This is a genomic window from Streptomyces sp. NPDC059009, assembly GCF_042740175.1.
Classification (GTDB): domain Bacteria; phylum Actinomycetota; class Actinomycetes; order Streptomycetales; family Streptomycetaceae; genus Streptomyces.
The window spans coordinates 1-187,196 of sequence record NZ_JBHYJB010000002.1 but is presented as its reverse complement, the minus strand read 5'-3'; the positions used below and the strand labels follow the sequence as shown (position 1 = coordinate 187,196).

Sequence of the window (187,196 nt, the reverse complement as noted above, 5' to 3'; positions counted from 1 at the left end):
CTTCGTTGTGGGCGGGGGCCGCCAACGGGTTACACCCGCCCTGGGCGTTGTGGGGGCACTGGGGCAAACCCTCCCGCTTGGGGCGGGGCCCCCCCCCGCCCCCCCCGCCACGTGCCATTCTCCTGAGACGCCGCGTTTCAGGGGCATAGGTGGTGCGATATGGGGACATCGCTGCGGGCAACACGGGGGGCCTTAAGGCTGGCCGCTGTGGTGTTGTCGATGGGAGTCGTGGTTCTCGGCTGCGGGGGCGGCGGGGACGATGACGACTCGGCGGGCGGGGGGTCGACGGGCGCGTCCGGAGGGGGAGTTGCCGCTTCCGGTGGGGGCGTGTCCGGAGGGGGGAGTGAGACCAACGGGGTCAGTGGTGCCAGTGGTTCCGGCACCACCAGCGGTGCCAGCGGGGGCAGTGAGTCCGGTGGGAGCGGTGGGAATGGCGGGAACGGTGGTGTCGTAGGCGGGGGCAGCGGCAACGGCGGGGGAAACGGCGGCGGCCACCCCAAGGTCCCCGTCTCACCGCTCAAGATCCCGGACATCCAGGTCAGGGGCCGCTACTTCGACGCCGTGACCCCGGGGGGCCAGCAGACCTGGGAGATCATCGAGGACGCCTTCCGCGACAGGTGCAAGGACCACACGGTCTGCGTCCACCTCGAGCGCAGGTATGACCCCGTGGACGTCCCGGAGGCGACGGAGTGCGGGTTCGTGAAGACGGAGCCGGCCAAGGACGTCGAGGTCACACCCGGTCCCGGCACTGTCGTCTACATCGTGGGCGAGGGCCCGTGCGCGGGTGGAACTCCCCCTCCGGAGGAGTCCGTTGAAGGTGGTGCCGGCTCGCCCGGTGACAGCACGCCGCCAGGAGGCAGCACGCCTCCTGTGAACGGGAGTTCGCCCTCCGTCAGTGGGCCATGACGCTGCCACCGTCCGCGCCGGAGGACCCCGCCGCACCGAACTCGACCGGACTCGGCAGACTGTGGACCCTCCTCGGCACCGTCGTCGCGCCGACGACCCTGGTCACGGCCCTGCTCTACTACTTCGGGTGGAACCACGCGTGGTGGTTCTTCAACTACTTCGGGGTCAGCTCCACCGTGCTCGGCTTCAGCACGGTCGACTATCTGATGCGCTCCCTCGACGCCCTGTTCATCCCGATGACGGTGACCGCGGGCGGGGGGCTGCTCGCCTTCTGGGGGCACGATCTGCTGCGGCGCCGACTGGCCCGCGGAGCCGAGCCACGGGTGCTGCGGATCCTGGTACCCGTCCTGGCATGCATCGGCGCGGTGCTCGCCCTCGGCGGCTTCTGGGCCGTCGTCTCCCCGGCCTTCTTCCTCAACCGGGCCCTCGTCCTCGCCCCGCTCAGCCTCGCGCTCGGCGTGGCCCTGCTCTCCTACACGCTGCATCTGTGGAGGGTTGTGCTCAACTACCGCTGGCGGGACGACAGTTCACAGGACCCAGCAGGCCCAGCAGATCCAGAAGACCCAGCCGACCCAGAAGACGCTGACAACCCACCTGCATCACCGACGCCAACCCCAACCCCAACACCGCCCCCACCCCCCACCCGCCCCGAATGGGCCACCCTCGCCGAGTGGGCCATCGTCTTCTCTCTCATCGGCCTCAGCCTCTTCTGGGCGGCCACCAACTACGCGGCGGCGGAAGGCGAGACCCGGGCACGCCGTTTCGTGGCGGGCCTGCCCACCGATCCGTACGCCATCCTCTACAGCGCGGACAGCCTCAGCCTGAGCGCCCCGGGTGTGCGGGAGACCCGGTGCCATGACGCCAAGGCCGCCTACCGCTTCCGCTACGACGGGCTCAAGCTCGTGCTGCAGTCGGGCAATCAGTACGTCTTCGTGCCCGAGCGGTGGACCCCGGTGGACGGAGTGGCCGTGCTGATTCCGCGCTCCGACTCCGTACGCCTGGAGTTCGCGCCGCCGACCGCCGGCGGCGCGCAGCCTCCTCACCCCAGGTGTTGAAAGGTGTTGACCTGTATAGGTGTTGACGCGTTCGACTACTCGGGCTTGTGGTCGGGACCGCCGAAGTCCGGACTCGAGAAGTCCGGGCTGCTGAAGCTCGGTCGCGGCCCCGCCCCGCCGGCGCCCCCGTCCGGGCTGCTGAAGCCCGGGCGGTGATAGCCGAGTTGGGGCATCCGGTTGTTTCGCTCGGCCGATGCGGTACGGGCCGCGGCCGGGCCTGCCGGGTCCACCAGGGCCTCCTTCAGGAACGGCAGAATGCCCCGCTCCAGAAGGGCCTCGCCCCAGGCTTCCCTGGCCCGTGCCACCTCCGCGTTCCGCTCGCCGTGTGCGCTGGCCTGCAGTGACGTCGATCCGTTGCGCAGGGCCGTCAGGAGCAGGCCGATCGCGGCGACGAGGATCGCCGCGGCGGTGAGCGCCCCGAAGAGCCAGCCGGCCGTGAGCAGCGTGTCGGCGAAGGCGGGTTCGGGGTTGAGCATCTTCAGGATGTACCCGACGAGCAGGAAGATCGCTGCGGCCGTACCGGCCAGCACGGGAGCGAGTACGGCGACGACCGCGACGGCTCCTGCGCCCGCGGTCTCGGCGACCTCACCCATGGTGGCGAGCCCGACCGCGCCCGCTGCGGGCTCCGAGGAACTCGGTCCACCTCCTTCACGTATCGAAGAGGAGACGGGAGGGCCGGGATCGCGCAGCTGTGCCCGGACCTTCACGTAGTGGTGGTACTCAGTCGCCGCGGCCGCGGTGATCAGCGCGGTGGCGTTGAGCGCCATGGTGCGCAGCTGCTCGGGGTTGAGCCGCTGGCCCACCGCGGAGAGTTCCGGACGGTGCGGTGCGGTGCGCAGCGCCTCATCGAGGATCCGCTCGTACTCGGGGCGGTCCTCATTGAGCAGGTGTGGCGCGCTGTTCATGTGCATCCCCCGATGCTCCGTAGGGCTTGGGGCTCGCGCATGGCTACGAGCCGTCGGGCAGAAACGGAGGGGAGCCTGCTACGGATAAGCCGATGGTAGAGCCGTGACGGCACGCGGTGACAGGGGGTTTCCGGAAATTGGCCCGCTGGCCAGCGTGATCCTGTAGTGGAGCGCCTGCCCGATGAACGCTCAGCTATCCAGGGGGAGTTGCTGGACCAGCAGCTTTCCGGCCATGGTCACGCCACCGTCCATGGCCACGGCCAGACCGCCCGCGTAGACGTGCGGGCCCTCGATGACGGGGCCGCCGCCGTCCTCCTCGTCCTCCGAGCCGACGTCGCCCAGGAGATACGGGATGGGGCTGTGACCGTGGACGATGCGGCTGCCGCCGTACACATCGAGCAGTTCGCGGACGGCCGCGGGGCCCGCCTCCTCGTCGCGGAAGGCGAAGCGCTTGGTGAACTTGCGGAAGAGGTCCCAGCACTCGTCCGCGTCGTTGCGCGTGAGGGTCTCGCGGACGGTGTCGTTGACCGCCTCGATGGAGTCGCCGTAATCCAGATAGGCGGTCGTGTCCGAGTGCACCAGGAGGTGGCCGTCCGCCTCCTCCATCGCGTCCAGGCGGGCCATCCACTGCAGATGGTGGTCCTCCAGGCGCTCCATGTCGGTCTTCTGGCCGCCGTTGAGCAGCCAGGCGGCCTGGAACGTGGCGGTGCCCGCGCCCGAGTTGACCGGGGTGTCCCCGAACCGCTTCGCGCCGAGCAGCAGCAGCTCGTGGTTGCCCATGAGCGCCTTGCAGTAGCCGCCGGCGGCCGCGGCCTCGGCGGACAGGCGCATCACGAGATCGATGACGCCGATGCCGTCGGGCCCGCGGTCGGTGAAGTCGCCGAGGAACCACAGGCGTGCGTTGCCCGCGGACCAGGCGCCGTCCTCGTCGATGAGGCCCTTCTCCTGGAGGGCGGCGACCAGCTCGCTCAGATAGCCGTGGACGTCGCCGACCACGTAGAGCGGGCCGAACTCGTCGCCCGCCGGCGCGGCCGGGGGCTCCGGCATGGGCTGCACCTGCACCTGAACCGTGTCACCGCGGTTGATGACGGGCAGGTCGCGCTGGGTGGGGGTGTAGCCCTCCGGCTCGCCCGGACTCTCCGTGGAGCCGGGTCCGGGATGAGCGGGCACGGCCTCATGGACGTACGCCGGTACGCGGAAGTCGCGCAGCGTCGCCGTCCGCACATCGGGTCCCTGACCGGCCCCCTGAGTCATCGACCCCTCCACCACCATTGCGCCGCATCTGCACCGGGATCGGACTGCCTGGTCGCAGCGGCCCGCGGTGTCGTCCGCCCATCATAGGAATGCGGCTCGCGCTGTGTGGTGCACCAGGGGTGGTGAATCGGTGCGGAGCACCAGTTCACCGAGGTTTTCTCCCGAATTGGCCCGAGCTTTCCCCGCAGGTCGCCCCAGGTCGTTCGGGGTTGGACGGCCTCAGCCGGGTTCGGGAGAGCGCGGTGGGCTGACCGTGGTGCGGGGCGGACGTCGCTCGGACGAGGTGCGCACGATCAGTTCGGTCGGTATCACCTGCTCGACCGGGTGGCCCGAGTCGAGCCCCTCGATCGCGTCGATGAGGAGCTGGACGACCGCGGTGCCGATGCGCCGCGGCTTGAGGGAGAGCGTGGTGATGGGCGGCTCGGTCGTCGCGTACACCGTCGACTCGCTGCAGCACACCAGGAGGAGGTCCTCGGGGACCCTGAGGCCATAGCGGCGGGCGGCGGCGAGCAGATCCGTCCCGTTCGGGTCGAAGAGGCCGTAGACGGCGTCCGGGCGGTCGGGGCGGGCAAGCAGCCGGTCGGCGGCGACGGCCCCGGCGCACGGGTCGTGGGCGGGGTAGGACTCGTACACCGGGTCCTGGCCCACGCGCTTGCACCAGCGCAGATACGCGGTGGTGGACAGGTGGGTGTAGGTGTCCGTGGTGGTGCCGGTGAGCAGGCCGATACGGCGGGCGCCTGCGTCGGCGAGGTGGTCGAGGATCTCCAGGACCGCGGCCTCGTGGTCGTTGTCGACCCAGGCCGTGACCGGGAGCGAGCCCGCCGGGCGGCCGTCCGAGACGACCGGCAGTCCCTGGCGCACCAGTTCGCTGACGACCGGGTCGTGGTCGGACGGGTCGATCACGACCGTGCCGTCCAGGGCCACGTTCGACCACACGTCCACGGGGCTGCGGCGTGAGGTGGCCGGAAGGATGACCAGGGCGTAGCCCCGGGCGAGCGCCGCGGAGGTGGCGGCTCTGGCCATCTCCGCGAAGTACGCGAACTCGGTGAAGGTGAACGGTTCATCCCCGTATGTCGTGACCGTCAGGCCGATGAGGCCCGACTTTCCCGTACGGAGCGTGCGGGCCGCCGCGGAGGGGCGATAGCCCAACCGGTCGGCGACCTCGCGGACATGGCGTCGGGTGGCGTCCGGGAGCCGGCCCTTGCCGTTGAGTGCGTCGGAGACAGTCGTAATGGAGACACCGGCGGCGGCGGCGACGTCTCTGATGCCTGCTCGACTCTGCCGGTTGCCCCGGCGGGAGGTCTCCGCTCGGCTCACCTGGTGCTTCCCTGCTGCTGTCATGGCGAGCCGATAGTAGGGCTCATGAGCGTGGGTAGCAGGGGCGCATATGCACGCGTTGACAGGCACGTTTCTGCATGGTGTTACTCCCTCAATGACCTTGGAATGCAAGGGAGTTGAGAGGGTGGAGAGGTGACGGCGCCTGATCGTCGCGCACCGGCCTGGTGAATGCGCGAGGTCTCGAAGAGGTCTCAACTCACCTTCACGGGTGATGCGCGCCACGGAGCGAGCCACCGGCGCACGGGGGCGCATGGGGCGCTCCCCCCATCCCGTACGCCGATGCCCGGCGACGGCCGGGATCCGGTGCGCCTCCGGTACGCGGATCTCTCCGGCCCATTCGCAGGGAGGCGGAATCCTCATAGGGTGAGCAGTATTCGATCCGGCCATACCGGCCACGAGGCCCCGGACCCCGAGTGATCCGGCTCTGAGGAGGACTGCGGTGAGCGAGACGAGCCCCAAGCTGCGCGCCGAGCTGGAGGGTATCCCCACGTACAAGCCCGGAAAGCCCGCCGCGACAGCGGCGGACGGACCGGTGGCGTACAAGCTGTCCTCGAACGAGAACCCGTATCCACCACTCCCCGGCGTCATGGACAGCGCGATCACCGCGGCCGGGACCTTTAACCGCTACCCCGACATGGCGTGCACGGGCCTGATGAGCGAGCTGTCCGAGCGGTTCGGGGTGCCCCTGTCGCACCTCGCCACGGGCACCGGCTCGGTCGGTGTGGCCCAGCAGCTGCTGCAGGCCACCTCGGGGCCGGGCGACGAGGTGATCTACGCGTGGCGGTCCTTCGAGGCGTACCCGATCATCACCCAGGTGAGCGGCGCGACCTCGGTGAAGGTCCCGCTCACTCCGGGAGAGGTGCACGACCTCGACGCGATGGCCGCCGCCATCACGGACCGCACCCGGATGATCTTCGTCTGCAACCCCAACAACCCCACCGGCACAGTGGTCCGCAGGGCCGAGCTCGAGCGGTTCCTCGACCGGGTGCCGAGCGACGTCCTCGTGGTGCTCGACGAGGCGTACCGCGAGTTCATCCGCGACCCCGAGGTCCCGGACGGCATCGAGCTCTACCGGGACCGGCCGAACGTCGCCGTCCTGCGCACCTTCTCCAAGGCGTACGGCCTCGCGGGCCTGCGCGTCGGCTTCGCGGTGGCCCATGAGCCGGTGGCCGCGGCGCTGCGCAAGACGGCGGTGCCGTTCGGCGTGAGCCAGCTGGCGCAGGACGCGGCCGTGGCCTCGCTGCGCGCCGAGGACGAACTGATGGGCCGCGTCGGCTCGTTGGTGGCCGAGCGCACGCGTGTGGTGGAGGCGCTGCGCGGGCAGGGCTGGACCGTGCCCGAGACGCAGGCGAACTTCGTGTGGCTGCGGCTCGACGACCGCACGGCCGACTTCGCGGCGGCGTGCGAGCGGGCCGGCGTGGTCGTGCGCCCGTTCCCGGGTGAGGGGATGCGGGCCACGATCGGCGAGACCGAGGCCAATGATCTGTTCCTGCAGACGGCCGAGGCGTTCCGCAAGGAGCTTTAGCCGCTGGGCAGTTGACCAGCGACCGAGTCAACTGGCGGGCTGTTTCACGTGGAACGGCCCGCCATCGGTCTTCAGCCGACCAGCTCGACGCGGATCGGGTCACCGCTGCGCACGGTGGCCAGGACACGGGCGTCGCCGTCGAGGCTGCCGAGCAGGTTGCACGGGCTCGCGAGGCGGCACTCGTCGCCTCGCGAGATCGGCGTCGGCCCGTACGGCAGGGCGAGTGCGTCGCCGTCGGTCCAGAAGGCGACCGTGCCCGGGTCGACGACCTGCTGGGCGCCCTCCTCGACGGGGACGCTGACGCCCGTGTCGAAGTAGACCTCCTCGCCCCAGGTGTTGGCGGTGGAGGAGAGCGGCAGGACCTTGCCCAGGGCCTGGGCGGTCGGAGTGTCCTCGAGGGTCGCGGTGGTGTGCCCGGCGGGCCAGGAGATCCGTATCTGCATGCCGCGGATTCAACAATATGTTGAAGTTCTTGGGAACCCCTTCGCGGTCCCTCCGGGTAAGGGGACCCCGCTTTCGGATGCCGACAACGCGTACGACATAATGCTTGTGAATGTGAACGCGTTCACAAGCGTGTCCTAGTTGCTCCCGTGATGTCTGTGACATAAGGGGCAAACTGCCGCTATGACCACGGCACGTAAGGAGAAGTCGACGTGGACCTGGCTCTAGCGCCGGAGACCCTGGCGCGATGGCAGTTCGGTATCACCACCGTTTACCACTTTCTCTTCGTTCCCCTGACGATCTCGCTGGCCGCCCTTACGGCGATCCTGGAGACGGCATGGGTGCGGACAGGCAAGGAGCACTACCTCCGGGCGACCAAGTTCTGGGGAAAGCTGTTCCTGATCAACATCGCCATGGGCGTCGTCACCGGCATCGTCCAGGAGTTCCAGTTCGGCATGAACTGGTCGGACTACTCGCGGTTCGTCGGTGACATCTTCGGGGCGCCGCTCGCCTTCGAGGCGCTGATCGCCTTCTTCTTCGAGTCGACGTTCATCGGGCTGTGGATCTTCGGCTGGGACAAGCTCCCGAAGAAGCTGCACTGCGCGACGATCTGGGCCGTCTCGATCGGCACGATCCTGTCGGCGTACTTCATCATGGCCGCCAACTCCTTCATGCAGCATCCGGTCGGCTACAAGATCGTTGAGCGGGACGGCACCAAGCGCGCCGAGCTCACCGACTTCGCGAAGGTGCTGTTCCAGGAGACGACGCTCGTCAACTTCTGGCACGTGATCAGCGCGTCCATCCTGGTCGGCGGCGCCTTCATGACCGGCATCGCCATCTTCCACCTGCGCAAGAAGCAGCACATCAAGACCATGCGGATGTCGCTGCGGCTCGGCCTGGTCACGGCGCTCGTCGGCACGATCCTCACGGTCGTCAGCGCCGACACCCTCGGCAAGGTCATGTACGACCAGCAGCCGATGAAGATGTCGGCGGCCGAGGCGCTGTGGGACTCCGAGAAGCCCGCGCCGTTCTCGCTCTTCGCGTACGGCGACGTCTCCAAGGGCCACAACGACGTCGCCATCGAGATCCCGGGGATACTGTCGTTCCTCGCCAAGAACAACTTCAGCGCCGAGATCCCCGGCATCAACGACATCAACAAGGCCGAGCAGGAGAAGTTCGGGCCCGGCGACTACCGGCCCAACATCCCCACCGCGTACTGGTCCTACCGCTGGATGATCGGCTTCGGCGGCGTCTCGATGATCCTGTGCACCGTCGGACTCTGGCTCACCAGAAGGAAGTTCTGGCTCGCGCCGGAGCACCACACGGGCGAGGACGACATCCCGAAGCTCATGCTCACCAAGAACAAGGAGCTGGCGCCGAAGCTCGGCACCTGGTGGTGGAAGCTCTCGCAGTGGACGCTGATCTTCCCCATCATCGGCATCTCGTGGGGCTGGATCTTCACCGAGACGGGGCGGCAGCCCTGGGTCGTCTACGGGGTGCTGCGCACCAAGGACGCGGTCTCGCCCGGGGTCTCGCAGGGCGAGGTGCTCACCTCGCTGATCGTCTTCACGCTGATCTACGCGATCCTCGCCGTCATCGAGGTCAAGCTCATGGTCAAGTACGTCAAGCAGGGCCCGCCCGAGCTGACCGAGGCGGACCTCAACCCGCCCACCAAGATCGGCGGTCCGGGCTCCGGCAAGGACGATGACGACGCCGACCGGCCCATGGCCTTCTCGTACTAGGAAGGAGAGACACGGATATGCAACTCCATGACGTCTGGTTCGTGCTCATCGCCGTCCTGTGGATCGGCTACTTCTTCCTGGAGGGCTTCGACTTCGGGATCGGCATCCTCACCAAGCTGCTCGCCCGTGGCCGGCCCGAGAAGCGGGTCCTGATCAACACCATCGGGCCGGTATGGGACGGCAACGAGGTGTGGCTGCTCACCGCGGGCGGCGCGACCTTCGCCGCCTTCCCCGAGTGGTACGCGACGCTGTTCTCCGGCTTCTATCTGCCGCTGCTGATCATCCTGTTGTGCCTGATCGTGCGCGGTGTGGCCTTCGAGTACCGGGCGAAGCGGCCCGAGGAGCGCTGGCAGCGCAACTGGGAAGAGGCCATCTTCTGGACCTCCCTGATCCCCGCCGTGCTGTGGGGGGTCGCCTTCGCCAACATCGTGCGCGGCGTGAAGATTGATGCCCACAAGGAGTACGTGGGCAACTTCTGGGACCTGCTCAACCCGTACTCGATCCTGGGCGGGCTCGTCACGCTGACGCTCTTCACCTTCCACGGTGCGGTGTTCGCGGCCCTCAAGACGCTGGGCGACATCCGGGTGCGGGCGCGGAAGCTGGCGCTCGGGCTCGGGCTGCTGACCGCCGTCCTCGCGCTCGGGTTCCTGATCTGGACCCAGGCGGGCAAGGGCGACGGCAAGAGCCTGGTGGCGATGATCGTCGCCGTGGTGGCCCTGGTCGGCGCCATCGGGGCCATCAAGGTGGGGCGCGAGGGCTGGTCGTTCGCGCTGTCGGGGATCACCATCGCAGCAGCCGTCGCGATGCTCTTCCTGGCGCTCTTCCCGAACGTCATGCCGTCCTCGCTGAACCCCGACTGGAACCTCACGGTCACCAACGCCTCGTCGTCGCACCTGACGTTGAAGATCATGACGTGGTGCGCCGGCATCGCGACGCCGGTCGTGCTGCTCTACCAGTCGTGGACGTACTGGGTGTTCCGCAAGCGGATCGGCACGAAGAACATCGCGCCGGATCCGGCTCATTGAGGAATGAGGGGTGGGCGGTGACCGCCGCCCACCCTCCAACTGACCATCTGTTCATGGTCATTGGGAGGGTGTGTTTCACGTGAAACCGATCGACCCGCGCCTGTTCCGGTACGCCCGTGCCACGCGACTCTTCCTCGTCGCGGTGGTGGCGCTCGGCGCCGCCGGGGCGGGCCTCGTCGTCGCCCAGGCCATGCTCATCGCCGAGGTCGTCGCGGGGGCCTTCCAACGGGGGCTCTCAGCCGATGACTTGGCGACCCCACTGGTCCTGCTCGCGGTGGTCGCGGTGGGTCGGGGGCTGGTCTCTTGGCTCACCGAACTCGCCGCGCACCGGGCGAGCGCGGCGGTCAAGTCGGAGCTGCGGGGGCGGCTCCTGGAGCGGGCGGGGGCGCTGGGGCCGGGATGGCACATGGGGTCTCCCCGGCTCGAGCGAGGTCGAGAGCTTGGGGAATCGCAACGGACGGGCTCGCTGATCAACCTGGCCACGCGCGGTGTCGATGCGCTGGACGACTACTTCTCGCGCTATCTGCCGCAGTTGGGGCTCGCGGTGGTGGTGCCCGTGGCGGTGCTCGCGCGCATCGTCACCGAGGACTGGGTGTCGGCCGCGATCATCGTCGTGACGCTGCCGCTGATCCCCGTCTTCATGATCCTCATCGGCTGGGCGACGCAGTCCCGGATGGACCGTCAGTGGCGGCTGCTGTCCCGGCTGTCGGGGCACTTCCTCGATGTGGTCGCGGGATTGCCCACCCTGAAGGTGTTCGGACGGGCCAAGGCGCAGGCCGAGTCGATCCGGAAGATCACGGGCGAGTACCGGCGGGCGACGATGCGGACGCTGCGCATCGCGTTCCTGTCGTCGTTCGCCCTGGAGCTGCTCGCGACGGTCTCGGTGGCGCTGGTCGCCGTGACCATCGGGATGCGGCTCGTCCACGGCGACATGGACCTGTACGTGGGTCTGGTCATCCTCGTGCTCGCGCCGGAGGCTTATCTGCCGCTGCGCCAGGTCGGCGCGCAGTACCACGCGGCGGCCGAGGGGCTCGCGGCGGCGGAGGAGATCTTCGAGGTCCTGGAGACCCCCGTTCCGCAGGTGGGGGCCGGAGCGGTGCCCGAGGGCGGCGCGCTGAGCGTGGAGGGTGTCACGGTCCGCTATCCCGGGCGGTCGGCGGACGCGGTCTCCGGGGCGTCGTTCACGGTGGAGCCCGGTGAGACCGTGGCACTCGTCGGGCCCAGTGGTGCGGGCAAGTCGACGCTTGTGAACGTGGTGTTGGGGTTCGTGGAGCCCTCGGCAGGCCGGGTGCGCGTCGACGGTGTCGATCTGGCGGAGATCTCCCCGGAGCGGTGGCGGGAGCGGGTCGCGTGGGTGCCGCAGCGGCCGCACCTGTTTGCCGGGACGGTCGCGGAGAACGTGCGCCTGGCGCGGCCGGACGCAGACGAGACAGCGGTGCGGCAGGCGCTGGAGGAGGCCGGGGCGCTGTCGTTCGTGGAGGCGCTGCCCGCCGGGCTCGACACCGTGCTCGGCGAGGACGGCACGGGACTCTCGGCCGGACAGCGGCAGCGGCTCGCGCTGGCCCGGGCGTTCCTGGCCGACCGGCCCGTGGTGCTGCTCGACGAGCCGACGGCCGCGCTCGACGGGGAGACCGAGGCGGGCATCGTCGAGGCGGTGCGGCGCCTCGCGGTGGGGCGGACGGTGCTGATGGTGGTGCACCGGCCCGCGTTGTTGTCGGTCGCGGACCGGGTGGTGCGGCTGGCGGCTGCGGGGCTGGACGGGCCTGTGGAGCCGGACGGGTCCATGGCGCTGGACGGGCCCGTGGAGCTGGACGGGCTCGTGGACAGGGGGCTCAACGCATCGGTGGTCGCGGCGAGTTCGAGTCCGTCGGGCGACCTCGATGAGGTGACGGGGCCGGTCGGCCGGGCGGCCCGCGCGGAGGAGTCCCGTGCAACTGGAGTGGGAGCGGCCCGCGTACGGGCAGGCGGAGCCCTGACCCGCGTACGGGCCGACGGGGCTCTGACCCGCGTACGCAAGGAGGCGGCTCAGCGGAAGGGCAAGCTCGCGCTCGCCCTGCTCCTGGGCGCGCTGGCCCTCGGCAGCGCCGTCGGGCTCATGGCCACCTCCGGGTGGCTGATCTCCCGGGCCGCGCAACAGCCGCCCGTGATGTACCTGATGATCGCGGTGACGGCGACCCGCGCCTTCGGGATCGGCCGGGCCGTCTTCCGGTACACCGAGCGGCTGGTCTCGCACGACGCGGTCCTGCGCATGCTCGCCGACACCCGGGTGGCCGTCTACCGGCGCCTCGAGCGGCTCGCGCCCGCGGGGCTGCGCGGCGCCCGCCGGGGCGATCTGCTCTCGCGGCTCGTCGCGGATGTCGACGCCCTCCAGGACTACTGGCTGCGCTGGCTGCTGCCGGCCGGGGCCGCCGCCCTGGTGAGTGCGTCGGCCGTGGGATTCACCGCGTGGCTGCTGCCCGAGGCGGGTGCCGTGCTGGCGGCCGGGCTGCTGGCCGCAGGTGTTGGAGTGCCGCTGGTCAGCGGTGCCGTCGCGCGCCGGGCGGAGCGAAGGCTGGCTCCCGCGCGCGGGGTGCTCGCCACCCGGGTCGCCGACCTGCTGACCGGGACGGCCGAGCTGACCGTCGCGGGCGCGCTGCCCCGGCGCACCGCCGCGGCCAGGGACGCCGACGCCGCCCTCACCCGCATCGCCTCGCGGGGCGCCACCGCCACCGCGCTGGGCGACGGCCTCGGGGCGCTGGTCTCCGGGCTCACCGTGGCCGCCGCCGCGCTCTTCGGGGTGCGGGCCGTGGCCGACGGGCGGCTCGACGGGGTGGCGCTCGCGGTGGTGGTCCTGACGCCGCTCGCCGCGTTCGAGGCCGTCATGGGGCTGCCGCTGGCCGTCCAGTACCGGCAGCGCGTCCTGAAGAGCGCCGAGCGCGTCCACGAGGTCCTCGACTCCCCCGAACCCGTACCGGACCCCGCCGTCCCCGCACAGCCGCCGCAGGACCCCTTCCCGGTGCGTCTGACGGGGCTGTCCGCCCGCCACGAGGGCCAGGAGCGGGACGCGCTCGCGGAGGTGGACCTGACGGTGGAGCGCGGGCGGCGGATCGCCGTCGTGGGCGCCTCCGGGTCGGGCAAGACGACGCTCGCCCAGGTGCTGCTCCGCTTCGTCGGGGTGCGCGCGGGGACGTACACGCTGGGCGGGACGGACGCGGCCGCGCTCGACGGGGACGCGGTGCGCTCCCTGGTCGGCCTGTGCGCCCAGGACGCGCACATCTTCGACAGCTCGCTGCGCGAGAACCTGCTGCTCGCCCGCAAGGACGCCGCGGACGGCGAGCTGTGGGACGCCCTTGTACGGGCCCGGCTCGACGCGTGGGTGAACGGGCTCCCGGAGGGGCTCGACACGCTGGTAGGAGAGCACGGGGCACGGCTCTCGGGCGGCCAGCGGCAGCGGCTCGCCCTGGCCCGGGCGCTGCTCGCGGACTTCCCCGTCCTCGTCCTGGACGAGCCCGCCGAGCACCTCGACCTGCCGACCGCCGACGCCCTCACCGCCGACCTGCTGGCCGCGACGCGGGGCCGCACGACGCTGCTGATCACGCACCGCCTTGCCGGACTCGACGCGGTGGACGAGGTCGTCGTGCTCGACGCCGGGCGGGTGGTGCAGCGGGGCGCGTACGAGGACCTGGTCACCGTGGACGGGCCGCTGCGGCGCATGCGGGAGCGGGAGCGGGACGCGGACCTGCTGGCGGTGGCCGCGGTGTGAACGGGGACGGGGACGGGGCTTGAACCGGCGACGGGGCCTGGACGGAGGTCGGGCCTGGACGGGGGACGGGGCTGGACGGGGGACGGGGCTGCTGTCCTGGGCCGGGCCGGGCTGTCCTGGGGCGAGGCCGGCGGCTTCGGGAAGCGGCCTCGCGAGGCGGCGCCCGACCTCGACTTTCCCCACGAAATAGGACTAACTAGGCTCAAAGCATGTCAGCACCCTCGGCCTCCTCCGCCGCCCCGCCCCCCGACAGCTCCCCGGACTCGGCGGAGGCGGCGGCGCAGGCGACCCGCAGCCTCCAAGGGCTGTCGACCGAGCTGACCGCGCGCGTGCCGCAGCTCCTGGAGGCCATGCGCTCCGTGGGCACCGGCCTCGAACTGCACACCACGCTCGACCGCATCTGCGAGACCGCCGCCGAGCTCGCGGACGCCCGCTACGCGGCCATCGGCGTCGTCTCCGAAGAGGGCGACGGTCTCTCCGACTTCGTCTACCACGGCATCGACGCGCAGACCGCCGAACGCATCGGCCGGCTGCCCGACGGGCACCGGGGGCTGCTCGGCGCCCTCATCCACCACCCGCAGACGCTGCGTCTCGCCGACCTCTCCGCCGACCCGCGCTCCTGCGGCTTCCCGCCGCACCACCCGCCGATGCACACCTTCCTCGGCGTCCCCATCCGCGTCCAGGGCGAGATCTTCGGGAACCTCTACCTGACCGAGAAGCGCGACGGCGGCGAGTTCAACGACTACGACGTGCACATGGTGCGCGTGCTCGCCACGGAGGCGGGCATCGCCATCGGCAACGCGCGCCTGTACGAGGCGGCCAAGCAGCGGGAGCGCTGGATCGACGGCTCCGTGGCCGTCACCACCGCCCTCCTGTCGGGCAGCGACGCGGACGACGCGCTCGCCGTCGTCGCCGAACAGGCCCGCCACCTCGCCGACTCCGCCGCGGGGATCGTGCTGCTGCCCGACGAGGAGGGCGGCATGGAGATCGTCGCCGTCTCCTCGGAGGAGCCGACCGCGGCCATGGGCGTCGTGGTGCCTCCGGAGAGCCGCATCGTCGCCGATCTCCTCAATGGAGAGGCCGTGTTCATCGACGACGCGGGCAGCGACCCGCGCGTCCTCACCGATCTCGCGCGGGGCTACGGGCCCGTCATGATGCTGCCGCTGCAGAGCGACGGACGCGTCCTGGGGACCCTCGTCACGCCCCGCGCGCGGGGAGCACGGCCCTTCTCCGAGGCCGAGCGGACCCTGGCCACCCAGTTCGCCTCGCAGGCCGCGCTCGCCCTGATGATGGCCGAGGCCCAGCGCGACCGGGAGCGCCTCGCGGTGTACGAGGACCGCGACCGCATCGCGCGCGACCTCCACGACCTCGTCATCCAGCGGCTGTTCGCCACCGGGATGATGCTGGAGGGCGCCCAGCGCAGGTCCGTCGTGCCCGAGGTCCAGGAGGGCGTCGGCAAGGCCGTCGACGAGCTGGACGTGACCATCCAGGAGATCCGCACGGCGATCTTCGCGCTCCAACAGGGGCCCGCGGAGGCGCCGTCGGGGCTGCGCACCCGGGTCCTGCGCGAGATCAACATGGCGGCCGTGCCGCTCGGCTTCAAGCCCACGCACCACTTCGTGGGGCCCGTCGACACCGTGGTCGGCGAGCTCACCGGAAAGAACCTGATCGCGGCCCTGAGGGAGGCCCTGTCCAACGCGTTCCGGCACGCGGAGGCCGCCCGCATCGACGTCGTCGTGGACTCGACGGTGCTCCTCCCCGACGGCCGGCAGGGCGTGCGCCTCACGGTCGCGGACGACGGCGTGGGCATCCCCGAGGGAGGTCGGCGCAGCGGCCTGAAGAACCTCAAGCGGCGAGCCGAGTCGCTCGGCGGCGACAGCTGGTACGGCCCCGGCATCGGCGACGACGGCGCCGGCACGACGGTGGTGTGGCAGGCCCCGTACTGAGCTCCGTACTGAGCCTTGGACAGAGCCCTGGGCGGCCGATCCGTGGGGGCGTACCGGCGTACCGGCGCCCGCGTGCCCCTGTTCGGCGGTACGCGGCTGCGCCGTACGAGGCACTCGCTCCCCCAGGTGCACGCGTGGGGCAGGTCCCGGAGTCGACGGCGGGGCAACGATCCGTGACATGCGTCCGAGTCGCCCGAGCCATCGTCGCCCGCACCTCGTGTCCCTCCTGCTGTGCGCGCTGCTCGCCCTCGGCTGTCCCCCGGCCGCCGCGTCCCAGCTCCCCGGCGCCAGTGACCCGGACGCCGGTGATCCCGGCGTCAGCACCGAGGTGGCACGCCTCTACGAAGAGGCCGCCGCGGCGACGCAGCGCTACGAAGAGGGCCGTCAGGCCGCCGAAGTGCAGCGGGCAAAGGTCCGGAAACTGGACGGACTGCTCTCCACGGAGCGGCACGAGGTCGACGTCCTCCACGGTGACCTCGGCCGCATGGCCAGTGCCCAGTACCGCACCGGCGGCGGCCTCTCCTACACCGCGCAGCTGCTGCTCGCCGACAGCCCCGACGAACTGCTCCGGGGACGGCACGCCCTCGCCCAGGCCGACCTCGCCGTGAACAGCGCCGTCAGCCGGACCCAGCAGGCCGTCGGCAGGCTCACCGGCGCCAAGAAGAGGGCGGAGGCGGCACGGCGCTCGCTCGACCGGCGCACCGCCCGCCTCGCCCGGCTCAAGCGGGGCATCGAGAAGAAGCTCGAGACCGCCCAGTGGACCCTCCAGGGCCAGGCCGACCGCTCGGTCGCCGCGGGCGCGTGCCGGGGCGCCGTCCACCTCGACCAGCCCGAAACCCGCTCCACGCGCGCGTGGGTGACCCCCGTGGAGACGTACGAACTCTCGGCGGGCTTCGACAGCGCGGGCGAGCGGTGGGCGCACCGGCACACCGGACAGGACTTCGCGGTGGGCATCGGTGCACCCGTGCGGGCCGTGGGCGTGGGCCAGGTGGAGAGCGTGTCGTGCGGCGGCGGCTTCGGCATCGAGGTCGTGATCAGACACCCGGGCGGCTACTTCACGCAGTACGCGCATCTGGCGGCCGTCACCGTCGACCAGGGCGACCGGGTGCGCCCCGGACAGTGGATCGGCCAGGCGGGCACGACCGGCAACTCGACCGGTCCGCACCTGCACTTCGAGGCGAGGCTCACGCCGTATCTGGGCTCGGGGGTCGACCCGAAGGCGTGGCTGGCGGAGCGGGGCGTCAGGATCTGACCTGCGCGGGGCGTCAGGACCTGACCCGCCCGAGGGGGCAGGATCCGACCTGCGTGGGGCACCTCTTCGGGCACCCCGTTTCAACTGCCGGTGCAGAAGGGGTAGTTCGCCCGAACTGCGGCACGGTCAGTTCGCCTGCCCGTGCCGCTCCAGGATCCGCTCGATGACGACCGCCACGCCGTCGTCGTTGTTGGCGACCGTGCGGCCCGACGCGGCCGCGACCACGTCCGGGTGGGCGTTGCCCATCGCGTACGACGTGCCCGCCCACGAGAGCATCTCGATGTCGTTCGGCATGTCTCCGAAGGCGACGACCTCCTCCGGAGTGATGCCGCGCTCGGCGCAGCACAGCTCCAGGGTGCTCGCCTTGGAGACGCCGGGACCGCTGATCTCCAGAAGGGCGCTAGGGCTGGAGCGGGTGATCATGGCGCGGTCGCCCACGGCCTCACGGGCCAGGGTCAGGAACGCGTCGGGGGCGAGGTCGGGGTGGTGTGCCAGGACCTTCAGGACGGGCTGGTCCACCACATAGGAGTCCTCGGCCAGGAGCTTCTCGGCGGGGGCGACGCTCTCGCCGGGCTCCAAGTGCAGTGGTGGATAAGCCGGTTCGTGGTGCAGTCCTCCGGTCCGCTCGATCGCGAAGGACGTGCCGGGCGCCGCGGCGCGCAGGACCGTGACCACGTTGAGGGCAGCCGTGCGCGGCAGCTCCCGCACCTTGATGAAGCGGTGGCTGCCCGGGCCGCCGTGCAGATCGACGACCGCCGCGCCGTTGCCGCAGATGGCGAGGCCGTGACCGTGCACATGATCGCTGACCACGTTCATCCAGCGGGCCGGGCGCCCCGTGACGAAGAAGACCTCGATGCCGACGGCCTCGGCGGCGGCGAGCGCGGCGACCGTGCGATCCGAGACGGACTTGTCGTCGCGCAGCAGCGTTCCGTCCAGGTCAGTGGCGATCAGCCGGGTCGGGGCGGAGGAGGCCGGGGTCTGGGGCCGCGAGATAGCTGAGGTCACGCCTCCGATTGTCCCGCATATGCCTGCACGGGCGTGCGGTGGGGCGCACATCTGAGTGCGCGGCCTGCTCGGGCGCCCCCTCTGTGCGCAGGGCTCCCGCCCATGGCCCCGTGCGCTCCCAGGTGTTGGGGCGCACGAGGTGCACGAGGCGTGTGGGGCGTGCGGGCTCGCGGTGCTCACGGCCTCGTGGGGCGTACGGGGCTGTGGGCTGTGGCCGTTGCGAGGGCTGGGGCTGGGGCTGGGGCTGGGGCTGGGGCTGGGGTCCAGGGACAGAGGACCGTTGCCCGCCGCCTCGCCCTCAGCCGTCCAGCTGCGCCAGAGCCTCCGTGGCGATCCGCTCGAAGACCTTCTCGTCCGCCGCGAAGTCCGTGCCGGGCAGCGGCCAGTGGATCACGATCTCGTCGAAGCCGAGGGCGGCGTGGTTGCCCGCGAAGTCGACGAAGGCGTCGAAGGAGTCCAGAGGCGCCGGGTCGCGGTCCGGGGTGAAGCCGGTGAGCAGGACCTTGTCGAGCTCGGCGACGTCGCGGCCGGTCTCCTCGCATGCCGTGCCGAGGCGCTCGATCTGTCCGCGCAGGGCCGCGAGGGACTCCTCGGGCGTCCCCGTCTCGAAGAGCTTCGGGTCGCCCGTCGTCACCCACGCCTGGCCGTGCGCCGCGGCCAGCTTGAGGCCGCGGGGGCCGGTGGCGGCCACCGCGAAGGGCAGCCGCGGCCGCTGCACACAGCCCGGAATGTTCCGCACCTCGTTCGCGGAGTAGAACTTCCCCTCGTACGAGACCACGTCCTCGGACAGGAGCCGGTCGAGCAGGGGCAGGAACTCGCCAAAGTGATCGGCGCGCTCGCGCGGCGTCCAGGGCTCCTCGCCCTCGTGCAGCAGCGACGTCGCGTCGAAGCCGTTGCCGCCCGCGCCGATGCCGAGCGTGATCCGGCCGTTCGAGACGTCGTCCAGGGTGATCAGGTCCTTGGCGAGCGTGACCGGGTGCCGAAAGTTCGGCGAGGTCACGAGCGTGCCCAGGCGGATGTGGTCGGTCGCGGCGGCAGCTGCGGTCAGCGTCGGCACGGCACCGAACCAGGGGCCGTCCCGGAACGTCCGCCACGACAGGTGGTCGTAGGTGTACGCGGTGCGGAAGCCCAGTTCCTCGGCGCGCTGCCAGCGTTGGCGGCCCCCCTCGTGCCAGCGGCGGACGGGCAGGATCACAGTGCTCAGACGCAGACTCATGTCCCCGAGCGTAAGCGGCGTCGCAGGGGCAACGCTTTGCGGCACCCGTGGACTCTTTATGGGCAGAGGGGCGCGGTGCCGACGTCGGCGGAGGGGCGTGGCGACGGCAGCCGGGTCAGCGGACCTTTGAGCTCAGCCAGGGGGTGAGAGTGATCATGGGCATGTATTCCTTGTGCGTGCGGTCGCCGGGGAGGGGCACGATGAAGCGGTAGCCGGGCGGGAAGCGCCTGCCCTTGACGTACGCGAGACCGCCGAGGACCGAGCGGAGGAAAGCGGGCACGTCGTCGCGCGCGACATCGGGACAGTCGACGGTCTCGATGGTGATCAGCGCGTCGTCGTCCGGGTAGAGGTGGACGGAGATCCGGGGCGATCCCTCGGTGAAGTCCACATATGCCTCGTGCGGCAGCGACCCGTCGGGGTCGGTCGTCACGCCGACGCCGGTCGCGCTGCGCCGGGAGGTCTGGTCGGCACCGATGTCATGGCTGACCTCGATGTCCCGGCCGTGGGCTCGGGCCAGTTCACGTATCGCGGTCAGGACGGCTTCGGTGCTGTGGAACTGCTCCATGGTCCCTGATCATGCCTGGGGGATCCCGAGTGTGCACACCCGTCAGTGCTGGGGAAACCGCAGGTAGGCCCGGGGTACCGCGGCGGTGAGCCAGACTCCGTTGGCGCTCACGTGGAAGATGTGGCCGTCCCGGTGCATCGCGCCCGCGTCGACGGAGAGCACGACGGGGCGGCCGCGTCGGGCGCCCACGCGGGTGGCGGTCTCACGGTCGGGCGAGAGGTGCACGGCGTGCCGGTTCATGGGGCGCAGGCCCTCCGCGCGGATCGCGTCGAGGTGGCGGGCGACGGTGCCGTGGTAGAGGTACGCGGGCGGGGTCGCCGGGGGCAGTTTGAGGTCGACGTCGACGGAGTGACCCTGGCTGGCGCGGATCCGGTCGTCGGCGACGGCGAAGCGCTGCTTGTCGTTCACGGCGACCACATGATCCAGTTCGGCCCGCGTGAAGCGGAAGCCATGGCGTCGGGCCGCGTCGATGAGGGCGTCGATGTCGGTCCAGCCGGCCTCGTCGAGGTGGAGGCCGATGCGTTCGGGCTGGTGGCGGAGGTGTTTCGAGAGGTACTTGGAGATCTTCACCGTGCGCCGCTCGTCGGGCGCCGTGCTGCGGTCGGTCGCGAGCCCCTCGTCCAACCACTCGTCCGGCCCAGTTTCCCGCCCGGTTTGCGCTCCTTCCGTCCCTCCTTCTGCGTCTTCCGCTGCTTCTCGTCGTTCCTTGTCCATCGACTCAGAGTGCCCGGTGGCTTGTTTCTCTCGCACTCGGTTTTTGGCCGTCCGGAAGCCATCGACTTTTCACCGGTGAATTCCGGTCCACAGGTTTGGTCCACAAGTAAGTGCGGTTATCCACAGGGGAATTGGCGATTCTGTGGACAACTCACAGGCGATTCAGGGGGTTTGGTGAACTATGTCGGGATCCCGGCGAGTTGTGGTGAGAGAGTCCAATGTGCGGGCCTGGACCTCGCGTTCCGTGGCCGCCGTGATGAATGCTGCGGCGTTCTCCTGGCCAACCAGGGCCTCCACGGCGCGGATTGTGGGGGACGGGAGAGTCACGGACTGGGCCTCGTGGGTGTCCTGGGAAGGGTGGTCCGCGTCGAGGTGGCGGCGGAGGTGGCGGGTGGCGAACAGGCGCATGGCGCGGGCGAGTTCGGCGTCGACGGTCTGCTGGGCGAGAGGGCGCAGCCTGCGGACGAGGGAGGCCGCTTCGGTCGCTTCGGCGTCCGTCGGTGGTTGCGGGCCGAGGTAGCGGGCGAAGACATGTTCGGTCGTGAACTCAAGGAAACGGGCCGCGATGTGCTCCACCTGTCCCCTCAACTCGCGCAAATGGCCGGAGATTGCAGAGAGCGGAACGCCCGCCGCGTGCAACTCCGCGGCCACGGCGAGTTCTTGAGGGCTCGGTACCAGGAACTCGTCGTCCCGGCCCGGCAGCGGTTCCAGGACGCCGAGGGCCACCGCGTCCGCCACCGCCACGTCGTCCGGGCTGCCGCCGAAGGCCGCGTCGAGCTCCGCGCGGGTGATCCGGTCGGCCTTCTCGTCCGTCCACGGGCCGTCGACTTCCGCGACCAGGCCGAGGACGCCGCCGAGGCCCCGGCCCGCGTCCCACGCCTCGAGGAGCTCCTTGATGGAGGCCAGGGTGTAGCCGCGGTCCAGCAGGTCCGCGATCTGGCGCAGTCGGGCCAGGTGTGTGTCCCCGTACACATTGGACCGGCCGCGTCGCTCGGGCCGGGGGAGCAGGCCGCGGTCCTGGTAGGCCCGGATCGTGCGGACCGTGGCGCCGCTGTGGTGGGCCAGGTCCTCGATGCGGTACTCCACCCGCAGTTCGCCCCGCGGCTCCGGCCGCCCCTGTTCGTCCACGTGCTTCTGCCCTTCCTGACACCCCGTGCTGGAGAAGGAGCTAGGCGATCGCCGCCCGGCCGACCGCCGCGGCCGCCGCCCGGGCCGCGGGGGACTCGGCCAGGTACGTGACGGCCTTGCGCAGCGAGCCCTCCTGCGAGGGATGGTACGACCGCCGCAGATAGCGGGGTATGGCCGTGCCCAGCTCCCGCCAGGTGGGCAGCAGGCCCTTCCTGACCGCCCTGTTGTGGGCCGGGAGCGAGTAGCGCAGCCGGCCGGCGAGCTGGGGGTCGTGGCGCATCAGATAGGCCGTGCCCCAGAGCCAGAGGTAGAGCATCACCGGTGCGGTGACCGCCATGCCTGCGATGCGGCGGGCGTAGCGGGACAGGCCCTCGCCGCCGCAGTGCTGGTACATGTCGAAGGCGACCGAGCGGTGCTCGACCTCCTCCGCGCCGTGCCAGCGCAGCAGGTCCAGCATGACCGGGTCCGAGCCGGCGCGGTCGAGGCCCTCGGCGTGCAGCACCCAGTTGCCCAGGACCGCCGTGAACTGCTCGATCGCGGCGATCACCGAGAGGCGGAAGCGCAGCCACTCCTGTGCCGCGACGGGGGCGCCCAACGGGGGCTTCTCGCCGAGGAGTTTCTCGAAGAGGAAGTCGACGTACTTGGTGAAGTCGGCCGTCTCCAGGTGCTGTGCCGCCAAGTGGTCCAGGACGTGAGCGTGTTGCACGCTGTGCGTGGCCTCCTGGCCCATGAAGCCCTTTACGTCCTTGAGGAGCACCGGGTCGGTGACCAGCGGCAGGCCCTCCTTGAAGACCTTCACGAACCAGCGCTCGCCGGCGGGAAGGAGCAGATGCAGGACGTTGATGACATGGGTGGCGGTGGGCTCGTCCGGGATCCAGTGCAGCGGCGTCTCGTCCCAGTCGAACGAGACGCGGCGCGGCACGATCGCGTAGTGGTCCGCCGTCTCCGAGTTCGCCGAGTCGGCTGGGTTCTCCGTGCTCACAGCGGTGGCTCCAATCGGGCTATCGCACGCAGGGCCTTGGGGGTGAAGCGGGACATGAGGTGGGCGCCGCGGGCCTCGGGGGTGACGGGGACCACCGCCTGGTTCTTCACGACGGCGCGCAGGACCGCGTCCGCGACCTTCTCCGGCGGGTAGTTGCGCAGGCCGTAGAGGCGGCTGGACTTCTTCTGGCGGCGCTTCTCCTCGGAGGCGTCGACACCGACGAAGCGGGAGGTCGCCGTGATGTTCGTGTTCACGAAGCCCGGGCAGATCGCGGAGACGCCGATGCCCTGGCCCGCGAGCTCCGCGCGCAGGCACTCGCTGAGCATCAGGACCGCCGCCTTGGAGGTGCTGTACGCGGGCAGCGCCTTCGAGGGCTGATAGGCCGCCGCCGACGCGGTGTTGACGATGTGGCCGCCCTGGCCGCGCTCCGCCATCTGCTTGCCGAAGAGGCGGCAGCCGTGGATGACGCCCCACAGGTTCACGTCGAGGACCTTCTTCCAGTCCTCGGCGGTGGTGTCGAGGAAGGCGCCGGAGAGGCCGATCCCCGCGTTGTTCACCAGGACGTCCACGATGCCGTACTCCGTGGCGACCTTCTCGGCGAGCTTCTCCATGGCCTGCTCGTCCGTGACGTCCACGGTCTCACCCCAGGCTTCGGGGGCGCCGATGAGGCGGGACATCTCCGCCGTCCGGGCCGCCCCTTCCGCGTCCCGGTCGACGGCGACGACGCGCGCGCCCGCCTCGGCGAACGCGAAGGCCGTGGCCCGCCCGATCCCGCTGCCCGCGCCCGTGACCAGCACGAGCTGGCCGGCGAAGCGGTCGGCGTGCTTGCCGGAGGGGACGCTGTCGTTCGTGGGCATGCCGTCCTCGTTGGTCGTGACGAATTCCGTGATCCACGCGGCCAGTTGGTCCGGGCGGGTGCGCGGGACCCAGTGCTTGGCCGGGAGGGTGCGGCGGACCAACTGGGGTGCCCACAGCTCCAGTTCGTCGTAGAGCTGGGGGGACAGGAAGATGTCGCCGAGGGGCAGGACGAGCTGCACGGGCGTGTGGGCGTAGGCGTCGGGGCGGGGCCTGCGCAGGCGTGCGCGGACGTTGTCCCGGTAGAGCCAGGCGCCGTGTGCGGCGTCCGAGGGCAGCGACGACGTCGGGTAGTCGCCGCCGGGGACCTTCTCCACGCGCTCCAGGATCTTTGGCCAGCGCTTGCCGAGCGGGCCGCGCCAGGCGAGTTCGGGGAGCACGGGGGTGTGCAGCATGTACACGTACCAGGACTTGGCGCCCTGGCCGAGGAGTTGGCCGACCTTGCGCGGGGTCGGGCGGGTCATGCGCTTCTTGATCCAGTGCCCGAAGTGGTCGAGCGAGGGGCCCGACATCGAGGTGAAGGACGCGATCCGGCCCTCCGTGCGCTTGACCGTGACGAACTCCCAGGACTGCACCGAGCCCCAGTCGTGCCCCACCACATGCACCGGGTGGTCCGGGCTGACCGCGTCGATGACCGCCACGAAGTCGTCGGTCAGCTTCTCCAGGGTGAAGCCGCCGCGCAGCGGGGTGGGTGCCGTCGACCGGCCGCAGCCGCGGACGTCGTAGAGCACCACGTGGAAGCGGTCGGCCAGGCGGGCCGCCACCTCGGACCAGACCTCCTTCGAGTCCGGATAGCCGTGCACCAGGACCACCGTGGGCCGGTCGCTGTCGCCGAGCTCGGCCACGCACAGCTCCACCCCGCCCGTGCGCACCCAGCGCTCGCGGGCGCCCCGAAGGCCGTTCACCGTGCCCAGCTCCTTGCTGCCCCCGCTCGTCATGCGGCCGCCCTCTCCTCAGCCCAGCGCCGCACGTGCGGCAGGTCGTCGTCCAGCCAGAACGCGCTCTCTTCGGGGTCCTTGGAGTCGGTGACGACCAGGATCTCCTCGAACTTCGCGCCCGTACCCCGGAATCCGAGGTGCGGCTCGACCGCCCAGAGCCCCTTGCGGGGCGGGTGGTCGGAGAATTTGTACGGGGACCACAGCGGCGACCAGCCGTCCCGGTGGCCGTGGATCGCGTCGCTCGCCAGGCCCTTCAGGGACTGGGTGCCGAACCCGAACAGGTTCGGATTCACCCGGCGCTCCTTGACCCGGTCGACCTTGTGCGCGATCACGCCGAAGGGGTACGCGCGGTGGCGGTTCGCATAGCCCTGGCGGACCATGAGCCGGTCCACGGACTCGTAGATCTCGCGCAGCGGGCGGCGCTCGCGCACCTCGCGAAGGATCAGCTCGCGGTGTGCCTCCAGGTCGGCGAGCAGCTTGTCGTGCACGGGGTTGAGGCCGAGGCAGCCGGAGTAGCCGATGTCGGCCGTGTAGCCCTTGTAGACCGGGGCCATGTCGAGGATGAAGGGCATCCCCGGCTCCAGCCTGCGGTTGGTGGGGAAGAACTGCAGCGGTATCCGGAAGTTCACGAACGCCGTGCGGTCCCCGAACCAGGCGAAGGGCAGGTGGAACCAGTCCTGCACACCGCGCTCGCGCAGCCACGCGCGCTGCATCCGCGCCGCCTCGCGCTCCGTCACGCCCGGCTTGAGCTGCGCCGCGACCGCCTCCGCGCATTGATACGCGAGGGTCTGCACTTCCCTGAACCCCCGCAGTTCCGCGGAGAGTTCGCCTGTCACTGCTGAGGTCATGCCACCGTCCGTCCCGTGTCCGGATGCCTGTGCCCGTCCTGCGCCCGTCCCGCGTCCGTCGCGTGTCCGGCCCATCGCCGTACGCGCTCTCCCACCCGTCTCCCGGCCCCCGCCCCTCAACGAGCCCGCTGCGCGGGCGCAGACCTAATTGACACTGATGAATGTGACAATGCTCAGCGGCTACGTCAATAGGTCTGCACGGCCCTCCGGGAAAGGTCGGGGGCGCGAGGGCGTGCACGCGGGGCGCTGCGCTGAAGCGGTGAATGCTCGGTACCTGCCCGGAGAGGTCCGCGTTACGGAAGGCGGCAGGGCGCCGCGGGCGTCAACTGCACTTCCGTGGCACGACCGTCGTGCCCCAAAGAGCGTTCTGCCGAGAAGGGATACGAACGTGAAGATCGCCAAGGCTGCTGCGGGCGTCGTCGGTGTCGCGATGGCTCTGGGAGCTGCCTCCCCCGCCATGGCCGCCCCGTCGCCGAACGACGAGAACCTGGTGGACAGCAGCACGGTCTCCAAGAACGAGGTCAAGAACCCGCTCGACAACATCAACCTCAAGGTGATCGCGGACGCGGTCACCAAGGCTGCGGGCAAGCTCAAGACGGACAACGACCTCGCCTCGAAGACCAAGGCCCTCGGCAGTGCGTCGGCGGGCGGCACCAAGGCCGGCGGCTCGGCCTCGGCCACCCGCTGACCCACCCCCGGCAGGACCTCGGCGCCCCGGACACCCGGGGCGCCGAACTTTCGGCTACCTCGGGGGCGACTTCCGGACGACCCCTACGGGCCCGTAATACTCCAGAGTGAGACAAGGTAGAGCCCGTGGTCTGACGACCCGTGTGGCCCGCGCCACTACCGTCGAAGACGTGACTGTGATCGCGACCGAAAGCCTGAGCAAGCGGTTCCCGAAGGTGACCGCGCTTGACCGGCTCTCCATGGATATCGGGCCCGGTGTGACCGGACTCGTCGGAGCCAACGGAGCCGGCAAGTCCACCCTGATCAAGATCCTCCTGGGTCTGTCGCCCGCCACGGAGGGCCGCGCCGCCGTGCTCGGCCTGGACGTCGCCACCAGCGGCGGTGAGATCCGCGAGCGCGTCGGCTACATGCCGGAGCACGACTGCCTGCCGCCGGACGTCTCGGCCACCGAGTTCGTCGTCCACATGGCGCGCATGTCGGGCCTGCCGCCGTCCGCGGCCCGCGAGCGCACCGCGGACACCCTGCGGCACGTCGGGCTCTACGAGGAGCGCTACCGCCCCATCGGCGGCTACTCGACGGGCATGAAGCAGCGCGTGAAGCTCGCCCAAGCGCTCGTCCACGACCCGCAGTTGGTCTTCCTCGACGAGCCGACCAACGGCCTGGACCCGGTCGGCAGGGACGAGATGCTCGGCCTGATCCGCCGCGTCCACACCGACTTCGGCATCTCGGTCCTTGTCACCTCGCACCTCCTGGGCGAACTCGAGCGCACCTGCGACCACGTCGTCGTCATCGACGGCGGCAAGCTGCTGCGCTCCAGTTCCACCACGGACTTCACCCAGACCACCACGACGCTCGCCGTCGAGGTCACGGACACGGACGAACACCCGGACGGGACAAGCGCGTTGCGCCGGGCCCTGAAGGACCGCGGCGTCGCCACCCACGACGACGGCCGCGGCCTGCCCGGCGCCGGCCACACGGTGCTCCTGGAGGCCGAGAGCGAGGAGACCTACGACCTCGTGCGCGACCTCGTCGCCGACCTCGGCCTGGGACTCGTACGCATGGAGCAGCGCAGGCACCACATCGCGGAGGTCTTCAAGGACCGGAGCGAAGCGGTCCTCGAACAGACAGGAGGCCGCCGCGATGAGCGCTGAGTCCACCCAGATCCACAACATCGGCTACCGCCACTACGACGGCCCGCGCCTCGGCCGCGCCTACGCCCGCCGCTCGCTCTTCTCGCAGAGCCTGCGCGGCTCCTACGGCCTCGGCCGTGCGGCCAAGTCGAAGGTGCTGCCGATGCTGCTCTTCGCCGTGATGTGCGTCCCGGCGCTGATCATCGTCGCGGTCGCCGTCGCCACGAAGGCGAACGACATGCCCGTCGCCTACACGCGCTACGCGATCCTCCTCCAGGCCGTGATCGGCCTCTACGTGGCCTCGCAGGCGCCCCAGGCCGTCTCCCGCGACCTGCGGTTCAAGACGATCCCCCTCTACTTCTCGCGCCCCATCGAGCGCGTCGACTACGTGGTGGCGAAGTTCGCCGCGATGGCCTCGGCCCTCTTCCTCCTCACCGCCGCGCCCCTGGTCGTCCTCTACGTGGGCGCGCTGCTCGCCAAGCTCGACTTCGCCGACCAGACCAAGGGCTTCGGCCAGGGCCTCGTCTCCGTGGCGCTGCTCTCGCTGCTCTTCGCGGGCATCTCGCTGGTGGTCTCCGCGGTCACGCCGCGGCGCGGCTTCGGCATCGCCGCGGTCATCGCCGTCCTGACCATCTCGTACGGGGCGGTGTCCACGGTCCAGTCGATCGCGGACGTCCAGGGGAATTCGGACGCGGTCGCCTGGATCGGTCTCTTCTCGCCGATCACGCTCATCGACGGCGTGCAGTCCGCCTTCCTCGGCGCGACCTCCGCCTTCCCCGGAGCCGAAGGACCCTCCTCCGCACAAGGAGTGGTCTATCTGCTCGTCGTTCTCGGACTCATCGCGGGCTGCTACGGCCTCCTGATGCGCCGCTACCGGAAGGTCGGACTGTGACAAGCATCAACATCGACCACGTCTCGCGCTGGTTCGGCAACGTGGTGGCGGTCAACGACATCACCATGAACGTCGGCCCCGGCGTCACCGGCCTCCTCGGGCCGAACGGCGCGGGGAAGTCCACCCTCATCAACATGATGGGCGGCTTCCTCGCCCCCTCGAACGGCTCGGTGACGCTGGACGCCCAGCCGATCTGGCGCAACGAACAGATCTACAAGGAGATCGGCATCGTCCCCGAGCGCGAGGCGATGTACGACTTCCTCACGGGCCGCGAATTCGTCGTCGCCAACGCCGAGTTGCACGGCCTGGACGAGCGGGCCGCCCAGAAGGCCCTCGCCACGGTCGAGATGGAGTACGCCCAGGACCGCAAGATCTCCACGTACTCCAAGGGCATGCGCCAGCGCGTGAAGATGGCCTCCGCGCTGGTCCACGACCCCTCGGTGCTGCTGCTCGACGAGCCGTTCAACGGCATGGACCCGCGCCAGCGCATGCAGCTGATGGACCTCCTGCGCGACATGGGGGACGCGGGCCGCACCGTCCTGTTCTCCTCGCACATCCTCGAAGAGGTCGAGCAACTCGCCTCGCACATCGAGGTGATCGTCGCCGGGCGGCACGCGGCCAGCGGCGACTTCCGCCGGATCCGCCGCCTGATGACCGACCGGCCGCACCGCTACCTGGTGCGCTCCAGCGACGACCGCGCCCTCGCGGCCGCGCTGATCGCCGATCCGTCGACGGCCGGGATCGAAGTCGACCTCAAGGAAGGCGCGTTGCGCATCCAGGCCGTCGACTTCGGCCGCTTCACCGCCCTGTTGCCACGCCTCGCCCGCGAACACGACATCCGGCTCCTCACGGTCTCGCCCTCGGACGAGTCCCTGGAATCGGTCTTCTCCTACCTCGTCGCGGCCTGAAGGGAGCCCTGGAGTCTCATGTACGACCCCACTGTCGCCCGGCTCACCTACCGGGCCCTGCTCGGCCGCCGCCGGGCACTGATCCTGCTCGCCCTGCCCGTCCTGCTGATCGTGATCGCCGCGGCGGTCCGCTCGTTCAGCGGCGCCGACGACCAGGTCGCCAAGGACCTCCTCCAGGGCTTCGCGCTCGCCACGATGGTGCCGATCATCGGCGTCATCGCGGGGACGGGCGCGATCGGACCCGAGATCGACGACGGCTCCGTGGTCTACCTCCTGTCGAAGCCGGTGAAGCGGCCGACGATCATCTTCACCAAGCTGATCGTCGCGATCGGCGTGACCATGGCCTTCTCCGCGGTCCCCACGCTCATCGCGGGCCTGATCCTGAACGGGAACGGGCAGCAGATCGCCGTCGCCTACACGATCGCCGCCCTGGTCGCCTCCATCGCGTACGCCGCGGTCTTCCTGCTCCTCGGCACGATCACCCGGCACGCGGTGGTCTTCGGCCTCGTGTACGCCCTCGTGTGGGAGGCCCTCTTCGGCTCCCTGGTCTCCGGGGCGAAGACGCTCAGCGTGCAGCAGTGGTCGCTCGCCGTGGCCCAGAAGGTCGCCCACGGCGACCTGGTCTCCTCGGACGTGGGGCTGCCCGCGGCGACGGTGCTGCTGGTCGCCGTCACGGTGCTCGCCACCTGGTACGCGGGGCGGAAGCTGCGGACGCTGACGCTCGCAGGGGAGGAGTGAGAGGGGCCGCGCCCGGCCTTGACGGGGGCTTCACCCTCCGGTGTGGACACTGGAAGGAGGGGGTGCAGTGGCAAGGAGGTGTCGGTGTGGCATCGCAGCAGGGAGAGAGCCCCGGTGGCCCGGACAGCCCAGGTGGCTCCGGTGGTCCCGGGGAGTGGGACGACGTCGTCCTGGACGAGAGTTTCGTACGGTCCGCGGAGGCCGCCGAGCCGTCCGCCCGCGCGCGGATGCTGAGTGCCCGGTGGCAGGCGGAGGGAGCGCCCGATCCACAGCCGTGGCGGTCGGACGAGCCGCCCGCGGGGTGGTTCTTCAGCCGGGTGCGGCGGCGTGGGTGGCGGCGCCGGTAGGTCATGGGGCGCCGGGTGAGTCCGTACGGCTCGGGTACGTCCGTACGGCGTCGGGCTCCGAATAATTCGGTGGCGGCCAACTGGTGGGCGGGGCACAGTAGTTGTGTCAGCGCGCCGGAGGGGCGCCATCTACGGGGAGAGGAGCTCGGCATGTTCATCGGCAGTTCGTCGAGCTCCCGGCAGGGCAACCCGCGGCAGGCTCCGGAGAGTCACTGACTCCGTCGAGCCCCGCCCACGGGGGAGTTGCCCGGGGCGGCCGCTTCGAGCGCGCACGGTTGGTGCGTGGGCCGCCCACCCAACGTCGCAGGGCGCCCTGAAAATCTTCAGGGCGCCCTGTGTTGTGGCTTTACTGCTGCCGGCCTTGTCGTGGTGTGTGTGGAGGTTCGCCTGCCCGGCGACGGGGTGTCCTGCGCCCGCCCGTGCCGCCCTGCGGCACGACTGCCCCGCAAGGGCGGGGGCCGGCCCGCTAGCTCGCCAGGAAGCGCTCCAGGACCACCGCGATGCCGTCCTCCTCGTTCGACGCCGTCACCTCGTCCGCCACCGACTTGAGGTCCTCGTGGGCGTTGGACATGGCCACGCCGTGGGCGGCCCAGGCGAACATGGGGATGTCGTTCGGCATGTCGCCGAAGGCGATGGTCTCTGACGCCTTCGCGCCCAGGCGGCGGGCCGCCAGCGAGAGGCCCGTGGCCTTGGAGAGGCCGAGGGGGAGGATCTCGACGATGCCCTCGCCCGCCATCGTGACGCCGACGAGGTCGCCCGCGACCTCCTTGGCCACCGCGGCCAGGGCGTCGTCGCTGAGCCCCGGATGCTGGACGTACACCTTGTTGAGCGGGGCCGCCCAGAGCTCGGAGACGTCCGTCAGGGGCGTCGCGGGCAGCGGGCCCTCCTGGACGCGGTAGCCCGGGCCCACCAGGACCTCGCCGTCGATGCCGTCGCGGCTCGCGGCGAGCGCCAGCGGGCCGATCTCGGCCTCGATCTTGGAGAGGGCCAGGCCCGCGAGCTGACGGTCCAGGGTCACCGAGGTCAGCAGGCGGTGCTCGCCCGCGTGGTAGACCTGCGCGCCCTGGCCGCACACCGCGAGGCCCTCGTAGCCGAGGTCGTCGAGGATGTGCCGGGTCCAGGGCACCGCGCGGCCGGTCACGATGATGTGCGCGGCGCCCGCCGCGGTGACCGCGGTGAGCGCCTCGCGCGTGCGCGCCGAGACCGTGTCGTCCGAGCGCAGCAGCGTCCCGTCGAGGTCGGTGGCGACCAGCTTGTACGGGAGGGCGGGGGTGACAGGAGCAGGGTGGCTCACTTGGCGATGGGCTCCAGGATCTCTCGTCCGCCGAGGTACGGGCGCAGGACCTCGGGCACGCGCACCGAGCCGTCGGCCAGCTGGTGGTTCTCCAGGATGGCCACGATCGTGCGCGGGACGGCGCACAGCGTGCCGTTCAGCGTGGCGAGCGGCTGCACCTTCTTGCCGTCGCGCATACGGACCGAGAGGCGGCGGGCCTGGAAGCCGTCGCAGTTCGACGCCGAGGTGAGCTCGCGGTACTTGCCCTGGGTGGGGATCCACGCCTCGCAGTCGTACTTGCGGGAGGCCGAGGAACCGAGGTCGCCCGTCGCCACGTCGATGACCTGGAAGGGGAGGCCGAGGGCGGTGAGCCACTCCTTCTCCCATTCCAGGAGGCGCCTGTGCTCGTTCTCCGCGTCGGCCGGGTCGACGTACGAGAACATCTCGACCTTGTCGAACTGGTGGACCCGGAAGATGCCGCGGGTGTCCTTGCCGTACGTGCCCGCCTCGCGGCGGAAGCAGGGCGAGAAGCCCGCGTACCGCAGGGGGAGCTTGTCGGCGTCGATGATCTCGTCCATGTGGTACGCGGCGAGCGGGACCTCGGAGGTGCCGACCAGGTAGTAGTCGTCCTTCTCCAGGTGGTACACGTTCTCAGCGGCCTGGCCGAGGAAGCCGGTGCCCTCCATGGCGCGCGGGCGGACCAGGGCCGGCGTCAGCATCGGCGTGAACCCGGCCTCGGTGGCGCGCGCGATGGCCGCGTTGACCAGCGCCAGCTCGAGCAGGGCGCCGACGCCCGTCAGGTAGTAGAAGCGCGAGCCCGAGACCTTCGCGCCGCGCTCCATGTCGATGGCGCCGAGCGCCTCGCCGAGCTCCAGGTGGTCCTTGGGCGTGAAGCCCTCGGCGGCGAAGTCGCGCGGGGTGCCGATCGTGTCGAGGACGACGAAGTCCTCCTCGCCGCCGACCGGGACGTCCTCATGGACGATGTTGCCGAGCTGGAGGAGGAGGCGCTTGGTCTCCTCGTCGGCCTCGTCCTGCGCGGCGTCGGCGGCCTTGACCGCGGCGGAGAGTTCGCCCGCCTTCTTCAGGAGCTCGGCCTTCTCGTCTCCGGAAGCCTTGGGGATGAGCTTGCCGAGCGCCTTCTGCTCGGAGCGCAGCTCGTCGAACCGGACCCCGGACGACCTGCGTCGCTCGTCGGCGGAGAGCAGGGCGTCGACGAGCGCGACGTCCTCTCCACGGGCGCGCTGAGAGGCGCGCACACGGTCGGGGTCCTCACGAAGCAGGCGAAGGTCAATCACCCCACCAGGCTACCGGTGTGCGGTTCCGGCCCACGACTCGATATTGCATTGTGTGGTGCTTTGTCCGTTTTGAGGGGTTGGAATAGGCCCTCGATCCCGTCTCTTCCGCTATCCCTCCCTTATCTCTCCTTAATCTCCCGCCGCCCCTTCCCGGCACTTCTTGATCCTTCCCGCCGCTCTCTTCGTCGCGCTTCGCCTTGGCTGCGCTGCGCCCTCCCCCGGCCGTTTCTCGACGGTGGATCCCGTCAAGGGAAAAGGAACTCTTTCCCCGAAATGGGGCAGATCGCGGGGTGCGGGATTGACTGGATCTCCTTGTGGGGAACGGGACTTGAGGCTCTCCGGACCCGCGGTTGTCCACAGGAATGTGGGTGGCGGATGAGTTATCCACAGGGTGTGCGAAAGATCTGTGGATGCCGGAAGAGATCGTTCCGAAAGCCGCATGCCCGGCTGAGGATTCCCGGGTCAAACCACCCGCACACCCACTTTCGAGTGGAAATGCTTCGCTCCAAAGAGTTGATCAATGGAAAAGGGTGGACGACGGGTGACGTGCGGGGCTGTGGATGGACTTGGGGCCTGTAGGCCGATTTGTCGACCATGTCGTGGTTCGTTGTCGACTTGTCCCCAGGTCGAGTTGGGGACCTGTGGATAACTTCTGTGGATGACGCAAATCTGCAGGTAGGAATGGTGGTCGGCCCCGCCGCGGCGGCGCTCAAACGGCGAGAACCGGCCGTTAGAACCGGCCGTTCTGGCAGCTAGAACCGGCCGTCCTGGCAGCGCATCAGCCAGTCCGAGGCGGCCAGGAACTCGGTGTCGGAGGTCCCGGTCCGCGGCTCCCGTACGTCGGCGGGGCTGACGCCCGCACGCGGGTACGAGCCCAGGAAGCGCACCTGGGGGCAGATCCGCTTGAGCCCCATCAGGGCCTCCCCCACGCGCCGGTCGGCGACATGGCCCTCGGCGTCGATGGCGAAGCAGTAGTTGCCGATGCCCTCGCCGGTGGGCCGGGACTGGAGCAGCATCAGGTTGACCCCGCGCACCGCGAACTCCTGGAGGAGCTGGAGCAGTCCGCCCGGGTGGTCGTCGGCCTGCCAGATGACCACCGAGGTCTTGTCCGCCCCGGTCGGGGCGGCGGGCCTCGCGGGGCGGCCCACCAGGATGAAGCGGGTCTGTGCGTTCTCCGCGTCGTGGATCTCCGTGACCAGGGGTTCGAGGCCGTACGTCGCCGCCGCGAACTCGCCCGCGAACGCCGCGTCGAAACGGCCCTCCTGCACGAGACGCGCGCCGTCGGCATTGGACGCGGACGACTCCCACACGGCGTCCGGGAGGTTCTTGGCGAGCCAGTTGCGGACCTGGGGCTGGGCCGCCGGGTGTGCGGTGACCGTCTTGATGTCGGCGAGCTTCGTGCCCGGCCTGACCAGGAGCGCGAAGGTGATGGTCAGGAGCACCTCGCGGTAGATCATCAGCGGCTCGCCCGCGATGAGCTCGTCGAGGGTCGTGGTGATGCCGCCCTCGACCGAGTTCTCGATCGGCACGAGCGCGCCCGCGGCCTCGCCGCCCCGTACCGCGTCGAGCGCGGCCGACACGGACACCATGGGGACGAGCTCCCGGGTGGCGGCCTCGGGGAGCGTGCGGAGAGCGGCCTCGGTGAAGGTGCCTTCGGGGCCGAGATAGGTGTAGCGCGTCGCCGACATACGGTCACCCTAATGGGCCGGACGTGGCCCGGCTCACGCGTCTCAGAGAGCGACCCGGGGCCCGATGAGCCCGCCGGGCCCCGGGTCTCCGGTCCCGAGGAGCGCTCGGATCTCCGGTCCCGGGGAGCGCCCGGGGCCTGATCCACAGGACAGGTCCTAGCCCTCCAGGAGCGCCTGGCCCACGTACCCGCCCTCGGCCGCGCCGCCCGGCACCGCGAAGAGGCCGCTCGACTCGTGGCGGATGAACTCCGAGAGGGCGTCGCCCCGGTCGAGCTTGCGCTGCACCGGGACGAAGCCGCGCAGCGGGTCGGCCTGCCAGCAGATGAAGAGCAGGCCCGCGTCCGGCGTTCCGTGGGCGTCGAAGCCGTCGTGGAAGGAGAAGGGGCGGCGCAGCATCGCGGCGCCGCCGTTCTGGTCGGGCCGGGTGATGCGGGCGTGGGCGTTGAGGGAGATGACGTACTCGCCGTTCTTGGCGGCCTTCTGCAGGTTCGGCTCGGTCGTCTCGGTGCCGCCGGTCAGCGGGGAGCCGTCGGACTTGTGGCGGCCGATGACGTTCTCCTGGTCGCGCGGGGCGAGCTTCTCCCAGTCGTCGAGGAGCATGCGGATGCGGCGTACGACGGCGTAGGAGCCGCCCGCCATCCAGGCCGGGTCGCTCTTCGCCGGGACGAAGATGCGCTGGTCGAAGTCCTTGTCGGCGGGCTTCGGGTTGTTGGTGCCGTCGATCTGGCCCATGAGGTTGCGGGTGGTCATGGGGCGGGCGGTGGCGCCGGGGGAGCGGTTGAAGCCGCTCATCTGCCAGCGGATCCTCGCCGCCTTGCCCGCGTCCTGCTGGAGGGTGCGCAGGGCGTGGAAGGCGACGAGGGAGTCGTTGGCGCCGATCTGGACCCACAGGTCGCCGTTGCTGCGTGCCTTGTCGAGGTGGTCGGAGGAGAAGTCGGGCAGCGGGTCGAGGGCGACGGGGCGCTGCTTCTCCAGGCCGGTGCGGGCGAAGAAGCTGTGGCCGAAGCCGAAGGTGACGGTGAGGGACGACGGGCCCGCGTCCCGGGCGACGTCCGTGTCGCCGCTGACCGCCTCACCGGACATGAGGCGGGCGGCAGTCGAGGACCAGCGGCGCAGCAGGGCCGCTGCCTCCTTGCGGCCCGCGCCCGCCGCCAGATCGAAGGCGATCAGGTGACCGTTGGCCTGCATCGGGGTGGTGATGCCGGGCTGATGTTTCCCGTGAAACATGACGGTGTCGGCGCCGAGCGAGGTCAGCGGGGCGTGGGAGCCCTTGGCGTTGGCGGGGTCCGAGGGCGCCGCTGCGTAGCCGACGGCACCGCCGGCCGCGCCGAGGGCGAGGCCGGTCGCACCTGCGGTGCCGAGCAGACGCCGCCGCGAAATGGTGTGGCCCGTCCGGGAGTTGGCCGTGTCGGTGGCCGTGTCGGTGGCCGGGGAGTCCGTCCGGGAGACCGTCTCGGGGTGTCCCGTCCCGCTGCCCGCTCGTCCCGTCCCGTTGTCCGCCATGGTGGTTCAGCCGATCTGCGCGTACTTGTTCACGGTCACTTGGTCGATGTCGGAGGTGCGCACGGTCACCGCGATCTTCCACTTGCCCGCCATCGGGATCTGCACGCCGCTCGCGCTCCAGTGTCCCGTGGTGATGTGGTCGGGCGAGACGGGCAGCGGGCCGACGTCCTTCTCCTTGAGGGTGAAGGAGACCTTGACCTCGGGGATGTCGAAGGCGCTGCCGTTCGGGCGCTTCACATAGACGTGCAGGTCGTTGCTGCCGGTGCGGCCCGGGTCCAGGTCGAGCTGGACGGTGCCCTTGCCGTCGGTGCCGGCGGTGTCGAAGGGGATCTTGAGGGTGAGGGGCCCCGCCTCCTTGGGGGCCGAGGCGGCGGCGCCCGACTGCGCGGCCTCCTCCTCGGTGCGGCCCGGTTCCGTGGTGGTGAGGATCGTCGTGACGGCGAGCAGGACGACGGCGACGCCCGCCTCGGCGAGGACCGAGCGGCGCAGGCCCGTGCGGTGCGGGTCGGCGTCGCGGATGCGCTTCTCGCGGGCGGTGGCCATGGCGGCCTGCTGGCGGGCGAGTTGGGCGGCGCGCCGGGTGTCGGCGGGCTTGCCGGTGCCCTCCTTGCCGACGCCCTCCGTGCTCTGGCCGGTGCCCTCTGTGCTCTGGCCGACGCCCTCCGTGCCCTGGCCCGTGTCGGCCTCGCTGTCGGCGGCGGCCGGTACCGTCACCGGCTCCTCGGCGCGGATGCGCTGCTCGACCACCGTCGCGGCCGCCGCCTCGGGCGCCATGCCCCCGGCCGAGCCCAGGATCCGGCCCGTCCAGCGGCGCGAGATCCACGCGATGCCGACCAGGACGACAACCAGGCCGACCTTGACGAGGAGCAGCTGCCCGTACGACGTGCCGGTGAGCGCCGACCACGAGCCGACCTGGCGCCAGGACTGGTAGAGCCCGGTGGCGACCAGGGCGATGACGCTGCCGAAGGCGAGGCGGGAGAAGCGGCTGACGGCGGCGGCCTCGATGTCGGGGGTGCGGTAGAGCGCGACGAGGAGGGTGGCGAGGCCGCCGAGCCAGGCGGCGACGGCCAGCAGGTGCAGCACGTCCACGGGCATCGCGAGCCCCGCCTGGATGCCGGTCGAGGCGTGCTCGGCCATCGCCCAGGTCGCGGCGAGGCCGATGGCGACGACGGTGCCGCCGATGGCGAGGCCGAAGGTGAGGTCCTTCTTGGACGCCGCCGACGCCGCCGACGCTGCCGAGGCTGCCGCGGCCTCGGCCGCTGCGGCCTCGTCGGAGTCCTCCCGGTCGGTGGCGGTGCTCTCTTCGTCCCGCTTCACGTACGCCCCGAAGAGCACCGCGATGAACAGGGCGGCCGCCGCTAGCAGCAGCAGCCGGGAGACCAGGGCCGCGCCCGACTTGGACTGCAGGACCTGGCCGAGCTCGCCCATGTCGAAGGCGTCCGCGAGCTTTCCGGAGCCGGTGTAGGGGGCGCGCAGCAGGAGCAGCGCGAGGGTGGCGGCGGTGAGCGCGATCCAGCCGGAGGTGATGAGCCGCTGTACGGGCCGGGCGCCCGCGCCGCGCTGCCAGCAGGCGAGGACGAAAGCGGCGCCGCCGACGACGAGGACGAATCCGGCGTACGAGATGTAGCGCGCGGTGTCGTAGAGCGCGCCGACGAGTCCGCCGCCGACCTCCTGGTCGGGCAGGGCGGCCTTGGTCTTCGACGGGGCGCCGATGGAGAAGGTGAAGGCTCCGGCGACGGGGTGGCTGTCGGCGGAGACGACCTGGTAGGCGACGGTGAACGTGCCGTCGGGCAGGCCCGGCTTGAGCGTCACGCCGTAGGTGTGGTTGCCGAGGTCACTGGTCCTGCCGGTGTCGGCGCGCTTGCCGGCCGGGTCGAGCACGCGCACCGACCCGTCCGACATGGCGACCTTCTCGGAGAAGGTGAGCGACACCCGCTCGGGTGCCTTGTCGACCACCGCTCCCTGCTTGGGGTCGCTCCCGGTCAGCGCGGCGTGCGCCGAGGCGGGCGCCGCGGTGGCGAACAGGGCGCCGATGAGCACGGTGGCGAGCAACAGCAGCCGGCCGAGGCCGGGCGCCGCGAAGCGGGGTGCTCCGGACCGGGACCTTCCGAAGCGGGGAGCAATGGTCTGCATCTACGTCAATCCCTCAGTGCTGGTGGGGCTTCGGGTTGTACGTGGCTTCCTTCACCGGGACCGTGACGGTGATCGGGTCCGACTTCTGGAAGTGCAGCGTCACCTCGACCTTGTCGCCCTGCTTCGGCTTGTGCTTCAGCTTCTCGAACATGAGGTGGTTGCCGCCGCGGGCGAAGTCGAGCTCACCGCCCGCCGGGACGTCGAAGGACTTCTCCTCCTTCATCGCGTTGTTCTTGGTGCTGTGCAGCGTCACGGCGGCCGCGATGTCGCTGGTGACCGAGGTGAGCTTGTCGGCGCCGCCGGTGTTCTTCAGGGTGAAGAAGCCGGAGGCCATCGACGGCATCGAGGGCGCGGGCATGAAGGCGCCGCTGACCTTGATGGCCGGCTTCGCGCCGGCGTTCTCGGCGGCCTTCGTCTTCGTGTCCTTGGCACCGGAGCCGGAGTCCGAGCAGCCGGTGAGGGCGAGCGCGCCCGTCAGGGCTATGGCGCCGCAGGCGAGGGCGCGGCGGTTCCTGCGATGGAGCTTCGTGCGGTCGTGCTTCGTGCGGTGGTGCTTCATGGGGTGGTGCTTCACGGGTTCTGTCCCTTGAGGATCTTGGGGAGGTCCTTCTCGTACTCCTCGACGCGGGTGTCCTGGCCGTTGTAGACCACGTAACCGGCGTCGTTCTTCGGGGAGAACGCGATGACCTGGGTGCCATGCATCGAGACGACCTTGTCCTTCTTGCCGTCCTTGCCCTTCTCGACCTTCGAGGGCTCGATGCTGATGCCGACCGTGCGGGCGCTGGCCTGGATGGTGGCGAAGTCACCGGTGAGGCCGATGAACTCCGGGTCCTGGGCCTTGAGCCACTTGCCGAGCACCTCGGGGGTGTCGCGCTTGGGGTCGGTGGTGACGAAGACGACCTGGAGCTTGTCGAGCTCGGACTTCGGCAGCTTCGTGGCGAGCTGCTTCTTGGCGACGGCGATGTTGCTCATCGTCAGGGGGCAGACGTCCGGGCAGTTGGTGTAGCCGAAGTACAGGAGCGTCGGCTTGCCCTTGGTCTGCTCGCGCAGGTCGTACTTCTTGCCGTGCGTGTCCGTGAGGACCATGTCCGGCTTCTTGAACGGCTTGTCGAGCACGGTCGCGGCCTTGTCCGAGCCCGCCTCCGTGGAGACGTCCGCGATCGGCGAGTTGCCCTTGTCACCGCCGCCGCCACAGGCGGACAGCGTCAGGGTGGCCGCGGCCAGCAGGGCGGCGGCGAGGAGCTGGTGCTTGCTCTTCTTGCGCATACGAAAATGTCCCAGATGTGAGGGGGCCGGGGCGCACCGGGGGCCTGGTTCGGGGCCTGTCCCGCGGACCTGCCCGGCCCCCGGTGCGGGGCCCGAGGTGACTCAGCCGTTGGTACGCCGACGGCCCGCGAGCACGCCGAACGCCACGCCGATCACGCCGACGACGATGCCGACGACGCCGAGGATGCGGGCGGTCGAGTCGGAGGAGGAGTCCGAGTCGGAGGCGGCCTTCTCCTGGTGCTCACCGGACTTGGCGTCGTCGCCGGACTTCGCGGCGCCACCGCCGTGGTGGTCCTCGGAGGCGGCGGTCAGCGCGAGGGTGGGCGCCGGGTGCTCGGGCTCCTCCTGGCCCTTCTGCTGCGGCTCGATCCAGCGGACGACGTTCTTGTTGGAGTACGTCTGGACGGCCTTGAAGACGAGCTGGTCGGCGTTCTCGGGCAGGGCGCCGATGGAGAGCGGGAACTTCTGGAAGGTGCCCGGCTCGATGCCCTTGCCGTCGGCGGTCCAGGTGACCTTGGAGACGGCCTCGTCGATCTTCTCGCCGTGCATCTCCAGGGGCTTGTCGAGCTTGGACTTGGTGACCTTCACGTCCCAGCCGGCGACGGGCTGCGTCATGACCGAGGCGAGCGGGTGCTCGGCGGGGAAGGAGACCTCGAGCTTGGTGGTCGACGCCTTGTCGTCCTCGTTGGGCACCTTGAAGTTGACGGTCGCGTACCCGCCCTTGGCGGCCTCGCCCTCCGGCGAGACGCTGACGTGCGCGAAGGCGGGGGCGGAGAGGCCGAGCATGGCGACGGCGGCGACGGCGGACGTGGCGGCGATACGGGACATCTTCATGGCAGAAACACTCCACTTTGGGCAGTGGTGAACAGGGAAGGTGCGGCGTCCCGCGAGGACGCGGGCGCGCGTGGGCGCGCGGCGCGAGCGCACCTCTTCCTGGAGTCCCGTTCCTGGAGTCCCATTCGTGGAGCCCCGTTCGTGGAGCCCTGGGAGTCCGGGGAGTCCCGGTGGGGAGTGCGTCGCGTCAGGCGGTGAGAGCGAAGGCGTCCGCCGCCGGCGGGCCGCGCCTGATCAGCGTGTTCTTCAGCGCCGTGGTGCGGGGCCCACGCAGGTCGGGCCCGGCGTGGGCGGCGGCGCGGACCGCGCCGGGTGCCACCGTGCCGGGCAGGCCCGCCCGCAGCGAGCGCACCAGGGCGAAGGCGGCGCGCAACGACCGTACGAGCGTCGCCTGGGCGACCTCCTGGGCGCCCTGCGCCGAGAGCCGGACGATGCGGAGCAGCGCGAGGTCGCCCCGGCGCAGCAGCCACCCGGCGGCGACGGCCGCGAGGACGTGCGCCAGGAGCATCGGCAGGGACGGCAGCAGCGACATTCCGGGCATGGTGCCCATCGCGTCCATGGCTGCGTCCGCCGAGGACGCCGCCGAACCGGACCCCATGGCGTGCTGTCCCGCGTGGCCCATGACGTGACCGCCCATGGCCCCCGGGCCTGCTCCGGCCGCGGAGCCAGAGCCGGAGCCGTCGGGGCCGAGTCCCGCGCCCGCGAGGATCCGCTGGGCCTGGACCGGGCTGATCGTCGCGGTGCCCGCCCCGCACACGAAGCGCGCGGCGCGCTCGACGAGCGAGGAGGCGTCACCGCCCGGGCCCGCAGCGCCGGAGCCCATCGCGGCACCGTGCTGGCCGAGCCCGAACAGGGCGTGCAGACCGAGCTGTCCCGCGGCGAGCGCGGCGGCGATGCCGGGCAGCGAACGGGCCCGGCCGGTCAGCGGCACCACGAGGACGAGGACGGCGAGGAACCCGGCGCCGAGCGTCCACAGCGGGACGGCGGCGCAGGAAGCGAGCACATGTCCCCCGGCGGACAGCACGACGCAGACCGCGGCGAACACCGTGGCCCTGAGCAGCCGGAGATCGACTCCGCCGGCCGCGCGCTGGTGGGGGGTAGCAGACATGGCCGGGTCATCATTGCACTGGCCTTACCCGTCCCATACGGCAGGTCGAGAAGCCCGTCCGGATCCGTGACCGGCGCGTTGCCTTCTCATGGGGCGTACGGCTGTGGCGCACGGCTCCCACGGGTCCGCAGCGCACGCCCCCAGCGTGCGGGGCCCGCGTGCCGGGTCTTCTACACCGATTCCAGGCCCCTGTGCATCCGCCGTATGGGCGGCATCACTTCAACTGGGCGCTTATGTACGGCTGCTCGGGGCAATACGTATCGGTATGTCGAGCCGCGGCCGGGGGGCCGCGCTAGCCGGGAGGCGCGAGCATGAGCATCTGGTGGTCCCTGCATCTGCGCCGGGACGTCGAGAGCGTGCCGCTCGCCCGTCGTCTGCTGATCGGCACCATGGAGACCGCGGGCGTCGACCCGGACGTCTCGTACGACCTGTCCGTCGCCCTCAGCGAGGCATGCGCCAATGCCGTGGAGCACGGCGGCGCTCCGGTGCCGGGGGGCGAGTCGGTGGGTGCGTACCGCGTCACCGCGTATCTGGACGGCGACACGTGCCGCATCGAAGTGGCCGACTCGGGGCCGGGGTTCCCGGCCCGCCGCCCCGCGCCGGGCACGGCCGCGCTGTCGGCCCCGGTCCCGGCCCCGGCCGCCGAGACCGCCGAGCACGGCCGCGGTCTGCACCTGATCAAGGAGCTCTCCGACCACGTCCACCTCGGCAACAAGCCGGGCCGCGGTGGTGCGGTGATCAGCTTCGACAAGATCATCAAGTGGCGGGACGACACCCCGTTGGTGACGGCGTAGCGCGCCCGGGGCTCGCGCGCGCCAGGTGACATAGTCCCGCACAGCCCTGGAGCGGCCGCCCCCGTCCTGCTGGGATGGGGGCACAGTTACGACCGCTTCCCAGAGGTGAGGGCACATGACGGCATCCGACGCCACCCGGGACTTCCGCACCGCGCGGGACTTCCTGCTGCGCCATCGCGAGGACTACGAGACCGCGTACGAGGGCTTCGTGTGGCCGCGGCCCGAGCGGTTCAACTGGGCCCTCGACTGGTTCGACGTCATCGCCGCCGGGAACGGGCGGACCGCGCTGCACATCGTGGAGGAGAACGGCGACGAGCTGCGGGTGTCGTTCGAGGAGCTGGCGCGCCGCTCCGACCAGGTCGCCAACTGGCTGCGGGCACAGGGCGTTTCGGCCGGGGACCGGGTCGTGGTGATGCTCGGCAACCAGGTGGAGCTGTGGGAGGTGGCGCTCGCCGCGATGAAGGTGCGCGCCGTCGTCATCCCGGCGACGCCGCTGCTCGGCCCGGTGGACCTGCGGGACCGGATCGCCCGGGGGCGGGCCCGGCACGTGGTGGTGCGGGCCGAGGACACGGAGAAGTTCGCGGAGGTGCCCGGGGACTACACGCGGATCGTGGTGGGCGGGGAGCGGGGCGGCCGAGGTCCGGACGGCTGGGGTTCGGACGGCCGGGGTTCGGGCGGTCGAGGTTCTGGCGGTGCGGGTTCGGGCGGTCCGGGGTCGGGCGGCCGGGGTTCCGGCGGCTGGATTGCGTACGAGGAGTCCGGTGCCGCTCCCGTCGACTTCACGCCCGAGGGCGAGACCCGGGCCGACGACGCGCTGATGCTGTACTTCACCTCGGGCACGACGTCGCTGCCGAAGCTGGTCGAGCACACCCATGTGTCGTATCCGGTGGGCCACTTGGCGACCATGTACTGGATCGGCCTCAAGCCCGGCGACGTGCACCTGAACATCTCCTCGCCGGGCTGGGCCAAGCACGCCTGGTCGAACCTGTTCGCGCCGTGGAACGCGGAGGCGACCGTCTTCATCCACAACTACACGCGCTTCGACGCGGGGCGCCTCATGGCGGAGATGGACCGGGCCGGGGTCACCTCGTTCTGTGCGCCGCCGACCGTGTGGCGGATGCTGATCCAGGCCGACCTGACGCAGCTCGCCGTGCCGCCGCGCGAGGTGGTGGCGGCGGGCGAGCCGCTCAACCCGGAGGTCATCGCGCGGGTGCGGGAGGCGTGGGGGGTGACGATCCGCGACGGCTTCGGGCAGACGGAGACGGCCGTGCAGGTCGCCAACTCCCCCGGCCAGCACCTGAAGTCAGGCTCGATGGGGCGGCCCACACCGGGCTTCCGGGTGGAGCTCCTCGACCCGGTGACCGGGGCGCCGGGGGCGGACGAGGGCGAGATCTCCCTGGACCTGGCGGCGGACCCGGTGGGCCTGATGGCGGGCTACCACGGGGACCCGGAGCGCACGGCGCAGGCGATGGCGGGCGGCTACTACCGCACCGGCGACATCGGCGCGCGGGACGCGGACGGCCATCTCACCTATGTGGGCCGCGCGGACGACGTGTTCAAGGCGTCGGACTACAAGATCTCGCCGTTCGAGCTGGAGAGCGCGCTGCTGGAGCACGAGGCGGTGGCGGAGGCGGCGGTGGTGCCCGCCCCGGACCCGGTACGGCTCGCGGTCCCGAAGGCGTACGTCGTGCTGGCCGCGGGCTTCGAACCGGGCCCGGACACCGCCAAGTTGCTCTTCGAGCACTCCCGGTCGGTGCTCGCCCCGTACAAGCGGGTGCGGCGGCTCGAGTTCGGGGCGCTGCCGAAGACGGTGTCGGGGAAGATCCGGCGGATCGAGCTGCGGGAGGCGACGGCTCGGGGGTCGGAGGGGGTGGAGTACCGGGAGGAGGACTTCCGCTGACGGGCCGGCGGGCCGGTGGGCTGACGCGCACAGGGGCTTAGGGGCGTACGGTCGTACGGGCTGACGCGATGATGCGATGACGCGCTGGCAGGGCCCCTCCCAGCGCGCCGGAGAAGCTCACGCCAGCGCGCCGGAGAAGCTCACGCCGCACGCAACCAGCCGAACTCGCAGCGGACTTGGCGGACTTTGACCGGTGCAGGTCGGAAGGCGTCGCCCGGGTGCCTACCATCGCCCGCATGACTGATGCTCGGGCCGCAGAGGTCCTCGGGCAGCTGGCCGCCGAGGGCGTCTCGCCCTGGCTGTCCGGCCCCGGGCCCGCCCTCCCGGACGCCGCCGCCCTCGCGGCCACGGTCCGCCAGGGCTTCCGGGGCGCCGCGCTGCCCGCGGGCACGCCCGCCGGTGCCGTGCGCATCGTGTGCGACGTGCTGCGCGCGGTGCACGACGGGGGCGGGCACGGGGACGGCTGGGTGTCGGTCGGCCTGCCGATGCCCGCGGGCCGGGGCGCCCGTGCCCTCGTCTCCGCCGCCCGCGCCCTGTACGGGGCGGTGGACCGGCCCAACCTGCTGATCGGGGTGCCCGCGACCCCCGCCGGGGTGGAGGCCGCCGGGGCCTGTCTCGCCGAGGGGATATCGGTGGAGTCCACCGGCGTCGTCACAGCGGCCCGGGCCGAGCGGGTCCTGGATGCCCAACTGGCGGGCCTGGAAAGGGCGATGGTGTCCGGCGAGGACCTGGCGGGGCTCCTCGCGGCGATGTCCTGCGCCCTCGGACCGCTGGACGACGAGGTCAACGCGGCGCTCGCGGCGCGGCGGTCAGCGGGCGGCGAGAGCGGCGAGGGCGGTAGGAGAGGTGGGGACGGCGGAACCGACGGGCCCACGGAGGGGACGGAGGCAGCCGAGGCCACGGCGGAGCGGCTGCGGGACGCGGCGGGGCTCAGCACCGCCCGGGTGCTGCACCGGCTGCGCGAGGAGCGGCTCGGCGACGACTGGTGGCGGGTGCTGCGGGCGGCGGGCGCGGGCCCCCCGCTCCTGGTGTGGCGGGACTCGTCGGCCCGCCATGTCATGGACGTCGTCGGCTGGAACACGGGGCATGTGCTGACGGAGTCCGTGGTGGCGGAGGTCGCGGCGTCCGCGGGCGGCGGGCCACGGGGGGACACCCTCATGGCGGGCTGGGAGGAGGCGCGGGCGGTGCTGCGCGAGCTGCGCGACCTGGGGGTGCTGCCGGGGGACTTCTGACCTCGTCCGGTCGCCTCGCTCCTTGCGCCCCCTTCGTCCGGTCGTCGAAGTCCCCATCGCCGCACGCCTGGTGGGGCGCCGGGGTCACACCCCGGCGCCGCCGCGGAAGGGCTGCGCCCCGGGCTACGCCTCGGGCTACGCCTCGGGCTGCGCCACCTTCGACAGCCGCTCGTACTGCCCGTCCGAGAGCCGCAGCCCCAGCGCCCCCACGTTCTCCTCCAGGTGCGCCACCGAGGTGGTGCCCGGGATGGGCAGGGCCGTCGCGGAGCGGCGCAGCAGCCAGGCGAGGGACACCTGGGCAGTCGTGGCACCCAACTCCTCGGCGACGGCGGCGACTTCGCCGCCCGCCTGGGCGTGCGCACCCCTGCGCCAGCAGACCGAACTCGGCCTGCGCAGGCTGAAGCCGTGCCCCCTCGGGCACGTCTCCACGATCACGCCCGGCGTGATCCCCCATCAACGGCGTGATCCCCCATCAACGGCGACCTGCTCAACTACCCATAAGGGACGGTTATTTCAGCAGGTCACACCGGTGGCAGCGCCCGGCACAGCGCATCGAGCGCCGCCCCGTACGCGTGCTCCGCTGGGGTCGCGTACCCGACGACGAGCCCGTCCCGGTGCGCCGTCGCCGCCTCGGGGTGGCGGAACTCGGCGAGCGGGTCGAGGGCGACCCCGTGCCACGCGGCGGCCTTCGCGGCGGACTGCTCGGTGCCCGCGGGGAGGTGGAGCACCGCGTGCAGCCCGGCGGCGATGCCGGTCACCGTGATGTGCGGGGCGTGCTCGGCGAGCGCGGTCACGAGCCGGTCCCGCCGCTTCCGATAGTGCTGCCGCATCCGCCGTACGTGCCGGTCGTAGCGCCCCGACACGAGGAACTCCGCGAGCGTCAGCTGGTCCAGGACGCTCGCCCACGCCTCCCGCTCCCCCTTCGCGTCGAGCACGGGCCCGACGAGGTGCTCGGGCAGCACCATCCAGCCGAGCCGCACCGCGGGGGAGAGGCTCTTGCTCACCGACCCGATGTAGACGACGTGTTCGGGCCCGAGCCCCTGCACCGCCCCCACCGGCTCCCGGTCGTAGCGGAACTCCCCGTCGTAGTCGTCCTCCAGGACGAGCCCGCCCCGCGCCGCCGCCCAGTCCACGACGGCCGCCCGGCGCTCGGGGTGCAGCGGCCCCCCGGTGGGGAACTGGTGCGCGGGCGTGAGCAGCACGGCCCGCGCCTTCGAGGTCGCTTCCCCCAACTCCCGCACCCGGGCGCCGTGTTCGTCGATCCCCAGCGGCACGGTCCGCACCCCCGCCGTGGCGAGCAGCGAGCGATGGAAGCCGAGCCCGTACGACTCCACGGCGATGGGGTATCCCCTGCTCGAGCGAAGCCGAGAGCTTGGGGAAGGCCCGGGCACGACGCCCCCGGCGCCCTGCCCGAACAGCAGCCGCAGCGCGTGCGCGAAGCCGGAGCAGATCACGATCCGCCCGGGCTCGGCCCGCACACCGCGCGCCCGCGCGAGATAGTCCGCGAGCGCCCGCCGCAGCTCGATCCGCCCCCGTGGATCGCCGGGCCCGAACGCCTCGTTGGGCGCCGCACCGAGGGCGCGCCGGGCGGCGGCGAGCCAGGCGGTGCGGGGGAACGAGGCGGCGTCGGGCTGGCCCTGGCGCAGGTTGTGCGCGGGCATGGACGAGGTGTCCGTGGGAGCGGACTTGGGAACCCGTACGGGCTTCGGCGGCGCCGCCCGGTGCGCGACCCGCGTCCCGGAGCCCTGCCGCGCGGTCAGCCAGCCCTCGGCGACCAGCTCGGCGTAGGCGTCGGCGACGGTGTTGCGGGCGAGGCCGAGGTCGGCGGCGAGGGCGCGGTAGGGCGGCAGCCGCGTACCCGGCGCCAGCCGCCCCGCACGCACGGCGTCGCGCAGCGCGGTGATGAGCGCGGACCGGCGGCTGCCTGCGGCGGCGAGCTCCAGATGCAGGTCGCTGTCCCGCGAATTGACCTTACTTTCCGGCATGAAAGTGCACCCTATACGGGGTCGATCGGCGCCGTAGATTCATGGTCATGACGACGAACGAAAACCCCACCGCCGCCGCCCGCCTGAACTTCGCCCAGGCCGCCCCGAAGATCTTCAAGGCGGTCATCGGCTTCGACGCCGCCGCCCGCGACGGCCTCGACCCGGCCCTGGTGGAGCTGATCCAGATCCGCGCCTCGCACCTGAACGGCTGCGCGTACTGCCTGCACATGCACACCAACGACGCGCGCAAGGCGGGCGAGAGCGAGGACCGCCTGCACATGGTCGCGGTCTGGCGCGAGGCCCGTAACTTCTTCTCCGCCAAGGAACTCGCCGCCCTCGCCCTCACCGACGCGGTCACCCTGGTCGCCCAGGGCGGCGTCCCGGACGATGTCTACGCCCGGGCCGCCGAGCAGTTCGACGAGGAGGAGCTCGCCCACGTCCTCGGCCTGATCTTCGCGATCAACACCTGGAACCGCATCGCCCTCAGCACCGGCAAGGTCGCGGGCACGGACGAGCGCCAGGGCTGAGCCCGCACGATCCGCACGACCCGCACGACCCGCACGACAAGAGGGCCGGACACCCCGAAGGATGCCCGGCCCTCTTGTACGGGCTGTACGGCTGTAAGGCTGTACGGGCTGTACGGCGAGCCTCAGCCCTTCAGCTCCGCCATCCACGCCTCGACCTCGTCGGACCGGCGCGGCAGCCCGGCCGACAGGTTCCGGTTGCCGTCCTCGGTCACGAGGATGTCGTCCTCGATCCGCACGCCGATGCCCCGGTACTCCTCGGGCACGCTCAGGTCGTCGGCCTGGAAGTACAGCCCCGGCTCGACGGTCAGGCACATGCCGGGCTCGAGCGTCCCGTCCACATACGTCTCGGTGCGCGCGGCCGCGCAGTCGTGCACGTCCATGCCGAGCATGTGCCCGGTGCCGTGCAGCGTCCACCGCCGCTGAAGGCCGAGCTCGAGGACCTTCTCCACCGGACCCTCGACCAGGCCCCACTCCACGAGCTTCTCGGCGAGCACGCGCTGCGCCGCGTCGTGGAAGTCGCGGAACTTGCCGCCCGGCTGCACCGCCGCGATCCCGGCCTCCTGGGCCTCGTACACGGCGTCGTAGATCTTCTTCTGGAGCTCGTTGAAGCGGCCGTTGATCGGCAGCGTCCGCGTGACGTCGGCGGTGTAGTACGTGTGCGTCTCCACACCGGCGTCGAGCAGCAGCAGCTCGCCCGAGCGCACCGCACCGTCGTTGCGCACCCAGTGCAGGGTGGTCGCGTGCGGGCCCGCGGCACAGATCGACCCGTAGCCGATGTCGTTGCCCTCGACGCGGGCGCGCAGGAAGAACGTGCCCTCGATGTAGCGCTCGCTGGTCGCCTCGGCCTTGTCGAGGACCTTCACGACGTCCTCGAAGCCGCGCACCGTGGAGTCCACGGCCTTCTGCAGCTCGCCGACCTCGAAGGCGTCCTTCACCAGGCGCGCCTCGGAGAGGAAGACCCGCAGCTCCTCGTCGCGCTCGGCGGTGACCTTGTCGGTCAGGGCCGCCTCGATCCCGGCGTCGTAGCCGCGCACGACGCGCACCGGGCCGGTGGCCTCGCGGAGCGTGTCGGCCAGCTCGCGCACGTCGGACGCCGGAATGCCGTACAGCTTCCCGGCCTCGGTCAGCGAGTGGCGGCGGCCCACCCACAGCTCGCCGTCGCCGCTCAGCCAGAACTCGCCGTTCTCGCGGTCGGAGCGGGGCAGCAGGTACAGCGTCGCGTCGTGGCCGCCGGCCTTCTTCGGCTCCAGGACGAGGACGCCGTCCTCGGTCTGGTTACCGGTCAGGTACGCGTACTCGACGGAGGAGCGGAAGGCGTACTCGGTGTCGTTCGACCGCGTCCTCAGGTTGCCCGCGGGGACGACGAGCCGCTCGCCCGGGAAGCGCGCCGACAGCGCGGCCCGGCGCGCGGCGGTCTCGGCGGCCTGCGCGATCGGCTCCAGGTCGTGCAGCTCGGTGTCGGCCCAGCCGGACTTCATGTTCTCGGCGAGCTCGTCGGAGACGCCCGGGTACAGGCCGTTCTTCCGCTGCTTGATGGGCTCTTCCTCGGTCTCCGCTTCCGGGCCCGCTGCGGTAGCAGCAAAATCAGATTCGGCCGGGGTGACGGCGTCCGACACGGTTGCCTCCTACAAAACGACACTGGACCCCCTTCATCGTACGGAAGTACGGAAGGGGGCCCAGAGCCGGAAGACCTGTTACGTCACGTATGCGCGGCCTCACTCAAAACGAGCGGCGAGCAGCACCACGTCTTCCTCGCTGTCGACCGCGTCGAGCCCGTCCGGAAGCACCGCCCGCAGCACGTGGTCGGCGATCGCGCCCGGGTCCTCACGGATGCCCGGAGGCACGCTCGCGGCGGCCGCGTGCAGCCGCGCGAAGGCCCGGTCCATGGGATCGCCGGTGCGGTGCAGCAGACCGTCGGTGTAGAGCAGCACCGTTTCTCCCGGCTCGGTGCGCAGCTCCACGCTGGGCGCCTCCCAGCAGGCCAGCATCCCGAGCGGCGCCGACAGGGAGGTCTCCACGAACTCCGTGCGCCGCTCCCCGACGACCAGCGGCGGGCTGTGCCCCGCCCCGGCCAGGACGATCTTGCGCAGGGCCGGCTCGCAGTGCGCGAAGAGCGCGGTGGCGCTGCGCGCGGGCTCGGTCAGCCGGAGCAGCAGCTCCAGGTCGGACAGGACGGCGACGGGATCCTCGCCCTCCATCACCGCGTACGCCCGCAGGGAGGCCCGCAGCCGTCCCATCGCGGCGACCGCGCTCGGCCCCGAGCCGGTGACGGAGCCCACCGCGAGGCCGAGCGCCGCGTCCGGCAGGGGCAGCGCGTCGTACCAGTCGCCGCCGCCGCGCGGACCCGTGCGGTGCCGGGCGGCGAGCTGCACCCCGGCGACCCGGGGGAGCCGCGAGGGCAGCAGCTCCTCGCGCAGGGTGGCCACGGTGGTGCGGGCCCGGTCGAGTGCGACGAGCCCGGCGAGGTGCTCGGTGGCGTAGCGGACGTAGAGCCCGATGAGGTGGCGCTGCCGCTCGACGGGCTCCGCGGGCTCGTCGTACAGCCAGACGGCCGCGCCGATACGGCCCGCCGACTCGGTGGCCAGGCCCGCCGCGTAGCTCGCCGCGAAGCCGAGCCGGTCCGCGACCTCGCGCTGGCGCGGGTCGAGCGACTCGTCGGCGAGCAGGTCCGCCTGGACGACCTCGCTGAGTGCGGCCGCCGCGGTCTCGACGTTCACGTCGAGCAGCTGCCCGTACGAGGTCGCGCTGCGCGGCACCGTCTCGATGTGCCCGAGGTCGGCGCGGGCCAGGCCCAGGCCGATCGTGGTGTCCGGGCCGAGTCCGTCGGCGGGCTCGAGGACGACGAGCCCGCGCCGGGCGCCCACGAGGGCCGCGCCGGCGCGCAGAAGCTCGCGCAGCGCGTCGTCGAGGGTGGTGGTGCGGTTCAGGCGCTCGGTGAGCTCGTGCAGCGTGGTCAGGTCCGAGACCCAGCCCGCGAGCCGGTCCTGGATGAGTGCGCCCGGCGCGACGGCCGGGCTCTGGGGTTCGCCCTGGGCATACGGCGTGGCCGCGGCGGGCGCGACAGTGTGTGCGGGTGGCGGAACAGTGGAGTCGATTCCGGCCACTTTCGGGAGGTGCGGGGCGGTCATGGCTGACGGCTTTCCGGCCGGTGCGTAATGCTCAATAGCATCGCAAACCCCCATGTCATTCTGCGCTGCCAGCAATGTCTCCACATGTACACGCACTGGTGAGGAGATGTCCAGCATTGTCCTGCCGGGATTCCTGGTGTCAGCGGTGCACCTGGGATTTCCTTTAGTCATCGGCTCAGTTCCGGCGATCTTGAGAACTTGGCCGAAAACAGCCAGAGCTAAGGGCGTATTGCGGTCGACTGGCATTGTTCGACAGAGCGCACAGCGGTCGTGATGGGTACGTACTGGGTGATGGCCAGGGGCAGTTGGGATCTTCCTGGAACCTGGCGCGGGACCCTGGCGTCATAACCACCGACGACCGTGCCCCATCAGCGCGTGGCAACAGGGCGGCGAGAAATACGCGGGACGGCAATCGCCAGGTGCCGCCACCCCACGCCACGTTAACGCTCGGCCCATAGGGGTTCCCCATGCCGCAGGCTGGGGTGTGACGCGCCAGCTTGTCCGCACAGCGAAGTGATCCACCCATGGTGTGATGTGGCCCGCAGTGTCTCTGCGTGTAACGGAAAGGAACGAGCGCTCATGCGCGAGATCCTCGGAAGGCGACGCAGGCTCCTGTCCAGGCTCGGCAGCAGAAGGCCCGGCCGGAGTCCCTCAGCGATCGGCGCGGCCCTGACCTTCGCGGCCGACTGGCGCTGGCCGGTGGTCCCCGGCGTCGGTCTCGACAGCCGCGGCGTCGGCCGCTGCGCCTGTCCCGACCCCGACTGTGCGGTGCCCGGCGCGCACCCCCTCGACCCGGGCCTCCTCGCCGCCACCACCGACGCACGCATGGTCCGCTGGTGGTGGACCAACCGGCCGCAGGCCCCCGTCGTGCTGGCCACCGGCGGCCAGGCCCCGTGCGCGGTCAGCTTGCCCGCCGTCGCCGGGGCCCGCGCCCTCGCCGTGCTCGACGAGACGGACATCCGGCTCGGCCCGGTCGTGGCCACCCGGGACCGCTTCTTCCTCCTCGTCGCGCCGTACTCGATGGCCCAGTTGGGCGAGCTGCTGTACGCCAAGGACTTCGTGCCGGGCTCGCTCCGCTTCCACGGCGAGGGCGGCTACCTCGCCCTGCCGCCCTCGGCCACGGGCCAGGGCCAGGTGCGCTGGGAGCGGGCACCCCTTCCGGGGTCGGCCGCCCCGTGGGTGCCGGATGTGGAGGCGGTCGTGGACGCGGTGGTCGACGCCCTCACTCGTACGGGTGTGAGCGCGCCCGAGTTGTAGGGGAAATGGGCGCGCGGCGAACGGCCCGCGCCCCGGCCGCAGTTAACCTCGGGGCCCATGACCCCCCGCCTGATCGCGCTTCTCGGCGTCGTGGCCGCCACGGTTCTCCTTCCGCTCGCGGCCGCCTCCGCGGGGTCCCTCGGCGACGCGGTCGACGGGGTCGGCACGGTCGACGCAAAACCGACCGTCCACTCCCCCGAGCCCACCCCCCGGCCCGCCGTCGAACCCTCCGTGAAGCCCACCCCTGAACCTTCCGGGGCCGACCCGGACGACCCGGACAAGTCCCCGAGGAAGCCCCCGGAGAAGCCCCGGGGGCAGTCCCTGCTGTCCGGGCTCGGCCTCACCACCGCGGCCCGGTGCGGTCCCGAACTCACCTCGCCCGACGGCATCGAGGCACAGACCTGTGTGCTGAGCCAGGGTCACGACACCTGGGCGCGGACCTACTACCGGAATGCGACGGGCGAGGAGCTCAGCGCCGTCCTGACCCTGATGAGCCCCGGTGGCACCGTGGAGATGCACTGTGCGGTGGGCGCGGACGACGAGCCGGGGGCGTGCGAGACACCGCGGGAGCGCACGGCGGGCGAAGCGGAGCGGTACGCGGCGGTGGCGGAGTTCGCGGCCGCGGGCGAGGAGGCGGGGGAGCACGGTGCGCTGCTGCTGCGCTCCGGGAGTAACTCCCCCCGTCCGCAGGGCAGTTGAGAGCCGAACGGTTTCGGGCATAAAAAGCGCCCGGTTGCTGGCGACGGGGGATGCACCAGCAACCGGGCTATCTGAACGGTAACAAGAGATCGGCTCTTGGCAAATTCGATCTCAGTTATCCGGACAGGGATTTACCTGTGGTTACGGGGAGTTGTGACAGGAGTCACGCATTCCCCTCTTCCTGTGGATCAGCTGAGCGTCACCTGGCGGTTGGTGAGACCACCGCGGGCGCGGCGCTCCTCGGGGGTGAGCGGGGCGTCCGAGGCGAGGGCCGTGGCGAGCCGCTCGGCGAACTCGGCGGCGGGCTTCTCGACATCGGCCGCCGTCACCCCGGTGGGCAGGTCCCACACCGGCACGGTCAGGCCGTGCGCGCGGAACGACCCGACGAGGCGGGTGCCTTCACCGAGGCCGGAGGTCCCGGCCGCGTGCAGCCGGGCGAGCGCGTCGAGGAGCTTCTCCTCCGGGTGCGGCATGACCCAGCGCAGGTGGTTCTTCTCCGGGGTCTCGCACCAGTACGCGGCGTCGACGCCGGCGAGCTTGACCGTCGGGATGGCCGCGGCGTTGGCCCGCTCCAGGGAGGCCGAGACCTCCGCCGAGGCGTTGTCCGAGTCCGGCACCCAGAACTCGAAGCCCTCGTGCACGACCGGCTCGAAGGCGGCCGCCGGGTCGAGCAGGTCCTGCAGGCGCGGGCCCTCGGCGGGGGCGCGGCGGCCCGCGACCGGGTTGCCCGGCTCGGCCGCCAGGGCGCGCTGCAGGGTGTCGGCGAGGTCGCGGCTGATGTCGCCGGACGAGGTGTCGTTCTGCAGGCCGAGCAGGACCGAGCCGTCCTCGCGGCGGAGCGCGGGCCAGGCCATCGGCAGGACCGTGGCGAGCTGGACCGAGGGCACGCCCTCGGGCAGGCCGTCCTTCAGGGTCAGTTCGACCGTCGCGGCGGGCACGAGCTCGCGCAGCGCGATCCAGTCGCCCTCACCGGCCAGACCCTCGAAGGGCCGCTGCACCAGCTCGGTCACGGCGTGCGAGGCGGCGCGGCCGTGACATGCCTTGTAGCGGCGGCCCGAGCCACAGGGGCAGGGCTCACGCGCACCGACCACAGGGAAGCTTCCATCAGCGCCTGCGGCGCGGGCTCCGGCGCTGAGCTGAGGCTTGCCCTTGGTCTGGGGGCGCTTCTTGGCCATCTTGGGTGTCTCCCGGTTGCGACTCTCGTGCGTACGGGCGCGAGCCTAGTCGGCCGGAAGGCCGCCGGGATCACTGTGCGTCGTCCGGGATCCGGTCCGCGTCCGGTCCGCGTCTCAGTCCGCGTCGTCGAAGGCGTCGGCGAATCCCAGGTCGGGTATCGCGGAGGCGGCCGGGGCTGCGACGCGCGTAGCGAAATCCTCGGAGCGGTGCCCCGGTTGTACGACGACCCAGACGGTGACCTCGCCGTGGATGTCGTCCCGCACCCCCCACGCGTCGGCGAGCGCGGAGATGATGTTGAGCCCGCGGCCGCCGTGCGCGGTGACCGACGGCTTCGCCGGTGCCGGGCGGGTGGGTCCGCCGCCGTCCGTGACCTCGACCGTGAGCCGGCCCGTGCGGTCGACGCGCCAGGCCGCCCGGACGTCACCGTCCCCGGACAGGCCCTCGCCCAGCGGGCGGCCGTGCCGGCACGCATTGCTGAGCAGTTCCGAAAGGATCAGTACGGCGTCGTCGATGACCGATTCCGACACCCCGCTGACGCGCAACTGGTCGCGCATCCTGTGTCTTGCCTCGCCCACGCCCGCAGGGCCATGGGGAACGGCCATGCTCGACGACGCGGGCACCTCCCGTGCCACCACCAACGCCACCCCCGAGACCTCCTTTGCCCCACGCCACGGTGTGAATGCCCCAATGGACTGGACCGGAAACCGGCCAACCCGTGTCTGGTGACGCACTCGTAACGATCGAATACGGACCGAACGCGCCGGTGCACTCCCTGTAACGGAAGTTAGCCACGGCCCAGTTGGGACAGGACCTGCTTCGGGCGGTTGGTGATGATGGCGTCCACGCCGAGTTCGACGCAGAGCTCGACGTCCTCGGGCTCGTTCACGGTCCATACGTGGACCTGGTGACCGGCCCGCTTCAGCTTTGCGATGTACGCGGGGTGGTTGCGGACGATCCGGACGCCTGGGCCCGCGATGCGCACGCCCTCGGGGAGGCGGCCGTCGCGGTGGCGGGGCGAGACGAACTGCATCAGATAGACGGTCGGAAGCGTGGGTGACGCGGCCTGGACGCGGAGCAGGGAGCGCGCCGAGAAGCTCATGATCCGCACCGGGGAGGACTCCGCCGTGGCCGGGGCGTCCAGGCCGAACCGTTTGAGCAGCAGCAGGAGCCGCTCCTCGACCTGGCCCGCCCAGCGCGTGGGGTGCTTGGTCTCGATGGCGAGCTCGACGCGGCGGGGCGCGTCGGCGACGAGTTCGAGGAGCCGCTCCAGGGTCAGGACGGAGGTGTCCTCCCAGTCCGGTCCCTCCCCGTCCCCGTCCTCGTCGTCCGGGTTCTTCCAGGAGCCGAAGTCGAGGGCGGCGAGGTCGGAGAGCTCCAGGGCCGAGACGGCGCCGCGGCCGTTCGACGTACGGTTGACGCGTCGGTCGTGGACGCAGACGAGATGGCCGTCGGCGGTGAGCCGGACGTCGCATTCGAGGGCGTCGGCGCCGTCCTCGACCGCCTTGCGGTACGCGGCGAGCGTGTGCTCGGGGGCGTCCTCGGAGGCGCCGCGGTGGGCGACGACCTGGATCTGGTGCTGTCGTGCGAGGGTCACCGCGTCATGGTGCCACCGGGTGATTCCGGATGCGTCCTCGAGGAGCGGGTACGCGCACGAGCGACGGTTCCGGGCCGCCGCCTGGATCTGTCCCGGATGCGTGTGATTCGTCCCGCATCAAAGATGGGCACCGGACGGTGGCGCCGAACGCACAGCAACGGCTTATGGTGCCCTGACAGCCCATGGGAAAAGCTGACCGCAGACTTACCCATACAGGTGGGCCGTGCACGACGAGAACGACGCAAGCGACAACAGCGCGGATCGACCGGATCGAGGAGAGAGAGCTGTGAGCACCGAGAACGAGGGCACTTCGGTTCCCCCGGCCCCGTCCGCACCTCCTGCTTCGGCGGAAACTCCCGCGTCCCCGGCCGACCCCAAGGCCGCCGCGCCGGAGGATGCCACCCCCGCGGCCCCCGCCCCCGCGGCCCCGCCCGCCGAGCCGGCCGCACCGCCTGCCGTACCGGCCGCGCACCCCGCCGAGCCGGTCACGCACCACTCTCCGGAGTACGCGGGCGCGACGGCCGGGGCCCCGCAGCCCGGCGGCCCGGCCCCGCAGGGTGGAGCGGGCGGACACGGCGGCCAGATCGGCCACGGCGAGCACGGCGTGTACTCCTCGCCCCCGCCCGCCGGGGGCTGGCCGCCGCCTCCGCCGCCGGCCGTCCCCTCGTACTCCCAGGGCGGAGGTTCCGGTTCCGGCTGGGGCGCCTCCTATACGGCGGATCACCCGCAGCAGCCCAAGCCGGGCCCCCGGCGTGGTGGGCTGGTCGCGGCCGTGCTCGCGGCGGCGCTGGTCGCGGGCGGTGTCGGCGGCGGCATCGGCTACTGGGCGGCTGAGCGGAACGACAGCGCGTCGACCGACTCGACGACGGTCTCCGCATCCGACTCCCCCGCCGACCTCAAGCGCGAGCCCGGCTCGGTCGCGAGCATCGCGGGCAAGGCGCTGCCCAGCGTCGTCACCATCGAGGCGCAGGGCGGCAACGGAGAGGGCGGCACGGGCACCGGCTTCGTCTACGACAAGCAGGGCCACATCCTCACCAACAACCACGTGGTGGCGTCGGCGGCCGACGGCGGCAAGCTCGCGGCGACGTTCTCGAACGGCAAGAAGTACGACGCCGAGGTCATCGGCCGCGCCGAGGGCTACGACGTGGCGGTCATCAAGCTCAAGAACCCCCCGTCGAACCTGCAGCCGCTGCCGCTCGGCAACTCCGACAAGGTCGCCGTCGGCGACTCGGCGATCGCCATCGGCGCCCCCTTCGGCCTGTCGAACACGGTCACGACCGGCATCGTCAGCGCCAAGAACCGCCCGGTGACCTCCAGCGACGGGGCGAGCCCGAAGAGCTCGTACATGAGCGCGCTGCAGACCGACGCGTCGATCAACCCCGGCAACTCCGGCGGCCCGCTCCTGGACGCCCGCGGCGCGGTCATCGGCATCAACTCCGCGATCAAGCCCGCCGACAGCGGCGGTCTCGGCGGCTCCGGCCAGGGCGGCTCCATCGGCCTCGGCTTCGCCATCCCGATCAACCAGGCGACCAATGTCGCCAAGCAGCTGATCAAGAACGGTCAGGCGGTGTACCCGGTGATCGGCGCCACGGTCTCCCTGGAGGAGTCCACGGGCGGCGGCGCCACCATCCCCCGGCAGGGCACGAACAACTCGGACGCGGTCACGCCGAACGGCCCGGCGGACAAGGCGGGCCTCAAGCCCGGCGACGTCATCACCAAGCTGGACGACCAGGTGATCGACAGCGGCCCGACCCTGATCGGCCAGATCTGGACCCACCAGCCCGGCGACACCGTCAAGATCACATACAAGCGGGACGGCCAGGAGCACACGGTCGACCTGACCCTGGGCAAGCGCAAGGGCGAAAGCTGACCCGCTACTCTTGACCCCGCGCCACGCCCTCGATCGGGGCGGACGGCGCGGGGTGGGTTGCCCGAGCGGCCTAAGGGAACGGTCTTGAAAACCGTCGTGGCAGCGATGTCACCGTGGGTTCAAATCCCACACCCACCGCGGTGGTTGAGAGCCCCTGACCGGCGAGATCCGGTCAGGGGCTCTCTTCGTGCCCGCCTCTTGGCCGGGCACCGCGTGTTCAACTCCCCTTGTCAGGCCAGCTGTTCGAGCAGCAGGGCGGCGCCGATCGCGATCATCATGGCACCGGAGGCGCGGGTGACCGCCCGGGCCGCCGTGGGGCGGGCCTTGAGGACGGTGCGGGCCAGCACGCCGACCGTGAGGTAGACGACGGCGCAGGCGGTCATGTGGACCGTGCCGAGCAGTCCGGTCTGCGCGGCCACCGGCCAGCTGCTCGTGGGGTCGATGAACTGGGGGAAGAGCGAGAAGTACAGGAGCAGGGCCTTCGGGTTCAGGCCGCTGATGCCGGCTCCCTTGAGCATGACCTGCCGACGGGAGGAGGCCGACACCTCCGAGTCGTCCGCCGTCGCGGTCAGCGTCGGCGGGTTCCTCAGCACGCCCCAGCCCAGCCACACCAGATACCCCGCCCCGGCGACCGTCAGCGCCGTGAGGACCGTCGTCGAGCTCGCCACCAGGACCACGAGCCCGGCGACGGCGAGCAGTGTGTAGCCCACGTATCCGGCTATCAGCCCGGCGACCGCGGGGACGACCGAGCGGTCCCGCAGGCCCGCCGCGATCGCATAGGCCCAGTCCGCGCCCGGGGTGAAGACCAGCAACAGGTCCACCGCCAGGAACGCCGCCAGCATCGTCGTGTTCATCGGCCGGTTTCCCGCCCCTCTCCCGTTCCCCGTTCCGTGCCTGGCCCCACGGGTGTGCCGGGGGCCGAAAGGGAGATTAGGCGCGATGCGGCCGAAAGTGTTTCTGTCTTTTGCCCCGTATCCCGGGATGTCGGGGAAGATATGTCCCGTGGACGCACTTGACCGCAAAATTCTTACCGAGCTCCAGCTGGACGGCCGTCTCACCGTCACCGAACTCGCCGCCCGCGTGCAGCTGAGCGTCTCGCCCTGCCACCGCCGGCTGCGCGAGCTCGAACGCGCGGGCGCCATCCGCGCCTACCGCGCCGTCGTGGAGCCGGCGGTGGTCGGCCTCCACTTCGAAGCCCTCGTCTTCGTCACGATGCAATGGGAGGACAGCGACACGGTCACCGCGTTCGAGGAGGCCGTGGCCGCCGTCCCGCATGTGATCCAGGCCCAGCGGCTGTTCGGCGACCCCGACTATCTGCTGCGCGTCGCCACCGCCGACCTCGCCGCCTTCCAGCAGCTCTACGACAAGCAGCTCGCCACCCTGCCGGGGGTGCAGCGGCTCACCTCCACCCTCGTCATGAAGCATGTGGTGGACGACCGGCCGCTGCCCGAGTGAGGCAGGTGGGCCGATCGTCCGTACGCCGGGGCTCCCCCCCGTCGGCGTCAGGCGTGGCCCGTCAGCCGCGCCGCTGACGCGATCGTCGAGCGGGCCTCCCGCTCCGTGAGGCCCACGCGGACGGCGGCGGCCGTGAGTTGGGGCGCGAGGTCGGGACCGATCCCGTTCTCGTACGCGCGGCAGGCCGCCCAGAAGAGCCGCGTGTTGCGCTGGCCCTCGTGCGCCGCGAGCACGAACTGGACCAGGCCCTGGCCCTGTTGGGGTCCGGCGGCGGGAGCCGCGTGCCGGGCCGTGCGGGGCGGGGGTGTGAGCAGGCGCAGGAGCGCGGGCGGGCACGGGGCCGGGGGGAGGTGGGCCGTGCCGGGGACCGTGCTGTAGGTGCCGTGCGTGGTGCGGGAGCCGGGTCCGACCAGGTAGCCGCCCGCACCCCGGATGTCGATGCCGGGGGCGAGCCGTCCCGCCGAGTTGGGCACGACGGTGTCGGGCGGGCCCGCGAGCCAGATGTGCCGGCCGCCGCTCGGGGTCACCACGACGACGGTCTCGGGGATCGTGAACAGATGGCGCAGGGCCAGCTCGCGCAGGGCGGCCGGGGCGTCGGTGCCGGACTTGGTGTCCAGGTCGATGCCGATGAGGTGGTGCGGGGGCAGCCCGCACGCGATGCCGTAGCCGGTCGCGTGCGGGGCGGCCGCGAAGAGCTCGCGGATGCGGACGGGGTCGCTCGTCGCGTCGTACACCCCGTGGCCGGGGCGGCCGCACTCGCCGTGGCAGGGCGGCTGGTGAGGGTGGTCCGCCTCGTCGTGGTGGGGGGAGCGGATCGCCGGGAGCTTGGTGGCCGAGAGCGGAATGACGGCCAGGCCGCGCTCGGCGGCGGAGAGCGCGTGGGCGAGGGCGAGCGCGGCGGTGTGCCGGACGCCGGGGCCCCCGCCGAGGGAACCGCCGGGTGGCGCGGGTGGCGTGCCGCCGGGTGCCGGGGGGTCGGATGCCGGGGCACCGGATGCCGGGGGGCCGGGTGGCGTGGAGGGCCCGCCCGGCGTCGCGGGGGAGTCGTCCGCGTGGTCGTCCGAGTGGTGGTCCGCGCGGTCGTGCGGGTGGTCGTCCGAGTGGTCGTGGCGGTCGTCGCGGTCGGTGGTGCCCATGCCTCCATGTTCGTACAAGTGTTCGATGAAGGGAAGGGGGCAGAGCCGTACGGGGGGCCGTGCGGCTCCGCACGCCGGGGCGCCGCCCCCTCCCCGTGCCGCCGACGGAACGCTTCGCCGCTTGGGGTGCCGGGGCCCGGCCGGGCCGACGGCCGCTGAGCTGCGCGGTTGGGGGCGCGAAGCGTGTTTATCGACTTGTCCTCACGCTTGCGGGGGAATCGGCCCATCCGGGGTGGTTCGCCGGGGATTCGGTGGGCAACTCTGGACTCGCGACGTCGTGCACCGGTCCCAGGGCCGGGAACAGACCGAGGCGGTCGGCCAACTGCCTTGGAACAAGCCGTACTTCGGGTGCGTCCGGCACTCACTCAGCATCACCCCGCCGGATCGCGCCTCTTGTTCAGGAGGAAATAGACATGGCAAGCATCCGTACCGCCCGCGCTCTCGCCGCCGTCGCGGCCCTGCCCCTCGCCGCCGCTCTCTTCTCAGGTGTCGCGACAGCGGACAACGGCTCCTTCGCGGACGACGGATCGAACGCGAGCGTGGCCACGGTGAACGGCAGTGGCGTCGCCGGCGACAACAACGGCAACAACGCCACCAACCAGCAGGTCGCCACCGGCTCCGGCGCGTCCAACCAGAACAACAACGCCCAGGTGAACGGCTCCGGCTTCACGGCGATCGACCAGTCGAACGAGAACATCGCGGTCAACTTCACCGAGCTGTGGTGAGCGGCGGGCCCCGGGACTGCTCCCCCCGGGGCCCACGCCGTCACGCCGTTGCGCCATGGCTCAACGGGGGTGTGTGACGTACTGCGCGGCGGTGCCCGAGGCGCCGCCGCGCAGGCGTGTCCGGGTGATCCCTCGCCCTTGACAGTGCCTGGTTTCTGACGGACAGTCAGAAACCATCTTCGGTACGACAAGGAGAGGCCGCCGCCGTGCACCTCGCCCCGACCGCACGCCAGCAAGAACTGCGCGCCGAACTGCGCGCGTACTTCCGCGACCTCATGCCGGACGGGCCGCCCGGACTTGAAGGCACCGCCGACACCGACGAACAGCGGCGGCTGCTGCGCCGCATCGGCGCCGACGGCATGCTGGGCCTCGGCTGGCCGAAGGAGTACGGCGGCCAAGGACGCGGCCCCGACGAGCAGTTCGTCTTCTTCGACGAGGCGTACCGCGCCGGTGCGCCCGTCTCGATGGTCACCCTGAACACCGTAGGGCCGACGCTCATGAAGTACGGCACCGCGGAGCAGAAGGACTTCTTCCTGCCGCGCATCCTCAGCGGCGAGCTCGTCTTCGCCATCGGCTACAGCGAGCCGTCCGCGGGCACCGACCTCGCCTCTCTGCGCACCAAGGCCGTGCGCGACGGCGGCAGTTGGCTGATCGACGGGCAGAAGATCTTCACCTCCAACGCCCAGAACGCCGACTGGATCTGGCTCGCCTGCCGCACCGACCCCGAGGCGCCCAAGCACCAGGGCATCTCGATCATCCTCGTGCCGACCGACGCGCCCGGCTTCTCCTGGACCCCCATCGAGACCGTGGGCGGACTGACCACGACGGCCACCTACTACGACGGCATCCGGGTCCCCGCCGGGAACCTCGTCGGCGAGGAGAACGGCGGCTGGGGCCTGATCACCAACCAGCTCAACCACGAGCGCGTCGCCCTCGCCGCGATCGGCATGCAGGCCGAGGACTTCTACGCGGCCGCGCTCACCGCGGCCACCACGCCCGACCCCGTCACCGGCCGCCGCCGCGCCGACGCCCCCTGGGTGCGCGCCCGTCTCGCCGAGGTGCACGCACGGCTCGCGGCGACCCGGCTGCTCAACTGGCGCCTGGTCGGCGACGTCGGGGCGGGGCGGCTCGCGCCGGGCGACGCGAGCGGCGTGAAGTTCACGGGCACCGAGTCGGCCGTGGAGGTCTACCGGATGTGCCAGGAGGTGGTCGGGGAGGCCGGCCTCGTGCGGAGCGGCTGCCAAGGGGCCTTCGCCGACGGGGAGTTGGAGCGGATGAACCGGGCCGCGCAGATCAACACCTTCGGGGGCGGGGTCAGCGAGGTCCAGCGGGAGATCGTCGCGACGATGCGGCTCGGGATGCGGAGGGGACGGCGGTGACAGCCTTGAGCGAGGACACGCTCCACGAGCAACTGGCGGCATTCGAGGGCAAGTCGGCGGCCGAGGCGGGGCTCGGCCGGGACCTGGTCAACGAGCCGATGATCCGGCACTGGTGCGAGGCGATGGGCGACACCAACCCCGCGTACGCGGGGCCCGACGCCGTCGCCCCGGCCACCATGCTGCAGGCGTGGACGATGGGCGGGCTCTCCGGCCACCAGGGGCGCTCGGACGCGTACGACGAGCTGTTCGCGCTGCTCGACGGCGCGGGCTACACCTCGGTCGTCGCCACCGACTGCGAGCAGGAGTATCTGCGGCAGCTGCGGCCGGGGGACGAGATCACCTTCGACGCGATGATCGAGTCCGTCTCCGAACGCAAGACGACCAGGCTGGGGACCGGGTACTTCGTCACGACGCGGATGGACGTGCGGGCGGGCGGCGAACTCGCCGGGACGCATCGCTTCCGGATCCTCAAGTACATTCCTGCGGCGCGGAAGCAGGAGCAGGAGCAGGAGCAGGAGCAGGAGCAGGAGCAGGAGAAGGAGCAGGAGCGGAAGCAGGAGCAGAAGCGGAAGCAGGAACAGGAGAAGGAGCAGAAGCGTGAGCGGTCCAAGGCCGCGCGGCCTCGGCCCGTCATCAACCGCGACAACGCCGGTTTCTGGGACGGCGTCGCCGCACACCAGCTGCTCATCCAGCGCTGCGGCGGCTGCGGCACCCTCCGCTTCCCCTGGTTGCCCGGCTGCAACGCCTGCGGCGGGCAGGAGTGGGACACGGTCGAGGCGAGCGGCGCGGGCACCGTCTACTCGTACGTCGTGATGCACCATCCGCCCTTCCCGGCCTTCGACCCTCCTTACGCGGTCGGCCTCATCGAGCTCGCGGAGGGCGTGCGGATGGTCAGCAACGTGGTCGGGGTGGAGCCCGGCGAGGTGCGGGTCGGGATGCCGGTGCGGCTGGAATTCCTGCGTGTGGACGAGGAGTTGGAGCTGCCCGTGTTCCGCCCCGTCGAGGGGGAGGAGGGCTGACATGGACTTCACGCCCACGGAGGAGCAGGAGGCCGCGCGGCAGCTCGCCGCGGAGGTCTTCGGGGACCTCGCCACGCCCGAGCGGCTCGCGGCGGCGGGCCGGGACAGCGACCCCGAGCTGTGGAAGGCGCTCTGCGCGGCCGGACTGGTCGGCGCGGTCGAGGAGGTCGGGCTGCTGGGACTCGTACTGCTCCTTGAGGAGCAGGGGCGGACGACGGCCCAGGTGCCGTTCGCGGCGAGCTGTGTGTACGGGGTGCTCGCCCTGGCGGCGCACGGCAGCGCCGAGCAGCGGGATCGGCTCCTGCCCGGACTCCGGGACGGTTCGGTGGTCGTGACGGGCGCCCTCTTCGACGGTCAAGTGACCGAGGAGGGCGGCAGGTTGAGCGGGGTCGTGCCCTGGGTGCCGTGGCTGCGGGACGCCACGCATGTCCTCGTCGCGGCGGGAGCCGGCCTGTGGCTGGTGCGGGCCGCCGACGCCGCGCAGGAAGCGGTGGAGCTCACCGCGCCCTGGGCCGCCGGGCGGCTGACCCTTGAGGGGATCCCCGGAGAGCGGGTCGGGGGCGCGGGGGCGTACGAGGATGTGCTCGCCACCGCCCGTACCGCCTTCGCCGGGGTGCAGGCGGGGGTGTGCGCGGGGTCGCTGGCGCGGGCCGTCGCGTACACCAATGAACGCGAGCAGTTCGGCAAGCCCCTCGCCGCCAAGCAGGGCGTGCAGCTCAAGGCGGCGGACGCGTACATGGACACGGAGGCGATCCGGGTCACGGCGTACGAGGCGGCCTGGCGCCGGGACAGCGGACTCCCCTACGGGACGCACGCGCTGACCGCCGCCTGGTGGGCCTCGGAGGCGGGCAAGCGCGTCGTGCACGCGGGGCAGCATCTGCACGGCGGCATGGGCGCCGACGTCGAACACCCCGTGCACCGGCACTTCTTGTGGGGCAGGCAGCTGGACGCCTATCTGGGGTGCGGGAGCGAAGTGCTGGAGGAACTGGGTGAGTCGATAGTGGAGGAGAGCTCGTGACCGGCGGCGGGGGAGAGCTCGTGACCGGCAGTGAAGGAGAGCTCGTGACCGGCAGTGAAGGAGAGCTCGTGACCGGCAGTGAAGGAGAGCTCGTGACCGTCGTCGACGCGGAACTTCCCGCGCTGGAGATCCCCATCACCCGCACCCTGATCGTCGCCGGGGCCATCGCGTCCCGCGACTACCAGGACGTGCACCACGACGCCGAACTCGCGCGGGCGAAGGGCTCACCGGACATCTTCATGAACATCCTCACCACCAACGGCCTGGTCGGCCGCTACATCACCGACCACTTCGGCCCCCGCGCGGTCCTGCGCAAGGTGGCCATCAGGCTCGGCGCCCCCAACTACCCCGGCGACACCATGGTGTTGACCGGGACGGTCGAGCGGGTCGAGGGCGAGACGGTCACCGTCAAGGTGGTCGGCGCCAACCGGCTCGGCAAGCACGTCACGGGCACGGTCGTGGTCGCGGTGTCCCAAGGGGGTGCCGCATGAGTGCGCGGACGCGGGACACCCTCGGCGGGAAGGCCGCCGTCGTGGGGATCGGGGCGACCGAGTTCTCCAAGGACTCCGGGCGCAGCGAGCTGAAGCTGGCCGTCGAGGCCGTCCAGGAGGCGCTCGACGACGCCGGGCTCACCCCCGCCGACGTCGACGGCATGGTCACCTTCACCATGGACACCAACCCCGAGATCACCGTCGCCCAGGCCGCCGGGATCGGGGAGCTCTCCTTCTTCTCGCGCATCCACTACGGGGGCGGCGCGGCCTGCGCGACCGTGCAGCAGGCGGCCCTCGCGGTGGCGAGCGGCATCGCCGAAGTCGTCGTCTGCTACCGGGCGTTCAACGAGCGCTCGGGGCGCCGCTTCGGCTCCGGGGTGCAGCACCGCGAGCCCTCCGCCGAGGGCACGGCGCTCGGCTGGAACCTCCCCTTCGGCCTGCTCACCCCCGCCTCCTGGGTGGCGATGGCGGCCCAGCGCTATCTCCACACCTACGGGCTCACCCCCGAGGCCCTCGGCCATGTCGCCGTCACGGACCGCAGGTACGCGGCGACCAACCCGAAGGCGTACTTCCACGAGAAGCCGATCACCCTCGCCGACCACGCCGCCTCGCGCTGGATCGTCGAGCCGCTGCGGCTGCTCGACTGCTGCCAGGAGACCGACGGCGGGCAGGCGATCGTCGTCACCAGCACCGAGCGCGCCCGCGACCTGCCGCACCGCCCGGCCGTGATCAGGGCGGCCGCGCAGGGCGCCGGGCGCGGCCAGGAGCAGATGACCAGCTTCTACCGCGACGACCTCACCGGGCTGCCCGAAATGAGCGTCGTGGCACGGCAGTTGTGGCGCACCTCCGGTCTTTCCCCGTCGGACATCGACGTCGGGATCCTCTACGACCACTTCACGCCGTTCGTGCTGATGCAGCTGGAGGAGTTCGGCTTCTGCGGGCCGGGCGAGGCGGCGGAGTTCGTACGGGAGGAGCGGCTGCCCCTCAACACCCATGGCGGGCAGCTCGGCGAGGCGTATCTGCACGGCATGAACGGCATCGCGGAGGCGGTGCGGCAGCTGCGCGGCACCTCCGTGAACCAGGTCGGCACCGCCGCCCACACCCTCGTCACGGCCGGGACCGGGGTCCCCACATCGGGGCTGATCTTGGGGTCGGACGGCTGAACGCGGCGCGTGTCCGGGGCCGGGGTGCGGGCCTCGCGGGCCCCGGGCACGTTCACTCGCCGTATGGGCTACCGAAAGATGATCATTGCACTGTTGCTGGGGGTGCTCCTCGTGCTCCCGGAGCCGGGCCTCGCCTCGGCCGCCCCCGAGGCACCCGTACGGGCCGCCGGGGCGGCCAGGACCCCCGTCTTCCAGGGCTGGGCCTTCGACTCCTGCCTCGCCCCGCCCCTGGACACCATGCGCCGCTGGCGTGCCTCCAACTACCGCGCCGTGGGCGTCTATTACGGCGGCCGGGGCCGCGCCTGCCAGCGCCAGCCGAACCTGAGCCGCTCCTGGATGCGCACCGTCAAGCGCATGGGCTGGCGGGTCCTTCCCGTGTACGTCGGCTCCCAGGCCCCCTGCGTCACGGCCCAGCACAAGAAGGGCGTGCGCATCGGGCGCCACCCGGTGCGCCAGGGAACCCGCGAGGCGCGCGACGCGGTGCGCCGGGCCCGCTCGCTCGGCATCCGGCGACGCAGCCCGCTCTACCTCGACATGGAGGCGTACACGTACAAGAAGGCCGCGTGCGGGCGCACCACCCTGTCCTTCGTGCGCGCCTGGGACCGCGAGGTGCGCCACCGCGGCTACGTCCCCGGGTTCTACAGCAGCGCCGACTCGGGCGTGCGGCACATGGAGGTGGCCCGGCGCGCGGGGGTGCGGGACCTGCCCTCGGTGATGTGGTTCGCGCGCTGGCACACCAGGCCCCACCTGTACCGTGAGCCCTCGCTGCGGCGCCACGCCTGGCATCCGAGGCGGCGGATCCACCAGTACGCGGGCAATGTGAAGGAGCGGCACGGCGGCCGCACCCTGGTGATCGACCGCAACCTGGTGCACGCGCCGGTGGCCAGGATCCGATAGTGCTCTCATGGGGCTCACGGTGCTTGCGGGGGGCGGCGCCTGAGGGGTGAACCCTCAGGGGTTCACCCCCGCTCCTCCACCTACAGGAGGTGGGGCTACCTCCACTCGTACAACCTGAGGCGGACGTCGCTTCGGGACCTGCGGCCGATCCGCCGAAGTAGGGGGCGCTTCTAGCGTGGAGCCATGACCGCATCCATGGTGACCGTGTGCACCAGCGCATCGACGCCCGCGATGGGCAAGGCCCACAAGGCCCCGGCTCCGGCGGTGGCCACGGGCCCGCAGGGTTCCCCGGCTTATCCGTCGTTCGCTTCCTACATGCGGGCCCGCCAGGCGGTACTGCTGCGCACGGCCCGCTCGTTGACGGCGAATCCGAACGACGCCGAGGACCTGCTGCAGACCGCCCTCACCAAGACGTACGTGGCCTGGGACCGGATCGAGGACCACCGCGCCCTCGACGGCTATGTCCGCCGCGCCCTCCTGAACACCCGGACCTCGCAGTGGCGCAAGCGCAAGGTCGACGAGTTCGCCTGCGACGAGCTGCCGGAGCCGGAGGTCGTCCCGGCCACCGACCCGGCCGAGGAGCAGGTGCTCCGGGACGCGATGTGGCGGGCGATCATGAAGCTCCCGGCCCGGCAGCGCGCGATGGTCGTCCTGCGGTACTACGAGGACCTGAGCGAGGCGCAGACGGCCGAGGTGCTCGACGTGTCGATCGGCACGGTCAAGAGCGCGGTGTCGCGGGCGCTCGGCAAGCTCCGCGAGGACCCGGAGCTGACTCCCGTGCGTGCGTGACCTGGCTCCGGCCCACGCCTGAACTGTGCCGATCCGGTGGCGCAGACTGATCGATCATTCCCGGCGGTAGTGACATACCAAGTGGTATGCGGCGAGAATCCCCTCAGCCCCTACTGCTCCGTAGCGCCCACCGGGAGGACGCCGTGCAGAGCACGATGCAGGACGTACCACTGACCGTGACCCGCATCCTGAAGCACGGGATGACGGTGCACGGCACCTCACAGGTCATCACCTGGACCGGAGACGGAGCCCCGCACCGGCGCAGCTACCGGGAGATCGGCGAACGCTCCGCCCGCCTGGCCCACGCCCTGCGCGACGACCTCGGTGTGCGCGACGGCGACCGGGTCGCGACCTTCATGTGGAACAACGCCGAGCACGTCGAGGCGTACTACGCGGTCCCCTGCATGGGCGCCGTCCTGCACACCCTGAACCTGCGGCTCCCCGCCGACCAGCTGTCCTGGATCGTGAACCACGCGGCCGACCGGGTCATCCTCGTCAACGGCTCCCTCCTCCCGCTGCTCGCGCCCCTGCTCGCCCAACTCCCCACCGTGGAGCACGTGGTGGTGAGCGGCCCCGGCGACCGCGCCGCCCTCGACGGCGTCCGGCCCCAGGTGCACGAGTACGAGGAGCTGCTCGCCGGCAAGCCGGACACCTACGACTGGCCCGAGCTCGACGAACGCACCGCGGCCGCCATGTGCTACACCTCCGGCACCACCGGCGACCCCAAGGGCGTCGTCTACTCGCACCGCTCCATCTATCTGCACTCGATGCAGGTCAACATGACCCAGTCGATGGGTCTGACGGACGTGGACACCACCCTCGTCGTCGTCCCCCAGTTCCACGTCAACGCCTGGGGGCTGCCGCACGCCACGCTGATGGCCGGGATCAACATGCTGATGCCGGACCGCTTCCTGCAGCCCGCCCCGCTCGCCGAGATGATCGAGACGGTGCGGCCCACGCACGCCGCCGCCGTCCCCACCATCTGGCAGGGCCTGCTGGCCGAACTCACCGCGAAGCCCCGGGACATCGCCTCCCTCACCCAGGTCACCATGGGCGGCGCGGCCTGCCCGCCGTCCCTCATGACGTCGTTCGACGAGCTCGGCGTGCGCGTCTGTCACGCCTGGGGCATGACGGAGACCTCCCCGCTCGGCACGGTCGCCCACCCGCCGGCCCACGCGCGCGGCACCGACGAGGAGCTCGGCTACCGCCTGACCCAGGGCCGCTTCCCCGCCGGAGTGGAGGCCCGCCTGGTGGGCCCCGGCGGCGAACACTTGCCGTGGGACGGGGAGTCGGCGGGCGAGCTGGAGGTGCGCGGCCCGTGGATCACGGCCAGCTACTTCGGCGGCGTGGACGGCGAACCACTGCGGCCCGCCGACAAGTTCAGCGAGGACGGCTGGCTGAAGACCGGCGACGTCGGCGTGATCAGTGCCGATGGCTTCCTCACCCTCACCGACCGGGCCAAGGACGTCATCAAGTCCGGCGGCGAGTGGATCTCGTCGGTCGAGCTGGAGAACGCCCTCATGGCCCACCCGGACGTCGCAGAGGCCGCCGTGGTCGCGGTCCCCGATGACAAGTGGGGCGAACGGCCGCTCGCCACGGTCGTGTTGAAGGAGAACGCGACCGTCGACTACCCCGCCCTGCGCGACTTCCTCGCCGACGCCGGGCACATCGCCAAGTGGCAGCTCCCGGAGCGCTGGGCGATCGTCCCCACCGTCCCCAAGACCAGCGTCGGCAAGTTCGACAAGAAGGTGCTGCGCCAGCAGTACGCGGAAGGCGAGCTGGACGTCACGACGCTCTGAACCGGACAACGTCAGGACGCTCTGAACCGGACAACGTCACGACGCGCTGAACCCCCGCGCACCACACAGGGGTTCAGCGCGCCCTGCGTATCGTCACCACCCACCCCAGCAGCAGCCACACCCCCGCGACGGCGCACACGCCGCCCCAGCCCTGGTGCGTGAACGCCGTCGCGGCCAGGGCCGAGGCGCTCGCGCCGCCCGCGAACCCGGCCACCACATAAGCGGTGTTGGCGACCGCGGGGGTGGAGGTCGTGGTCAGTGCGACCGTCTGGTTCGCGACGTGCGAGGCGACCAGGGCCGCGTGGATGAGCACGGCCGCCGCGCACACCGCCCACAGGGCGCTGCCGCCCAGCCAGAAGAGCGGCACCGACACCGCCGCGAGCCCGAACGCCGCCCGCACCACCCGGGCCGCCCCGAACCGGTCGACGAGCCCGCCCGCGAGCGGCGCGACCACGCTGGCCGAGAGCCCGAAGAGGCCGAAGAGCCCGGCCGTCGCCGTCGACAGGCCGTAGTGGCCACCGGTCAGGAGCAGCGCGAGCGACGTCCACAGCGCGCTCCACGCCCCGTACATCCCGGCCTGCCGGACGCAGGAGCGCCACAGCTCGGGGGAGGCCCGCAGCACCGTCGGTATCCGGACAAGTCCGCTGAACAGCGGGCCCGTGCGCACCGGGCGCTCCGCGGGCAGCGCGGCCGCGGTGGTGAGGCCGAGCACCGCCGTGAGAGCGGCGGCCCCGAGGAAGACGGCGCGCCAGCCGAACGCCTGGCCCGCGAGCCCGCCCAGGACCCGGGCGGCCACGATGCCCGTGAACAACCCGGCGATGATCGCCGCCACATGACGCGCCCGCCGGTCCGCGGGGGCGCGCGCGGCGACCAGCGGCACGAGCAGCTGCGGCACGACCGTGGCGGCGGAGGCCACGAGGACGGCGGCGGCGAGCGCCGTCGCCCCGGTCGCGGCCGCGCCCAGGCCGAGCGCGAGCGTCGTGACGACCGAGAGGACCGCCACCAGGCGGCGGCGGTTGACGCTGTCACCGAGCGGGGCGAAGAACAGCAGCCCCGCCGCGTATCCGAACTGCGCCACCGACGCGATCCACGCGACCCCCGACGCGGTCGAGCCGAAGTCGCGGGCCATCAGCGGCAGCAGCGGGGCGGCTATGTAGATGTTGGCCGCCGTCACGGCCGTACAGACGGCGATGAGGGTGAGGAAGAGGCCGGGCGGCACGGACCGCCGGGTTCGTGTGACCGATGAGGCCGATGAGGCCGGGGCGGCCTGGGTGTCCCGAGTGGCCCGGGACGCGGCGACAGAAGGCATGTGCGGCAGAACTCCTTTGTAACCAACTGGTTGGTTGTAAGAAGTCTGGGGCCTGCGGGCGCACCTTGTCAACCAACTAGTTGGTTGCCGCGTCGGGTACCCTTTGGCCATGGCAGTGAGAGACGCCGAGGCGACCAAGGCCCGGATCTTCGAGGCGGCCGTCGCCGAGTTCGCCCGGTTCGGGATCGCGGGCGCCCGCATCGACCGCATCGCGAGCGAGGCGAAGGCCAACAAGCAGCTGATCTACGCCTACTTCGGCAACAAGGCGGAGCTGTTCACGCAGGTCCTGGAGCAGCGCATGCTCGAGATGGCCGCGGCGAACCCGGTCGACGCGGACGACCTGGACGGCTGGATGGACCGCCTCATGGACTACCACGCGACCCATCCCGAGCTGCTGCGCCTCCTCTTCTGGGAGGGCATCGAGTACAACGACGAGGAGCTCCCGGACGAGGCCGCGCGCCGCGACCACTACGACCGCAAGGTCGCCGTCCTCGCCGACGCCCAGCGCCGCGGCGTCATCGGCGACGAGATCCCGGCCGCCGATCTGCTCTTCATGGTCGTCGCCCTCGCGGGCTGGTCCACGGCGGTGCCGCAGATGCGCCGCATCCTCGTGGGGAACGAGTCGGAGGACCGGGCCCGCCTGCGCGAGTCGATCAAGACGGCGGCCCGCCGCATCACCGCCAACTGACGCACGTCGTAAGGCATCGACTGACCCACGTCGTACGGCACCGACCGGCGCACGTCGTACGTCACCAACTGACGCACGTCGCACGGCGTCAACTCACGCACGCCGTACGTCAGTTGGTCCCGATCTTCGCCAGCAGATCCACGATCCGGCTCTGCACCTCACCACTGGTGGAGCGCTCGGCGAGGAACAGCACGGTCTCGCCCGCGGCCAGCTTCGGCAGCTCCGTCTGGTCGACGGCGGCCGTGTAGACGACGAGCGGGGTGCGGTTCAACTGGCCGTTCGCGCGCAGCCAGTCGATGATCCCGGCCCGCCTGCGCCGCACCTGGAGCAGGTCCATCACCACCAGGTTCGGCCGCATCTGCGCCGCGAGCGTGACCGCGTCCGCGTCGCTCTCGGCCCGCGCGACCTGCATGCCGCGCCGCTCCAGCGTCGCCGTCAGGGCCAGCGCGATCTCCTCGTGCTCCTCGATGAGCAGCACGCGCGGCGGGTGCTGCTCGCTGTCGCGCGGCGCGAGGGCCTTCAGGAGTACGGCGGGGTCGGCGCCGTACGCGGCCTCGCGCGTCGCCTGTCCGAGCCCGGCCGTGACCAGCACCGGCACCTCGGCGGCGACCGCGGCGGTGCGCAGCGACTGCAGCGCCGTGCGCGTGATCGGCCCGGTCAGCGGGTCCACGAACAGCGCGGCGGGGAACGCGGCGATCTGCGCGTCCACCTCCTCGCGCGAGTGCACGATCACCGGCCGGTAGCCGCGGTCGCTGAGCGCCTGCTGCGTGGTGGCGTCGGGCGCGGGCCAGACGAGCAGCCGGCGCGGGTTGTCCAGCGGCTCGGGCGGCAGCTCGTCGTCCATCGGCTGCGGCCCCGGCCGGTTGTCCACCTCGACGGCGCCACCGGGGCCGTCGAGCGGCTCGGGCCCCTCGTCCGCGTCCTCGTCCGGAGCCCCGATCGCGTACGAACGCCCGGTGCCCTCGGTCGCGGCCCCGAGCCGCGACTGCGGGGCGGCGGCGGGCAGCGGCTGCCCCTGCGCCGGTACGTGTTCCGACGCCTGAATCTGACCCTGACTCTGACTCTGGCTCTGCCCCTTGGCCGTGGCCCCCTGGGGGTGCGGGCGGGCGGCGCCGTCCGGGTCCGGGGGCGTGCCCAGCCTGCGCCGGCGACCGGAGCCGCCGAGGGTGTGGCCCTGGGGCGGGGTGTCCGTGGCGGCGGCCGGGGGCTCCTGCACGGCGGGCAGCGGGACGGAGACCGAGGCGGGCCCGGGGGTGGGCGGGGCCGCCGGGGGCTGCGGGGCCTGCGGGGTCTGCGGCGACCGGGGCGGCTGCGGGGCACCCTGCGGGCGGCCCGGCTGCTCGCTCATCTGCTGCCCGAACGGCACGCCCTGCCCGAGCGTCCGCACGCTGAACGCGCGCCCCTGCGTCGAGTTGGGGTCACCGGGCGCGGCCTCGGCGGGCAGCGGCTGGGCCACCCGGGGCTGCGGACCGGGAGCCGCACCGGGAGCCGGGGCGGGCGCGGGGAGGCCCTGTGCGGGGGTGCCGTCGGAGTGTGCGCCGGGCTGCGGGGGGACGCCGGGGGCGTGCGCGACCGGGGCCGAGTCCGGCTCCGCGTCAGCGTTCGCGTTCGCGCCTGCGTCCGGGCGTTGGTTCTGGTTCTGGTTCCGGGCGACGCTCGGGTCGGCCCCGCCCTCGACGCCCCCTGCCTCCGGCGCCGGACGCGCCCTGCGGCGGCCGGTCGGCGCCTGGGTGGGGTGCGGCTGCGGCGGGGTGTGGTCCTCGGCGGGATCGTGCAGGGCGGCGCTGTGCTGCCCGGTGTCCTGCGCACCACGCGGGTCACCGTGACCAGTGGCCTGCGGCTGGCGGGGTGCCTGCTGCTGCCCGTGACCGGGTGTCTGCTCCTGGCCGTGCGGCTGCGGCTGCGGCTGCGGCTGCCCGGGACCGGACGCCTGCTGCTGAGCGTGGGCGAACTCCTGGTCGGCGGCCTGCTGCTGGCCCTGTCCCTGCTCTTGGCCGGGCGCCCGTCCGTGCCCGGATGCCTGCCCGTGCCCGGATGCCTGCCCCTGGCCGGGCACCTGCGCCTGCCGTCGGCCGGGCGCCTGCTGCTGAGCATGGGCGAACTCCTGGCCCTGTGCCGCCCCGGCCGCGACCTCCGCCAGCTGGCCCGCCTGGCCCCCCTGGCCCGACTGGCCTGCTTGGTCCGTCCCCTCCGCCTGCTCCTGCTCCGCCGCGGGCGGCAGGGCGAAGACCGTCCGCTCGCGGGCCGCCTCCTCCGCCGCGGCCCGCTCCTGCGCGGCCGCGAGTGCACGCCGACGCCGCCCGGTCGGACGCGCGCCACCCTCCGCCGCACCAACTTCAGCCCCCGGTACGGGAGTCGGGGCCGACGGCAGCGCGGGCAGCGCCTGCTGGGCGGGCTGGTCGGCGGGGCGCTGTGCCACGGCCCGCCGGGCCCGCCGCCCCGTGCCCTCCGCCGGAACCGGTACGCCCTGCGGCGGCACCGTCTCACCCAGCGCCGCCGACCCGGCCGCGTGCTCGGCGGCGGTCACCACGGCACCCTCGGCGGGACTCGGCCGCCCACGCCGACGCCCCGTACCACCACTCGTACCGCCGGAAGCGGAACCAGATGCAGCCCCAGCCCCAGCCTCAGTCCCAGCCTCAGCCCCAGCCCCAGCCCCAACTCCAGCCCCCTGAGCCGGAACAGGAACCTCAGCAGCTGAACCGGCTGAACCGGCTGAACCGGCTGAACCGGCTGAACCGGCTGAACCGGCCGAACCGGCCGAACCGGTCCCACCCGCCTCCGCCCCCTCAGCAGCCCGCCGCCGACGCCGCCCGGTCCCACCGGCGGCACCACCAGCCCCACTAGACGTGTCCCCCGCACCCGCACCCGGACCCGCACCCGCAGCCCCAGCGACCCCGCTCTCCAAGAACGCGTCCACCGAAGACCGCCGCGCCCGCCGACGCCCGCCCCCGGTCGCCTGCTCGGGCACCACGACGGAAGCCCCGAGTGCGCCCGAGTCCCCGGTGACCGCACCGGTCCCCGCTTCCGCTCCCGCTCCCAACGGCACTTCCAGCACATACGCGCTGCCGCTCATCCCGGGCACCTCATGGGTCTGCAGGACCCCGCCGTGCGCCCGCACGATGCCCCGGACGATCGGCTCGTGCACCGGGTCTCCTCCGGCGTACGGGCCCCGCACCTCGATGCGGACGACCTCGCCACGCTGGGCTGCGGCGACGACCACCGTGGAGTCGACGGAGGCGGAAGCAGAGGCAGCGGCCGAAGCCGCGCCCGCGCGTGTGCTGCCCGTCGCGTCGATCCCGGCGACGTCCGCGACGAGGTGGGCGAGGGCCGTGGCGAGCCGCACCGGGTCGACCTCGACCTCGATCGGCGGCGCGTGCACGGCGAACTGCGCGCGGCCGGGCCCGATCAGCTCGACGGCGCCCTCAACACCCGTGGCCACGACGGCGTCCAGCAGGACCTTCGTCCGCGCGAGCTCCTCGTCGCCCGAGTCGAGGCGCTGGTAGGCCAGTACGTTGTCGACGAGGGTGGTCATGCGCGCGTACCCGGCCGACAGGTGGTGGAGGACCTGGTTGGCCTCGGGCCAGAGCTGTCCGGCGTCGTCGGCGGCGAGCGCGGCGAGCTCGCGGCGCAGCTCGTCGAGCGGCCCGCGCAGCGAGGAACCGAGCACGGCGAGCAGCTGCTCGTGCCGCGCGGCCAGCACCCCGTACCGCTCGGCCTCGGCCTCGGCCAGCGCCTCGTGGCGGTCCTTCTCGCGCTCGGCGAGCGCCGCGTACCGCTCCTGCTCGGCGGCGAGCTCCTCCGCCCGCTGCTCGGCGGCGGCCCGCAGCTCCTCCTCGTGCCGCTCGATCGTCTCCTCGTGTTCCTTGGCGAGCGCGTCGTAGGGGCGCCGGTCGGTGAAGGTCATGACGGCGCCGACGAGCTGGTCGCCGTCGCGCACGGGCGCGGTGGTCAGGTCCACCGACACCTGTTCACCGCTCTTGCACCACAGGACCTGCCCGCGCACCCGGTGCTTGCGCCCGGAGCGCAGGGTGTCCGCGAGCGGCGACTCCGCGTACGGGAAGGGCTCGCCGTCGGCGCGCGAGTGCAGGACTAGGGGGTGCAGCTCCTGGCCGCCGAGGTCGCTGGCGCGGAACCCGAGGATCTGCGCGGCGGCCGGGTTGACCAGGACCACGCGCCCGTCGGTGTCGGTCCCGACCACGCCCTCCGCGGCGGCGCGCAGGATCATCTCGGTCTGCCGCTGCGAACGCGCGAGTTCGGCCTCGGTGTCCAGGGCCCCGGAGAGGTCCCGTACGACGATCATGAGCAGCTCGTCGCCGGTGTAGCCGTGGCTGTCGTAGGCGTCGCGGCCGTCTTCCAGGTTCGAGCTGGTGACCTCGACGGGGAACTCGCTGCCGTCCGTGCGCCGCGCGGTCATCCGCTTCGGCTTGGTGCGCCCGCGCTCGTCGGTGGTCGTCAGGTCCGGGCGGCGCATCGATCCGGGGATGAGCCGGGAGTCGAACTCCGGCAGCAGATCGAGCAGTCCGCGCCCCACGAGCGCGGTGCCGGGCGCCTCGAACGTCTCCAACGCGATGGCGTTGGCGTTGACGACCGTCCCGTTGGCGTTGACGAGCACCAACGCGTCCGGGAGCGCGTCGAGTATGGCTGCGAGGCGAGCAGCGCCTCGGGATGGCCTGCTGCTCACGACGACGCTTCCTCCCTGATTACCGCACCTTGCCGACCGCGCGAGCCATTTTGGACCGTGGCCCGCGGCATGTCACGGGAGGGAGTCTACGGGGAGTGGTTGCGCGCGCGACGCCGGATGAGAGGGAGGTCGCACGCAGAACGTGTGAGCCTTCGGTACATGCTGGTCACGAACCGGTCGCGACGGCGAAAACTTCTCCGGCCTCAGGCCCCGGCCGTCGTGGGAAGTACGGGCACGAGCGAGTCCCACCGCGAGATCTCGCAGCCGTCGGTGCGCTTGAACGAGGCGTCCACGTGCCGTCCGTGCCAGGTTCCGGTGATGTGCGCGGTGGCGGGACCGCCGTACTGCATGGTGCACATGGCGTCGGGAGCCACGGGCGCGAACGGGTCCTTGCCCCACGGCACCTGGTCCAGCGTCGCGCAGGCCCCGGCCGGGTCGGGGTGGCTGCCGCCCGTGGGCCGGCACTCCAGGTCGAAGGTCCCGTCCTGTCCTTCGCCCGCGTCCGTGACGGTGACCGTGAGCCGGTCGCCCGCCCGCGCCCCCAGGTCGGCGGCGGTGTCGGCGTGCGCGGCGACGGGCGCCGCGGACAGGGCGGCGACGGAGGCGGCGGCGGTGAGGACGAGGCGGCGCAGCATGGTGGGGGCTCCCTGGGTGTCCCTGGGCGGGTACGGCTCTACCGCTCTAACGCGCCCCGGCGCGTGACGTTGCGGGTACGAAATGCGCTTTGCTCTGCGGCCCGCCCGACTAGTACCGTGGAGGCCGCGATTGGTGACACGCCGCCCAGCTGTGTCATCATCTGCACGCACCCCCGCGCTCGCGCCGGAGTGCAAGCTGGAGGCGTCGCCTAGTCCGGTCTATGGCGCCGCACTGCTAATGCGGTTTCGGGGTAACCCCCTGATCGAGGGTTCAAATCCCTCCGCCTCCGCAGCAAGATCCGAAGCCCCGGTCCATCTGGACCGGGGCTTCGGTGCGTACCGGGTGCATGAGCGTCGCCGAAGGTCGTTTTCGCAGGTCGCAAGGGGTGCGGCAAACGGATTTCACATGGCGGCGGCAGTCATGTAATGTTCTTCCTGTCGCCGCGAGCGGGCCGAAAGGCCGGGGAGCGGAGACGAAAACAAAAGAAAATCAAGCACTCGTAGCTTAACGGATAGAGCATCTGACTACGGATCAGAAGGTTGCAGGTTCGAATCCTGCCGAGTGCACAGTCGCGAAGGGCCCCCGGATCATCCGGGGGCCCTTCGCGTTGTCCCGAACCTTCTTGCCCGGGACCTTCTCTCTTCTTGGCATGGTCCGCACAATGGTCTGGACCTATCGTCGAGCGAGAGGTGGTCCGGGCATGTTCGGGACCAGGAGGCCGAGGAGCAAGGCGCGCAGGGGAGTTCTGGCGGTGCTGGCCGTGGTGTGCGGGATGGTGTTCGCCGCCTCCGGGCCCGCCGTCGCGAGGGATTCCGCGGGTTCGGGTTCGGGTTCGGGTGGTTCGGGTTCCGGGCACCGCTTCGTGGTCAGTGAGCGGCAGTTCGAGCGGATGTTCCCGAAGCGGAACTCCTTCTTCACGTACGAGGGTCTGGTCGAGGCCACGCGCGCGTACCCGGAGTTCGCGCGGACCGGGAGCGGGGCCGTGCGCAGGCAGGAGGCCGCCGCGTTCCTGGCGAACGTCAGCCATGAGACCGGGGGGCTCTACTACGTGGTGGCCCAGGACGAGTCCACGTATCCGATCTTCTGCGACGAGACCAAGCCCTATGGGTGTCCGGCGGGGAAGTCCGCGTACTACGGGCGGGGCGCCATCATGCTCAGCTGGAACTTCAACTACAAGGCGGCCGGGGACGCGCTCGGGATCGACCTGCTGAACAACCCGTGGCTGGTGGAGACCGATCCCGCGGTGGCCTGGATGACGGCTCTTTGGTACTGGAACACCCAGCCCGGGCTCGGGTCCATGACCGGGCACGAGGCGATGGTGCGGGGGGCCGGGTTCGGGGAGACCATCCGGGCGCTGAACGGGCCCGAGTGTGATGGCGGGAAGCCCGAGCAGGTGGCTCATCGGGTGGGGCTCTACCGGGACTTCACTAGGGTGCTCCACGTACGGCCCGGGCGGCATCTCGCCTGTTGAGGGCCGGGTGGCAGGGCCGGAGGAGCGTGCGCGGTGGAGTGGTGGTGTGCGGGGCTCGGGTGGCCGGACGGGCGGCCCGTGCTGCGGTGGGAGCGGGGGGTCGGTGCTGCGTCCGAGGGGCGGGTGAGTTCGCTCGGGTACGGGACGGGGATCGCGTTCCGGGCCGTCGGGGAGCGGGGGTGTGTGGGGGCCCGGGGGAATCCGTGTCCGCACGGCGCCGTCGTTCCCGGTGCGGCCACGCAGGCCCGCTGCCCGGAGTGTGCCCGGCTCGACCGGGCGCACTCCGTCGCCGCCGACACCCTCGCCGACGACCCGCGGACCTACCGGGTGTACCTGGCGTGGTTCGGGGCGGGGCTCGTCAAGGTCGGGATCACCCGGGAGGAGCGGGGTGCGGCGCGGCTCCTGGAGCAGGGCGCCGTCGCCTTCAGCTGGCTCGGGCGCGGGCCGCTGATGGCCGCCCGGCGGACCGAGGAGCTGCTACGGGCCGCGCTCGGTGTCCCGGACCGGATCCCGTACGCGCAGAAGCGGGCCGTCAGGGCGACCGTGCTGTCGGGGGCGGGTGAGTCCGCAGGTGAGTTCGCGGGGGAGCTGGTGCGGATGCATGCGCGGGCCGTCGGGCTCGGCGGGTGGCCCGATTCGCTGGAGCGGCTTCCCTGCGAAGTCGTCGACCATGTAAGGGAGTTCGGGATCAGAGGGCTGCCGGTGGCCGGGGGTGTGGTCGGCGGGCTCATGGATGGAGTGGTCGTGGCCGGGAGACTGGTGGCGGCCGCCGGGCCCGATCTGCATCTCATGGAGGAGGGTGCGGACGGGAGAGTGCTGGTGCTCGACACGCGGTTGCTCGTCGGGTGGCGGCTCGGCGGGGCGCCGGGGGCCGTGCGGACGACGGCCCAGGTGCGGGAGGTGCCCGGGGTGCAAGGGGGGCTCTTCTGAGGGGCGCCGCTGGGGGGGGCGACGCTGGGGGGAAGGGGGCTCCGTGTGGGGCATTGGCTGACCGGAGGGTCAAGTCTCCGCGCCCGTACGGCAATGAAGGGCGCCCCAGGGTGGACAGCGCCCCGCGAGGGACCCGAGGCTGAGCTCATGAGTGATCACCCCATAGCTCCTGTCGGGCCCTTCGAACCCCCCTACTACGCCGTCGTGTTCACCTCCCTGCGCACCGAGCGGACCGAGGGCTACGCCGAGGCCGCCGCCCGCATGGACGAGCTGGTCGCCGACGTGCCCGGCTTCCTCGGCAGCGACCACGCGCAGACGCCCGGCGGGCTCAGCATCACCGTCAGCTACTTCCGCGACGAGGAGTCGATCAAGGTGTGGCGCGCCGACGCCGAGCACCGGGTGGTGCAGAAGCGGGGGCGGGAGGAGTGGTACGAGACGTACGTCACGCATGTCTCCAAGGTCGAGCGGAGCTATCGCTTTGAGCGGGAGTGAGGCCGCGGCCGTGGAGGGTGTGACTCCGGAGGGTGTGGCCCCGGAAGGTGTGACTCCGGAGGGCGAGGCCGAGCGGGTGCGGGCCTTCTGGGAGCGGCTCGGGCTGCCGGGGATCGTCGACGTGCACACGCACTTCATGCCCGAGCGCGTCCTGGAGAAGGTGTGGGGGTATTTCGACTCGGCGGGCCCCCTGACCCGCCTGGAGTGGCCCATCACGTACCGGCACGAGGAGTCCCGACGGCTGGAACTGCTGCGGGAGTTCGGGGTCACCGCCTTCACCGCCATGCTCTATCCGCACAAGCCCGGCATGGCCGCGTGGCTGAACGGCTGGGCCGTCGACTTCGCCCGCCGCACGCCCGACTGTCTGCACACCGCGACCCTCTTCCCCGAGGAAGGGGTCGAGGGCTATGTGCGGGAGGCCGTCGAGGCCGGGGCACGGGTGTTCAAGGCGCATGTGCAGGTGGGGGCGTACGACCCGGGGGACCCGCTGCTCGACCCCGTGTGGGGGCTGCTCGCGGAGGCCGGGATCCCCGTCGTCATGCACTGCGGGTCGGGGCCCGTGCCCGGCAAGCACACCGGGCCCGAGCCGGTCGGGCGGGTGCTCGCCCGCCATCCCCGGCTGCGGATCGTCGTGGCGCACCTGGGCATGCCGGAGTACGCCGACTTCCTCGACCTCGCGGAGCGGTACGAGGAGGTGCGGCTCGACACGACGATGGCGTTCACCGACTTCGTCGAGCGCTTCACGCCGTTCCCGCGCGCCGAGCTGCCGCGGCTCGCCGCCCTGGGCGAGCGGGTGCTGCTTGGGACCGACTTCCCCAACATCCCCTATCCGTACGTCCACCAGCTCCAGGCCCTGGAGCGCCTGGAGCTGGGGGACGAGTGGCTGCGGGGGGTCTGCTACGGGAACGCGGCCCGGCTCTTCGGGCTCGGTGAGGGCATCCGCTAGAGGGGCAGTGCCTCCGCCAGGGCCCGCCACTGCGGCAGCGGCAGGTCCGTGCGCGGGTCCGCCGTCACCACCTGGACCGCGAGGTGGTCCGCGCCCGCGGCCAGGAACTCGTCCGCGCGGGCCCGGATCGCCGCCGGGGAGCCGAGGGCGAAGACCGCGTCGATGAGCCGGTCGCTGCCGCCGTCCTTGAAGTCGTCCTCGACGAAGCCGAGGCGCAGGAAGTTGTTGGTGTAGTTGGGCAGCGGCAGGTAGAACGAGAGGTAGGTGCGGGCCAGCGTGCGGGCCGCCGCCATGTCCTCGTCCACGACGACCTTCAACTCCGGTGCCAGCAGGGCCTCGTCGCCGAGCGCCGCGCGGGCCTTCGCGGTGTGCTCGGGCGTCACCAGGTAGGGGTGGGCGCCGGCGGCGCGGGTCCGGGAGAGCTCCAGCATCTTCGGGCCGAGGGCGGCGAGGACGCGGCGCTCCGCGGGGACCGGGGCGGGGGCGGCGTCCAGGGCCGACAGATACTCCTTCATCGCCGAGTACGGCTTGGCGTACTGCGGCGCGAGCGCGTCGTGGCTGACGCCGAGGCCGAGCACGAAGCGGCCCGGGTGCGCCGTCTCGAAGTCCGCGAGGCGGGCCGCCACCGACTCCGCGGAGTGCTGCCAGATGGAGAGGATGCCGGTGGCGACCGTGATCCGGCCGGTGGCGTCGAGGAGCGGTGCCACGTCGTCGAGTGCCGGGCTGCCGCCCACCCAGAGCGCGCCGTAGCCGAGCTCGTCCAACTCGGCCGCTGCTTCGGTGACTTGGTCCTTTCGTGCCGGGTCGCCCGCCTTGAAGGCGCTGCTCCACAGGCCGATGCGGCCCACTGCCGTACGCGCGTGATCCAGGGTCATGATCGGGATGAACCCGGGGGACGGACCGCCTATTCCCGGAGGGGCCCCGGGGCCGGTTCGCGTTCCCCGAAGGGAGACCGCGACGAGATCGCGGCCGGTTCTCAGGAAATTCACAGACTGGGGAAAGCTCCCTCTCACGGGCGCCGCACAGGCTGTCCGCCATGACCACCACCTCGCCCCAGGGGCGCACCGAACTGCTCAGGCCGGACGGGAGCCCCGTCCGCGTGCTCGTCGTGGACGACGAGGAGTCGCTGACCGAGCTGCTGTCCATGGCCCTGCGCTACGAGGGCTGGCAGATCCGCAGCGCCGGGGACGGCGCGGGCGCCGTGCGGGCCGCCCGGTCCTTCCGGCCCGACGCTGTGGTGCTCGACATGATGCTGCCCGACATGGACGGGCTCTCCGTCCTCGGCCGGGTGCGGCGCGAGCTGCCCGACGTGCCCGTGCTCTTCCTCACCGCGAAGGACGCCGTGGAGGACCGGATCGCGGGGCTCACCGCGGGCGGCGACGACTACGTCACCAAGCCCTTCAGCCTGGAGGAGGTCGTGGCCCGGCTGCGCGGCCTCATCCGGCGCGCCGGTGCCGCCGACCGCAGGTCCGAGTCCATGCTCGCCGTGGGCGACCTGACCCTCGACGAGGACAGCCACGAGGTGACCCGGGGCGGCGACTCCATCCACCTCACGGCCACCGAGTTCGAGCTGCTCCGCTATCTGATGCGCAACCCGCGCCGGGTGCTCAGCAAGGCGCAGATCCTCGACCGGGTGTGGAGCTACGACTTCGGCGGCCAGGCCAACGTCGTCGAGCTCTACATCTCGTATCTGCGCAGGAAGATCGACGCGGGCCGCGAGCCGATGATCCACACGCGGCGCGGCGCCGGGTATCTGCTGAAGCCCGCGCCCGCGGCCGTCGCGGCGGTGTGAAGCGGCGGCGGGGGCCGCGCACCCTGCGCACGCGGCTCGTCATCGCCGCGGTCGGCCTGATCGCGGTGATCTGCGCGGTCATCGGCACCGTCACGACGATCGCCCTGCACACCTATCTGTACGCGCAGTTGGACAAGCAGGTGCACGAGGTCGTCGGGATGGCCGACGGCGGCCACCCCCTGCCCGGCCCCGGCAGGGACGAGCCGCTCCGGTTCCTCGCCGGGCCCGGCAACAAGAACACCGTGGCCGCCCGCCTCGACACCACGGACGGCTCGGTCGTCGAAGCCGCAAGGAGCGACCGCGACAGCACCACCCGCACCTCCGGGCTGACCGAGGCCCAGGCCGGCGCCCTCACCTCCGTCCCCCGCGACGGCACCGAGCACTCCGTGCACCTGCCCGGACTCGGCGACTACCGCGTCGGCGCCAAGCCCGGCGGGGACATCGTGGTCGGCCTCCCCGAGACCGAGGTCCGGGGCACCCTCTCCACCCTGATCTGGGTGGAGGTCAGCGTCACCGCGGCCGGGCTCGTCGCCGCCTCGCTCGCGGGCGCCGCCATGGTCGGCGTGGCCCTGCGCCCGCTGCGCCGCGTCGCCGCCACCGCGACCCGCGTCTCCGAACTCCCCCTGCACAGCGGCGAGGTGACCCTCCACGAGCGCGTCCCCGAGTCCGAGGCCGACCCACGCACCGAGGTCGGCCAGGTCGGCGCCGCCCTCAACCGGATGCTCGACCACGTCCACGGGGCGCTGCACGCACGGCAGTCGAGCGAGATGCGGGTGCGGCAGTTCGTCGCCGACGCCAGCCATGAGCTGCGCACGCCGCTCGCCTCCATACGCGGCTACGCCGAGCTCACCCGGCGCGGCCACGAGCGCGGCCACGAGGAAGCCGGGCCCGACACCCGGCACGCCCTCGGCCGCATCGAGTCCGAGGCGCACCGCATGACCGGCCTGGTCGAGGACCTGCTGCTGCTCGCCCGGATCGACGCCGGGCGCCCCCTGTCGTACGCGGACACCGACCTCTCCCCGCTCGTCGTGGACGCCGTCAGCGACGCCCGCGCGGCCGGGCCCGGCCACACCTGGCGGCTCGACGTGCCCGCCGACCCGGTGCCGGTGCGCGCCGACGCCGCCCGGCTCCACCAGGTCCTGGTGAACCTCCTCGCCAACGCCCGCACCCACACCCCGCCCGGCACCACCGTGACCGCCCGCGTGCACACCGAAGGCCCGTGGGCGCGGCTCGATGTCGAGGACGACGGGCCCGGCATCCCGGCACAGCTCCAGCCGCACGTCTTCGAGCGGTTCGCGCGCGGCGACACCTCGCGCTCCCGCGCCCATGGCTCCACGGGGCTCGGCCTCGCCATCGTGCGCGCGGTGACCGATGCGCACGGCGGCGCGGTGACGGTGGAGAGCGCGCCGGGCCGGACCGTGTTCACGGTGCGGCTGCCGCTGTCCGGGAGCCGGACGTCGGACGCGGACGGCCACCGATCCCCGTACACGGACGGCCACCACCCGCCGTACGAGACCCAGTTGGCCGTGCACTCACAGGCGGGCCACAGCCTCACCACACAGCCCTGACAGAGCGGCCCGCGAGGTTCGTGGCATGCGAACCGACTCCCTCGCGGCCGACTCCCTCGCCGCCGGCTCCCTCCCGGCCGGCTCCCTTCCGGCCGGCTCCCTTCCGGCGGCCCTGCCCGCCCGGGAGCACCTGCCCGCGGCCTTGCCCGCCGCACCGGGACCGACCCGGCCGCCGCTCCTCGACGTGGTCGTCCCCGTCCACAACGAGGAGCGCGACCTCGGGCCGTGCGTGACCCGGCTGCGCCGGCACCTCGACCGCACCTTCCCCTACTCGTTCCGCATCACGGTCGCCGACAACGCGTCCACCGACTCAACCCCCCAGGTCGCCAGGGAACTTGAGGCCGACAGCCCGCAGATCCGCTATGTCCGCCTGGAGCAGAAGGGGCGCGGGCGGGCCCTGCGCACGGTCTGGGCGGCGTCCGACGCGCCCGTCCTCGCGTACATGGACGTCGATCTGTCCACCGACCTCAACGCCCTGCTGCCGCTGGTCGCCCCGCTGATCTCCGGCCACTCCGACCTGGCGATCGGCTCCCGGCTCGCGCGCAGCTCGCGCGTGGTGCGCGGCCCCAAGCGGGAGTTCATCTCGCGCGCGTACAACCTCATCCTGCGCGGCTCGCTCCAGGCCCGCTTCTCCGACGCCCAGTGCGGGTTCAAGGCGATCCGGCGGGACGTCGCGCAGGTGCTGCTGCCGCTCGTCGAGGACACCGGGTGGTTCTTCGACACCGAGATGCTGGTCGTCGCCGAGCGCGCGGGCCTGCGCATCCACGAGGTGCCGGTCGACTGGGTCGACGACCCCGACTCCACCGTCCACCTCGTCAGGACCGCAACGGACGACCTCAAGGGCGTCTGGCGGGTGGGCCGCGCCCTCGCCGTCGGCGCGCTGCCCCTCGACCGGCTCACCCGTCCCTTCGGCGACGACCCGCGCGACCGCCAACTCGCGGGTGTGCCACGGGGCTTGGCGCGGCAGCTGGTCGGCTTCTGCGCCGTGGGCGCCCTGTCGACCCTCGCCTACCTCCTGCTCTACTCCGCCTTCCGTACGTTCACGGGCTCGCAGCTCGCCAACGCGCTCGCCCTCCTGGTCTCCGCCGTCGCCAACACGGCGGCCAACCGGCGCCTCACCTTCGGGGTGCGCGGCCGCGACCGGGCCGTCCGCCACCAGGCGCAGGGCCTCGTGGTCTTCGCCATCGGCCTGGCCCTGACCAGCGGCTCCCTGGCCGCCCTCGACACGGCCGCCGCCGACCCGGCGCACTCCACGGAGCTCGCGGTCCTGATCGCGGCGAACCTGGCCGCGACGGTGCTCAGGTTCCTGCTGCTGCGGGCCTGGGTCTTCCCGGACCAGCGGACCGCGTACGAGCAGCGGACCGCGTACGAGCAGCAGACCGCGTACGAGCAGCAGGCCACGTGCGATCAACAGCCCCCGTACGAGCAGCGGACCGCGTGCGATCAACAGCCCCCGTACGGCACGAACCACCCCCACGACCCGAGGAACCCCCGATGACCACGGCCCATCCCGCCCCACAGCCCACGGCGCCACCCGCGCCCCCCTGCGCGGACCGCGGTCACCGGCGCGCGGGCGACGTCGCCCACCGCCTGTGGCACGGCCGCGCGGAGGACGCGCGCTGGGTGCGCCCGGCCTTCCTCGGCCTGCTCCTCGTCACCGCCGTGCTCTACCTCTGGAACCTCAGCGCCTCCGGCTACGCCAACTCCTTCTACTCCGCGGCCGTCCAGGCGGGCAGCCAGAGCTGGAAGGCGCTCTTCTTCGGCTCGCTCGACGCGGGCAACGCCATCACCGTCGACAAGCCCCCGGCCTCCCTGTGGCCGATGGCCCTGTCCGTACGGCTCTTCGGCCTCAACTCGTGGGCGGTCCTCGTCCCGCAGGTGCTGATGGGCGTGGCCACGGTCGGCGTCCTGTACGCGGCCGTGCGGCGCCGCTTCAGCGCCACCGCCGGACTCCTCGCGGGCGCGGTGCTCGCGCTGACGCCGGTGGCCGCGCTGATGTTCCGCTTCAACAACCCGGACGCGCTGCTCGCGCTGCTCATGACCGTCACGGTCTACTGCGTGCTGCGCGCCCTGGAGCACGGCCGCACCAAGTGGCTGGTGTGGGCGGGCGTCGCGGTCGGCTTCGCCTTCCTCACCAAGACGCTCCAGGCGTTCCTGATCCTGCCGCCGCTCGCCGTCCTGTACGCGGTGTGCGCACCCGTGCGGCCGCGCAAGCGGTTCGGTCAACTCGCCCTCTCCACCGGGGCGATGATCGCGTCCGGCGGCTGGTGGGTCGCGATCGTGGAGCTGTGGCCCGCGTCCTCGCGCCCGTACATCGGCGGCTCGCAGAACAACTCCTTCCTCGAGTTGACCTTCGGCTACAACGGCCTCGGCCGCATCAACGGCGACGAGGCCGGAAGCGTCGGCGGGGGCGGTGGTGGCCGTGGTCCCGGCGGGGGTGGTGGCGGTGGCGGTGGCGGTCAGTGGGGCGAGACCGGGCTCGGCCGGATGTTCAACTCCGAGGTCGGCAGCCAGATCTCCTGGCTGCTGCCCGCCGCCCTGATCCTGCTCGTGGCCGGACTCGTCCTCACCTGGAAGGCCCAGCGGACGGACACGGCCCGCGCCGCGTTCCTCGCGTGGGGCTCCGCGCTGCTGATGACCGCCGGGGTCTTCAGCTTCATGGCGGGCATCTTCCACCAGTACTACACGGTGGCCCTCGCCCCCTACCTCGCGGCCCTCATCGGCATGGGCGCCACGGTCCTGTGGGAGGAGCGCGCCAAGTGGTGGGCGGGCGCCACGCTCGGCGTGACCGTCGCGGTCACCGCGTGGTGGGGCCACACGCTGCTCGACCGGACCCCGGACTACCTGCCGTGGCTGCGCTGGGCGGTCCTGGCGGGCGGCCTGGCGGGCGCCCTCGCACTCGCTTTCGTGGGCCGCATGAGCCGCCAACTGGCGGTGGGGGCCGTGGTGTTGGGCACGGCGGCGTCGCTGGCGGGCCCGACGGCGTACACGCTGTCGACGCTGGACTCCGCGCACACGGGGTCGATCGTGACGGCGGGGCCTTCGGGGGCGGGGATGGGCTTTCCCGGGGGCGGGGGCAAGGGAGGCCCCGGGGGAGGCAAGGGAGCGCCGGGCGGTGGCACCGGGGGACCTGGTGGCGGGATGAAGGGCGGGACGCAGATGCGGCCGCCCGGTCAGCAGGGCGCTGCCCAGCCCGGAGGGGCACCCGGGGGAGGACCCACGGGACCCACGGGACCCACGGGCGAAAGCGGCGGCCGAGGCGGCGGCGCGGGCGGCGGCATGGGCGGCCTCCTCAACGGCGCCCAGGTCAGCGCCAAGGCCAAGAAGCTCCTGGCGGCGAACGCCGGCGACTACACCTGGGCCGCCGCGACCATCGGCTCCCAGAACAGCGCCAGCTACCAACTCGCCACCGGGAAGCCGGTGATGGCGATCGGCGGCTTCAACGGCAGTGACCCCGCGCCGACGCTCGCGCAGTTCAAGAAGTACGTGGCCGACGGCACGATCCACTACTTCATCGGCGGCCAGTCGGGCGGCCCGGGCGGCAACAGCGGTACGGCCTCGAAGATCACCTCCTGGGTGACGTCCCACTACAAGAAGGTCACCGTCGGCAGCGCCACCTTCTACGACCTGACGCAGCCCAGGAGTTAGCCCCCGCCGGGCACCCCTGAGACAAACCCCTTTACGCCGTACAAGGATCTCCTCTACGGTGTACGTCGCCCACCTGACGTACACCGTAGAAGGAGCCTGAATGACGGCAACGACTGCCGAGACCCACGACTCCACCGCCCCCGACGGCGGCGGCCACCCGCAGCGCTGGCTGATCCTCGGCGTCATCTGCCTCGCCCAGCTCACCGTGCTGCTCGACAACACCGTCCTGAACGTGGCGATCCCGTCCCTCACCGAGGAGTTGGACGCGTCCACGGCGGACATTCAGTGGATGATCAACGCCTACTCGCTGGTCCAGTCCGGACTCCTGCTCACCGCGGGCAGCTCGGCCGACCGCTACGGGCGCAAGAAGATGCTGGTCGCGGGCCTCGCCCTGTTCGGGATCGGCTCCCTCGTGGCGGGCCTCGCGCAGAGCTCGGGCCAGCTCATCGCGGCGCGGGCCGGCATGGGCATCGGCGGCGCGCTGCTCCTCACCACGACGCTCGCCGTCGTGATGCAGATCTTCAGTGACGCGGAGCGGGTCAAGGCCATCGCGATGTGGTCGACCGTCAGTTCCCTCGGCTTCGCCGCGGGCCCGCTGCTCGGCGGGGTCATGCTGAACCACTTCTGGTGGGGCGCGATCTTCCTGGTCAACATCCCCGTGGCGCTCCTCGCGCTGGCGGCCGTGATCAAGATGGTCCCGGAGTCGAAGAACCCGACGGGCGACCGCCCCGACCTGCTCGGCGCACTGCTGTCCACGATCGGCATGGCCGCGGTCGTGTTCGCGATCATCTCCGGCCCCCGGGAGGGCTGGACGTCGGGCCAGGTGCTCGGCTCGGCCGCGGTGGGCGCCGTGGTCCTGGCGGCCTTCGTCCGGTGGGAGCTGCGCATCCCGTACCCGATGCTGGACATGCACTTCTTCCGCAACCGCCCCTTCATCGGGGCCGTCGCGGGCGCGATCCTGGTCGCCTTCGGCATGGGCGGCTCGCTCTTCCTGCTCACCCAGCACCTGCAGTTCGTGATGGGGTACGAGCCGTTGGAGGCGGGCCTGCGCACGGCGCCGCTCGCGGTGTCGGTGGTCGCCCTCAACCTGCTCGGGATCGGCGCGCGCCTGCACAAGAAGCTGGGCACGCCGGTCACGATCCTGTGCGGCATGAGCCTGCTCGCGGGCGGCCTCGCGCTGGTCGCCCTGCTCGGGGGCGGGACGGACGGCGGCTACGGCGGGATGCTGGCGGGCCTGATCGTGATGGGCTCGGGCATCTCGCTCGCCATGCCCGCGATGGCCAACGCCATCATGAGCGCGATCCCGCCGGAGAAGGCGGGCGTGGGCGCGGGGGTCAACGGCACGCTGGCCGAGTTCGGCCACGGACTCGGGGTAGCAGTCCTGGGTGCGGTCCTCAACTCCCGCTTCGCGGCCCTCGTCTCGGTCTCCGCGGCCTCCCTGCCCGCGGCGCTCGCGGCCGCCGATTCGCAGACCGAGCGGGCGAAGATCGCAGACGCGTTCGCCTCGGGGCTCGAGACCAGCCAGCTGGTGGGGGCCGTCGCGGTGTTCCTCGGAGGCGTGGTGGCGGCCGCGTTGCTGAAGAGGGCGGAGAGGGCAGACTCACCGGTGACACCGGCACAGCCGTAGGGCCCGCATAGCATCGAGGTGGGCGGACGGCTGGATTCCGCTCCGCCCACCGCCCCGACTCACCCTCCGTACGAAGTGCCCCTATCCCCGTCCCCGTCTCCGTCTCCGTCTCCGTCTCCGTCTCCGTCTCCGTCTCCGTCTCCGTCCCTGTCCCCGTCCCTGTCGAATCTCTGTCGAATCTCTGTCGAATCTCTCTGGAAGGTGCGCCATGGTGAAGGCAGCCGACCGCGCGAAGCGCCCGGCGCGGACGAGCGTCTGGCTGGAGGAGAAGGCCACCGCGCGCGGCGGGGGCGGCGGCCGCAGGTCCGACCAGCCCTCGGGCCTGGACCGCGACCGCATCACCGAGACCACGGTCCGGCTCTTGGACGCGGAGGGCCTCGCCAAGTTCTCCATGCGCCGCCTCGCCGCGGAGCTGAATGTGACGGCGATGTCCGTCTATTGGTACGTGGACACCAAGGACGACCTCCTGGAGCTGGCCCTCGACGCGGTCTTCGGCGAGCTCGATCTGCCCGAGGCGGACTCGGAGTCGGACCCGGACACGAAGGCGGACTGGCGCGACCAGCTCCGCGAACTGGCCGCCGAATACCGGAAGTTGCTGGTCCGGCACGCCTGGGTGTCACCGCTCGTCGGGACCTTCCTCAACATCGGCCCGAACTCGATGAGGTTCTCCCTGACGGTGCAGCGCGCCGTGAAGAACACGGGCCTGCCCCCGCACGAACAGATGGGCGCGCTCTCGGCCGTCTTCCAGTTCGTCTACGGCTTCGGCACGATCGAGGGCCACTTCGTGCAGCGCTGCGCCTCGGCGGGGATGACCCAGGACGCGTACTTCCAGCAGGCCATGGGCACGGTCAAGGCGGAGCCCCGGTTCGCCGAGATGGTGGAGAGCTCGGCGGAGCTGATGGACGCGCGGGGCGGCGACACGGTCGAGGAGATGCGCGAGCGCGACTTCCGCATCGCGCTCGACCTGATGGTGGCGGGCATCGAGGCGATGCTGGCGCGCACGCGTTCGTAGATCAGCCCTCCGAGGCCGGCCGAGCCGGAAACCCCCCGGTGGCGACGGGCCCCCACCGCTCCGGGGTGACCCGGATGATGGACTTGCCCTGCTTGAGCATGGCGGCCCGGTATTCGTCCCAGTCCGGGTGCTCCCCGGAGATGTTGCGGAAGTACTCGACGAGCGGCTCCACCGAGTCGGGTGCGTCGATGACCTCGGCGGCGCCGTCGACCTGGACCCACGGACCGTTCCACTCGTCCGACAGGACAAGGACGCTGACGCGCGGATTCCGCTTGGCGTTGCGGGTCTTGGCCCGCTCCGGGTAGGTGGAGACGACGATCCGGCCCGCGTCGTCGACCCCGCAGGTCAGCGGGGAGCCCTGCGGGGTGCCGTCCGCCCGCGCGGTCAGCAGGATCGCGCGGTGCCGGGGACGGACGAAGTCGAGCAACTCATCGAGGGACACAGGGGTGTTGGTCGCGATGCCGGGTGCCATGTCCGGCACCCTACGGCCACCGGGTCCGCCCACGGCCGAGGCAGGCGGACCCCTTCGTACGTACGCCTGCCAGTACCCCCTTCACGGGTCCCCTTGCACGAGGCACTCGCTCGTCATGAGGCACTCGCTCTTCACGAGGAGTTCGCTCTTCACGAGGCACTCGCTACACCTGCGGCAGCGCGTCCCCCTGCACGGCCTGGATGTCCAGCTCGACCCTCAGGGTCGTGCCGATCGCCGAGATCCCCGCCTGCACCACCTGGTTGTAGTTCATGGCGAAGTCCTCGCGGCGCAGCTCGGCGGTGGCCCGGAAGGCCGCCCGCGTCCCGCCCCACGGGTCCGCGCCCGTCCCCAGGTAGCTCAGGTCCAGGTCGACGGGCCGCACCACACCGTGCATGCCCAGCTCCCCGTGGACCGTCCACCGGTCGGGCCCGGCCGGGGTCAGCCCGCTCGACCGGTATGTGATCTCCGGGTACTGCTCGACGTCCAGGAAGTCGGCCGACCTCAGGTGCCCGTCCCGCATGCCGTTGCCGGTGTCGATGGACCCCGCCCGGATGACCGCCTCGACGCGTGACTTCTCGATGTCCCCGTCGGCCCCGGCGATCTCGACCCGCCCCCCGAACTCCGTGAACCGCCCGTGCACGCTGGTGATCCCCAGGTGCTGCGCGACGGCGCCCACCGTGGAGTGCGCCGGGTCGATGGTCCACGGCCCGGGCGGCGGCAGCTCGGTGCCGCCCTGCCGGGCGAGGACGACCGTGCCGACCTCCGCGCGGCCGCTCGCCGTGACGAGCGCGGTCGAGGCGACGGGCGCGTACCCGACGGCGGTGACGATCACCGTGTACGGCCCGGGAACCAGCTCCGCCGCATCCCGTACGACACCTTCCTCGTCCGTCGCGGCGCGCAGCACCTGCGCGCCCGTCATGTCCGTGACGGTGACGACGGCGTGCGGCACAGCCCACCCGTCGCGAGTCCGGATCCGCGCAGTGAGTCCCATATCCCCTACTCCAACAAGCTCGAAATAGCCGCATAAAACGGCTCGAAAACAACGACCCCCGGCGGTGGTGACCGGCCGTCCCCTGCCGTCTGTGCCACCACCGACCCGGGGGTCTCTTTCTCCATCACCGGGCGGGGGCGCTCCGCTCAGGGCGCCCCCGCCCGGGGCCGGTCACTCGCCGGGGTGGGCGAGTTCGATGTCGTGGCCGTCGACGCCGCTCCCGGCGACGCTCAGGCCGGTCGCCACCGGCGGATATCCGGTCGCGATAACGGTGTACTCCCCGCTGTCCAGGTCGGTGAAGGCATACGCCCCGTCCGCCCCGGTCGTGGCGGTGGCGACGACATTGCCCGCCGCGTCCACCAGCGTGACCCGCGCGTCGTTCAGCGGACCGCCCGCCGCCCGCACGGTGCCCTGCACCTGCGCGCCTGCGCTCAGGTCGATCTCGACCCGGGTGACCCCGGCGCCGCCGACCTCGACGGGCAGCGCGGCCGGCCGGTGACCGGGCGCGTTCACAGCGACGGTGACGGTCCCCGGAACCAGCTCGGCGAAGGTGAACTCCCCCTGCTCACCGCTGAGTCCGGTGGCGAGCACGTCCCCGCGCACATCGGTCACGATGACCATCGCGCCGCGCACCGGCAGCTTGCTGTCGGCGGACCGCACGACTCCACTGAGCCCGCTGGTGCCGCTCAGCAGGATGTCGTACGCGAGGGCGTCCTCGCCGACCACGACGGTGGACGCCTGCGGCTGGAAACCGTCGGCGGAGGCGATCAGCACATAGGACCCCGCACCGGGCGCGTCCACGGCATAGGCCCCGTCGCCCTGCGCGACCGCACGCCCCAACTGCCGTCCCCCGAGGGAGATCAGGGTGACCGCGGCCCGCGGCACCGGCGCGCTCTCGGCGCCCCGCACGAAGCCCCGCACCGGAATCCCGCCACCGATGGCCTGGGCGGGGACGTCCCCACCCCCGGCGGAGGCGACGGCGGCAAGCCGCTGAGTGGCCTCGGGCCCGCTGTCACCGGCGGCCGCGACAGCGGCGAGCACCGGCTGATCACCAACAGGAGCAACAGAGGCGGCAGCACCCGAAGCACTGTCTGCACGCTCAGCACTCTCAGGAGCCTTCGCACCACCCTCCGCCGGCGTCGAACCCTCGGCGGCCTGGGCGAGCGCCCCGGAGGTCCGCAGCGGAACTTCCTTGATGAAGATGGTGATGAGGAAGGCGATGAAGGCCATCGGCGCCGCGATCAGGAAGACATCGGCGATGCCGTGCCCGTACGCGCTCTCCATCACGATCCGGAACGGCTCCGGCAGCTTGTCCAGGTCGGGTATCGCACCCCCACCGGTGCCACCGTGCCCGAGGGCAGCGCCCTTCGGCCCGAGATCGGCGAGCCCGTCCTTCACGTAGTCGGTGATCCGGGTGGCCATGACGGCACCGAGCGCCGAGACGCCGATGGCACCACCGAGGGACCGGAAGAAGGTGACGACGGAACTGGCGGAACCAAGATCCTCAGGCGCGACCTGGTTCTGCGTGCAGAGCACGAGGTTCTGCATCATCATGCCGATGCCGAGACCCATCAGGGCCATGTAGATCGCGATGTGCCAGTAGGCGGTGTCGTACCGGATGGTCCCGAGCAGCCCGAGCCCGGCGGTCAGCAGCAGACCACCACTGACGAGCCAGCCCTTCCACTTCCCGGTCTTGGTGATGATCTGCCCCGAGACGGTGGAGGAGATGAACAGACCACCGATCATCGGGATCGTCATGACCCCGGACATCGTCGGCGACTTGCCGCGCGCCAGCTGGAAGTACTGGCTGAAGAAGACGGTGCCGGTGAACATCGCGACACCCACGAAGAGCGAGGCGAGCGACGACAGCGCGATGGTGCGGTTCCGGAAGAGCCGCAGCGGAATGATCGGCTCACTGGCCTTGGACTCGACGAGGATGAACAGCAGCCCGAGCACGATCGAGCCGCCCACCATCGCGTACGTCTGCCAGGACAGCCAGTCGTACTTGTCCCCGGCGAAGGTGACCCAGATCAGCAGCAGCGAGACGGCGGCGGAGATGAAGAAGGCACCGCCCCAGTCGACCTTCACTTCCCGCTTCACGACGGGCAGCTTCAGGGTCTTCTGCAGCACGATGAGCGCGATGACCGCGAACGGCACACCGACGTAGAAGCACCAGCGCCACCCCAGCCACGAGGTGTCGGTGATGACACCACCGAGCAGCGGTCCGCCAACAGTGGCAACGGCGAACGTGGCCCCGAGGTAGCCGGAGTAACGCCCGCGCTCACGCGGCGAGATCATCGCGGCCATGACGATCTGGGCAAGCGCGGAGAGCCCACCCACGCCGATGCCCTGCACGACACGGCAGGCGATGAGCATCCCGGCGTTCTGCGAGAGCCCCGCGACAACGGACCCCAGCACATAGATGACCAGGGCTATCTGTACGAGAGCCTTCTTGCTGAAGAGGTCGGACAGCTTGCCCCACAGCGGGGTGGCCGCCGTCATGGAGAGCAGGGCGGCGGTGACGACCCAGGTGTAGGCGGACTGGCCGCCTCCCAGGTCGCCGATGATCTCGGGCAGGGCGTTGGAGACGATCGTGGACGAAAGGATCGCGACGAACATGCCGAGCAGCAGCCCGGAGAGCGCCTCCATGATCTGACGATGCGTCATGGGTGCGCTGTCGTCATGCGCTCCGTGCTTGGCGTGGCTGCCCCGCACACCGGATGGTGTGGTCGTGGCCATGGGCTTCCTTTTCTACTGCTTACGCGGGTGTACGGGTGGTGGTACGGGTGGCGATACGGCTGGTCTGTGCCGACCGGCAGTCCCCAAAACTGTCCCGGAGCCGGGCCATCAGGGAGATGAGCATGCCGACCTCGTCGTCGGACCAGTCGCTCAGCCGGTCGGCGAGCAACTGCGTGGAGCGCTCGGAGAGCACCTCCATCTGCCGCTCACCGGCTTCGGTGAGGCGCAGGATGCGGGAGCGCTTGTCGGCGGGGTCCGGGGACCGTTCGATCCAGCCGCGCTCGGCGACATGGGAGACATGCCGACTGGTCACCGACATATCAACGGCCAACAGCTCCGCGAGCCGGCTCATCCGCATCTCGCCGTACCGGCTGAGCAGCGTGAGCACGGCGGCGGAACCGGCCGGGCAGTCGTGGGGCAGGATCCGGGCGAGGTCGCGCTTGACGGCACCTACGGCGCTGAGCTGGCGGGCCAACTCCTCGTACTGACGCTGCGCGGCCACGGCACCTCCTGTCTTTGTTGCTTAGGGCAACCATAAAAGCAGTTGGTTGCCGCAGGCAAACTAAAAGAGGACCAAGGACCTAAAGCTCCGGCAAAGCTCTGTCTTTGCACACCTAAAGCCCCAGGTGAACGCGGTAACGGGACCGGGCCTTAGGTCACCCGCCCCTTCTTCCCCACCCAGCCCCAACGCCCCACACAAGCCGCCTCCCCCCTGCCGGGTGCTCTTTCCCCAACCCCGCCCCTTCCCGAATCCACCGACTCCGTCGCCCCTGAGGCGCCCTCCTGGGGGCTGCACCCCCAGACCCCCCCTTCGGCCTGAACGGCCTCGTCCTCAAACGCCGGACGGGCTGAAGGGCACCACCCCCCGAGGCTGAAAGGGGCCCGCCCTCGCGCGGGAAGGCAGGTAGGCAGGAAGGCAGGAAGGGGGGACGGGCTGCGGACGCGCTGTTGGGGCAGAAGTGGGGGACGGGCTGTAGGCGGGCGACGGCGCAAGGGGTGGGGACGCGGCGGTATGTCCGCCCGCAGTACAGCAAGCCACCCAAGCCATTACTCATGTCCCCCTACAGCGCCCCCGGCTTTTCGAGGACGGACATACCGCCGCGTCCCCACCCCGCCCCACCCACCAGCTCACCCACAGCCCCCACAGCCCCACAGCCCCGCAGCCCCCAAGCGCGCCCCATACCACCGCGCCCTCACCCCCGCCCTCGCCGCAAGCCCCCATATTCGCTAGGGTCCTGGCCCATGGCACACAACCCCCACGCCCCCCAGGGCCCCGAGGGCAACCACGACCCCGCGGGCAGCACGCAGATGTTCCGCGCCTTCGTCGACGAGGCCCCGCAGACGTCCCGCACCCAGCAGAACGCCGCGCCCACCGGCCCCCGCGTCGGCCTGATCCTCGGCGTGATCCTCGGAATCGCCGTCGTGGCGGGCGTGGCCTGGCTGGCCCTCAAGTAACCGGCAGCCCCGGCAACTTCACAGCTGCTCCAAGCTGCTTCACTTCCACTTCACGGAGACGTCCCGCGTCTCGATGTGCATGCCCAACGGCACCCGCCAGGCGTCCACACACACCGACCAGGTCTTCTCCTTCTTCTGCCCGGCGCCGATCGGCGCCGGCAGCTTCTCGGTCGACTCGATCGTGGCCCAGTCGACCCCGAGCGCCCCGATGACATGCGTGGCAAAGGTGACCGTCCCCGAACGCACGGGCGCCCCCCCGGTGTTACGGAAGGCGACGGTCACCTTCTCGCACCACCGGTCATCGGCAGCGGCCCGCTCGGGCTTGCCGACCTTGAGCACAGCAGGCCCTCCGGGCGAGGGCTCACCACTACCCCCAGGCGCCGAGGGCGTCCCAGAACCCCCCGTACCACCGGACCCTCCCGAACCACCCGTCCCCGAGCCGGACGACGAAGACCCCCCGGACGGCGACGAAGACGAAGAAGACCCCCCGGACTCTGCCGACCCACCCGAGCTACTCGACCCACCCGAGCCACCCGAACTCTCCGAGCCCGAACTCCCGCCCCCACCCCGCGACTTCCCTTGCGCGCCATCGGAACCCTCACCGGACCCGGACCCAGCCCCGGAAGGACTACGAGACCCACCCCGCGCCCCGTCCAACGGCACCAACGTCACATCCCCGCTGGGCCCCACACCTTTCCCGGGCGCCCGCTCAGGCGAGGCCCCCGCCGCCCCCGTGGCCACATACCCGTCACCGCTGTCACCGCCGCACGCGGCCAGCATCCCGCCCAGGCACACCACGGCCGCCCCGGCGCCCAGCACATTCCGAACACCACGTCGCATCGCGCCAGTGTGGCTGACGGTCCGTCAATTAGGAACCCCGTCAGCAACACCGCTCACACACAGAAGAGTTGACCCGCCACCCAGCGACGGGCCACCTCTCAATCGCCGATCAACGACGCACCAACCTCCGATCAGCGACCCGCCAGCCGCCGATCAACGACGCACCAACCTCCGATCAGCGACCCGCCAGCCGCTGATCAACGACGCACCAACCACCGATCAACGACCCACCAACCGCCGCGATCAGTCCCCGATCAGTCCCCGATCAATCCCTCCCGCAACTGCGCCAACGTCCGCGTCAGCAGCCGCGACACATGCATCTGCGAGATCCCGACTTCCTCACCGATCTGCGACTGCGTCATGTTCGCGAAGAACCGCAGCATGATGATCCGCCGCTCACGCGGCGGCAACTTGGCGAGCAGCGGCTTCAACGACTCGCGGTACTCGACACCCTCAAGGGCCGAGTCCTCATACCCCAACCGGTCCGCGAGCGACCCCTCGCCACCGTCGTCCTCAGGGGTGGGCGAGTCCAGCGAGGACGCCGTGTACGCGTTCCCCACCGCGAGGCCGTCGACGACGTCCTCCTCCGACACCCCGAGCGCCGCGGCGAGTTCGGGCACGGTGGGCGAGCGGTCCAGCTTCTGGGCCAGCTCGTCGCTCGTCTTCGTCAGCGCGAGGCGAAGCTCCTGCAGCCGCCGGGGCACCCGCACCGACCACGACGTGTCGCGGAAGAAGCGCTTGATCTCGCCGACGACCGTCGGCATCGCGAACGTCGGGAATTCCACGCCCCGTTCGCAGTCGAAACGGTCGATGGCCTTGATCAGACCGATGGTGCCGACCTGGACGATGTCTTCCATCGGCTCGTTCCGGCTGCGGAAGCGCGCCGCCGCGTACCGCACCAGCGGGAGGTTGAGCTCGATCAGCGTGTCACGTACGTAGACGCGCTCCGGACTGTCCTCGTCGAGTGCGGTGAGCCGCAGGAACAGGGAGCGGGACAGGGTGCGGGTGTCGAGCGCACCGGTGGTCACGGAGGAGGCGGGAGCCTCGGTCGCCGCCGAAGTGTTCGGCGCGTCAGGCGTGGACGCGCTCTTCGTGAGTGTGAGCACCTTCGAGCTGCCCTGGTCTGCGGACATGCCACCCCCTTGAGGTCGCGGACGGTCACGGCGAGCGCTCCCGTCGGAGGAACGCAGCCTCCACCTGAATACCGGAGGCGGAGCTGCGCCAAACGCGGTTCCAGCAGAATGTCACATGTCGGCAACACGCTGTAGTTACTTGTCGACAAAGAAGGGTGACATCACCGCAGGAAGGAGGGGGTTTGAAGCGTCATCGCGGGCGGACGCGTCGGAAAGCTTCCGAACGGCAGTCCACCCGCAGCGGTTACGCCTCGATTCGATTTGCGGATCGAAGCCGCGCGAAGCTTCTGGCCAGCAGTCTTGACACATGCATCTGGGAAACGCCCAACTCGGCGCTGATCTGAGATTGCGTCAGATTGCTGTAGTAGCGCAGCAGCAGGATCCGCTGTTCCCGCTCGGGCAGTTGGACCAGGAGGTGCCGTACGAGATCGCGGTGCTCGACGCCGTCCAGGGCCGGGTCCTCGTAGCCGAGCCGGTCGAGCAGGCCCGGCAGCCCGTCGCCCTCCTGGGCCGCCTCCAGGGACGTGGCGTGGTACGAGCGGCCCGCCTCGATGCAGGCGAGCACCTCGTCCTCGCTGATGCGCAGCCGCTCGGCGATCTCCGCGGTGGTGGGCGAGCGCCCGAAGGCCGTGGTGAGGTCCTCCGTCGCGCCCGTCACCTGCACCCACAGCTCGTGCAGGCGCCGCGGCACGTGGACGGTGCGGACGTTGTCGCGGAAGTACCGCTTGATCTCGCCGACCACGGTGGGCATCGCGAAGGTCGGGAACTGCACGCCCCGGTCCGGATCGAAGCGGTCGATCGCGTTGATGAGGCCGATGGTGCCGACCTGGACGACGTCCTCCATCGGCTCGTTGCGGCTGCGGAAGCGCGCGGCCGCGTACCGCACGAGCGGCAGGTTGGCCTCGATGAGCGCACCGCGCACCCTGCCGTGCTCGGGACTGCCCGGCTCAAGGCCCTTGAGCTGGGCGAAGAGCACCTGTGTGAGGGCCCGGGTGTCGGCGCCCCGACTGCTCGTGGTGCTCCTTGCCGCCTTCGCGGGTGGTGCTTCTGGCGCAGTACTGGCCGGCACGGTCAACGCCACCCCTTCTGGATCAAACTGGGTCGACCCCGTTCAACCACGGTCAACTCATCCGTCAAAAGCGGTCATAGCATCACAAGACATGTGCACTGTGTGCAAGCACCGTATAACGCCGTGTTGAGGGGCAAGTTGGGGCGTAAGACGCGGAAGGGCCCCTCACCGTTCCAGTGAGGGGCCCGATTTCGTACGCGGGGCGTGCCCCGGGCGTACGGACGGCTCAGAACTCGTAGTCCGCGATCACCCACGTGGCGAACTCGCGCCAGAGGGCGACACCGGCCTGGTGGGCCGGGTGCTCCAGATAGCGCTTCAGCGCATCGGTGTCCTCGACCGCCGAGTTGATGGCGAAGTCGTACGCGATGGGGCGGTCCGTGATGTTCCAGTCGCACTCCCAGAACTTCAGCTCCGGGATGGCGCCGCCGAGTTCACGGAACGCCTTGACGCCCTCCACCACGCGCGGGTCGTCGCGTCGCACGCCGTCGTTGAGCTTGAAGAGGACCAGATGGCGGATCACAGGGCACTCCTAGGCGATAAGGGTTCAGCGCGTGTGGGCGGCGTGCGGGACGCTCACTTGTCGCCGCCTCCGTTGGCGACCCAGGTCATGAAGTCGCCGATGCTCTTGGCGGCGCTCGAAACGCCCTCGAACCCTATCTGCACGTAGTCGGCGGCCTTGGCGGGGTCCGTGATGATCACGTACAGCACGAAGACGACCAAGACGAACAGAGCGATCTTCTTCGGCTCCAACACGCTCATGGCCTCCCCTTTGCCCCTGCGCCCCGTGTGACCCCTGTGCCGGGCGTGAGTCTAACCCGGGGCCCTTGGCGGTCACCTTTCCCGGCCCCTTTCCTCACTTGGCCTTTAAGGACCAACGACCCGGCAGCACAGGCCCTTTGCCTGGCCGCGAGCGGTTGCGGGAGGAGCAGGATGGGTGATGAGCCCAGCGGATCTGGCAGGAATCCGCGGGCCAGGGACTGGACTCCACTGCGGGGTCCGCGCCGTCTGCTTCCCCCCTGACGGCGGTGTGGACTTGAGGGTTCCAGTCCTCGTCGGGGGAAGCGGCTTGTCCCCCCGATGCCGCTTCCCCCGTCCTAGCGGGATGAGCCCCGGCGCCTCAGCGGAGCGCCGGGGCTCTCGCGTATGCCCGTACGCCCGCATGCCCGTACGCCCGAATCTCCTCTACGCCCCGTATCTACGCCTCGTATCTCCTCGGGAAATGAAGAAGGCCCCGTCCTCGCGGACGGGGCCTTCTTCAAGAGCGGTAGCGGAGGGATTTGAACCCTCGGTGACTTGCGCCACACTCGCTTTCGAGGCGAGCTCCTTCGGCCGCTCGGACACGCTACCGAGAGGAACTCTAGCCCAAGGTGGGCCGTGTTCTGAAATCCGTTTGGCGGAAGAAGCGACGCAGGGGTTCGGCGCACTCCTCGGCGAGTACGCCCTGGATGACTTCGGGGCGGTGGTTGAGCCGCCGGTCGCGGACGACGTCCCAGAGGGAGCCGACCGCGCCGGCCTTCTCGTCGCGGGCCCCGTACACGAGGCGGCCGAGCCGGGACTGCTGGATGGCGCCCGCGCACATCGTGCACGGCTCGAGGGTCACCACGAGCGTGCACTCCGTGAGCCGCCACGCGCCGAGCCTGGCGGCCGCCCGGCGCAGCGCGAGCACCTCGGCGTGGGCGGTGGGGTCGTGGGCCGCCTCCCGTTCGTTGTGGCCCGTCGCGAGCACCGTCGCGCCGTCCGGGGACAGCACGACGGCGCCGACGGGCACATCGCCGCCCCGGACGGCCTGCTCGGCCTCGGCCAGGGCGAGCCGCATCGGCGCCCGCCAGCGATCGCGTACGGGATCGGGGGTCTGGTCGTTCACATGGGGAACCTAGCGGACCGTTTCCAGCACCTCCGCCGCCCCGAGGATCTCGGCGATCTCGGAGAGCGCGTCACCGCTCTCCAGGCTGAGCAGGTTCTTCTCGGAGACACCGAGGTCCGTGAGGATCTCCGTGTCGCCGAGGGGGCCGGCCGGAACGGCGTCGTCCGAGCCTTCCCCGTCCTCGTCGTCGGCGGAGTCCTCTCCGTCCTCGGTGCCGTCGAGGTCGAGGGCGTCCAGTTCGTCCGCCCCGTCGTCGCCCGGCTCACGGCCGAGCATCTCGTCGGTGAGCAGGATCTCCCCGTACGAACTGCGGGCGGCCGCGGCCGCGTCCGAGACGTAGACGCGCGGGTCCTCCTCGCCGTCCACGCGGACGACGCCGAACCAGGCGTCTTCCTGTTCGATGAAGACGAGCACTGTGTCGTCGTCGGCTTCGGCCTCCTCCCGGTGTTCCCGGGCCAGGTCGGCCAGATCCGACAGGGTCTCCACATCGTCGAGCTCCGTGTCGCTCGCTTCCCACCCGTCTTCGGTGCGCGCGAGCAGTGCGGCGAAATACACCGTGACTCTCCCACTGGTCATAGGCAGTGCCGGTTGGCGGTTTGGGGTCCCCCCGGCGGAGGTCGGGGAGCGGGGAATTCCTGTTCCAAGCCCCGCCCACTCGGAATCGTGGCAGAAACGACGGCTTCAGGAGAGGTCTTCCGCCCGCTGTGTCCGCGTCTGGTTTCCGCGGGTGGGTTCCGGAGGCCGTCCGAAGGGCCTCGGTCACCAGCGGAACGTACGCATGCGCATCGCCTGTCGCATGCGCGCCGCCCGTGCGCGGCGCGGCTTCACGCGGTCGCGCAGCTCGCGCGCCTCGGTCAGCTCGCGCAGGAACTGGGCGCGGCGCCTGCGGCGCTCCGCGTCCGTCTCACGAGAGCCCTGTGCGTTGTTCCGGTCCGGCATCGGCACACCACCCCAGTCCGTCCCTCCACTTTCCCCCCGATGGCGCGTTTGATGCCAGCGCGGAGGGATTCGGGGGTCTTGCGTGCCGGTTACTGTTGAGGCATGCGGATCCACGTCGTCGACCACCCGCTGGTGGCGCACAAACTCACCACGCTGCGCGACAAGCGCACCGACTCCCCGACCTTCCGGCGCCTCGCCGACGAGCTGGTCACCCTGCTCGCGTACGAGGCGACGCGGGACGTGCGCACCGAGCAGGTCGACATCGAGAGCCCGGTCGCGCAGACCACCGGCGTGAAGCTCTCCTACCCGCGGCCCCTGGTCGTGCCGATCCTGCGCGCCGGGCTCGGCATGCTCGACGGCATGGTGCGGCTGCTGCCCACCGCCGAGGTGGGCTTCCTCGGGATGATCCGCGACGAGGAGACGCTGCAGGCGTCCACGTACGCGACGCGCATGCCCGAGGACCTCTCCGGCCGGCAGGTGTACGTCCTCGACCCGATGCTGGCCACCGGCGGCACCCTGGTCGCCGCGATCCAGGAGCTCATCAAGCGCGGCGCCGACGACGTGACCGCCGTGGTGCTCCTGGCCGCGCCCGAGGGCGTCGAGATCATGGAGCGCGAGCTCGCGGGCACCCCGGTGACGGTGGTGACCGCCTCGGTCGACGAGCGGCTCAACGAGCACGGCTACATCGTGCCGGGCCTCGGCGACGCGGGTGACCGCATGTACGGAACGGCCGAATAGCTTCAGCAGTTCTTGCCGGACGACGAGGGCGCCGGGGAGGGCTTGGCCAGTGCGGTCAGGGCCTTCGCGGCGTCCTCTTTCTTCGCCAGGTCCTTGAATTCCGCGCCGAGGATCAGGTCGACGGCGGCGTCCTTGCGGGTGTCGGTCCTGCGCTCGGCGCCGCTCAGCTGGGTGGCGAGTACGGGCAGCGCGGTCTCGGCCTGGGACTTGGGGCCGAGCAGTATCCCGGTGCCCTTGACCTTCTTGTCGAACTCCTTGGTCGCGTTGCCCACCTTGCCGATGCGGAAGCCGCGCTTCTTCAGCTCGTCCGCGGTGTCCTTGGCGAGGCCGCCGCGGGGCGTGGCGTTGAAGACGTTGACCGTGATCCGGCCCGGCTCGGGCAGCGGCTTCGGCTTCGGGGCCGAGGGGCCCGAGGGCTTGGCGGAGGGCGCGGACTTCCCGGCGCAGCCGGACTTCGGACCGGCCGCCGTGGCCTTGTCGCCGCCACCCGTGAACACGTCGATGAGCTGCAGCGTGCCCCAGCCGACGAGGCCGACGGCGACAGCGGACGCGATGACCGCGAGCACGATCCTGCGCCGCCCGTGACCGCGGCGCATGCGCGGATATTTGTCCCCCGTGATGCGGTATTTGCCGCCCATGCCGGGGGGAGTGAGCATGCTCATGGGCGCAGCGTAGTGCGGCTCGGCAGCGATGCCTACTAAATGATCATTGCCTGACGCGCAGTCCAACCCAAAAGGGCCAATGCGGACTTGAGGCTGCGTCAGACCGTGTCAGGACGCCTCGGGCCGGGTCAGCCGGCCTGCCGGGTGGGGGTCAGCCCAGCTCGAGGACGCGGGCGTGCAGGACCTGGCGCTGCTGGAGCGCGGCGCGGACGGCGCGGTGCAGGCCGTCCTCCAGGTACAGGTCGCCCTGCCACTTCACGACGTGCGCGAAGAGGTCGCCGTAGAACGTGGAGTCCTCGGCGAGCAGGGTTTCCAGGTCGAGCTGGCCCTTGGTCGTCACGAGCTGATCGAGGCGGACCGGGCGCGGCGCGACGTCCGCCCACTGCCGGGTGCTTTCCCGGCCGTGGTCGGGGTACGGCCGGCCGTTTCCGATGCGCTTGAAGATCACACGGAAAGCCTACCGGGCGAGGCTCTCCGGGCGCAGCCATGGAGACGGAGTGCGACCCTGGGAAATGACGCCAGATTTCGGGGCAAACCGGGAACTCTCAAGCCGGGAACAGGGGCCGAAGTGAGCGAGAGCCAGCCGATACCGTCCACGCCGGACGAAGCGAACCGCCCGAACGAGTCAGGATCCGGCGCCGAGGTGACGCCCGGAACTGGTTCCTCCAGATTCGTCCCGCCGGCCACCACGAGTGCCACGGCTGCCACGGCCGGCACGGCCGGCACGGCCGGCACGGCCGCTACAGCCGTGACGGCCGCCGAGCCCGACGTACACCCCGAGTCCGTGACATCGGCGGCCGCACTGCCGCAGGAAGCCATGGAGATCGCCGCCGGGTACGCCTTCACGGGGCCCGCGCTCGACCTGGGGGCGCTGCTCTGGGACGGGCAGTGCCTGCCCGACGCGCAGATCCGCATCCCGCTGCCCATGCTCAACCGGCACGGGCTCGTCGCCGGGGCCACCGGTACCGGCAAGACCAAGACCCTGCAGCTCATCGCCGAGCAGCTGGCGGCGCAGGGGGTGCCGGTGTTCCTCGCCGACATCAAGGGCGACGTGTCCGGGATCTCGGTGCCCGGAGAGGCGAACGACAAGGTCGCGGAGCGGGCGCGGGACGTGGGGCAGGCGTGGGAGGCGACGGGGTTCCCGTGCGAGTTCTACGCGCTGGGGGGCATCGGGACCGGGATTCCCGTACGGGCCACCGTCACCAGCTTCGGTCCGGTGCTGCTCAGCAAGGTGCTGCAGCTCAACCAGACCCAGGAGCAGTCGCTCGGCCTGATCTTCCACTACGCGGACCAGAAGGGGCTCGAGCTCTTCGACCTGAAGGACCTGCGGGCCGTCGTCACGTTTCTGACCTCCGACGAGGGCAAGCCCGAGCTGAAGGAGATCGGCGGGCTCTCGTCGGTCACCGCCGGAGTGATCCTGCGGGCGCTCACGACCTTCGAGGCGCAGGGGATGGCCGACTTCTTCGGGGAGCCGGAGTTCGACACGAGCGAGTTCCTGCGGACGGCGCCGGACGGGCGGGGACTCGTGTCTGTTCTTGAGCTGCCCGCCGTCCAGGACAAGCCGCAGCTCTTCTCGACCTTCCTGATGTGGCTGCTGGCCGATCTCTACAACGACCTGCCGGAGGTCGGCGATGTCGAGAAGCCGAAGCTGGTCTTCTTCTTCGATGAGGCGCACCTGTTGTTCAACGGAGCCTCCAAGGCGTTCCTCGAAGCGATCACCCAGACCGTCCGGCTCATCCGGTCCAAGGGCGTCGGCGTCTTCTTCGTGACCCAGACCCCGAAGGACGTGCCCGCCGATGTGCTCGCCCAGCTGGGCAACCGCGTCCAGCATGCGCTGCGCGCCTTCACGCCCGAGGACCAGAAGGCGCTGAAGGCGACCGTGAAGACCTTCCCGAACTCGGCGTACGACCTGGAGGAGGTCCTCACCGGGATCGGCACCGGTGAGGCCGTCATCACCGTGCTGAGCGAGAAGGGCGCCCCCACGCCGGTCGCGGCGACCCGGCTGCGGGCGCCGGAGTCGCTGATGGGGCCCGTGGACGCGGGGGCGCTCGACGCGGCGGTGAAGGGGTCGCTGCTGTACTCGCGGTACGCCGACGCCGTCGACCGTGAGTCCGCGTACGAGAAGCTGACCGCCCAGGAGGCCGAGACGCAGGCCCGCAAGCAGGCCGAGCTGGAGGCCCTGGAGGCCGAGAAGGCGGCTCGGGCGGCGGCGCGGGCGAAGCCGCAGGGGGATGGGTCCGTGGTGGAGCAGGTGGTGGGGAGCGGGATGTTCAAGTCACTGCTGCGGTCGATGGGGACGCAGATCGGGCGGGAGATCTCGCGGTCTGTGTTCGGGACGGCTCGGCGGCGGCGGTGAGTTGGTGAGGTGGTGGGCTGATGGGCTCCCGCTAGGCGGGGCGCCGGGGCTGGGTGGCCCGGCGCCCCTTTTTTGCTGCTTTGTTCGTGTTCCTTTCCGCCTTGTTCTCTACTTCTCCTTGTCGTCCTGCCTGTTCTCCTTGCTGTGGTGCTCCGGCGCTGTGCGCTCCGCGGAGTCCGCGGGAGTGTCGCCGGGGGCGCTGCGGGATGCCTCGGCGCGCAGGAGGGCGCGCAGGGCCGCGTACGGGTCGATGGGCATGGCTGAGTGGTCCCTCTGCTGATGTGGGGGGTGAACAGGTCCGGGGCGGGACCTGTCAGCAGCGGAGGACCACCGTGCGGAGGATGTGCGCGGAGTGGGGGCGGCGGGGCGCGGTGTGGGTGCGGGTGTGGGGAGCCTGAGGGCGTACGGCGGCTGCGCGCGGGGTGGTGCGGGAGGTTGGCTCGCCGGGCCGGGGGGATTCCGGGGTGCGGGGAGCGGGGGCTTCCTGCTGGAGTTCGCCGGAGGTGTCGGGTGCGGGCTCGGGTGCCGGCGCGGCGGCGTAGGCGTAGGTGGGTGTGGCCGGGATTCCGTACGCGGGGAGGGTGGCGCAGAGGAGGGCGAGCAGGACGATGAGGAACGTCCGTGTTCGCGGGGGTGTGGGTCGCCTGCGCCTCATGAGGGGCAATGTCCCCCATGGGTGGGGGGTTGTTGATCTGTAGGCCGGGAGATCCGCCCTCTTGGGCTACGGAGGGGGCGCGCGGGTGACGTCCTGGCCTGCCGCGTCCCCACCCCTTGCGCCGTCGTACGGCAGCCGCCATCAGCCCGTCCGGCGTTTGAGGGCGAGGCCGTTCGGGCCGATGGGGGTCAGGACTTGGCTGCCTTTGCCGCTGCCTTCATCTCCTGTTTGTGGGCGCGGACCTTCGCCAGCGTCTCGGGGTCCTTGATGTCCGCCACCGAGCGGAAGGACCTGGGCTCGCCGTAGGCGCCCGCCGCCTCTTGCCAGCCCTTGGGGCGTACGCCCATCTGCTTGCCCAGGAGCGCCAGGAAGATCTGGGACTTCTGCTTGCCGAAGCCGGGGAGGTCGTTGAGGCGCTGGAGGAGTTCCTTGCCGGTGGTGGCGTCCTTCCAGAGGGCCGTGGGGTCGCCGTCGTAGTGCTCGACCAGGTACTGGCAGAGCTGCTGGACGCGCTTGGCCATGGAGCCGGGGTAGCGGTGGACCGCCGGCTTGGTGGAGAGGAGCGTGGCGAAGGACTCGGGGTCGTACGCCGCGATCTCGTGCGCGTCCAGGTCGTCCGCGCCCAGGCGCTGCGCGATCGTGTACGGGCCCGCGAACGCCCACTCCATGGGGATCTGCTGGTCGAGGAGCATGCCCACGAGGGCGGCCAGGGGGCTGCGGCTGAGGAGCTCGTCCGCCTCGGGCTGCTGGGCGAGGTGGAGGGTGACGTCGGCCTTGGCATTCATGTCTGCATGATCTCGTGGGGTGCGGAGGAGCGCGCTCTGGAGGCGATGGAAAATCCCGTGCGGTCTGCCGTGGGGGCGCGTTAGCCTCGGATTCATGTCTACGCCCCGCATCTCTTAGCCAGGACACCCGCTTCCACGCCACACGTGTGTCCTGAGCCAAGAGTTTTTCGGAGCGACAACCATGATTACCGTCCGTGAAGCGGACGTGCGCGTCGGTGCGCGTCTGCTGCTGTCCGGCGTTTCCTTTCACCTTGCCCCCGGCGATCGCGTCGGCCTCGTCGGCCGTAACGGGGCGGGCAAGACCACTTTGATGAAGGTGCTGGCGGGGGAGCTCGCGCCTGTTTCCGGGGGCGTCCGGCTCACGGGGTCCCTGGGGTACCTCTCGCAGGATCCCGGTGCCGCCGATCCCGCGGTCAGCGTGCGGGACCGGATTCTGTCCGCCCGTGGGCTCGATCGGGCCGTGCGGGAGCTGCGTGCCGCCGAGGAAGCCATGGCCGCTGTGGGCGGGGGTGTCGAGCTGGAGCGGGCCATGGGGCGGTACGTGCGGGCCGAGGAGGAGTTCCAGGCCCGGGGCGGGTACGCGGGGCAGGGGGAGGCCGCGCGGGTCGCCGCGGGACTCGGGCTGTCCGAGCGGGTGCTGGGGCAGGCCGTCGGGGAGCTGTCCGGCGGGCAGCGGAGGAGGGTCGAGCTCGCCCGGATCCTCTTCGCCCGGCATGACGTGCTGCTGCTCGACGAGCCCACCAACCATCTCGACGCCGACTCCGTTGCCTGGCTGCGGAGTTATCTGGGGGGCTACCCGGGGGGTGTTCTTCTCGTCAGCCATGACCGGGAGCTGCTGGGGGGTGTCGTCAATCGGGTCTTCGCGCTGGATCCGGGGCGGGCTTCCCTCGACGTCTACAACACCGGGTGGGACGTCTATCTCGAGCAGCGTGACGCCGCTGAGCGGCGGCGGGTGCGGGAGCGGGCCGCCGCCGAGCGCAAGGCCGCCTCGCTGCGCGCCCAGGCCGCCACGATGCGGGCCCGCGTCTCCACCGCGACCCGCGCCAAGAACATGGAGCGCAGGGCCGGGCGCATGCTCGACGCCCTGGAACCCGTACGCCGGGTGGACAAGGTCGCCCGGATCCGGCTGCCCGAGCCCGCGCCCTGTGGGCGGATGCCCCTGGGGGCCGTCCGGCTCGTGAAGGCGTACGGGGGCAGGAGTGTGCTGGGAGGGGTCGATCTTGCCGTGGACCGGGGGACGAGGCTGGTCGTCCTCGGGCTCAACGGGGCGGGGAAGACCACCCTGTTGAGGCTTCTCGCCGGGCAGGAGCAGCCCGATGCGGGGCGGGTCGTGCACGGGCACGGGCTGCGGCTCGGGTACTTCGCGCAGGAGCACGACACCCTGCGCGCCGACCGGACCGTGCGCGAGAACCTCGCCGCCGCCGCGCCGCATCTGACCGATGGTGAGGTGCGGGGCGTGCTCGGGTCGTTCCTGTTCGGCGGGGATGACGTGGAGAAGACGGCGGGCGTTCTGTCCGGGGGTGAGAAGACGCGGCTCGCGCTCGCCGGGCTCGTGCACTCGGGGGCCAATGTGCTGCTCCTGGACGAGCCGACGAACAACCTCGACCCCGCGTCGAGGGACGAGGTGCTCGGGGCCGTCGGTACATATCCCGGTGCCGTCGTGCTGGTCACCCATGACGAGGGGGCCATCGACGCGCTGCGGCCCGACCGGGTCCTCGTCCTGCCGGACGGGGTCGAGGATCTGTGGAGTCCGGACTATCGGGAGCTGGTCGCCCTCGACTGAACTCCCGTTGTGAGCACGGGACTCACCAGGTCTGTGAGCCCTGCATCGGGCGGGGGAGGGGCTTCGTCCCCTGCCCCGACCGGCGCAGGCGCAGCGCGAGGAGGGGGAAGACCAGGACCGACACCATGCCTGCGCCGACCAGGGCCGCCGCCTCGCCCGCCGTCAGGACCTTGTCGTCGAGGCCGATCGTGGTGATGGCGACGACGAGGGGGAGCGCCGTGGCGTTGTGGAGGAGGAGCGCCGTGCGGTCCCTGCGGCCGAGGTCGCGGGGGGCGAGGGCGTACGCGGGCAGGCCGCGGACCAGGAGGAAGAGCAGGACGAAGGCGGGGAGGAGGAGCAAGGAGCGGCCGCCGTGGAGGAGGGCGTCGAGGTCGAACTGGATGCCCGTCACGATGAAGAAGATCGGGACGAGGAAGCCGAAGCCCATCGCCTCGATCTTGGAGAGGATCAGCTCGCTGCTCTCCGGGGCGGCGCCGTTCAGGACGAGCCGGGTGAGCAGGCCCGCCGCGAAGGCGCCGAGGAGCGTGTCGAGGCCGAAGGCGGCGGCGAGGCCGAGCATCGCGGCGAGCAGCAGCATCACGAAGCGGACCGCGAACTGGGCGCTGCTGTGCAGGGTCCTGGCGATGACGTCCGCGAACCAGGGCGGGCGCGGGCGCAGGGCCCAGAGGACCGCGGCGGCCGTCACGGCGGCGAAGGCGGCGAGCAGGACGGTGGAGCGGCCCGGGTTGCGGCCGCTGAGCAGCAGTGACATCGCGATGATCGGGCCGAACTCGCCGACCGTCCCGAACGCCATCATGACCGTCCCGAAGCGGCCCTTCAGGTCCCCGGAGTCGCGCAGGATCGGCAGCACCGTGCCGAGCGCGGTGCTGGTCAGGGCGGTGCCGATGACGAAGCTCTTGGTGACCGCGCCGCCGGTCAGCGCGAAGGCGATGCCGAGCCCGGCCGCCAGCGAGATCGCCCAGGCCGACACCGAGCGGCGCAGGGTGTCCCCGCGCACGGCCGCGAATTCGATCTCGTACCCGGCGAGGAAGATCAGCATCGACAGGCCGAGGTTGGAGAGGACGTCGACGGCCTCCTCGTGGTGGGTGAGGCCGAGCACGTCGGGGCCGATGAGGATGCCGAGGAGGATCTCGAAGATCACGAGCGGGACCGGGATCCAGCGGCCGATGCCGTATGAGAGGAGGGGGGCGAGCACCGCGATGCTCATGATCAGAATCAGCGTCCCCGGCTGCGACATAGTCCGTATCTAACAGTAAAGTCGGGCAAAACGGTCGGACTCTGTGGTGCGTGAGGGGATCCATGAGCCAGGACGCGGACGAGAAGGCGGACGCGAGGGCGGGCGAGAGCGCGGACGAGAAGAACGGGGGCGTTCCGGCGGCGAAGCCCGGGCTGTGGAAGCGCTGTCTGTGGGGCGGGCTCGCCCTGTGGCTGCTGACCGCCGTCATCACGTACGCCACCAAGAACACCAACCTGCTGCCCACCCTCATCCTTCTCGGCAGCTTCCTGGTCCCGGGTGTCTTCGTGCTCTGGGCGTACGAGAAGCACGGCCGCGACCTGGGGCTCGGCGTGCTGCTCAACTGCTTTGTGGTGGGCGGTGTCCTGGGGGTGCTCGGGGCGTCGGTCATGGAGTACTACCTGGTGCATCCCTCGGTGTGGATGTTCGTCCTGGTGGGGCTCATCGAGGAGGCCGTGAAGCTGGCCGCGCTGATGTGGGTGCTGCGGCGGTTCCGGCGGCTGCGCGGGGTGCGGGCCGGGATGGTGCTCGGGGCGGCGGTCGGCTTCGGGTTCGCCGCCTTCGAGAGCGCGGGGTACGCGTTCAACGCCGTCGTCACGATGCGCGGGCTCGACCTGCGCTCGCTGATGGAGACGGAGATCCTGCGGGGGCTGCTCGCGCCGTTCGGGCACGGGCTGTGGACGGCGATCGCGGGCGGGGTGCTGCTGAGGTTCCGGGAGCCGGGGGGTCGCTTCCGCTTCCCGGGCGCCGTCGTCCTCACGTATCTCGGCGTCTCCCTGCTGCACGCACTGTGGGACTCGATGCACGGCATCGCCGTCTGGCTGGTCACGCGCGTCACCGACACCGGACTGCAGCGCCAGCTCTTCGCGCAGGGCTATCTGCCCGAGCCCACCCAGCAGCAGAAGCACCTGTTCACGGTCTTCTCGGACGGGGGGCTCGTCCTTGTCTCGCTGGTGGGGGTGGCCTGGTTGCTCAGCCTCGCGCGGTCGGGCCGGTCGGGTGCGTCGGACGGGTCGGGCCGGTCGGGGCGTGGGGGGCGTCGGCCGGCTCGCTAGCGTCGGGCGGTGTCTCCAGCGGTACGCCGAGACGCTCCGCCTGCCGCTCCGGGCGCAGGAAGCAGAGCGCGAGGACGCCCGCGAGCGCGGTGAGCGCGGCGGTGAGCAGGAACGCCGTGCGGTACCCGGCCGCGTCCGAGCCCGCCGCGTCGACCACGCGCCCGACCGTCCACGGCGCGAGCATCCCGGCCGAGGCGTAGACGAAGGCGAGCGCGCCGAGCACCACGCCGCGCTGGGAGGGCGGGCTGATCCGGGCGCAGGCCGTCTGCGCCACCGTCATGATCACGTTGGCCAGGGCCATCGGGCCGAGCAGCAGCACGATCTTCAGCCAGAGCAGGTCGGTGGCGGCGAACAGCGCGAGCGCGCAGGACGCCACCGCCATCAGCGCCCCGGCCGCCATGCCGCGCCCCGGCCGGCCCTTGCGGCGCTGGACGAGCAGCCCGTGGGTGAGCAGCACGACGCCATTGGCGAGCGCCGCGAGCGTGACGAGCAGGCCCGCCTGGCGCAGCGTCAGCCCGCACACCGTCTCGAAGTAGTCCGGCATCCACGTCAGCGCGGAGCTCAGCGTCCAGTACGCGGCGAAGGCGCCGAAGGCGGCGGTCAGCCAGGTGCCGGTGAGGAGGATGCGGCGGTACGGGAGGGTGGGGCTGTTGGTCACAGTGGGGCCATTACTCACGGTGGGGCCGCTGCTCACGGTGGGGACCGCCGCCGTGCCGGGAGCCGCCCCGCGGGTCGTCGCGAGCCCCGGCGCGTACGGGCCCTCCTCGCCCCGCACCGCCCAGTACCCCGCCCACAGCAGCCCCACGATCCCGACCACCCCGAACGCCCAGCGCCAGCCCCAGTGGTCGATGACCAGGGTCAGGGTGGGCGCCGCCACCGCGACCCCCGCCGCGGCCCCGGTCAGCAGCACCGCCGTGGGCAGGGTGCGCTCGCGCTGTGTGAACCAGCCGTGCAGGTGGTGCGTGGCCACCGGCAGGGCCGGGCCCTCGGCGGCGCCGAGCAGCACGCGCGTCGCGATCAGGGTGCCGAAGCCCGCGGCGCCCCACAGCATGGGCAGCTGGGCGGCCGACCACAGCAGGGCCATGCCGAGCAGCAGCCAGGTGGTGCGGACCGTCCGGGTCAGATACGAGACGCCGAGCGCGGCCAGGCTGAACAGGGTGAAGAAGGCCGCCGAGGCAAGGCCGAACTCGCCCCGGGTCAGGCCGAGTTCGTGCCGGATCGGCTTGGCGGCGAGGCCCATCACCGTCTTGTCGGCGAAGTTGACGAGCATGAACGCGAGCAGGGTCCAGGTGGTGCGCCAAGCGGTGGTGGCAGTGGCAGTGGCACCGGCAGTGGCACCGGCACCGGCAGGTGTGGCGGCGTCGGCGCTGCTCCTGTGCTCCGTCATAGCCCGCGCTCCCCTTCGTCGGCTCCGTCGTCGGCTCCGGTCCCGCACGGCCGCCCCGCGCAGCTCCCCGGCGCAGCGGTCCCGCACGGCCGCCCCGTCCAGTGGTCCCGCGGGGGCGCCCCGTCCAGCGGTCCCGCACCGCCTCGATCCTGCGGCGGCCGGGGTCTGTGCGACAGGCGCCGGGGTCACAGTTCCGGGGGCCGGTTAGTGTGACGTGTCACAAGGAGGAGCCATGGGGGCCACAGAGGCCACGGAGACGGACCCGCTCCCGGAGCTGAGTGACGCGGCCCGCGCCCTCGCCGCCCGCTGCGAGCCCCGGGTGAACGAGCTGGCCCGGCGCATGAGCCAGGGCGCCTTCGAGCGGCTGCGCGGCTACGACCGGCTCCCGTCCGACGTGAAGGACGTGGAGATCGCCGCCACCGCCCGGCACGGCCTGCGCCTCTTCCTCGACCGGGTCGGCGGCGGCGAGGGCGCGCACCCGGCGGGCGACTACGACTACTTCCGCGAGCGGGCCGCCCAGCGCGCCGAGGAGGGCATGCCCCTGCATCTGCTCCTCGGCACCCACACGCTCGGCGCCCACGTCCTGTGGCGGGCCCTGCGGGACGCGGCGCGCCCCGGCGAGGAGGGTGCCCTGGCCGAGCTGAGCGACTACCTCTTCGGCGCCCAGCAGCGCATCGTCACCGCCGTCACCGAGACCTATCTCGACGAGCAGACCGCCATCGCGGCCGAACGCCGGGAGGAGCGGCGGTCGTTGGCGCGGGCCCTGCTCGCGGGCGCCGGGGGCGGCGGGGTCGAGGGGCCGGTCCTGGTCCTCTGTCTGCGGTTCCCCCCGGGCTCCGTTCCCGCGCCCTCTCCCACTCCGGCGCCCGTCGCCGCGCGCCGCCTGGTCCGCCGGCTCCAGGCCGCACTGGACCGGGCCTTCGGCGCCGAGGTGCTGACCCTGGTGGACGGGGGCGGCGGGCACGCCCTGGTGCCGGGACACACCGACGCACCCGATGAACTGCCCGCTCTGCTGCGGGAGTTGCGGGAGATCTGCGGACCGGGGCTGCGCCTGGCCGCCGCCCGTGCCGAGCGCCCCGCGGACATCGCGGAGGCCGCCCGCACCACCACGGAGATCGTCCGGGTGGCCCGCGCCTGCGGCCGCCCGCCGGGCCTGCACCGGCTCGACGACGTGCTGCTCGAGTTCCACCTCTCCCGGACCGGCGCGGGCAGCGAGCGGATCGCCGCGCTGCTCGAACCGGTCGCGGAGCGGCCCGAGTTGACCGAGACGCTGCGCACCTACCTGGAGGCGGGCCAGGACCGCAGGGCCACCGCGCGGCGGCTCAGCCTGCACCCCAACACGGTCGACAACCGCCTCACCCGCGTCGCTGCCCTGACCGGCATCGACCTCACCACGCCGCACGGCACCGCGCTGGCCCTCGCGGCCCTGCTGCTCCGTATGCGGACGGAGTGACGGATTCCCGTACGGGCGGACTCGCCCGCGTACGGGCTATTCGATCTCGACGGGGCCGCCGGACGACCGGTCGGCGTCGTCACGGTTCGGCTGGCCGCCGAGGTACCGCTGGAGCGCGGCGCCCGGCCCGTCCGAACCGGACTTCTCCGCCCCGCCGTTGGCGAGGTTCGTGCGCACCGAGTCGAGGATGGTCAGGCCCTGGCCGACGAGGCCGGCCGCGATCTCGCCGAGGCCGTCGGCGCCGTTGAGGACGTTGACGTTGGCGCCGGAGAGGCCCGCCGACGCCTCCTTGACGATCTGCGGGAGCTGGTCGATCAGCATCCGGTCCAGCGCCACCCGGTCGTACGAGGCGGCGGCCTCGGCCTGGATCTTCATCCGCTCGGCCTCCGCCATCGCGAGCACCCGGATCCGCTCGGCGTCGGCCTCGGCGGGCTTGACCACCTCGGCGACCAGCTGCTGCTGGCGCAACTCGGCCTGGCGCTGGGCGAGTTCGGTCTGCGCGTCCAGGACCTCCTGCTGTGCGTGCGCGTCCGCGAGCGGGCCCGCCTGGGCGGCCCTGGCCTGGGCGCGGTCCACCTCCGCGGTGTACTCGGCCTGCACGACGGCGGTCTGGCGGGCGTACTCCGCCTGGTTGCGGGCGGCCACCTGCTCGGCCTCGGCGGCGGCCTGCTTCGCCTTCGCCTGGGCGATCTGGGCCTGCTGCTGGATGGCCGCCTTGTGCGGGGCGGACATCGCCGCGATGTAGCCGGTGTCGCCGTCGTCGATGGACTGGATCTGCAGCGAGTCCACGTGCAGGCCGATCTTCGCCATCTCGGCCTTCGAGGTGTCCAGGACCTCCGTGGCCAGCTTCTGCCGCTCCGTGACGATCTCCTCGACCGTCATCGAGCCGATGATGGACCGGAGGTGACCGGCGAAGATGCGCCCGGTCAGGACGGACATCTGGTCCTGGTCGGAGAGGAAGCGCTGCCCCGCGTTGACGATCGACTCGTCGTCGTTGCCGACCTTGAAGGCGATCACGGCGCGCACGGTCAGGGCGATGCCCTGCCGGGTCACGCACTTCTCGACGACCTCCGCCTCGCACATCGCGAGGGTGAGGAAGCGGGTCTTGCGGAAGACCGGCAGCACGAACTTGCCGTGGCCCGTCACGACGCGGAACGGCGCGCCCTTGAGCCCTCGCCTGCCGCCCGAGATCAGCATTGCCTGGTCGGGTGCGGGAACGCGGTAACCGAACATGGATCGTCTCCTCAACCTGCGTCGCCGGACCCGCCGGTCAACGCGTCCAACGGATCAGCCCATGCGATGACGGCGACCTGACGGCTGCCCCGCGACTCGATCACCAGCACGGTGGCGCCGTGGGGGAGCGGCTCGTCGGACCAGGCGAGGAAGGTCTCGGAGCCCCCGCGGACCCGTACCAACACCTCACCCGGTCCCGCGGCTCCACGGGTGCCGATGACCAGCTCCCCCGTGAGGCCGACGACAGCCTCGTCCGGCGCCATGGGCGGCCGCCCCCTTGTCGTGCACATACGTCATGCCTGGTCTGTGTGCCTGGTCTGCCAACTGTCATGCCTGGCCCTGGATCCTGACCTTAGCGCTCCAGACATCAAGGGCCCACGGTTGGTTCCCGGTTACCCAGTCGCCCTTGAGTACGGGCACTCATGTGGGCGCCGGGGCCGGAGAGTTGACTGGTCCCATGTCCGAGACCACCGCTCCCGCGCAGCCGGCTCCCCGGCAGGCGACCCCGGCTCCCCGCTCCTGGGTCGCGCCCCTGGTCGCGTCCCTCATCACCCTGCCCCTGATGGGCCTCGCCTATTTCAGCGCCGTGTTCTCCTCGATGGCCTGCGACGCCTGCTCGAGCGCGGAGGCGGGCCCGTTCGAGTCCAGCTACGAAGTGGCGTTCCTCCTGCTCCAGTTCGGCCTGTTCGTCCCGGCGGGCATGCTCGTCACCAGCTGGTCCATGCCCGCGCAGCGGCGCTACGAGGCGAAGCGGGCGCTGGTGGCGTTCCTCGCCCCGGTCGTCGTGGTCTTCGAGTTCCTGCTCTTCATGGCGCTGGTCGACTGGCCGTGACGGTGACCGTGGCCGACCGACGCCGACGGTGTATGAAGGCCAGGGCGAGCGCCACGGCCACCGCCGCCAGGTGCTCGCGCCCCGCGAGGTCGGGGCGGGCCACGGAGCCGATGACGGTGGACAGCGCTCCCGCGGCGAACAGGGCGGTGGACCCGCGGACCGCCGCCACATAGACGAAGAGCCCCACGATCGCGGCGGACGCCCCGGTGTCCACGGCCTGTGCGGTGTCGACGGGCAGCCCCACGCGCTCCGGGCCGAGCGCCACCATGAGGCGCGCCGTCAGGGTTCCGGCGAGCGTCACGCCGTACGCGACGAACAGGGTCCGCGCCCACCCGAGCAGCAACTGCCCGAGCGCGAAGGCGAAGAAGAGCCGCGGCAGTCCGCCCCACGCCGACAGGTCCCGCGCGGGGACGAAGAGCGAGACCGGGGTGCGCAGCAGGGAGACCCAGAACGGCTGGTCCGCGCGCACCTCGCTGAGCACGCGCAGCGCGGCGTCCCCGGCGGGCGTCTGCTGCCAGGAGTGCAGGCCGACGACGGCGACGACGGCGAACAGGGCCAGCGAGATCCCGGCGACGCCGCGCGCCCGGAGCGCACGCCAGGCGGCGACGGGGACGGCCCGCCACTCGTGACGGAGGCCGGTCCGGAGGGCGTTCCGGAGGGCGTTCCGGAGGGCGGTGGCGCGGCGCCGGGGCCAGGGGGTGGTCCGCCGCGGGGCCTCGGCCGGTCCTTCGTGTGCCGGTCCCGACCCTTCGTACGCCGGTCCCGAGCTCGATATGCGGCCGTCGGCGCCATCCGCGCTTGCTGTGTCCGTGCTCGCCGTCGTGCCCTCGGTGGCGCTCTCCGCCGCTATCCGCGGCACCCGCCGCCCCCGTCCTTGCCTCCGCTGCCGCCCTCGCTCTCCTCGCCACGGGCGCCGTCCCAGCCGTGTTCGAGGAGAGCGAAGCCGCGCTCGACGGCGGCGCGGCGGGTGTGCGGGCCGGCGGCGATGTCGCCCGCCTGGAGGGCGAAGCGGGCCAGGGCCGCGCAGAGCAGGTCGTCCTCGGGGGCGCCCTCGGCCTCGGCGACGGCGCGGGCCAGGGCCGTCTCGTGGCGCATCCACATCCGCCGGCCGTAGTCGTGCAGGGCCGGGGTGTTCTCGATGAGCTCGACGAAGTCCTGCTGCTCGGGCTCGTCCCGCGCGGGGTCGGTGAGCTCCAGGATCCGCTCGCGCAGGGCCGCGAGGACCGACTGGCCGGGGCCGCGGTCGCGTACGGCCGAGACCAGGTACTCCTCGATCTCCGAGTCCCGGTCGAAGACCAGCGCCTCCTTGCTCGGGAAGTGCTTGAAGAGCGTCGTCGTGGAGACGTCGGCGGCGTCCGCGACGTCCTTCACGCTCACGCGGTCGTAGCCGCGCTCCAGGAAGAGCCGCAGCGCCGCGTCGGCCAGGGCCTTGCGGGTGGCGGCCTTCTTGCGCTCGCGGCGGCCCAGGGGGGCGGGGGGCTGCGGCGTGGTGTCGGTCATGGTCCGAGCGTACCTCTCTCAGTTGCCCCGCTTTAAAAGTTGTCTCGTTGCACTTTTTTAGTGAGTGTGCTTTTCTGGCTGTACTTCCCCCCGCCTCCTCCCTGTGAAAGGGGTGATCGGCCATGTCCGCAGAACCTCTCCCCACGGCCGAGCCCGAGTCCCCGGCGTCCCCGGCGTCCCCGGCCCCCAAGAACATCCGCCTCACGCTGCTCGGCGTGATGCTGGCGATGCTGCTCGCGATGCTCGACAACGCGATCGTGGGTACGTCGATGCCGACGATCGTCGGCGACCTGGGCGGCCTCGCCCACATCTCCTGGGTGGTGACCGCGTACACCCTGGCGACCGCCGCCTCGACCCCCGTATGGGGAAAGTTCGGCGACCTCTTCGGCCGCAAGCGGATCTTCCTCGCCTCGGTCGTGGTCTTCCTGCTCGGCTCGGTGCTGTCCGGGGCCGCGCAGTCGATGGGCCAGCTCATCGGGTTCCGGGCCGTCCAGGGGCTCGGCGCCGGGGGCATCGCGGCGCTCGCCTTCGCCCTCATCGGCAGCCTGGTGTCCCCGCGTGAGCGCGGCCGCTACCAGGGCATGACCGCCACCGTCATGGCGATCGGCACCGTCGGCGGCCCCCTCGTGGGCGGCCTGGTCGCCGACCACCTGGGCTGGCGCTGGGCGTTCTACGTCAACATCCCGCTCGGCCTGCTCGCCCTCGTCTGGTGCGCGGTGCTGCTGAAGCTGCCCGCGACCCGGGGCGGGGCCCGCGTCGACTGGCCGGGCATCGCGCTGATGACCCTCACGATCAGCTCGGTCGTCCTCGCCGCCACCTGGGCGGGCACGCGCTACGCGTGGGGCTCCTGGCAGATCCTGGGCCTCGCCGCCACCGCCGCGGCCGGACTCGCCCTCTTCCTCGCCTCCCAGCGCCGGGCGCCCGAACCGGTGCTGCCGCTGCGGGTGTTCGCCGACCGCAACTTCCGGCTCGCCTGCGTGATGGTGTTCGGCGCGGGCGCGGTCATGTTCGGGGCCACGCTCTATCTGCCCCTCTTCCAGCAGAGCGTCCAGGGCGCGTCCGCCACCAACTCGGGCCTGCTGCTCCTGCCGCTGATGCTGCCGATCGCCCTCGTCTCCAACATCGCGGGCAAGGTGATGTCGAAGACCGGCACGTACAAGATCTTCCCGGTCCTGGGCGGCGCCTTCCTCACCGTGGGCTGCGCCCTGCTCGCCACCATGGACACCGGTACGTCGCGCGCCGTCTCCGGCGTCTACATGGCCCTGGTCGGCATCGGCCTCGGCTTCCTGATGCAGATGACCACGACGATCGCGCAGAACAGCGTGGAGATGCGCGACTTGGGCGTGGCCTCGGCGGGCGTCACCCTCTTCCGCACGATCGGCGGCTCGCTCGGCGTCGCGGTGTTCGGCTCGCTGTTCAACCACGCGACGGAGGCGGCCCCCGAGGGCGGCCACGGCCACCTCTCGGCGATCGCCACCGGCACCCACCAGATCTTCCTGGTCGCGGCCGGGCTCTGTGCTCTCACGTTCGTGGCCGCGCTCTTCATCAAGGAGGTGCCGCTGCGCGGAAAGCCGACGCCTCCGTCGGCACAGACGTCTCCGACGCCTCCGACAACTGCGATGCCTCCCGGGCAAGGGCGCGTGACCCATGTCACTCAGCGAGACGAGACGGATCGTATTGCCAAAGGCGCCTCGCGCCCGTAGAGTGCTGCGCATGGGTTCCCTGTGATGCTGACCGCCGCGCCGATGGCCGCGTAGAGCCGAGCTCCGCCGCCTCCGCGCACGCCGCCCGTCATCGACCGACGACCCACGGCCGGCTCAGCCGCCGAGAACAGGGGCGCCCCCATGCACACCTCATCACTCGCGACCACGACCACGGTCACTTCACCCTCGGCGCCCGCGCAACTGGCGCTCCAGGACATCACCAAGCGCTACCCGGACCACACGGTCCTCGACTCCGTCTCCCTCGCCGTCAAGCCGGGCGAGAAGGTCGGCGTCATCGGGGACAACGGTTCGGGCAAGTCGACCCTCCTGAAGCTCATGGCGGGCCGACTGGAGCCGGACAGCGGCGAGTTGACGGTGCACGCACCCGGTGGCACGGGCTACCTCGCGCAGACCCTGGAGCTGCCGCCCGAGGCCACCGTGCAGGACGCCGTCGACCTCGCCCTCGCCGACCTGCGCGACCTCGAGGAGCGACTGCGCGCGACCGAGGCCGAGTTGGCCGGGGGGCTCGCGGGCGCCGGTCTCGACGCGGCCCTGACCTCGTACGGGGAGCTGGTCGAGCGCTACGAGTCCCGCGGCGGCTACACGGCCGACACCCGCGTCGACACCGCCCTGCACGGACTCGGCCTGCCCGGCCTGGCGCGCGGACGGCGCCTCGGGACGCTCTCCGGCGGCGAGCGCTCCCGCCTGGCGCTCGCCGCCACGCTCGCCTCCCGGCCGGAGCTGCTCCTGCTCGACGAGCCGACCAACGACCTGGACGACCAGGCCGTGCACTGGCTCGAGGAACACCTGCGCGGCCACCGCGGCACCGTGGTCGCGGTCACCCACGACCGGGTGTTCCTGGAACGGCTGACCACCACCGTCCTCGAAGTCGGCGCCCGCACGGTGCTGCGCCACGGGGACGGCTACGAGGGCTACCTCGCGGCGAAGGCGGCCGAACGGCGGCGCAGGCTCCGGGAGTACGAGGAGTGGCGCACCGAACTCGCCCGCAACCGGCGCCTCGTGGACACCCATACGGCCCGCCTCGACGGGATGCCGCAGAAGATGTCGCTCGCGGTCTTCGGCCACGGGGCCTTCCGGGCCCGCGGCCGGGGCCACGGCGCGATGAGCCGCATCCGCAACGCCAAGTCCCGCCTGGAACGCCTGACGGACACCCCTGTGGCCCCGCCCCCGGTGCCGCTCACGTTCACGGCCCGGATCACCACGGCAGCGGAAAGGGCGCCACACGCAGAAACAGAAAGGGAGCCACACGCAGAAGCAGAAAGGGAGCCACACGCAGAAGCAGAAAGGGAGCCACATGAGGAGCCACATCTGGAGGCGGCGGTCGAGATCGAAGACCTGCGCGTCGCGGACCGCCTGCACCTCCCCGAGCTACGCCTGGGGGCAGCCGAACGCCTCCTGGTGACCGGCCCGAACGGCGCGGGCAAGAGCACCCTGTTGCGGGTCCTCGCAGGGGAGCTGCGCCCGGACTCCGGTTCGGTACGGGTGCGAGGCCGCGTGGGCCACCTGCGACAGGAAGGAACACCCTGGCCCCCGACCCTGACGGTCCTCGCCGCCTTCGCCCGGGGCCGCGTGGGCACCCCGGACGAACACGCCCAACTCCTGCTCTCCCTCGGCCTGTTCGCCCCGCCGGAACTGCGCCTCAGGGTGGGCGACCTCTCGTACGGCCAGCGCCGCCGCATCGAACTGGCCCGCCTGGTCACCGAGCCCACCGACCTGATCCTCCTCGACGAGCCGACGAACCACCTGGCTCCCGCACTCGTCGAGGACCTGGAACAGGCCCTGGAGCGCTACGAGGGAGCCCTGGTGCTCGTCACCCACGACCGCCGCACCCGCTCCCGCTTCAGGGGCTCTCACCTGGCGCTGGACGGAGGCCGCAGCACTTCCCCGAGGAGTGCGCCGAACTCCTCGGGGTGAGTGGTCGTCCCCGTGTGCCCACCGGGAAAGTGGAGCGGCTCCGCACCGAGCCGCTCGGCCAGGAAGGAGGCGGCGCGGTACGGCAGTTCACCGCGTGAGTCCTGCCCGCAGCCGACCACGAGGCGGTCGTTCAGCGCCGTGAGCCGGTCGAGATCCGGCGCGTAGGCCGTGAAGACGGGCAGGATGCGGCTGACGAAGAACGGCAGGTTGGCCATGGTCTGCTCGGCCCGCGCGGCGGCCTGCGGCGGAAGCTCCATCCGAGCCTCCGCCGCGGCGCCGCCGGGACCGTCAGGAGCGCTCTCCTTGGCCATCCCCGCGGCGAAGACAGCCATGGCGGGCATGAGCCCTTCCGCCCGGAAGACCTCGTGCACGCGCGCGAAGAGCGCGTGCTGCGCGGCGGCGTCCGGCAGGACGTCCACGACCGGCGGCTCGTGCGCCACGACGCGTACGAGGCGTTCGGGCCGGTCGGCGAGCAGCCGCAGGGCGACGATCGCGCCCGCGCTGAGCCCGAACACCCGGGCGGGCTCACGGGGCGACAGCAGGTCCAGCATCCGCAGCGCGTCCTCGGCGTGCTCGGCCACGGTCTGCCGGGCCTCGGCATCGTCCAGCACGCTGCGCGACATGCCCCGCGGGTCGTAGGAGGCGACGGTGTACTCGGCGGCCAGCTGGTCGGCGAGCCCGTCGAAGGAGGCCGCGCCCCCCGCCCCTCCGGGAATCAGCAACAACAGGGGCCCCTGCCCCCGCACTTCGTAGTGCAACGTCGCGCCGCTCACGGGCAGGGTGCCGACGACAGGGGTGGTCATGAGGGTCTCCTTCACCATTTCCTAGGACCCCTAGGTTTTACCTAGAGGCCCTAGGAAGCGGCAACCGGATAAAGCGCGCCGAGCCAGGGAGGGAACGACGAAGGCCCGGACCGTCGAAACGGTCCGGGCCTTCTGCCGGCGGAGGATACGAGATTCGAACTCGTGAGGGGTTGCCCCCAACACGCTTTCCAAGCGTGCGCCCTAGGCCACTAGGCGAATCCTCCGCCGCAAACAATACAAGACGTTGAGGAGTGCTCGCGAACCCGTTCCCGGTGAGGGGGTCCGGTGCGCTTCTGTCCGGGGAGCGGACTCGTTCGCACCCCCGGGGATCGGCTACTGTGTGGGTCAGCCCCTCACGTGGCGCTATCTGACTGAACTCCCCCAGGGCCGGAAGGCAGCAAGGGTAGGTCGGCTCTGGCGGGTGCGTGAGGGGCGCTTTGCGTTCTGGGCGCGATGGGGCGGGGCGGGGGCGGATCGGTTCGGGCGGTTCGGGTTGTCAGTGGGCGCCTATAACCTCGTATGCGTGTCGTCTCTCGCGCTGTACCGCCGCTATCGCCCGGAGTCGTTCGCCGAGGTCATCGGGCAGGAGCATGTAACCGACCCGCTGCAGCAGGCGCTGCGGAACAACCGGGTCAATCATGCGTACCTGTTCAGCGGCCCGCGCGGCTGCGGCAAGACGACGAGCGCGCGGATCCTGGCCCGCTGTCTGAACTGTGAGGAAGGTCCCACTCCGACCCCCTGCGGGGAGTGCCAGTCCTGCCGGGACCTGGCGAGGAACGGACCGGGGTCGATCGACGTCATCGAGATCGACGCCGCTTCTCACGGTGGTGTGGACGACGCGCGTGATCTGCGGGAGAAGGCGTTCTTCGGCCCGGCGAGCAGCCGGTACAAGATCTACATCATCGACGAGGCCCACATGGTCACGTCGGCGGGGTTCAACGCCCTCCTGAAGGTCGTCGAAGAGCCTCCGGAGCACCTCAAGTTCATCTTCGCCACGACGGAGCCCGAGAAGGTCATCGGGACGATCCGTTCGCGCACGCACCACTACCCCTTCCGGCTGGTCCCGCCCGGGACGCTGCGGGAGTACCTGGGCGAGGTGTGCGGCCGCGAGCAGATGGCCGTCGAGGACGGGGTGCTGCCGCTCGTCGTGCGGGCCGGGGCCGGGTCCGTGCGTGACTCGATGTCCGTCATGGACCAGCTCCTCGCCGGTGCGGGTGAGGCGGGTGTGACGTATGCCATGGCCACCTCGCTGCTCGGGTACACGGACGGCTCGCTGCTCGACTCCGTGGTCGAGGCGTTCGCCTCGGGGGACGGGGCGGCCGCCTTCGAGGTCGTGGACCGCGTCATCGAGGGGGGCAACGACCCGCGCCGGTTCGTCGCCGACCTGCTGGAGCGGCTGCGCGACCTGGTGATCCTCGCCGCGGTTCCGGACGCGGCGGAGAAGGGGCTCATCGACGCCCCGGCCGACGTCGTGGAGCGGATGCAGGCACAGGCGGGCGTCTTCGGCGGCGCCGAGCTGAGCCGCGCCGCCGACCTCGTCAACGAGGGACTGACCGAGATGCGGGGCGCCACCTCGCCCCGGCTCCAGCTGGAGCTGATCTGCGCGCGCGTGCTGCTGCCCGCGGCGTACGACGACGAGCGCTCGGTCATGGCCCGCCTGGACCGCCTGGAGCGCGGCGGGAACTTCATGCCGGGCGGCCCCGGCGCGGGCCCCGCCATGGGGTACGTCCCCGGGCCCGAGGCCCATGCGGGCGTGCAGCAGCCGGGCGTCGGGATGCCCGGGGGCGGCATGCCGGGCGGCGGGCCTTCGGGGCCCTCCGGCCCGCCGATGCCGCCGGTTCCGCCCGGGGGTGGGCCCGCCGCGGCCCGGGCCGCCGTGCGGGGTGGCGGTGGAGGAGGTGGCGCCGCCGCCGAGGCGCCGCCCGCTGCGCCCTCCGCGCCCACGGCCCCCGCCCCTGCTGGACCTCCCGTAACTCCCGTAACTCCGGCTGCTCCGGAGCCAGTTGCTGCCCCGGCCCCGCCGGCTGCGGCCCCGGAGCCCGCTGCCCCGGCTCCTGCCCCGGCCGGCGAGCGCCGCCCCGGCGGCTGGCCCACGGCCTCCGCTCCGGGCAGCGGACCGACCGGATCCACATCCACCGGATCCACCGGAGCGGGCGCCTCGTCGGCTGCCGCCTCCGCACCCTCCGCCGCCCCGGAGGGCAACCGCCCCGGCGGCTGGCCCACGGCGGCGCCCGCGGGCGGCGGCGCCCCCACGCCCCAGCCGTCCGCCCCCCAGCCCTCGGCCCCGCAGCCTCCGGCCGCCCCGGCCGCGGCCGCGCAGCCCCAGGCCGCCGCGCCCATGGGCGGGCCCGACCCCCGCTCCCTGTGGCCCAACATCCTCGAAGCGGTGAAGAACCGCCGCCGCTTCACCTGGATCCTGCTCAGCCAGAACGCCCAGGTGGCGGGCTTCGACGGCACCACGCTCCAGCTCGGCTTCGTCAACGCGGGAGCGCGGGACAACTTCGCGAGCAGCGGCAGCGAGGACGTCCTGCGCCAGGCGCTGAGTGAGCAGTTCGGCGTCCAGTGGAAGGTCGAGGCGATCGTCGACCCCTCGGGCGGCTCGGCACCCCCGCCCGGCGCGGGCCCCGGCTTCGGCGGCGGCGCCCCCGCGGGCGGTGGCTTCGGCGGATCCGGCGGACCGGCATCCGGCGGCGGCTTCGGCGGTGGTGGATACGGCGGAGGCGGCGGATACGGCGGCGGCGCCCCCTCCGCGCCCGCCCCCCAGCGCCCCGCGCCCCCGCAGCAGCCCGAGGCCCAGCCCTCCGCCCCGCCCCAGGCACAGGCCCCGGCCCCGTCCGCCCCCACGGGATCCGCCCCGTCGGCCCCGGCCGACCGGACCCCTGACGCGCCCCCGCCCCCGGAGCCCCCCGCCCCGGAGCACCACCACGTCGCCCCCGAGGACGACATCCCCGAGGACGACGACCCGGACCTGGTCGAATCCGCCCTGTCCGGCCACGACTTGATCATCCGTGAGCTCGGCGCGACGGTGGTCGACGAGTACCCGAACCAGTAGCCGCCCGTCCCGGACCGGCGACCCTTCGTCCGTCCGGGACCGGCGGTGACGGTGGTCGAGGACTACCCGGACCAGTGGCCGCCCGTCCCGGACCGGCGGCCCTTCGTCCGTCCGGGACCGGCGGTGACGGTGGTCGAGGACTACCCGAACCAGTACGCCGCCCGTCCGGGACCGGCGTACCTCTCGCCCGTCCCGGATTTGCGCCCCTCGCCTGTCCCGGACCGGCGCCCCTCGCCCGTCCCGGACCGGCGCCCCTGCGCCCGGCTCGCACCGGCCCACCCAAGCCCCACCCAAGCCCCACCCAAGCCTCACCCTGATCCACCCAAGCCCCAGCCGGGCCTCACCCCGATCCACCCAAGCCCCACCCGGGCCCACCCAAGCCCATCCAGCCCCCGCTCGACCTGGATAAACCCACAAAGCCTCCTCCGGCCCTGGCTTGGGAACCCGTACAAGAGCGGTCCGTGGGCCGGGCTACCCTGGCCCCGTGAAGGTCCTAGTCATCGGCGGCGGTGCCCGCGAACACGCCCTGTGCCGCTCTCTGTCCCTCGACCCCGGCGTCACCGCCCTGCACTGCGCGCCCGGCAACGCGGGCATCGCCGAGGTGGCGCAGACGCACCCGGTCGACGCCCTCGACGGCGGCGCCGTGGCCGCGCTCGCCACCGGGCTCGGCGCGGAGCTCGTCGTCGTCGGCCCGGAGGCGCCGCTCGTCGCGGGCGTCGCCGACGCCGTGCGCGCCGTGGGCATCCCCTGCTTCGGGCCCTCGGCGAAGGCGGCCCAGCTGGAGGGCTCGAAGGCGTTCGCCAAGGACGTGATGGCGGGCGCCGCCGTGCCCACCGCGCGCTCGTACGTGTGCACCACCCCGGCCGAGGTGGACGAGGCGCTCGACGCCTTCGGGGCGCCGTACGTGGTCAAGGACGACGGGCTCGCCGCGGGCAAGGGCGTCGTCGTGACCGAGGACGTCGAGGCCGCCCGCGCGCACGCGAACGCCTGCGACCGCGTCGTCATCGAGGAGTTCCTCGACGGCCCCGAGGTCTCGCTCTTCGCGATCACCGACGGCACGACGGTCCTGCCGCTCCAGCCCGCCCAGGACTTCAAGCGCGCGCTCGACGGCGACGAGGGCCCCAACACCGGTGGCATGGGCGCCTATTCGCCGCTGCCGTGGGCCGACCCGAAGCTGGTCGACGAGGTCATGGCGAGTGTCCTGCAGCCGACCGTCGACGAGCTGCGCCGCCGCGGCACCCCCTTCTCGGGTCTGCTGTACGCGGGGCTCGCGATCACCAGCCGCGGCGTGCGCGTCATCGAGTTCAACGCCCGCTTCGGCGACCCGGAGACCCAGGTCGTGCTGGCCCGTCTGCAGACCCCGCTCGCCGGGGTCCTGCTGGCCTCGGCCGACGGCACCCTCGCCGACCTGCCCCCGCTGCGCTGGAGCGACGACGCCGCGGTCACCGTGGTCGTCGCCTCGCACAACTACCCGGACACCCCGCGCACCGGCGACCCCATCGAGGGGCTCGCGGATGTCGCGGCGAAGGATGCCCCGGACGCGTACGTCCTGCACGCCGGGACGAAGCAGAGCGGCGCGGACGTCGTCAGCGCGGGCGGCCGTGTGCTCTCCGTGACGGCGACCGGGACCGACCTGGCGCAGGCCCGTGAGCGGGCGTACGCGGCGGTCGCCCGGATCCGGCTCGACGGCTCCCAGCACCGTACGGACATCGCGGCGAAGGCGGCCGCCGGGGCGTGAACCGGGGCGAGCCCGGGTGAGCCGGGGGTCAGCCAGGGGGGAGTCGGAGGTGAACCGGGGGTGAGTCGGGCCCGGGCGAATCTCGGACAACTCTCGGACAACTCCCGGGCAACCCCTGGACTGCCCCACCTCCCGTCACCCAGCTTTGCCCAAAGCCATTCCATCGGGTGACCACTGCCCCATCCGGCTGACGCTGCGCCGCACCCCAACTAGGGTGCGGCGCAAGACTTCCGGCGCCCAGAAGCCAAACAGACCACCGGCATTGCGATGTCAGTGGCGGGTGCCACAGTGGGGGAGTGAGCAACGCAAGCCTGTGCGGTCAGACATCGGCTCCGGCCGGGGGCCGAGCCGCAGTGGGCAGTAGGGGGTGACATCGCTCGTGTCCGGTATGGGTACAGGGGGTGCTGAGGGCACGGAGGTGGGCGCGCAGGCCGCGCGCTCCCGGGCCCTCGCCGTGCTGCGCATCCGCAGCAGGGCGCTGGCCGTGGCCCTGCTGCCCGCAGCCGTGGCCGTCGTGCTCATCGCCGGTGGGCTCACGGGCCATATGAGCGGCGGCAGTTGGGGCGCCGCGCGCTGGGTCGTGACGGTCGCCGCCGTGCTCGTGCTGCTCGCCGCGGCCGGCATCGCGCTCGTGGTGGCCCGCGCACGCCCGGCCGTGAGCCCCACGGTCCCGATCGCCGAGACCGCCGCCCCCGACCTCTACCGCATGGTGCGTGACCTCGCCGACCGCCTGGACGTGCCGGCCCCCTCGGCCATAGCGCTCACCCCGGACTGCGACAGCTGGCTGGAGGACCGCACGCACCCCGCGCACGGCCCGCCCGCGCCCCAGGAGATCCCGGGCACGCCCCCGGGCCGCGCGAGCGGCACCCGCGAGCCCACCGCCCCCGTCCTGGTCATCGGCTCCCCCTTCCTGTGGTGGATGCGGGTCGGCGAGCTCCGTGCCGTCCTCGCCCCCGTCGTGGCGGGCACCGGACCCTCGGCGCACCCCGACATAGCGGCGGCCCGGCGCTTCGTGCGCGGGCTCGACGCGGCCGTCGCGGTCGCCTCCGCCCCCGGCCCGCTGACCCGCTCGGTCCTCGGCGGCGTCGGCTGGGTGGCGAGGCTCCTGCTGCGCAGCTGTCGCGGGCATGCCGCCGAGATGGAGCGGGGCGTCGCCGCGGCCGCCGCCGAGCGCGCCCAGGCCGTGGACTACGGGGTGCGGATCGTCGCCCAGGAGCAGGTCGGCCTGGCGTACGCGGGCTGGGACCGGCTCCTGACCCGGGTCGCGCTGCCCGCCTGGCGCATGGGCCGCTGGCCCTCCCGGCTGGACGCGGGCGTGGTCTCCGCCCTCACCGAGCTCTCCCGCCGCGACCGCCTCGCGGAGGGCTTCACCTCCCGCCTCGGCGAGCGCCCGGCCTGCGACCTCCTGGAAGAGCCGGGTTCGGTGGACGAGGCGGCCTCGCTGCTCGCCGCCCGCCTCTTCCACGGCGGCCCGGCGGAGCCCGGCCCCGGCTGGGCCCCGGTGGCCTGGCAGGAGTATCCGGACGAGGTGGTGGACCGCAAGTGGCGCACCGACGCCGCCCGCCTCCACCGCGTCCTCGACTCCCTCGGCGTGAGCCACTCCGCCGACTCCACCGCCCCCGACCCCGAGGGCCCCACCCTCAGCCGCGTCCTCGACCACCTCACGGCGGCCCCCGACACCCAGGCCGCCCACCGGCCGGGCCCCACCCCGGTGAGCCCCGCCCCGGAGCAGGTCCCGTTCCCGGAGACCGACGAAGAGGACCCCACGGACGGGATGGACGGCCACGGCGGCATCCTCGCCGCGAGCCTCAGCGCCGAGCTGGCCCGCGAGGAGGCCGCCGCCCCCGCACCCCCGGCCCCCACGGGCACATCACCGGACGACGCGCTGTGGGACGACGGCCTGCTCCCCCTCTTCCCCCTGCAACCCCCGCGCACGGGACGCGAGTTGCTCGCCGACCACGTGACCGCCATGGTCTGCTGCGCGGCCGTCGACACCGCGGGCGCGGCCCCCGGCCTCGACTGGCTGGACGGCCCCTCCCTGCTGGTCGACGGAGAGCGGGCGGTCGACCTCGCCCCCCGCGTCCTCAGCCTGGTCGAGGACGGCGACCCCGAGCCCCTGCGCGGCTGGCTCACCACCCTCGGCGTCCGCCCGGAGAAGCCGGTCCGCCTCGTATGAGCCAAGCCGGGCTCGCAAAGTTGCACCGGAGGGAAACGTTCCGGTCACGTCAATCCGCGACAAACGGTGACGGAGTGCGTGCGTAATGTGATGTGCTGGGGTCGGTCACTGACACAGCGCACCAGGGCACGCCACCCCAGCCGTACGGAGCCGGGGGCGGAGCCCGACGCTCGGGGGAGCGAGGGAGGGGAAGAGCCATGGGGTCGGAGGGCGCGCACATCCGGCGGTGGGAATCGGGCGCGCTCGCGCATGCCGTGACGGACCCCTTCGGCCAGGGCCCGCTGCCCTGGCTGCGCGGCGCGGAGCACTACTTCGACGACACCGGCCAGGTCGTCCCCTGGTACGTGGACCATGTCCCCGCCTCCGGAGCCGCCGAGATCCCCGCCCCCCGCGCCGACACCACGGGCCCGCGCACCGCCGACGACGTGCACCGCCAGATCAAGGGCTTCACCTCCACCGGCGCCGCCGCCCCCGGCGAGGCGATCGACTTCCACATCACCGTCGACCCGCCCCAGCAGTTCAGCGTCGACATCTACCGGATCGGGCACTACGGGGGCGACGGGGCCTCGAAGATCACCACCAGCCCCCGCCTCTCCGGCATCGTCCAGCCCGCCCCGCTCACCGCGGACCGCACGGTCTCCTGCCACCACTGGTGGCTCTCCTGGCGCCTGCAGATCCCGAGTTACTGGAACATCGGGGCGTACGTGGCGGTCCTCACCACCGCCGACGGCTACCGCTCGCACGTCCCCTTCACGGTCCGCGACAACCACCCCGCCGACCTCCTGCTGCTCCTGCCCGACATCACCTGGCAGGCGTACAACCTCTATCCGGAGGACGGCAGGACGGGCGCCAGCCTCTACCACGCGTGGGACGAGAAGGGCGGTCTCCTCGGCGAGGGCGAGGCGGCCGTCACGGTCTCCTTCGACCGCCCGTACGCGGGCGCGGGCCTGCCCCTCCACGTGGGCCACGCCTACGACTTCATCCGCTGGGCCGAGCGCTACGGCTACGACCTGGCCTACGCCGACACCCGCGATCTGCACGCGGGCCGCATCGACCCCACCCGCTACCGGGGCCTGGTCTTCCCCGGCCACGACGAGTACTGGTCGGCCAATATGCGCCGCACCACCGAGCTGGCCCGCGACGGCGGCACCTCGCTCGTCTTCCTCTCCGCCAACACCATGTACTGGCAGGTGGAGTTGGGCCCCTCGCCGTCCGGCGTCCCGGACCGCCTGCTCACCTGCCGGAAGCGCCGTGGCCCGGGCCGCTCCGCCCTCTGGCGCGAACAGGACCGCGCGGAGCAGGAGTTGCTCGGCATCCAGTACGCGGGCGGTGTCCCCGAGCCGCACCCCCTAGTCGTGCGCAACGCCGAGCACTGGCTCTGGGACGCGACGGGCGCGCACGAGGGCGACGAGATCGAGCACCTCGTCGCGGGCGAGGCCGACCGCTACTTCCCGCGCACCCCGCTCCCCGAGCACCAGGGCCGCATCCTCCTCGCCCACTCCCCGTACGCGGACGGCGAGGGCGGCGTCCGCCACCAGGAGACGTCCCTGTACCGCGCCCCGTCCGGCGCCCTCGTCTTCGCCTCCGGCACCTTCGCCTGGTCCCCGGCGCTCGACCGCCCCGGCCATGTGGACACCCGCGTCCAGCGCGCCACGGCCAACCTCCTCGACCGCATCTGCAAGCGCGACTGAGACCCGCCCCGCACCAGGGACTGAGACCCTCCCCACCCCGGACAGGAACTACCCCTGACCAGGGTGGGCACCCGCATACGGGAGAATCGAGGGACTCGTACAGAACCACGGGGAGGAACCGTGTCCGGATTCGTCGAAAAGCCCGAGCCTGTTGAGGTTCCGGGCCTGGTGCACCTGCACACCGGCAAGGTGCGCGCGCTGTACCAGAACGAGGCGGGCGACCTCGTCATGGTCGCGAGCGACCGTATGTCCGCCTACGACTGGGTGCTGCCCACGGAGATCCCCGACAAGGGCCGCGTCCTGACCCAGCTCTCGCTGTGGTGGTTCGACCAGCTCGCCGACCTGGTCCCCAACCACGTGCTCTCCACGGAGCTGCCGCCCGGTGCCCCCGCCGACTGGGCGGGCCGCACGCTGATCTGCAAGTCCCTGGAGATGGTCCCGGTCGAGTGCGTGGCCCGCGGCTATCTCGCGGGCTCGGGCCTGGTCGAGTACAACGACTCGCGCACCGTCTGCGGCCTCGCCCTGCCCGAGGGCCTGGTCAACGGCTCGGAGCTGCCCGCCCCGATCTTCACGCCCGCCACCAAGGCGGAGGTCGGCGAGCACGACGAGAACGTGAGTTACGAGGAAGTGGCCCGCCAGGTCGGCGCCGAGACCGCCGCCCAGCTGCGCCAGACGACCCTCGCGGTCTACGGCCGGGCCCGCGACATCGCCCGCGAGCGCGGCGTGATCCTCGCCGACACCAAGTTCGAGTTCGGCTTCGAGAGCGCGGAGTTGATCATCGCCGACGAGGTCCTCACCCCGGACTCCTCGCGCTTCTGGCCGGCCGACCAGTGGCAGCCGGGCCGCGCCCAGCCCTCGTACGACAAGCAGTACGTCCGCGACTGGCTGACCTCGCCCGCCTCCGGCTGGGACCGCACCGGCGAGCAGCCGCCGCCCGCGCTCCCGCAGGATGTGGTGGACGCCACGCGCGCGAAGTACGTCGAGGCGTACGAGATGCTGACGGGCACCGCCTGGTAGCCGACGCACGCAGGCGCCCGCGGACCCACGCGGACGCACGAAGAAGGCCCCGGTCTATGTGACCGGGGCCTTCTCTCTGGAGCGGACGACCAGGTTCGAACTGGCGACCTCAACCTTGGCAAGGTTGCGCTCTACCAACTGAGCTACGTCCGCGCTGCGCCGTAAGCGCGAGGGCAACTATACCCAACCTCGCTCGCGTGCGAGACGCACTGCCGCATGACGGTTCTCGGCACCGGTCTTCGAGACGGCCGACGAGAGGTAGTTGCGGACCGTCCCCTGGGAGAGCGCGGCCCGCTCGGCGATCTCCGCGACGGGCGCCCCGTCGGCGGCGAGCTCCAGGACCTCGGCCTCGCGGGCGGTGAGCGGGGAGTCCCCGGCGGAGATCGCGTCGGCGGCCAACTCCGGGTCCACATAACGGTTTCCGTCGTGCACCGTGCGGATGATCTCGGCGAGGCGCTGGGCGCTGACCGTCTTCGGCACAAACCCGCGCACACCCGCCTCAAGGGCCCGCTTGAGGTGGCCCGGCCGGCCGTGGCTGGTCACGATCATGGTCTGGCAGTCCGGGAGTTCGGCGCGCAGCGATGTGGCCACCCTCACACCGTCGGCGCCCGGCATCTGCAGATCGAGCACCGCGACGTCGGGCCGGTGGGCGCGGGCCATGGCGAGGGCCTCCGGCCCGGACGCGGCCTCGGCGACCACCGCGAGGTCGTCCTCCAGGGCGAGCAGGGCGGCCAGGGCGCCACGGATGAGGTGCTCGTCGTCGGCGAGCAGGATGCGCACGGTCACGCGACGCTCCGTTCCGAGGGCTGGTGCTCATGTCGTACGCGGGCGGGGCCGGGCTCCTGCTCCCGGTCGCCCGTCGAGTGGTCGCCCGTCGAGGGGTCTGCCGTCGAGCGGTCGCCCTCCGAGGGGTCCCGCTCCGGCAGGGGTACCTCCGCCGTCAGCAGGAACTCGGACTTCCCGGCCGGCCCCGCGGTCAGGGTGCCGGCCACGGAGGCGAGCCGCTCCCGCAGGCCCGCGAGCCCGGAGCCGCCGGAGCGGGCCGCCGTGGTCCCGGTGGCCTCGGGGACGCCGTCGTTCTCCACGGTCAGGACGGCCCGCTCGCCCTCGACCCGCAGGGTCACCCGGCACTGGGTGGGGTCGCCGTGCCGCAGCACATTGGTCGCCGCCTCGCGCACCACCCAGCCGAGCGCGGACTGCACCGTCGGGGGCAGCCCGTCGGCGAGGTCCGCCCCGGCCACCCGGCACTCGATCCCGGCGGCCGCCAACACACCCTGTGCGCCGACGAGTTCGGCTCCGAGCCCGGTGGCGCGGTAGCCCCGTACGACCTCACGGACCTCGCGCTGCGACTCCTGCGCGATGCGCTGGACCTCGACCATCTGGTCCACCGCCTCGGGCCGCCCGCGCCGGGCCAGCTGCACCGCGAGCTCGCTCTTGAGCGCGATGACCGCGAGGTTGCGGCCCATCACGTCGTGCAGGTCGCGCCCGAAGCGCAGCCGCTCCTCGGCGACCGCGAGCCGCGCCTCGACCTCGCGGGCCCGGACGGTCTCCCACATCACGGAGAGGGTCCAGGCGCCGCAGCGCGAGCAGAGCAGGGCGAGGAGGGCGCCGAAGGCGAACGGGCCCGCCACCAGGACGAGCCGCTCGTCGCGCGACCCGACCGCGGCGAAGGCGGCCACGAGCACGGCGTCGAGGGCCAGCATGCGCAGCATGTACGTCCGGATCGGCACGGTGAGGCAGTACGCCCCGCCGAAGGGCAGGACCGGGAACATCACGATGAGGCCGAGCAGCCCGTCCTTCATGCCGTGCACCGCTTCGAGCGCCACGAGGAGGGCGAGCGTGATGCCCATCAGGGCGGCCGACACGACGAGGTCGCGACGCGCCTCGGCCTCGTTGCCACGGCCGAGGAAGCGGTCGAGCGAGCGCCGCACGGTGTAGTTGACGTGCACGCACTGGGCCGCGCCCACGGCGAGCAGGGCCCCGCCGACGGCGAGCGGCGCGGGCTCGTGGCGCAGCGCGGGCGCCAGGGGCAGGGCGCCGTAGCAGGCGAAGAAGATCCACGGCACGAGGTGCCACATGATCACGCTCTGCAGCTCGACCTTCTCGACCTTGCTCCGCTCGTGCCAGCCGCGCCGCACGCCCCACATCCGCCCGACCACCTCGGTTTCCTTCCCCTTCAGCGCCGCGGTTCCCAGCGGAACCACCGCTGACCAGCAAACACCGCGAGGACGATCCAGGCCACCGCCACGGCGAGCGCGCCCAGCGCCCCGGCCGCCGACAGGTCCCCGGTCCAGCCGCCGCGCACCAGCTTGATCACCGGCGACATCGGCAGCAGTTCAAGGACGGAGGCGAGCTTGTCGGGCATGACTTCGAGCGGGATGAACAGGCCCGAGCCCAGCATGGAGATGAACATCAGCGGCATCGTCAGGACCTGAGCGGACTCGGTGCTCCGGCTGAAGGACGAGGTGACGGCCGCGAGCGCGGTGAAAAGGACGAGCCCGGCGAGCAGCCCCAGGACGGCGAAGTGGGGCGCCTTGGGCGCACCCGCGCCGAGCAGCGCCGAGCACGCGACGGCGAGCAGCAGGCACTGGCCCACCGCGATGGCGAGCGAGGGCAGCGCGGCCCCGGCGAGGATCTCCGGGTCCCGCAGCTCCCCGGTGCGCAGCCGCTTCAGTACGAGTTCCTCGCGCCGGGCCACGAAGACGCTGGTCACGGTGGCGTAGACGGCGAAGAGCAGCGAGAAGCCGATCCCGGCGGGCAGCACGACCGAGTCGGTGCTGAGCCCGGCGGCCTCCAGATCCATCCCGGACGTCGCCGAGTTGACGCTGACCGGCATCACCAGGGGCACGACGAGTGCCGCGAAGAGGGTGCCCTTGTTCCGCCCAAGCAGGGTGAGTTCGGCGCGCGCGAGGGCCCGCAGGCGCCCCGCCGCAGTCGTCCGCGCCGCCCCGCGCTCCGTGGCGACCGTCGTCGCGCTCATGCCGCCACCTCCGCCTTCGCCGTACCCATGTCCGCACCCGCTCCCGCTTCTGTCCCCTGCCCCTGACCGGCCTCCCGCGCGATCCGCAGGAACGCCTCCTCCAGCGAGGCCGCCCGCACATCGAGCCCGCCGAGCGCGATGTCCGCGTCCCGCGCCCACAACAGCAGCCCCGTGGCGGCCCGTTGCAGCTCGTTCGTGCGCAGCCGCACCCGGCGCCCCGTCATCTCGTGCCCGGTCACGCCGAGCTCCGCGAGCGGCGGCAGGTCGCCGAGGAAGTACCCCTCGGGCAGGTCGAAGGCCACGTGCGAGGGCTGCGCGGCGACGACGTCGGCGACGCGGCCCTCCGCCGCGATCCGCCCCTCGTGCAGGATCGCGAGCCGGTCGGCGAGCTGCTCGGCCTCTTCCAGGTAGTGCGTGGTGAGCAGCACGGTCGTGCCCTCGTCGCGCAGCGCCCGCACCAACTCCCAGGTCTCGCGGCGCCCTTCGGCGTCAAGGCCGGTCGTGGGCTCGTCGAGGAAGAGCACCTCGGGCCGCCCGAGCAGCGCGAGCGCCAGGTCGAGCCGCCGCTTCTCGCCGCCGGAGAGCTGCTTGACGCGCACCCCGTGGCGCTTGCCGAGCCCCACGATCTCCAGCGCCTCACCCACCGGCCGCGCCCCACTGGTGCAGCCGGCCCACATCCGTACGGTCTCCAGAACCGTCAACTCCGAGGGGAATCCGCCCTCTTGCAGCATCACCCCGATTCGGGGGCGCACCTCGGCGCGCTCGGTGTACGGGTTGCGCCCCAGCACCCGCACGCGCCCGGCGGCGGGGGCCGCGAGCCCTTCGAGGACTTCGAGGGTGGAGGTCTTGCCCGCCCCGTTGGTGCCGAGGAGCGCGAAGAGCTCCCCCCGGCCGACGGCGAACGAGATGCCCCGGACCGCCTCGAAACCTCCCCCGTACACGCGCCGTAGCTCGGACACGTCGATCACTTGGTCAGTCATGTGTCGAGCGTCCCCCGTGGATCGGGGCGCGGGCAGTGCGCGCTGTCACCGGCCCGCATGACAAATGTCAGAAGGCCGGGTCCGGCATGGTGCGCACATGTCGAAGGCCCCGGTCCAGTGGACCGGGGCCTTCGATCTGGAGCGAACGACGAGGTTCGAACTCGCGACCTCAACCTTGGCAAGGTTGCGCTCTACCAACTGAGCTACGTTCGCATTGCCTCCGACTGGCTCTCACCAATCGGCGCGTTCACCAGCCTACCGCACCCCGGAGGGTGGTCGGTCGGCGGTGCGGAGCGGGTGACAGGAATTGCACACTGCGCCTTCCCCCTGGAAGGGGGATGTTCTACTACTGAACTACACCCGCACGACTCCGTGAGGTCCGGCCTTTCGGCCTCGCCCCTCGGCGTGCTCCAGACTCTAGCTGACCAGCGGGGGTGCAATGCAAGTCGGCTGCTGGAGCCCGCTGTCGGAGTCCGGCCCGCGATGGACGGGGCCGGGTCAGTTGGCCGCTTCGAAGGCTTCGTAGATGCGCTTCGGGATGCGGCCGCGGGGCGGGACCTCCATCTGGTTCGAGCGGGCCCAGGCGCGCACCGCCGCCGGGTCGGGGCTCACCGCGGTGCGACGGAAGGTCTTGCCCGACTTCGACTGCTTGCGGGCGGCCTCGAGGTAGGGCGCCAGGCTCTTGCGCAGTTTCTTGGCATTGGTTTGGTTGAGGTCGATCTCGTACGACTTGCCGTCAAGTCCGAAGGCGATTGTTTCCGCCGCTTCCCCGCCGTCGATGTCGTCAAAGAGAGTGATCACGACACGCTGCGCCACGAATATCGGTCCCTTCGTGCGGCATCCCCACGTTGACGTGCGCTGATGCCGACTGTCCGGCTGTTTTGGGGCAAAGTATCGGCTAAAGCCAATTCCTTTGTACAGGGCCCGGCATTGCATTGTGAAGCCCGACTTAATCTGCCCGCGTGTCCGAGAGCAATGCGCGGGGGCGATTTTTTCCAAGTGTTTTCCGTGAAGGTGTCGTGTTCGACGTCTTCGTGGGTGTCCGAACGTGATGGCGGTCACGTAGGTTGCTACGAATCTACGCGAGTAGAAATTTTGTGCCGGTAGTCTGAAGGAACCTGCTCAGCGCACCGCAAGCAGCACATCGCAAGGACCACACACCGGGAGTGCCAGTGGCACGCGTCGTAGTCGACGTCATGCTCAAGCCGGAGATCCTCGACCCCCAGGGACAGGCGGTGCAGCGTGCGCTGCCGCGCCTCGGATTCCAGGGCATCTCCGACGTACGTCAGGGAAAGCGCTTCGAACTGGAAGTGGACGGGCCGGTGGACGACGCCGCGCTCGCCCGTATCCATGAGATGGCGGAGACCTTCCTCGCCAACACGGTGATCGAAGACTTCGTCGTAAAGGTCGAAGAGCTTCAAGAGGCCGCCGGGGGCGAGAAGTGACTGCTCGAATCGGAGTCGTCACTTTTCCCGGAACGCTCGACGACCGCGACACCCAGCGGGCCGTCCGGGTCGCCGGCGCCGAGGCCGTGCCGCTGTGGCACCGCGACAAGGACCTCAAGCAGGTCGACGCCGTGGTGCTGCCCGGTGGATTCTCGTACGGCGACTATCTGCGGGCCGGGGCCATTTCGCGCTTTTCGCCCGTCATGGAGTCGGTCATCGAGCAGGCCAGGGGCGGCATGCCGGTCCTCGGGATCTGCAACGGCTTCCAGGTCCTGACCGAGACGCATCTGCTGCCCGGCGCGATGCTGCGCAACAACCACCTGCACTTCATCTGCCGCGACCAGAAGCTGCGGGTCGAGACGGACCAGACCGCCTGGACCGCCGATTACGAGGCGGGCCAGGAGATCTCCGTCCCGCTCAAGAACATCGACGGCCGGTACGTCGCCGACGAGCGCACCCTCGACATGCTGGAGGCCGAAGGCCGCGTCGCCTTCCGGTACTTGGACATGAATCCGAACGGCTCGCTGCGGGACATCGCGGGCATCACGAACGAGGCGGGCAACGTCGTCGGGCTGATGCCGCACCCCGAGCACGCGGTCGAGCCGCTGGTCGGCACCGGTCGCACGGACGGCCTCGGGTTCTTCACCTCGATCCTCAAGAAGCTGGTCAGCGTATGACTCTCGACACCGTCAAGCACGCCGCCGAGACCCCCGAGTCCGCCCAGCCCTGGAAGGAGCTCGGCCTCAAGGAGGACGAGTACACCCGGATCAGGGAGATCCTCGGCCGCCGCCCCACCGGCGCCGAACTCGCCATGTACTCCGTCATGTGGAGCGAGCACTGCTCGTACAAGAGCAGCAAGGTCCATCTGAAGCAGTTCGGCGAGAAGGCCCCCGAGAGCGACGCCATGCTGGTGGGCATCGGGGAGAACGCCGGTGTCGTGGACGTCGGCCAGGGCTACGCGGTCACCTTCAAGGTCGAGTCGCACAACCACCCCTCGTACATCGAGCCCTACCAGGGCGCGGCGACCGGCGTCGGCGGCATCGTCCGCGACATCCTCGCGATGGGCGCGCGCCCGGTCGCCGTCGTGGACCCGCTGCGCTTCGGTGCCGCCGAACACCCGGACACCAAGCGGGTGTTGCCGGGTGTCGTCGCCGGCATCGGCGGCTACGGCAACTGTCTGGGGCTGCCCAACATCGGCGGCGAGGTCGTCTTCGACTCCTGCTACCAGGGCAACCCGCTGGTCAACGCCGGCTGCATCGGCGTCATGAAGCACGAGGACATCCACCTCGCGCAGGCGTCGGGACCCGGCAACAAGGTCATCCTGTACGGGGCCAGGACCGGCGGCGACGGCATCGGCGGCGTCTCCGTGCTGGCGAGTGAGACCTTCGAGTCGACCGGTCCGGCCAAGCGGCCCGCCGTCCAGGTCGGCGACCCCTTCCAGGAGAAGCTCCTCATCGAGTGCACCCTGGAGATCTTCCGGGAGAAGCTCGTCGCGGGCATCCAGGACCTGGGCGGTGCCGGACTGTCGTGTGCCACCAGCGAGTTGGCGTCGGCCGGTTCCGGCGGCATGCGCGTCGAGCTCGACACCGTTCCGCTGCGCGACTCCTCCCTCTCGCCCGAGGAGATCCTCATGAGCGAGTCGCAGGAGCGGATGTGCGCGGTGGTCGAGCCGCAGCACGTGGACCGCTTCATGGAGATCTGCGAGAAATGGGACGTCATCGCCACCGTCATCGGTGAGGTCACCGAGGGCGAGCGCCTGGAGATCTTCTGGCACGGCGAGCAGATCGTGGACGTCCCGCCGCGCACGGTCGCCCACGAGGGCCCGGTCTACCACCGCCCGTACGAGCGTCCGCAGTGGCAGGACGCACTGCAGGCGGACGATGCGGGCAAGCTGCCCCGACCGGCGACTTCGGCCGAGCTCAAGGACCAGGTCCTGAAGCTCGTCGCGTCGCCGAACCAGGCGTCCAAGGCGTGGATCACCGACCAGTACGACCGCTTCGTGCAGGGCAACACGGTGCTCGCGCAGCCCGAGGACGCGGGCATGGTCCGCATCGACGAGGAGTCCAACCTCGGCGTCGCGATGGCCACCGACGGCAACGGCCGGTACGCGAAGCTCGACCCGTACACGGGCGCGCAGCTGGCCCTCGCGGAGGCGTACCGGAACGTGGCGACGACCGGCGCCAAGCCGCTCGCGGTCTCGGACTGCCTGAACTTCGGCTCGCCCGAGGACCCCGCGGTGATGTGGCAGTTCGCCGAGGCGACCCGTGGACTCGCGGACGCCTGCCTGGAGTTGGGCACCCCCGTCACCGGCGGCAACGTCTCGCTGTACAACCAGACCGGTGACACCGCGATCCACCCGACCCCGGTCGTGGCCGTGCTCGGCGTCATCGACGACGTCACGCGCCGCACGCCCGTCGCCTTCACGGAAGAGGGCCAGCTCCTCTACCTGCTGGGCGACACCCGGGAGGAGTTCGGCGGCTCGGCCTGGTCCCAGGTCGTCCACGACCACCTCGGCGGCCTGCCGCCCCGGGTCGACCTGGAGCGGGAGCGGCTGCTCGGCGAGATCCTGATCTCCGCCTCCCGCGACGGCATGATCGACGCGGCGCACGACCTCTCGGACGGCGGCCTGGTGCAGGCGGTCGTGGAGTCCTGCCTGCGCGGCGGGAAGGGCGCGCGGCTCGTCGTGCCGGACGGGCTCGACGCCTTCACCTTCCTGTTCAGCGAGTCGGCCGGGCGCGCGGTCGTCTCGGTGCCGCGCAGCGAGGAGCTCCGCTTCACCGACATGTGCGGGGCGCGGGGCCTGCCGGTCGCGCGCATCGGCGTTGTCGACGGTGAATCGGTGGACGTGCAGGGCGAGTTCGCGCTGTCGCTGAGCGAGCTGCGGACGGCGCACGAGGAGACGGTCCCGGGCCTGCTCGCCTGATCCGCCTCCGCTGGAGCCCCCGCTTGGACCTGGTCCGGGCGGGGGCTTCGTCGTGTCCGGGCCGCCGTCGGCCGTCGAGCTTGCTTGTGTTTACGTAATTACGTAATCTCTCAGTCATGGATCTGGAAGAGCGGGTCGCCGAGCTCGAACGGCGCGTGGCGGCACTGGAGAGCGCGGACGAGGCCGCGCCCCCGGTCGGTGAGGGTGACTTCTGGGCCCTCGACGCGCTGAAGGCACGCCACCCGGTGTCCGACGACGCGGACGGCGCCGTCCTGTTCACCGGAGCGGTGCGCGTGCCGACGGGGCACCGGTACGAGTGGCAGTACGGCCTGCTCACCGAGACGGTGTTCGAGGGCGACTGGTCCGAGGTGGCCGAGTCCTTCGCCGCGCTCGGGAACCCCGTACGGCTGCGGCTGTTGAAGGAAATCCTCGACGGCAAGCGCACGGCCGCCGAACTGGCCTCCCTGGAGGGCGTCGGGACGACCGGCCAGATCTACCACCACCTGCGCCAACTGACCGGCGCGGGCTGGCTGCACACGCCGGGGCGGGGCCGCTATGAGGTCCCGGCGGGCCGGGTGGTGCCGCTGCTGGTCGTGCTGACCGCTGCCCGACCGGTGACCTGACGGTCGCCTGACCTGACGGTCGCCCGACCGGTGACCCGACCGCATTCCGCACGAGGGGGAACTTCATGTCCGTACGCCAACGCAAGATCGCCGCCGTGGCCCAGCGGGTGCTGTGGCTGGTCTTCTTCGTCCAGTTCGTCGTCCAGTGGTTCGTGGACCTGCCGTACAACTACTGGGTGAGCTGGCTGCCCGCGCTCGGCGCCATCGCCCTCACCCTCGCGACCTCGCGGTCCACCCGGCAGCAGATCGCGGCACAGCCCCCGGCGCCGGTCGAGGTCGAGGCCCCGGTCACCGGCCGCTGGTCCGCCCTCAACAGCCCGGCCACCAAGGTGCCCAGCCACGGCACCCACCAGTTCGGCCAGACCTACGCCATCGACATCACGGCCGAGCCCGCCGAGGGCCCCGCCCGCCCCGCCCCCGTCTGGTTCTGGCCCGTCGCCCGGCACCCCCGTGACTACCCCGCCTTCGGGGCGCCGCTGCGCGCGGGGGCCGACGCCACCGTCGTGCACGCGGAGGACGGCCAGCGCGACCACCTCAGCCGCAGCTCCCTCGCCGGGGTGCTGTACTTCTGGCTGGCCGAGGGCATCGTCCGCAGCGTCGGCGGCACGCGCCGCATCGTCGGCAACCACATCGTCCTCGACCTGGGTGACGGCACGTACGCCATGTACGCCCATGTCCGCCAGGGCTCCCTCAAGGTCCGCGCGGGCGACAAGGTTCTCGCCGGCCAGGAGCTCGCGGAGTGCGGGAACTCCGGCAACTCCACCGAGCCGCACGTCCACTTCCAGCTCATGGACGGCCCGGACCTGGACTCCGCGCGCGGGGTGCCGTTCCGGTGGCGGGGGGTCGGGGTGCCCGCGAACAAGGAGGTGTTCACGGCCGGAGAGCGGGCTGAGGCCGCACCTCAGCCGGAGGTTCCGGCTCGTTGACCGGGTTGCGGGAACCGGGAAGCCGCAGCGCCAGCAGCGTCCCGAGCACCATCACCCCGCCCCGCACAGGAACACCACGTTCGTCGCGGAGACGAAGGCCCGCACCGCCTCGCCGTGCGGGCCTCCCGTGAGCCCGGCGATGGCGCTGACCTCGCCGCCAGGACCGTCCGCCGCGTACAGCCGCAGCAGCAGCGTCCCGAAGACGGCGCTGCCCAGCGCGTTGCCCAGGGTCTGGAAGAAGCGGATGCCCGTCGTGGCGACCCCCAGCTGGTGGCGCGGCGCCGCGTCCTGCACCAACTGGATGAGCTGCCCGATGAGTTGGCCGAAGCCGGTGCCCGCGAGCAGCAGCCCGGCCCGGACCAGCCACAGCGAGGTGTCCGTCGCGATCGTGGCGAGCAGGCCGAAGGCGAGCGCCGAGGTGAGCGTGCCGCTGACGGTGAACGTCCGCGCGGACCAGCCGCGTTCGGCGAGGCGGCCCGAGAGCAGCCCGACCGCCGTCATGCCGACCGCCATCGGGATCAGGTAGAGCCCGGCCGCCGAGCTCGAGATGCCGCGCGCCACCTGGAGGTAGAGCAGCACGTAATAGATGACGCACATCATCGCGGCGCCCTGCAGCCCCTGGATCGCGAAGCCCCGGCGCAGCTGCGGGATGCGGAACATGGAGAGGGGCAGGACGGGTTCGGCGGCCTTCGCCTGCCGCCACAGGAACAGGGCGAGCGCCGCCGCCCCCGAGCCCCTGCACCGCGCGGGCCGCGATCAGCTGCCCCATCGACTGGGCGGCGCCGCAGAGCGCGGAGCCGAGCAGGAAGACCGCGACCGCGCCGGTGAAGACGCGCTGGGGGCCGAACACGTCGCAGAGCCTGCCGTACAGCGGGAGCATCGCGGCGCTCGCCAGCGCATCGGCGCTCACCAGCCAAGGGATCTTGTCGCCCTCGCGCTCCCGAGCTCTTACAGTGCCGCCATGGCTGAGGAGCGGGAGCAGGCGCAGGCGCAGGCAAAGGGTCAGGAGATGGGGCTGCGCGAGCGCAAGAAGAAGCAGACGGCGCTGCGGATCCGGCGGGCCGCGCTGCAGCTCTTCGTCGAGCGCGGCTACGACAAGGTGTCCGTCGCGGAGACCGCCGAGGCCGCCGAGGTGTCGAAGATGACCGTCTTCAACTACTTCGGGACCAAGGAGGACATCCTCGTCGCGCCCATGGAGGAGCACGTCGGCGACCCGGCCCGCGCGGTGCGCGAGCGGCGGCACGGGGAGCCGGCCGTCGACGCGGTGCGCCGCCAGTTCATGGAGCAGATCGCCGCGCGCGACGCCTCCGTCGGGCTCAGCGACAGCACAATCGCCGTCAAGCTGCGCCAACTCATCAGCGAGACACCGGCGTTGAGCCACCGGCTGCTCATCTTCCAGCTGCGCGGACTCCAGCTGCTCACCGAGGCCCTCGCGGAGGACACCGGCGACCCGCTGCTCGCGCGCGTCGCCGCGGGCCAGCTCCTCGGCGCCCGCAACGCGGTCATCATGGAGAACCAGCGCCGCACCCTCGCCGGCGACCCGCTGGACCAGGTCGCCGAGGACGCCGCGACGTATGCCGGACGCGCCTTCGACCTGGTGGAAAAGGGCCTGAAGGGGTACGCGGCGAAGCCTTAGTCTCGGACCCATGCCACCGGCCAAGAAGCGCACGCGCTCGTACGACTCCGCCAAGATCCGCCCCGCGGTCCTCGCCCAGTTCCGGCAGGTGCGCGACGCGGTCGCGACCCTCACGCCCGAGCAGCTCGCCCGGCCCACGCGGCTCGGGGACTGGACCGTGCGCGAGCTGGCCGTGCACCTGTCGATGGTGCTCGGCTCGGTCGTGCGCTACCTGGACGCGCCCGAGCCCCCGAAGCACGAAGTCCCGCTGCTGGACTGGCCGTTCGCGACCGAGTCCGCCGCGGCCCAGGTCGACGAGGACGTGCGCGAGCTGGTGGCGGGCGCCGGGCTCGACGAGCTGTTCGCGACGACGCTCGCCCGCATCGAGGAGGCCCTGCCCGCCGCCCCGGACGACCGCCTCGTGCCCTCCCGCTTCGGCGCCATGACGCTCGGCGACTTCATGGTCACCCGTACCGTCGAACTCATCGTGCACACCGACGACTTGAACGCCGCGGTGCCGGGCCTCGACGTCCCCTACGAGCGGCAGGCCGTCGCCGCCTGCACCCGCCTGCTCGCCGACGCCCTCGCGGTGAAGGCCCCCGGCGGCTCCACCGAGGTGCGCGTGCCGCCGTACGCCGTGGTGCAGTGCGTCGAGGGCCTGCGGCACACCCGCGGCACCCCGCCCAACGTGGTCGAGACGGACCCCCTGACCTGGATCCGGCTCGCGACCGGGCGGGCCGGGTGGCGGGCGGAGCTGGACGCGGGGACGGTGCGGGCGAGCGGGGAGCGGGCGGACCTCGGGGCGCTGCTGCCGGTCATGAGCTGAGGCGGGGCTCGGCGGGGCCGACTGACATATCGGCCGGGCCCAACCGACGTATCGGCGGGGCCCAACTCACCTGGTGGAACCGGATTCCCCCCTCGCCCCGTCACACCGACATGCAGAAGCACCGTGTCACCCCAGCCCTCACCGCCCTGGCCGCCGCCGGGCTGCTGCTCACCGCCTGCGGTACGCAGTCCGGCAGCGGTGGTGCGGACCGCTCGGACGACCGCGGCGGCCGCTCCGTCGACACCGAGCTCCCGCTCACCGGCGTCCACTGGAACGTCGACAGTGTCACGGTGGGCAAAACCACCCACGACGCCCCGGCAGGCGCCTTCGTCGAGTTCACGGACAAGGGGCAGGCCGAAGGCAACTACGGCTGCAACAGCATGGGCGCCGACGTGAAGATCCACGGCGACGCCATCGATTTCTCGCAGACCCGGATGACCGACATGGGCTGCGACAAGGTCCCCATGCGGTTCGAGGAGACCCTCAGCAAGGCGCTCGGCGTCCAGAGCAGGATCAAGGCCAAGGTCGACGGCGACCGGCTGACGCTCACCACCGCCAAGGGCGACCGCGTGCGGCTCTCGTCCGAGCCCGGCTCCCCGCTCGTCGGCACCAAGTGGACCGTGACCGCCGTCGGCGACGGCAGGACGGCGACGTCCCTGCCGAAGGGCGTGACCGGGAAGGTCGAGCTGACCTTCGGCAAGGACGGCAAGGCCCGCGGCAACCTCGGCTGCAACGGGGTCACCGCCACGGCGAAGCCGCGCGACGGCCGCATCGCCCTCGGCCCGCCCGCGACCACCCGGAAGATGTGCCCGGGCCCCGCGATGCAGACCGAGCGCAAGCTGCTCAAGCTCTTCGGCGGCACGGCGCGCTACGAGCTGAAGCACCGCTCCCTGACGCTGACCGCCAAGGACGGCACGGTCGTCAGCGCGAGTGCCGCCCCGTCCGGTCAGCACCGGAAGTAGCCCTGGCGGCACGGCGGTTGCGCGACTTCAGCACGAAGGCGCCGCCCGCCGCGAGCAGCAGTGCGCCACCGAAGGCGTACGGGAGCGTGGTGGAGGAGTCGGCCCCGGTCTCGGCGAGCTCGGTGGAACCGCCTTCAGGGCGCGTGTCGTTGGCGGCGCCATCCGTAGGCGCCGCCTTGGTGGGCGCCGCCTCGGTGGGCCCGGCCGCACTGGGGGCGGGCGCGGCCTCGCTGGGTGCGGGGGCGGCCTCCTTTGGCGCCGCCACCCCGTCCAGGCTCACGGCCACCGTCGCCGACGTCGCCCCCGACTTCACGACCTTGACCTCGACCTTGCGCGCCGTGTCGGTGAGCTTCGCGCCCGCCTTCAGGGCGTCCGCGTCGGCGGCGGCGTCGGAGCCGGTGGACTCGTCGGCGTCGGGTGTCGGGTCGACGAGCGCCGACTTGGTGTAGTCCTTGGCGGGCACCCGGTAGGCGTGCACGCCCTGGATCTCGCCGTCGACGGTGCCGGACTTGTGCCGCAGCTCGACGACGAGCCGGTCCTCGCCCAGCGGGATGTCGAGCGCCCGCACCCCGCTCCCGCTGCCGTAGAGCGGACGCAGCGTGTACGTACCGGACGTGGCGACCTTCGCGAGCTGCCCGCCGGTCAGCCACTTGTTGTGGATCAGCTCGGGCGAGGTGAGCCCGGCCTCCCAACCGCCGCCGCCCATCGGGGTCTTGTGGCTGGTGCCGTCCTCCTTGCAGCCCTTGCCGAGGTCCCCCTCGGGGCAGCGAAGGCGCATGTGGTGGCTGTAGCCGAAGTTGTGCCCGAACTCGTGGACCAGGGCGGTCATCGACATCTTGCCGTCGGCGCCGACCGGCATCCATGTGGTGCCGCCGCCGACCGTGCCGAGCGCGAGCCAGTCGCAGCCGGCCTTCTCGGCGGGGTAGACGATCGACAGGTGGTCGTAGCCGGACTCCGCCACGCCCTTCTCGGCGAGCGCCTTCCGCGTCAGCTCGTTGATCTTGCCGGTGTCGCAGCCCGTGGCCGCGAGGTCGATGGTGACGGGTCCGGTCACGCCGTCGCCGTCGGCCGCCTTGAAGGTGGTCGCCCCGTTGGTGACCTCGTTGTAGTACGAGGTCAGGGACTCGCTCGTGCCGAAGTAGTTCTGCTTCAGGGCGCCTTCGAGCTTCGTGGCGTCCGGGATCCGGCTGTCCGTGAAGTTCACCATCGCGACCTGGACCCGGCGCTCGGGCCGGTCGGCGGCGGTCGCCTGGGCGGTGGTGGCCGCGAGGGCGGCCGAGCAGGCCAGGGGTATCAGGGCGGCACGGGACAACTTCATGGGGGGGAGCCTTCCGGGGGTGGGGGCGAGGGCGGCGGGGGTCAACTGACGCGTGCCCGAGGCACGTTATCGATCACCACGCCGCCCGAAAGCCCTCCACAACGGCCGTTAGGACCCGCTTAAGGCTCCCTTCAGGCAGCCGGTCCGGGTGGTCGCTCGGGTCAGGCCGTCGGTGGTCCCCGGGGCAGGCTGTCGGCGGTTCCGCGGTCAGGCCGCCGACGGCCCCAAGGTCAGGCCGCCGGATACGGCAGCAGCCCCTTGTCCGTCCTCTCCCACGCCGCCTTCAGCTCGCCGAGCAGCTTCGGCTCGTCCGCCGCCCGGTCGGCCTGCTCCCGCCGGTCGGCACCCAGGTCGAACAGCTGGTCCTTGCCGCCCTTGCCCCGGTAGTACTTCCAGTCCCCGCGCCGCAGCGCCCGCTCCCCGCGCACCCGCCAGAACAGCTCCCGCTCGGCGAGCTCCTCGCCCCGCAGCAGATACCCGGCGAGGCTGGCCCCGTCGAGCGGATACGCGGGGTGCGGCCGCGCCCCGCCGACCTCGAGCAGCGTCGCCGTCCAGTCCGGCGAGAAGACCGGCTCGTGGCTGACCTGCCCGCCCCTGAGCCGCGCGGGCCACCGCACGAGGGTGGGCACCCGTATCCCGCCCTCCTTCAGCGAGCTCTTGTTGCCGGACAGCGGCCAGTTGTACGAGAACCGCTCACCGCCGTTGTCGGAGGCGAAGAAGACGAGGGTGTCCTGCTCCTGCCCCGACTGCTGCAGCGCCCGGAGCACCTTCCCGACCGACCGGTCCAGGTCTTGCACCATCTCCGTGTACTTCTCGACCGAGCCGCCGTCCTGGTGCCGGAGCGCCCCCTTCTCGCCGGCCTTGACCCGGCGCACGATCTCGGCGCTCTCCTCCTCGTCCCCGTCGGCGATCCACGGCCAGTGCGGGGTGGTGAAGTTGAGGTTCAGCAGCCACGGCTTGCCCCCGTGGTCGCGGCGCACGTAGTCGCCGGCCCGCTCGGTCAGGATCCGCGTGTAGTACCGCAGGTCCTTGTACTCGGCGTCGCCCTCGCGCACATCGCCCTCGTACAGGTCGTACTCGCCGCCGAGCCCCAGCTTCGAGTAGTACTCCAGGGCCCCGCCGAAGTTCCCGAAGAACTCGTCCCAGCCCGACTTGGTGGGGGAGTGGTCCGGGAGGTAGCCGCAGTGCCACTTGCCGATGAGCGCGGTGGCGTACCCGGCGTCGCGCAGCAGCGAGGCGAGCGTCGGGTGGTTCGGGTCGAGCCCCGCCGACCTGTCCGCGATCGGCTCGGCGAGCCCGCCCTCCGTACGCCCGGGGAAGCGCCCCGTGTACAGGCTGAACCGGGTCGGGGAGCAGGTCGCGGAGCCCGCGTAGGCGTCGGTGAACCGCACGCCCTGGCGCGCGAGCCGGTCCAGGTTCGGGGTCTTGATGTGCGGCGAGCCGTACGAGGAGAGATCGGCCCAGCCGAGGTCGTCCCCGAGGATGAACAGGATGTTGGGCCGCCGGGACCGGGACCGGGTGTCGGCCCGGAAGGGCCGCTCGGCCGGCGCGGCGGCCTCAGCAGCCGTGGCACCGGGCACGCCCAGGGCGGCGGCCGCGGCGGTTGCCGTGGCAGTGGCACCGACGGCCCCGCCGAAGGCACGCCGGGACAGCTTCTTCTCGTACGGGGACACAGCGAGCTCCAGGGAGAAGGGCGATCAGGGGGTGCCGGCCCCAGGAGCCTCACCGCCCCCTCAGCCACGAGTCAACGCGGAGTCCCACCTGTTCACAGGGCTGTCGTGCCTGTTCACAGCGCTGTCGTACTCCAGAAGCACCCCTTGAAATCGCGCGAGCACGGAGCGTGGCGTGAGCTGACTGTGCGTACACAAACCCCCGCACGACGAAACCAGCAAGGAGACACACCATGCGTATAGCGCGCACCGCCCTCGCCACCGCCACCGTCCTCACCCTCGGCCTCGCCGCCCCCGCCACGGCCTGGGCCGCCCCCGCCGACCCCACCCCGCCGCCCGCCGCCGCCAAGAAGGACGTCCCCGTCGACGGCGGCTTCGTCAAGCTCACCCTCGACGCCTCGCTGCTCGACGGGCTCAAGGCCAAGGGCGTCGTCCTCACCCAGCTCACCAACGACTGCAAGGTCCCCAAGGCCCCCGACGGCAAGCCCTACGTGCCGCCCGTCACCGCGCTCAGCGTCGGCGTGAAGTCCGGCGCCGTGGCCGCCCTGGACGCCAAGGTCGGCGGCAAGCTGACCCTCGCGGACACCTGCCTCGGCCTGGTGAACACGAAGACGCAGAAGGCCGTCACCGTGTCCGCCCTCTCGGCCGACCTGTCCACCGGCACCCTCCTCGCGTCCCTGCACACCTCGAAGGGCGAGGCCCAGGTGAAGCTCGGCACGTTCACGCGGCCCGCGCTCGACAAGAAGACCGTCGACACCGCGGCCAACTCCGTCTCGCTCACCAACGCCGTCAAGGTCGACGCCGACCTCGCCGCGAAGGTCAACGCGGACCTCGGGGTGGACGTCCTCGCCGCGGGCTCGGCGCTGCTCACCGCCAACGCCGACCTGTCCCTGCAGGCGGACGCGGACCTCAAGCTCGACCTGGGCCTGAACGTGAACACCGAGGTCTCCACGGGTCTCGACCTGGGCGTCATCCTCGGCGGCCTGCTCGGCCTGAAGTGATCGCCGGGTGACCGCCGCGGCCCCGGCCCCACCGGGCCGGGGCCAGGGCGTGGCCGGCCGCGCCTTAACGCTCCGTACAAGACCCGTATCCCCAATTCGGACCAGTGGTCGATCTCGCCTACACTCGGTGCCGTGCCACGTGGTGACGGTCGACTCAATCACGATCTGCTCCCCGGCGAGAAAGGCCCCCAGGACGCTTGTGGCGTCTTCGGTGTCTGGGCTCCGGGCGAAGAGGTCGCAAAGCTCACGTACTTCGGGCTCTACGCCCTCCAGCATCGGGGCCAGGAATCCGCGGGAATCGCGGTCAGCAACGGCTCCCAGATCCTCGTCTTCAAGGACATGGGCCTCGTTTCCCAGGTCTTCGACGAGACCTCCCTCGGTTCTCTCCAAGGTCATATCGCGGTCGGTCACGCCCGCTACTCGACCACCGGAGCCTCCGTGTGGGAGAACGCCCAGCCGACGTTCCGTGCCACCGCGCACGGCTCCATCGCGCTCGGGCACAACGGAAACCTGGTCAACACCGCCCAGCTCGCCGAGCTGGTCGCCGACCTGCCGAAGGAGAACGGCCGCGCGACGCAGGTCGCCGCGACCAACGACACGGACCTGGTCACCGCGCTCCTCGCGGGCCAGACCGACGACGACGGCAAGCCGCTGACCATAGAGGAAGCCGCCACCAAGGTCCTCCCGGACGTGCAGGGCGCCTTCTCCCTCGTCTTCATGGACGAGCACACGCTGTACGCGGCCCGCGATCCACAGGGCATCCGCCCGCTGGTCCTCGGCCGCCTGGAGCGCGGCTGGGTCGTCGCCTCCGAGTCCGCCGCCCTCGACATCTGCGGCGCCAGCTTCGTCCGCGAGATCGATCCTGGCGAGTTCGTCGCCATCGACGAGAACGGCCTGCGCACCTCTCGATTCGCAGAAGCGAAGCCCAAGGGCTGTGTCTTCGAGTATGTGTACCTGGCCCGCCCGGACACCGACATCGCGGGCCGGAACGTCTATCTCTCGCGCGTGGAGATGGGCCGCAAGCTCGCCGCCGAGGCCCCCGTCGAGGCCGACCTCGTCATAGCGACGCCCGAATCCGGCACCCCCGCCGCGATCGGTTACGCGGAGGCGTCCGGCATCCCCTTCGGCGCCGGACTCGTGAAGAACGCCTACGTCGGCCGGACCTTCATCCAGCCCTCGCAGACCATCCGCCAGCTCGGCATCCGCCTCAAGCTGAACCCGCTCAAGGAAGTCATCAAGGGCAAGCGCCTGGTGGTCGTCGACGACTCGATCGTCCGCGGCAACACCCAGCGCGCCCTGGTGAAGATGCTCCGCGAGGCGGGCGCGGCCGAAGTCCACATCCGGATTTCGTCTCCCCCCGTCAAGTGGCCCTGCTTCTTCGGCATCGACTTCGCCACCCGCGCGGAGCTGATCGCCAACGGCATGACCATCGACGAGATCGGCACCTCGCTCGGCGCCGACTCGCTCTCGTACATCTCCATCGACGGCATGATCGAGGCCACCACCATCGACAAGCCGAACCTCTGCCGCGCCTGCTTCGACGGCGAGTACCCGATGGAGCTGCCCGACCCCGAGCTGCTCGGCAAGCAGCTCCTGGAGACGGAGCTGGCGGCGGGCCCCGCCGCCACGGCAGCGGCCGACGCGATCCGTCGCCCATAAGCCCCGTAGCCCCCGTAGTAACGACACGAAAGCTCTCACTCACCATGCCTGAGACCACTGGTGCCAGCTACGCGGCCGCCGGCGTAGACATCGAGGCGGGCGACCGCGCCGTCGAGCTCATGAAGGAGTGGGTCAAGAAGACCCAGCGCCCCGAGGTCGCGGGCCTCGGCGGCCTCGGCGGCTTCGCCGGCCTCTTCGACGCCTCCGCGCTCAAGCGCTTCGAGCGCCCCCTGCTCGCCTCCGCCACCGACGGCGTCGGCACGAAGGTCGACCTCGCCCGTCAGCTGGGCGTCTACGACACCATCGGCCACGACCTCGTCGCGATGGTCATGGACGACATCGTCGTCTGCGGCGCCGAGCCGCTCTTCATGACCGACTACATCTGCGTCGGCAAGGTCCACCCCGAGCGCGTCGCCGCCATCGTGAAGGGCATCGCCGAGGGCTGCGTCCTCGCGGGCTGCTCCCTCGTCGGCGGCGAGACCGCCGAACACCCGGGCCTGCTCGGCCCCGACGACTTCGACGTCGCGGGCGCCGGCACCGGCGCCGTGGAGGCCGACCGGCTGCTCGGCGCGGATCGTATCCGTAAGGGTGACGCGGTGATCGCGATGGCGTCGTCCGGCCTTCACTCCAACGGGTATTCGCTGGTCCGGCACGTGGTCTTCGACCGCGCACACATGACCCTCGACCAGCAGGTCGAGGAGTTCGGCCGCACCCTCGGCGAGGAGCTCCTGGAGCCGACCAAGATCTACTCCCTGGACTGCCTGGCCCTGACCCGCACCGCCGAGGTGCACGCCTTCAGCCACATCACGGGCGGCGGCCTCGCGGCGAACCTGGCCCGGGTGATCCCGGACGGCCTGCACGCCACGGTCGACCGCTCCACCTGGACCCCGGGCGCGGTCTTCGACCTCGTCGGCAAGGCCGGTCAGGTCGAGCGCCTGGAGCTGGAGAAGACCCTGAACATGGGCGTGGGCATGATCGCGATCGTCCCCGAGGAGTCGGTGGACGTGGCCCTCACGACCCTCGCCGACCGCGGCGTGGACGCCTGGGTCGCCGGTGAGATCACGGACCGCGGCACGCACACGACGGGCGCCGAGCTCACAGGTACGTATCTGAATTAAAGGCGCCGCGAAGTAGGCGCCGCCAGGCAGCACAAAACCCGGTCCGTCGGTGTCACCACCCCGGACCGGGTGAGGTGCAGTCGCTACGAGAAGTTCGAGAACTGCGAATGTGCTGCGAGTGCTACGCGGTCAAGCGCCGCGGCGCTGAGACGAAGGACCGGACTCGCCGGAGTCCTCATCGTCCTCGTCGTCGTTGTAGAGATCCGCGTACTGCGCGTACGGGTCGTCTTCCTCGTCCTCGTCCTCGAACGGCTCGCCATTCGGCGGCTGTTGCGAAGTCGAAGCGCCCAGCTCGTTGGCCAGACGCGACAGGTCAGTCCCGCCGCTGTTGTACTTCAGCTGGCGGGCGACCTTTGTCTGCTTGGCCTTGGCCCGGCCGCGCCCCATGGCTCGACCCCCTCGGTATCGGGGCTTCATGGCCCCAGAGTCTTGACACGCGTTCATGATCTAGAACGGGCTCTCCGCGGAGAGACCGGTCTGTAGGGCTTCCACGGTACCTGCTCCTGCGGCCATACGGTACGTCGCCCGCAGGACGCGCGTGAGCGCAGGACCCGCGAGGTGCCCTGTCCTCGCTGGTCAGCTGCGATTTTAACCTCTTCTTGGCGGGCGACCCGCCGACGGGCGTGAGTCTTGTCTCCCAGAGGCGTCCCAGGGGTGTCCCGGACGTCTCCCGGACGTCACCCGGCTGTGCGTCGGCGGGCCCTCGGCCGGGTTCCGGTCAGTGGCTGCCGCGCGCCTCCGCCATCTTCTGCTCGGCGATCCTGTCGGACGCCGCAGCGGGCGGAATCCCATCTTCCTTTGCACGGGCGAAGATCGAAAGCGTGGTGTCGAAGATCTTCGCGGCCTTCGCCTTGCACCGGTCGAAGTCGAAGCCGTTCAGCTCGTCCGCGACCTGGATCACGCCGCCCGCGTTCACCACGTAGTCCGGCGCGTAGAGGATGCCGCGGTCGGCGAGGTCCTTCTCGACGCCGGGGTGCGCGAGCTGGTTGTTGGCGGCGCCGCAGACCACCTTGGCGGTGAGGGCGGGCACGGAGTCGTCGTCGAGGGCGCCGCCGAGGGCGCAGGGGGCGTAGATGTCGAGGCCCTCGGTGCGGATGAGCGTCTCGGTGTCGGCGACGGCCGTGACCCGGCCCGCGTGCCGCTCGACGACCCGGCGCACGGACTCCGCGCGGACATCGGTGACCACGACCTCCGCGCCGTCCTCCATGAGGTGGTCCACCAGGTGGTGGCCGACCTTGCCGACACCCGCGACGGCGACCTTGCGGCCGCGCAGCGTCGGGTCGCCCCACAGGTGCTGGGCCGAGGCGCGCATGCCCTGGAAGACGCCGTACGCGGTGAGGACCGAGGAGTCGCCGGCGCCACCGTTCTCCGGCGAACGCCCCGTCGTCCAGCGGCACTCACGGGCGACGACGTCCATGTCCGCCACGTACGTGCCGACGTCGCACGCCGTCACGTACCGCCCGCCGAGCGAGGCCACGAAACGGCCGTAGGCGAGCAGGAGTTGCTCGGTCTTGTGGTGCTCGGGGTCGCCGATGATGACGGCCTTGCCCCCGCCGTGGCCCAGCCCGGCCATCGCGTTCTTGTACGACATCCCGCGGGCGAGGTTCAGCGCGTCGGCGACGGCCGCCTCCTCGTTCGCGTACGGGTAGAAGCGGGTGCCGCCGAGGGCGGGGCCGAGGGCGGTGGAGTGGAGGGCGATGACGGCCTTGAGACCGCTGGCGCGGTCCTGGCACAGCACGACTTGCTCATGGCCGCCCTGGTCCGAGTGGAACAGGGTGTGCAGGACATCAGCGGGTGCGCCGGTTACATCGGTCACTGTGGTGACTCCCAGGTAAGTAGCGGCAGTTGAGCGGGCTCCCGTGCGGGTGGCGGGCCCCGTTGGGCATGAGACTAGAGCCTGCGGCGGGCCGTCGGCCGCGCAGTGCCGAGGATCACCCCCTCCCGGAGTACGGGCAGGAGTTCGGGCCGGAGCGCGGGCGGGGGCGGCGCAGTTCGGCCATGGCACGCTGTGCAGTGTTTTCCAGCCGGTACGCGGGGGAGGGAGCAGCCGTGCCCAAGGTGTCGTCGTTGATCGTCCCGTACGCGTCCTACTTGCGGGTGTACGAGCCGCTGGCCGCCTTCCCGGAGCCGGAGCGCGGCCACTGGGCCCGCTATGCCCGCCGCCCGGACCTCCCCTCGTGCCAGGACGAACTGCGCGAGTCCCTGGCCGACTTGCTGCCCACGCCGCCGATCCCGGTGCCGGTGCACGAGAGCAGCAACGCCTTCGTCCTGGAGGTCGACGGCGTGCTGTGCGTCTGCCCCTGGCGCACCCGGCTGCGCGGCTGGCAGGCCCTGGGCGACCTGGCCGAGCAGCTGCCGGCGCCGGTGCTCGACGCGGTGCTGCCGCCGGTGGTGCGCCGCCAGGCCACCGCGGACTACGAGCAGTGGCTGACCCGCAACCCCGACGCCCGCCCCTGGATCCGCACCTCGACGTGGCAGATCCCGCTGAACTGGTTCGTGCTCGTCTCGGAGGAGGAGCGCCACTTCGAGAAGGGGGCGGCGGGCGCCGAGGGCGGGGACGAGGACCCCGCCGTGGACCGGCTGCCGGTCCTTCGCTATCGCACCCCGATGGTGCAGGCGCGGCGCCGGGTCGCCCGCGGGCTCAAGGCGCTGCGGGAGGCGATGGACGAGGGGCCGCTCATCGACGGCCTGGTCGACGTCGGCCGCTGGCTGGAGGAGTTCCACCCGCGCTCGCTCGTCGAGCTGGACTACGGCGGCCTGGTGCACGCGCTGCCGGTGGCGGATCTCGACGAGGACCACTCGGCGGCGGACGTGGCCGAGGGCATCGAGGCGCTGCGCAACGGCGACGGAGAGGTCGCCGGCGAGGCGTATGCGAGGCTCGTGGAGCGCTGGCGGGCGGTCCGGGACCGGCAGTTCTCGAACTGATCCCGTACAGATTTCGTACGGATCTTGGTGAAATCCCGCCGTGGGGCGGCCCGTGGACCTAGGGCTGTCGCATAGTTGTCGCGGGCACCACATAAGTTATCGCTTACGCCCGCGAGGACCTACGTCCCGATCCGGGCCTTTGTGTCAAGCGTGACGGACCGCACTTACTTCGCCCTTGCGTCCATCACCCCTCCTCGTGCCAAAATAGGACAAGGAGCCCGGGGAGGGCTCCTTCCGTCCAACTAAGGCCGGATTGCTCAGCATTGCACGCTATGGGGGGTCTGTTGACTCCTGATCGCTCTGTGACTGATCGTCACTGTGGCGTGACTGTCCGCTATGGCATGGTCCATCGGCTTCCGTCGCTGATGGACACCTGGGAGGGCAATTCCATCGGTTTGGCCGACGCGGCTGGACGGATGGTGTAGTTGTAGTGCCGAGGACAAGCCGTTCGTCCTATAACCGACTCGACTCGCGTCCGCCATTTCGGGCAACGCGGGTCAAGGTGCAGAATTTAGAGGAATGAACCGAGAAGGTTCGGTTCTCCCGAGGAGGCCGCTCATGACCGCTCGCACCCCTGATGCCGAGCCGCTGCTGACCCCGGCTGAGGTCGCCACGATGTTCCGCGTCGACCCCAAGACGGTCACGCGCTGGGCCAAGGCTGGCAAGCTCACGTCGATTCGTACGCTCGGCGGACACCGCCGTTACCGCGAGGCTGAGGTCCGCGCGCTTCTTGCGGGCATCCCGCAGCAGCGCAGCGAGGCCTGAACAGCAGCCGGAACACGGCACAAAAGCACAAATCGGGCGAAGAGCACGACCACTGCCGGGTCCCCCAACCTGGCCGTACGTCCGACATAGAGCTACACACGACGAGGGTTCCCGCCCCAACGGGGGCCCACGCCTGAACCTCATGGGTGCGTCGTCGATCGCGCTGGACTCCGCCGGGTCCAGCGCGATCTTTTTTTGTGCGCCCCGTCAGCGCGGGGGAGGCGCTGGTGAGCGGGCCTGTTCGGCTCTGAGGGGCCCTGTGGGGAGTCCGTCGGGGAGGGCTCGGGGCGCCGTCCGGAGTGACGCCGGGTAACTCTGTGGGCCGCCCATGAGGGTGGTGCAATTGCACATATTAAATTGACCCGTTGTAGGAAGGGTGTAAGTTCCGGGGTTTCCAAAACTCGAGCGGTGACACCCGTCACATGCCGGGGTCCTTGTTGCGTGGGACATTCCTGCGCTAGAGGAGAGCGCGGTGGCGTCCGGACGTGGATACAAGGAGGTCCGGCTCCCAGCCTCCCACTCGGGAGGGGATCTCAGGGTCGGCTTTGGTCATGCCTTGGGGGGACTTTCGTCCCCGCTGCCCACGATGGGCTCACAGGGTCCGGTCTGGGGCTCCAGGGCCAGGCGCAGCAGACGGTGGCAGATGGGGCAGTGCCGGGTGAGGTGGCGGTAGCCGGAGGCCGCGGAGAGGTGCGCGCGCAGCAGGGCGCGCGTCTCGTGCCGAACGGGCGTCGCCATGTACGGCCTCCTGGTGGAGCGTCCGACGGTCCTTGCTGTCTGGGGTACCCGGCGAATGTGACGGCGTCAAGGTTCGTGCAGCGGGGAGGGACCTGTGCGCGAACGACAGAGAGGCCCGCACCTTGCGGTGCGGGCCTCTCTCTTTACTGCGGTCCTGACGGGATTTGAACCCGCGGCCTCCACCTTGACAGGGTGGCGAGCACTCCAAACTGCTCCACAGGACCAGGTTTTGCGGCGCCCCCGACGGAGTCGGTAGTGGACTCTGCCTTCGTTGCGCTGCGAGATGAGACTGTACAGCAGTGCAGGCCCGGCGGTCGAACTCACCCTGTGTGGTGGGACGGTCACCGCAGCAGGTCAGGGCGCCGCCGCGTCGATCGCCTTCACGATGCGCTTGTCGGAGACGGGGTACGCCGTGCCGAGCGCGTGCGCGAAGTAGCTGACGCGGAGCTCCTCCAGCATCCAGCGGATGTCCAGGACCTCCTGCGGGACGGGGCGGCCCTGGGGCAGCTGCTCCAGGAGCCAGGCGTACTCGTCCTGCATCTCGTGGACCTTCTCCATGCGCGTCGTGTCCCGCTGGACGTTCGTCGGCATCTGCTGGAGGCGGCGGTCGGCGGCGACCAGATAGCGCATCAGGTCCGGGAGGCGGCGCAGGCCCGTCGCGGTGACGAAGCCGGGCTTGATGAGGGCGTCCAGCTGCGCCCGTACGTCGGTGAGGTTGGCGAGCAGCGTGGGGCTCTTCGTGGACTTCAGGCGGCGCTCACAGGCTTGCCAGGCGGCGAGGGCCTGCTGGACCTGGTCGACCGTGCGGACCGTCGTGTCGACGATCTCCGCGCGCACCTTCTCGTAGAGCTTGCGGTACGACTCCTCGTCCCACGCGGGGCCGCCGAAGTCCGCGATCAGCTTGTCGGTGGCGGCCATGGCGCAGTCGGCGAAGAGGGTCGGCATGGAGCCGTGCGGGTTCGCCGACAGGGCCAGCTTCTGCTGGTTGGTGAGCTTGTCCGAGGCGAACTTGGCGGGGTTCACCGGGATGTTGAGGAGGATGAGGCGGCGGGTGCCCTTGACCATCGCCTGCTGCTGCTCGGCCTCCGAGTCGAAGAGGCGCACGGAGACGGTGCCCGCCTGGGGGCCGTCGTCGACGAGCGCCGGGTACGCCTTCACCGGCTGGCCCGCGCGACGGGTCTCGAAGACCCGCGAGAGGGTGCCGATCGTCCAGTCCGTCAGCCCCTTGCGCTCGACGGACTCGCCGCCGGAGCGCTCCGCGGTCGCCTGGGCGGCCTGGGAGAGGGCCTGGCGGGCCTTCGGCTTCAGCTGGAGCTTCAGGGCGTCGAGGTCCTTGTCCTCGGCGAGCTTGCGGCGGCGCTCGTCGGTGATCCTGAAGGTGATCTTGAGGTGGTCGGGGACGCGGGTCAGGTCGAAGTCGTCCGGGTGCACCGGGACGCCGACCATCTGCTGGAGCTCGCGGGCCAGCGTCACGTGCAGGGGCTCCTGCAACGGCACGGCGCGGTCCAGGAACGCCTTGGCGAAGTTGGGTGCCGGGACGTAGTTGCGGCGGATCGGCTTGGGCAGGGAGCGGATCAGCTCGATCACGACCTCCTCGCGCAGGCCCGGGATCTGCCAGTCGAAGCCCTCGTCGGTGACCTGGTTGAGGACCTGGAGCGGGATGTGGACCGTCACGCCGTCCGCGTCCGCGCCCGGCTCGAACTGGTACGTCACCTTGAACTTGAGCGGGCCCTGGCGCCAGGAGTCGGGGTAGTCGGACTTGCTGACGTCCCCCGCCTTCTCGTTGATGAGCATCGACCGCTCGAAGTCGAGCAGCTCCGGCTCCTCGCGCTGCTTCTTCTTCCACCAGGAGTCGAAGTGGGCGCCGGACACGACGTGTTCGGGGACCCGCTGGTCGTAGAAGTCGAAGAGCGTCTCGTCGTCCACGAGGATGTCGCGGCGGCGGGCGCGGTGCTCCAGCTCCTCGACCTCGGTGAGGAGGCGGCGGTTGTCCGCGAAGAACTTGTGGTGGGTGCGCCAGTCGCCCTCGACCAGCGCGTTGCGGATGAACAGGTCGCGGGAGACCTCGGGGTCGATGCGGCCGTAGTTCACCTTGCGGTCGGTGACGAGCGGGACGCCGTAGAGGGTGACCTTCTCGATCGCCATCACGGCGGCCTGGTCCTTCTCCCAGTGCGGCTCGCTGTAGGTGCGCTTGAGCAGGTGCTGGGCCAGCGGTTCGACCCACTCGGGCTCGATGCGGGCGTTGACCCGGGCCCACAGGCGGGACGTCTCGACCAGCTCGGCCGACATCACGAAGCGCGGGGGCTTCTTGAAGAGCGCCGAGCCCGGGAAGATCGCGAACTTGGCGTTGCGCGCGCCCACATACTCGTTGCGCCCGCCGCCGCGCTGCTTCGGGTCCTTGTCGCGGCTCTCCTTCGACTCCTTTACGTCCTTCATCCCGATGTGGGAGAGCAGGCCGGACAGGAGGGAGATGTGGACGTGCTGCTCGGGGGCATCGTCCTCGTTGAGGTGGATGCCCATCTGCTTGGCGACCGTGCGGAGCTGGGTGTAGATGTCCTGCCACTCGCGCACCCGCAGATAGTTCAGGTACTCCCGCTTGCACATGCGGCGGAACGCGGAGGAGCCGAGGGCCTTCTGCTGCTCGCGGAGGTAGCGCCAGAGGTTGAGGAAGGCGAGGAAGTCGCTCGTCTCGTCCTTGAAGCGGGCGTGCTGCTGGTCGGCCTGGGTCTGCTTGTCCTGCGGGCGCTCGCGCGGGTCCTGGATGGAGAGCGCCGCGGCGATCACCATGACTTCCCGTACACAGCCGTTCTTGTCCGCCTCCAGGACCATGCGGGCCAGGCGCGGGTCGACGGGGAGCTGGGAGAGCTTGCGGCCCTGCTGGGTGAGGCGCTTCTTGGGGTCCTTCTGGGACGGGTCCAGCGCGCCGAGCTCCTGGAGGAGCTGGACGCCGTCGCGGATGTTGCGGTGGTCCGGCGGGTCGATGAAGGGGAACTTCTCGATGTCGCCGAGACCGGCGGCGGTCATCTGGAGGATGACGGAGGCGAGGTTGGTGCGCAGGATCTCGGCGTCCGTGAACTCCGGGCGGGAGAGGAAGTCGTCCTCCGAGTACAGCCGGATGCAGATGCCGTCGGACGTACGGCCGCAGCGGCCCTTGCGCTGGTTGGCGCTGGCCTGGCTGACCGCCTCGATGGGCAGGCGCTGCACCTTCGTGCGGTGGCTGTAGCGGGAGATGCGGGCGGTGCCCGGGTCGATGACGTACTTGATGCCGGGGACGGTGAGGGAGGTCTCCGCGACGTTCGTCGCGAGGACGATCCTGCGGCCGGTGTGCGGCTGGAAGACACGGTGCTGCTCGGCATGGCTCAACCGGGCGTACAGCGGCAGCACTTCGGTGAACTTGTATCTCTTCTTCTCCAGCGCGTCCGCTGTGTCGCGGATCTCGCGCTCGCCGGAGAGGAAGACGAGGATGTCGCCCTTGCCCTCGGCCTGGAGCTCCTCGACGGCGTCGGTGATCGCGGTGATCTGGTCGCGGTCCGACTCCTCGCTGTCCTCCTCCAGAAGCGGGCGGTAGCGCACCTCCACCGGATACGTACGGCCGCTGACCTCGACGATCGGGGCGTCCCCGAAGTGCCGCGAGAAGCGCTCGGGGTCGATGGTCGCCGAGGTGATGACGACCTTCAGGTCCGGGCGCTGGGGCAGGAGTTGGGCGAGGTAGCCGAGCAGGAAGTCGATGTTGAGGGAGCGCTCGTGGGCCTCGTCGATGATGATCGTGTCGTACGCGCGCAGCTCGCGGTCGGTCTGGATCTCGGCCAGCAGGATGCCGTCCGTCATCAGCTTCACGTAGGTGTCGCCGCCGACCTGGTCGGTGAAGCGGACCTTCCAGCCGACGGCCTCGCCCAGCGGCGTGTCCAGCTCGTCGGCCACGCGCTCGGCGACCGTGCGGGCGGCGATGCGGCGGGGCTGCGTGTGCCCGATCATGCCGCGCACGCCCCGGCCGAGCTCCATGCAGATCTTCGGGATCTGCGTCGTCTTCCCGGAGCCCGTCTCACCCGCGACGATCACGACCTGGTGGTCGCGGATCGCGTCGGCGATCTCGTCCTTCTTCTGGCTGACCGGGAGCTGCTCGGGGTAGGTGATCGCGGGCAGGCGGCTGCCCCGCTCGGCCATCCTGGCCGCGCCCTTGTCGACCTCCGCCGCGATCTCGGCGAGGACGGCTGCGCGGGCCTCGGGCTTGCGGATCCGGCGGGCACCCTCGAGCCGGCGGCCGAGCCGGTGCTCATCGCGCAGCGAGAGCTCGGCCAGGCGCGGGGCGAGGGTGTCGAAGGTGAGGGCAGGCTGCGTAGACATACGCGGTCCAGGATCTCACCTCGGGGAAAAGCCTGGCGAATGCTTTTGGCCGGGCCGGGCGGCCGCACCCCGTGTCACCCTCATCCCGCGTCACCCCCACCCGGTAGGTCCGTTATGGGTGGTTTAGCGTGTTCATATGTCTGAGCACGAGCCTGAACAGGGGAAACAGCACGACCATGGCGCCCACGGGAGGGTGCCCACGTGGGGCGAGCGGTGGGCGGCCTTCAAGAAGTCGCCGTTCCTGCCCGCGAGTGTGCTGGTCCTGATCCTGGCGGCGGCCGCGGGGCTCTTCGCCGGCTCGTACACGTACTCCATGGCGAACCCGACGCCGCACCGGATCCCGACGGCGGTGGTCGGGGCGGAGCACGCGACCCACGGCAAGGCGTTCCTCGCCGGCATGGAGAAGGCGCTGAACGCCTCGGTGGAGGTGCACCGCTATGACAGCCTGGCGGCGGCCCGGACCGGCGTCGACGAACAGCAGGTCTTCGCGATCCTGGACGTGGGCCGCGAGGACCGGGTGACGCTCGACGTGTCGGGTGCCTCGGGGGCATCGGTCGCGCAGGTGCTCGCGGAGACGGCGCCGAAGGTGGGCAAGGACGTCGGGGTGCCGGTGGCGGTGCAGGACATCAAGCCGCTGCAGCAGGGCGACCCGCGGGGGCTCGCCATCTTCTACATCTCGCTCGCGGCCGTGATCATCGGCTTCGTGGGGGCGATCCAGCTGAGCGTGCACGCGCGCGGGCTGAACCCGGCGGAGCGGATCGCCGTGACGGTGGTCTACGCGCTGCTCGGCGGGTTCGTGATCGCGGCGGTGGTGGACTGGTGGCTGGGGGCGGTGGATCTGCCCTTCGTGGAGTCGTGGCTGATCCTGGCGCTGACGATGTTCACGTCGGGGATGGTCTTCACGATGTTCAACACGCTGTTCGGGCGCTGGGCGATGATCCCGACGTGGGGGCTGATGGTGCTGCTCGGCAATCCGTCGTCGGGCGGGGCGGTGTCGTGGCCGCTGCTGCCGTCGGTCCTCGGGCACATCGGGCGCTGGCTGCCGCCGGGGGCGTCGGTGAACGCGCAGCACACGGCGGTGTACTTCGGGGGCCACCAGCACGCGTTCCCGTTCCTGGTCCTGGGCGGGTGGGCGCTGCTCGCCTGCACGGTCTTCTGGGTCTGGCGCCATCGGCACCCGGGCGGGCGCGAGGCGGGGCCGGTGCACGCGGCGGCCCCTGCCGGATGAGTGCTCCCGCGGGGCGGGTGCCTCTGCGAGGCGGGCACGACAAAGGCCCCGTCCAAGCGGACGGGGCCTTTGAAGAAGTGGCTGGGGCCGGGATCGAACCGGCGACCTATCGCTTTTCAGGCGATCGCTCGTACCAACTGAGCTACCCAGCCACGCAGTTCGCAGAGACGAACTGCAGCGGTCCTGACGGGATTTGAACCCGCGGCCTCCACCTTGACAGGGTGGCGAGCACTCCAAACTGCTCCACAGGACCAAGCGTTGTGCGAGAACAAGTCTCGCACAGGGTGTTGCGTGCCCCCAACGGGATTCGAACCCGTGCTACCGCCTTGAAAGGGCGGCGTCCTGGGCCACTAGACGATGAGGGCTAAGAGGCCCGCCGTGGGCGCTTCGCAGCGCGTCGGGGACGTGAGAAGCATATGGGATGGGGGGAGCTATCGCCAAAACGCTTATCGGGGGCCTGGGGGTCGCTCCCCGGACGACTGGGTGGGGGAGGGGGTGGGCGGTGGGGTCGAGGGCGTCGCTCCGGGCTTGTTCTCCTTGGGGAGATGGCGGCTGACCTCGGCTTTCGTCAGGCCGAGCCCGCCGAGTCTGATCTCGTCCCAGGCTTGGAGACGCTTGGTCGAGCTGTCGAGATAGAGGACCGACGCCTCGACCGGGTCCGGGTGGGAGTCGTCGACCGCGCGCAGCCCGCTGCCGCCCGTGGAGCCCTCGATGCGGAGCCGGGTGCCCCGGTCCATGACCTCCATCTCCTGGTGGTGGATGTGGCCCGCGAGGACGAGGGGCACCTCGCCGTCGGTGGTGCGGGCGGCCGTGGGGTTGTGGGTGAGGGCGATGTCCACGGGGGTGCCCTGGGCGCGCTGGGTGCGCAGGGCGGCGGTGAGGGTGAGGCCCGCGGCCCGTTCGGCGTTGTCGCCCTCCGCCTTGACCGAGCGGTCCGGCGTGAACTGCGGGTCGCCCATGCCCGCGAAGCGCAGGCCCGCGACGGTGACCGCCCTGCCGTCGTCGAGGACGTGGGTGTTCTTGAGGCCCTTGAGGTAGTGCTGGGTGGCGAGCGAGTCGTGGTTGCCGCGGACCCAGACGTAGGGGGCGCCGAGGTCCTCGATCGGGTCGAGGAAGCCGTTCTCCGTCTTGCTGCCGTGGTCCATGGTGTCGCCGGTGTCGACGATCACGTCGATCCCGTACTGCTCGACGAGGGACGCGATGATGTGCCAGCTCGCCGGGTTGAGGTGGATGTCGGAGACGTGCAGGACGCGGATCGTGGAGGGGTCCGGCTGGTACGCGGGGAGTGTGGAGGTCACGTCGTAGAGCTTGGTGACGTTGGTGACCAGGCGCGCCAACTCCCGCTGGTAGACGTCGAATTCGCTGACGATGTTGCGGGCGTTGCCGACGACGGAGGGGGCCGAGGCGAGCAGGCCCGAGTACTTGGGCTCCAGGACCGAGTCGGGGTTCCACGTCGCGTAGGCCGCCGTGCCCGACGCGGTCAGCAGGGCCAGGGCCAGGCCGCCCGCCGCGAGGGCGCGGCGCGGGCGGCGGTAGACCGCGAGGCCGAGCGCGGTGGCGCCGGAGACGACGGCGACGCAGGAGCGGACGGCCAGGTCGGCGGTGCCGTGCACGACGTCGTGGGCGACCTCGTCCTGGAGCCCGGAGATGCGCTCGGGGTGGTCGACCAGGGCCTGCGAGCGCACCGGGTCGAGCTGGTCCACGTCCACGTCGAGGCGGACGGGCGCGGTGTGCGAGGCCAGCTGGAGGGAGCCGAGCGGGGCGACGTTGATCTTCGTGCCGCCGGTGAGGGAGGGCCGCAGCGTCATACGGGTGTCCATCGGGCCCACGGGCGCGTGCACGCTGCCGACGATCAGCAGGCCGAGCCAGGCGCCGAGCAGGACCACGGCGACCAGGCCGAGGGCCCTCCCGTACGGGTGCGGGGGGCTGACGAGCTCGCCGACCGGGTGGGTGTGGCGGGAGCGGTAGTGGCGGGCGAGGACGGCGGGGGCGGCGCGCAGGGCGCGGGGTGCCCCGAGGATGCCGCCACGCAGGGCGCGCAGGGCGCGTATGCAGAGCTGAACGACCGTGAAGTCGCGGGCCATTGGTCCCGTATGCCCAATTGGAGGGGTGTGTATGCGGGCTCGTGGATGACAATGAGGGGGTGCTGGAGATGACGCGCGAGGAGTTCGAGGAACTGGTCGCAGAGGCGCTCGACCGGATTCCGGCGGAGCTGACGCGGCTGATGGACAACGTGGCCGTCTTCGTGGAGGACGAGCCGCCCGCCGACGATCCCGAGCTGCTCGGGCTGTACGAGGGGACGCCGCTGACCGACCGGGGCGAGTGGTACGCGGGGGTGCTGCCGGACCGGATCACCATCTACCGGGGGCCGACCCTGCGGATGTGCGAGTCGCGCGAGGACGTCGTCGCGGAGACCGAGATCACGGTGGTCCATGAGGTGGCGCACCACTTCGGGATCGACGACGCGCGGCTGCATGCGCTGGGGTACGGGTGACCGGGTGACCGGCGAGCGCTGACGGGGCGGGGCGGGGCGGGCGCGGGCTGGTTTCGCGGGTGTGCTCCGTCTCCGTGTGTGGTGCTCCGTGTCCTCTTGCGCCGCAAGGGAGTTGGGCAGGGCGTCTGTCTTCCCCGCGCCTCGGAGGTGCTCCCGTGCGCCAGTTGTACGTTCCCGTCCGATGGGCCGCCACGGTGGTGGCCGTCGCGGCGACCGCGGGCTGCATGAGCGTCGGCGACGACGGGGGCCACGCCGAGCCCTCCCGGTCCGCCGGGCAGCGGAGCGGGGCGGCCGCTCCGGACGGCGGGAAGGCGGGGCCCGAGGGGGCGGGGCCCGGGGCCGGGCACGGGGGCGGGCCCGCGAAGGCGCGTGCGGGCTCCGGGCACGACGCCTCCGCCGAGCCCGAGGGCGCGGCCTCGGGGTCCGCGGCCCCGTCCGAGTCGGCCTCCGACTCGGACTCCGATGCCGAGCACCCGTCCGCCTCGCCCACCAAGAGCGGGGGCGGGAAGCCGGGGAAGCCCACCCCGACGAAGACCTCCGCACGCCCCACCCCGACCCCGACGCCCCCGAAGCCGACGCCCACCCCGGAGCCGACGCCGAGCACCGCCGAGCCGTCCTCGTCGGCGCACGAAGGGGGCACGCCGCTCGCCGCGAAGGAGCCGTCGCCGCAGGCGGGACCCGCGTAGGGGCAGGTCAGAGAGGGTTCGGGGGGTTCGGTTTGCCTTGGGGGGTGGGGAGTGCGTATGGTGGTAGATCGTTTGATCCCATTTGCCCGGCGCCGAAACAGAAGAGCGCCGCGTGGCGCGTACTCTCCCTTGCCGTGGCTGACCGCATAGAGGCGGTCCATTGCGAAATCACGGAGTTGACGGGCGCGTGCCGAGACTCCGGAAGGTTTCGCATTTCGCATGTCCATTTCCAGTTCTGACCACGCCGTCCTGCCCGAGAACGAGATCGTCGAGACCGTCGAGAACGAGGCCGTAGAGGCCGCCGTGGAGACCGTCTCCGAGACCGTCGAGGACGTCATCGAGGTCACCACCGACGCCGACGCCGAGTCCGTCGAGGCCGACGCCGACGCCGAGCCCGAGATCACCTTCGGTGACCTCGGCCTGCCCGACGGAGTCGTCCGCAAGCTCGCGCGCAACGGCGTGCACACCCCCTTCCCGATCCAGGCCGCGACCATCCCGGACGCCCTGGCCGGCAAGGACATCCTCGGCCGCGGCCGCACCGGCTCCGGCAAGACCCTCTCCTTCGGTCTGCCGACGCTGGCGCGCCTCGCGGGCGGCTACACCGAGAAGAAGAAGCCCCGCGCGGTCATCCTGACCCCGACCCGCGAGCTGGCGATGCAGGTCGCCGACGCCCTCCAGCCCTACGGCGACGTCCTCGGCCTGAAGATGAAGGTCGTCTGCGGCGGTACGTCGATGGGCAACCAGATCTACGCCCTGGAGCGCGGCGTCGACATCCTCGTCGCCACCCCGGGCCGGCTGCGCGACATCATCAACCGCGGCGCCTGCTCCCTGGAGAACGTCGAGGTCGCCGTCCTCGACGAGGCCGACCAGATGTCCGACCTGGGCTTCCTGCCCGAGGTCACCGAGCTGCTCGACCAGGTCCCGGCCGGCGGCCAGCGCATGCTGTTCTCCGCCACGATGGAGAACGAGATCTCCACGCTGGTCAAGCGCTACCTGGACAACCCGGTGACGCACGAGGTCGACGCCGCCCAGGGCGCCGTCACGACCATGACGCACCACATCCTCATCGTGAAGCCCCGCGACAAGGCGCCGGTCACGGCCGCCATCGCCGCGCGCAAGGGCCGCACGATCATCTTCGTCCGCACCCAGCTGGGCGCCGACCGCATCGCCGAGCAGCTGCGCGAGGCCGGTGTGAAGGCCGACGCGCTGCACGGCGGCATGACGCAGGGCGCGCGCACGCGGACCCTCGCGGACTTCAAGGACGGCTACGTCAACGCGCTCGTCGCCACCGACGTCGCCGCCCGCGGCATCCACGTCGACGGCATCGACCTGGTCCTGAACGTGGACCCGGCCGGCGACCACAAGGACTACCTGCACCGCTCCGGCCGTACCGCTCGCGCGGGCCGCTCCGGCACGGTCGTGTCCCTGTCGCTGCCGCACCAGCGCCGCCAGATCTTCCGCCTGATGGAGGACGCGGGCGTCGACGCCTCGCGCCACATCATCAACGGCGGCGGCACCTTCGACCCGGAGGTCGCCGAGATCACCGGCGCCCGCTCGATGACCGAGGTGCAGGCCGACTCCGCGGGCAACGCCGCGACCCAGGCCGAGCGTGAGGTCAAGGACCTCACCAAGGAGCTGGAGCGCGCCACCCGCCGCGCCGCCGAGCTGCGCGAGGAGGCCGACCGCCTCACCGCGCGTGCCGCCCGCGAGCGCGGTGACGACCCGGAGACCGCGGTCGCCGAGGCCACCGCCGCCGCCGAGGCCGCCGTCGCGGCTCCGGCGCAGCCCGCCGCCGAGCAGGCCGAGCGCGCCGAGCGCCCGGTCCGCGAGGAGCGGTCCTCCTCGTACGAGCAGCGCCGTCCGCAGCGCGACGAGCGCGGCAACTACGAGCGCGACCGCCGTGGGGACGACCGCCGTGAGGGCGGCTTCCGCCGCGACGACCGCCGTGACGACCGTCGCGAGGGTGGCTTCCGCCGTGACGACAACCGCGGTGGCAGTGGCTTCCGCCGCGACGACCGGCGCGACGACAACCGTGGTGGCGGCTTCCGTCGTGACGACAACCGCGGTGGCAGCGGCTTCCGCCGCGACGACCGCCGTGACGACAACCGTGGTGGCGGGTTCCGCCGTGACGACCGTCGCGACGACAACCGTGGTGGCTTCCGCCGCGATGACAACCGTGGTGGCGGCTTCCGTCGCGACGACAACCGCGGTGGCAGCGGCTTCCGCCGTGACGACCGTCGCGAGGGCGGCTTCCGCCGTGACGACAACCGTGGTGGCGGCTTCCGTCGCGACGACCGCCCGTCCGGCGGCCACCGCGGCAGCGACCGCCCGTTCAACCGCGACCGCCGCGACGACCGCCCCTCCGGCGGCTACCGCTCGGGCGGCCACGACCGTCCGTCGTACAACCGCCGTGACGACCACCGGGGCTCCGGCTCCGGCACGGGTTCCTTCGGCGGCCGCCGCGACGACAAGCCGCGCTGGAAGCGCAACGGCTGACACACAGCCGCGCTGAACTGAACGAAGGGCCCGCACGACGTCTGTCGTGCGGGCCCTTCGGCGTGTCGAGAGCCGGATCACATCCGTGCCCACATGTTCCGGGCGCGCTGAGCACAGGCATCTTTTGGCCAGGCGCGGCGCATGTCGTGCCCCCGGTGAGGGAATCGCTGGGGGCATGACAAGTGACCCCAGCGAACGGAAGCAACCACCGCCCAACGCACCGGTCCCGACGGCCGACACGATCCCTGCGGCGCCCGGCTCCGACGAGGAACGTCTCGCGCAGCTCGGCTATACGCAGGTGCTGGCCCGCCGCATGTCCGCGTTCTCCAACTACGCGGTCTCCTTCACGATCATCTCGGTCCTGTCCGGCTGCCTCACCATGTACCTGTTCGGCATGAACACCGGCGGTCCCGCCCTGATCACCTGGGGGTGGGTCGGGGTCGGTCTGATGACGCTGTTCGTCGGGCTTGCCATGGCGGAGATCTGCTCGGCCTATCCGACGTCCGCCGGGCTGTACTTCTGGGCGCACCGGCTCGCGCCCGAGAGGAGTGCGGCCGCCTGGGCGTGGTTCACGGGGTGGTTCAACGTGCTCGGGCAGGTCGCCGTGACCGCGGGGATCGACTTCGGGGCGGCGTCCTTCCTGGGGGCCTATCTGAACCTGCAGTTCGACTTCGAGGTGACCGAAGGGCGGACGATGCTGCTCTTCGCCGGGATCCTCGTCCTGCACGGGCTGCTCAACACCTTCGGCGTGCGCATCGTCTCCCTCCTCAACAGCGTCAGCGTGTGGTGGCACGTGCTCGGGGTCGCCGTCATCGTCGGGGCGCTGGCCTTCGCGCCGGACTCGCATCAGTCGGCGTCGTTCGTCTTCACGCACTTCGTGAACAACACGGGGTGGGGCAGCGGCTTCTATGTGGCGCTGATCGGGCTGCTCATGGCGCAGTACACCTTCACCGGGTACGACGCCTCCGCGCACATGACCGAGGAGACGCACGACGCGTCCACCGCCGGCCCCCAGGGCATCGTCCGCTCCATCTGGACCTCGTGGATCGCGGGCTTCGTGCTGCTGCTCGGCTTCACCTTCGCCATCCAGTCGTACGCGGGTGCGCTCGGCTCGAAGACCGGGGCGCCGCCCGCCCAGATCCTCCTCGACGCGCTCGGCGCGAGCGCGGGCAAGCTGCTGCTCCTGGTCGTGATCGGGGCCCAGCTGTTCTGCGGGATGGCTTCGGTGACCGCCAACTCCCGCATGATCTACGCCTTCTCGCGGGACGGCGCGCTGCCCTACTCGCACATCTGGCACTCCGTGAACCCGCGCACCCGGACGCCCGTCGCGGCGGTCTGGCTCGCGGCCGGCGGGGCGCTGCTGCTCGGCCTGCCGTATCTGATCAACCTGACCGCGTACACCGCCGTGACCTCCATCGCCGTCATCGGCCTCTACATCGCGTACGTCATCCCGACGCTGCTGCGGCTGCGCAAGGGGGACGCCTTCGAGCGCGGGCCCTGGCACCTGGGGCGCTGGTCCCGGCCGGTCGGCATCGTCGCGGTCGTCTGGGTGGGCGTCATCACGGTGCTCTTCATGCTGCCGCAGGTCTCCCCGGTCACCTGGAAGACCTTCAACTACGCGCCCGTCGCGGTCCTGGTCGTCCTCGGCTCCGCCGCGATCTGGTGGTTCGCCTCCGCCCGGCACTGGTTCCTCAACCCCGACCACGAGCGCACGACGGCCCGCGAGGCGGCCCGCGCGAACACCCCGGAGCCGCTCGACCCCTGAGAGCCGGATGGCCTGCTCGCACACCCCCGGGCCCGATACCCGATCGGATGCCGGGCCCGGTCCGGCTATGCTCGGGGGTGCGTCGGCGAGGACCGTTAGCTCAATTGGCAGAGCAGTGGACTTTTAATCCATTGGTTGTGGGTTCGAGTCCCACACGGTCTACCGATACGAGGGCCCCGGCCAGCTTCGGCTGGCCGGGGCCCTGTGCGTTTCCCGCGCCGGCCGCCTCGCCCCGCTCAAGGAGGTCCCGGTCTTGACTCCCTCTCCGCCCCGCATCGGCGTCGCCCTCGTCACCATGGGCACCCGCCCGCGCGAGCTGGCCGCGCTGCTCGACTCGATCGCCGCGCAGGACGTCCCGGCGGTGCGCACCGTCCTCGTCGGGAACGGTTCGCCGCCGCTCCCCGGGCCCCAACAGCCCGAACTTCCAGGCGAGTTGACGGTCGTCGAACTCGACGAGAACCTCGGCTGTCCCGGTGGGCGCAACGTCGCAATCGAGCGGCTGCGGGCCTGGGGCGGTGGCTTTGCCGAAGGTGTGCGGGAGTCCTGTGGGGAGCGGCGGCCCATGCGGTGGCGGACCGTGTGGTGGCTCACGCGGCTCGGGCGGCCGCCCGTCATCTGACGCCGCCGTGATCCGACGGGTGCCGTGCCCGTCCGGGTGGTCCTGCCGTGCGGGGGGCCCGTGTGCGGGGGAGGCTGGGACGGCCGAACCGGAGGTGCACATGGCAGGCGTACGCGGGGCCCAGCGCGGGCGGGCTCGTGTGGGGGTCCTGGTGGTTGTGGGGTTCATGGTTGCCGTGGGGGCTGTGGGGTGCGGGGGGTCGTCCTCCGGCGGCACCGCCACGCGCACCGCCGCCGCGCGGCCCGCCGGGGAGCCCTTCGCGCACCCCGGCGTCCTCGTCAGCAAGGCCCAGCTCGACCGGGTCAAGCAGCGGGTCAAGGCGCATGAACAGCCCTGGTACGACGCCTATCGGCAGATGAGCAGCAGCAAGTACGCCGCCGCCGACTACCGGGCCAAGCCCTACGCCGTCGTCGAGTGCCCGCCCGACACCCGCCCCGGCCAGGGGTGCGTGGAGGAGCGCGAGGACGCCATCGCCGCGTACACGCAGGCCCTGCTCTACGACATCACCGGCGAGCGGGCGCACGCCCGTAAGGCCGTCGAGATCATGGACGCCTGGTCGAAGGTCGTGACGAAGCACACCGAGGCCAACGCCGGACTGCAGACCGCCTGGGCCGCCTCCTCGTGGGCGCGGGCCGCCGAAGCCGTGCGGTACACGTATGACGGGTGGAGCGACGGGGACCTGCTGCGGTTCGAGCGGATGCTGCGCAACGCCTATCTGCCCCAAGTGCGCGACGGATCCGCCGACTTCAACGGCAACTGGGATCTCGTGATGGCGGACGCGACCATGAGCATGGCCGTCTTCCTGAACGACCACGCGACCTTCGACAAGGCCGTGCACCATTTCCGGACGCGCGTGCCCGCCTACTTCTATATGAAGTCGGACGGGAAGCTGCCCGTCTCGCCCGAGGGCAGCGGCATCGACACGGCGGCCGAGCTGCAGAAGTACTGGTTCGGGCAGAAGACCTTCGAGGACGGGCTCTCCCAGGAGACCTGCCGCAACTTCAAGCACGCCAGCTACTCCCTCGCCGCCGCCTCACACATGGCCGAGACCGCCCACCACCAGGGCGTCGACCTGTGGGACGAGGCCAAGGACCGGCTGCGGGCCGCGTTCGAGTTCCACTCCACGTACCAGCTGGGCGCCGAGGCCCCGAAGTGGCTGTGCGGGGGCAAGGTGCAGCGCGACATGGGGCCCGACACGGAGGTGGGGCTCAACCATCTGCGCGGGCGCCTGAAGCTGGACATGCCGCAGACCGAGAAGTACACGGAACAGCGGCGGCCCGAGGGCACCGACGATCTCTTCGTGGCCTGGGAGACGCTCACGCACGCGGACAACGCCTAAGTGGTTCGACGCACCCCTCCGGATGGCGTAGTGTTGTGTTCACCGACGCGGGGTGGAGCAGCTCGGTAGCTCGCTGGGCTCATAACCCAGAGGTCGCAGGTTCAAATCCTGTCCCCGCTACTGAAGGCCAAGGGCCGGAAGCGTTCAGCGCTTCCGGCCCTTGGTGTTTTCCGGCCCTTGGTGTTTTCCGGCCCTTGGTGTTTTCCGGGTTCTGCGGCTTCGGTGTTCTGCGGGCTTCGGTGGTTTTCAGTCTCCTTTTGGCCGACTCCGGCGTCCTTACGGGCTGTTGATCTCCCTACGTAGTTTCATGGTCACCATGAGTCGTGGGTGGTGTCACGGGCGCCGGGGAGCGCTGAGGCGGGGTTCCGCTCTCGTGCTGCTCCTCGCCTGGTGCACGCTGCTCGTCGGCGTCTGCCACAGCCACGGGGGACAGGGGCAGGACGCGGTCCGGGTGCCGGGCGTCGCCGCCGCCCCGCACGGCGCGCAGCACGACTGTCCGGCGCCGGGCCACGGCGAGCACGCCGACCCCGTGGAGTACGCCGCGGGACCTTCCCTCGACCGGCAGCTGCCCGAGAGCGGCGGCGCCCAGGTCAACGGCCAGGCGGTGCCCGAGAGTCGGCGCCTGACGTGTGCGCCGGTGCGGGCCGGGCCGCGGGCCGCCGGACAGCAGCTCCTCATCGCCCTCGGAGTGGACCGGAACTGAGCGGGACCGAGCGGGCCTTGCCCGTCCCGTCCCCGTTCCGTATCCGCGTACCCGAAGGACAGACGCAGATGATCAGCAAGCTTCAGCCCGCGGCGGCCGCCGTGGGGAACACACCCGTGCTCTGGATCGACGAACCCGCCCCCGCCGACGACCGCGACCGCGGCGGCCGGGGCTTCTGGGCCAAGCTGGAGGGCTTCAACTTCGGCGGCATCAAGGACCGCGCCGCCCTCCACATGGTCGAACGGGCCCGGGCCCGCGGCCAGTTGCGGCCCGGCGCGCCCATCGTCGAGTCGACGTCCGGCACCCTCGGGCTCGGGCTCGCGCTCGCCGGGGTGCACTACGGGCACCCGGTGCACGTCGTCACCGACCCCGGCCTCGAACCCATCGTGGAGCGCATGCTGCTCGCGCACGGCGCCCAGGTGCACGTGGTGCGCGAGCCGAGCCGGGAGGGCGGCTGGCAGCAGGCCCGGGTCGACCGGGTCGCCGAGCTGATGGCCGCCCCGTCGATGGAGGGCGCGGCCTGGTGCCCGAATCAGTACCACAACCCCGACAACCCGGCCGCGTACGGCGAGCTGGCCGCCGAACTCGCCGGGCAGCTCGGCCAGTTCGACGTGCTGGTGTGCGCGGTGGGGACCGGCGGGCACTCGGCGGGGATCGCGCGGGCGCTGCGCGGGACCGCGATGCCGGGGCTCGAACTGGTGGGGGTGGACAGCGTCGCCTCGACCATCTTCGGACTCGCCGCCGGGCCGCGTCTGATGCGGGGGCTCGGCTCCTCCATCCACCCGGGCAACGTCGACCACGGAGCCTTCGACGAGGTGCACTGGGTCGGCCCGGCGGAGGCGGTGCGGTGCGCGCGGCGGCTCGCGGAACGGCAGTTCGCCACGGGCGGGTGGAGCGTGGGGGCGGTGGCGCTCGTCGCGGGGTGGCTGGCCCGGACGCGGCCGCGCGGCACCCGTATCGCGGCGGTCTTCCCGGACGGGCCGCAGCGCTACTTCGACACCGTCTTCAGCGATGAATTCTGCGTGCGGGAAGGGCTGTTGGGGAGTGGGGCGGTGCCGGACGCACCGGAGGAGGTGGCCGGTCCCGGGGAGTGGGTGACGGGGTGGTCGCGGTGGCGGACGGGGCGGACGGGGTGGACGGGGCGGAGGGCTGCCGGTCCGGCGGTCGGTGTCGTGGGTGGGGCTGATGCGTCTGTGAGCGATGCGTCTGTGCGCGATGCGTCCGCGGCGGCTGTGACCGCCGACGGCGGGTCGGCTGCTGGTGCCGGTGCCGTGGGCGCGGTCGACTCCGCCGCCACCCGCTCGGGTGGTGCGCGGTGACGGCTGTCTGGCGGCGGGCGCGGGCCTTCGAGCCCGCCGTGCAGCTGCTGTTCGTCAACCAGTTCACGATCAACCTCGGCTTCTACATGCTGATGCCGTACCTCGCCGCCCACCTCTCGGGCCAACTCGGGCTCGCCGCCTGGGCGGTGGGGCTCGTGCTCGGGGTGCGGAACCTCTCGCAGCAGGGGATGTTCCTGGTCGGCGGGGCGCTCGCCGACCGGCTCGGGTTCAAGCCGATGATCGTCGCCGGGTGTGCGCTGCGCACGGTCGGCTTCGGGGCGCTCGCGTTCGCGGACACGCTGCCCGTGCTGATCGCCGCGTCGGTGGCGACCGGGCTCGCGGGGGCGCTGTTCAATCCGGCGGTACGGGCGTACGTGGCCGCCGAGGCCGGGTCGCAGGAGCGCCGGGTGGAGGCGTTCGCGCTGTTCAACGTCTTCTACCAGACGGGGATCCTGCTCGGTCCGCTCGTCGGGCTCGCCCTCACCGGGGTCGACTTCCGGCTCACCTGCGCGGTGTCGGCGGTCCTCTTCGCGGTGCTCTCGGTGGTGCAGGTGCTGCGGCTGCCGGTGCGCGGCCGGGACGTCGGAGGGGAGAAGGGGGAGGGGCGCGGGCAGTGGGGTGTCGTGCTCGGCAACCGGTCCTTCTGGCTCTTCGCGCTCGCCATGACCGGCTCGTACGTCCTGTCCTTCCAGGTCTATCTCGCCCTGCCGCTCTCCGTGGAGCGGCTCCTCGGCGACACCGCCGGGGCCACCGTCGCGACCAGCGCGCTCTTCGTGGTCTCCGGACTCGTCGCGCTCGTAGGGCAGTTGAGGATCACCGACTGGTGCAAGCGGACCTGGACCAGGGAGCAGTGCCTCGTCGCGGGGCTCGGCCTGATGGGCGCCGCCTTCGTGCCGCCCGCGCTCGGCGGGAGCGGGTACGTCGGGGTCGCGGGGCTGCTGCTGTGTGCGGCGGGGCTCGCCGCGGCGACCGCGGTGCTCTACCCGTTCGAGATGGACACCATCGTCTCGCTCGCCGGGGACCGGTGGGTGGCCACCCACTACGGCCTCTACAACACGGTGTGCGGGGTCGGCATCACGCTGGGGAACCTCGGCATGGGCGCGCTCCTGGACGCGGGGCGTGAGCTGCCCGCCGTGCCGTGGTTGACCTTGGCCGGGGTCGGTGGTGTGTGCGCCGTGGCGCTGCGGGGGCTCGCCCGGTCGGGGCGGCTGGCTCCGGTGGTGACCACGGTGGCGTAGCCGGGGGCCTGATGCGGAGGAGGGCCTGACGGGGGGAAGGCCCTGACGGGGGCAAGGCCCGGACGGGGGCAAGGCCCGGACGGGGGCAAGGCCCGGACGGGGGTGGGGCGCCGCGTGGTCGCGGCCATGGGCGCCCCACCCTCCGTAAGCCCAGGAATGCCCCACCCCCGTAACTCGGCCCGTAACTCGGCCCCGTAACCCGGTCGGACCACATCAGGTCGCCCCCCGCCCCCGCTGCGGGAAGCCTTGGACGAGGCGCGGACATGGGCAGGCCATCGGGCGTGGCCGCGGACCTGGCAGGAGACGAGCGGTGGGGCAGCGAGGAGGCGGCAGCGGCGCAGGCAGGGGAGGCGGACGTGGCGGCAGGGGTGGCAGAGGTGGCAGGGGCGGCGCGTGTGACGGTGGGCGGGGGACCGGGGACGACGGGTCCCTCACCCAGGTCCAGGCATTCGTGCGGGCCCTGCCCCTCTGCTTTCTGGCCTTCGGCGTCGTCTTCGACATCTCGACGCCGCCCCGCTTCACCGCCGCCCCGCTCTTCGCGGCCGCACCGCTGATCGCCGCCCCCTTCTACTCGCTGCTCGGCACCGCCCTCATCTGCACGGGATCCCTCGCCGCCGTCGTCTCCCTGCACTTCAAGACCCACACCACCACCGACGTCGAGGCCGTCACCGAGCTGCTCACCGTGGCGACCGTCGCGGTGCTCGCCCTCGTCATCAACCGTGTCGTCCGCCGCAGCGACGCCCAGCTCGCCTCCGCCCGCTCCATCGCGGAGGCCACCCAGCGCGCCGTCCTGCCGCTGCCGGACGCCCGGATCGGCGGGCTCGACATCGCCGCCCGCTACGAGGCCGCGCAGGCCGACGCCTTCATCGGCGGCGATCTGTACGCGGTGCAGGACACCCCGCAGGGCGTGCGGCTCATCGTGGGGGACGTGCGCGGCAAGGGGATGGGTGCGGTGGCCGCCGTCGCCGTCGTCATCGGGGCCTTCCGGGAGGCCGCCGAGCAGGAGAGCACCCTGGAGGCGGTGGCGCAGCGCCTGGAGCGGGCCCTCGCCCGGGAGGGCACGCGGCGCGACGGGCTCGACGCCTTCGAGGGGTTCACCACCGCCGTGCTCGCGGAGATCCCGCGCGGCCAGGACGTCGTACGGGTCATCAACCGGGGGCACCCGGAGCCGCTGGTGCTCCGGGGCGACGGGCGGATGTGTGTGCTCTCGCCGACGGAGCCCGCGCTGCCGCTCGGCATGGGCGAGTTGGGGAGCTGGCCGGACCGGGCGGACGAGACGGAGTTCGCGCCCGACTCGACGCTGCTGCTCTACACGGACGGCCTGTCGGAGGCGCGGGACGCGAACGGGGAGTTCTACGACCCGGCGGCCCGGCTCGGCGGCCGGATCTTCGCCGGCCCCGAGGGCCCGCACACGCTCCTCGCGACGCTCGCCGAGGAGGTGCGGGAGCACACGGGGGGCGGGGCGACGGACGACATGGCGCTGCTCGCGGTGCGCAGGCCGACGGCTGAGGAGGGCCCCGCCACGGCCGGCGGAGGGGACTCTGTCACGCCCCGTGACTGAACGGCGCCCCTCCGCTCAACAGCTGACAGAACGTCAGTGGAATGTGAAGGTCCGGTGGGCAAAATCCTGCGGTCAACTCGCCCTGGTCCGGACCCCGGTGTCCCAATAAGTACGGGCCAAAGGCGTTAATGATCAGTGGGAACAGCTTGGAATCACGCAGGGGTGTCTATTAACGTTCGATAACGCAGCGCGGTCGTCCCAGCCGGCACACGAGTCGGCTCCGTGCGCACACGCCTAATCCCGCAAGGGAGCCGGGGAACCACCAACTTGGGGTGAATCGGGCATCTGTGCCTCCGTGCCAGATGTTCGTAGGAGACCTTCCTGCTCCGAACCCGTCAGCTAACCCGGTAGGCGAGAAGGAAGGAAAGGAGTGCGCCCCAGTGGCGTCCAACCGGCCTGCCCCCCAAGCCGTGTACGTGCCGAATGACGACGACTTCGGCGGGTACGACGAGGAATCCTGGGAGGAGTGGAATCCGACCGAGGATTCCGTCCGCCCCGTCCGCGGCAGGCACCGTGTGCACAAGAAGGGCGGCGGGTTCGCCCGCAGCTCCACGGTCCTCGGCGTCGGCGTCATAGCCGCTGTCGGCGCGGGCGGCATCGCCACCGCGCAGGACGGCAAGTCGCCGGTCGCGATATCGATGCCCGACATACCGGGCGTGGACGCCGTCAAGGACTCGCTGCCGGAGGCCAAGTCCCTTCCGGGCGTGGGCTCTTTGATATCCGACTCGGACTCGTCCGAGCCCTCCGGCCCCGCGGCCGCCCCGCTCACCGGCGCCGGTGTCACCTCCCAGGACGCCGAGCAGGGCACCACCGACGCGGGCGAGGCCCTGCGCGCCCGCATCATGCAGCAGGCCGAGAACCAGCAGGACCAGGTCGACGACAAGGCCCAGGCGGCGGCCGAGGCGGCCGCCGTGAAGAAGGCCAACGAAGAGGCCAAGGCCACGCAGGACGCCGCCGAGGCGAAGGTCGCCGCCGCGAAGAAGAAGGCGGCCGAAGAGGCCAGGCGCAAGGCCGAGGAGGCCAAGCGCAAGGCGGAGGCCGAGCGCCTCGCCAAGCTCGCGAAGAGCTACACGCTCCCCGTCGCCTCGTACACCGTCACCGGCACCTTCGGGCAGCCCGGCTCCATGTGGTCCTCCGGCTACCACACGGGCCTCGACTTCGCCGCCCCCACGGGCACCCCGATCAAGGCCATCCACTCCGGCACCATCAAGGAAGCGGGCTGGGCCGGGGCGTACGGCTACCGCACGGTCCTGGAGCTGGACGACGGCACCGAGCTGTGGTTCTGCCACCAGTCCTCGCTCAACGTCAGCGCCGGGCAGAAGGTCCGCACCGGTGACGTCATCGGCCGCGTCGGCGCCACCGGCAACGTGACCGGGCCGCACCTGCACCTGGAGGTCCACCCGGGCGGCCAGTCCACCGGTGTCGACCCCGCCGCCTGGCTCCGCGACAAGGGCCTCACTCCCTGACGCCGCAGCGGTATGCGCTGAGCGGTAAGCGCTGAGCGGTAGGCAGTGGGCGGCGAGCGGTCATCCGTGCGCGGTACGCACTCCTGATCCCCGGCGGTCCTGGCGGCAACCCCCCGACGTCAGGGCTGCCGGTCCGGCATGCCCGCGAACGGCCGGGAAGAGTGTACGGAGCATGGAATTCCCTGATCCGTAAGGGCGTTGACGGAGTATGACTTCTCTTCGCACGCTCGGCTCTTCCGGCCTCGAGGTCTTCCCCCTCTCCCTCGGCGGCAACGTCTTCGGCTGGACGGCCGACGAGGCGCAGTCCTTCGCGGTGCTCGACGCCTACACCGCCGCGGGCGGCAACTTCATCGACACCGCCGACGCCTACTCGGCATGGGTGGAGGGCAACAAGGGCGGCGAGTCCGAGACCGTCATCGGCAACTGGCTGCGGGCGCGCGGCAGGCGCGACGACGTCGTGATCGCCACCAAGGTCTCCCGCCACCCCGAGTACATGGGCCTGCGCGCGGACAACATCAAGGCCGCCGCCGACGCCTCCCTGCGCCGCCTGGGCACCGACTACATCGACCTGTACTACACGCACTACGACGACCCGGACGTCCCGGTCGAGGAGATCGTCGGCACGCTCGACGAGCTGGTGACGGCGGGCAAGGTCCGCGAGATCGCCGCGTCGAACATCTCCCCCGAGCGGCTCCAGGAGTTCCTGGACTTCTCCGACCGCGAGGGCCTCGCCCGCTACGTGGCGCTGCAGCCGCACTACAACCTCGTCTCCCGCGACACGTACGAGGGCCCGCTCCAGGAAGTCGCGTCCCGCGCCGGCCTGGCCGCCGTCCCCTACTGGGCGCTCGCCTCCGGGTTCCTCACCGGCAAGTACCGCCCGGGCACGACGGTGGAGAGCCGGCGGGCGGCGGGCGCGGGCAAGCACGTCGGCACCGAGCGCGGCACGAAGGTGCTCGCCGCCCTCGACGAGATCGCCCTGGACCGCGGCGCCGAGGTCGCGACGGTCGCCCTCGCCTGGCTCGCCGCCCGGCCCACCGTGGCGGCGCCCATCGCCTCGGCGCGCACGGTGGAGCAGCTGCCCGCGCTGCTCGCGGTGGCGGACCTGGAGCTGACGGAGGCGGAGGTCGCGCGGCTCACGGAGGCGAGCGCCTGACGGAGGCCCGCGCCTGACGGAGGCCCTCGCCTGAAGGAGGCCCTCGCCTGACGGAAGCCCGCGCCTGAGGCCGGTGTTTCAGCCGCCCCGGTAAGGGTTCTTGTACGCGGGATCGTTGTACGAGGGGTGGGGCGCCGTCGGCTGCCCGTACGGGTATCCGTACGGCGGGCCGCCCTGCGCGGGGAACCCGTACGGCGCGCCCTGCACCGGCATCCCGTACGGCGGCGGCACCCGGACCGGCGCCGTGGCCTGCGCCGCGTACGCGAGGGCGGGGCGCGCCACCTCGCGGCGCTCCCAGAGCGCGTGCAGCAACTCCCGCTCCCGTACGACGAAGTCGGCGCCCGCCCGGCCGCGGCGGCCCCGATGGCGCAGGAACGCCAGCGACGTCGCGTGCGCCTCGTACCGCGCGACCGTGCGGGCCGCCTGCTTGCCGAAGGTGTGGGCCGCGTAGTCGCGGGCGATGGCGCGGGCCCGCATCGAGCCGAGGGCGTACGGCTCCGGCGGGGTGAGCCAGCCTGTGGCGACGTAGGCGGGCAGCTCGGCCCGGACCGTGCGCAGCTCGCGCTGGCGGGTCCAGATGATCAGCCAGGTGAGCAGGCCGAACGCGGGCACCATGAAGAGGCCGTAGACGGTGATGAAGCCGTAGTCGCCGTAGGTCGCCGAGCCGTTCCACAGCGCGTGCATGCCCATGGCCAGGAGCAGGCCGCCGACCGGGATCAGCGCGCGGCGCACGTGGTGGCGCTCCGCGCAGAGCGCGGCGACGCCGAAGCCGATGCCGGACAGGACGGTGAACAGGGGGTGCGCGAAGGGCGACATGACGACGCGCACGAAGAACGTCGCCGCCGTGACGGAGGTGGCGAGGCCGCCGTCGGCGCCGCTGAGCTGGTCGGTGCCGAAGGCGTTGCCGAGGTAGAGGATGTTCTCGGTGAACGCGAAGCCGGTGGCGGTGACCCCGGCGATGACCACGCCGTCGACGATGCCGGTGAAGTCGCGTCTGCGGAACAGGAAGATCAACAGGACCGCGGCGGCCTTGGCGCTCTCCTCGACGATGGGCGCTATGACCGTGGCGCCGAGGGTGTCGGCGCTGGTGGGGTCCGCGGTCGCGGTGGCTATCCAGCGGGTCGCGAAGCTGTTCGCGACGATGGCTATGAGCGCCGCCGCGCAGGCGCCCCAGGAGAACGAGAACAGCAGGTTCTGCCAGGGCCCCGGCTCCACCCGGTCCAGCCAGCGGAACGCCGCGACCAGCAGCGGCACCGGCAGCGTCGCGAGGCCGAGCCCCACCAGGAAGCCCTCGGTGCCGGTCTGTTGCCGCACCAGCGCGAGGATCACCAGGCCGGACAGGGCGAGCAGCGTGACCAGGGCGCCGGCCCGGACGGCCCGCCGCTGCCACCAGTGCGGGCGGGGCGGGCGCAGGCCGGGGTGCCCGGTGCCGTCGGGGGACGGAACCGGGGGTGCGGGGTGCGTCCCGTACGCGTCGTACGCGTGCTGCGCGCCGTACGCCTCGTACGGAGAATCGGTGGCCACGGCGTCGACCCTAACGAGGGTGGGGGGCGGGGCGCGACGGTGCCTCGGGACCGTGGCCGGGGCGCGGACCGCCGGGGCGGGTGCGGTGACGTCGCTGGTGATCGGCCGGGACGTGGGCCGAGGGGCCCAGGTGATCGGCCCGGAGGCGGCCCGAGGGGGCGCGGCGCCCCGTGAACCGGACGTGGCCCGAGGGGCCGCGGGGCCCCGTAAAATTGCCCGCACTGTGTCTGATTCCCAGCCTTCCTCCCAGCCCTCCGCCGAGTCCCCCGCCGACTCCCCCCGCCCGCGGGGCGGCGAGCCGCGCTTCCCCGACGGTCCGTCCCCGGATCCCGCGGGCTCGCACTTCGAGCGCCGCATCCGCAGCTTCCAGCCGCGCCGCAGCCGGGTCACCACCAGCCAGGGTGAGGCGCTGCGGACGTACTGGTCGGTGTGGGGGTTCGACATCGACGGCAAGCGTGTCCTCGATCTGGACGAGCTCTTCGGGGGGCGTGGCCTTCCCGTCGTCCTGGAGATCGGCTTCGGGATGGGGGAGGCGACCGCGCAGATGGCCGCCGACGACCCCGGCACCGGGATCCTCGCCGTGGACGTGCACACCCCGGGGATGGGCAACCTGCTGGGGCTCGCGGGCCGCAACGGCCTGGAGAACGTCCGCGTCGCCAACGGGGACGCGATCATCCTGCTCCGCGAGATGCTCGCACCGGAGAGCCTGGACGGGCTCCGCGTCTACTTCCCGGACCCCTGGCCCAAGGCGCGGCACCACAAGCGGCGACTCATCCAGCCCGAGTTCCTCTCTCTCGTCGCGCCCCGCCTCAAGCCGGGCGCCCTGGTGCACTGCGCGACCGACTGGGAGCCGTACGCCGAGCAGATGCTCGAAGTCCTCAGCGCGCACCCCGACTTCGAGAACACACAGGAGGACGGCGGCTACGCGCCCCGGCCCGACTTCCGGCCGCTCACCCGCTTCGAGGGGCAGGGCCTCGACAAGGGGCATGTGGTGCACGACCTCCTCTTCCGTCGCAGGTCCGGTGGAACGTCCGACCCGTCCGACCCGTCCGACACGTCCGCCACGTCCGGCGGCACGTCCAACGGCACGTCCGGCGGGGGTTAGAGCGCCAGCACCGCGAGGGCCCGGCGGGCCACCTCGCGGCCGATGGGCAGCGATGCCGTGGCCGCCGGGGACGGGGCGTTGAGCACGTGCACCGCGCGCGGGCCCTCCTTGATGAGGAAGTCGTCGACCAGCGTGCCGTCCCGCAGCACCGCCTGGGCGCGTACGCCCGCCGTCGCCGGCACCAGGTCGTCCGCCTTCACCGAGGGCAGCAGCCTGCGCACCGCCGTCGTGAACGCCGACTTCGAGGCGGAGCGGTGCAGCTCGCCCGCGCCGTAGCGCCAGTGCCTGCGGGCGAGCTGCCAGGAGCCGGGCCAGCCGAGGGTGCCGGCGAGCTCGCGGGGGTGGATCACCGACCAGTCGTAGCCCTCTCTGGCGAGTGCCGGGACCGCGTTCGGTCCCACGTGGACGCCGCCGTGGATGCCGCGGGTGAGGTGCACCCCGAGGAAGGGGAAGGCCGGGTCGGGCACCGGATAGACGAGGCCGCGCACCAGCTCGGGGCGGGCCAGGTCGAAGTACTCGCCCCGGAAGGGGACGATCCGCATCCCTGGCTCGTCCCCGGTGAGGCGGGCGATGCGGTCGCAGTGGAGGCCCGCGCAGTTGACGAGGACGCGGCCGCGGATGATCGCCCCGTCGGCCGTGCGCACCGCGACGCCGCGGTCCTGGCGGCGGTCGATGCGGACCACCTCGGAGCCGTAGCGCACCTCGGCGCCGGAGGCTCGGGCCAGGTGCTCGGCGACCGTGCCGTAGTCCACGATGCCCGTCGTGCCGACGTGGATGGCGGCGAGGCCGCGCACCGACGGCTCGTACTCCGCGATCTGGGCGGGGCCGAGCTCGCGCACCGGAATCCCGTTCTCCCTGCCGCGCTGGACGAGGGCGTGGAGGCGGGGGAGCTCCTCGCGCTCGGTGGCGACGATCAGCTTTCCGGTGACCTCGTGCGCGATCCCGTACTCCGCGCAGAACTTGACCATCTCGGCGGCGCCCCGGACCGCGAACCGCGCCTTGAGGGAGCCCGGGGTGTAGTAGATCCCGCTGTGGATGACGCCGCTGTTGCGCCCCGTCTGGTGGCGGGCCGGGCCCGGCTCCTTCTCCAGCACCGTGACGCGTGTGCCCGGCGCGGAGCGGGTCAGGGCATAGGCCGTCGACAGACCGACGATGCCGCCGCCGATCACCAGCACATCGCAGTCGTACGCGAACTCGGTCACCCGGCCTCACCTCCCACCACGAAACCTCCCACCACGAACAGCTGTCACCACGAACAGCTGCCACCACGAATAGTGCACTGCGCCACTGACAACGCCGCCAAACCCGGTGCGGGCGCGGGCGCGGACCGGCCGTCGGTTCGCCGACGGCCGTTCACCCCCGGGCCACCCGGGGGTCTACGCCGGGGCCATCAGCAGCGGCCTGGCCCGCTCCCGCAGCTCCGCGACGCGGGGCTCGTCCCCGTACGGCTCCAGGCGGTGCAGCAGGTCCTTCACGTACTCCGTGGTCCGCGCGGACGAGATGCGGCCCGCGACCTCCACGGCCCGCACGCCCTGCGCGCACGCCGCGTCCAGGTTCCCGGACTCCAGCTCGGCGACCGCGGACACCACGAGCCTTAATCCGTGGGACCGCACGAACTCCTCCGTCGGCCGGGAGAGCGCCTGCTCGGTGAAGCGGCGGACCTGCCGGGGTGCCTTCAGATCGCGGTAGCACTCGGCGGCGTCCGCGGCGAAGCGGTCGTAGCCGTAGAAGCCGAGCCACGACGGGTCGTTGTCCCCGTCCCGGGCGCGCTCCAGCCAGCCCTCGGCGGCCTTCAGGGCGGCGCCCGCGGCGTGCGCGTCACTGGCGCGCGCGTGCGCGCGTGCCTCGACGAGACGGAAGAAGCTCATGGTGCGGGCGGTGGCCAGGCCCCTGTTCCGCTCAAGGGCGGCCTGCGCGAGGTCCACGCCCTCGTCGCCGAAGCCCCGGTAGGTCGCCTGGAGGGACATGGAGGCGAGGACATAGCCCCCGAGGGGCACGTCCGCCGCCGCGCGCGCGAGCCGCAGCGCCTGGATGTAGTAGCGCTGCGCGGCCTCCTGCTGGCCCGTGTCGAACGCCATCCACCCGGCCAGGCGCGTCAGTTCGGCGCTCGCTCCGAAGAGGGCGCGGCCCACCTCGTCCGAGTACGAGCCGAGCAGCAGGGGCGCCGCCTCGACCCGCAGGCACTCGGGGACCATCGACGAACGCCAGTCCCCGCCGCCGTACTTGGAGTCCCAGCGGCGCGCGTCCTCGGCGGCCTCGCGCAGCTTCAGGACGTCGCTGTGGCCCACCTTCATGGGGGCGCCGCTGTCCTCCGTGGGCGCGGCGTCCCGGGAGGCGTCCCGGGCGACCGAGCTGTCGGCCGGGGTTATCAGCCAGCGGGAGGCGGGCGTCGCGTACGCGCTGACGGCGAAGGAGCCCGCGAGGGACTGCCAGATGCCGCCGCTGCCCGCACGCCGCCCGGCGAGGTCCAGGCGATACAGCTCGGTGGCGGACTTGACCGCCGCTCCCACGTCGCGCGGGAAGGCGAGGCCCACTTCGGGGGCGGGGTCCGCGTCCGCCAGGCCGATCTCGTGGAGCGGCACCGGGCGGCCGAGTTTCTGCCCGATGGCGGCCGCGATCAGGTGCGGCGCGGCGCCCTGGGGCACCATGCCCTTGGACACCCACCGGGCGACCGAGGTCTTGTCGTAGCGAAGCGTCAACCCGCGTTGAGCGCCAAGGTCGTTGACCCTGCGCGCGAGTCCCGCGTTGCTGATTCCCGCGAGGGCGAGAACGGTGCCGAGCTTTTCGTTCGGCCCGCGTTGCTCCCTGGACATGCGCCACCCCTCGACACAGACGGCTGCCGGGCAGTGGCTCGACCGCGCGGCATTCGTGCTGCGTTCCCCCGGGGACAGCGTCACCTCGGCCACCCACCCGCCGTGGGGCAGCGCCCCGGAATACCGGCCTCCCGCAAGAGCACTTGGCCGAGCCCCGAGGTATATGCCTCCGCGAAAACATCAGCACACACAGCGTAGTTCGCCGCATCCCAAGCGTTAAGAGGCGCAGTTCCGTATGGCGAGATTGTTGTCCGTACGGAAGTACGGCGGCGCGGTGGTGTGCTCCGGTGCGTGTGGCCGTGCGCCCGTCCGTGCGCTCTTCTCCGGCCACAGGGGGAGCGCTTCCATGGGCGGTGCGTGGGTCGGCCCGCTGCGCTGGAGTCAGTGGGCTGGGGGACACCGCCGCCTCCATCCCCGCGGGCGGCGGACCGGTCCGGGAGGCGAACATCGCCTCCCGGGCTGTGCGTTGGACGAGGCCGCTCACGGGCGGTTCCGCGCTGCGTGCCGACCCGGCCGATTTGGCTGAAACACGACCCCTCTCCGAGCGGCCAAAAGCGTGCGCAACGGTATGCGCCCGCAAGGAGAGGGCCATGACCGCGCCCTGCGCCCTGGTCCCGTACGAGGATCAACCATGGCGCGTACGGGGCTCATGCGGGGTTCATACGGGGCTCAACTGCGGCTCTACCGGGGCGCATTCAGGGGAGTGCGAGCAGCTCCGTAGCCCCTCCTGCACGCCGCCTTCGTGGCAGCATGGTGCCCACGTTCTTCGGTGCACTGGTTGTCCTGAGGTTTGTCCACAGCCTGTGGAGGCGGCGATGCGGTGGTTGGTGGGGTGGAGCAGTACCACCGCAAGGAGTCCGCTGCCCGGAGCGGCCGGGACCACGGGTGACGACGGCGAGACCGTCCATCCCGTCGGCTCCCAACTCCTGTGGGGCGACCCGGATCCGCTGTGGGCCGTCGGCGACTGGCGCTCCGACGAGGTGCGGGTGGTCAAGGCCGACGCCGAGACCCGGATAGCGGTCCTCGGCATCTGCGGCGCCTCCGACGAGGAGCTGAGAGTGGCCCTCTTCGCCGCGCGCGGGGGAGCCCTGCGCCACCTCACCGCCTGGTCCGGCAGCTACACGGCGGTGGTCCAGGTCGGCCGCCGCGTCATGATCGCGGGCGACCTGGCGGGCGCCCGGCCGGTCTTCTACACCCCCTGGGCGCAGGGCACGGCCTACGCGACGGCCGCGCTGCCGCTGGCCGACCTCATCGAGGCCCACCTCGACATCGGCCACCTCGCGGCGCTGCTCGCCGCCCCGGATGTCCCCGAGGCACTCCAGGACTCGACTCCCTACCAGGGCGTCCGCCGCGTCCCGCCCGGCCACGCCCTCATCCTCCGCACGGGCGCCCGCGAGATCGCCGGCTACGAGCCGGTGGCCTCGCTCGCCGTCGCGGCCCCCGCGGGCGACGCGCACAGCGCCGTGGACGGCGTACGGGACGCCCTCGTCGAGGCCGTACGGGCCCGGCTCGGCGCACCGCGCCATGTACCCGGCACGGACATAGACCCGGGCCCCGTCCCCGGCATGGGCCCCGCCGAACGGCGCGCGGCCCGCGGCATGCCGGTGCCCGGCATCGGAGCGGACCTCTCCGGAGGACCCGCCTCGGGAACCCTCGCTCTCCTTGCGGCCGGTCTCCCCGGCATGCCCGGCACGGTCCTGGGCCACGGAACGGGCGCGGGCGAACGCCTCCTTGCGGTCACCTTCAACGACCTGGCGGTCAACGGCCGCGAGGCCGAACTGGAGCGGGCGGGCGCCATCGCCTCCAACCCCCGCCTGCACCACGTAGTAGTGGCGGCAGGCGAAGAGGCCCTCCCCTACGGCGACTTGGACGGCCCCCTCACCGACGAACCGAGCTCCACCCTCATCGCCGCCCAGCGCCACCGCGCCCGCCTCGCCTCGGGCAGCGCCGACCACTTCACCGGCTACGGCGCCCGCCAGGTCCTCGACGCGCACCCCGCGCGCCTGGCCGACCTGTTGATGGACCGGCGCCGGCGCCATCTGGTGCGCCCCATGGTGGCGTTGGCGAAGAGCGCGGACGCGAGCTCCGTCATGGTCCCCGCGCGCGTGTACGGCGCCGCGCGACGCCTCTCCAAGACCCCGCACCGGTCGGGCGTCGAGTCCCTCGCCGACCGCCTCCTGCACCGCCACTTCGACGAGCCGGGCGGCACCGTCGGGGCGTCCCTCGCCGCCCTCGCCTGGGCCCGCCCCGGCCCCGCCGCGCGCTGGCTGACCGGTGAGGCGCTCGCTGAAGTATCGGTTCGCCTCCAGGAGACGACGACCCGCCCCGGCCCCGGACCCGGCCAGCGCCCCGGCGAGTTCCGCGCCCGCGCGGCCCTGGCCCGCCACGCCGCCGACCTCCGGGTCCTGGAGCAGGCCGCGGAGGTCCGCTTCCAGCGCCTGCACGCCCCGTTCCTGGACAACCAGGTCGTACGGGCCTGCCGCGCCCTCCCCGAGCCCCTGCGCGTCCAGCCCGGGGCCCGTGCGGCCATCCTCCGCACGGTCCTGGAGGGCGCGGGCGTGGCCGAGCTGCCCCCCGGCTGGGGCGCCCCCTCCCACGCCTCCTCGGCGGCGGCGGCCCGTACCGGACTCCGCGTCGCCGTGGACGACTTGATCGCCCTCTTCGACACACCGCTGCTCGCGCAGGCGGGCCTGGTCGAGGCCCGCGTCGTCCGCAAGGCCCTGCGGGCGGCGGCGGAGGGTGAATCGTTGCCCCTGGACGGGCTGGCCGACCTGGTCTCCACGGAGCTGTGGCTGCGGCGGCTGCTGTCGCGGCGGGGCACGTGCTGGACGGGGACGCCGGCGCGGCAGCGGGCGGTGCCGACGGGGACTGTTGTCCCCGAGAGGGGGGCTTTGGGGGCGGGGCGGTAGGGCGGGTGCGGGTGGTCCCTGCCGGGGGCTTTTTCCCCAACCCCGCCCCTTCCCGAATCCGGCGACTGCGTCGCCCCTGGGGCGGCCTTCCTGGGGCTTTGCCCCTAGACCCCTTTTCGGCCTGGACGGCCTCGTCCTCAAACGCCGGACGGGCTGAAGGGCACCCCCCCTCGAGGCTGGGAGGGGTCCACCCTCGCGTGGGAGGGCGGGAGGGCGGGAGGGCGGGAGGGCGGGACGGCCGGGAGGCGGGGAAGCGGGGAAGCGGGGAAGTGCGGGAAGGGGTGACGGCCTGCAGCTGGGTGGTGGCCGGGAGGCGGGGAAGTGCGGGAAGGGGTGACGGCCTGCAGATGGGTGGTGGCCGGGAGGCAGGGTGGCGCTGGAAGGTGGGGCGGCCTGCAGATGGGTGGTGGCTGGGAGGCGGGGTGGTGTGGGCAGGGGTGACGGCCTGCGGGTGGGTGGCGCGGGAAGGTGGGGCGGCCTGTAGACGCGTGACGGCCGAGAGATGGGGACGCGAGGAAGCGCGGCAAGGCGAGACGGCCCGCGGGCGGGCGACGGCGCAAGGGGTGGGGACGCGGCGGTATGTCCGCCCGCAGTACAGCAAGCCGCCCAGGCCAGTACTCGTGTAGTCGTCCGGCGCCCCCGGCTTTTCGAGG

General features: G+C 71.8%; 158 protein-coding genes, 14 tRNA genes, 1 other RNA gene, 1 pseudogene and 1 riboswitch. Of the genes and pseudogenes, 90 read left to right on the top strand and 84 right to left on the bottom strand.

The window, feature by feature from the left end; genetic code table 11:
* The first annotated feature begins 159 nt into the window (after positions 1-159).
* Together ACFWYM_RS02685 and ACFWYM_RS02680 are read left to right on the top strand one after the other, a co-directional pair.
* Positions 160-906 carry a hypothetical protein gene (locus ACFWYM_RS02685; RefSeq protein ID WP_384829123.1) on the top strand — a complete coding sequence of 249 codons (747 nt, stop codon included), beginning with the start codon at positions 160-162 and terminating at the stop codon, positions 904-906.
* The gene (locus ACFWYM_RS02680; protein WP_384829121.1) at positions 903-1,961 is read left to right on the top strand and encodes a hypothetical protein; all 1,059 of its coding nucleotides are present in this window, start codon (positions 903-905) and stop codon (positions 1,959-1,961) included. The genes ACFWYM_RS02685 and ACFWYM_RS02680 overlap by 4 nt, the downstream gene beginning before the upstream one ends.
* Before the next feature lie 35 nt (positions 1,962-1,996).
* Here the strand turns inward: ACFWYM_RS02680 and ACFWYM_RS02675 are convergent, their stop codons facing one another.
* The 3 genes from ACFWYM_RS02675 to ACFWYM_RS02665 all read right to left on the bottom strand — a co-directional run bounded on the left by ACFWYM_RS02675 (position 1,997) and on the right by ACFWYM_RS02665 (position 5,461).
* Positions 1,997-2,872, bottom strand: a complete 876-nt coding sequence (locus tag ACFWYM_RS02675) for a hypothetical protein (RefSeq protein WP_384829119.1) — start codon at positions 2,870-2,872, stop codon at positions 1,997-1,999.
* A gap of 183 nt (positions 2,873-3,055) precedes the next feature.
* The gene (locus tag ACFWYM_RS02670; RefSeq protein ID WP_384829117.1) at positions 3,056-4,120 is read right to left on the bottom strand and encodes a metallophosphoesterase; all 1,065 of its coding nucleotides are present in this window, start codon (positions 4,118-4,120) and stop codon (positions 3,056-3,058) included.
* A gap of 219 nt (positions 4,121-4,339) precedes the next feature.
* Positions 4,340-5,461, bottom strand: coding sequence for a LacI family DNA-binding transcriptional regulator (locus ACFWYM_RS02665; RefSeq protein ID WP_384829115.1), 1,122 nt, complete (start codon positions 5,459-5,461; stop codon positions 4,340-4,342).
* 436 nt (positions 5,462-5,897) lie between these two features.
* Here ACFWYM_RS02665 and hisC point away from each other — a divergent pair, with 436 nt between their 5' ends.
* Positions 5,898-6,983, top strand: coding sequence for a histidinol-phosphate transaminase (hisC, locus tag ACFWYM_RS02660; RefSeq protein ID WP_384829113.1), 1,086 nt, complete (start codon positions 5,898-5,900; stop codon positions 6,981-6,983).
* 71 nt (positions 6,984-7,054) lie between these two features.
* Here hisC and ACFWYM_RS02655 read toward each other — a convergent pair whose 3' ends face one another.
* On the bottom strand, positions 7,055-7,426 hold the full coding sequence (locus ACFWYM_RS02655) for a cyclophilin-like fold protein (protein WP_384829111.1): 372 nt from the start codon (positions 7,424-7,426) through the stop codon (positions 7,055-7,057).
* Positions 7,427-7,636: 210 nt separating this feature from the next.
* Between ACFWYM_RS02655 and ACFWYM_RS02650 the strand changes: the two genes are divergently transcribed.
* From ACFWYM_RS02650 to ACFWYM_RS02630, 5 genes are all read left to right on the top strand, one after another.
* The gene (locus tag ACFWYM_RS02650) at positions 7,637-9,166 is read left to right on the top strand and encodes a cytochrome ubiquinol oxidase subunit I (RefSeq protein ID WP_384829109.1); all 1,530 of its coding nucleotides are present in this window, start codon (positions 7,637-7,639) and stop codon (positions 9,164-9,166) included.
* Between the two features lie 17 nt (positions 9,167-9,183).
* Positions 9,184-10,191 carry a cytochrome d ubiquinol oxidase subunit II gene (cydB, locus tag ACFWYM_RS02645; protein WP_384829107.1) on the top strand — a complete coding sequence of 336 codons (1,008 nt, stop codon included), beginning with the start codon at positions 9,184-9,186 and terminating at the stop codon, positions 10,189-10,191.
* 79 nt (positions 10,192-10,270) lie between these two features.
* Positions 10,271-13,933, top strand: a complete 3,663-nt coding sequence (gene cydD, locus ACFWYM_RS02640) for a thiol reductant ABC exporter subunit CydD (protein ID WP_384829105.1) — start codon at positions 10,271-10,273, stop codon at positions 13,931-13,933.
* A gap of 209 nt (positions 13,934-14,142) precedes the next feature.
* Complete coding sequence (locus tag ACFWYM_RS02635) at positions 14,143-15,879, top strand: GAF domain-containing sensor histidine kinase (RefSeq protein WP_384829103.1); 1,737 nt, start codon at positions 14,143-14,145, stop codon at positions 15,877-15,879.
* Positions 15,880-16,057: 178 nt separating this feature from the next.
* The gene (locus ACFWYM_RS02630; RefSeq protein ID WP_384829101.1) at positions 16,058-17,131 is read left to right on the top strand and encodes a murein hydrolase activator EnvC family protein; all 1,074 of its coding nucleotides are present in this window, start codon (positions 16,058-16,060) and stop codon (positions 17,129-17,131) included.
* A 126-nt stretch (positions 17,132-17,257) separates the two neighbouring features.
* Here ACFWYM_RS02630 and ACFWYM_RS02625 read toward each other — a convergent pair whose 3' ends face one another.
* The 8 genes from ACFWYM_RS02625 to ACFWYM_RS02590 form a co-directional block, all read right to left on the bottom strand.
* Positions 17,258-18,136, bottom strand: a complete 879-nt coding sequence (locus tag ACFWYM_RS02625; protein WP_384829099.1) for a Cof-type HAD-IIB family hydrolase — start codon at positions 18,134-18,136, stop codon at positions 17,258-17,260.
* A 298-nt stretch (positions 18,137-18,434) separates the two neighbouring features.
* A complete protein-coding gene (locus tag ACFWYM_RS02620) occupies positions 18,435-19,352 on the bottom strand; it encodes an LLM class flavin-dependent oxidoreductase (RefSeq protein WP_384829097.1) in 918 nt (305 codons plus the stop codon).
* A gap of 115 nt (positions 19,353-19,467) precedes the next feature.
* Positions 19,468-19,917 (bottom strand): hypothetical protein, encoded by a 450-nt coding sequence (locus tag ACFWYM_RS02615; protein WP_384829095.1) that lies wholly within the window; start codon positions 19,915-19,917, stop codon positions 19,468-19,470.
* Between the two features lie 42 nt (positions 19,918-19,959).
* Positions 19,960-20,541, bottom strand: coding sequence for an RNA 2'-phosphotransferase (locus tag ACFWYM_RS02610; protein ID WP_384829094.1), 582 nt, complete (start codon positions 20,539-20,541; stop codon positions 19,960-19,962).
* Between the two features lie 252 nt (positions 20,542-20,793).
* The gene (locus ACFWYM_RS02605) at positions 20,794-21,759 is read right to left on the bottom strand and encodes a MerR family transcriptional regulator (RefSeq protein WP_384829092.1); all 966 of its coding nucleotides are present in this window, start codon (positions 21,757-21,759) and stop codon (positions 20,794-20,796) included.
* 40 nt (positions 21,760-21,799) lie between these two features.
* Positions 21,800-22,741 (bottom strand): metal-dependent hydrolase, encoded by a 942-nt coding sequence (locus tag ACFWYM_RS02600; protein ID WP_384829090.1) that lies wholly within the window; start codon positions 22,739-22,741, stop codon positions 21,800-21,802.
* Positions 22,738-24,534: an SDR family oxidoreductase gene (locus tag ACFWYM_RS02595; protein WP_384829088.1), complete on the bottom strand. Its 1,797-nt coding sequence runs from the start codon at positions 24,532-24,534 to the stop codon at positions 22,738-22,740. The genes ACFWYM_RS02600 and ACFWYM_RS02595 overlap by 4 nt, the downstream gene beginning before the upstream one ends.
* Entirely contained in the window at positions 24,531-25,382 is an 852-nt protein-coding gene (locus ACFWYM_RS02590) for a M24 family metallopeptidase (protein ID WP_384829086.1), read from the bottom strand. The genes ACFWYM_RS02595 and ACFWYM_RS02590 overlap by 4 nt, the downstream gene beginning before the upstream one ends.
* Positions 25,383-25,770: 388 nt before the next feature.
* On the opposite strand from ACFWYM_RS02590, the gene ACFWYM_RS02585 reads away from it, so the two are divergent.
* The 6 genes from ACFWYM_RS02585 to ACFWYM_RS02560 all read left to right on the top strand — a co-directional run bounded on the left by ACFWYM_RS02585 (position 25,771) and on the right by ACFWYM_RS02560 (position 30,084).
* A complete protein-coding gene (locus tag ACFWYM_RS02585; protein ID WP_384829084.1) occupies positions 25,771-26,070 on the top strand; it encodes a hypothetical protein in 300 nt (99 codons plus the stop codon).
* A 175-nt stretch (positions 26,071-26,245) separates the two neighbouring features.
* Positions 26,246-27,220 (top strand): ABC transporter ATP-binding protein, encoded by a 975-nt coding sequence (locus ACFWYM_RS02580; RefSeq protein ID WP_384829417.1) that lies wholly within the window; start codon positions 26,246-26,248, stop codon positions 27,218-27,220.
* Positions 27,210-28,091, top strand: coding sequence for an ABC transporter permease (locus tag ACFWYM_RS02575; RefSeq protein WP_384829082.1), 882 nt, complete (start codon positions 27,210-27,212; stop codon positions 28,089-28,091). Before ACFWYM_RS02580 ends, ACFWYM_RS02575 begins: the two co-directional genes overlap by 11 nt.
* Positions 28,088-28,999: an ABC transporter ATP-binding protein gene (locus ACFWYM_RS02570; protein WP_384829080.1), complete on the top strand. Its 912-nt coding sequence runs from the start codon at positions 28,088-28,090 to the stop codon at positions 28,997-28,999. Before ACFWYM_RS02575 ends, ACFWYM_RS02570 begins: the two co-directional genes overlap by 4 nt.
* 18 nt (positions 29,000-29,017) lie before the next feature.
* Positions 29,018-29,737: an ABC transporter permease subunit gene (locus ACFWYM_RS02565; protein ID WP_384829078.1), complete on the top strand. Its 720-nt coding sequence runs from the start codon at positions 29,018-29,020 to the stop codon at positions 29,735-29,737.
* 86 nt (positions 29,738-29,823) lie between these two features.
* Positions 29,824-30,084: a hypothetical protein gene (locus ACFWYM_RS02560; RefSeq protein WP_384829077.1), complete on the top strand. Its 261-nt coding sequence runs from the start codon at positions 29,824-29,826 to the stop codon at positions 30,082-30,084.
* 466 nt (positions 30,085-30,550) lie between these two features.
* Here ACFWYM_RS02560 and ACFWYM_RS02555 read toward each other — a convergent pair whose 3' ends face one another.
* The 9 genes from ACFWYM_RS02555 to ACFWYM_RS02515 form a co-directional block, all read right to left on the bottom strand.
* Positions 30,551-31,378, bottom strand: a complete 828-nt coding sequence (locus tag ACFWYM_RS02555; RefSeq protein ID WP_384829074.1) for an HAD family hydrolase — start codon at positions 31,376-31,378, stop codon at positions 30,551-30,553.
* Positions 31,375-32,652: a serine--tRNA ligase gene (gene serS, locus ACFWYM_RS02550; RefSeq protein ID WP_384829073.1), complete on the bottom strand. Its 1,278-nt coding sequence runs from the start codon at positions 32,650-32,652 to the stop codon at positions 31,375-31,377. The genes ACFWYM_RS02555 and serS overlap by 4 nt, the downstream gene beginning before the upstream one ends.
* A 752-nt stretch (positions 32,653-33,404) precedes the next feature.
* Positions 33,405-34,340, bottom strand: coding sequence for a prephenate dehydratase (gene pheA, locus ACFWYM_RS02545; RefSeq protein ID WP_384829071.1), 936 nt, complete (start codon positions 34,338-34,340; stop codon positions 33,405-33,407).
* Positions 34,341-34,496: 156 nt separating this feature from the next.
* Positions 34,497-35,843 (bottom strand): iron uptake transporter deferrochelatase/peroxidase subunit, encoded by a 1,347-nt coding sequence (gene efeB, locus ACFWYM_RS02540; protein ID WP_384829069.1) that lies wholly within the window; start codon positions 35,841-35,843, stop codon positions 34,497-34,499.
* A 6-nt stretch (positions 35,844-35,849) separates the two neighbouring features.
* A complete protein-coding gene (locus ACFWYM_RS02535; RefSeq protein ID WP_384829067.1) occupies positions 35,850-37,976 on the bottom strand; it encodes a copper resistance CopC/CopD family protein in 2,127 nt (708 codons plus the stop codon).
* 13 nt (positions 37,977-37,989) lie between these two features.
* Complete coding sequence (locus ACFWYM_RS02530) at positions 37,990-38,535, bottom strand: copper chaperone PCu(A)C (protein WP_384829416.1); 546 nt, start codon at positions 38,533-38,535, stop codon at positions 37,990-37,992.
* Positions 38,536-38,546: 11 nt separating this feature from the next.
* A complete protein-coding gene (locus tag ACFWYM_RS02525; protein ID WP_384829065.1) occupies positions 38,547-39,242 on the bottom strand; it encodes an SCO family protein in 696 nt (231 codons plus the stop codon).
* Positions 39,243-39,344: 102 nt separating this feature from the next.
* Complete coding sequence (locus ACFWYM_RS02520; protein WP_384829063.1) at positions 39,345-40,076, bottom strand: YcnI family protein; 732 nt, start codon at positions 40,074-40,076, stop codon at positions 39,345-39,347.
* A 187-nt stretch (positions 40,077-40,263) separates the two neighbouring features.
* Positions 40,264-41,184, bottom strand: coding sequence for a hypothetical protein (locus ACFWYM_RS02515; protein ID WP_384829061.1), 921 nt, complete (start codon positions 41,182-41,184; stop codon positions 40,264-40,266).
* Between the two features lie 311 nt (positions 41,185-41,495).
* Between ACFWYM_RS02515 and ACFWYM_RS02510 the strand changes: the two genes are divergently transcribed.
* The 3 genes from ACFWYM_RS02510 (at position 41,496) to ACFWYM_RS02500 (ending at position 45,110) form a co-directional block, all read left to right on the top strand.
* Positions 41,496-41,978 carry an ATP-binding protein gene (locus ACFWYM_RS02510; RefSeq protein ID WP_384829059.1) on the top strand — a complete coding sequence of 161 codons (483 nt, stop codon included), beginning with the start codon at positions 41,496-41,498 and terminating at the stop codon, positions 41,976-41,978.
* A gap of 115 nt (positions 41,979-42,093) precedes the next feature.
* Positions 42,094-43,878, top strand: coding sequence for an AMP-binding protein (locus ACFWYM_RS02505; protein ID WP_384829057.1), 1,785 nt, complete (start codon positions 42,094-42,096; stop codon positions 43,876-43,878).
* Positions 43,879-44,114: 236 nt separating this feature from the next.
* On the top strand, positions 44,115-45,110 hold the full coding sequence (locus tag ACFWYM_RS02500; RefSeq protein WP_384829055.1) for a transaldolase family protein: 996 nt from the start codon (positions 44,115-44,117) through the stop codon (positions 45,108-45,110).
* A 135-nt stretch (positions 45,111-45,245) separates the two neighbouring features.
* Here the strand turns inward: ACFWYM_RS02500 and ACFWYM_RS02495 are convergent, their stop codons facing one another.
* The gene (locus tag ACFWYM_RS02495) at positions 45,246-45,545 is read right to left on the bottom strand and encodes an aldo/keto reductase (RefSeq protein WP_384829053.1); all 300 of its coding nucleotides are present in this window, start codon (positions 45,543-45,545) and stop codon (positions 45,246-45,248) included.
* A gap of 86 nt (positions 45,546-45,631) precedes the next feature.
* Positions 45,632-47,095: a PLP-dependent aminotransferase family protein gene (locus ACFWYM_RS02490; RefSeq protein WP_384829051.1), complete on the bottom strand. Its 1,464-nt coding sequence runs from the start codon at positions 47,093-47,095 to the stop codon at positions 45,632-45,634.
* A gap of 47 nt (positions 47,096-47,142) precedes the next feature.
* On the opposite strand from ACFWYM_RS02490, the gene ACFWYM_RS02485 reads away from it, so the two are divergent.
* On the top strand, positions 47,143-47,622 hold the full coding sequence (locus ACFWYM_RS02485) for a carboxymuconolactone decarboxylase family protein (protein WP_384829049.1): 480 nt from the start codon (positions 47,143-47,145) through the stop codon (positions 47,620-47,622).
* A 122-nt stretch (positions 47,623-47,744) separates the two neighbouring features.
* Here the strand turns inward: ACFWYM_RS02485 and ACFWYM_RS02480 are convergent, their stop codons facing one another.
* A complete protein-coding gene (locus ACFWYM_RS02480) occupies positions 47,745-49,238 on the bottom strand; it encodes an aminopeptidase P family protein (protein ID WP_384829047.1) in 1,494 nt (497 codons plus the stop codon).
* 99 nt (positions 49,239-49,337) lie between these two features.
* Positions 49,338-50,867 (bottom strand): PP2C family protein-serine/threonine phosphatase, encoded by a 1,530-nt coding sequence (locus tag ACFWYM_RS02475; RefSeq protein WP_384829045.1) that lies wholly within the window; start codon positions 50,865-50,867, stop codon positions 49,338-49,340.
* Positions 50,868-51,329: 462 nt separating this feature from the next.
* Between ACFWYM_RS02475 and ACFWYM_RS02470 the strand changes: the two genes are divergently transcribed.
* On the top strand, positions 51,330-52,007 hold the full coding sequence (locus ACFWYM_RS02470) for a bifunctional DNA primase/polymerase (RefSeq protein WP_384829043.1): 678 nt from the start codon (positions 51,330-51,332) through the stop codon (positions 52,005-52,007).
* A gap of 57 nt (positions 52,008-52,064) precedes the next feature.
* Positions 52,065-52,706, top strand: a complete 642-nt coding sequence (locus ACFWYM_RS02465) for a hypothetical protein (RefSeq protein WP_384829041.1) — start codon at positions 52,065-52,067, stop codon at positions 52,704-52,706.
* Between the two features lie 188 nt (positions 52,707-52,894).
* Here ACFWYM_RS02465 and ACFWYM_RS02460 read toward each other — a convergent pair whose 3' ends face one another.
* From ACFWYM_RS02460 to ACFWYM_RS02450, 3 genes are all read right to left on the bottom strand, one after another.
* Positions 52,895-53,881, bottom strand: a complete 987-nt coding sequence (locus ACFWYM_RS02460; protein WP_384829039.1) for a DUF5926 family protein — start codon at positions 53,879-53,881, stop codon at positions 52,895-52,897.
* 114 nt (positions 53,882-53,995) lie between these two features.
* A complete protein-coding gene (locus tag ACFWYM_RS02455) occupies positions 53,996-54,613 on the bottom strand; it encodes an ATP-binding protein (protein ID WP_384829037.1) in 618 nt (205 codons plus the stop codon).
* 53 nt (positions 54,614-54,666) lie between these two features.
* Positions 54,667-55,476: a glycerophosphodiester phosphodiesterase gene (locus ACFWYM_RS02450; RefSeq protein WP_384829035.1), complete on the bottom strand. Its 810-nt coding sequence runs from the start codon at positions 55,474-55,476 to the stop codon at positions 54,667-54,669.
* A 286-nt stretch (positions 55,477-55,762) separates the two neighbouring features.
* On the opposite strand from ACFWYM_RS02450, the gene ACFWYM_RS02445 reads away from it, so the two are divergent.
* Both ACFWYM_RS02445 and ACFWYM_RS02440 read left to right on the top strand, forming a co-directional pair.
* Positions 55,763-57,346, top strand: coding sequence for a S1C family serine protease (locus ACFWYM_RS02445; protein ID WP_384829033.1), 1,584 nt, complete (start codon positions 55,763-55,765; stop codon positions 57,344-57,346).
* A 51-nt stretch (positions 57,347-57,397) separates the two neighbouring features.
* Positions 57,398-57,484: transfer RNA gene (locus ACFWYM_RS02440), tRNA-Ser, on the top strand.
* Positions 57,485-57,576: 92 nt separating this feature from the next.
* Here the strand turns inward: ACFWYM_RS02440 and ACFWYM_RS02435 are convergent.
* Complete coding sequence (locus ACFWYM_RS02435; protein ID WP_384829031.1) at positions 57,577-58,200, bottom strand: LysE family translocator; 624 nt, start codon at positions 58,198-58,200, stop codon at positions 57,577-57,579.
* A 148-nt stretch (positions 58,201-58,348) separates the two neighbouring features.
* Here ACFWYM_RS02435 and ACFWYM_RS02430 point away from each other — a divergent pair, with 148 nt between their 5' ends.
* Positions 58,349-58,801 carry an Lrp/AsnC family transcriptional regulator gene (locus tag ACFWYM_RS02430; RefSeq protein WP_384829029.1) on the top strand — a complete coding sequence of 151 codons (453 nt, stop codon included), beginning with the start codon at positions 58,349-58,351 and terminating at the stop codon, positions 58,799-58,801.
* A gap of 47 nt (positions 58,802-58,848) precedes the next feature.
* Here the strand turns inward: ACFWYM_RS02430 and ACFWYM_RS02425 are convergent, their stop codons facing one another.
* Positions 58,849-59,937, bottom strand: a complete 1,089-nt coding sequence (locus tag ACFWYM_RS02425; RefSeq protein WP_384829027.1) for a bifunctional DNA primase/polymerase — start codon at positions 59,935-59,937, stop codon at positions 58,849-58,851.
* 413 nt (positions 59,938-60,350) lie between these two features.
* Between ACFWYM_RS02425 and ACFWYM_RS02420 the strand changes: the two genes are divergently transcribed.
* The 9 genes from ACFWYM_RS02420 to ACFWYM_RS02380 all read left to right on the top strand — a co-directional run bounded on the left by ACFWYM_RS02420 (position 60,351) and on the right by ACFWYM_RS02380 (position 69,217).
* Entirely contained in the window at positions 60,351-60,662 is a 312-nt protein-coding gene (locus tag ACFWYM_RS02420; RefSeq protein WP_384829025.1) for a hypothetical protein, read from the top strand.
* Positions 60,663-60,868: 206 nt separating this feature from the next.
* Positions 60,869-62,041 (top strand): acyl-CoA dehydrogenase family protein, encoded by a 1,173-nt coding sequence (locus ACFWYM_RS02415; protein WP_384829023.1) that lies wholly within the window; start codon positions 60,869-60,871, stop codon positions 62,039-62,041.
* The gene (locus tag ACFWYM_RS02410; protein ID WP_384829020.1) at positions 62,038-63,060 is read left to right on the top strand and encodes a bifunctional MaoC family dehydratase N-terminal/OB-fold nucleic acid binding domain-containing protein; all 1,023 of its coding nucleotides are present in this window, start codon (positions 62,038-62,040) and stop codon (positions 63,058-63,060) included. The genes ACFWYM_RS02415 and ACFWYM_RS02410 overlap by 4 nt, the downstream gene beginning before the upstream one ends.
* 1 nt (position 63,061) lies before the next feature.
* Complete coding sequence (locus ACFWYM_RS02405; protein ID WP_384829018.1) at positions 63,062-64,078, top strand: acyl-CoA dehydrogenase family protein; 1,017 nt, start codon at positions 63,062-63,064, stop codon at positions 64,076-64,078.
* Between the two features lie 92 nt (positions 64,079-64,170).
* Positions 64,171-64,569: a MaoC family dehydratase gene (locus ACFWYM_RS02400; protein WP_384829414.1), complete on the top strand. Its 399-nt coding sequence runs from the start codon at positions 64,171-64,173 to the stop codon at positions 64,567-64,569.
* Positions 64,566-65,732, top strand: coding sequence for a lipid-transfer protein (locus tag ACFWYM_RS02395; RefSeq protein ID WP_384829016.1), 1,167 nt, complete (start codon positions 64,566-64,568; stop codon positions 65,730-65,732). The genes ACFWYM_RS02400 and ACFWYM_RS02395 overlap by 4 nt, the downstream gene beginning before the upstream one ends.
* A 78-nt stretch (positions 65,733-65,810) precedes the next feature.
* On the top strand, positions 65,811-66,629 hold the full coding sequence (locus tag ACFWYM_RS02390) for a DUF1906 domain-containing protein (protein ID WP_384829014.1): 819 nt from the start codon (positions 65,811-65,813) through the stop codon (positions 66,627-66,629).
* A 231-nt stretch (positions 66,630-66,860) separates the two neighbouring features.
* Positions 66,861-67,418 (top strand): SigE family RNA polymerase sigma factor, encoded by a 558-nt coding sequence (locus tag ACFWYM_RS02385; RefSeq protein WP_384829413.1) that lies wholly within the window; start codon positions 66,861-66,863, stop codon positions 67,416-67,418.
* A gap of 143 nt (positions 67,419-67,561) precedes the next feature.
* Positions 67,562-69,217, top strand: a complete 1,656-nt coding sequence (locus tag ACFWYM_RS02380) for a long-chain fatty acid--CoA ligase (protein ID WP_384829011.1) — start codon at positions 67,562-67,564, stop codon at positions 69,215-69,217.
* Between the two features lie 73 nt (positions 69,218-69,290).
* Here the strand turns inward: ACFWYM_RS02380 and ACFWYM_RS02375 are convergent, their stop codons facing one another.
* Entirely contained in the window at positions 69,291-70,526 is a 1,236-nt protein-coding gene (locus ACFWYM_RS02375; RefSeq protein WP_384829010.1) for an MFS transporter, read from the bottom strand.
* Between the two features lie 109 nt (positions 70,527-70,635).
* Here ACFWYM_RS02375 and ACFWYM_RS02370 point away from each other — a divergent pair, with 109 nt between their 5' ends.
* A complete protein-coding gene (locus ACFWYM_RS02370) occupies positions 70,636-71,214 on the top strand; it encodes a TetR family transcriptional regulator (protein ID WP_384829008.1) in 579 nt (192 codons plus the stop codon).
* Positions 71,215-71,323: 109 nt separating this feature from the next.
* On the opposite strand, the gene ACFWYM_RS02365 is transcribed toward ACFWYM_RS02370, so the two are convergent.
* Both ACFWYM_RS02365 and ACFWYM_RS02360 read right to left on the bottom strand, forming a co-directional pair.
* Positions 71,324-75,895, bottom strand: coding sequence for a PAS domain-containing protein (locus ACFWYM_RS02365; protein WP_384829006.1), 4,572 nt, complete (start codon positions 75,893-75,895; stop codon positions 71,324-71,326).
* A 203-nt stretch (positions 75,896-76,098) separates the two neighbouring features.
* Positions 76,099-76,530: an SSI family serine proteinase inhibitor gene (locus ACFWYM_RS02360; RefSeq protein WP_384829004.1), complete on the bottom strand. Its 432-nt coding sequence runs from the start codon at positions 76,528-76,530 to the stop codon at positions 76,099-76,101.
* 198 nt (positions 76,531-76,728) lie between these two features.
* On the opposite strand from ACFWYM_RS02360, the gene ACFWYM_RS02355 reads away from it, so the two are divergent.
* The 6 genes from ACFWYM_RS02355 (at position 76,729) to ACFWYM_RS02330 (ending at position 80,370) form a co-directional block, all read left to right on the top strand.
* Positions 76,729-76,820: transfer RNA gene (locus ACFWYM_RS02355), tRNA-Ser, on the top strand.
* Positions 76,821-77,024: 204 nt separating this feature from the next.
* Positions 77,025-77,097 (top strand) — tRNA-Arg (locus ACFWYM_RS02350).
* Positions 77,098-77,231: 134 nt separating this feature from the next.
* Complete coding sequence (locus tag ACFWYM_RS02345; RefSeq protein ID WP_384829003.1) at positions 77,232-78,002, top strand: chitinase; 771 nt, start codon at positions 77,232-77,234, stop codon at positions 78,000-78,002.
* Positions 78,003-78,035: 33 nt separating this feature from the next.
* Positions 78,036-78,932: a DUF2797 domain-containing protein gene (locus ACFWYM_RS02340; RefSeq protein ID WP_384829001.1), complete on the top strand. Its 897-nt coding sequence runs from the start codon at positions 78,036-78,038 to the stop codon at positions 78,930-78,932.
* Positions 78,933-79,079: 147 nt separating this feature from the next.
* The gene (locus tag ACFWYM_RS02335) at positions 79,080-79,424 is read left to right on the top strand and encodes an antibiotic biosynthesis monooxygenase family protein (RefSeq protein WP_384828999.1); all 345 of its coding nucleotides are present in this window, start codon (positions 79,080-79,082) and stop codon (positions 79,422-79,424) included.
* Positions 79,381-80,370, top strand: coding sequence for an amidohydrolase family protein (locus ACFWYM_RS02330; protein WP_384828997.1), 990 nt, complete (start codon positions 79,381-79,383; stop codon positions 80,368-80,370). The genes ACFWYM_RS02335 and ACFWYM_RS02330 overlap by 44 nt, the downstream gene beginning before the upstream one ends.
* On the opposite strand, the gene ACFWYM_RS02325 is transcribed toward ACFWYM_RS02330, so the two are convergent.
* Entirely contained in the window at positions 80,367-81,245 is an 879-nt protein-coding gene (locus ACFWYM_RS02325; RefSeq protein ID WP_384828995.1) for an LLM class F420-dependent oxidoreductase, read from the bottom strand. The two genes, ACFWYM_RS02330 and ACFWYM_RS02325, sit on opposite strands and share 4 nt — an antisense overlap.
* Before the next feature lie 161 nt (positions 81,246-81,406).
* Between ACFWYM_RS02325 and ACFWYM_RS02320 the strand changes: the two genes are divergently transcribed.
* The 6 genes from ACFWYM_RS02320 to ACFWYM_RS02295 all read left to right on the top strand — a co-directional run bounded on the left by ACFWYM_RS02320 (position 81,407) and on the right by ACFWYM_RS02295 (position 90,017).
* Complete coding sequence (locus tag ACFWYM_RS02320; protein ID WP_384828993.1) at positions 81,407-82,162, top strand: response regulator transcription factor; 756 nt, start codon at positions 81,407-81,409, stop codon at positions 82,160-82,162.
* Positions 82,159-83,730, top strand: coding sequence for an ATP-binding protein (locus ACFWYM_RS02315; protein ID WP_384828991.1), 1,572 nt, complete (start codon positions 82,159-82,161; stop codon positions 83,728-83,730). Before ACFWYM_RS02320 ends, ACFWYM_RS02315 begins: the two co-directional genes overlap by 4 nt.
* A 25-nt stretch (positions 83,731-83,755) precedes the next feature.
* Entirely contained in the window at positions 83,756-85,228 is a 1,473-nt protein-coding gene (locus tag ACFWYM_RS02310) for a glycosyltransferase (protein WP_384828989.1), read from the top strand.
* Positions 85,225-87,378, top strand: coding sequence for an ArnT family glycosyltransferase (locus tag ACFWYM_RS02305; RefSeq protein ID WP_384828986.1), 2,154 nt, complete (start codon positions 85,225-85,227; stop codon positions 87,376-87,378). The genes ACFWYM_RS02310 and ACFWYM_RS02305 overlap by 4 nt, the downstream gene beginning before the upstream one ends.
* 100 nt (positions 87,379-87,478) lie before the next feature.
* The gene (locus tag ACFWYM_RS02300) at positions 87,479-89,005 is read left to right on the top strand and encodes an MFS transporter (protein WP_384828984.1); all 1,527 of its coding nucleotides are present in this window, start codon (positions 87,479-87,481) and stop codon (positions 89,003-89,005) included.
* A gap of 208 nt (positions 89,006-89,213) precedes the next feature.
* A complete protein-coding gene (locus ACFWYM_RS02295) occupies positions 89,214-90,017 on the top strand; it encodes a TetR/AcrR family transcriptional regulator (protein WP_384828982.1) in 804 nt (267 codons plus the stop codon).
* Between the two features lies 1 nt (position 90,018).
* On the opposite strand, the gene ACFWYM_RS02290 is transcribed toward ACFWYM_RS02295, so the two are convergent.
* The 4 genes from ACFWYM_RS02290 to ACFWYM_RS02275 all read right to left on the bottom strand — a co-directional run bounded on the left by ACFWYM_RS02290 (position 90,019) and on the right by ACFWYM_RS02275 (position 94,721).
* Positions 90,019-90,489, bottom strand: a complete 471-nt coding sequence (locus tag ACFWYM_RS02290; RefSeq protein WP_384828980.1) for a PPOX class F420-dependent oxidoreductase — start codon at positions 90,487-90,489, stop codon at positions 90,019-90,021.
* A 163-nt stretch (positions 90,490-90,652) separates the two neighbouring features.
* Positions 90,653-91,480 (bottom strand): YceI family protein, encoded by an 828-nt coding sequence (locus ACFWYM_RS02285; RefSeq protein ID WP_384828978.1) that lies wholly within the window; start codon positions 91,478-91,480, stop codon positions 90,653-90,655.
* A gap of 171 nt (positions 91,481-91,651) precedes the next feature.
* Positions 91,652-94,219 carry an MFS transporter gene (locus ACFWYM_RS02280; RefSeq protein ID WP_384828976.1) on the bottom strand — a complete coding sequence of 856 codons (2,568 nt, stop codon included), beginning with the start codon at positions 94,217-94,219 and terminating at the stop codon, positions 91,652-91,654.
* Between the two features lie 19 nt (positions 94,220-94,238).
* Entirely contained in the window at positions 94,239-94,721 is a 483-nt protein-coding gene (locus tag ACFWYM_RS02275) for a MarR family winged helix-turn-helix transcriptional regulator (protein ID WP_384828975.1), read from the bottom strand.
* Between the two features lie 740 nt (positions 94,722-95,461).
* Between ACFWYM_RS02275 and ACFWYM_RS02270 the strand changes: the two genes are divergently transcribed.
* Positions 95,462-95,674 (top strand): hypothetical protein, encoded by a 213-nt coding sequence (locus ACFWYM_RS02270; protein ID WP_384828974.1) that lies wholly within the window; start codon positions 95,462-95,464, stop codon positions 95,672-95,674.
* Between the two features lie 39 nt (positions 95,675-95,713).
* Here ACFWYM_RS02270 and ACFWYM_RS02265 read toward each other — a convergent pair whose 3' ends face one another.
* The 9 genes from ACFWYM_RS02265 to ACFWYM_RS02225 form a co-directional block, all read right to left on the bottom strand.
* Positions 95,714-96,013, bottom strand: coding sequence for a hypothetical protein (locus ACFWYM_RS02265; RefSeq protein ID WP_384828972.1), 300 nt, complete (start codon positions 96,011-96,013; stop codon positions 95,714-95,716).
* Positions 96,014-96,768: 755 nt separating this feature from the next.
* The gene (locus ACFWYM_RS02260) at positions 96,769-97,647 is read right to left on the bottom strand and encodes an RNA polymerase sigma factor SigF (protein ID WP_384828970.1); all 879 of its coding nucleotides are present in this window, start codon (positions 97,645-97,647) and stop codon (positions 96,769-96,771) included.
* A 244-nt stretch (positions 97,648-97,891) separates the two neighbouring features.
* The gene (locus ACFWYM_RS02255) at positions 97,892-98,728 is read right to left on the bottom strand and encodes an RNA polymerase sigma factor SigF (RefSeq protein ID WP_384828968.1); all 837 of its coding nucleotides are present in this window, start codon (positions 98,726-98,728) and stop codon (positions 97,892-97,894) included.
* A 214-nt stretch (positions 98,729-98,942) separates the two neighbouring features.
* Positions 98,943-99,236 (bottom strand): Dabb family protein, encoded by a 294-nt coding sequence (locus tag ACFWYM_RS02250; protein WP_384828966.1) that lies wholly within the window; start codon positions 99,234-99,236, stop codon positions 98,943-98,945.
* A gap of 53 nt (positions 99,237-99,289) precedes the next feature.
* Positions 99,290-99,475 (bottom strand): hypothetical protein, encoded by a 186-nt coding sequence (locus ACFWYM_RS02245; RefSeq protein ID WP_384828964.1) that lies wholly within the window; start codon positions 99,473-99,475, stop codon positions 99,290-99,292.
* Between the two features lie 503 nt (positions 99,476-99,978).
* Positions 99,979-100,063, bottom strand: a tRNA-Ser gene (locus tag ACFWYM_RS02240).
* Between the two features lie 10 nt (positions 100,064-100,073).
* Complete coding sequence (gene tadA, locus ACFWYM_RS02235; RefSeq protein ID WP_384829411.1) at positions 100,074-100,532, bottom strand: tRNA adenosine(34) deaminase TadA; 459 nt, start codon at positions 100,530-100,532, stop codon at positions 100,074-100,076.
* Positions 100,533-100,589: 57 nt separating this feature from the next.
* Positions 100,590-101,135 (bottom strand): hypothetical protein, encoded by a 546-nt coding sequence (locus tag ACFWYM_RS02230; RefSeq protein ID WP_384828962.1) that lies wholly within the window; start codon positions 101,133-101,135, stop codon positions 100,590-100,592.
* Between the two features lie 204 nt (positions 101,136-101,339).
* On the bottom strand, positions 101,340-101,519 hold the full coding sequence (locus tag ACFWYM_RS02225; RefSeq protein WP_384828960.1) for a hypothetical protein: 180 nt from the start codon (positions 101,517-101,519) through the stop codon (positions 101,340-101,342).
* 102 nt (positions 101,520-101,621) lie between these two features.
* Between ACFWYM_RS02225 and upp the strand changes: the two genes are divergently transcribed.
* Positions 101,622-102,257 carry a uracil phosphoribosyltransferase gene (gene upp, locus ACFWYM_RS02220; protein ID WP_384828958.1) on the top strand — a complete coding sequence of 212 codons (636 nt, stop codon included), beginning with the start codon at positions 101,622-101,624 and terminating at the stop codon, positions 102,255-102,257.
* Between the two features lie 2 nt (positions 102,258-102,259).
* Here the strand turns inward: upp and ACFWYM_RS02215 are convergent, their stop codons facing one another.
* Positions 102,260-102,919, bottom strand: coding sequence for a LytR C-terminal domain-containing protein (locus ACFWYM_RS02215; protein ID WP_384828956.1), 660 nt, complete (start codon positions 102,917-102,919; stop codon positions 102,260-102,262).
* 151 nt (positions 102,920-103,070) lie between these two features.
* Positions 103,071-103,367 carry a type II toxin-antitoxin system VapB family antitoxin gene (locus ACFWYM_RS02210; RefSeq protein ID WP_003955420.1) on the bottom strand — a complete coding sequence of 99 codons (297 nt, stop codon included), beginning with the start codon at positions 103,365-103,367 and terminating at the stop codon, positions 103,071-103,073.
* A gap of 120 nt (positions 103,368-103,487) precedes the next feature.
* On the opposite strand from ACFWYM_RS02210, the gene ACFWYM_RS02205 reads away from it, so the two are divergent.
* Entirely contained in the window at positions 103,488-105,275 is a 1,788-nt protein-coding gene (locus tag ACFWYM_RS02205; RefSeq protein WP_384828954.1) for a helicase HerA-like domain-containing protein, read from the top strand.
* A 108-nt stretch (positions 105,276-105,383) separates the two neighbouring features.
* Here ACFWYM_RS02205 and ACFWYM_RS02200 read toward each other — a convergent pair whose 3' ends face one another.
* The 3 genes from ACFWYM_RS02200 to ACFWYM_RS02190 all read right to left on the bottom strand — a co-directional run bounded on the left by ACFWYM_RS02200 (position 105,384) and on the right by ACFWYM_RS02190 (position 106,715).
* Complete coding sequence (locus ACFWYM_RS02200) at positions 105,384-105,533, bottom strand: hypothetical protein (RefSeq protein WP_384828952.1); 150 nt, start codon at positions 105,531-105,533, stop codon at positions 105,384-105,386.
* Positions 105,534-105,588: 55 nt separating this feature from the next.
* The gene (locus ACFWYM_RS02195) at positions 105,589-105,930 is read right to left on the bottom strand and encodes a hypothetical protein (RefSeq protein ID WP_384828951.1); all 342 of its coding nucleotides are present in this window, start codon (positions 105,928-105,930) and stop codon (positions 105,589-105,591) included.
* 188 nt (positions 105,931-106,118) lie between these two features.
* Positions 106,119-106,715, bottom strand: a complete 597-nt coding sequence (locus ACFWYM_RS02190; RefSeq protein WP_384828949.1) for an HhH-GPD-type base excision DNA repair protein — start codon at positions 106,713-106,715, stop codon at positions 106,119-106,121.
* 181 nt (positions 106,716-106,896) lie between these two features.
* Here ACFWYM_RS02190 and ACFWYM_RS02185 point away from each other — a divergent pair, with 181 nt between their 5' ends.
* Positions 106,897-108,498 carry an ABC-F family ATP-binding cassette domain-containing protein gene (locus tag ACFWYM_RS02185; RefSeq protein WP_384828947.1) on the top strand — a complete coding sequence of 534 codons (1,602 nt, stop codon included), beginning with the start codon at positions 106,897-106,899 and terminating at the stop codon, positions 108,496-108,498.
* Positions 108,499-108,520: 22 nt separating this feature from the next.
* On the opposite strand, the gene ACFWYM_RS02180 is transcribed toward ACFWYM_RS02185, so the two are convergent.
* Positions 108,521-109,735, bottom strand: coding sequence for a cation:proton antiporter (locus tag ACFWYM_RS02180; RefSeq protein ID WP_384828946.1), 1,215 nt, complete (start codon positions 109,733-109,735; stop codon positions 108,521-108,523).
* Between the two features lie 62 nt (positions 109,736-109,797).
* Here ACFWYM_RS02180 and ACFWYM_RS02175 point away from each other — a divergent pair, with 62 nt between their 5' ends.
* Complete coding sequence (locus ACFWYM_RS02175) at positions 109,798-110,787, top strand: PrsW family intramembrane metalloprotease (RefSeq protein WP_384828944.1); 990 nt, start codon at positions 109,798-109,800, stop codon at positions 110,785-110,787.
* Here ACFWYM_RS02175 and ACFWYM_RS02170 read toward each other — a convergent pair.
* On the bottom strand, positions 110,705-112,174 hold the full coding sequence (locus ACFWYM_RS02170) for an MFS transporter (RefSeq protein ID WP_384828942.1): 1,470 nt from the start codon (positions 112,172-112,174) through the stop codon (positions 110,705-110,707). The two genes, ACFWYM_RS02175 and ACFWYM_RS02170, sit on opposite strands and share 83 nt — an antisense overlap.
* Before the next feature lie 232 nt (positions 112,175-112,406).
* Here ACFWYM_RS02170 and ACFWYM_RS02165 point away from each other — a divergent pair, with 232 nt between their 5' ends.
* The gene (locus ACFWYM_RS02165) at positions 112,407-113,627 is read left to right on the top strand and encodes a PucR family transcriptional regulator (RefSeq protein ID WP_384828940.1); all 1,221 of its coding nucleotides are present in this window, start codon (positions 112,407-112,409) and stop codon (positions 113,625-113,627) included.
* A gap of 36 nt (positions 113,628-113,663) precedes the next feature.
* Here ACFWYM_RS02165 and ACFWYM_RS02160 read toward each other — a convergent pair whose 3' ends face one another.
* Together ACFWYM_RS02160 and ACFWYM_RS02155 are read right to left on the bottom strand one after the other, a co-directional pair.
* Complete coding sequence (locus ACFWYM_RS02160; protein WP_384828939.1) at positions 113,664-114,860, bottom strand: SPFH domain-containing protein; 1,197 nt, start codon at positions 114,858-114,860, stop codon at positions 113,664-113,666.
* Between the two features lie 11 nt (positions 114,861-114,871).
* On the bottom strand, positions 114,872-115,123 hold the full coding sequence (locus ACFWYM_RS02155) for a hypothetical protein (protein WP_384828937.1): 252 nt from the start codon (positions 115,121-115,123) through the stop codon (positions 114,872-114,874).
* A gap of 194 nt (positions 115,124-115,317) precedes the next feature.
* Between ACFWYM_RS02155 and ACFWYM_RS02150 the strand changes: the two genes are divergently transcribed.
* Entirely contained in the window at positions 115,318-115,692 is a 375-nt protein-coding gene (locus ACFWYM_RS02150; protein WP_384828935.1) for a hypothetical protein, read from the top strand.
* On the opposite strand, the gene ACFWYM_RS02145 is transcribed toward ACFWYM_RS02150, so the two are convergent.
* On the bottom strand, positions 115,667-116,551 hold the full coding sequence (locus ACFWYM_RS02145; protein ID WP_384828933.1) for a hypothetical protein: 885 nt from the start codon (positions 116,549-116,551) through the stop codon (positions 115,667-115,669). The two genes, ACFWYM_RS02150 and ACFWYM_RS02145, sit on opposite strands and share 26 nt — an antisense overlap.
* A complete protein-coding gene (locus ACFWYM_RS02140; protein ID WP_384828931.1) occupies positions 116,539-117,192 on the bottom strand; it encodes a TetR/AcrR family transcriptional regulator in 654 nt (217 codons plus the stop codon). Before ACFWYM_RS02140 ends, ACFWYM_RS02145 begins: the two co-directional genes overlap by 13 nt.
* Before the next feature lie 122 nt (positions 117,193-117,314).
* Between ACFWYM_RS02140 and ACFWYM_RS02135 the strand changes: the two genes are divergently transcribed.
* The gene (locus tag ACFWYM_RS02135) at positions 117,315-118,895 is read left to right on the top strand and encodes an MDR family MFS transporter (RefSeq protein WP_384828929.1); all 1,581 of its coding nucleotides are present in this window, start codon (positions 117,315-117,317) and stop codon (positions 118,893-118,895) included.
* A gap of 141 nt (positions 118,896-119,036) precedes the next feature.
* Positions 119,037-120,830, top strand: coding sequence for an ABC-F family ATP-binding cassette domain-containing protein (locus ACFWYM_RS02130; RefSeq protein WP_384828927.1), 1,794 nt, complete (start codon positions 119,037-119,039; stop codon positions 120,828-120,830).
* Here the strand turns inward: ACFWYM_RS02130 and ACFWYM_RS02125 are convergent.
* Together ACFWYM_RS02125 and ACFWYM_RS02120 are read right to left on the bottom strand one after the other, a co-directional pair.
* Complete coding sequence (locus ACFWYM_RS02125) at positions 120,767-121,633, bottom strand: alpha/beta fold hydrolase (protein WP_384828925.1); 867 nt, start codon at positions 121,631-121,633, stop codon at positions 120,767-120,769. The two genes, ACFWYM_RS02130 and ACFWYM_RS02125, sit on opposite strands and share 64 nt — an antisense overlap.
* 139 nt (positions 121,634-121,772) lie before the next feature.
* Positions 121,773-121,857: transfer RNA gene (locus tag ACFWYM_RS02120), tRNA-Ser, on the bottom strand.
* Positions 121,858-121,977: 120 nt separating this feature from the next.
* Here ACFWYM_RS02120 and ffs point away from each other — a divergent pair.
* The 6 genes from ffs (at position 121,978) to ACFWYM_RS02090 (ending at position 131,307) form a co-directional block, all read left to right on the top strand.
* An RNA gene (gene ffs, locus ACFWYM_RS02115) (signal recognition particle sRNA small type) lies at positions 121,978-122,076 on the top strand.
* Positions 122,077-122,156: 80 nt separating this feature from the next.
* Entirely contained in the window at positions 122,157-124,685 is a 2,529-nt protein-coding gene (locus ACFWYM_RS02110) for a DNA polymerase III subunit gamma and tau (RefSeq protein WP_384828923.1), read from the top strand.
* A 484-nt stretch (positions 124,686-125,169) separates the two neighbouring features.
* Positions 125,170-126,423 (top strand): phosphoribosylamine--glycine ligase, encoded by a 1,254-nt coding sequence (gene purD, locus ACFWYM_RS02105; RefSeq protein WP_384828921.1) that lies wholly within the window; start codon positions 125,170-125,172, stop codon positions 126,421-126,423.
* 388 nt (positions 126,424-126,811) lie between these two features.
* The gene (locus ACFWYM_RS02100) at positions 126,812-128,599 is read left to right on the top strand and encodes a hypothetical protein (protein WP_384829410.1); all 1,788 of its coding nucleotides are present in this window, start codon (positions 126,812-126,814) and stop codon (positions 128,597-128,599) included.
* Positions 128,600-128,796: 197 nt separating this feature from the next.
* Positions 128,797-130,290, top strand: a complete 1,494-nt coding sequence (locus tag ACFWYM_RS02095) for a N,N-dimethylformamidase beta subunit family domain-containing protein (RefSeq protein WP_384828919.1) — start codon at positions 128,797-128,799, stop codon at positions 130,288-130,290.
* Between the two features lie 120 nt (positions 130,291-130,410).
* Positions 130,411-131,307, top strand: a complete 897-nt coding sequence (locus ACFWYM_RS02090) for a phosphoribosylaminoimidazolesuccinocarboxamide synthase (protein ID WP_384828917.1) — start codon at positions 130,411-130,413, stop codon at positions 131,305-131,307.
* A 77-nt stretch (positions 131,308-131,384) separates the two neighbouring features.
* Here ACFWYM_RS02090 and ACFWYM_RS02085 read toward each other — a convergent pair.
* From ACFWYM_RS02085 to ACFWYM_RS02050, 8 genes are all read right to left on the bottom strand, one after another.
* Positions 131,385-131,460: transfer RNA gene (locus tag ACFWYM_RS02085), tRNA-Gly, on the bottom strand.
* A 24-nt stretch (positions 131,461-131,484) separates the two neighbouring features.
* Positions 131,485-132,093, bottom strand: coding sequence for a response regulator (locus ACFWYM_RS02080; protein ID WP_384828916.1), 609 nt, complete (start codon positions 132,091-132,093; stop codon positions 131,485-131,487).
* Positions 132,090-133,511 (bottom strand): sensor histidine kinase, encoded by a 1,422-nt coding sequence (locus tag ACFWYM_RS02075; RefSeq protein WP_384828914.1) that lies wholly within the window; start codon positions 133,509-133,511, stop codon positions 132,090-132,092. Before ACFWYM_RS02075 ends, ACFWYM_RS02080 begins: the two co-directional genes overlap by 4 nt.
* Positions 133,484-134,287 (bottom strand): ABC transporter permease, encoded by an 804-nt coding sequence (locus tag ACFWYM_RS02070; RefSeq protein WP_384828912.1) that lies wholly within the window; start codon positions 134,285-134,287, stop codon positions 133,484-133,486. The genes ACFWYM_RS02075 and ACFWYM_RS02070 overlap by 28 nt, the downstream gene beginning before the upstream one ends.
* Positions 134,284-135,267, bottom strand: coding sequence for an ATP-binding cassette domain-containing protein (locus ACFWYM_RS02065; RefSeq protein ID WP_384828910.1), 984 nt, complete (start codon positions 135,265-135,267; stop codon positions 134,284-134,286). The genes ACFWYM_RS02070 and ACFWYM_RS02065 overlap by 4 nt, the downstream gene beginning before the upstream one ends.
* 137 nt (positions 135,268-135,404) lie before the next feature.
* Positions 135,405-135,480 (bottom strand) — tRNA-Gly (locus ACFWYM_RS02060).
* Positions 135,481-135,559: 79 nt separating this feature from the next.
* Positions 135,560-135,631: transfer RNA gene (locus ACFWYM_RS02055), tRNA-Gly, on the bottom strand.
* Positions 135,632-135,765: 134 nt separating this feature from the next.
* Positions 135,766-136,083, bottom strand: coding sequence for an Lsr2 family protein (locus ACFWYM_RS02050; protein ID WP_384828908.1), 318 nt, complete (start codon positions 136,081-136,083; stop codon positions 135,766-135,768).
* A 356-nt stretch (positions 136,084-136,439) separates the two neighbouring features.
* On the opposite strand from ACFWYM_RS02050, the gene purS reads away from it, so the two are divergent.
* The 5 genes from purS (at position 136,440) to ACFWYM_RS02025 (ending at position 141,184) form a co-directional block, all read left to right on the top strand.
* The gene (gene purS / locus ACFWYM_RS02045; protein ID WP_384828906.1) at positions 136,440-136,712 is read left to right on the top strand and encodes a phosphoribosylformylglycinamidine synthase subunit PurS; all 273 of its coding nucleotides are present in this window, start codon (positions 136,440-136,442) and stop codon (positions 136,710-136,712) included.
* Positions 136,709-137,389, top strand: coding sequence for a phosphoribosylformylglycinamidine synthase subunit PurQ (gene purQ, locus ACFWYM_RS02040; RefSeq protein WP_384828905.1), 681 nt, complete (start codon positions 136,709-136,711; stop codon positions 137,387-137,389). Before purS ends, purQ begins: the two co-directional genes overlap by 4 nt.
* A complete protein-coding gene (gene purL, locus ACFWYM_RS02035; RefSeq protein WP_384828903.1) occupies positions 137,386-139,635 on the top strand; it encodes a phosphoribosylformylglycinamidine synthase subunit PurL in 2,250 nt (749 codons plus the stop codon). Before purQ ends, purL begins: the two co-directional genes overlap by 4 nt.
* Before the next feature lie 116 nt (positions 139,636-139,751).
* Positions 139,752-140,258 carry an ArsR/SmtB family transcription factor gene (locus ACFWYM_RS02030; protein WP_384828901.1) on the top strand — a complete coding sequence of 169 codons (507 nt, stop codon included), beginning with the start codon at positions 139,752-139,754 and terminating at the stop codon, positions 140,256-140,258.
* A gap of 65 nt (positions 140,259-140,323) precedes the next feature.
* Positions 140,324-141,184: a M23 family metallopeptidase gene (locus ACFWYM_RS02025; protein ID WP_384828899.1), complete on the top strand. Its 861-nt coding sequence runs from the start codon at positions 140,324-140,326 to the stop codon at positions 141,182-141,184.
* Between the two features lie 51 nt (positions 141,185-141,235).
* Here ACFWYM_RS02025 and ACFWYM_RS02020 read toward each other — a convergent pair whose 3' ends face one another.
* Both ACFWYM_RS02020 and ACFWYM_RS02015 read right to left on the bottom strand, forming a co-directional pair.
* On the bottom strand, positions 141,236-141,844 hold the full coding sequence (locus ACFWYM_RS02020; protein ID WP_384828898.1) for an MFS transporter: 609 nt from the start codon (positions 141,842-141,844) through the stop codon (positions 141,236-141,238).
* A 102-nt stretch (positions 141,845-141,946) separates the two neighbouring features.
* A pseudogene (locus ACFWYM_RS02015) lies at positions 141,947-142,064 on the bottom strand (hypothetical protein); the annotation flags it as partial.
* An 81-nt stretch (positions 142,065-142,145) separates the two neighbouring features.
* Here ACFWYM_RS02015 and ACFWYM_RS02010 point away from each other — a divergent pair.
* From ACFWYM_RS02010 to ACFWYM_RS02000, 3 genes are all read left to right on the top strand, one after another.
* A complete protein-coding gene (locus ACFWYM_RS02010) occupies positions 142,146-142,820 on the top strand; it encodes a TetR/AcrR family transcriptional regulator (protein WP_384828896.1) in 675 nt (224 codons plus the stop codon).
* Positions 142,821-142,830: 10 nt separating this feature from the next.
* Positions 142,831-143,625 carry a sterol carrier family protein gene (locus ACFWYM_RS02005; RefSeq protein ID WP_384828894.1) on the top strand — a complete coding sequence of 265 codons (795 nt, stop codon included), beginning with the start codon at positions 142,831-142,833 and terminating at the stop codon, positions 143,623-143,625.
* A 110-nt stretch (positions 143,626-143,735) separates the two neighbouring features.
* Positions 143,736-144,587: an META domain-containing protein gene (locus ACFWYM_RS02000; protein ID WP_384828892.1), complete on the top strand. Its 852-nt coding sequence runs from the start codon at positions 143,736-143,738 to the stop codon at positions 144,585-144,587.
* Here ACFWYM_RS02000 and ACFWYM_RS01995 read toward each other — a convergent pair.
* Together ACFWYM_RS01995 and ACFWYM_RS01990 are read right to left on the bottom strand one after the other, a co-directional pair.
* Positions 144,547-145,905 (bottom strand): LPXTG cell wall anchor domain-containing protein, encoded by a 1,359-nt coding sequence (locus tag ACFWYM_RS01995; protein WP_384828891.1) that lies wholly within the window; start codon positions 145,903-145,905, stop codon positions 144,547-144,549. The two genes, ACFWYM_RS02000 and ACFWYM_RS01995, sit on opposite strands and share 41 nt — an antisense overlap.
* Before the next feature lie 230 nt (positions 145,906-146,135).
* Positions 146,136-147,578 (bottom strand): sulfatase, encoded by a 1,443-nt coding sequence (locus tag ACFWYM_RS01990; RefSeq protein ID WP_384828889.1) that lies wholly within the window; start codon positions 147,576-147,578, stop codon positions 146,136-146,138.
* Between the two features lie 230 nt (positions 147,579-147,808).
* Between ACFWYM_RS01990 and ACFWYM_RS01985 the strand changes: the two genes are divergently transcribed.
* From ACFWYM_RS01985 to purM, 3 genes are all read left to right on the top strand, one after another.
* Positions 147,809-148,576: a hypothetical protein gene (locus ACFWYM_RS01985; protein WP_384828887.1), complete on the top strand. Its 768-nt coding sequence runs from the start codon at positions 147,809-147,811 to the stop codon at positions 148,574-148,576.
* Positions 148,577-148,708: 132 nt separating this feature from the next.
* Positions 148,709-150,235: an amidophosphoribosyltransferase gene (purF, locus tag ACFWYM_RS01980; protein ID WP_384828886.1), complete on the top strand. Its 1,527-nt coding sequence runs from the start codon at positions 148,709-148,711 to the stop codon at positions 150,233-150,235.
* Positions 150,236-150,279: 44 nt separating this feature from the next.
* Positions 150,280-151,353, top strand: coding sequence for a phosphoribosylformylglycinamidine cyclo-ligase (gene purM, locus ACFWYM_RS01975; protein WP_384828884.1), 1,074 nt, complete (start codon positions 150,280-150,282; stop codon positions 151,351-151,353).
* A 129-nt stretch (positions 151,354-151,482) separates the two neighbouring features.
* Here purM and ACFWYM_RS01970 read toward each other — a convergent pair whose 3' ends face one another.
* Positions 151,483-151,740 (bottom strand): DUF3073 domain-containing protein, encoded by a 258-nt coding sequence (locus ACFWYM_RS01970; RefSeq protein ID WP_384828882.1) that lies wholly within the window; start codon positions 151,738-151,740, stop codon positions 151,483-151,485.
* Between the two features lie 331 nt (positions 151,741-152,071).
* Positions 152,072-153,169: a Leu/Phe/Val dehydrogenase gene (locus tag ACFWYM_RS01965; protein WP_384828880.1), complete on the bottom strand. Its 1,098-nt coding sequence runs from the start codon at positions 153,167-153,169 to the stop codon at positions 152,072-152,074.
* Between the two features lie 233 nt (positions 153,170-153,402).
* Here ACFWYM_RS01965 and ACFWYM_RS01960 point away from each other — a divergent pair, with 233 nt between their 5' ends.
* Positions 153,403-154,278, top strand: a complete 876-nt coding sequence (locus ACFWYM_RS01960; RefSeq protein ID WP_384828878.1) for a hypothetical protein — start codon at positions 153,403-153,405, stop codon at positions 154,276-154,278.
* A gap of 558 nt (positions 154,279-154,836) precedes the next feature.
* Positions 154,837-155,043, top strand: coding sequence for a developmental transcriptional regulator BldC (gene bldC / locus ACFWYM_RS01955; protein WP_003949541.1), 207 nt, complete (start codon positions 154,837-154,839; stop codon positions 155,041-155,043).
* Between the two features lie 549 nt (positions 155,044-155,592).
* Here the strand turns inward: bldC and ACFWYM_RS01950 are convergent.
* The 3 genes from ACFWYM_RS01950 to hrpA all read right to left on the bottom strand — a co-directional run bounded on the left by ACFWYM_RS01950 (position 155,593) and on the right by hrpA (position 160,125).
* Positions 155,593-155,781, bottom strand: coding sequence for a DUF6274 family protein (locus tag ACFWYM_RS01950; RefSeq protein WP_384828876.1), 189 nt, complete (start codon positions 155,779-155,781; stop codon positions 155,593-155,595).
* Between the two features lie 149 nt (positions 155,782-155,930).
* Positions 155,931-156,005: transfer RNA gene (locus ACFWYM_RS01945), tRNA-Asp, on the bottom strand.
* A 130-nt stretch (positions 156,006-156,135) separates the two neighbouring features.
* Complete coding sequence (hrpA, locus tag ACFWYM_RS01940; RefSeq protein WP_384828874.1) at positions 156,136-160,125, bottom strand: ATP-dependent RNA helicase HrpA; 3,990 nt, start codon at positions 160,123-160,125, stop codon at positions 156,136-156,138.
* A 136-nt stretch (positions 160,126-160,261) separates the two neighbouring features.
* Here hrpA and ACFWYM_RS01935 point away from each other — a divergent pair, with 136 nt between their 5' ends.
* Positions 160,262-161,353 (top strand): ABC transporter permease, encoded by a 1,092-nt coding sequence (locus tag ACFWYM_RS01935; RefSeq protein WP_384828872.1) that lies wholly within the window; start codon positions 160,262-160,264, stop codon positions 161,351-161,353.
* A 78-nt stretch (positions 161,354-161,431) separates the two neighbouring features.
* Here the strand turns inward: ACFWYM_RS01935 and ACFWYM_RS01930 are convergent.
* The 4 genes from ACFWYM_RS01930 to ACFWYM_RS01915 all read right to left on the bottom strand — a co-directional run bounded on the left by ACFWYM_RS01930 (position 161,432) and on the right by ACFWYM_RS01915 (position 163,437).
* Positions 161,432-161,505 (bottom strand) — tRNA-Phe (locus ACFWYM_RS01930).
* Positions 161,506-161,531: 26 nt separating this feature from the next.
* Positions 161,532-161,606: transfer RNA gene (locus ACFWYM_RS01925), tRNA-Asp, on the bottom strand.
* A gap of 39 nt (positions 161,607-161,645) precedes the next feature.
* Positions 161,646-161,718: transfer RNA gene (locus ACFWYM_RS01920), tRNA-Glu, on the bottom strand.
* Between the two features lie 81 nt (positions 161,719-161,799).
* Positions 161,800-163,437, bottom strand: a complete 1,638-nt coding sequence (locus ACFWYM_RS01915; protein ID WP_384828870.1) for a metallophosphoesterase — start codon at positions 163,435-163,437, stop codon at positions 161,800-161,802.
* A gap of 59 nt (positions 163,438-163,496) precedes the next feature.
* On the opposite strand from ACFWYM_RS01915, the gene ACFWYM_RS01910 reads away from it, so the two are divergent.
* From ACFWYM_RS01910 to ACFWYM_RS01845, 14 genes are all read left to right on the top strand, one after another.
* Entirely contained in the window at positions 163,497-163,847 is a 351-nt protein-coding gene (locus ACFWYM_RS01910) for a metallopeptidase family protein (protein WP_384829408.1), read from the top strand.
* A gap of 155 nt (positions 163,848-164,002) precedes the next feature.
* Positions 164,003-164,533, top strand: coding sequence for a hypothetical protein (locus tag ACFWYM_RS01905; RefSeq protein WP_384828868.1), 531 nt, complete (start codon positions 164,003-164,005; stop codon positions 164,531-164,533).
* Positions 164,534-164,752: 219 nt separating this feature from the next.
* On the top strand, positions 164,753-167,029 hold the full coding sequence (locus ACFWYM_RS01900; RefSeq protein WP_384828866.1) for a DEAD/DEAH box helicase: 2,277 nt from the start codon (positions 164,753-164,755) through the stop codon (positions 167,027-167,029).
* 175 nt (positions 167,030-167,204) lie between these two features.
* On the top strand, positions 167,205-168,794 hold the full coding sequence (locus tag ACFWYM_RS01895; protein WP_384828864.1) for an amino acid permease: 1,590 nt from the start codon (positions 167,205-167,207) through the stop codon (positions 168,792-168,794).
* 89 nt (positions 168,795-168,883) lie between these two features.
* Positions 168,884-168,956: transfer RNA gene (locus ACFWYM_RS01890), tRNA-Lys, on the top strand.
* Between the two features lie 133 nt (positions 168,957-169,089).
* Positions 169,090-169,413, top strand: coding sequence for a glycosyltransferase family 2 protein (locus ACFWYM_RS01885; protein WP_384829406.1), 324 nt, complete (start codon positions 169,090-169,092; stop codon positions 169,411-169,413).
* A 100-nt stretch (positions 169,414-169,513) separates the two neighbouring features.
* Complete coding sequence (locus tag ACFWYM_RS01880; protein WP_384828862.1) at positions 169,514-170,752, top strand: alginate lyase family protein; 1,239 nt, start codon at positions 169,514-169,516, stop codon at positions 170,750-170,752.
* A gap of 46 nt (positions 170,753-170,798) precedes the next feature.
* A tRNA-Met gene (locus tag ACFWYM_RS01875) sits at positions 170,799-170,872 on the top strand.
* A gap of 253 nt (positions 170,873-171,125) precedes the next feature.
* Positions 171,126-171,455 (top strand): hypothetical protein, encoded by a 330-nt coding sequence (locus tag ACFWYM_RS01870; RefSeq protein ID WP_384828861.1) that lies wholly within the window; start codon positions 171,126-171,128, stop codon positions 171,453-171,455.
* Between the two features lie 68 nt (positions 171,456-171,523).
* On the top strand, positions 171,524-172,774 hold the full coding sequence (locus tag ACFWYM_RS01865) for a PLP-dependent cysteine synthase family protein (protein ID WP_384828859.1): 1,251 nt from the start codon (positions 171,524-171,526) through the stop codon (positions 172,772-172,774).
* Positions 172,771-174,012, top strand: a complete 1,242-nt coding sequence (locus ACFWYM_RS01860; protein ID WP_384828857.1) for an MFS transporter — start codon at positions 172,771-172,773, stop codon at positions 174,010-174,012. The genes ACFWYM_RS01865 and ACFWYM_RS01860 overlap by 4 nt, the downstream gene beginning before the upstream one ends.
* Positions 174,013-174,463: 451 nt before the next feature.
* Entirely contained in the window at positions 174,464-175,573 is a 1,110-nt protein-coding gene (locus ACFWYM_RS01855) for a PP2C family protein-serine/threonine phosphatase (RefSeq protein WP_384828855.1), read from the top strand.
* A 221-nt stretch (positions 175,574-175,794) separates the two neighbouring features.
* Positions 175,795-175,942: riboswitch (cyclic di-AMP (ydaO/yuaA leader) on the top strand.
* An 11-nt stretch (positions 175,943-175,953) separates the two neighbouring features.
* A complete protein-coding gene (locus tag ACFWYM_RS01850) occupies positions 175,954-177,039 on the top strand; it encodes a M23 family metallopeptidase (RefSeq protein WP_384828853.1) in 1,086 nt (361 codons plus the stop codon).
* A 208-nt stretch (positions 177,040-177,247) separates the two neighbouring features.
* The gene (locus ACFWYM_RS01845) at positions 177,248-178,192 is read left to right on the top strand and encodes an aldo/keto reductase (protein ID WP_384828851.1); all 945 of its coding nucleotides are present in this window, start codon (positions 177,248-177,250) and stop codon (positions 178,190-178,192) included.
* Positions 178,193-178,270: 78 nt separating this feature from the next.
* Here the strand turns inward: ACFWYM_RS01845 and ACFWYM_RS01840 are convergent, their stop codons facing one another.
* Positions 178,271-179,605 carry a PrsW family intramembrane metalloprotease gene (locus ACFWYM_RS01840; protein WP_384829404.1) on the bottom strand — a complete coding sequence of 445 codons (1,335 nt, stop codon included), beginning with the start codon at positions 179,603-179,605 and terminating at the stop codon, positions 178,271-178,273.
* Positions 179,606-179,939: 334 nt separating this feature from the next.
* On the opposite strand from ACFWYM_RS01840, the gene trmB reads away from it, so the two are divergent.
* Positions 179,940-180,821 carry a tRNA (guanosine(46)-N7)-methyltransferase TrmB gene (gene trmB / locus ACFWYM_RS01835; protein ID WP_384828849.1) on the top strand — a complete coding sequence of 294 codons (882 nt, stop codon included), beginning with the start codon at positions 179,940-179,942 and terminating at the stop codon, positions 180,819-180,821.
* Here the strand turns inward: trmB and lhgO are convergent.
* Positions 180,818-182,023: an L-2-hydroxyglutarate oxidase gene (gene lhgO / locus ACFWYM_RS01830; protein ID WP_384828846.1), complete on the bottom strand. Its 1,206-nt coding sequence runs from the start codon at positions 182,021-182,023 to the stop codon at positions 180,818-180,820. The two genes, trmB and lhgO, sit on opposite strands and share 4 nt — an antisense overlap.
* A gap of 174 nt (positions 182,024-182,197) precedes the next feature.
* Complete coding sequence (locus ACFWYM_RS01825; protein WP_384828844.1) at positions 182,198-183,634, bottom strand: MFS transporter; 1,437 nt, start codon at positions 183,632-183,634, stop codon at positions 182,198-182,200.
* A gap of 815 nt (positions 183,635-184,449) precedes the next feature.
* Between ACFWYM_RS01825 and ACFWYM_RS01820 the strand changes: the two genes are divergently transcribed.
* Positions 184,450-186,543 carry an asparagine synthase-related protein gene (locus ACFWYM_RS01820; protein ID WP_384828842.1) on the top strand — a complete coding sequence of 698 codons (2,094 nt, stop codon included), beginning with the start codon at positions 184,450-184,452 and terminating at the stop codon, positions 186,541-186,543.
* Positions 186,544-187,196: the final 653 nt, after the last annotated feature.

What these genes read in the sequence shown, in the direction of transcription:
- ACFWYM_RS02685 (WP_384829123.1), top strand. Translation starts at nt 160, where the DNA reads ATGGGGACATCGCTGCGGGCAACACGGGGGGCCTTAAGGCTGGCCGCT.
- ACFWYM_RS02680 (WP_384829121.1), top strand. Translation starts at nt 903, where the DNA reads ATGACGCTGCCACCGTCCGCGCCGGAGGACCCCGCCGCACCGAACTCG.
- ACFWYM_RS02675 (WP_384829119.1), bottom strand. Translation starts at nt 2,872, where the DNA reads ATGCACATGAACAGCGCGCCACACCTGCTCAATGAGGACCGCCCCGAG.
- ACFWYM_RS02670 (WP_384829117.1), bottom strand. Translation starts at nt 4,120, where the DNA reads ATGACTCAGGGGGCCGGTCAGGGACCCGATGTGCGGACGGCGACGCTG.
- ACFWYM_RS02665 (WP_384829115.1), bottom strand. Translation starts at nt 5,461, where the DNA reads ATGACAGCAGCAGGGAAGCACCAGGTGAGCCGAGCGGAGACCTCCCGC.
- ACFWYM_RS02655 (WP_384829111.1), bottom strand. Translation starts at nt 7,426, where the DNA reads ATGCAGATACGGATCTCCTGGCCCGCCGGGCACACCACCGCGACCCTC.
- cydB (WP_384829107.1), top strand. Translation starts at nt 9,184, where the DNA reads ATGCAACTCCATGACGTCTGGTTCGTGCTCATCGCCGTCCTGTGGATC.
- ACFWYM_RS02635 (WP_384829103.1), top strand. Translation starts at nt 14,143, where the DNA reads ATGTCAGCACCCTCGGCCTCCTCCGCCGCCCCGCCCCCCGACAGCTCC.
- ACFWYM_RS02630 (WP_384829101.1), top strand. Translation starts at nt 16,058, where the DNA reads ATGCGTCCGAGTCGCCCGAGCCATCGTCGCCCGCACCTCGTGTCCCTC.
- ACFWYM_RS02620 (WP_384829097.1), bottom strand. Translation starts at nt 19,352, where the DNA reads ATGAGTCTGCGTCTGAGCACTGTGATCCTGCCCGTCCGCCGCTGGCAC.
- ACFWYM_RS02615 (WP_384829095.1), bottom strand. Translation starts at nt 19,917, where the DNA reads ATGGAGCAGTTCCACAGCACCGAAGCCGTCCTGACCGCGATACGTGAA.
- ACFWYM_RS02595 (WP_384829088.1), bottom strand. Translation starts at nt 24,534, where the DNA reads ATGACGAGCGGGGGCAGCAAGGAGCTGGGCACGGTGAACGGCCTTCGG.
- ACFWYM_RS02590 (WP_384829086.1), bottom strand. Translation starts at nt 25,382, where the DNA reads ATGACCTCAGCAGTGACAGGCGAACTCTCCGCGGAACTGCGGGGGTTC.
- ACFWYM_RS02575 (WP_384829082.1), top strand. Translation starts at nt 27,210, where the DNA reads ATGAGCGCTGAGTCCACCCAGATCCACAACATCGGCTACCGCCACTAC.
- ACFWYM_RS02565 (WP_384829078.1), top strand. Translation starts at nt 29,018, where the DNA reads ATGTACGACCCCACTGTCGCCCGGCTCACCTACCGGGCCCTGCTCGGC.
- pheA (WP_384829071.1), bottom strand. Translation starts at nt 34,340, where the DNA reads ATGTCGGCGACGCGCTACACCTATCTCGGCCCCGAAGGCACCTTCACC.
- efeB (WP_384829069.1), bottom strand. Translation starts at nt 35,843, where the DNA reads ATGGCGGACAACGGGACGGGACGAGCGGGCAGCGGGACGGGACACCCC.
- ACFWYM_RS02535 (WP_384829067.1), bottom strand. Translation starts at nt 37,976, where the DNA reads ATGCAGACCATTGCTCCCCGCTTCGGAAGGTCCCGGTCCGGAGCACCC.
- ACFWYM_RS02530 (WP_384829416.1), bottom strand. Translation starts at nt 38,535, where the DNA reads ATGAAGCACCACCGCACGAAGCACGACCGCACGAAGCTCCATCGCAGG.
- ACFWYM_RS02525 (WP_384829065.1), bottom strand. Translation starts at nt 39,242, where the DNA reads ATGCGCAAGAAGAGCAAGCACCAGCTCCTCGCCGCCGCCCTGCTGGCC.
- ACFWYM_RS02520 (WP_384829063.1), bottom strand. Translation starts at nt 40,076, where the DNA reads ATGAAGATGTCCCGTATCGCCGCCACGTCCGCCGTCGCCGCCGTCGCC.
- ACFWYM_RS02515 (WP_384829061.1), bottom strand. Translation starts at nt 41,184, where the DNA reads ATGTCTGCTACCCCCCACCAGCGCGCGGCCGGCGGAGTCGATCTCCGG.
- ACFWYM_RS02510 (WP_384829059.1), top strand. Translation starts at nt 41,496, where the DNA reads ATGAGCATCTGGTGGTCCCTGCATCTGCGCCGGGACGTCGAGAGCGTG.
- ACFWYM_RS02505 (WP_384829057.1), top strand. Translation starts at nt 42,094, where the DNA reads ATGACGGCATCCGACGCCACCCGGGACTTCCGCACCGCGCGGGACTTC.
- ACFWYM_RS02500 (WP_384829055.1), top strand. Translation starts at nt 44,115, where the DNA reads ATGACTGATGCTCGGGCCGCAGAGGTCCTCGGGCAGCTGGCCGCCGAG.
- ACFWYM_RS02490 (WP_384829051.1), bottom strand. Translation starts at nt 47,095, where the DNA reads ATGCCGGAAAGTAAGGTCAATTCGCGGGACAGCGACCTGCATCTGGAG.
- ACFWYM_RS02485 (WP_384829049.1), top strand. Translation starts at nt 47,143, where the DNA reads ATGACGACGAACGAAAACCCCACCGCCGCCGCCCGCCTGAACTTCGCC.
- ACFWYM_RS02475 (WP_384829045.1), bottom strand. Translation starts at nt 50,867, where the DNA reads ATGCTGGACATCTCCTCACCAGTGCGTGTACATGTGGAGACATTGCTG.
- ACFWYM_RS02470 (WP_384829043.1), top strand. Translation starts at nt 51,330, where the DNA reads ATGCGCGAGATCCTCGGAAGGCGACGCAGGCTCCTGTCCAGGCTCGGC.
- ACFWYM_RS02465 (WP_384829041.1), top strand. Translation starts at nt 52,065, where the DNA reads ATGACCCCCCGCCTGATCGCGCTTCTCGGCGTCGTGGCCGCCACGGTT.
- ACFWYM_RS02460 (WP_384829039.1), bottom strand. Translation starts at nt 53,881, where the DNA reads ATGGCCAAGAAGCGCCCCCAGACCAAGGGCAAGCCTCAGCTCAGCGCC.
- ACFWYM_RS02435 (WP_384829031.1), bottom strand. Translation starts at nt 58,200, where the DNA reads ATGAACACGACGATGCTGGCGGCGTTCCTGGCGGTGGACCTGTTGCTG.
- ACFWYM_RS02425 (WP_384829027.1), bottom strand. Translation starts at nt 59,937, where the DNA reads ATGGGCACCACCGACCGCGACGACCGCCACGACCACTCGGACGACCAC.
- ACFWYM_RS02420 (WP_384829025.1), top strand. Translation starts at nt 60,351, where the DNA reads ATGGCAAGCATCCGTACCGCCCGCGCTCTCGCCGCCGTCGCGGCCCTG.
- ACFWYM_RS02405 (WP_384829018.1), top strand. Translation starts at nt 63,062, where the DNA reads ATGGACTTCACGCCCACGGAGGAGCAGGAGGCCGCGCGGCAGCTCGCC.
- ACFWYM_RS02395 (WP_384829016.1), top strand. Translation starts at nt 64,566, where the DNA reads ATGAGTGCGCGGACGCGGGACACCCTCGGCGGGAAGGCCGCCGTCGTG.
- ACFWYM_RS02390 (WP_384829014.1), top strand. Translation starts at nt 65,811, where the DNA reads ATGATCATTGCACTGTTGCTGGGGGTGCTCCTCGTGCTCCCGGAGCCG.
- ACFWYM_RS02385 (WP_384829413.1), top strand. Translation starts at nt 66,861, where the DNA reads ATGGGCAAGGCCCACAAGGCCCCGGCTCCGGCGGTGGCCACGGGCCCG.
- ACFWYM_RS02375 (WP_384829010.1), bottom strand. Translation starts at nt 70,526, where the DNA reads ATGCCTTCTGTCGCCGCGTCCCGGGCCACTCGGGACACCCAGGCCGCC.
- ACFWYM_RS02370 (WP_384829008.1), top strand. Translation starts at nt 70,636, where the DNA reads ATGGCAGTGAGAGACGCCGAGGCGACCAAGGCCCGGATCTTCGAGGCG.
- ACFWYM_RS02360 (WP_384829004.1), bottom strand. Translation starts at nt 76,530, where the DNA reads ATGCTGCGCCGCCTCGTCCTCACCGCCGCCGCCTCCGTCGCCGCCCTG.
- ACFWYM_RS02345 (WP_384829003.1), top strand. Translation starts at nt 77,232, where the DNA reads ATGTTCGGGACCAGGAGGCCGAGGAGCAAGGCGCGCAGGGGAGTTCTG.
- ACFWYM_RS02335 (WP_384828999.1), top strand. Translation starts at nt 79,080, where the DNA reads ATGAGTGATCACCCCATAGCTCCTGTCGGGCCCTTCGAACCCCCCTAC.
- ACFWYM_RS02330 (WP_384828997.1), top strand. Translation starts at nt 79,381, where the DNA reads ATGTCTCCAAGGTCGAGCGGAGCTATCGCTTTGAGCGGGAGTGAGGCC.
- ACFWYM_RS02325 (WP_384828995.1), bottom strand. Translation starts at nt 81,245, where the DNA reads ATGACCCTGGATCACGCGCGTACGGCAGTGGGCCGCATCGGCCTGTGG.
- ACFWYM_RS02320 (WP_384828993.1), top strand. Translation starts at nt 81,407, where the DNA reads ATGACCACCACCTCGCCCCAGGGGCGCACCGAACTGCTCAGGCCGGAC.
- ACFWYM_RS02310 (WP_384828989.1), top strand. Translation starts at nt 83,756, where the DNA reads ATGCGAACCGACTCCCTCGCGGCCGACTCCCTCGCCGCCGGCTCCCTC.
- ACFWYM_RS02305 (WP_384828986.1), top strand. Translation starts at nt 85,225, where the DNA reads ATGACCACGGCCCATCCCGCCCCACAGCCCACGGCGCCACCCGCGCCC.
- ACFWYM_RS02300 (WP_384828984.1), top strand. Translation starts at nt 87,479, where the DNA reads ATGACGGCAACGACTGCCGAGACCCACGACTCCACCGCCCCCGACGGC.
- ACFWYM_RS02295 (WP_384828982.1), top strand. Translation starts at nt 89,214, where the DNA reads ATGGTGAAGGCAGCCGACCGCGCGAAGCGCCCGGCGCGGACGAGCGTC.
- ACFWYM_RS02290 (WP_384828980.1), bottom strand. Translation starts at nt 90,489, where the DNA reads ATGGCACCCGGCATCGCGACCAACACCCCTGTGTCCCTCGATGAGTTG.
- ACFWYM_RS02285 (WP_384828978.1), bottom strand. Translation starts at nt 91,480, where the DNA reads ATGGGACTCACTGCGCGGATCCGGACTCGCGACGGGTGGGCTGTGCCG.
- ACFWYM_RS02280 (WP_384828976.1), bottom strand. Translation starts at nt 94,219, where the DNA reads ATGGCCACGACCACACCATCCGGTGTGCGGGGCAGCCACGCCAAGCAC.
- ACFWYM_RS02270 (WP_384828974.1), top strand. Translation starts at nt 95,462, where the DNA reads ATGGCACACAACCCCCACGCCCCCCAGGGCCCCGAGGGCAACCACGAC.
- ACFWYM_RS02260 (WP_384828970.1), bottom strand. Translation starts at nt 97,647, where the DNA reads ATGTCCGCAGACCAGGGCAGCTCGAAGGTGCTCACACTCACGAAGAGC.
- ACFWYM_RS02245 (WP_384828964.1), bottom strand. Translation starts at nt 99,475, where the DNA reads ATGAGCGTGTTGGAGCCGAAGAAGATCGCTCTGTTCGTCTTGGTCGTC.
- tadA (WP_384829411.1), bottom strand. Translation starts at nt 100,532, where the DNA reads ATGCGGCTCGCCCTGGCCGAGGCCGAGCAGGCCGTCCGGGGCGGCGAT.
- ACFWYM_RS02225 (WP_384828960.1), bottom strand. Translation starts at nt 101,519, where the DNA reads ATGCCGGACCGGAACAACGCACAGGGCTCTCGTGAGACGGACGCGGAG.
- upp (WP_384828958.1), top strand. Translation starts at nt 101,622, where the DNA reads ATGCGGATCCACGTCGTCGACCACCCGCTGGTGGCGCACAAACTCACC.
- ACFWYM_RS02215 (WP_384828956.1), bottom strand. Translation starts at nt 102,919, where the DNA reads ATGAGCATGCTCACTCCCCCCGGCATGGGCGGCAAATACCGCATCACG.
- ACFWYM_RS02200 (WP_384828952.1), bottom strand. Translation starts at nt 105,533, where the DNA reads ATGCCCATCGACCCGTACGCGGCCCTGCGCGCCCTCCTGCGCGCCGAG.
- ACFWYM_RS02195 (WP_384828951.1), bottom strand. Translation starts at nt 105,930, where the DNA reads ATGAGGCGCAGGCGACCCACACCCCCGCGAACACGGACGTTCCTCATC.
- ACFWYM_RS02190 (WP_384828949.1), bottom strand. Translation starts at nt 106,715, where the DNA reads ATGAATGCCAAGGCCGACGTCACCCTCCACCTCGCCCAGCAGCCCGAG.
- ACFWYM_RS02185 (WP_384828947.1), top strand. Translation starts at nt 106,897, where the DNA reads ATGATTACCGTCCGTGAAGCGGACGTGCGCGTCGGTGCGCGTCTGCTG.
- ACFWYM_RS02180 (WP_384828946.1), bottom strand. Translation starts at nt 109,735, where the DNA reads ATGTCGCAGCCGGGGACGCTGATTCTGATCATGAGCATCGCGGTGCTC.
- ACFWYM_RS02175 (WP_384828944.1), top strand. Translation starts at nt 109,798, where the DNA reads ATGAGCCAGGACGCGGACGAGAAGGCGGACGCGAGGGCGGGCGAGAGC.
- ACFWYM_RS02170 (WP_384828942.1), bottom strand. Translation starts at nt 112,174, where the DNA reads ATGACGGAGCACAGGAGCAGCGCCGACGCCGCCACACCTGCCGGTGCC.
- ACFWYM_RS02165 (WP_384828940.1), top strand. Translation starts at nt 112,407, where the DNA reads ATGGGGGCCACAGAGGCCACGGAGACGGACCCGCTCCCGGAGCTGAGT.
- ACFWYM_RS02160 (WP_384828939.1), bottom strand. Translation starts at nt 114,860, where the DNA reads ATGTTCGGTTACCGCGTTCCCGCACCCGACCAGGCAATGCTGATCTCG.
- ACFWYM_RS02155 (WP_384828937.1), bottom strand. Translation starts at nt 115,123, where the DNA reads ATGGCGCCGGACGAGGCTGTCGTCGGCCTCACGGGGGAGCTGGTCATC.
- ACFWYM_RS02150 (WP_384828935.1), top strand. Translation starts at nt 115,318, where the DNA reads ATGTCCGAGACCACCGCTCCCGCGCAGCCGGCTCCCCGGCAGGCGACC.
- ACFWYM_RS02140 (WP_384828931.1), bottom strand. Translation starts at nt 117,192, where the DNA reads ATGACCGACACCACGCCGCAGCCCCCCGCCCCCCTGGGCCGCCGCGAG.
- ACFWYM_RS02135 (WP_384828929.1), top strand. Translation starts at nt 117,315, where the DNA reads ATGTCCGCAGAACCTCTCCCCACGGCCGAGCCCGAGTCCCCGGCGTCC.
- ACFWYM_RS02130 (WP_384828927.1), top strand. Translation starts at nt 119,037, where the DNA reads ATGCACACCTCATCACTCGCGACCACGACCACGGTCACTTCACCCTCG.
- ACFWYM_RS02125 (WP_384828925.1), bottom strand. Translation starts at nt 121,633, where the DNA reads ATGACCACCCCTGTCGTCGGCACCCTGCCCGTGAGCGGCGCGACGTTG.
- ACFWYM_RS02100 (WP_384829410.1), top strand. Translation starts at nt 126,812, where the DNA reads ATGGGTACAGGGGGTGCTGAGGGCACGGAGGTGGGCGCGCAGGCCGCG.
- ACFWYM_RS02095 (WP_384828919.1), top strand. Translation starts at nt 128,797, where the DNA reads ATGGGGTCGGAGGGCGCGCACATCCGGCGGTGGGAATCGGGCGCGCTC.
- ACFWYM_RS02070 (WP_384828912.1), bottom strand. Translation starts at nt 134,287, where the DNA reads ATGAGCGCGACGACGGTCGCCACGGAGCGCGGGGCGGCGCGGACGACT.
- ACFWYM_RS02065 (WP_384828910.1), bottom strand. Translation starts at nt 135,267, where the DNA reads ATGACTGACCAAGTGATCGACGTGTCCGAGCTACGGCGCGTGTACGGG.
- purL (WP_384828903.1), top strand. Translation starts at nt 137,386, where the DNA reads ATGACTCTCGACACCGTCAAGCACGCCGCCGAGACCCCCGAGTCCGCC.
- ACFWYM_RS02030 (WP_384828901.1), top strand. Translation starts at nt 139,752, where the DNA reads ATGGATCTGGAAGAGCGGGTCGCCGAGCTCGAACGGCGCGTGGCGGCA.
- ACFWYM_RS02025 (WP_384828899.1), top strand. Translation starts at nt 140,324, where the DNA reads ATGTCCGTACGCCAACGCAAGATCGCCGCCGTGGCCCAGCGGGTGCTG.
- ACFWYM_RS02020 (WP_384828898.1), bottom strand. Translation starts at nt 141,844, where the DNA reads ATGTTCCGCATCCCGCAGCTGCGCCGGGGCTTCGCGATCCAGGGGCTG.
- ACFWYM_RS02010 (WP_384828896.1), top strand. Translation starts at nt 142,146, where the DNA reads ATGGCTGAGGAGCGGGAGCAGGCGCAGGCGCAGGCAAAGGGTCAGGAG.
- ACFWYM_RS02005 (WP_384828894.1), top strand. Translation starts at nt 142,831, where the DNA reads ATGCCACCGGCCAAGAAGCGCACGCGCTCGTACGACTCCGCCAAGATC.
- ACFWYM_RS02000 (WP_384828892.1), top strand. Translation starts at nt 143,736, where the DNA reads ATGCAGAAGCACCGTGTCACCCCAGCCCTCACCGCCCTGGCCGCCGCC.
- ACFWYM_RS01995 (WP_384828891.1), bottom strand. Translation starts at nt 145,905, where the DNA reads ATGAAGTTGTCCCGTGCCGCCCTGATACCCCTGGCCTGCTCGGCCGCC.
- ACFWYM_RS01985 (WP_384828887.1), top strand. Translation starts at nt 147,809, where the DNA reads ATGCGTATAGCGCGCACCGCCCTCGCCACCGCCACCGTCCTCACCCTC.
- purM (WP_384828884.1), top strand. Translation starts at nt 150,280, where the DNA reads ATGCCTGAGACCACTGGTGCCAGCTACGCGGCCGCCGGCGTAGACATC.
- ACFWYM_RS01970 (WP_384828882.1), bottom strand. Translation starts at nt 151,740, where the DNA reads ATGGGGCGCGGCCGGGCCAAGGCCAAGCAGACAAAGGTCGCCCGCCAG.
- bldC (WP_003949541.1), top strand. Translation starts at nt 154,837, where the DNA reads ATGACCGCTCGCACCCCTGATGCCGAGCCGCTGCTGACCCCGGCTGAG.
- ACFWYM_RS01950 (WP_384828876.1), bottom strand. Translation starts at nt 155,781, where the DNA reads ATGGCGACGCCCGTTCGGCACGAGACGCGCGCCCTGCTGCGCGCGCAC.
- hrpA (WP_384828874.1), bottom strand. Translation starts at nt 160,125, where the DNA reads ATGTCTACGCAGCCTGCCCTCACCTTCGACACCCTCGCCCCGCGCCTG.
- ACFWYM_RS01935 (WP_384828872.1), top strand. Translation starts at nt 160,262, where the DNA reads ATGTCTGAGCACGAGCCTGAACAGGGGAAACAGCACGACCATGGCGCC.
- ACFWYM_RS01915 (WP_384828870.1), bottom strand. Translation starts at nt 163,437, where the DNA reads ATGGCCCGCGACTTCACGGTCGTTCAGCTCTGCATACGCGCCCTGCGC.
- ACFWYM_RS01900 (WP_384828866.1), top strand. Translation starts at nt 164,753, where the DNA reads ATGTCCATTTCCAGTTCTGACCACGCCGTCCTGCCCGAGAACGAGATC.
- ACFWYM_RS01895 (WP_384828864.1), top strand. Translation starts at nt 167,205, where the DNA reads ATGACAAGTGACCCCAGCGAACGGAAGCAACCACCGCCCAACGCACCG.
- ACFWYM_RS01885 (WP_384829406.1), top strand. Translation starts at nt 169,090, where the DNA reads ATGGGCACCCGCCCGCGCGAGCTGGCCGCGCTGCTCGACTCGATCGCC.
- ACFWYM_RS01880 (WP_384828862.1), top strand. Translation starts at nt 169,514, where the DNA reads ATGGCAGGCGTACGCGGGGCCCAGCGCGGGCGGGCTCGTGTGGGGGTC.
- ACFWYM_RS01865 (WP_384828859.1), top strand. Translation starts at nt 171,524, where the DNA reads ATGATCAGCAAGCTTCAGCCCGCGGCGGCCGCCGTGGGGAACACACCC.
- ACFWYM_RS01845 (WP_384828851.1), top strand. Translation starts at nt 177,248, where the DNA reads ATGACTTCTCTTCGCACGCTCGGCTCTTCCGGCCTCGAGGTCTTCCCC.
- ACFWYM_RS01825 (WP_384828844.1), bottom strand. Translation starts at nt 183,634, where the DNA reads ATGTCCAGGGAGCAACGCGGGCCGAACGAAAAGCTCGGCACCGTTCTC.
- ACFWYM_RS01820 (WP_384828842.1), top strand. Translation starts at nt 184,450, where the DNA reads ATGCGGTGGTTGGTGGGGTGGAGCAGTACCACCGCAAGGAGTCCGCTG.